The sequence below is a fragment of the Arthrobacter oryzae genome (genome assembly GCF_030718995.1).
Taxonomy (GTDB): domain Bacteria; phylum Actinomycetota; class Actinomycetes; order Actinomycetales; family Micrococcaceae; genus Arthrobacter; species Arthrobacter oryzae_C.
In genome coordinates, this window is the sequence record NZ_CP132204.1 from 3636379 (window position 1) to 3867064 (window position 230686).

Consider the following 230686-nt stretch of genomic DNA (forward strand, 5'->3'; position numbering starts at 1 on the left):
TCGTGACCTTTGACGACACCGACAGATACCTTCGGGTAGCCGAGGAGGCTGGCGCATTGGCCGTTGGCGTCCGACACCGACATAACGCTCACTGCGAGCTTAGCGATCTCGTCTTGCATATCGGCTCCCTGCCGGGCACCAATCGGCATCCCTAAATCAGTTTCATTGCTCATTCCGCGGAACAAAGGTAGGAGTGCAGAGTATCCCGCAGCGCTTCGGCAGACGCTGATGCAGGTCCAGTTCGTTGTAGATTGTCATAGATCAACAGTGCGGTTTCGGTAACCGGTGAAATCAAAGACGAATCTGTGCCTAGACGCATAGGCAGGGGCTATTAGAGGGCCGCTAACCCCTATTAGGCCTTGCGGGCATAGCCATAGGATTTCTCATTATGGAGAAGATCACCCTTGAAGGACCCGTCCGCGCACAATGCCCCGCTTTGGCAAATCAACTGCATCCACGCACCACCGTAGTTCTCGATGAAGCAGCCGCTGCCGAACTGCAAAACAGCGCCTACTACCGCTACACCTGGGAGGAGAACAAACCTCACCGGCAGGGGCTCTGACCATGGGCGTCCTGATCCATAACGCCACCGCACTGGACGCCAACGGCCGGGTCGACAATGCCTGGGTTCACTCCTCAGGCAAGATGATCGCAGCGACCGGAGTCGGAGGCGGCTGGACCGCCGAAAAGGATGACGTAATCCTCGACGCTTCCGGGGCCTGGTTGGTTCCGGGCTTTATTGACCTCCACGTGCACGGCGGCGGAGGACACTCGTTCCATGATGACGGCCAGTCAATCCAAAAGGCCCTCGCCGCCCACCGAACCCACGGGACCACCCGGTCCCTTATAAGCCTGGTCACAACGCCCCCGGCCGCTGTACGACAGCAGCTCGAGACCATCTCCACCCTAATGGCCCACGACAGCCTGATCCTCGGGGCACACCTCGAAGGCCCGTTCTTGTCGCCCCTACACAAGGGCGCCCACGACCCGCAGTTACTCATGGAACCCGCAGCGCAGACCGTTCAGTCTCTCCTAGAAACCAGCAACGGCGTCATCAGGCAGATAACACTGGCGCCAGAGCTGCCCGGCGCGGCCGACGCGATAGACCGCTTCGTCGAAGCAGGAATCATTGTTGCCATCGGACACACCGACGTTGACTACGACGGGGCACGCAAGGCATTCGACCAAGGTGCCCGGCTCCTCACCCACGGCTTCAACGCCATGCGCGGCATCCACCACAGGCACCCCGGCCCCGTGCTGGCCGCCTTCGATGACCCGCGGATCGTCATCGAACTGATAGCGGACGGAATCCACATCGACCCACGCGTGATCTCCATGGCCTTCCAGCAGGCCCCGGGACGAATTGCCCTGGTCACAGACGCCATGGCCGCCGCGGGAAGCGCAAACGGCACCTATCGCTTGGGATCCCAACCAGTCGAAGTTAAAGGCAACCGCGCGGTCCTGACAGGCACGGACACTATCGCAGGATCGACACTAACGCAGGACCGTGCCCTCGCGTACGCCATAGATACAGTCGGTCTGCAGCCAGCGGCCGCTGTCGCTGCACTAACGCAGACGCCAGCCCGCGCACTGGGGTTGGAGAACGAGTTTGGTCTCCTGTCAGCCGGGTACCGGCCGGACTTTGTCCTGCTGGATCACCACTGGAACGTGCAGGGCGTCTGGGCCGATGGCGAACGGCTCACGAGGGCTTAGACCGAACATCCGAAAAGCACTAGTGAAGGCCCTGTGAACTAACAGTGGGTTCATGACCGGTCGGAGCTTGTGAACGCAAAGAAGGATGGCAGGAAAAAGCCCCTTCTGGGGACTCTTCCCCGCCCACTTTGAACGCCGATAATGGAGATTCCGTCAACCTGCCTCGGCCGGGGCAAAACGAGTTTGCTTACCCCGCGGCCGGAATTGGTGGCGACTCTGGTCCGTCCATGGCTGGGGTCAATTCAGATTATCCACGGCTGAAAATGGGAGCCGTTGGGGTAGCTCCCTCTGCAGCAGTAGCGGTGGATAACCTACGAGAATTGTCCCCGGCTGCGGGGCGGGCGGACCGAACTGCTCGTTCGAACGCAGGTCAGTTCCGGTTGTTCCGAGGGCCAAGGCAAGGGAGCCGTGTGTCAGCTTGGAGTTGCCGCTGTGAAAGGCTGCAGTTATGGACAACTCATCTCGGGAACATGACCTCGTTCTCTACGGAGCTACGGGTTTCGTTGGCAGGCTGATCGCCGGCTACGTCGCGGAGCGTGCACCGGCCGGTATGCGAGTCGGACTCGCGGGCCGGTCCAGGTTCAGACTCGGGGCGGTTCGGTCGCAGTTGCCGGTCGCGGCGCACGGATGGGCCCTCATCGAAGCCGACTCGGAGGACGCGGACTCGATCGCCGCCCTGGCCGCGGACACACGCGTGCTCTTCACAACGGTCGGTCCATACGCGAAACACGGACTACCTGTCGTCGAGGCCTGCGCACGGGCCGGTACCCATTACGCCGACCTCGCGGGGGAGGTTTCCTTCATGCGGGAGGCGATCGATCGCTACGACGTTCTGGCCAGTACGAGCGGGGCCAGGATCGTGCACTCCTGCGGCTACGACTCCGTGCCGTCCGACCTCGCTGTACTGCTGCTTCATCAGGCGGCAGAAGCCGATGGCGCTGGCGGTTTGGTCGAGGTCCAACTCGTTGCTACGGCCAAGGCTGGCATTAGCGGAGGCACGCTCGAATCGATGCGCGGGCAGCTCGATGCGATGCGATCGAGCACCGCCCTGAGGTCATTAGCCGTGGACGCCTACGCTCTGAGCCCCGACCGCGCACAGGAGCCGACGACGCAACAGCCTCTTGACGCCGGTCCCGTGTGCCGTTCCGATGACGGCACCTGGACCGCGCCTTTCATCATGGCCGCGGCCAACACTCGGATAGTGCGCCGCAGCAACGCTTTGCAGGGCTGGGCCTACGGCCGCTCCCTTCAGTACGGCGAGGTGTTGGGGGTGGCCCCCGGACCGGCAGGAGCAGTCATCGCCAAGGCAACGGCACTCGGGCTCCGCGCATTCACGGGCGCGATGGCATTCCCACCCACCCGGCGGGTGCTCGAGCGCTTTCTTCCGGCACCAGGTACGGGTCCGAGCAGCAGCACGCAGCGCGAAGGCTGGTTCCACTCCCAGGTAACCGCCCGCACAGAGAACGGGCACCGATACCAGGCGATTGCTGCCGGCCCCGGTGATCCCGGCTATGCCGCCACCGCCGTGATGGCAGGCGAGACTGCACTCGCTCTTGCCCTCGACGGTGAACGGCTGCCGACCGCGAAAGGGTCGCTGACACCGGCCACTGCACTCGGCAACGTACTCATACAGCGACTCCGCGCGGCCGGCCACACTTACCAGGTAACCAAACTCGCCTGAACCCAGCTCCTGCACATCGACGGCGCACGCAGGGGAGCGTGCCTCACTCCACCTTGGCCTGGCGCAGGTACTGGTAGACCGTTTCCCTGCTGATCCCGTAGTCGCGGGCAAGGACGGCTTTCGGGACACCGTTGCCCGCCCGCTGGACCAGTTCGGCGGCTCGTTCCGGCGGGAGGGTCTTTTTCCGCCCCTTATAGGCGCCGCGCTGCTTGGCCAGGGCAATCCCTTCCCGCTGGCGTTCCCTGATGAGGGAACGCTCGAATTCAGCGAACGCGCCCATGACGGAGAGCATGAGGTTGGCCATGGGGGAGTCCTCGCCGGTGAAGACCAGACTCTCCTTGACGAACTCCACCCGCACGCCTTTGCGTGTCAGCCCCTGAACAAGAGCACGCAGGTTATCGAGGTTCCGGGCCAGCCGGTCCATGCTGTGCACCACCACGGTGTCCCCATCTCGCGCGAACCGCAGCAACTCTGTAAGCTCTGGCCTCGCGGTGTCCCTGCCCGAGGCCTTATCCGTGAAGACCCGGTCCAGAACCTGGCCTTCGAGCTGGCGCTTCTCGTTCTGGTCCAGCGTGCTCACGCGTACGTACCCGATCCGCTGTCCAGTCACCGGTGCCTCCAAGCTCATCCTGTCAGGTTGAGTTCTAGGCCCCTCTCAGAAAAAAGTCAAGGCACTGCCCCGATCCGTCAGGTTTGGGTGTACTTCATTGCCACGGGGGACTAGAGGGCTTTCGGAGACGCTCTCGGCGGCAAGAAGCGCGTGAAAATTTGGTCCCGGGCTCACGGAGGGGACCTGGCGGCGAGGGAATCCTTTACGAAACCCAAGCGGAGACCGACACGCAGCTTGCCAACATCGCGCTGGGGCGGCTGGCGCGGAAAGAGGAATTAGCGGTCGCCTGCGGCTTCCTGCTCAGTGACTTCGGCGGCTACCTCACCGGCACAGAGCTTTTGGTCGACGGCGGCAGGCGGCTAACTGGCCACTGATGCCGTCTCGGCATACCGGGCGAGGTAGGCGGTTTCAGCGGCGGTGAGTTTCCGCGGGCGGCTCGATTCTGGGTCCAGCGGGACCACGACCGTGGTGCCCGTGAAGACAGTGGCGCCTTTTTGGATACCGGTATGGCGGACCGTAAAGGAGCCGTTGCCTACCCTGGAGATGTCGAGCACCAGCTTGAGTTCATTCTCGTAGCTGACGGGCTTTTTGTACTCGACGTTCAGCGAAGCCACCACCTTGGGGCATCGGAACGAGTCCAGCCCGTCAGCGGCCGCCTTGATGTTGAGCCACCGCACGCGCGCCTCCTCCATCAGCGTCACGATGCGGGCGTTGTTGATGTGCCCGTTGACGTCCTGGTCGGACCAGCGGAGGGGCATGAGCATTTCGAAGCGCTCAGGCATGCGGACCGCCCGTGATTTCCAGTATTATTCCGGTCATGTAGTTGGAGATCCCGCTGGCCAGGAACAGCACCACGCTTGCTACTTCCTCAGGCTCGCCGAAGCGGGTCAGTGGGATCTCGGAGCGCTTCTTTTCCGGCACGTCCGGGCGGAGTGATCCGACCATCTCGGTCCGGATGATGCCCGGCTGGATGGCGTTTACCCGGATGCCGGCGGCGGCCGCCTTGGTCAGGCGAGCGATCCCCGCCTTCGCGGCGCTGTGGTGAGTCTGACGGGCCGTGCCGATCTTGCCCGAGAGGGACGAGACGTTGATGATGGAGCCCTGTGTTCCCAGCTTGCGCATGGTGTCGGCGGCCGCCCGTGTGCCCAGCCAGGCGCCTTTAAGATGGACCGAGATGACGTCATCGAAGTCGCTTTCGGTCATCATTCGCATCTTAGCGTCCCGGGTGAAGCCGGCGTTGTTGACATAACGTCCAGGGACCCGAAAGTATCGACGGCGGCGCTTGCCGCAGCGGGGACATCCTCTGGGGAGTTCACATCGCAGACGACCGTCACAACGCCCTTCCCCCAGAGTTGCCGCAGCGCGTTCCAATGCTGCGGCATCCAAGTCGGTAAGGACAATGTTGCTGCCCTGCTCCGAGAGTGTGAGGGCTGTCGCTAGGCCGATGCCCCTCGCTCCCCCGGTGACCACGCTGGCCTTGTCCTGCAATAGCAAAATGCGCTCCTCAAATCGGTTGGAACTCGTGTATCAGAAATGGCTCGTAGGACTTGTTGATAGAGGGGATACCCTGTCACCCTGATCGTCCCCTGGGGTACACCCTATGAAACAGAATGCAGGCCTCCCCTGTTCAGGGGGAGGCCTGCATCTACCTGCAGGCTCTTTAGCGAGCCTGCAGCCCGAATAGCTGTGTCAGTTTACTTATTGGTCTCACCCTATGTCGGCGGCTACTCGGAATCCGATGTTGCCGGAGGTGGATTGCGGGGTGTTGGAGTTGCGGGCCGCGACCCTGTAGCGATTGCAGTAGGAGTCGTGGCACAGGTAGGACCCGCCCCGCAGCACACGTCGGGTGCCGGATGCCGGACCGTGGGGATCACTAAGCGGGGTCTGGGAATAGTAGTCCGTCTCGAACCAGTCCCGGCACCATTCCCACACATTGCCGGCCATCTGCCACAGTCCGTACCCGTTAGGTCGGTAGGTCTTCACCGGTGCGGTGGTGAGGTAACCGTCGTCGGCGGAGTTCTCGTGCGGGAACCGGCCCTGCCAGATGTTGCAGTTCCACGCCCGGTCCAGGGTCAGCTCATCTCCCCACGCCAGGCGTTTTCCCTGCAGGCCGCCGCGGGCGGCATACTCCCACTCGGCCTCGGTGGGAAGACGGGTGCCGGCCCATTGACAGTACGCGGTTGCGTCATCCCAGGAGACGTGGACGACCGGGTGGTCGTCCAGCCCGGTCAGGTCAGATGCCGGTCCGTGGGGGTGTTGCCAGTCGGCTCCTTTCACGGCCAGCCACCAGGGGATACCGGCGGCCTGGTTGAAGATGTCGCTGCGTTGTCCCTGGAAGGCGGCGTAGAAGACGGCCGAGACCCCGAACTGTTCTGCGGTGGTCCTGTAGCCGGTCGCCTGCACGAACTTCTCGAACTGGGCGTTGGTGACCGTTGTGGTCTGCATACGGAAACCCCCCAATGCCACCTGGTGGACGGGGGTCTCCCCGTCCGTCGGGTAGCCCTCGTTATGGTGGTCTCCCATGGCGAATCTGCCGGCGGGGACGTCTGCGAACTCACCTGGTGCTTGCTGGCGGGTGGTAATGCCCGAGAGAGCGGGCTGAGGATGGAAGGAGCTGGTTGTTGTGACCGAGCCGGAGGAGGAGAGGTCACCAACTGACGGCGAGCAGCAGCTACTCATTGGTGGCGGTCTCCGAAGCATTCTTTTCAACCGCCCAATCCATGACGTACCACTTGTCAGCGGCAGCTGGTGCGATTTTATTGACCGCTTCAAAGTCGACCACAGCGACACCGTTCTCTTGGGCGTACTGGTCCCATTTGTGGCTCAGGTCATCGAGGACGTCCAGGCGATCGGCTGCGAGGTTAGTAGTCTCGCCTGGATCCTCGGCCAGGTTGTACAGCGAGTACTCACCCGTGCCACCCATGGGTTCAGGGGCGAATACCAGCTTCCAGTCACCGGAGCGGTAGGCGCGGTGTCCGAAGTGTTCCCAGCCGAATTCATCATCCCCGATGGTCTCCGAGATGCCCTCCAGCAGTGGGCGGGCGGAATCACCCAGGAGGTTGCCGACCGAGGCGAGGTCGGCCCCGGCGTACTCGGCGAAGGTGGGGTAGAGATCGGTGATATGGGCGAACGTATCGACAACCCGTCCAGCGGCATCCCCGTTGGTTCCCGGGGCCTTGACAATCGCCGGCACCCGGGTGCCGCCCTCAAACAGGGTGTTCTTGGCCTGGAAGTAGGGGCCGGATGAAACTTGAGCCCAGGGGAGACCGATGGACGCGAAGGATCCCTGCTGACCGTATGCCTCCATGTCCCCGATCAGTGGGTAAGCCCTGTCGTGCCAGCCTTTCTCAGTGCTAAATCCGAGGTAGTTAGCCTGGGTACTGGCGGCTGCGCCGTTGTCGCTGACCACCGCGATCAGCGTGTTGTCGTACTCGCCGGTGTCCTTGAGGTGGTCGATGACCCGGCCAATTTGTTCATCTGCCTCGTGGATTACCGCTGCGTAGGTGGCCATCCGGTAGGCCAGATCCTGCTGCTGGAGGGGAGTCAGGGACTCCCATTCAGGTGTGCGATCCAGCCACCGGGTTTCCATGCCTTCGTCGATGAGACCGAGTTCAGCCATACGCTGGATACGTTCGGCTCGAAGGTCTACGAAGTCTTTATCCATGTACACGTCTAGGTACTGCTCAATGAGTTCTTCGTTCTCCACATGCAGGGGATCATGGGGAGCGGTGTAAGCGAGGTAGCTGAAGAACGGCTGGTCAGCTTCCAGGCTCTGATCGACCATCTGAAGCATTTCATCGGTATAGGAACGCGTAGAAAAGAAATCGTCCGGCAGTTTGTCGACCCGCTCACCGTTGCGCTCATGAATGACGGTATCGACCGGCTCCACCGGCCTGTCAAAGAGGCGGTGCCCGTCGGAGAAGTAAGAGGCGCCAGCATCGTAGAGGGTGAAATTCTGGTCGAAGCCGAGGTCCTGGGGGGTCTGGCCTTCTTCCCCTCCCAGGTGCCACTTGCCTACCTGGTAGGTGTTGTACCCGGTGTCGCCCAGCAGCTCCGCGATGCCGGTGAAATCTCCCTCCAGGCTACCCTTGTAGCCCGGGGTCGTCACGGGCACTCCCGGCGGGGTTAAACCCTCCATGGAGCCCAAGCCGACTCGGTGTCGGTCCTGGCCGGTCATGAGCTCTGCACGCGTGGGAGCACAGAGGGGAGAGGCATGGAAATCGGTGAACTGAGTACTCTCCTTGGTCAGGGCATTCAGGTGCGGCGTGTCAATTTCGCTGCCATATGCACCCAGGTCGGTATACCCCAGGTCATCCAAGAGGATCATCATGATGTTCGGCTGTTCCTGCCCCTGTGCCGCAGGCGTGATCTCCTGTCCGGTGGATTCTGAGAAAATTCCGCAACCGGCGAGGCTGGAGGCAAGGAGAACGGAGGCGCCTACAGGCAGGCTCGCCAAAGCCAGACGGCCAGGGTTACGTGTGGTAGAAAATTTCATGTGCTTTCAACTTTCAATATCGCGGGAAGAAGGCCAGTGAAAGGCGACCGGGCCCACCTGGGAAGGGGCACATGCTCGCCGACTAATGAGAGAGGTAGAGGAGCTCTACCGGTCGAGTACGACAAGGAGCTTGGCACTAGCTGGACAGCTTTACGATCGGCTTGCTCACGGTTGTTAGGCCCAAGGTAGGCCGCTCCGGGCTCCATCGGTCGGGGACCATTTCGCCCCTCAGGTCTTTCGTCGTGCTGCCAGAGACAACACTGACTTTTGACGCAGTCAGCTTGATCGCACCCTGAGTACCTATGTGAGCGAGGCGCGTCAGGTCAAGAGTTGTGGTGCGCCGAGCCAGGATACCAATCGCCCCTCTGGATCCCAGCTCTCCCGCAGTTCCTCCAAGCGCCGGAGGTTGTTGTCGGAGATGAATGGGAACGGTCTGTTGAGCCGGTTTTCGTCAGGAAGGGCGGTTCCCGTGGCGTACGGCTCAAACGCGCGCATGTGGTCGGCAACCCAATGGGTGTGCTTGTCCTCGCCCCGTCGCGTCCCCCACTCGGCGTAAAGGCAACTTTGACCCTCGGGATAATGCTTCGGCACGTGGTCGTGCCAGCACAGTCCCCGCCTCAGATTTTCGTAGCCTTCGGTTCCCCGCCGCACAACCCTGCCGGCAAGCCTGGTTTCGGGCATAAGTCTGATCACGCTCTATCTCCTGACGATAGGGCCTTGCGGCCGTCATTCGAGCGGTGAATGCTTCATTGCATCCGCAATCCCGAGCTGCGACGCCCAGCAACTCGCGATGTCCACGCGATTGAATCGGTCTCCGTCTGACGCAACTTTGCGCCGACGCTTAGGCATCGCTAAAGTTGTACAACAGATTTCAGTCGTTCGTCAACAGATTGTTACGCTTCAACGGCTTGCGGAATCGACTCCTGCCTCTAGAACACCCCATCTTGCGCCTAGGAGCTGCCCAGCCGTAGGCCAGGAAAGGACCACTGCGCTCACTCCCCGGCCCGCTACGTAACTCCGGGCCGCGGGTCGGCGAGGCAGGCCTCACCGTTCACTCCTGTCACCATTGCCACCGCTTTTTTCGCCACGCTTTGGAGCTCTTCCAACAGCCGGCAGTGCTGCTTAAGGGGTCACGTCATGACTCCAGGCAGTACCTGCGCCTCTGCCCGGAAAGCCGCTACACAATAGCTCACTGTGATGCTTCCAGGGTGAAGTCCCACCTTCTAAGACCGCTACGTGAATCACCGATAAGGGATATTCCGTCAAACTGCCTCGGCTGAAGAACCCTTGCGTGCTGATCAGGCAGCCGGAACTGGTGGCGACTCTGATCCGTCCATGGCTGAGGTCAATTCAGGCTATCCACGGCTGGAATTGGGAGCCGTTGGGGTAGCTCCCTTGCAGCAGTAGCGGTGGATAGCCGATGAGAACTGTCCCCGGCTGTGGGCGGGCAGACCTGACTTCTCGTTCAAGCGCTGATCAATTCCGGTTGTTTTCGGAACCAAACCAGGAGCCATATGTCAGGTTGGGGTGTGGGTCACCATGACAGGAGGGCGGCGCTACCGGGAAACCTGACGGGATGGCGTTGGCCGGGCGGCCCAGGATGGTGCTTTTTTCCAGTTGTTTTCGGTGCCGAAGCCGTAGCCTCTTTACGCGGCCTGCTTAGGCTGCCGCCGCGGGCCCTTCCGGAATTCCATTGTGGTAGCGCAGGGTGCTTCGCTTGAATATTTCCGCATAGATGGAGGACTGGGCCGAGGTCACGCCGTCGCGTTTCTGGAGGTCGGCCAGCAGCAACCCGAGGTCCTCCAGCGCGGCTACCGCTACCTGTGCCACGAGCTGGTCGCCGGAGGCAGCGGCCCAGCGCGTGACGGGGAGGTCGGCGAGGTATTCCCCCTGTCTGCGCGTCGATCCGTCCGCGCAGGTGATCGTGATCAGGGATTCGACGGGGAAGCCCAACGCTCTCAGGTCCGCCACGGCCCTGATGAACAAGGTTCCGGATCCGGTCATCGCATCCAGCCGTCGGCTGACGGTTGCTTTGGAGACCGACAGTTCAGAAGCGAGTTCGTCCAAGGTGGCCCGGCCATTGCCGTGCAGCAGCGAGGCCAGCCTGCGGCTGGTCTCATCGAGCGGAGCGCGGTCGATCGCCTTGCCGGCGAGGCGGCCGTCCTCGTCCGAGTGGAGCGCTGCGTACTGTTGTTTGGTGAGAACATCCGGCGTCCAGCCTGAGGGGGTGCGGAAGTACTCGAACAACGGCATCATGGTGAACGACTGAATGCCGTCCACCTTTCCGAGGCGGTGGTATAGCAGGTCGGCCAATGTATCGGGGGCGAGGAACACTCCCGCCACTGCCTCATTCGATCCAGAGAGGGCGCTGACCCACGAGGACTCGTCCTGGTCAGCGAGCCAGGAACAAACTCGGCGCAGCTCCCTGGGAGTTGCTTGCACGCGGAGCAGGAAGGAGGTACGGGAACTTACTGCTGCTGGGTTGATGAAGGCGTTGATGCGTATGGCCCCGGATTCGAGGAGTTTGTTTCCGCGGCGCGCCACGGTCCGTTCCTGTTGGCCGAGGATCTCGGCGATCAGCCGCCACGGGGCGCGGCCATTGCGCACGAGCGCGGCCATTATCTGCCGATCGAGCGTATCAAGCTGCTCCACGTCCAGTTCCTTCGTTGCTGTTTCGGCCGTCGATGCAGGCCAGGCTAGGTACCTGGCCTGCGCGGGGCGGCAGGGTTTCCTATCGCCCCGCGTCATCTCAGTTCCGGCCCAGATAGGCTAGCACTCCGGAAAGTGCTGCACTTGTTCCTCCGACGACGGCGGCGTGCGCGTCCGGAGCGAAGAACGGCGAATGGTTGCCGGCAGGCGTTGCGCCGTCCTGGAAGAGTTCCGGGGTGAAGGCGCCAAAGGCCCAGTAGACACCCGGGACGCCGATGGCGTCGCTGAGCCAGCCCGCATCTTCGGAAGCCATCCCGAGCGGAGCTTCGGTCAGGGCGTCCGTGCCGAAGTCTGCCGTGAACGCTTCGATGATGCGGCCCGTGGCCGCCGGATCATTATAGCAGCGGGGGAAGTTGTTCAGTTCCGAGATGGTTGGTTCGGGGGCTGCGGAGGCAGCGGCTTCGGCCGAGATGATCCGGCGGATTGCTGCGAGGACGGTGGCGCGTGTGCCTTCATCCGGTGTCCGGACGTTGATGGAAAACTCCGCAGTGTCGGGGATGATGTTTTCCTTCAGGCCCGCGTGGAACGTGCCCACGGTGATAACGGCAGGCGTGGACGGTGCCAGTTCGCGCGAGACGATGGTCTGGAGCCGAAGGACCATGGCGGAGGCGGTAACGATGGGATCAATTGATTTCTCCGGCTGCGAGCCGTGTGCCTGCCGGCCGTGAACTGTGATCTTCCAGGAGTCTGCCAGGGTGGCCATGTGCCCGTCCCGGATGAAGAGCGTGCCTTTGGCCGCGGGCAAGACGTGCTGGGCCAGCACCACCTCGGGTTTTGGCGCCCGGTCCCACAGGCCGTCATTGATCATTGCCCTGGCGCCGTGTGCGGTCTCCTCGCCGGGCTGGAAGATCAGGACCAGGGTACCCGCCCACAGTTCCCTGCGTTCCGTGAGGACGTTGGCAAGTGCGAGTGCTGCCGCGACGTGGGTGTCATGCCCGCAACCGTGCATCACAGGGATCGCGGCACCGTCCGGCTGCGTGACAGTTGCCTCGCTGGAGTAAGCCAGGCCTGTCTGTTCGGCGATGGGCAGTCCGTCGGTGTCGGCCCTGAAGCCGACGACTGGCCCGTCTCCGTTCCTGAGGACAGCCACTACCCCGGTGACCCCGCAGCGGAAGGATTCAATCTCCAGGTCTGCTAGGCGGTCTTCGATGTAGGCGGCGGTCTCGAATTCCTGGCCCGACAGTTCGGGATGGGCGTGCAGGTGCTCGTACACGGTGATGTATTCGTCCACAAATGATTCAGGAACTTCTATGGCGGCCGTCAGCCGCACACTCGTACTCGTGGTGGTGGTGGTGGTGGTGGTGGTGGTGGTGGTCATGTGTGTTTTCCGTTTCAGTGGGTCGGTTTGGAGATGTGGGCGGCCGGGCTGTCTCCATCGTGGGCTGGGTCGGCGGCCGGCGGCGGGGTTTTGGACCGCGCGAACCAGGAGATGGCGATGGTGGTGATGACGGCCAGTGCGGTGGCGTAGAAAGTCAGGGCCGGGACTAACGGCACCACCACGAAAACGATGAGGGCGGCGACCACAACGGCGACGATGGTGGTGCGGCGGCTCTTCATGGCCACCACGCTTTGCAGGACCACGGCACCGAAGACTGCAGGCAGAATATAGCCGCGGGCGGTAGCGATTAGCGGCGCGGGGAGCATCCCTACCAGCCAGGTTCCCAGGACGCCCACGAAGAGAATCAAGGTGGTGATGTGGATCAGCACCGCGCCGATGATGGCGCTCCCGGCAATGAGTTCGGCCCGGCGCGTGCCCGGCCTTTCCCCAAGGTTTGCCTGGGCCACGACGGCTGCGGGGAGGAGCTTGTTGGCGATGTTGCCGATCAGGAACGCCTGGTACATTGCCGACCGGCCCAGGATAGGGAAGTAGGAGATGGGCTCAATGATTGCGATGACGCCGAAGGTAGCGAGCACTGCGGCCACTGCGGTGACAAGCTCCAGGCCGGTGATGCCCATTCCCGAGCCGAAAGCGGCGTACAGGGCGGCGCCAAGGGAGACGACAAGCCCAAGCCCCAGCGTGATGGGGCCCCAGATGGAGGTGGTGCGGTCAAATGCGGCAAGTCCTGCGGATGTGTCAGATGAAGTCGTTGTGGACATCGGATTGGCTCCTTTCAGGAGGTTTTCAGGCTGCGGTCATGAAAAATGCGGCGGCAAGCGCCACGATAATGGCGAGCCCCAGCCCCCACTCGCGGAGCCAGGGGCGCCGCAGCCGGTGGGCCAGCAGGAGGCACGCTCCCATCGCCGCCGCTGACACGATCATGCTCACCAGGTGCGCGGGGGACTTGACCACCTCGGTGAAGGTCAGGGTGAAGAACGCGCCCAGCAGTGCGGCGGTGGGGACAACGGCCATGACTGCCGGATTGACTTTGCGGAGTTTCGCGTCCCCCTTGCTCAGGATGGGTGTGAGGATCAGTGCCGAGAGCATCCAGGCGAGCCCGCCGATGGTCATGGCAGCGAAGGCAAGGGCAAAAATCTTCTGGGTATAGGTGGGTCCGCCCAGTTGCGCTCCCTGCGTGCCTGCGGAAATTCCGGCGGCCGCGACGTCGAACGCCGCCGAACCGACCAGGCCGATCCGGGCCAGCACCGCGGGTGTACCGAAAAGCGGGAGCAGAGACACTGCAATCAGCGCCACGGCGAGCGACGGCCCGATGGCGGCAACAGCACCGGACCGAACTGAGCTGCGGACCTGGGCCGGCGTGAGGCTGACGGCCGGCGCCGCTTTCCGGATGGCCCTGAAGTAGATGACCGACTGGAGGATGATCACTGCGAAGACTCCCACTGCCGCAGCCCAAAGGACGGGATGGTGAATGAGGGGGGTGATGTCTGTGGAACTTGGATCGACAGCTGCAACAGCCACGTGCGCTCCCTTGCGAGATGTGAGGAACACCCCACTGATAGGGATGTCTGAAAAGTAGATTTATATGGCAGCGTGCGCCGCTACGTTTCATTTTTACAGTACTTCGTGTCGATAAGTACATACTTTTTTGATTTCTGACGTGTATCGGCCACGTCGCATGAACGTAAATTCTGACGTCCTCCGCACCAACATCAGAAGCGGTGTACAGCGCTTCCTCGAAGTTCCGACGTGCCGGTTAACCGAATTGGTGGTTCCGTAGTTGGGTTTGATGTGCCTGGGCAGGCGACGAAGACGGCTTCCCAGGCACATCAATCCGACTCAATCCGACCGCACACGTGTCGCCGGCCTTCGGAACGGCACCGCGCGCCATCGAGCTCGCGGAAATCCCCGGCCTGATCAACATGTACGCCCAGGGGCCCGCCGGGCCCAAGGAAGTGGGCTTCGACGCGGTGGAGCTCCACGGCGCGCACCGATGGGTACGGAGGCTCGTTGGAAAATCGGGCCCGATTCGCCCTCGAAGTGGTCCGGGCGGTACGCGAACAGGTCGGTCCCGACTTCCCGGTGCTTTACCGGCTGAGTGTCGAGGAGCCGTACGAGGGCGGGCTCTCCCTGGAGGACGGGCTGGCGTTCTGCCAGATGCTGGAGGAGTACGTCGATGCGCTGGACGTGTCGGCCGGCAACTACGACACAGCGGACATTCTCCTGTCCATGGTCCCCCCGGGCAACCTCCTGCACTATGCCAAATAAGTGAAAAAGCGGGTCTCCGTACCCGTCATCGGCGTGGGGCGTTTGGTCTGGCTGCTGGACGAGCTCAACGACGACGTCGCCGCCGGGGAACTGGACTTCGTCGCCATGGGACGAGCGGGCCTGGCCGATCCCACGATCGTCGAAAAGACTCGGCGTGGTGAAACGTCAAACATTCGCCGCTGCCTGGCCGTCAAAGAGTGCATCTCACGGTGGATGTTCAACGGTCAGCACACCCAGTGCGTCATTAACCCGGCACTGTCTCAGGAAAAGCGGGCCGCCGAGGCCCGCCGGCTGGCCGTCCTCACCAAGCGGGTCCTGATTGTTGGAGCCGGCCCGGCCGGATGCGAGGCCGCCATCCTGGCCGCCGAGCGCGGCCATGAAGTGACGCTGGCCGACCGCCGTGCCCCGGAAGCGAAGGAGTTGACTGTGCACGGGGACACTGAGACCGCGATGTTCGCCGCCCTGTGGCTGGCCGAGCAGGACCGGAAGGTTACGCTCAGTTCTCCCAGCGCCGACATCGGACTCGACACCAACGACATGCAGCGCAACCACCTGAGGGGGCTGCTCGCCGCCCGGAACGTCACCGTTCTCACCGACCAGCCTGACCCCGCCGGGTAGACAGTGGTGTGGGCACAGGACCGCGCGGCCAGCGATGCCCTTGCAGGTGCAGCCGACGACGATCGCGTGCACATCATCGGCACACGCCTTAGAGGCGGACGGACGTACGAGGCAACCCAGTCTGGTTTCTGGGCAGCAGCCCAGATTTAGGAGGAGTACCAATGACTATTCGCGCAATTGAGCACATCGGTATCACAGCGCCGGACCTTCAGCAGGCAACCCGCTTCTTCGCCGACGCTCTCGGCGCCGAAAAGGTCTATGAAATGCTCGACGAACCACTGGCAGGCCCCGCCGTCGAGCCCGGCCTGGGTATCCCCACAGGGGCAAGGATCGAGGCAATACGCATGCTTCGACTCGGCGAAGGACCCAATCTGGAGCTGTTCACGTACTCCGGGACAACCCAGCGCGACCCTGTAGTGCCGAGCGACTACGGCCTCCAGCACTTCTGCGTCTACGTAGACGACATCGAGGAGGCCGCCGCCCGGTTGGAAAAGGCCGGCGGGCAGCTGCTGAGCCAGCCCGGCGATCTTCCTGGAGGCGATGCAGGCGAGGGCAACCGGTATCTCTACGCCCGCACCCCGTGGGGCAGCACAGTGGAACTCGTAACCTACCCATCTGCTCAGGCCTACGAATCGAGAACATCCCTGCACCGGTGGCGTCCGGCCAGGGAATCCAACAATGTCCGTCAGGAAAAATGACACTGGGCGGCGGGTACGGGCGATGAACTAGCCCACGGTGCAAAGAGTCGGCAAGGCCACCGTTTGATGTCCCGGCCAATGCGTGGTGGCCGTTCCGGAAGGTGGCGAGCTGACCGCATTAGCGTTGCGGGACTTGAAGAGACTCCAAGCCATCCGGAACGGAAAAGAGAACCAGCAAGGCGGGCTACAATCGACCAGTCGTCGTCGGAAGAACCCTCGGGTCGACCGGAAATTCCGTGCCGGACCCTGTAACAATCCTCACTTACAGCCCGATTGGACCCGGCCACGCCTTGCATTCGGGCCAAGCTCCTGCTCAAATCGAACTGGCCCATAATGGAGATTCCGTCAACCAATAGCCACTCGAGTGGGTCAGCCTGTTCGCGTCCTTGAACGCGAGGCGCTCCGGCGTACAAGGTGCTGAGGTTTGGTCAGGAGCTGGCCTCCACCTGTGCCAATCGAGCGTTTAGCCTGTCCACCTCGTCGAGTACCTCCGTGGCCGCCCAGGCACGGTTCCTCTGCGTGGTGGTGATTTGGGTGATGACCCCGGCCTTGGTCAAACGTTCGAGGGCGCCGTAGACGGACCTCTCCTCGACGCCGGCGACGTACGCGGCGCTGTGCGCTTCGAAGACGGGCCGTTCCAGCAGCCAGGGGATTATCTTCTCGTCGGCGGAATTCTTTCTGGGGCGGGCAAGCTCCAGCCACATACCCGGCAGGGCGTCCAAGGCTTTAACGGACTCGGCTGCCGCTTCGGACGCGTGGACGGCAGACCGGGCCAGGTACAGGACGAACGGATCAGCTGCACCGTCTCGGTAGTTATTGACCAGGCTGAAGTACTTGTCCACGTCAGCAACCATGGCTGAGGCAATAGGCGTGACAGTGTTTTTGGTAAGTCTTCGGCGCCGCGAGATCGCGCCGATTAAGGCCCGGCCAATGCGGCCATTGCCATCGGTGAAAGGGTGGATGGATTCGAATTGGGCGTGGGCGATTGCTGCCTGGGCCATGATCGGAACGTCGGTCCGATTGCAAAAGGCCATCAGGTCGTCCATGAGATCTGACACCAGCTCTGGCGGAGGCGGGACGTGGATGGCACCCCGTGGCGAGTAGTCGCTGCCGCCGATCCAGTTCTGCACATGTCGGATCTTGCCCGCATAGGCCGCATCGCCCGGATCATCCCGCATCAGGGCATGATGGGCTGCGAGTATGGCTTCCATCCTGATCTCGCCGGTCGTTCCCGCGTCGGCAATCATCGTCTGCACAGCCTCGGCAGCGGCAACCATGGACTTGGCATTGTCACTTGCCTTGAGCCCGATCATGGCCTTGGCATAATCGTTCCGGTTGGCGTCGACCTGTTCGATTTTCGAGGAGGACACCGCCTCGCTACGCAGCAGAAAGCCACTGATGGCAGCCATCCTGGAACCGGCCGTTACATCGAGTGAAGCGACAGCGACAGCAGCCTCTTCCAGAGCAACGATCGTCTCGCGTCCTGGCTCGAACCAGCACTCGGCGATTTTGGGGGGCACAGACACCGTAACTTCGGTGAATTCACGGTCCTCCCGCGGCGGCCTGCCCTGGGATTTCCAGGGCATAACCATGCTGCCGTGTGCCGGCCAATCGCTCACGAAGTCCTCCCAAAACCCTGAACAAACAAATCCTTATTCAGATTTTAGCCGTCAAGTATGAATAACGCTCCGATTATTCATGGTGGAGTGCGCGGTTCAACGTCGACGACGACGACCAGGGTGATGATGACGACCGGCAGTGGGCCGCCACAGGAGCGGTGATCCCGGCGGAGAGGGGGTCGGTACTCCGACCCTCTCGTTCTCAGGACAAGACCGTGTGCCGCTGAGCATGATTTCTTGCCATGGGCAGTAGTTCGCCCGGTCGCCCACGTTGCTAGCATGGCCGTTCATCCACTCCGTCAGTCAGGGCGACGTCACCATGATGTACGTGTGGGGTATTCTGCTCTCGGGAATCGTCTACTCCGCCTACGGCGGCGCAGGACTGGGCGTGTTCTCCGAACAGTTCGAGACCCGTGTGCGGATGTCCGGTATGGCTATTGGCACGCAGTTCGGCTTCGCGCTGGGCGGGTTCGCCCCCACGATTGCCGCCGCCCTGGCCGGGCAGGGGCTCGCCAACTGGGTACCCGTGGCGATCTTCTGCTGCGTATGTGGTCTCGTCGCGACCGTCACGGTCCTGACCATGCGGGAGACATTTCGACTCGAGACCCATCAACTGGGCAATCCGAAGTCCCCGTCTGTAGCCCGCGAGCTGAGCACCGCGGGCCGCTAGCCCGTCAACGCCGGATCGGTCACAGACCACGCACCCGCTAAGTCGCGCACACGCAAACACGGGCCCCGGACCACGAGGTGCCGCCGAGTTAGTGAACTCGGCGGCACCTCCTCGCCTTGAGTCTGCTCGCCCTAGGCAACCGAGTAACGTCAGCAGGGCCTAGAATTCCTCTGTGGTGATGGCTCGCAGGAAGGCCTTCAATTCGCCCGCCATATCCACTGAGTCGTTGTCGAGAAGCCACTGCACTTGCAGGCCATCCATGAGGGCAACAAGCTGCCGCGCTGCTGCTGCCGGTACCACGCCCTTCCGCAGCTGACCACGCCGATCCAGGTCCGAAAACGCTGCAGTGCCAACTTCCCTGACCCAGTTGTAGCGTCGTTGAAAGTACTCATGAGCGGGGTGCGTCGGGTCCGTCGACTCGGCTGACAAAACGCAATGGAGTGCAACCAGTCCAGGTACCGTCGTGTTGTTCTGCACCAGCCGGACTATGCCGTTCAGCGTATCGACGCCGTTGTCGGTCACCATCCCGGCCACCGTCCAGGAGTCCTCATCGCGAAGGGTGAGAACGGCCTCCAGGAGTGCCTCTTTGCTGGGGAAATGGTGGAGGAGGCCGGTTTTGGTGAGGCCGATCTTGTCAGCAATGTCCTGGATGGACCCGGCCCTGTACCCGGAAGTTGAGAAAACCTCGAATGCGGCCGTCAGGATCTCCTGGCGCCGTCCCTCCGTCTTGGCGTAGCTTCCGCGGGGCCGCCCGCGGCGTGGCTCTTTTGCGACAGCACTTGTCGCTGTTTCTGTCATCTGGAAACTCTAACAACCTTGCTTGATCCCGGTGGAGTGCCAAGTGCGCCACGTCACAATCGCCGAGATGTCGGATCGGTGAATTAAAAACATACCACCTAGTCTGTTTTCGTGCTACGGTCTTTCCCACTGGCAGTCCATGGTGGACGCCACTGACCGTGAAAGGGACCAACGATGTTCCTACGTAAGCGATTGGCCGCTCTGGCAGCCGCCGTTTCCCTTGGCCTCGCCGGCTGCGCAGCCGGCGGAGAGGCCTCCGAAGAACAGACTTCACAAACTTTGACCCTGGGCACTCTGATGGCGCCAAAATCTTTCGCGGCTGCGGACTCTGACTTCGCCAACGTGTCGCCCTTCTATCAGGCGGTCTACGACACTCTTCTCCGCATGGAGCCGGACGGCACCCTCGTTCCGATGCTGGCGAGCGAGTGGACATACAACGAGGACAACACCGTCCTGACCCTGAAGCTACGCGACGATGTGAAGTTCACCGACGGCACCGCGTTCAATGCGGCCGCCGCCAAGCAGAACCTTGAGCGATTCAAGGCGGGAACATCAGCAGACGCGCAGTTCCTGGCCGCCCTGCAGACCGCGGAGGCAATCGACCCCACCACGCTGAAGCTGACCCTGTCCGCTCCGGACCCGGCGTTCCTGGGCTACCTGTCCAAGGATGCGTCCTTTATGCAGAGCCCCGCTTCCTTCGGCAATGCGGACATCGCCACCAACCCCGTCGGCTCCGGGCCGTACATCCTGGACACCGCCGCCACAGTGACCGGCACGTCCTACACCTACAAGACCAACCCGGATTACTGGGATAAGGACCTGATCCACTATGACAACCTCGTCCTGAACGTCTACCCCGAACAGACCTCATTGCTGAGCGCTGTCAAGTCCGGGACGCTCAATGGCTCCCTCATTGACATTGCAATGGTCCAGGAAGCTGAAGCTGCTGGCTACAAGAACAATGCATTCGAAGGCAACTGGGTCGGCCTGATGCTCTTTGACCGTGCGGGTACAACCAACCCAGCCCTTAAGGACATCCGCGTCCGGCAGGCCTTGAACTATGCCTTCGACACGAAGTCCCTGTTGGATGCCGTGAACCAAGGCCGCGGCACACCCACCACCCAAGTATTCCCGCCGTCCTCGGACGCTTACGACGAGTCCCTGGACTCCCGCTACGCCTATGACCCTGCCAAGGCGAAAGCGCTCCTGGCAGAAGCCGGCTACGCAAACGGGTTTAGCCTGCAGATGCCGTCGACACCGCTCGTCAACAGCTCGATTTTCGCGTTGATCACCCAGCAACTCAAGGACGTCGGAGTCACCGTCGAGACCATCGACGCCGGCAACAACTTCATTGCCGACCTGTTGGCAGCAAAATATGCCGCAAGTTACATGATTCTGGAGCAACAGTCGGACTGGCAGCTGATCAACATGAAAATTGCTCCGAACTCGGCTTGGAACCCCTACAAATACGCCGATCCCAAGGTCGACGAACTGCTGAAGAAAGTCAACCTGGGTTCCGAGGACGAGCAGAAGTCCGCGGCCAAGGAGCTGAACAAGTACATCGTGGAACAGGCCTGGTTTGCTCCGTGGTACCGCCCGCAGAACAGCTTTGTGACTGACGCCAAGACCAAGGTGGAACTTCAGACGGGCAACGTCTACCCCTACATCTGGTCCTTCACCCCCGCCGCCTAGCGGACAGCTGCCGGACCGGACTTCCAACCCGGTCCGGCAGCCTCAGGAACCCTTCCAAAGGATTTTCGAATGTACCGATTCGTGCTGCGGCGCCTGTTGTCCGGTGTCCTGTTGCTGTTCGTCATTACCACGGTCGCCTACCTCCTGCTCTATGCAGGCGGCGGAGATATCGCGCGCCGCCTCGTGGGACCCACCGCCAGCGATGCCCAGGTTGCGCTGAAGGCCAGCCAGCTGGGCCTGGACCGCCCGCTCCCTGTCCAATATTGGGACTGGCTGACCGGCGCCCTGACCGGTGACCTTGGCCGGTCCTGGTTCAACGGCCAGCTCGTTAGCACCGGCGTCGGCAGCCGGCTCTCCGTCACCATCTCCCTGGTCCTTGGTGCCGTGCTCATTGCAGCTGTGATTTCCGTGGTCATCGGTGTGTGGGCAGCTGTCCGCCGCGGCTGGATCGACCGCGTTGTCCAGTTCGTCGGGGTGCTGGGCTTCGCCATCCCCGGCTTCCTGATCGCCCTGGGACTGGTGTCCCTGTTCGCCCTGAACCTCAAGTGGTTCAAGGCCACCGGCTATGTGCCCATTACGACGTCGTTTGGCGGCTGGGCGGCCACTGTCACCTTGCCGATCATCGCCCTGTCGATCGGCTGCATCGCTGCCGTCGTGCAGCAGGTGCGCGGCTCGCTGATTGATGCACTCCGCCAGGACTACGTCCGGACGCTGCGCGCCCGCGGCCTGTCCTTCAACCGCGTGGTCTACAAGCATGTCCTGCGCAACGCAGGCGGCCCGGCGCTGGCCGTGCTCGCCGTGCAGTTCATCGGACTCCTCGGCGGCGCCGTCATCGTTGAACAGATCTTCGCATTGCCCGGCCTCGGGCAGATCACCGTGGCCGCCACCGGCCAGGGTGACATCCCGGTTGTGATGGGAGTCGTCGTCGCGACGGCCGCCATCGTGGTGGCCGTCAACCTCATCATCGACCTCGCCCAGGGCTGGCTCAATCCGAAAGTTCGGCTGTCATGATCGAAACTCCCCTCGCACTGCCCGTCACGGCAGCCAAGGTTTCACTTTTCCGGAAGCTCCTGACCCACCCTACGGGCGCGGCCTCACTGCTGATCTTGTTCCTGGTGGCACTGGCCTCGATTCTCGCGCCGCTGCTGGCCACCCACGATCCCAACACCGCAATCCTTAAGGATGTGCTGGCCAAGGCCGGCTCCGAACACCTCCTCGGCGCCGACAGCGCGGGCCGCGACGTCTTCAGCCGCCTGCTGTTTGCCGGCCAGTTCAGCCTCGCCGGCGCATTGGTGGCCCTCGCCGTCGCGCTGGTCCTCGGCGTCACCGCCGGCCTGATCGCCGGGTATTACGGCGGCTGGTTCGACTCGGTTTCGTCCTGGCTCACGGGCCTGATGATGGCCCTTCCCGGCATGGTGGTGCTGCTGGCGGCCCGCGCCGTGGTGGGCCCGTCAATGTGGCTGTCCATGATGATCTTCGGCATCTTGCTCTCGCCCGCCTTCTTCCGGCTGGTCTACGCCTCCGTCACCGCAGTCCGCAATGAGCTCTATGTGGATGCGGCGCGCGTTTCCGGCCTGAGCGACTTCAGGATCATCGGCCGCCACATCCTGGCCGTGGTCCGGGCACCCGTCATCATCCAGTCCGCCATGGTCCTGGGCATCGCCATTGCCATCCAGGCCGGCCTTGAGTTCCTGGGCCTGGGGGACCGGAACATCCCCACCTGGGGCAGCATGCTCAACGACGGCTTCATCAACATCTTCAAGTCACCCACACTGGTGCTTTGGCCCGCCCTGATCATCGGCCTGGTCTGCATCGCACTGACTCTCTTGGCGAACGCCATGCGCGATGAACTGGAACGCAGCAGCGGCCCGGTCAAGAAGAGCCGCAAGGCAGCAGCCGCTGCCGCAATCGCCGACGCCGAGGGTGCGGCTGAGAAGCGCGGTGCAGCCGCCGTCCTCCATCCTGAAGAATCCGCCGGTGCAGAAAACAGCAACGCCGGCGAGCCGCTGCTGGAGGTCACCGACCTCGGCGTCGGCTACGACCAGGCCGACGGTTCCACGACGCACGTGGTTAACCACGTAAACCTGACAGTACGCCGCGGCGAAGTGCATGGACTGGTGGGCGAATCCGGCTCCGGCAAGACGCAGACCGCGTTTTCCATCCTCCGGCTCCTGCCGCAGGGCGGCCGCATCGCCGGCGGGTCCATCTTCTTCGAGGGAAAGGACCTGGCACAGCTCTCGGAAAAGGAAATGACCAAGGTCCGCGGGAAGCGCATCGCGTATATCCCGCAGGAGCCCATGTCGAACTTGGACTCCGCCTTCACCATCGGCAGCCAGCTGACCGAACCCATGCGGGTCTGCTTGGGCATCTCCAAAGCCGAAGCGCGCAAACGAGCCCTGGCGCTGCTGGCTAAGGTGGGCATTCCCGACCCGCAACGGACGTTCAACGCCTATCCGCACCAGATCTCCGGCGGCATGGCACAGCGCGTCCTGATCGCGGGGGCCGTCTCGTGCGAGCCGGACCTGCTGATCGCCGACGAACCCACCACAGCCCTGGATGTCACCGTGCAGGCCGAAGTCCTGAACCTGCTCCGCGAGCTCCAGGACGAACTGAACATGGGCGTCATCCTGGTGACCCACAACTTCGGCGTGGTGGCCGACCTCTGCGACCGCGTCTCGGTGATGCAGTCCGGCCGCGTGGTGGAAACCGGTCCCGTCCGGGCCATCTTCAATGACGCCCGGCACCCGTACACGCGCCAGCTGCTGGACGCGATTCTCGAGGACACGGCTCCCCGCGGGCAGTACACGCTCAAGGAACTGAAAGGAGTGGCGTCATGACCGAGACACTGCTCGACATCAAGAACGTTGTGGTCGAATACCCCTCCAAGGGATTCCGCCGCGAACCGTTCAAGGCGCTCAAGGGCGTCTCCCTGGATATCCGGCCCGGTGAGACCGTGGGCCTGGTGGGGGAATCCGGGTCCGGCAAGACCACCCTGGGGCGCGCCGTGCTGGGACTGGCACCGGTCACCGGCGGCAGCATCACATACCGCGGCCAGGAAATCTCCAAGGCCAGCCGCGCCCAGCGCAAAGAGCTCAGCCACGAGATTCAGGTGGTGTTCCAAGACCCCTACACCTCGCTGAACCCCTCCATGACCATCGAACAGATCCTCACCGAACCTCTCACGGTCCGCAAGGTGGAACGCCGGGCCGCCAACAAGCGCGTGGCAGACCTCCTGGACCAGGTCCGGCTGCCTCAAGGCGCCGCGCACCGGCTGCCGCGGGAATTCTCCGGCGGCCAGCGCCAGCGCGTCGCCATCGCCCGCGCCCTGGCCCTTGACCCGAAGCTGATCGTCTGCGACGAGCCTGTGTCCGCACTGGACCTCTCCACCCAGGCGCGCGTCATGGAACTGTTCATCGAGATCCAGGAACGCACCGGCGTGGCCTACCTCTTTGTCTCCCACGACCTTGCGGTGGTGCGGCACCTCAGCCACCGCGTGGCCGTGATGTACCACGGCGAGATTGTCGAATGGGGCGACGGCGACCAGGTCACCGGTGCCCCGGAACACCCCTACACGCAGCGGCTGTTCATGGCCGCGCCGATCCCGGATCCCGAGCGGCAGGCCCAACACCGCGCCGACAGGCTCCGGCTCCTGGAACTCCAGCGCGAACAAGACATTCAGGCCGGCGTCGCCTCATAGCGTCCGCATGAGCATCGACACGTCCTCAGCACCGACAGCCAAGAAGGCCACCATGGAAACCCTCACTATCGATACTCGTGCCACTGATGAGCGCACTACCGACCTGCGGCTCACGGCCCTCGTGGCGGAACTTAGCCTTGAGGAAAAGGTGCGGTTACTGACCGGCCGTGACTTTTGGACCACGTGGCCGCTGGCGAAGATCGGCCTGCGCCGCATGCTGTTCTCAGACGGCCCCACAGGCGTCCGCGGCGAGGCATGGGATGAGCGCGAACCGTCCATGAACTTTCCATCGGCCGCAGCGATCAGCTCTTCCTGGGACCCTGCGATCGCGGACCGGCTTGGTGCCGCGTCCGCTGTCGAGGCCCGTCGCAAGGGCGTGGACGTTGTGCTGGGACCGACCATCAACCTGCACCGCTCACCGCTGGGCGGCCGGCACTTCGAGGCGTTCAGCGAGGACCCCGTCCTAACGGCGGAGCTCGCCGCGGCCTACGTGGCCGGTGTGCAGCGCAATGGCGTGGCGGCTACCCCCAAGCACTACATCGCCAACGATTCCGAAACGGACCGCTTCACCGTGGACGTGAAGGTCGGCGACCGGCCCCTGCGCGAGCTCTACCTTCTCGCCTACGAAAAAGCCATTGTCGAATCAAAGGCGTGGCTGGTGATGAGCGCCTACAACTCCATCAATGGCACAACCGCCACTGAGAATGACCTGCTGGAAACCCCGCTGAACAGCGAATGGGGCTTTGACGGCGTGGTTATCAGCGACTGGACGGCCGTCCGCAGCGTCAACAGTGCCAACGCATCCCAGGACCTGGTCATGCCTGGCCCTGACGGGCCCTGGGGCGCTGCCCTCGTAGTGGCCGTCAAGTGCGGCAGGGTTCCCGAGGCCGCCATCGACCGAAAAGTGTTCCGAATCCTGCAGCTCGCCGCCCGTGTGGGCGCACTGGATGGCTTCGACGCCGTGCAATGTGACCCGGCGGACCGGGAAGACCCCATCGCGTTTGCCCGTGAAGCGTCCGCCGCCGGGACCGTGATGGTGAAGAACGACGGCGTGCTGCCGCTGGCGCAGGCTGCGCTCTGCAAAGTGGCGGTGATCGGACACAACGCCCGCTTTGCCCGAACCCAGGGCGGCGGCTCCGCCACTGTTGTGCCAGAGAAGATCGTCAGCCCCCTTGACGGGATCCGTGCCGCTTTCGGTCCGAACAATGTCAGCTACAGTGTGGGCGCCGTGGTGCAGGAAGGCATCACGGAGATGCCCCTGGAGCAGATCACTAACCCGGTCACCGGTGCTCCCGGAGTCCGGGTCCGGTTCCTCGATGTCAATGGCGGAGAACTCTTTGCTGAGGACCGACGCTCCACCGCCTTGGTCTGGTTCGGCGGTGACGCGCCCATCGCGGCGTCCTCCACGGTCCAGTTCCATACCCTCTTCACTCCGGAAGAAACCGGACCGGTCCGGCTGGGATTCTCGACCGTGGGCCATGGACGGATCTTCGTGGACGGCGTACTGGCCCGCGAAGCAACCATCGAGGCCACAGGAACTGACCTGGGTGCGGCGTTTCTAGCCCCGCCATCCGCCTCCGTCGAAATCCGGGCGACGGCTGGGGTGCAGTTGCAAGTCCGGATCGAACTCGACCTAGCGGGCCGTTCCGGTGCCCTGGCCAACGCGCTGGCCATTACCATCGGCGTGGAAGCGGACAACAGCCACCCCGACGCACTGATTGACGAGGCTGTGGAGGCGGCCCGCGCAGCCGACGTCGCCGTTGTTGTCGTAGGTACGAACTCCAGCGTCGAATCAGAAGGCTATGACCGGACCTCCCTGGAAATGCCGGGCCTGCAGGACCGCCTGGTACACGCCGTGGCCGCCGCCAATCCGCGCACCGTAGTCATCGTGAACTCGGGCGCGCCGGTCCTGCTGCCTTGGCGCGACGAGGTCGCCGCAATCCTGATTGGCTACTTCGGAGGCCAGGAATTCGGTCACGCCCTCACCGATATCCTGACCGGTGCCACCGAACCGGGTGGCCGCCTCCCCACAACCTGGCCCGCCAGTCTGCAGGACGTGCCCGTCATCAACGTCACCCCGGAGGCAGACGGCACGCTGGCCTACGACGAAGGCATCCATATCGGCTACCGCGCGTGGCTCAAAGCCGGCACTAAACCCGCCTATGAATTTGGCTTCGGACTCGGCTACACCGACTGGACCCTCGACGGCGTCAGCTTCCCCGGCTCGGCTGTTCCCGGCGCCGTCGTCCCCCTCACGGTCACACTGACCAACTCGGGGGCGCGGTCGGGTAAGAATGTCGTCCAGGTTTACACCGAAAAGCCCGGGTCCGCCGTCGACCGCCCCGTCCGCTGGCTCGTCGCCTCCACCCCCGTATGGGCCGAACCAGGCGAAACCATCACCGCTGAGCTGCAGCTCGCCACCCGGCTCCTGGCCTACTGGGACAACGGCTGGACCTACGAACCCGGCGAATACGCCCTTCGCATCGGCACGTCCGTCACATCACTGCCGCTCGCAACCACTCTGGAACTGATACGAAACTGAGCTTTCTCAACAACTGAAAAGGAACAAATCACAACATGGACGAGAGCAGCACGGAGAATCCGAACACCTTGGACGCCAGGCGGTTGATACGCGAGATGGAGCTGAACGGACCCCCTCCTGATCTTCGTAGCGACACGGACAACGAGTCGTTACTGACCATTTACCCGGCGCTGGCTGCTGTGTCGACGCTCGATATCGCGGTCCCCGCCTCTGAGGGCCGCGTTCCGGGTCGGCTCTACCGTGCAGCCGGCAAAGCCACAGCCGGCTTCGTCTGGGTCCACGGCGGCGCGTTCATTGCCGGAGACCTGAACATGCCGGAGGCCCACTGGGTGAGCCTGCATCTGGCGTCCCAAGGTATCTCGGTGCTTTCGCTGGACTACCGCAAAGCACTTCACGGGGTGAAGTACCCCGAACCGTCAAACGACGTCCTGGCCGGGTGGCTTTGGGCACTTGAAAATGTCAGCGAGTTCGGGCTGGAAACCACGGAAGACTTACATCTCGGCGGGGCGAGCGCGGGGGCCGCGCTAACTGCCGCGCTGACCGGACGACTCAGGGACGGTGCCGGCAAAATGCCGGCGTCGTTGTTGCTCGCCTACCCTCTTGTCCACGCCAAGCTTCCCCCGATCAGTGAGGAACTCACGGCGAAGATCGAGGGTGTTCCGGCGGACTTGGTTTTCACGCCGGACTTCATCCGCGAAGTGAATCTAAACTTCGCCGGTAGCGAGGACAATTTTGGAGATCCTCACGCGTTTGCCGGAGTCGGCAACCTGGATGGATTTCCCCCCGTCCACATCATCAATTCCGAGGCCGACACGTTGCGTGCGTCGGGAGAACTCTTCGCGGCTCAACTGGAGGCGGCAGGAATTCCCGTCCGGATGGAAACCGAACCCGGAAGTACCCACGGACACCTGGACCACCCTCACTCCGCACCTGGCAGGAATTCTGTCGAACGGATGGTCCGGTGGCTTCGCGAGGAACACTCACGCGCATCCTGTCGGCCGACGGTTGGCGCCGGGGAGCATTCTGCCTGTTCATGACCCAGACATCCTTCGAAATTTAGAGAAAGGTATCAAGCGATGACCGCCGTCACGGCACCAACCCGCAATCAGTCCACAGGCACCGTAGCACCCGGATTCGAAGCGGTACGCGATGAATTCGATGCATACCTGTCCGAAGACCCGAACTACAGCGCCCAACTCGCCGTCTACTGGAAGGACCGACTTGTGGTCGATCTGGTTGGAGGAGACGGACTTACAGCCGACACAATCACAGGAACGTTCTCCGCAACAAAAGGCGTCGCAGCCATCACCCTGGGGACGTTGATTGGATCGGGTGAACTGGATCTGGATCAAACCGTGGCTCACTACTGGCCGGAATTCAGTGCCCACGGCAAGGGCATGATCCTCGTCCGCGAGCTGCTGTCGCACCAGGCCGGGCTCGTCAACGTGGACGGCGGGCTGGAGAACGATGACGTCCTTCATTCAAACCGCGCCGCGCCAAAGCTTGCCGGACAGCGGCCGTTCTGGCGCCCGGGAGCGGCTTTCGGTTACCACGGTCTGACCATCGGCACCTTCATGGAGGAGCTGGTACGGCGAATCACGGGCCAATCCTTGCAGGAACTCTATGAGGCCACCGTCCGCGCACCTCGCGCCATCGATTTCTGGATCGGCCTGCCAGCGTCTCAAGAGGACCGGTTCGAAGCGCTCCGTCCGGCGTGTCCAACGGCCGAACAGCTGGCCATGATGAGCCAAAGCCCCATGTCGCCCGACGGCCTGGGCGCCTTGATGTTCAACGGTGTCAACAACATAGTTCCGCCGAACCTCGGGCCTTACTCACCCAATCTGCGCGAGGTACGAGCCGCCGGACCCGCCGCTTTGGGTGGCATTGGATCGGCAAGGGGACTCGCGCAGGTTTATGCTGCCGCCATTGGCCTGACAGGGGAGGCGCTTCTTGACCCCGGTACTCTTGCAGCGATGGGGCAGCAGCAGGTGTGGGGCGTTGACCGGGTCCTGAATTTCCCGACGGCGTTTGGGGTCGTTTTCATGAAGCCTCACCCGGGCAGTGATTTCGGCAGCTTCCAAGCGGTGGGACACGACGGCGCTGGCGGGGCTCTGGGATATGCAGACCCCCTCTACGATGTCAGCTTCGGCTACATACCTTTGCAGATGCAACTCCCTGGCGGCGCCGATGCCAGGGCGCTTCACCTGTCGCAAACCGTGCGTACCGCGATACGCCAAAGCTAGAGGGCACGTGCCTGCTGAAGCGGCGCGTGGCCTTGACGAACCCTGAACAGCATTAAACGGCGACTGCCACCCGCAAAAGCGGGTGGCCGTCGCCGTCAGGGGTCTTCGACATGACTGGATATCTTTGGCTTCGTCCTCTCCGTTCAGGCGAGGCGGAGTGGAAGGATTACAGCTTGAACCGCGTGGGCTAAACCGCCTGTGCTGCCTTGATGGCCTGCATGACGCGGTCGGTGACTTCGTCTATGCCGCCGATGCCGTCAACCTGGGTCAGGATGCCGCGCTCGGCGTACTTCGCCACCACGGCCTCGGTCTGCTCGTGGTACAGGTCCAGACGGTGGCGGATGACCGCTTCATTGTCGTCGCTCCGGCCGGTTTCCTTGGCACGGCCCAGCAGGCGCGTGACCAGTTCCTCGTCATCGGCGGTCAGCTGCAGGACCACGTCCAGCTTCTGGTCACCGTTGGCCAGGATCTCGTCGAGGTAGTCCACCTGCGCGGTGGTGCGCGGGTAGCCGTCCAGCAGGAAGCCGCTCTCGACGTCGTCCTCGCTGAAGCGGTCGCGCACCATCTTGTTGGTGACGCTGTTCGGTACGAAATCGCCGGCATCCATGTACTTCTTGGCCTCGACGCCCAGCGGCGTCTCACCCTTGACGTTGGCGCGGAAGATATCGCCGGTGGAGATCGCAACGACGCCAAGTCCCTCGGAGATCCGCTCCGCCTGCGTTCCCTTGCCTGAACCCGGAGGTCCGATAATCAGCATTCTCGTCATCGCAAAAGCCCTTCCTAGATCCACTTTGGCGCGGCTGGGACGGTACTGCCGACGCCCGACCCGGCAATGTGCACGCCGGCGGTGCCGCGTCCGGTGGCCCATTGTGTGATGGCAGCGAGCGGGCCGGAGATGACTGTTGGTGTTTCGGCGTCGGTGTCGCCGAAGGTCATGGCGTCCGGCTGGTCGGTGGCCTTGACGAGCAGTCCGGTGTCGGTGCCGCGGGTGTGCCAGGCGCCGGTGATGTCTTTGAGGAGCCGGGCAAGGACCGGGGCCGGGATGTCGTTGAAGGTGGCGCCGTTGTCCAGGTCCACTGCGTGGACCCAGACTTCGCGGGTCCGCATCCACACGGTTTCCTCGGCCGGTACCAGGCGGCCCTGGATGGTTTTGACCTTGTGGTGCCAGGCCTCTGCCGGGAGGTCCCGCCATTCGACGTTCAGGTGCACCGCGGAGTGGTCGAACAGGTGCCGCAGCGCGATCGGGGACAGCGTCGCGCCGAAGTCGATTTCGTGGTCCCGCACCGACGTGGAGGCATACATGGGCGTCTCCACGCCGGTGGCTGCCCACTCGACCAGGCGCGCGATGGCCCGCGCGTTGTAGCCGATGTGGGCCGTCACGTGCCGCCGGGTCCAGCCCGGCAACAGCGAATCTCCGTCCAGGTCCGCGTCGGAGAGCTCGTTGAGTTTGCGGGCGAAGAATGCTGTGCCCCGGCGCGCCTGGAGCAGGCCCTCGAGCAGGACCGGGTCGGTGGTCTGGTCGTGGCGGGCGACCATCAGGCTTCCTTGACCACGCGGTTGCTCAGCTGGCCCAGGCCCTCGATGGTGGTGACCAGGATCTGGCCTTCCTGCAGGTAGCGCTTGGGATCCTGCGCGTGGCCCACACCGCCGGGGGTGCCGGTCGCGATCACATCTCCCGGGTTCAGCGTGATGATCGTGGAGATGTAGGAGACCAGGAATTCCGGGGTGAACACGAGGTCACCGGTCGGAGTGCTCTGCTGGACTTCGCCGTCCACGGCCGAGGTCATCAGCGGACCGGCGGTGAACTCATCCTGCGTCACCAGGGCGGGGCCGAACGGGGTGGAGTTCTCCCAGGTCTTGCCCTGCAGCCACTGGATGGTGCGGAACTGGTAGTCGCGCATGGACACATCGTTCAGCACCGAGTACCCGGCAATGTGATCCTTGGCGTCGGCTTCGCTGATCCGGCGGCCCTTCTTGCCGATGACCACGGCGAGTTCGGCTTCCCAGTCCACGGTGTCCGATTCCTGCGGCAGGGCCAGGTCATCGTTCGGGCCGATCAGGGATTCCTGGTACTTGGCGAACAGGGTGGGGTACTCGGGGATTTCCCGGCCCATTTCCTTGATGTGGTTGCGGTAGTTGTGGCCCACGCAGATGATCTTCCCCGGGAACGGGACCACCGGGGCGAGGTCCGCGCCCTCGAGCGGGTGCGTCGCGCCGGTCGCGGCCTTGGCGGTGGCCTCCCAGGCGTCAGTGCGGAGGAGTTCCCCGACATCGGCGAACCCTTCGATCTCGGTCAGGGTATCGCCGTCCTGGCGGACAGCCTTGGTGACTGTTGTTCCCTCATTCGAGAGGCGGAGTGTCAGGAGTCTCATTACTTGTTGCGTCCTTCGATGTAGGTGCGGTTGAAGTTCAGGCGTTCAAAGATGGGGGCGTCGCTGAACCGGAACAGGTCAAACAAAGTTTGTGAATCAGTCCCGGCCTGCAGGGACCAGGCGGCCCAGGACGGGACAACGAAGAGGTCGCCCTTTTCCAGGTTCCGGGTTTCGCCGTTCAGGACCACGGAGCCGGTTCCTTCGAAGACCTGCCAGACACTGGAGCCGACTTCGCGGACGGTCTCGGTGGACGCGCCGGCGCGGAAGCGGTGGAATTCGGCCCGGATGGTGGGCATCACGTCCCCGCCGGTGGTGGGGTTGGTGTACCGGACGGCGGCGTGGCCCTGGGACACGGTGGCCGGGTGGCCCTCGTCCTCGAGCAGGAGCTGCTCGGCCAGGGCACGGTCGGTGTATTCCCAGCGGTAGGCCGCGATGGGGGAGCTGGTGGTGTCATCCAGGCCCGAGAGCGGACGCAGCCCGGGGTGGGCCCAGAGCCGCTCGGAGCGGGAGATGTCCGGGGTGGCCTCGTCGGTGACCCGCTCGGTGCCGAACTCGAAGAACCCGGCGTCGGCGTAGTGCACGAACGGGATGTCCAGGCCGTCGATCCAGGCCATCGGCTCATCGGTGTCGTTGTGGTGGCCGTGGAAGTTCCAGCCCGGGGTCAGCAGGAAATCCCCGCGGGACATCCGCACCGGGTCCCCGTTCACCACGGTCCAGACGCCCTCGCCCTCAACCACGAAGCGGAACGCGTTCTGGGAGTGGCGGTGCTCCGGGGCGGTTTCCCGGCCCCCCAGGTATTGGATCGCAGCCCACAGCGTCGGCGTCGCATACGGGGTACCGGCCAGGCCGGGGTTGGCCAGGGCAATGGCGCGGCGTTCCCCGCCGCGGCCCACGGGCACCAGGTCGCCGGCGCGGGCCGCCAGCGGGTACAGGTCGCTCCACCGCCACACATGCGGGACCGCCTTCGGAGACGGGACCATCGGCATCAAATCCGCGATCTCAGTCCACAACGGGATCAGGTTCTCGCGGTCAAAATCCCGGTACAGCTCCTTGAGCTGCGCAGCCTCCTCTGCAGTCGGCTCCGGCAGGGTGTGGCTGGTAGCAACTGACTCATGGGTGATGTTCTCGGTCATGGCAATCCTCTACTTTGAGTGGGCGCTGGCGGTAGCCAGCCGTTCTGCGATGTCGGCCCGGAGGTCCTTCTTATTGATCTTTCCGACCTTTGTCGTGGGCAGCTCCTCAACCACGACGAGGTGCTCAGGGATCTTGAATGCAGCCACACCGGTCCGGCGCAGCAGCTCTTGGATTTGTTCCAGAGTTACTTCGCGTCCTGGTTTGACTGTGATGTACAGGCAGAGGCGTTCACCGAGCATCTGGTCCGGCATGGCGACCGCGGCCGCCATGGTCACGTCGTCAATCCGGTAGACCAGGCTTTCGATTTCCTCGGCCGAGATCTTCTCGCCGCCCCGGTTGATCATGTCCTTGTCGCGGCCCTGAACGATCAGGTTTCCGTCGGGGCGCCGCTCCACGATGTCGCCGCTGGCGTACCAGCCGTCGGGAGTGAAGGCCCGGGTGTTGGCTTCGGGCGCCCGGTAATATCCGCGGGGGGTGTACGGACCGCGGGTGAGGATGGCGCCGGCGACTCCGTCTGGCAGGTCTTCGCCGGCCTCGTCGACGATGCGCACCTCGTCGGCTTCGGACACTGGGCGACCCTGTGTAGTACAGATGACGTCTTCGGGGTCATCCAGCCGTGTGGTGTTGATGAGCCCTTCTGCCATCCCGAAGACCTGCTGCAGGGTGGCACCCAGGACGGGCTTCACTTTCCGGGCAATCTCGTCAGGCAGACGTGATCCTCCGACCTGAAGCACCTCGAGGCTGGCCAGCTGCATGGTGCCGGCTTCCTGCTGGTATTCAATCCATCTCTGGGCGACAGCTGGGACAGCAGTGGAGAGTGTCACTCCTTCACGTTCGATAGCGGCGAAAGCCTTGCGTGGTTCGGGGCTTGGCAGCATGATCACGCGGCCGCCGGCGAACAGAATCCCGAGGATGCCCGGGCAGGCCAGCGGGAAGTTGTGGCTCGCCGGCAGGGTGCCCAAGTACACGGTGTCCTCGGACACTCCGGTGGGAACCGAGGTGGCCTTGATGTTATAGGCGTAGTCGTTGTGGGTTCTGGTGATCAGTTTGGGTAGGCCGGTGGTGCCCCCTGAGAGAAGAAACAGCGCCGGTGAGTCGGGTGAAGGCGCGGCGGCGTCCAGCCTTGCGCGGGCGTCCGCGACGTCCTTTGCAGGGGCCAGGATTTCCTCGAGACGTACGTTTAGGGGCTTTGCTGCCCCCGAAACGAGGATGATCTCCAAGGACGGGATGCTTGCCGCAAGTTCTTCGGCCATGGCCTGGTGGTCAAAGTCCTTGATGACGTCCGGAACTGCAATGGCGCGCGATTCGGAGAGTTCGGTGAGGAAGGAGAGCTCGTACTGGCGGTGTGCAGGCAGAGCCATGACCGGGATGATGCCGGCCCGGAAGCAGGCCAAGGTCAGTACCGTGAACTGCCAGCCGTTAGGCAGCTGGACCATGATGCGGTCGTCCGCTTTGAGGCCCAGTTGCAGAAGGCGTTCCGCGGCAGCATCCATCCTGTTGGCCAGTTCGGCGTAGCTGAGCCGGACGTCCCCGTCCACAATCGCGATTTTGTCCGGCAACCGGTCTGCTGTTTCCAGCACGTAGGCGCCCAGCGTGCGGTCTTCCCAGTAGCCCTTGCTGCGGAATTCGGCTGCCAGGTCCTTCGGCCACGGAATGGTGCCTTCGCTCGTGTGGCTGGTCATTTAATGTCCTCCTCGACATTGATAACTACTGCATCCAGGGCCAGAAGCCCGTTATGGGTGAGGCGCAGGGGGTTGATTTCGATCTCTGCGATTTCGTCATTGGAAACGAGAGCATCGCCGAGCCTGACCAGCAGGCCTGCGAGCTCCGCTGTCTCCAGCATCGGCCCGGAACGGAAGCCGTACAAGAGTTCGCGCGCCTGCAGATCTCCGGGCATGCCCTCGGCCGCCCGCACCGAAAGGGGAGCGGACCGGATGGAAATATCCGCAAAGACCTCGGCTGCGGTGCCGCCCAGGCCCAGGACGACGATCGGTCCGAACACAGGATCACGGCGCACGCCGACCACCAGGTCGACTCCGGATGGAGCCATTGCTTCGATCAGGAATTCGCGGGCACCGGCGGCTTCCAGACCATCAAGGGCACGGTCCATGGCCTCGGGGGAGTCCACCCCCAGGTGCACACCGCCGATTTCGGTCTTGTGCAGGACCGCGGCATCAAGCAGCTTGACCGCCACCGGGCCTCCCAGCTCGGTGAAAGCGTCATGGGCTGCGGCGCGGGTGCTGCAGCGGCGACGGGCAGGCGTGGCGATGCCGAGTGCGCCGAGGAGTTCCTTGGCACGGTTTTCGTCCCAGGGCCCTTCCAGTCCGGGCCAGGTGAATGCTCCGGCGGGTGACTCGGCGCGCTGGAATTGTCCGCGTGCGTCGTTGACTAAGGCTGTAATGCCGTGGGCCAGCGATGTCGGTCCGCTGATCAATGGCAGGTCGTGCTGGGCTGCTGACTTGCGGGCACGTTCCAGATCACCGTCAGGGCCGTCGACGCCGATCAGGAACGGCATCGTGTCGGCTACTCCGGAACTGGCGACAGCGAGAGGAAGATCGGCCACGGGTTCGGTCAGTCCGTACACCGCTACGAGATCGATGGCAGGGTCGGCTGCCACGGCGGCCACGACCTTCTCGTAGCCGGGTCCGGGGCGGCCGGTGTCCACGGGGTTGGCCTGGAAGGTCAGCGGCGGCAGCAGCGTGCCGATGGTGTCCTGGCTGGTCTGTGCCAGACGCGGCAGGGTGACCCCGGCGCTGTGGAGGGCATCAGCGATCAACAGGCCGGGGCCGGCCTGCCCGGTGATGAGCCCGACTCCGGGATCTGCCGCCGGCTTGAGCCGGCGCCCGGCCAGGGCGGTGACGGCGGCCACCAGCTGGTTCTCGTCGTCGACAATCACGGCGCCGGCCTGCTTCAGGGCCGCACGCGTGGTTCGCCATGATGTGGCCAGGGCACCGGTGTGGGACTGGGCAAACTCAGAGACGTCATTTCGCCCGACGACCAAAGCGACCACCGGTTTCACGGAACTGAGGCGCGAAACGGCGTCGATGAGCGCCGGTCCGTCGGCGACGGTTTCCAGATGGAGGGCCACCGCCTTGGTTTGTTCATCGGAGATCAGATAGTCAAGGACATCGGGGGCGCTGATGTCGGTGCCCGCGCCGATGCCGACGGCCAGGCTGACGCCCGCTCCGGCTCGCTGGAGGTGGAAAGCAAGCACGTGGTTGACTCCACCGCTTGCCGCCACAACGGCCACCGAACCCGGTTCAAGTTCTGCGACGCCTGGTACGAAGCTGGCGCGCAGGTTGCGGCGGGGGACGAAGAAGCCTGACGTGTTCGGGCCGAGCAGCCGTATGCCGGTTTCCCTGACAGCTGCCTCCACCTGCCGGGCGAATTCGACGCCGGGCCCGCCTGCTTCGGCGAAACCGCCGGCGCAGACTAGTGCCGCTTTGGCCCCGTTTGCTGCGCTGTCCCGGAGTGCCTGGGCAGTGGCGGCGGCAGGCACGCAAAGTACGGCCAGATCCGGACCGCCAGGAATCGCTGACGCGGCTTCGGCGATGCTGGTGTGCATGCCGTTTTCACCGCGGCTGTTGACGAGTTCAACAGGAGCCGGGTAGTTGGACAGCGAGTGTGCCATAACAGCACCGAGCTTTTCCGGGCTGGATGAGGCACCAACGACGATGATGCCGCGGGGTGCGAACAGCGGAGTCAGGCTATGCATTGGTTGCCTCCGTACCTTCGGTTGCCATGGCGTCTGCGCGGCCGGAGAGCACCAGCGTCAAAGCCGAAGAGGGGCCCTGGTCATCGACGATGACACTTGTCAGACCGCGACCAAGCCGGGCTTCCTCCGAAAGGAGGACGCGCGTGAACGGATTGCCGCCCTGGATGACGATGACGGCAGCCTGTGCAGGCAAGTGTTCAAAGGCGGCTGCCATGCCCGCTTCAGTCTCCGGCGCGATGAGCAGCAGTCCGGTATAGGCATCGGCGTCGGTGGGGTCGGTGGTCAGGGGAATGCTGCCACCGGGGCCGCTCAGAGCCAACTGGCCCTCGTGTTCCGCCACGACGAGCTGGCGGCCGGTGAACTCCACGGAGCCTGCGGCGAGTGGTGTCTCCAGCGGCGTGTTGCCGTGCCTGGCCAGCCAGTCCTGCTCCGCAGAGGCAACCAGCTCGGGATCGCGCTGTCGGATTTTGTCGATGTCGATGCTGCGGGAGAAGAAGTGGAAGGTGAACTGCGTGGGCTCGAAGGAATTGTAGTAACGGGCGAAGTGTTCCCACCAGCTCAGGCCACCGCGTGCCTGGTTCTGGATCTTGGCGACCTGTGGCTGGCGTTCGGCCTCGTAGTTTGTGAAGGCGAGTTCAAGGTCGTCCTGGTGTGCAGCGACTTCACGGACCAGGGCGATGGCGTCTTCCATCGCCATCTTGGTGCCGGAGCCGACGGAGAAGTGGGCGGTGTGGACGGCGTCGCCGAGCAGGACTACGTTGCCCTTGTGCCAGGAACGGGTCCGACGGGTGCGGAAATTCGCCCATCGGGAGTTGTTGGCCACGAGAGGCTCACCGGCGATGTCTTCGGCGAACAGTTTCTCCAGGAAGCGCTGGGTCTTCAGGTCTGAGGGTCCCGGGGGCTGGCTGGCATCGAATTCGTCGAGGCCGGCCTTACGCCAGGTTTCCTCGTCGGTTTCGACAATGAAGGTGCTGAGGTCGTCACTGATCGGGTAGCCGTGGACGGCGAAGTTGCCGAATTCGCTTTGGCGGTGGACGAAGGTGAGTCCGCTGAACTTGTAGGTGGTCCCGAACCAGATGAACTTGGCTGTTGCGGTCTCAGCGGTGTGGCCAAGGCTCTCGCCCAGCTGTTCGCGGGTGGAAGAGTTTGCACCGTCTGCGCCGACGATTAGGTCGAAGTCGTCGAGCTGGGACAGGTCGGGCACATACTGGCCAAAGCGCATGTCGACGCCTACCTCTGCCGCCCGGTCCTGCATGAGCTTCAGGAGTGTCTTGCGGTAAATGGCGGCCATTCCATTGCCGGTGAAGGACTTTTGTTCGCCTTTGAGCCAGACCTCGATGTCCTCCCAGTGTGTGCCGAAGTCCCGGAGTCCGTTGCGGACAACGGGGTCGGCGTCATTGATCCGATTCAGCGTAGCGTCGGAGAAAACTACGCCGAAACCGAACGCGTCAGTCGCTTGGTTCCGCTCAAAGAGCACGACTTCAGCGTCCGGAACGGTTTGCTTGAACAGGGTTGAGAAGAACAGTCCGCCGGGACCGCCGCCAATGCAGGCTACGCGAAGTGCCATCGATGCCACCTTCTAAAGTTTGGAAAGTCAGTGAGAAAGGTCTCACCAAAATTATGTAACCATTCTACGCTGAACGTCAACTATTTGTTACATGTACCGTCGATGATGGCCGGAATCGACCTGCCGATGACTTCCTCGACGAACGACCGCGCCCGGGGCCCCAGCTGTTCATGCGCCCGGCTGAATAGGCTGAATGCCGCAGCGCCCGGCCAGTCCCTGGGCTGCAGTTCGCGCGGCAGTTCGGGGTCGCGAAACGGAAAGCGGCGAAATTCATCAGTAATCCTTGTGCGTTCAACCAGGGCCTGTTTGCCATCCTTGGCGCTGTTGCTGCGCGCGTCATCCAGGTGCGCGTGGGAGGAGAGGAAATCCGTATAGTCCCGGCTCAGGGACTCCAGATCCCAGCAACGGGCCGCCAGTTCGCGTGCCGCTTCCGTGCCATGGGAGCCGCACCAGAGGACGTTGACGCGGGCGCTTCCGTGCCGGGATGCGATCTCCTTTGCCTCGCTGGCGAGATCGTGAGGGGCCAGCCAGGTTGAGGGTGAGAGTTGACCGAACCCCGTCCACGCCAACTGCTTACGGAGCTGTTCACGCACGGGGCGGTCGGATTCCGGCACCTGATAAATGACCATGGTCCAGCGGCCGCTCCAGGGCTCCTCTTTGCGGCGGAATATCCGCGGGCGGCCATTGACGAGAATGTCGAGCATCCGGTCACTCAAGGCATAGACAGTCTCCCGGCCATCCCTGCGCGTAGTAAACCACCCCTCCTGCCTGAGGCGGGACATGCTCACCCTGACGGTGCCGGGTTCCATGCCGAAAGCCGCCATGAGCTCGGTCAGTTCGCCGAGTTTAGCCTCTCCGCCGGCGTAGCGAAGGTAGTCGCCGAAGAGGTTCAGGACTAGCGACCGGGGTGTCTCCGCCATGGGGACTCCTGGAATCGAGATGAAATGTAACGTCAAGACTGACGTCCTGCAGGCTTATGTTACACAAATGCCGGGTGTTCAGCCCTGAAGAACCCGTGGGTACTTACGCCACGACCTCCTGGCCCTGCCCGACGGGCTGGCCGATGATGCCGGAGACGAAGTCGGTGGCCCCTGGACCGAGCTGGCGGTGTACCGCACCGAACAAGTTGTATGCCTCACCACTCGGCCAGCCCTCGGGCTGCAGTTCGCTGGGCAGGTAGGGGTCCCGGAACGGAAAACGGCGAAAGTCGCCGATGATTCGCGTCCGTTCGACAAGTGCCGTGCGGCCGTCCCTACCCGCATTCAGGACCTCGTCATTAAGGGCGGAGTACGTGCGGATGAACTCCTGATAATCTTCGCCGAGCTGCTTGAGGTCCCAGCATCGCGCGGCAAGGTCCCTGTCCTCTTCGAGGTCGCCGGTACCGCACCAGAGCGCGTCAACCTTTGCCAGCGGAAATTCTGCGGCGATCTCGCGGACCTCGGACATAAGATCGTGCGGACTGAGCCAGGTCGACGGTGACAGCTGGCCGAACCCATGCCACGCGAGTTGCTTTCGGAGCTGCTCGCGGACGGCACGCTCGGATTCCGGAACCTGGTAAATGGCCATGGTCCAGCGCCCCTCCCAGTTCTCGTCCCGACGCCGGAAGATTCGCTCCCGGCCCTCGTTGAGGATCTCCAGCATGTGGGGAGTGAGGGTGTAGACCGTTTCCCGCCCCACGCGGCGGGTGGTGAACCATCCCTCCTTGCGAAGGCGTGAGAGGTTCACCCGTACCGTGGCCGGCTCGATGTCGAAGACTGACAGGAGTTCCGTGATGTCGGCCAGCCTGATCTCACCCCCGGCATACCGGAGGTAGTCCCCGAAAAGATCCAGTATCAGGGCTCTCGGTTTCCACTGCATTAGGGCTCCTCCACTTCTTGTTTTTGGCGTTCGAACGAAACCGTTACTCGTAAACATGCAACAAACCTGTTGACGAACAACATATTTATGTTACATTCGATTGTGGGTCAGATCACAGACGATAGACCCCCTCATCTCTGGCACAGCCACACCGTCGTGTATATCACCTGGAGTCCCCAATGGCTTTTCAATCGCCTGCCTCATCTCCGGTTCGCCCTCGTAAATCGGCAGCCGCTGTCATCTTCCTCTGCTTCCTGGCCATCGTCTTCGACGGATACGACCTGGTCGTCTACGGCGCCATCGTTCCCAAGCTCCTCGCCTATGAACCGTGGGGCCTGACCCCAGTGCAGACCGGCGCAATCGGCAGCTATGCGCTGGCCGGAATGTTCATCGGCGCCATCCTCATCGGCTACCTTACGGACATCGTCGGGCGTCGGAAGATCATGATGATTTCCATCGCGTCTTTTTCGCTACTGATGCTCTTGACTGCATGGGCGCCAACTCCCGAACTCTTCGGCTTGTTCCGTTTTCTCGCCGGCCTTGGACTGGGCGGTGTTATCCCGACGGCGATCGCGCTGACGGTGGAGTTCTCCAAGACGAACAGGCGCAACTTCAATAACGCCCTGATGTTCTCCGGCTACGCTGTCGGCGGCATCCTGGCGGCGCTGCTTTCCCTCGCCTTCCTGCCCGCACTCGGATTCCAGGGGATGCTGGCACTCGGCGGCATCCCGCTCATCGCCGTCGTCCCGCTGCTGTTCAAGTTCCTCCCCGAATCCCCGGCCTTCCTCGCCGCCAAGGGAGATCGCGCCCAGGCGGATCGCATCGTGGCCGATTATGGGCTGGAACCGCTAGTCACGGCACCGGTCCAGGGGGATGCACCCGTCGCCGGCCGTTTCCGCACCCTGCTCACCGGGCGCCTGCTTGGAGCGATGATCCTCTTCTGCCTCGCCGGTATCTGCGGCCAGACCCTTGTATACGGGCTCAATACCTGGCTGCCACAGCTCATGGTCATCGCCAAATACTCCCTGGCGTCTTCGCTGACATTCCTCCTCACGGTCAACATCGGCGCCGTCGTGGGGGTGCTCGTATCCTCCCGCCTGGCTGACCGCTTCGGTCCGCGGCCGGTTACCGCAACGGCTTTCGCCAGTTCCGGCATGGCGCTTGTTCTCATGGGAACCGGCCTCATGCCGCTTCCCGCCATGTACTTGCTGGTTGCAGTCGTCGGGTTCGGGTCAGTGGGAGCGCAGATTTTGGTCAACGGCTTCGTCGCCACCTACTTCTCCGGTGCCACGCGGGCCACCGCCCTGGGAATCACGCTCGGTATCGGAAGAATCGGCGCTGTCCTGGCGATCTCAGGCGGAGGCGTTCTGGTCGCCGCCTCGCTGGGCAACTTCATCAACTTCTCCGTCTGGGCCATAGCAGCAGCAATCGGCGTGGTCGCCGTCCTGACCGTTCCCCGCCTCAACGCGGCTGATGGCAGGGCAGCTGCAGAAACTCCTGAACAGCATTCGTCCAGCACCAACGTCCACCACTAAGAACCGGCAGTCGGGCCACAGTGTCGGCGGCCCAGGCAGCAAAAAATTAAGGAGTCCACTTGCAAACGCAACTCATCATTGACAACCAGCCACGAAGCGGCCGTGAAGGCAAGACATTCGAGCGTCGAAACCCCCTGACAGGCGCAGTCGTGACCGAAGGCGCGGCAGCCGGCGTAGATGACGCCCTCGACGCGGTTGAATCGGCATCAAAGGCGTTCAGCACCTGGTCAACCACCGGCCCCACCGAACGACGGGCCGTCATGCTGAAGGCCGCGGACATCATGGAGCGGCGCGGCCCGGAGTTCATCGAGACGATGATGTCGGAAGTCGGAGCAGCACAGTTGTGGGCCGGGTTCAACGTGTTCCTCACAGCACAACTGTTCCGTGAGGCAGCTGGGCTCGCCACCCAGATTCAGGGTGAGACCCTCCCAACGGACAAGCCGGGAACGCTCTCGATGACTGTCAGGCAGCCCGCCGGGGTGGTTCTCAGCATGGCCCCCTGGAACGGGGCCGGCGTGCTTGCGGCCCGGGCGATCGCTTACCCCATCGTCTGCGGCAACACGGTGGTCTTCCGCGCCTCGGAAACCAGCCCGAAAACCCATGCGATCATCGCGGAGGTCCTGCACGAGGCCGGACTCCCGGCCGGCGTCCTCAACTTCCTGACAAGTACCTCTGAAGATTCGGATCGGGTCGTGGAGTCCATCATCGCGCATCCAGCGGTTCGCCGGATCAACTTCACCGGATCCACCGCCGTGGGGCGAATTATCGCCGAAAAGGCGGCCCGCCACCTCAAGCCCGCGCTGCTCGAGCTCGGGGGCAAGGCTCCGTTCGTGGTCCTGGACGATGCTGACATCGACGGCGCCGTCAACGCGGCAGTCTTCGGCTCCTTCCTTTACCAGGGCCAGATCTGCATGTCGACAGAACGTTTCGTCGTTGACGAAAGTGTGGCTGACGAGTTCGTGTCCAAGTTTGCAGCACGGGCGGCGCAACTAAGCAGTGGAGACCCGATGGCCGATGACGCCTGCATCGTCGGGCCCATGATCCGTGAAGAGTCAGGCGCCCGGATCAACGGACTCATCGACGATGCCCTCTCCAAGGGAGCGGAACTGGTAGTCGGCGACCGTGCCGACGGTGCTTCGATGCCGGCCACCATCATCGATAAAGTGCGGCCTGAGATGTCCATCTACGATGAGGAAACGTTCGGACCCATCACCACGGTTGTCCGAGTCTCCGGTGTCGAAGAGGCCGTCCAGGTGGCCAACGACACGGAATACGGTCTTGCCGCTGCGGTTTTCGGAGCGGACAGCACCCGCGCATTGCAGGTAGCTATGCGCATCCAAGCCGGACACGTGCATGTCAACGGGGCGACCGTGCAGAACGAGGCACAGGCTCCATACGGCGGCATGAAGAACAGTGGCTACGGCCGGTTCGATGGCAGGGCGGTCATCAACGAATTCACCGAGTTGAAATGGATCACCATCGAGCAGTCGGACCAGCAGTACCCGTTCTAAAGCAAAAGCCCCACGCAGCCGTAAAGGATGAAATGACCATGCAAGTAACTGCAGCGGTGGCCCGGGAGCCACGGCAACCCCTCACAATTGAAGAACTTGAGCTGGACGATCTCCGCGCGAACGAGGTGCTCGTTAAAATGGTGGCCTCAGGTGTCTGTCACACGGACGCCATCGTTCGTGACCAGGTTTATCCCACCCCGCTGCCGGCCGTCCTGGGGCACGAGGGAGCCGGGATTGTGGAGCGGATCGGGAGTTCGGTGACCACCGTACAGCCGGGCGACCATGTTCTGCTCGCGGCCGCCTACTGCGGTAAGTGCGACCGCTGCCGGTCCGGGCAAATGGCCTACTGCGAGAACCTCTTTGCGGCAGACTTCGGAGGCCGGAGGCCCGACGGGACCACTGCGCTGAGCAAGGACGGCGAGGTGATCTCCTCCCATTTCTTCGGACAATCCTCGTTCGCCACGTACGCGAACGTCGTCGAAGAAAGCGTCGTCCGGGTCGACTCGGACGTTCCCCTTGAGATCGTTGCCCCGCTCGGGTGCGGTATCCAGACCGGCGCCGGCGCAGTCCTCAACGAACTCAAGCCCAGCCTGAACAGCACGCTTGTGGTCATCGGTACCGGCGCTGTCGGTTCCGGTGCCATCATGGCCGGCGGGATCGCCGGGTGCGCCCGGATCATCGCCGTTGACATCCACGCCTCCAGGCTCGACCTCGCGAAAGAACTTGGAGCGACGCATGTGATCAACACCAAGGAAACCGACCTTACGGATGAGATCCTGCGCTTGACGGACGGCCGCGGCGCTGACTACGTGGTGGACACAACCGCGCGTCCGGAGCTGCTCCGCAAAGCAGCCGACGCTCTGGCCCTCCGGGGCACGCTGGCGCTGGTCGGCGCTGCCGCGCCCGGAACCGAGGTTGCCTTCGAGATCGGGCTGTCACTGGTCAAGGGATGGACGTTCAAAACGGTGATTCAGGGAAGCTCGGTGCCGCAGGTGTTCATTCCCAAGCTCATCCAGTTGTGGAAGGACGGCCGGTTCCCCATGGACAAGCTGATGCGAAACTACAGCCTGAACGAGATCAACCAGGGGTTCGAAGACTCCGCCAAAGGAACAGTCATCAAGCCTGTCATCGTGTACTAGGCAGCGGCGGGTTTGAGTCAGGCGCCCTGACATTGATCAGTTCATACGAAAGCGGACGACGGCGGGGGAATTCCCGGCGTCGTCCGCTTTTTGAGCTGGATGCTACTGGGTGACCTGAAGTCCGGTGTCCCAGTTGAAATCGGCGAATTCGGGATTGGCCTGCATGGTCATCAGGACGAACTGGAAGCCTTCGAGTTCGCGGGCGCGCTTCAGCGGACCGACTACCAGAGGGCGCATGCCGCCAGCGCTGACGAAGCTGCTTACGGCGGCGTTCGCTTCGGCACTGTCTCCGGCGATGAAGACGTCCAGGGGCTGTCCGCCTGACTCGCCTGCCACCAAAGTACCGGCGAAAGTCGTGTTGAACGCTTTGACCACGTTGGCGCCTGCGGGGACAAGCTGTGCGATTTCCTCGGCGGCGGAGTTGCCGGGCTCAACGACCAGGGAATCGAAGGTTTCGAAGTTCACCGGGTTGGTGATGTCCACGATGGTCTTGCCCGTCAAGGCGTCTCCGTAGGCACTGACCACGGACTTGGCGGCTTCGAACGGGACCGCCAGGACCACGATGCCGCCCTTCGGGGCGTCGGCGGTGGTGCCTGCGGTGACGCCGGAGCCAAGCGCGCCGGCCAGTTCCTTGGCCTTGGTTTCGTCTTGCCCAAGGATTTCGACCGTCAGGCCGGCAGCGAGGGTACGGGTTGCGATGCCACGGGCCATGTTGCCATTGCCGATGATGGTGAGGTTGGTCATTGGAGTCTTCTTTCCGAAAATACGGGCCAGGAGGGTGTTCATTGGATTCTGTTCTCTCAAGGGAGGGACGCTTGAAGCTACAACTAAATGTAGGTCAATAAAGTTGAAGCGTCAAGTAAATGTATCCCAGGATGAGCGTGCCCGGGCTCACGCCTGGCGTTTAGGACGGCAGCGAGGGCGTGCCCAAGGCGTCGCGGGCGAGCAATTCGCTGGTGCGCATAATGGATGCGCGCCTGCGTTCTTCGTCCGGCGTTCCGGTTATCACGAGCGGGACGTTCGGGCACGATACCCAGGCGTGGCAGAGCGTGACGATTGTCAGCAGAAGGTCTTCGGCCGCCGCCTCGCCCAATGCCGGAAGGGCATCCCGGATCTCGCTGACTTTGTTCGCTGCGCGAAGGGAGCGGGTCTCCGCCCCTACCGGACGCCCCTGCTCAAGGCCCTCCCAAAAGGTGAGGCGCGCAAGACTGGGGCGGCTCCTGGAAAGGTCAAAGTACCGCCCAGCGAAGTCGGCGACCGCAACAGGACCCGAACCGACGATCGGAAGGTCGTCCAATGCGGTGACGAGTTCGCGGGTGAGTGCCGCTTCGAAGAGTTCGGCCTTGCCGCCAAAGTAGAAGTAGATCCGTTCCCGGTTGCACCCTGAGATCCGCGAAATCTGATGGATGCGCGCACCGGAAAAGCCCCGGTCGGAGAACTCGGTGATAGCAGCGTCGAGGAGTTTTTCCCGTGTCGCGTCAGTGTCCCAGGCCATGGGTCCCATCATATCCAACCGTTCGTTTGCTTCTGCGATTCATCGCGCAGTAGCATTAATTCCAACCAGACGTTTGGAGATTGAGTGGAACATGAGGGCAAAGCGTTAGCAGCCGATGAGACGGATGCGCATCGTCACCGAACTGTCGGTATGGCATCCGTCCATGTAAGGGCTGTCATTACCTGGGTGGCGATCTTTCCGCTGGCCGCAATAGGAATGAGTGCCTTGGCCGCACTGGCGCCGGGGTGGCCTCCGGTTCTGCGCGCTTTCACGCTCACTCTCGTGGTCGTTCCTATTGCCGTCTACTTCGCTGTTCCCCGCCTTCTCCTGCTTCAGACGAAGCTGCGCCGCGCTGCGACGCGCACACGAATGGGCCGCAATGCGAAACGCAACACGCGGGTTCGCAAGCCACGCCGGGGTGCACGGTCACTCCGGTCACGATGATGAGGAGTTTGCCATGCAGGTAACTGCCGCGGTCGCGCGGGAGCACGACGCACCGTTCACGATCGAACAGCTTGAGCTGGACGCACTGAGGCCCGATGAAGTAAGGGTCCGCATGGTTGCAACCGGGATCTGCCACACGGACGTGCTCGTCCGCGACGGGGTCTACCCGACTCCGCTTCCCGCCGTCCTTGGACACGAAGGAGCCGGCGTGGTTGAGGAGGTGGGCGACTCCGTTGTTTCCGTGGTGCCCGGTGACCATGTTGTACTCGCTGCCGCGTACTGCGGCCACTGCAAGCGGTGCCGGAACGGCCAGATGGCGTACTGCGAGAACCTCATGGCGGCCGACTTCGGCGGGCGACGCCTGGACGGCACAACCTCCCTGAAAAAGAACGATGAGGGAATCTCTTCCCACTTTTTCGGCCAGTCATCCTTCGCGACGTACGCAAATGTTGTCGAGGAGTCGGTCGTCCGGGTTGACAAAGACGTCCCGCTCGAGCACCTGGGGCCCTTGGGTTGCGGCATCAACACAGGCGCGGGAACCGTCCTCAACGAGCTGCAGCCGGAAATCGGATCCTCACTTGTGGTCTTCGGCACGGGCGCTGTTGGCTGCGCCGCTGTCATGGCGGCGCGGGTCACGGACTGCGCCATTATTGTCGCCGTCGACATTCATGACTCCCGCCTGGACCTAGCCCGGGAACTCGGAGCTACCCACGTCATCAATTCGAAGACCGAAGACGTTGCGGAGCGGCTCCGCGAAATCACGGCCGGTGAAGGCGTTGACTACGTGGTGGACACCACGGGCGTTCCCGCGCTCCTTCGCCAGGCTGCCGATGCGCTCGGCGTCCGCGGAACGGTTGCCCTGGTTGGCGCGGCGAAGCCGGGCACCGAGGTCAGCTTCGAGATTGGTGCCTCCTTGGTGAAGGGCTGGACTTTCAAAACCGTGGTCCAAGGCAGTTCGGTACCGCAGGTCTTCATTCCTCGATTGATCCAGCTCTGGAAGGACGGTCGGTTCCCCTTCGAGAAGCTGGTCAGTGACTATGCCTTGGACGACATCAACCAAGGCTTCGAAGACTCCAGAAGCGGGAAGACGATCAAGCCGGTCATCGTCTTCTGAGGCGGCTCCAGGCCGGCGGGTTCCGATGTCCGGAGTCCTGGCTGGTTGTGAACCCGGGGCTTTCGGCCCGCAGGCCTGGTGCGTTCTATCGACCCCAGCGGAGACGTACGGTCTCGAGCAGCGTTTCGAAGTCGGCAGCCATGTCCTGGTAGTCGGGATCCGAGAGCCACTGGACCTGCAGGCCATCCATGGTGGCAATGAGACTGCGGGCGATTGACTCCGCAGGGGCGTCCTCCCTGAGCGCACCATCCTCGGAAGCCTCCACCAGTGCCGCACGGATGCGCTCCGCTGAGGTCCGGTGGTGGCGGCGTAACCAGGTGTTCGCGGGATGCTCCGGGTCCACGGCTTCCGCAGCAACGGTGGTGAAGAGCCGGACGATTCCCTTCTGGTTCTGGTTGTGACGGACGAGGTCCACCAGAGATTCGAGGTAAGCCCAGCCCCGCGCGCGGTTAGGGCCGGCGATCCGCGCCTGGTCTACCTCATCACGGCGGTCCATGGTGGCCTGCAGAAGAAGTTCCTTCGAGGGAAAGTAGTGCACCAGGCCCGTCAGGCTTATTCCGCACGCACGGGCGATCGCACTCATGGAAACGCCCCGGAAGCCTTCTATGGAGAACAGTTCGGTGGCGGCGGCCAGTATCTCTTCCCGCCGGTTGGCGCTGTCGGCCGCTTTCGGCCGGCCGCTGCTGCGGCGCGGGGACGGTGAAGCAATGGCGGTGGGCATGGTATCTCCTGATCGGCCATCCGGTCGTGCAAGGCGGCGGTTCCGACAGGACGCCGCCCGCCGTCGGAATTCTCAGGTCAACGATACCCGCGCACGGACGTCGCCGAGCCCGCGGGCGAGGATGAGCTGTGCCCCCGCTGCCAGGCTTTCCCACTTACCGGTTGCCTCGTTCCAGCGGCGTCGCGGCCGTTCGTCACAGGCTACGTGCACGGTGACCGTGGTACCTGCCGGGACGTCGACCCCTGCGTAGCCCACCAGCCTGACGGGCTGGTCCAGTTCGGCCGGGTCAAGGTAGACCTGCACGGTTTCGCGGGAGTAGCGTTCGGAGGTGTTTGTCACGTCCACCGACAAGAGCAGTTCCGCCCCGTTGTTCGGGATGAGCTGAACCGAGTTGTAGGCCCAGCTGCCGTAGCCCAGGCCGTGTCCAAACCAGAACAGCGGCGTGGGTGCGTTGCCGGCATAAAAGCCGCGGTAGCCGACCGAAGTGCCCTCGGCGTATGTGAGCCGGAGGTCCTCGTCCGGCTCTACTTCCCAGGCAGGAGCGGCGCCGTCGGCCCGGGGGTAGCTGGAGACAAGGCGCCCCGTGGGCTCGAGTTCCCCGGTCAGCACTGCGGCGACCGCATTACCCCCTTCCTGCCCCGGTAAGCCCGCAATAACCACCGCGTCAACCTGCTCCAGCCAGGGCATCAGAACGGGGGTGGCGGAATTGACCACCACGACCGTCCGCTTGGCCACGGCGGCGACGCGGTACACAAGCTCGTCCTGGCGTCCCGGCAGGACCAGGGTCTGTTTGTCCGCGGCTTCCGTTTCCTGCTCCTCCGTCAGGCCGACGACGACCACCGCCGTCTCCGCCGCGCTGGCCGCCTCCTCCGCGTTGCGGAGCAGGTCGTCGTCCGGGATTGGAACGGGGGTGGCCACGAGTGCAAGTTGCCCGACGGCACCTATGGTGAGGAGGTGGCTCTCCTCGCTGAGGCCCAGGGACGCATCCTGCAGGAGGGATTCCCGGCGGTTGGCAGTGCCGAGGGCTACTGTGGCGGTCACCGTGCTCCCCGCACGTAGCGCCACTACTTCTGCGAAGGCCGGTGGACGGAGCATTCCCTCGCCTGGATCCTTGCCGGCGAGTACCAGTTCGGCGTGCAGGGCGGTACCGTCGTCGGCGGCAACAGCCCAGGTGCCGGCACCGATGCCGCCCAGCATCACTGGACCCGACTCGTTAGACAGCGTAGCGGTCAGCACCGCCTTCGCGGGCACTTGGGGGAGTCCGTCGTCCCATCCAACGGTGATACTGGAGGCGTCCTCGTGCCGGCGGGAAAGCTCTGTGCCATCGGCGGCCAGCAGCCGTACTTCCATGCCCGGGGTGCCAGTCGCCGGATCGGTGAGGTAGGCCGGGTCTGCAGGCACGGGCCGAGTGCGTACGCCAACGCCGTCGGCGATCACTAGGCGGTTGCCCAGCCGGGTGGTCATTCCTTCCGCGATAGTGGACTGGTACGGAGGGTTGACTTGGGCCGAGCCTCCGCCCATGTTCACGGTTGCGAGGGCGTGCCGCCCGATGAGCGCCACGGAGCCGGTGCCGGAAAGCGGCAAGACGCCGGAGTTGGCCACCACAGTCATCCCGCGTGCAGCAATGCGGAGCAGTTGTTCCTTGCGTTCGGGGGAGTCCACTGCTGGCAGGCCCTCCGCCCATTTCTTCGGGGGCGCCCCGGCAGGAGCAAGGGCACCTGTCCTGTCCGCCAGGCGCAGCAGCCGGCTGACGTGGCCGTCGACGGTGGCCTCAGCGACTTCCCCGGCCTGCACAGCCGCGACGAGGCGTTCACCCCACGGCCCGTCCGGCCCCGGCATGACCAGGTCCAAACCTCCGTTGGCTGATGCGCCAGAGCGCTTTGTGGCGAACCAGTCGCTCATGATGGCGCCGTCCCAGCCCCACTCGTCCTTGACGATGCTGTTCTGGATCTGGTCATGCTCGGTGGCAGGGGTTCCGTTGACGTCGTTGTAGGCGGACATCATGGACCAGGCGTTGACGTCTTGAACAACCATTTCGAACGGCAGTAAGTAGACCTCCCGAAGTGCGGTTTCAGAAACCCGGGAGTCTACGAAATTGCGCAGCGTCTCGGATTCGTTTGCGACAAGATGCTTCAGGCAAGCAGCGGTTCCCTTGCCCTGAAGGCCCCTCACGTAGCCAACCGCCGTGCGTCCGGTCAGGTACGGGTCTTCGGAATAGGCTTCAAACAGGCGCCCTCCGAGGGGTGAGCGGTGCAGGTTGATGGTCGGTCCGAGGACAACGTGGATGTGCTGTCGCTGTGCTTCTTCCGCGAGCATGGTCCCCACCTGCTCGGCAACGGCATCGTCCCAGGAAGCTGCGACGAGAGTGGCGTTTGGAAACAGTGCGACTGCGTCGCCTCCTGCGAACTTCAGGCCGCGGACTCCCGTTGGCCCGTCGGAAAACGCCAGGGGAGCAAGGCCGATTCTGTCGTTGCCGGGCAGTGTGAACGCCGTCTCGCCGGTGAGTAGATGAACCTTTTCCTCAAGCGAGAGCCGGGCGACCAAAAGTGAATAGTCGTAGGTGGTGTCCGTAACGGAGGCGGGCAGGGGACGGGCCACGCTATTTCACTTTCCTGATGGGGAGGATGACCAAGGCTCCGGCGAGGGCTGCGGCAGCCGCTGCGCCCAGCAGCAGCCCGTAGTTTGGCCCGGCAGCGGCAGCACCGACGGTCAGCAGCCAGGCCCCCGCGAACGGCGCCAGGGACTGGGGTGCCGCGTTAGCCATGTTGAACACGCCCAGATCCTTGGCTGTGCTGTCGGGGTTGGGGAGGACCTCAAGGACGAGCGCCATGTCCACGCTGGCATAGATACCGAAAGCCATGCCGAGCAGAGCCTCCACCAGGTAGAACTGACCGACCGACTCGACGTGAACGAGCATGTACGTGCCAACTGCGAACAGGGCGGTGGCGACTGCCACCGGAAGTTTGCGGCGCCCGGCGCGGTCGGACAGCCAGCCGGCAACATAGCTGGCCGGAACCAGTGCCAGCGTGTACACCAGTACGCCCATAAATACGACGCCGGCGGCTTCGGCAGCTCCGATGTGCAGACGGTCGACGACGAACGGGAGCCTGAAAGAAGTGAACATGAAGCTGGAGAGGAAAATGAGGAACCGTGACCACCAAGCGAAGCCGTAGTCGGGGTGCTTGACCGGGTTAACCCAGAAGGACTTGATCAGTTCGCTCCCGGTGAGGCGGGCAGGACGCTCTTTCAGCACAGGGTCCCTCAGGACCAGGGCGTAGACCACCATGCCTAGAACGCCTACGGCTGCGGGTGCCATGAAGAGCAGGAACATGTCGGTGGCGAATAGCGATGCAAACCAGGTGGCCGCGAGAATGCCAACGTTCTGCATAACGCCGACGGTAGCGGACACGCTGGCGTATTGCTTTTCGGGCAGCTGATCCGCCAAGGTGGCGACAAACGGGCTGATGGCTGCGTTGGCGCCAAGCTGGGCGACGAACCAGCTGATCATCAGCACCTCGGCGCTGTTGGCCTGGCTGATCGCGAACAGGGCTGCCGCCATGACGAGGGAACCGCCAATGAGCCACGGACGACGCCGTCCGAAACGGGAAGTGGTGCGGTCCGAGAGACGGCCAAAGACTGCGTTGCCGATCACGGCCGCAAGGGCACCAATGCCCAGAACCGAGCCGACGATGCTGGTGCGGGCCGTCGGGTCGTCGGTGAGCGTTGAGACCTTAAGGGCCATGGACACCATGACCGGTCCCAGCAGGGCGATGAACAAGGTCAGCTGGGCAAACCCCAACGCTGCGATGAATAGCGGGCCTTTGGCTTCGGTGGGCTTTTCTCCGCAGGAGGGGCCGGTTGGGCGCTGGCCCCGTAAGCGCGGGGCGAGGACGTTGTGGTTTCCGATGGACATCAGTGTCTCCGTGGGTGGGTGAAGTGCCGAGCGGCGAAGTGAGGGACTATCAGGGTATTAGCTAATAGTGAGTATTCATTATTACTCAAAGTGTGCTGCGCCACAAGGTGATTGGAATGCGGCGTCATATTGGAAGCAACGTTGCCGCCCTCTGGCACTGGGTGCTTCCTTCACGCGAAAATGCCGGATTGCCCGAAAGTGTTCGTCTTTCGGGCAATCCGGGGAAGCCGGCTATGTTCTCGAGGGCCCTCTGGAGGCCGCGGCCTTGATCCTCAGGGAGGCGTTCAGTGCTTAGCGTGGAGCACGTGTCAGTGTTGGCGGTAGACGTCGATCACGGCGGAGGCGTCGCGGGCCGCAAGTCCGAGTGCTACGGCGCGTTCCAGGACGGTGACTGTTGCCCTGGTCATGTCGCCGTCGAAGCCGACCCCCTCCGCAGTTTCACCCACGAGTGCTGCGTCCTTGAGGAATATATCGACGCGTGCTGCAATGTCATCGGTGTCTGCGTTGAGCATGCGGGGACCGTAGTTATCCAGCATCCATGATGCGCCGGCGCCTCCCTTGACAGCGTCGAATACCTTGGCTGTATCGAGTCCGAGTCGTTCGGCAAAGGCGAGGGCCTCGGCGGCAACGACCAGCTGGCTGGTGGCCAGTAGCTGGTTGACTATTTTGTACGACTGTCCGTCACCGATGTTCGGCCCGGCAATGACGATCTTTCCCATGGTTTCAAGCACGGGACGTATCTGTTCGACGGCCTCTGCGTCGCCGGCGGCAAAAAGCGTCAGGGTCCCGGCGACTGCTCCCGGGATTCCTCCGGTAACCGGGACGTCCAGCAGGACCGGGCCCCCGGCAGGGCGTTCGGCCGCCAGTTTCTGCATAGCGGCGGGGCCGAAGGTGGACAGGACGACGACGACGGCGCCGGGGCCGGACGTTGCGTAGACGCCTTGAGGTCCGTTCAGGACTGCTGCGGCCTGCTGTGCGGTCGCCACCATGACCAGCACGATATCGGCAGGGGACGCTGCGGCTAACGATTCCGACGTCTGAAGCCCGTGTGCGCGGGCTTCAGCGAGTCGCAGGGCTGACGTGTCTACGGCTGTTACTGTGCCTGCCTCGGCGGCGCGCACGGCCATGGGTAGGCCGATGGCGCCAGCGCCAATGAAAGTGATCCGGGGGGTGCTCATGGCAAGCATCCTTTCTTGAGGCGGGAACGCGCAGGAGGCGTGGCCGGGCATCCAAGCCCGGCCACGCCGTATGTTCCTATGCGCCCGTGAGGGATTGAATCTGTGTGACGGTGGTGAAGATTGCAACGGCTGCGTAGAAGAGCACAGCGAGGCCCAGGGCTGCGATGCGTGGGCGATTGATGCGCACTAGTTTGTGGAGGCTGCGGTTGAGCCGGATCAGGAGGGCGCAGTACACCACCATGACCCCGCAGTTGAGAATCGCTGCCATGGCCAGGAGGGTGATGGGCTGGGTGATACCCACACTGAGGATGATGACGCCCAGGAGCACCATCGTCCACACGGAGGTGCTGTAGATCTTGGCCTCGGTCCAGAATTTGTGATCGCGGAGGTAGCTGACTGCCACGACGTCGGCGACGACGCGGGCGACGATGTCCACCACTGCGAGGTTCGCGAACATCAGGGCAACGGTGCCGATGAGCAGGTAGAACGTCTGCAGCGGACCGCCGAACTGCTCGCCGATGATATTGGCCTGCACCTGGATGAAGGACAGGTCGCCCTTGCCTTCGTACGTGCCAACCGGCATCAGCCTGTACGCGAGGAGTGAGAAGATGACGATCGTGAACAGGCCAATGACGAAGAAGGACCAGAACTGCTCGGTCTTCGCGTTCTTCCACCAGATCCTCCAGTGCCCTTCGCTCTCCGGAGTGACGGCAAACTGCGTGCCGGTGGCTGATCCGGCCTCTTCATGGCCCGTGATTGGGGAGACAATGCGGGGTGCGTGGGCACCCATGCCCCAGCCCTTGTCGCGAATATAGTTGCTCACTGTCAGGTTGAGCGCTCCGCCGCCACCGGCGAAGACCATGGCCGTCACAAGGAACGCCGCGGGGATGCCCTCCGGCATGCGCCCGGCTCCCTGGACGGTTCCCGCGGGCAGTGCTGCCCACGGCTCCCAGCCGATGACGAACAGAATGATAACGACCGCGAACACCAGGATTGCGATGACCTTGAGGAACTCGATCTTCTCAACTGTCTTGTAGACGATCGGCGACAGTGTCAGCACGAGGCCGATGATCACGAGGCCGCCGACGGCGATCCATTGGACATTGCCCTGGCCGCCCGCCGTGAATGTCACCATGGTGGCGGCGCTGCTCATCCAGCCAGGCCAGGCGAATGGGATGACGGTCATGATGACAAACAGGGGAGCCCAGCCGCGCCAGAGGCGGGTGAAGCCCGTTACGGCGGTTTCGCCCGTGGCCAAGGTGTAGCGGGCCACCTCTGTGTTAATGAAGTACTGCAGGCCGAGCCCTACTGCTGCTGCCCAAAGGAAGGTCAGGCCGACCTGGCTGGTGATGTAGGGGTGGGAAATGTATTCGCCCGATCCGATGCCGACGGCGACGAGGATGATACCCGGGCCGAGCATCTTGCGGAGCGCGACGGGTTTGGGCAGCTCGGCCCAACGCAGGGCCGGAAGCCGGCCGGTTTTCTGACGTCCGCCGGAACCGGAGGCGTCTTTGTCCTCCAGCGCGTCGGCGGTTTGTGGATCATGCAATGTCATGGCCTTCGCTCGTTCTCGTTGATGTGTCCTGAGGCGCGTTCGCTGCCTGCCGGCGTTGGCAGTAGCGGCCTTGTGGCTGATGAGGTGCTGTTACTTGCACATCCTGCAACATCGCCGGGTGTGACGCTCGTAACAACTCCTACCAGAATGCTAGGGACTGGCAGCTATCTAACACAAATACCAATGGATGATAGTTCCATCCGATTCTTAGATGAATACGGCGAGTGCGAATTGAGTGCAATATATCTAGATCCCTGATAACTCAGTCCGCGATTGGTATTGGACATCGAATAAGTCGTCTTGGGAAAGTGGAGCCATTAGGACGCACCGTTCTCTGCGGTATCGAAGGAGTTTCCAAGTTGACCATGCAAGCGTCGACCACGCGGCCAGGGGCTTCCCCTGGCAGGACCAAGAACAAGGCGCTTTCCATGCAGGAAGCGATTGCCCGATATGTCCACGACGGCAATGTCGTGGCGATTGAGGGCTTCACGCACGCGATACCCACGGCGGCCGGACACGAGATCATCCGCCAGCGTCGGAAGGATCTGACCCTGGTGCGTATGACTGCGGACATAGTAGTTGACCAAATGCTTGCCGGCGGCTGCATCAGCACATTGGTGTCGTCATTTGTCGGGAACTCATCGGCTGGATCCCTGGGGGAGCTGCGCCGCAGGGTGGAAAGGGCCGACCCCGAGCCGCTCGAATATCAGGAGTACAGCCACTACGGGATGATCTGCCGGTATCTGGCAGGCGCGCAGCGACTCCCCTTCTATCCCCTCCGCTCTTATTTCGGATCCGACCTCCCCAGAATTCAACCGGGAATGCGCAAGGTCGCCTCGCCTTTTCCCGATGAGGACGGTACATACGAAGAGATTTACGTGGTGCCCCCCATAAATCCTGACGTCACGATCGTGCATGCCCAGCGGGCCGACCGTTCGGGCAACACGCAGATGTGGGGACTCACCGGAATCCAGGCCGAAGCGGTGTTCGCCGCCAAGCGGGCGATCGTGGTCGTCGAGGAGATCGTTGACGACGACGTGATCCGGGCGGACCCGAACCGAACTGTGATTCCCGCGCTCGCGGTGGATGCCGTTGTTGAATGCCCCGGAGCCACCCATCCGTCATTTTCACAGGGCTACTCGGATCGGGACAACGACTTTTACCGTTCCTGGTCAGGCATCAGCGCAGACCCCGTTAGCCTGTCGGCCTGGATGGATGAGTGGATCTACGGGACAACGGATCACGCAGAGTACCTGGCCAAGCTCGGCGAGGCCACGTTGGCCCGCCTCCGTGTGGGACAGGCTTTGAGCGGTCAGGTCAACTACGGAACACGTCTAGAGGCGGCGGACAGCGCCAGCGACAACACTAAGGACCAGCAATGACTTCATTGGCCGCAGACATAGGCATCAGCGCTACGGAGTTGCTCACCGTAGTCGCGTCCCGCGAGCTTGCAGGACGACACACCGTCTTCGCTGGAATCGGGCTGCCAACCCTGGCCGTTTCGCTAGCGAGCCTGACAGCTGCCCCGGACCTGGAAATCGTGTACGAGTCCGGCGTCTGTGGCGCCCATCCTTCCCACCTTCCCGAGACCATTGCGGACGCCGTCCTCATCACCGGAGCAGAGGCGGTTCTTTCCATGCCGGTCCTATTCGGCTACGTCCTTCAGGGCGGTCACATAGACGTTGGATTCCTTGGCGCGGCCCAGATCGACAGGTGGGGCAACCTGAATTCCTCGGTGATTGGCCCCTGGGAGAAACCGAAGGTGAGGTTACCCGGATCAGGGGGAGCAGTGGAAGTGGCGGCCAACTCGAAGGAAGTATTTGTGGTGATGCGCCGCCACGATTCCCGCACATTTGTGGAGCAACTGGACTTCTGCACCTCTCCCGGACCCGACCGTGCGCTTGCTGAGGGCGGCAGGGTCAGGGGAGCAGGGGTGACCAAGGTCATCACCGAACTCGGAATCCTCACCCGGTCCGGCGTCCATGACGAGCTAAAGCTGACGGCCGTCCACGAAGGCATCTCAGTTGACCAGGTCCGCGAAAATACCGGTTGGGACCTTAAGGTGTCCGACGACCTTAGGGTCACCCCGCAACCCACAGCCGATGAGCTGCGGCTGTTGCGTACCGAGATCGACCCCCGCAGGGTCTACCTGCGCTGATGACTCTAGAGAAAAGAGCACGGACATGAAGATTGAACGCATTGAAGCAATTCCCTACGAGATCCCTTACCTCAGGCCGCTCAAGTTTGCCAGCGGCGAAGTCACCACGGCCGACCACGTACTGCTGAGGATCCACACCGACACCGGGATCATCGGCCAGGCCGACATTCCGCCACGTCCGTACACCTACGGTGAGACGCAAGCCTCCATCGTCGCCGTCATCAACACGATCTTCGCCCCTGCGCTGACGGGACTGGACCCCTTCCGCCGCCAGGTTGTCCAGCAGATTCTCCGCCGTACCGTCCACAACAACACGGCCAAGGGCGGAATCGACATCGCCTTGTGGGACATCATTGGCCAGGCAACCGGTAATTCGGTCTGGAGCCTCCTCGGTGGCTTTGCCCCCTCGATGCGTGTAAGTCACATGCTCGGGTTCAAGGAACCCGAGGTTCTCCTCGAGGAAGCACAGCGCTTTGGCACCAATTACGGGATCACCACCTTCAAGCTCAAGGTGGGCCGACGTCCGCTCGCGCTGGACATCGAAGCCTGCCGTGTCCTCCGCGAGGGCCTGGGAGATGACGTGGAAATCTACCTGGATGCCAACCGCGGCTGGACCGCCAATGAAGCGCTCGAAGTTCTCCACCGTACCGAAGGCCTCGGACTGAGCTTCCTGGAAGAGCCATGTGACGCAAAGGAAGCAATGGGCAGGCGGCGCCTGGTTGAACAATCCACGATTCCCATTGTCGGCGACGAGAGCGTGCCCACCGCCGGGGATGTCTCCCGCGAGCTGCTTTCAGGCGGATGCAATGCCATCTGTATCAAAACCGCCCGCAGCGGATTTACCGAGGCCCAGGAAATCCTCGGCCTGACCACAGGCCTGGGCGTTGACGTCTACATGGGCAATCAGATAGACACGCAGATTGGCACCGTCGCCACGGTCGTGTTCGGGGCCGCCCACGAGGCCACGAGCCGCCGGGCGGGTGAACTGTCGAATTTCCTGGACATGGCCGATGACCTCCTCGCGGAGCCGCTGATCATCGAAAGAGGCCGCATCGCAGTTCCCGAAGGTCCCGGAGTAGGAGTGAAGATCGATGAGGAAAAGCTCTCTTTCTACCGGGTTGACGGGGCTACGTCCTCCTCACGGAACAATTCCTAGCAGATAGGTTTCAACAGTGACGTCCCTCAGTGTTCCCGAGACAGAATCCGCCCACACTGGCAGCACCATGCGTGCCGTGGTAAAAGCGAGACCGGAACGTGGTGCCGAATTCGTGGCCGCCTATCCGGAACCCCGGGTTTCCCCCGGCGAGGTAAAGATTCAAATAGCCGCAGCCTCGGTCTGCGGAACCGACCGCGAACTCTACGAATACTCGCCCATGGCTCGGGCGTTCAACCTTAACATCCCCGTAGTGCTGGGGCACGAGTGCGCCGGCACTGTTATTGAAGTCGGCTCGGGCGTTGACTCCCTCCGCGAGGGAGACAGAGTGGCGCTCGAATCCCACGTCGCTTGCTGGGACTGCTATCCCTGCCGTACCGGGAACGCCCACAACTGCTTGAACATGGAACTGCTCGGTCTGCACCTTGATGGCGGTTTCGCCGAACGGCTCGTCGTCCCGGCCACAGCGTGCTTCAGGCTGCCCGAGGACTTTCCCCTTGAGCAGGCCGCCCTCCTGGAGCCCGCCGGGGTTGCGATGCACGCCATCCAACGATCCAAGATTGACCTTTCCGGGGCTGACGTGGTGATCAGCGGTGGAGGTCCGGTGGGCCTGTTTATCGCTGCGATTGCCCGCGCCGTGGGTGCCGGCAACGTGGTGGTTGTTGAACCCAATGCTTACCGCAGAGGTCTTATCGAAGAGCTCGGTGCAACACCCCTGGCCCCCGCAGACGACGTTATAGGAATCTGCCGAAGCCTCTCCGGGGCAAAGTTCGGTTTTGATGTCGCCTTCGAGGCTTCGGGCGCACCGGCCGCCCTGCCGCCGCTTCTTGAAGCCGTCCGCAAGGAGGCGACGGTAGTCGCCGTGGGAATTCCCGGCCGGCCCCTCGAATTGGACGTCGCCGCGTACCTGATAAAGAAAGGACTTACCTTCACCGGCAGCTTCGGGCGCGCTCTTTGGGGGACGTGGGAGAAGATCGCTGAGCTTGTCGCCAGCGACAAACTGGATCTGTCCAAGTTCGTCACCCACCGACTTCCGTTGTCAGCTCTGGACGAGGCGATCGAACTCCTCTCCCAGGAGTCCTGCAAGGTCCTGCTTATTCCGGACCTTCCCGACCGGACCGAGACGTCATCCAAGGGCGAGGCGTGAACCGCCACGACGGACTTCCCAGCTATGACGAATTGCTGGCCCGCACTGATGCGCCGCCGGGCAGCAGCTGGGGGATATTCGGCGAGAACGACGACCTCGGTACCCTTAATTTCCTTACCCCGGAACGCCGTATCCGTGGGGCCGGCCTTGTCCGCAGCGGTCAGACCTGTTCCCTTGATCTTCCCCTGGACGCCTTCCCACGGCCGCTCATATCCCACCGGGGATCCCTGCAGCACACAGTCTTTGGACTGAACGAATTTCATCGCGACGACAAGATCGACAATCTCTTTCCGCAGGCCACGAGCCAGATTGACGGTCTCCGCCACTTCGGCCACCCGGACTACGGATTTTACAACGGTGCCGACGCGGGGAAACTGGTCGCCGGTGATCCAACACTGGGAATCCAGCGCTATGCCGAACACGGCATAGTGGGCAGGGGACTGCTGCTCGATGTCGGGCGTTACCTGGAGCACATCGGTGACGCCATTGACTATTCCCAGCCACGGTCCATCCCGGTCCGCGTGCTCGAGGAAACAGCCCGGCACCAAGGCGTTGAGATCGAACCCGGCGATATTCTCATGCTGCGTTTCGGCTGGCTGGGGCACCGCCTGAAACAGCTGAGCCAGGACGCAGAGACAGGTTCGGACACATTGTCCGGTGCACCGTTGGTCTCCGTGGGCCTGGAGCAGAGCAATGATACGGCTGCCTGGCTCTGGGACCACCGCGTGGCACTCGCGGCAGCCGACAACGTTGCACTGGAAGTATGGCCCGCAACCGCGTCGAAGGTCAGTGTCCGCGCCGACACCCAGGGGACGCTTCCGGCCTCGTCCCATACCGGCATGCTGCACCGAATCCTCATCCCTCTTCTAGGGCTCGCCATCGGCGAGCTATGGCAGCTGGACGAGCTCGCCGAGATCTGCCACGCCGACGGACGGTACGACTGCATGGTTGTCGCTGCTCCGCTCAGGCTCCCCGGCGGCGTCGGTTCGCCGTCCAACGCCGTCGCAATCCGCTGACGGCTCCCAGAACATAACAGAATGGAGAAGCAGTGGAACTGCTGAAGAACCGCACAGCCGTGATAACCGGCGGCGCAAACGGCCTCGGCCTGGCCACCGCGGTGGCATTCGCCCGAGAAGGAGCCAACGTGGTCATCGGCGACCTGGACGCCGAGCAGGCCGCCAAGGCAGCGGCAGGCCTGGGCATTGGCAACCGGGCAATGGGGATTGGCTGCAACGTGACGTCCGCCGAGGATATCGATGCCTTGGCCGGTGCGGCACGTGATACCTTCGGGGCGCTCGATGTGTGGGTCAACAATGCAGGGTTCACGCGCGATGCCACCATGCGCAAGATGTCTGAAGACGATTTCGACGCCGTCATTTCAGTCCATCTTAAGGGCGCCTGGCTCGGCACCCGCGCCGCGGCCGGCATCATGCGTCACCAGCCGCACGGCGGATCGATAATCAACGTGTCCTCAATCTCCGGCAAGGTCGGGAATCCGGGCCAGACCAACTACAGCGCGGCCAAGGCCGGCATCGTGGGCCTGACCAAGGCGGCCGCCAAGGAGGTCGGCTTCGCCAATGTCCGGGTCAACGCCGTCCAGCCGGGAATCATCCGTACCGCCTTGATCGATTCAATGAAACCGGAAGTCCTTCAAGCCCGCCTGTCCGAGGTGCCGCTCGCACGCTTTGGGGAACCTGAGGAAGTGGCCTCGGTGATCCTCTTCCTCGCCAGTGAGCTCTCCAGCTATATGACGGGCACGGTGTTGGAGATCGCCGGCGGGCGGAATATCTGACGTGCGGCACAGGGCCCTCATGACAACAAGAAGGAACAGAAGAACATGGTGAACCAGGCTTATGTGTACGATGCCGTGCGCACCCCGTTTGGTAAGTTCGGCTCCGGCCTTGCCGGTGTGCGCCCGGATGACCTTGCGGCGCATGTGATCGGTGAGATCGTTCGGCGCGCTCCGAAGCTGGATGTGGAGCGGATCGATGAGGTGGTGTTCGGCAACGCCAACGGCGCCGGCGAGGAGAACCGGAACGTCGCCCGGATGGGCACCCTGCTGGCCGGGCTCCCGGTCTCGATCCCGGGCACCACGGTCAATCGGCTGTGCGGCTCGTCCCTGGACGCGGCGATCATCGCCTCGCGCCAGGTCAACGCCGGGGACGCGGAGCTGATGCTGATCGGCGGGGCCGAGTCGATGTCGAGGGCTCCGTGGGTGCTGCCGAAGACGGAGAAGCCCTACCCGGCCGGTGACTTGAACCTGGCCTCGACCACGCTGGGCTGGCGGCTGGTGAACAAGGCGATGCCGAAGGACTGGACCATCTCCCTGGGCGAGGCCACCGAGCGGCTGGCCGGGAAGTACGGGGTGACCCGCGAGGCGCAGGATGAGTTTTCGGCGAACTCGCACAACCTGGCCGCCGCGGCGTGGGACGAGGGGTTCTATGACAACCTGGTGGCTCCGGTGCCGGGTACGGACCTGGTCCGCGACGAAGGGATCCGGGCGGGGTCTTCGGCGGAGAAGCTTGCGGGGTTGAAGACGGTGTTCCGCACCGAGAACGGCACGGTCACGGCCGGGAACGCGTCCCCGCTCTCTGATGGGGCGTCCGCGGCGTGGATCGGTTCGGAGAACGCCGCGGGGATCCTGGGGCTGGAGCCGCTGGCGCGGATCGCGGGCCGGGGTGCGCACGCGAACGATCCGCAGTATTTCGGGTACGCGCCGGTGGAGGCTGCGAACAAGGCCCTCGCGAAGGCGGGCATCAGCTGGGAGCAGGTGGGCGCCGTCGAACTTAACGAAGCGTTCGCCGCGCAGTCCCTGGCGTGCATCAATGCCTGGGGGATCGACCCCTCGATTGTGAACCGGCACGGCGGCGCGATCGCGATGGGCCACCCCCTGGGCGCGTCCGGCGGCCGGATCCTGGGCACGCTGGCCCGGTCCCTGCAGGCCTCCGGTGAGCGCTGGGGCGTCGCCGCGATCTGCATCGGCGTCGGCCAGGGCCTCGCCGTCGTCCTCGAAAACGTCACCAACTGAACGGACAGAAAGTAAGGCACGCAGATGCCCGGCTGGTAAATTCCAGCCGGGCATCTGCGTGCTTTTTGCAGTGCCAAACACCGGTTTGAGCGCTTTTGGGAAGCGTCACCTTTAAAAGCGGTGACGGCCGTTGCAACCGCCGAATAGCGTGGATGCAACGGCCGTCGCGGCCAGTCCGAAGGAACCGCTGAACTACTCTGTGGTTTCCTTGACCTGGTGAATCTCGATCATGTTGCCGGCGGGGTCCGTCAAGAAGATCTGGTGCCATCCTTCGACGGACCAAATGCCCCAGTCGTCGAACGGGATGTTGTGCTCGGTCAGCCGTGCTTTGATGGCTTCAATGTCGTCAGTGCGGAAGGCGAAGTGGCCCCCGATGAGGGGATTAACCGTGTGACCTTCCTGCAGGGCAAGGTACGCCTGCCGGCGGGTAGCGTGCACCTGAAGTTCCTCGGGGTCGCCGGCTTCGAAGAACCTTGCGCCCTCTTCCCATTCTGCGTTCCCATCCGTAACGCCGGCGTCGGCAGCATGGGTGGTGGCGATCATCTTCGGCGACGGTAGCAGGGGAAGGCCCAGCGCGTCGCGATAGAAATCGCTGAGGGTGTGCATGTCGTCCGAAGTGACGTTCACGTGATGGAGGCGAAGATAAGCCATGGGGTTGATTCCTTTCGTCGTAGTTCAATTATCCGCTCGGGCCGCATATGGAGTCCAATATTTATCAGGCAATGAGTTATACAAAATCCTTATGAGCGTTCGATGGTTCTGCTCGGTCCGTTGGGGAATTCCCAACCTCGGTGATCCAATGCGTCAGGGCCGTGACATCGTCGCGGCCGATTCGGTGCCCAGCGGCCGAGCGGACAGCTGTTGTCTGTGCGCCTGATTCCTCGGTGAGATAGCTCCATGTGGATTTCAGCAGCTCTGCCGGTATGACCGAATCGGCGTCACCGTGTGCGACGAACATGGGAATACTTTGGAGCCGCCCTGGCGTAGTCGGCACTCCGGCATCGAAAGGCAGTGTTCCATGAAGGATTGCCGCGCCCGCGAAGCGTTCCGGATCCTTGAGGATGAGACCTCCGGCGAACGCGGCGCCTCCGCTGAACCCCACGAGGATGACCGGCCGTGGGGCAGGGGCGACAGTTTCCAGCCAGTCTTCGAACCATGCCGTGGTCTCAGCTAATGATTCCGCTACCGGGCGGCCGATGCCACGGTTGGCGAACCAGGCAAATCCAGCTCCTTCTGTGAGGGGCGCCCGTACCGCCACACAGCTATAACCGGTGGGGAGGTAATCGGCCAACGCGAGAATGTCTGTTTCGCGCGACCCTCGCCCATGCAGCAGAACCACAAGGGGTTTGTCTGGAGTATCCGGAGACTTCCAGGCAACGGTCGGATCAGGCAATCGGCTCATGCTGCTACTCCGGTAACGTCGTCAGTGGTCACGAACTCGGCGATGTTGGTCAATGCGTATGTCAGCGCGGCGCCGTGCCAGTCCGCGTTGATGCTGGATGCCGCGTCCGTAACGAGGACGGGGCGGTAGCCGTGGTCCGCAGCGTCCCGAAGGGTGTGCTCCACGGCCATGTTGGTCCAGACCCCTGCCACAACTACGGTTGTGACACCCGAATTTCTCAGTAGCATGTCCAGGCCCGTGCCATTGAAGCTGCTCATCCGGTTACGGATCAGGACAGGCTCGTCCGCCCGTGCCTCCAAGCCGTCCAATGCATCTGCGCCCCACGTGCCGAGCTTGAGCGATTCCGGGCCGATCATCCGGAAGATCGGAGCGTTGCTGCCGCCGAATTCACCGCCCGGGTAGAAGACGATGCGGTTGTGGATGACCGGCATGGATTGGCTGCGGGCCCACTCGAGCAGTTGCCGAACGTGGGGGACCAGGCCCTGCTCGGCTGCATGGTCGGCAGCGCCGAATGAGGCGAAGGCTCCGTCCGGGTGGACGTTATCGTTCTGAAGGTCTACCAGTAGCAGGGCCGTCCTGCTGAGGTCTAGGGGGATGTTGTCCATGGTGGCTCCTGACTCATTTGTGATGCTTTGCTAGGAATTACTTTAAACTACAACTATCGTTTCGAGGTATTCTATTCCCGCCGGTTTCGCTCGAACTTGCGCTCAGGGTGCACGCCGAAGGCTGGACCGGCAATATCCGGCCCAGCCTTCGGTTGTAGTTGTTGATGCCCGCGGCACTTTCAAGGGATCAACCCGTGGGGTCGACCAGCAGCTTCATCTTTTGGCCGGCGCGGAGCTGTTCAAATCCCTGCTCGATGACGCCGGTGAGAGGGACGTCCTCCACCCACCCGGTTGTCTTGTAGTGGCCCTTCGCCATCAGGTCGATGACCGCTGAGTAGTCGGCCCCGGTGTAGCAGATGGTCCCTTGGATGCGTCGCTCCCGCAGAACAAGGTTGATCAGGGGCGTCGGCAGGGGTTTCTCGTAGATCGCCACGCTGACAAGCGGGCGGCGTTCTCCGAGGCATTCCAGGGCTGATTGGACGGCAGGGGCGACCCCGGCGGCATCAAAGGCGGCGTCGACCCCGTCACCGTTGGTTCGGTCAGCGATGAGGGCGGTCACGTCCTGGTTCTTTGGATCGAGGGTGCGGGCGCCAAGTGCTTCGATAGACCTTCGGCGGGTCTCCGATGGTTCAACGACGTCAATTTCGGTCAGTCCCATCCCGCGGAGGGCGAACCAAAGGCCGATGCCGATCGGCCCGGCGCCGTAAATCAGGGCCCTGCTCTGGTCGTTGACCTCACCCATGGTGGCAGCGTGGTAGGCCACCGACATCGGCTCGACCAGCGCCCCCATCTCAAGCGACACGTTATCGGGGAGTTTGTGCACCTGGTTGCTAGGCACGACTGTGTACTCTGCCATCCCGCCGTCGGCCATCAACCCGTGGAAGCCAATCACGTTGCACAGGTTGTAGGCGCCCGTCCTGCAGGGTCGGCACTCGCCGCAGCGGTAAATGGGCTCGACGGCGACCCGGTCACCCTCGCGAATATCGGTGACGTTCCTGCCGATCTCCGTTACCACACCTGAGAACTCGTGGCCCAGCGTCAGGGGCAGGCAGCGGCCCGTGAGCGGGTGCGGTTCGGCGGGTGGAATGAAGATCGGGCCGTCATAGTACTCGTGAAGGTCCGTGCCGCAGATCCCGTTGCGGCTGACCTTGATCTTCACCTGGCCTTCGCCGGGGGATGGTTCCGGAACGTCCTCAATCTCAAGTTTGTTCTTGCCGTAGTAGACCGCTGCGCGCAAGGCGCCTCCTTAGTGTTGTGTTCAGACTCAGACGATGCGGATGAGCTTCTTGTTTGCGAACTCGTTGAGTCCGAACTTGCCGAGCTCGCGACCGATTCCCGAGCTCTTGACCCCGCCGAACGGCAGATCGGGGGCGCTCTTGATGGTGGTGTTGATTCCCACCATGCCGACCTCGAGGCGGTCTGTGACGTAGGCGGCCTGCTTCTCATCATCTGTGAACACCGCGCTGCCGAGTCCATACGGCGAATCATTTGCCAAATCGATCGCCTCATCCACGGAATCGACACGGTAGAGGATTGCTACGGGCCCGAAAAGCTCTTCACGGTAGGCGCGCATTTCCGGTGTGACGCCGGAGAGGACCGTTGCCGGGTAGTAGGCGCCGCGGCCCTCCGGAACGAGCGCTCCCAGATGGACTGTTGCGCCCTTGGACACCGCATCGTCAACCTGTTCGGCGAGTTCCGCGCGGGCCTGGGTCGAGGACATGGGACCGAGACGGGTGTCTTCGCTCATGGGGTCCCCGGTTTGCCACTCCGCGGCCTTGGCCAAGAAGGCTTCAAGGAATCTATCCCAGATGGAAGCCTCAATGATGAGCCTTTTTGACGAGGTGCAGGCTTGACCCGCGTTTCCGAACCGGCCGGCTGCAGCCGCGCTGGCGGCCTTATCGATGTCGGCTGACGGGAGCACGAGGAACGGGTCGGAGCCGCCGAGCTCCAGGACGCACTTCTTCAGGTGTTGTCCGGCAAGTGAACCGATGGCGCTGCCTGCGCGCTCCGATCCGGTGAGGGACACGCCTTGGAGTATTGGGCTCGCGATAATATCCGCGACCTGGTCCGACGATGCAAAGATGTTCTGGTAGACGCCTTCCGGTGAGCCGGCCGCGTCGATGATCTCGGCAATCCGCAGCGCCTGTTGCGGGCAGTTGCTTGCATGCTTGAGCAGGACAGTGTTTCCCAGCAGCAGGTTGGGCGCGACGAATCGGGCCATTTGGTAGTAAGGGAAATTCCATGGCATAACCCCGAGGAGAGGGCCGATGGGAGCCGTGCGGACCACCGCCCGCCCGGCGCCTGCGATGTCTAGTTCTTCGTCGGCGAGCAGCGTCCCGCCCGACTTGGCGTAGTACTCGTAGATGGCAGCGGAGAGCTCGACTTCGGCCGTCGCCTGGGAGATGGGTTTGCCCATCTCGAGCGTCATCAGCTTGGCGAGCTCGACGGAGTGCTGCCGGTGTAGGTCGGCGATGCGCTGTAAAAGGGCACAGCGTTCGACAAGGTCCTTCGTGTGCCAGGAGCGGTAGGCATCATGGGAGCGCGCCAGGGAGGCTGTCACTTCGTCGTCGGTCATGCTGTCGAACTCCCGCACCACGTTGCCGCTGGTGGGGTCGACAGTTGCATATTTCTTCATTGAAAGTCTTTCATCTTTGCTTTGGGCAGCCCGGGAAGGGCGGCGGGGCCTGCTGTCCTTCCCGGGCTTGCGGCTGTGGTGCTGGTCAGGCCGGTGTCAGGGCGTCAGCATCGGTCATGAAGTTCGGATACTTGCTTGAGGCCTCGTCGGCGAGGATAGAACGGTACTGTTTGATGCCACCGAGGTAGAACATGACGGTCCGCTTCTTGCCGGGAATGTTGGCCCCGAAGATCCACGACGCGGCCTGCGGGAAAAGGGTCTGGTGGGCGATATCCGAACAGGTCTCGGTCCATTCGGCTTCAGTTTCGGACTTGGCTTCGATCCAGCCGGTGCCGGATTCCGAAACGTGGCCGATCGTTGCACTGATCCACTCGACCTGCGCCTCGATTGACGGGGGGAGGTTGGTGAAGGGGCCGTTGGGGCCGAGGATCATGAACATATTGGGGAAGCCGCTTGTTGCCATACCGAGGTAGCTGGTCGGCCCGTCGGCCCAGTGCTCCTTGAGGGTTTCGCCCCCTCGGCCGCGAATATTGACCCGGACGTAGTTGCCGTCGACGGCGTCGAAGCCGGTTGCGCAAATAAGGACGTCGAGTTCGTGCAGGCTGCCGTCAGCTGTGACGATGCCCTGTTCCGTGACCCGGTCGATCGGGTTTTCCTTGACGTTTACAAGGGACACATTTGAGCGGTTGAATGTTTCGTAGTAGCCCGAATCGCAGAGGGGCCTGCGGGCGTAGAGGTCCGTGGGCGTCAGTTTCCTGCGGGTTTCCGGGTCCTTGACGATCTCGGCGATCTTGCGGCGGATGAACTTCGCCGCCTCTTCATTGGCGTCTGGGTCGGTGGCGATATCCGAGAAGGTCTCGAACATGAAGCGGAACCCGCCGCCTTCCTCCCAGGTCTGCTGGTAGATCCGTTCGCGCTCTTCCGGGGAGACGCTGAACGTCGGAACGGCGCTCTCCTCGAAGCCCATGGCGACGGACGAGTTCCGGACCTGTTCCCAGTTGGACTCGAAGTTCTCCCGGTGGGCCTGCTGTTCCTGCGCGGTGAGCTGGCGGTTGCCGGCCGGAACGCTGTACTGCGGTGTGCGCTGGAAGGATGTCAGATGAGCTGCCACCGGGGCGGTGGCGGTGATCACCTGGTTGCCGGTGGAACCGTTGCCGATGACACCGACCCGCTTGCCTGCGAGGTCAAGGTCCGCCGGCCAGGCCCCTGTGTGTACCAGCCGGCCCTGGAAGGTTTCCATGCCGGGGAATTTTGGCAGGTTCGTCGCGGAGAGCAGGCCGAGGCCAGTGACGAGGAACCGTGCCTGGAACGTGACGCCCCGGTCGGTCAGCACAGTCCATATGCCGGTGGATTCGTCGAATTCAGCTTCAGTCATGCCGGTTTCAAGCTGGATGTGATCGCGCAGGCTGTACCGGTCAACGACGCCGTTCAGGTACGCCAGAATTTGCGCCTGGGGCACGTACTTCGTGGTCCATGGAGTCTGCTGGTAGAGGTCGCGGTCGAAGGAATACTGGTAGACGAAACTCTCAGAGTCCGACAGGGCGCCTGGATACTTGTTCCAGTACCAGGTACCTCCTACGCCTCCGGCGCGGTCAATCGCCACGGCGTTGAGGCCGAGTTCGTTGCGAAGTTTGTGCAGCATGTAGATTCCACCGAAGCCTGCTCCGACGACGAGTGCATCGAGCTGGTAGATCTTCCCTGGGACGGCGTTGTCCATGATGTCTTTCCTCCGACTGGTAGGGGTTGTGTGAGATAATTCACTTCGTAGTCACCAGTCTGTGGTGGCGGAACTAGGAGCCGGTGTTCCGATTTGGAACACTTCCGTCCAGCCCGTGAAGCCGCGGTTGATACCTGCTCAGCAATAATCCCGACTGCTGATGAGTACCGATGAACCGATCACCGGGTGGACGGCTAGACCTTGCAAAGGGGCACAGATGTCCGATCCGGTGCGGGAAGCGCGGGAGCAGTTGATTCGCGTTGGCCTCACTGGGCCTTACGGGGCCAATGACGTGGTGCCGGACCTGATTGTTCGAAGCTGGCGACGTTCGCTCAGCAACGCCGTCGTGAGTACGGCCCCGCCCCAGCGATATCAGGACGTGGATACGGATTCCCTACTGTGCCGGGCCGCTGTCCCCGTCCTCGACCGCTGGCAGCACCAGCTTGCCGACACAGAGACTACGCTTTTCCTCAGCGACCGCGGGGGCAGTATCGTTGCCCGGCGGACCAGTGACAGCAAGGAGCGTCGGCGCCTCGATGGTGTGCACGCAGCGGAGGGTTTTGATTATTCCGAGGACGCCATCGGAACGAACGGACTGGGAACGTCGATGGTCGAGAGGCGCCCGGTCTTCGTCAAGGGGAGCCAGCACTACAGTGACGCCTTGGCGGTGAATGCGTGCGCGGCTGCGCCCGTGTATTCACCTAGTGGCCTGGTGCTCGGCTCGGTGGCGCTTGCAGGGCCGTCCGAGGCGGCGAATCCCATCATGCTGTCCCTCACCCGGGAGATCAGCCAGCAAATCGAGGAGAGGTTTCGGGCGTCGTCCCGGCCCGAGGACCTGGCCCTTGCCATGTCTTTTATGCGCTTTAGCAGTTCGCGACGTCCCACGGTGGTGATGGATCACGAGTCCATCCTGGCTAACACGCCGGGTTTGCCTTACGTCAGCGTCGCATCGCACGTCATGCTTTGGGAACTGCTCAACTCCTACGATTGGTCCTCCAGCAGCACCCTGCGTCGTGAACTGGAGGGTACTCCTCTAGAGGTCACGGCACGGAGAGTGGTGGATGGGCCGCGGGAGCACTACGTGGTGCATTTTTCCGAACTGAATGACGCTTCGGATCGGCAACCTGGTCTGGCTTTGCCTGCCCGTGCCCAGGGCATGGGCACAGAGGCAACGGCACCAGGCCGGCAGGCCGCTGCCGTTCAGCTCGTTGACGGACCGCGTGGTTCCGGAAGGTCGACGGCAGCCAGGGAGCTCCGTACCAAGCAGGGAAGATCGGGGCCTTTGGAGGTAGCTGTTGTATCCGCCGAGGACGCTACACCGTGGACGGCCATCGATCGCCTCCTGGCAGGCGGGACGGACGTGCTGCTCCGCCGTCTGGAAGAGATCACCGAAGTGGATGCAGTCCATCTGGCCACGCTAGTGGAGGGGCACCGGAAAGCACGGACCGCTGGGCAGCGCGCCAGTAGCCTCTTGCTCACATCCTCGCGCGATCAGGCCGTGACGGCTGTCCAGGCCCTGATCGACACCATAGGACCAGCCCAGCATACGGAAGCCCTCGCCCTGACCCCGGAAAGGATTCCCGGCCTGGTCAAGGCCATCCTCAACGTGGTTGACCCGGAATCGCGGCACACCATCTCGCCGGCCGCCCTCCAGTCCATGGTCCAGTGGAACTGGCCCGGTGATATCGCGGAACTTGCCGACACGGTATCCGGTCTGGTCAGCCAGGTGACCGGCTCAGTCATCGAACGCCGGCACTTGCCCAAACATGTGCAGCAGGCGCCACCGCGACGTCACATGAACCTGATCGAGACGGCGGAAAGAGGGGCAATCATCAGGGCCTTGGACGCAGCCGGAGGCAACAAATCCGAGGCTGCCGCGCTCCTAGGCATAGGGCGAAACACGCTCTATCGGAAACTGCGACACCTCGGACTCGACGCGGGGGAGGGTTCGATCTGACTCTGCGGGCGCCGAGGAGGACGACCGGGTCTTAGGCTGAGGCGGCCTCATCGAGGCTAATGACTTCGTCCAGCACGGCCTTTAGGGCCGGATTATTGTCGTGGCGGCGCCATGCTGCCCTCAGGTAGACGTCGACGTCGGCAGTGGCGTCCTCGAGGGGGACGAACACCACGTGCGGATCTGTCGCGTTGGCGGCGACTGATGCCAAGGTCAGATGGCACCCTACCTCGGCGCTGACCAGGGCCAGCGCCGTCTGGGTATCCGGTGCCACCTGAACGACGTCGGGGATGAAGCCATTGGCATGGGCTAACCGTCGAAGCCGGTCGGGCAACACAGCGCCTTCGTGTGGCGTCAGTGAGATGAAGCTATCGCCGGCAAGTTGTGCGATTGAAAGGCGCCGTGCGCCCGCCAGGTGATGCGTGTCGGGCAGGGCCACGACAAGCGAGTCCTGCATGACCACCCGGGACGAAACCTCTGTCGGGATGACATCCCAGCGCCCCAGGGCGATGTCCGTCTCCCCCTGCACCAACTTCTTCATGGCAGGCAGAGCGAAGTTTTGGCTCGATAGCTCAAGCTGGATCCCGGGCCGGTGGGATCTCACCTGCCTGGCGAGACGGGCGACAAGCTGATGCGTGGACACGCCGGCAAAGGCGATCCGCACTAGTCCTGCCTCCCCGTTATCGGCGGACCGGACTGCCTCCTCAGCCCGGCGCAGGGCTTCAAGAACTTCGTTGGCAGGAGCTAACAGCGCCTGCCCGCTTGACGTGAGCTTCACGGACCGGGTGTTCCGATCGAGCAGGCGGGTCCCGAGCTCAGCTTCGAGCTGTTTGATGATCCGGCTCAACGGCGGTTGGGCCATGTGTAGACGTTCGGCAGCCCGCCCGAAGTGAAGTTCCTCTGCCACGGCAAGAAAAGCCCTCAGCTGGCCTACATCCACTATTGTGCTCCCCATCGTGACATTATTGATTCAACAGTATCACCGGGGTGATCTTGAGACGCCAGAACGCAACAATGGGAGATGTTTCAGACGGATGCACGGCCGGCATTCAACTCCACTCGTAGAAGCCCCGGCCGGTTTTACGGCCGAGCTCACCGGCAGCGACCTTGTCGCGAAGAACTTGAGGCGGTGCGAAGCGCTCTCCCAAGGTTGAATGCAGATACTCGGCGATGCCGAGGCGCACGTCCAACCCGACGATGTCTGTAGTCCGGAGCGGCCCCACCGGGTGTTTGTAGCCCAGGACCATGGCGTTGTCGATGTCCACGGCGGCGGCGACTCCCTCTTCGACCATCCGCATCGCCTCAAGTGCGATGGCGACGCCAAGGCGGGAAGAGGCAAAGCCGGGCGCGTCCCGGACAATGACGGCGGTCTTGCCCAGCCCGGACACCCACCGCCTCGCGGCGGCAAGTGCCTCCTCCGAGGTCTTTTCCGCAACGACCACCTCTATCAGTGTCGAGGCGGGAACCGGGTTGAAGAAATGCAGCCCCAGGAACGACTCCGGCCGCGCCAGTGACTCGGCTAGCCCGCTGACCGACAGGGACGACGTGTTGGTCGCCAGGTAGGCATTAGGGGACAGGTGTTCCGACACAGCGCGGAGCGCGTCTGCTTTGAGCTTTTCGTCCTCGGGAACGGCCTCAACAACGAGGTCGCACAACGCGAAGTCGGCGTAGTCGACGCTCGTCTCGAACCTCTGGAGGACCTCGCTACTATCGCCCCCAACGAAGCCACGGTCGAACGACGCCGCGACGGATGCGGCGACACGCCCCTGCGCCCCCCGGGCGGCTTCCTCGTTGCGCTCGACGACGACGACTTTCGAGCCCCTGATGAGGAAGGCGTGGGCGATGCCCGCGCCCATGCGGCCGCCGCCAAGAACGCCAACTGTTGCGGGTAGGAGGCCGGAGGGGGTCGTGGGAGTTGCTTCGGTGCTATTGGTCACTGCTACTTCTTCCTGTCGAGGAACTGCTGCATGCGGTCGAACTTCGCTTGGGATTCGAAGAGCATGCCTTGGGCGAGTGTGTCGATAAGGGGATGGACCTCCCGGGGGGCATGGAACACGGCCTTGGTGAGGCGCACTGCGAGGGGGTCCTGCCGGGCGATGCGGTCCGCGAGGGCGTGGGCCGCGTCAAGGAGGGCGCCGGGGTCGACGAGTTCCGTGATGAGTTCCGCCCTGAGGCACTCGCCGCCTGTCATGGTGCGTCCGGCTAGGAGGATCTCCTTGGCGAGCGGTTCACCGACGAGCTCGCGAAGCCGCCAGGTGGCACCGGCGGCGGCCATGATGCCGAGTCCGGTTTCCGGGTTGCCCAGGCGCAGGCCTGGGGTCCCGATCCGAAAGTCGGCTGCGTAGGCAAGTTCGGCGCCGCCGCCCAGTGCGAACCCGTCGAGGGCAGCGATAACGGGCATAGGCAGCTTGGCAATGCGGTCAAACAGCGACGAGTTGATGCCTGCCAGTGCATCGTCCCGGCCGCGTTCGCGCAGCTGGGCGATATCTGCTCCCGAAGCGAAGACAGCTTTTGCTCCTGTGGCCGGATTTTCCGGCGTTCCCGACAGGATGAGGGTTTTAGGGGTCACTTCCAAGTGGGCGCAAACGACGTGCAGCTCGCTGGCCATTGCGGCATCGATGGCGTTGCGCACCTCCGGGCGGTGCAGACGGACCAGGACGCGGTCCTGACGCTCGGAAATCCGCAGTGTGCCGAAGGCGGAGGCGTCAAGGAACGCGGGGTCTTCGTTGGCTACCGGATCTTCTGTGGCACAGACTTGCTGAGTGGTCATGACAAGCCCTCCAGCAGGAGGGCGGTGCCCTGGCCGACGCCGACGCACATCGTTGCCAGGCCGAGCTTGCGGCCATCCCTGGCCAGTTCACGTTCCATGCGCCCGAGCAGGGTGACGACGAGCCTCGACCCCGAGGAACCAAGCGGGTGACCGAGGGCAATAGCGCCGCCGTCGGCGTTGACGATCTCTTCTTCCAGCTTGAGCTCCCGCATGACGGCCAGCGACTGCGAGGCGAATGCCTCGTTGAGTTCCACGGCACCCAGATCACCGACAGTCAGCCTCGCGCGCTCAAGAACCCTGCGTGTCGCCGGGACTGGGCCGATTCCCATGATTTCCGGAGCCACGCCGGCCGAGCCGCCCTCCAGGATCCGGGCCCGCGGCGTCAGCCCGTACTTCTTCATCGCGGCCTCGGAGGCGACGACGATTGCTGATGCCCCGTCATTGAGCGAGGACGCATTGCCGGCGGTGACCACGGAGCCGCCTTTGACGACGGGGCGGAGACCGGCGAGGACATCCGCTGTCGTCCCGGGCCGGGGGCCCTCGTCGGTGTCCACGACAGTGCGGGCACCCTTACGTCCGGTGATGGTTACGGGCACGATCTCGTCGGCGAAATGGCCGGCATCTATCGCAGCCAGTGCGCGTTCGTGTGAGCGGACGGCGAAGGCGTCACAGTCGTCCCGGGACGTGCCGAAGACCCGGGCGACTTCCTCGGCGGTCTCGGGCATGGAGAATGCGGCCTTGCCGTCGCGGGAGTGCTGCCCGGCGAGGAAAGCGGGGTTGATGAACCGCCAGCCAATGGACGTGTCGAACACAGCTCCCGGCTTGGCGAACGCCTTGTCCGGTTTTTCCATGACCCAGGGGGCGCGGCTCATGGACTCCACCCCGCCGGCGACCACTATGTCGGCGGCGCCTGCCTTGACCATGTGGCTGGCCATGATGACGGCGCTCAGCCCGGAGGCGCAGAGGCGGTTGACTGTGATGCCTGGGACGGTGTCCGGATATCCGGCGAGCAACCACGCCATGCGGGCGACGTTGCGGTTTTCCTCGCCGGCGCCGTTGGCGTTGCCGAGGATGACCTCGTCGACTGTCACGGGGTCTATTCTGGCGCGTTCCACGGCGGCCCTCACGGTTAGTGCCGCGAGGTCGTCCGGTCGGACGGAAGACAGGGAGCCGCCGTAGCGGCCAGCGGGTGTGCGGGCGCCGCCGATCAGAAAGGCTTCAGCCATGTTTTGGTTTTCCTTTGTTCGTGTCACTGTCCGGGTTGGTCAACGTCCCGGTTGCGGTCAGGAGGATTAGTTGAAGGCGGAGATGCCGGTGATGTCGCGGCCCACGATCAGGGCCTGCATCGAGTCGGTGCCCTCGTAGGTAGAAACGACCTCCATGTCGGTCATGTGGCGGATGACGTGGTTTTCCAGGAGCAGGCCATTGCCGCCGAGCAGGTCACGTGCCTCGTTGCAGATCCACTTCCCTTTCTGGGCGGTGGCCATCTTGACCATCGATGCCTGGGCGACGGTGAGCTGTCCACGGTCCGCGAGTTCGGCCATGCGGGTGCACAGCAGCTGCATGGTGGTCAGCTCGCTGAGCATGTTCGCCAGCCGGGACTGCACCAGCTGGTACGATGCAATGGGTTTGCCGAACTGGATGCGCGTCTGGGCGTAGTCAGCTGCGATCTCGAAGGCAGCCATCGCGTGGCCTACGGCCTCCCAGGCGGCGCCGCCGCGGGTGGCCTGGAGGACGCGGGAAACGTCGCGGAAGGAGTCGCACCCTTCAAGCCGGCTGCTGGCGGGAAGGCGCATTTCGTTGATGATGATGTCGGCCTGAAGGATGGCGCGTTTGCCTACCTTTCCGGTGATCACGGTGGGGGAGTAGCCCGGGGGGTAGTTGCCGTCGCTGTCCTTTTCGACGACGAAGGCGTTGACGTTTCCGTCCTCGGTGTTTCGGGCAAACAAGACGATGACATCGGCCACATGCCCGTTGCCGATCCAGCGCTTGTTGCCGTTCAGGACCCAGTGATCGCCGTCGCGGCGGGCGCTGGTCTCCAGGGCCACAGAGTCTGAGCCGTGGTCCGGCTCGGTCAGGGCGAAAGCTCCGGTCTTTTCGATGCGTGCCAGTGCCGGAAGCCAACGTTGCCGCTGCTCTTCATTGCCGAGGATGTTCAGAGCGCCCATGCACAGGTTGGAGTGGATGCCGAGGAAGGTGTTAAGGCTGCCGTCCGCGCGGGCCATCTCCCGGGCCACCATGCCGGCGGCCTTCCGGCTCATTCCCGGGCAGCCGTAACCCTGGATGATGGTGCCGATAACCCCCAGTTCGGCCAGGGGCGCCAGCAGCTCGGTGGGGAACTCGGCCTTCTCCCAGTACTCGTTGATGACGGGCAGGACACGCTGCTCCGCGAATTCCCGGACCTTGTCCCGGATGCCGACCTCCTCGGGTGTGAGATCCTCGTCCAGGCGGAAGTAGTCTGAGATCGCTGTCTGGTGATCGGCTGTTGTGGTCATCATTGAACTTTCGTTTGAGCTTGTTGAATGCGGTGGTGCTGCGGTCGGGACGGGTGCTAGTCCCGGGATGTCGCTCGAAGCCATGCGAGGATTGGTTCCCGGTGCGCATCATGGTCCGGTGGGACGAGGTCGTAACTGACCGGAGTCTCTGAGAATGTGATGGGGTTCCGGATCCCCGGCAGCGAGTCGCTGCCTTCACCCACCTCGACCACGGGATCCAGTCCAATGCGTTCGGCGAAGTCAAGGCCCTGTCGCACATTGTTGATCGGAGCGCACGGGATCTGCGCTTCAGTGAGGGCCTCGAACCACTCGGAAGAGCTTCGCTTGGAGAGCGCCTCCTGCAGCAGAGGCCTCAGTTCTTCTCGGTTCAGGCTGCGTTGGTGAGCCGTGGCGAACCGGGCGTCGTCGCTGAGAGCCGACAAGCCGAGCGCCTGGCACAGCCGGCGGAACTGCGGATCGTTACCAACGGCGATCACGATGTCACCTTCTCCCGTGGCCAATGGCTCGTACGGATAGATGCTTGGGTGTTCATTCCCGAGCCGGGACGGCACATTGCCACTCAGCAGGTATCCCGCGGTCTGGTTGACCATGCCCGAAAGCGCAGAGGACATCAGGTTGACTTCGACCCTCTGCCCCCGCCCGCTGCGGTGGCGCTCCTGGAGCGCGGCCAGAATGCCGATGGCTGCGTGAAGGCCGGTCATCACGTCAAACACTGCCACCCCCGACCGGTAGGCGGGACTGTCCGGTGCACCAGTAAGGCTCATAAGACCGGAAAGTGCCTGGACCAGCAGGTCATAACCGGGCAGGGATGCACCGCCGGCCGTTCCAAATCCGGTGATGGACGCGTAGACCACCCGGGGATTTGTTGCTGCCACAGTGTCATAGTCGAGGCCAAACCGGCCCAGCCCGTTTGGTTTGAAGTTCTCCACCACAACGTCCGCGCGTCCGGCGATGTCCTGAGCGATCTGGCGGTCGTCAGGATTCCGGAGGTCCAGGGAGATCGATCCCTTGTTTCGGTTGATCGAGAGGTAGTAGGTGGATTGGCCCTCTCGGACGGGAGGCTTCCAAGCGCGCGTTTCGTCGCCGTCGGGGCTTTCGACCTTCACTACGGTTGCTCCCATGTCCGCGAGCAGCATGGTGCAGTAGGGGCCGGCCAGCACCCGTCCGAAGTCTGCGATCAGCAGTCCGGACAATGGCCCGCTCCCGGTGCGTCCGAACATATCTGACGTAGCGGTCTGCTCGGGCGCGGCCGTGGACCCGGCATCCTGCAGCCAGTCAATCCTGGGGCTTGTTTCAGTCGTCACGGCTCTCCTCGGAATCGTTGTCGATGTTTCAAGAATCCCACTGGGATTACCTGCAGTCCAATACTTATTGGGACGGGTATTATTTCACTGACAGAAATACTCGAAAATGTCGCAGATCGTTTTTGTGCCCTAGCGAAGCACGTGAAACACCCCCGGAGGGGGTCCGGGGGTGCTTCAAGCTGATTATCTCTAATGCTGCATTGTTAGGTTCCTCAGACGAGCACCATCCCGCCGTCAATCATGACGACCTGGCCGGTCATGTAGTCGGAGTCGGCTGAGGCGAGGTACAAGGCCGTGCCCGTCACGTCCTCAGGCGTTCCGGCACGGCCGGCGAGAATCCCGCCCGAGAACTCGGCAAAGGCCTGCCCCGGGGCCGACGTGTCCCCAAGTTCCATGATGTCCAGATCGAGTTTGCGCCACAGCGGTGTGTCGACGACGCCGGGAGCGAAGGCGTTGCATGTGATGCCGTGTTCAGCGAGTGCCCGTGCTGCTGCCTGCACCAGTGCGTTGACTGCGAATTTGCTAGCACAGTAGGGCGCAAAGCTCGGATAGCCTTGGCGGCCCGCGATCGAAGAAGTGAGGATCAGCTTTCCACCCGTGCCTTGGGAAATCATCTGTTTGGCGGCCTCTTGCTGGCAGATCAATGACCCAAGGCCGTTCACGTCGAGCGTTGCACGCCAGTTCTCCTCTGTCACATCCAGGAAGTGCATGGGACGGATGATGCCTGCGATGGAAAACATCACGTCAAGGCCGCCGTAGGCCTCCACCCCCGCGGAGACTGCGGCCGCGACGTCTTCCCGGTTCACCACGTTTCCAGAAGCCGCGATCGCTGTGCCACCAGATGATGCAATTTCGTCTCTTGCTTGTGCGGCCGCCTCGGCGTTGAGGTCGAAAATTGTTACCTTTGCTCCTTCTGCGGCCAGACGCCGAGCTACAGCCCGCCCCATGCCGCTTCCAGCTCCCGTGATAAGGATCCGCTTGCTGTCAACACGTCCTGCCATGTTCTAACCTCCTTGCTATTCGAGGCCCCAGGGGCGCCGGACACGCTAAGGGCGCCGACGCCGGACCCCGTAATGGGACCGTTCGGTTCTTCGTTGGGATGCGGCTACCGCACCCTGGTTGGATGAAGGGGAGAGAAATCAGACTTCGGGGTCGAGTCGGAAGTCATAGGTTGTGACGCGGCCCGGAGCATCTTCGCGGTCCTGAACGTCGAGCATGAGTTCAGGTTTGACGGCCGAGGCAATGTCATCGGCATTGTGTGGATCGCCCGGGAAGTAAAGCTGAGTGGTGATTAGCTGGTGGCCGGGAGCGGAGACCTTCAAATGCAGGTGTGCCGGGCGCCAGGCGTGCCAGCCAGCAGCAGCGATGAGCTGTCCGCAGGCGCCGTCTGTCGGGATCTGATACGGGGCAGGCTGAATCGTGTTGATCTGGAAATGACCGGCATCGTCGGCCAGGACGGTACCGCGAAGATTCCACTCGGGGAGCCCCGGAGCAAACTGCGAATAGAATCCGAGGTCGTCAGCCTGCCAGAGTTCCACCTTCGCTCCCTGCAGCGGCACGCCGTCGACGCCGGTTACTTGGCCCTGGAACAGCAGTGGCGTACCCGGTTCGTCCTCGCGCATGGACAAGGTTGCCGGAGTCTCCTGTGCAGGGGAGTCGGGCACATAATACGGGCCCTCGATGGTGCCCTTGGATCCGTGCCGGTTTTCGTTTGCGACTTCTTCGACGGAGTGTTCGACCCAGACATCCAGGAACAGGGGCCATTCGCCGTCTTCACCGACCTTGATCAGCCACGCTTTCAAGGCATTGTATTCGTCGTAGGAGACTTTCTCCTCCAGGACAATGTCATTGATGGCCTTGATAACGCGTCCGGCCAGATGTGCCACGCGGCCCTGGGATGAGCCTGCCGCGGACGTTTTGTTGGCTCGGAAGCGGGCAGTGGCCCCGGCGCCGGCCTCGGCGGCGGTTCCGGTGGCTTCGGAGCGGGGGAGGGGAGCGTCAACACTCATGATGACTCCTATGTCATGTCTGCCGTATGGTCTCTTCGTGACCGCATTCGGGGTGTACTAACGGTATGCCGCGGGTTTAGTCGAGGGAAATACGTCTTTCAATGTAATTGATACCCGGAGCATATATATGGTTTCGGGGGCGGACTTCTATTTTTGGTTTCCACCGTGCACGGTGCTGGTCCTGCTCAAACTTCAGGTGGTCAAGTGCTCGACCTTTTCAGGAAAGCGAGCAGTTCATGATTGAAATCCTCAGGTTCGTTCCAATGAGGACAGTGGCCACTATTCTCGAACACGGTCAATGTTGCGTCGGGAAGGGTGTCCGCGAACCATCGCATTCCCTCCAGTGGGAAGCCGGGTGAGTAGCGCCCGGTCACGACCCAGGACGGGACGCTGACAGATGGAATGACGTCGCGCCAGTCGGCGGAAAAGTGGTCCAGCATCAATTGCTGGACGGATCCCCCGGGGTACTCGGTGAGTGCTCCTGCCTCGGCAACAAGCTTCTGAACGTGCGAAGGCATCGGAGGTTCGAGGGAAGGATCTCCCCACGGCACGCGGTGGTTGACGGCGTCCCAGAGGTTAGACCATCCCACGGATTCCCGCCCCGAGCGTAGCCCCCAATGCCACGTCTCGTCGTTGACGATCTTTGGAGATTGATCGACGGCAACGAACGCAGCCACCCGGTCTGTTCCGTACAAGCTGAAGTATGCGAGGCTGACAGACACGCCCATTGAGTGTCCCACCAAGGAAACGCTCTCCAAGTCCAGGTGTTCTATGAGTTCCCGTATGTCCTTACCGAGACGGGAAATTCGCTGTCCGTGCGAGGGCGCGTCGGATCGGCCATGCAGCCTGAGGTCGATTCCGATGACTCGGTAACCTGCTGCAATCAGCGCCTCTCGCTGCAACGCCCAATGTGCGGCTTGGCATGAGAATCCGTGGACCAGTAAAACAGCCGGCCCTGAGCCGTCGTCGTCGTAAGCCAGCCTCACTCCGTCCATAGTCCGAAATGAGTTAGTGATTTGAGTCATGAGTAACTTTCGGCAGGTATGTAGTTGGGCATGTTCACTAGGCGCAACGGCCAGTGCGCCTCCTGCAGAACGCTACTGAGAGTTTCTAGCCACAACAAATACCAATACCAGTCTGTTTATTTGGAAAAGTGGATAACCGGCCTTGACTGCAAGCGCTACAAGGCGGACTCCGGCAAGACGTCATCGATGACTTCGAGGACACGCGCCAAGGCGGGCGAGGCGTTGTCCCGGCGCCAAGCGATGGCGGCGTGGAGCCAGATAGGGTCTCCGGCGATCGGCAGATACGCGACTCCGGTGGGCTGGACGTGCTGTACCGACGTCAGTGTCAGGGTGGCGCCGGCGCCAGCCGCTACCAGGGCAAGGATGGTGTAGGAATCTGGGGCTTCCTGCACGATCCTTGGAGTGATTCCCACCTTGGCGCAGGAGTCGATGAGGGCTGCCCGCAGGGAGGATCCGCCTTCGGCGGGAAAACTGATGAATGAATCATCGGCGAGATGCTCCAGCGAAACCTCCGACTCTCCGGCGAGGGGGTGTGAGGAGGGCAGTGCGCAGATAAGCCGTTCGTGTTCAACTACCCGGTAGCTGACATCACGGTGGGGGATGGGCAGGCGGACGAAGCCCAGGTCGAGCTGGCCGTTGACCACCTGGTCCAAGGCTGCGTTAGCGTAAATCTGCCCCTGCAAGACAAAATCAATACCGGGATAGCGGCGCCGGACCTCCTGGGCAAGCGGTGGAAGGATTTTGCTGCTGGACGCGCCTGCGAAGCCGAGGCGGACGCGGCCGGACTCGCCGGCCGTGAGGGAGCGCGCCGCGGCTTGAGCCAGTTCGACGTCGGCAAGTACCTTGCGGGCGGGTCCTAGGAGCCTCTCTCCCGCGTCGGTGAGGGTCACCGAACGGGTGTTGCGGTTGAAGAGCTTGATTTTGAGTTGCTTTTCCAGCTGTTGGATCCTGTAGCTCAGCGGCGGCTGCGCGATCTGTAGCCGCTCAGCCGCCCGGCTGAAATGCAGCTCTTCCGCCACCGCTACGAAGGCCTCGAGTTCTTTGAATTCCACTGATATCCCTGGATTGTGGTTCACCTGTGATGCTGATGCCCGGTCGCACTAGAGCTCAAATGCGGCCCGGTTGATCTATCTAAAGCATAGATAACGATCGGTGGCATTGCTATTGCACGCCGCATAAATGGTCTATGGGTTTAGCCGGAGCATTCAGGATGCCAGCGACTGCCGGATCCACGCGATTTCGGCCCGGCTTGCGGCCTGGCCGATGGTGAGCATTCCCTTGCGGTAGACGTCGTCTAGTTCGGCCTTGCGCAGGGGCCGGCCATTCTCGTAGAAGAAGCTTGCCGGGGACTCGAGGAAGTGAAGTCGCCGGCGAAGTACTGCGTGCTGATCCTCCGTATCGGGAAGTTGGGAGAGGAACGCGAGAATCACCATGAACCGGCCAAGGTCCGTGATGTCGCCTGCTGATGCTGTGCGCAGGCGGTTCTCAAGGTCTTTCCTGCCTTCGGGAGTTAGGTCGAGCGTGTGGCGCTGCGCGGCGCGACCTTTCTCTACGCGGCGGACCACCGACCCCGATTTGATCAGCCGCTGAATAGCGGGATAGAGGCTCCCATCGCTGATCTCACGTGCATAACCGTACAGTTCGCTCATCTTCCGGCGGAGTTCGTAGCCGTGGAGCGGTCCCTCCGCGAGGAAGCCCAAAATCATCAGTTCCAGCACCCACGCCATGCTACATGACGCGTATATGTCGAAACGAGGTATTGACTCGCATATACCTCGTTTCGATGTATATGCTGGCCGTCTTGCATCCCACTCCGAAGGACCCCCATGCCGTCATTGCTCGCCCCCGGCGCAGCCGCGCCCAACATTCCCCGTGGCCGCCTGGCCATCGCCGTGGTGTCGACAATTGTTGAGTGGTATGACTTCACGCTATTTCTCTACCTGAGCTCCGTGCTGTCCCGGGTCTTCTTTGGGGACAGTCCAACGGGTGTCCTCATGACGCTGGCGACGTTCGCCATCTCGTATCTGCTGAGGCCCGTCGGCGGTCTGGTGTTCGGCTACGTGGGCGACCGATGGGGGCGGCGGCCGGTCCTCCTGGCCTCCATGGCTTTGATGTTCCTGGCCACAGCCGGGATGGCGGCATTGCCAACCTACGCCCAGGTCGGCGAATCCGCTGGTGTGTGGCTCCTTGCCATTCGATGCCTCATGGCGTTCTCTGTTGGCGGTGAATACACCGGAATCATGACCTACCTCTTGGAGAGCAGCCGCGCGAGGAACCGCGGCCTGGTCACTTCGCTGGCGGCTTCGGCCAGTGAATTCGGCGCGTTGCTTGCTGCCGGCATTTCTGCCCTGACAGTAGCGGTCATGTCTGCATCCGAGATGGAGCAGTGGGGGTGGCGGATCCCGTTCATCGTGGGCGGCGTCCTCGCCGCACTTATTTTGGCTCTTCGGTCCGCGCTGCCGGAAACGCCCCTGTTCCTGCAAAGCCGTGCTAGCGCGCAGCATGAGCCATTGCCGCGTGTGCTGCGGCGGCAGTGGCGGGCCATAGTCCGTACGTTCGTCATTTCCGGACTCTGTTCCGCTGCGTATTATGTGGGCATCATCTATCTCCCGACCTACCTGGTCTCGGTCCGGAATTGGAGCGAATCGTCGGCCCTCGGGCTGGCGACGCTCGCGGCCGTCGTCGTCGTCCTTGCTTCCCCTGTGGCAGGGTGGCTGTCCGACCGGTACGGGCGGCGTAAGACGCTGCTGGTCCTTTCCATTGCGGCGGTTGTTCTTCCACTCCCCATGTTCGCTGCTGCCGGGCAACCGAACGCAGGCGCCGCGGTAGCGGCAGCGGTGGTCCTTGCCTGCCTCGCCGGCAGCCTCAGCGCGGTCGGGGCCTCGGCAATCCCGGAACAGTTCGATGTCAGGGGCCGCCTGACTGCGCTGGCTATCGGCGGGACTGTAGCCACAACGATTTTTGGCGGCATTGCCCCGTACGCCGTACAGTCCCTCACAGAATCCACGGGTTGGCCGCTGGTGCCCGGCCTGCTGATCGCAATCGTTGCACTCGCTGCCATCCCAGCCATCCGACGCGGCCCGGAGACAGCAGCGCCACGGGACCAACAGCCCATGCCCCTTCCGACAGCATCGCACGCCACAGCTGGGACAGACGCACAAGGAGTGAAGGACCATGCCTGAACTGATGCGTGCCGTCGTCCTCGACGGTCCCGGAGCGCCGGACGCCCTCAAAATCCGGAACGTACCGCGACCCCGCCCACAGCGCGGGTGGGTCCTCATCAAGGTCCACGCCTTCGGCCTGAACCGCTCGGAGCTGCATTTTCGCCGCGGCCTGGGATCGTTCGGGTCCTTTCCCCGTGTTCCAGGGATCGAGGCGGCCGGTGTGGTTGCTGACGCCCCCGGCGGAGAGTTTCCAATCGGGACCCAGGTTGCCGCGCTGATGGGCGGCATGGGGCGAACTTTCGACGGCGGATACGCCGAGTACGTTTCGGTGCCGGCCTCGAGCGTGATTCCGTTCGCGAGCACACTTGACTGGTCCACGTTGGGTGCGGTTCCGGAAATGCTGCAGACCGCGTACGGCTCGCTGACGGTCGGTGTTAATGCCGTTCCCGGCAGCAGCCTGTTGATTCGGGGCGGCACCTCATCGGTCGGCCTGGCGCTGACTGTCCTGGCGAAACGCCGCGGCATGACGGTCCTTGCGACCACGAGGAACCCGAACAAGGCACAGGCCCTCGTCGACGCCGGAGCGGACCACGCCATCATCGATACCGGAAGCATCGCCGAGGAAGTTCGCACGATCTTTCCCGGCGGGGTTGAGGGTGCTGTTGAGCTTGTGGGCGCCCCCACGTTGCGCGACACCCTCAGGGCCACCGCCGTGCACGGGACGGTTTGCTTTACAGGCATGCTTTCCGACGAGTGGACGGTGCCGGATTTCTACCCCATCGACTACATCCCCGGCGGAGTTAGGCTCACCGCGTACTCCGGAGGGGCCAAGGACCTGCCCCCGGCTGTACTGCAGGAGTTCTTGGACGCCGTGGCTGCAGGGGAAGTGACTGTTCCGATAGGGCGGGTGTACGACATCGAGGACATCGTGCACGCCCATCAGGACATGGAGGGCGGTGCCGTCACGGGAAAGCTCGTGGTCACGGTGGGCGGACGTTTAGATGACCGCTCACTAATGTTGGAAGACAGGGACACCAATGGGTGACAGTAATCCTCAAATCACGGCGATGCACGCGCTGCACGACCTGCCCGCGGGAGCCTCGTTGAACTCGGTTACAGCCAGAAGTGTCGATGTTGCGGGGCGACAGGCTCTTCGAGTCGAGCTGACCGAGGCGGCTGCCTCGGGGGTCCCGGGCGTCGACTACATCGACCAGCCCACCTTCGTCCTGATTCCTGCGGACTTTGGGAACGGCGTCGTCGAGGTCGACGTCCTGAGCCGGCTCGCCGAGACTGCTCCCGACTACGCACGAGCCTTCGCGGGCCTTGCCTACCGGATCACGGAGGGGCTGGACAGCTTTGAGGCAGTGTATGTCCGTCCCCTCAACGGGGCCAAAGCAGATCCTCCGGGACCCCGCGCCCAGCGGGCCGCGCAGTATTTCGCGTACCCTGACTGGAACTTCGAACGCCTCCGCGAGGAGTATCCGGACGGTCGTTACGAGTCGGGGGCGGACATCGGGCCGGACGAGTGGATCCACCTGCGCATTGCGATCCATAAAGGGGAATTGCGCGCCAGTGTCGACGGGATCCAGATCCTGGATCTCCCTGAAACCAAGGGACGGGAAGCCCGCGGCGGTATCGGGCTTTTTGTTGACATTGGTACAGTGGCGTTCTTCTCGAACCTGTCCATTACCGCACTGTGAGCCGCTGCGGCCGGAGGTGACGGCCGCCGTCGTTTGCGGGTATCGAACCGTGCTTTGTGATGTTTCTCCGGCCGTCAGGTGATGTCTGAGGGGTGGTGCGCCAGAGGCGTAACGGTGATGTCCATATAGGGGAAAAGGGGCAGCCCGGAAAGGAGTTCGTGGAGTTCGTCGTTACCGGGAACGTCGAAGACGGAGAAGTTGGAGTATTGGCCGACGACGCGCCAGATGTGCCGCCAGCGCCCGTCGCGTTGGAGGACCTGGGAGTAGGCCTTCTCGCGGTCTTTGATTTCCTTGGCTTGCTCGGGAGGCATATCTATGGGCAGGCGGACGTCCATGCGGACCATATACAGCATTGTGTCTCCGTAGGTGAAGAATTACAGGGATTCAGGAGCTTGCCGGCAGCGGTTTTATCGGGGTTTGAGAATTTCCCCAAGGCTATATCCGACCCCAGCCGGGTGCACAGACCGGGAAAGGAACGGCAGGCGTGGCCGGGTTAGGAGATCCGGCCACGCCTGCCATTGCCTTCAGTTCCGCTGCCGGGTGGGACAGGTCAGCCGGGTCTGCAGGCGGTTATAGCTCCTGTTGCGAGTGGTCGGCGTTCGGGCGGGGACGCCACCGGCGAAGCATCGTGCCGGCCTCGTAGGCCTGCACCGACGGATAGCTGACGAGCTCGATTGTGCTGCCCCACGGAGTGCGGGCGTACAGGTATCGGTTGCCGGCCCCCGCGTCTCCTCCCGGAAGATCGTTGGGCTGACTCAGCAGCGTGCCGCCGGCGTCCTCAAGTTTCCCGGCTGCTTTGTCGATGTCGTCAACGTAGACACAGAAGTGCTGGAGGCCGTAGTCGCTGGGGACCACAGGCGGCCGCTGCGGCGCCCCAGAGTACACAAAGAGTTCTAGATTGGGGCCATCGCCAAGACGCATCATGCGGATCGACTCGATAGTGGCTCCCGAAGGTATGCCCAGTCCTGCCTCGACCTCGGGTCCCGTCAGCGGTTCGTCCAGCATGTCGTATATCTTCTCGGCACCGAAGGCTTCCGTGAAGAACCTGGTGGCCTGCTCAAGGTCGGGCACTGTGATGCCGATGTGTTCAATTGCGCGTACAGTCATCGAATTTCTCCTCTCAGATCCGGGCTGCTGCCCAGAACCCGGATTGGGTTGCCTCATACATCCGGCCACCACGGGTTCGCGTGCCGATCTCACGGACCTTTTCCTCGTCGACCATGCCTGTCAGCACGTCGCTGGCCACCCGGTCCTGTGCCCATACGACAACCCCTCCGTTGGGAGCGGCCTGCCCGACGGCCGTTTCGACACCTTGGGCGGCCAGGAGCTCGGCGAGACGATCGCGCTGCATGTCGTTGGTGTCGATTCCGACGTCCCCGGACGGCGAACTGAGCCTGACGCGGCGGCCCTGCTCCGCAAGCCAAAGGGCTGCGAACATCGCGATCTCGGTATCGCCGTGCACGGTGACCAGATCGCCGTCGGGCGCGGTTCCCGTGGTGAGCATCTCGACGGCGTCGATGGCGCCGTCGGGTAACCCTGTGCTGACCGTGCCTGTAGCCAGCAGGACGACATCGTAGCTGTCCAGGTCACTTTGTGTGGCTTCTGTACCGAGGCGGACGTCGATGGCGAGACGCTGGAGCTCCACCCTGTAGAAGTTGATCATGTTCCTCATCTCAGTGTGGAGGAAGCCGGCGGCGGACCAAGCGCGCAACTGACCGCCGATGGCTTCCTGGCGCTCGATGATTGTGACATCGTGACCGCGCTCTGCAGCGACGATGGCTGCCTCACAGCCCGACGGCCCGGCACCCACAATCAGAACCCGCTTGGCGACGTCGGCCCGGCGCAGCGCATCCTTTGCGCGGGCCTCCTGTGAAAGAGCCGGGTTGATGACGCACTGGGTGTGCTGGCCTTTGAACATCCAGCGTGAGATGCACTCGTTGACGGCGATGCAGCGGCGCACGTGGGCTCCTTCGCCGCGTCGGGTCTTGGCCACGGTTTCAGGGTCGGCGAGCTGTGCCCGGCCCAGGGCGACGAAGTCCAGTTCGCCTGACGCGACAGCATCGTTCATTTCGTCGAGCAGCCAGGTCAGCCGGCCGACACCGATCACCGGCACCGACACCCTTTCCTTCACTGCCTTGGCGTAATGAACAAGGTTGCCGGGCGGGTACATGGGCAGGAGAGTGGCGGCGGTGTCGTAGTTTCCGGCCGATACGTCCAGGGCGTCCACGTATTGCTCCAGCATCTTGCAGAACCGGAGACCTTCATCCAGCGGCAGTCCGCCTTCGTAGGGCTCCTCCACACTCAGGCGGTACATGACCGGGAAGTCCGGGCCGACGATGTCCCGGACTGCGCGGACCACTTCGAGGGCGAATCGCGCTCGGTTCTCCAGAGAACCCCCATACTCGTCGGTGCGTTTGTTGGTCTTTGGTGAGAGGAACTGGCCAAGCAGGTACCCGTGGGCACCGTGCAGCTCCACCGCGTCGAACCCGGCCTCGACGGCGCGTCTGGCCCCTTGTGCGTACATGTCGACCAGGCCCGGGATCTCAGCGAGCTCGATGGCCCGCGGCGGGGTGCCGAAGGCGCTTGTGATACCCGCTGTTGGCGCGATTGGCGGTTCATTCCGTTCGGTGTTTGCCTGCGAGTTTTGGCGGCCTGTGTGATGGAGCTGGACGGCGATCTTCGCTCCCTCGTTGTGCACCGCCTCGGTCAGGGCTGCCAGGCCTGAGCGAAACCGGTCGTGGTCAATGCGGATGGGATGGCCCACGGTGCGGCCTACCATCCAGTCGACAGAGGTGTTTTCGGTGATGATGAGGCCCACTCCACCCCGGGCTCTGGCACGGTAGTACTCGATCATGCGGTCGCTGACGTCGCCGAACGTTCCGGCGTATTGAGTGAAGATAGGGGACTGGACGAAACGGTTCCTCAGGGTCATCCGGCCTATTTGGCCGCGCTGGAACAGTGCCTCGTGCGTCCGGGGCGTTTCGTCGCCCTCCTTGTTTCGGACGGAAACGTCGAATGCGTGAGTGGTCATCATTGATCTCCTCGGGTTGAAAGGGACGTCGGGGACGTCCCTTTCAACTATGGAGAGAGCACTTCGGCCGCGCATGCCCCGGAGTGCAAAATACTTGGCCTGAGGTGCAAATCTCTCAGGACGGCTGCGGTCGCCGTGCATCCCTCGGGGCGATCCCGTAGGCGGATCGGTACGCGCGGCTGAACGAGGACGGGCTGGCGAAGCCGACTCGGGATGCCACTTCAGTGATTGACATGCCCGGCTGCGTCATCAGCAGTTGCTGGGCAGTTTCAAGTCGCCGGCGCGATAGGTACTGCCCGCACGAGTCGCCCGCCCCTTGGAACAGCAGATGCAAGTACCTGGTGGACACGGCATTTGCACGGGCGATGTCGTCAACGCTCAGACCGACACTGTTCAGATGAGAGTCGATGAAGGCGCGTATCTCCATCAGGCGGATGGACTGCGTGTCGAGGACGATGTTCGATGACGAACCGATCGCGGACGTCAGCAGGTCAACGGCCACATTGCCCGCAGTGACAGCTGCCCTCTCGTCCAGGTAGTCGGCGTCTGTCGAGGTCTTAAGCCATGAGCCCAGCAGTCGAAGACCAGGCGAGGCCGGCAGCGGCCTCCCGACAATTGATTCGAAGCGGGGCAATGCCTCCCGGGCCATTTCCCGCGGCAGGAAGAAGGTGAACTTATCCAGGTGACCGGGAGCAGAACATTCGGCCGGCCGCACTCCGTCCCAGATCAAGGCCATTCCTTCCCCGACTAGAGTCTCCCTGCCGCTCTGGGCGAAAACTTCGGCGCCGCGCTGCACAAGTAGAACAGCGATGAACTCGCCGTCCGTCTGACGAAGTTCGGCGGGGCCGCGGCGACCCACCATCCCGCCAAGCGTGCAGCCCACGGTCCAGGGCTTGCCGAGCCTCCGCGTCAGATGACGAAGCTTGGCGTGGCGTCTGACGTCAAGACGCCAGGGCAAGTGGCTGGACGCAAACTCCGTGACCATCTGGTTGCTCACAAGATCCTCAGCCGTCAAGTCGGGCCCTCCATCCGTCGAACACCGGGAATGTTGCTCCCGGCCGCCTGCCGCCCGTCAGCTACGTTGCCCCGGGCCGTGCGCATGGGTTGACGAATACTACCTTGAGAAGATTTCAAGGTCCACTGGTTGCATGGACTCACGTATGCCGCCTACAGGACGGACGGGTACGCGAAGAACGCGAATCGCCTGCCGTCCGGCGCCCAGCTGTTGCAGTTCATTGTTCCCTGGCCGCCGAATAACGTCACGATGGTGCGTGGCTCGCCACCATCTGCGGTCATCATCCGCAACTCCACCTCCATGTCAGCGGGGTGGCTGATTGTGCCGGGAGGGTAGCTGATGTACACGAACTCCTTACCATCCGGTGTGAAATGCGGGAACCAATTGACGCGCGCGTCGAAAGTCAGTTGCTGCCGGTCCGTGCCATCGGGTCGCATCCTAAAGATCTGGGCGTGGCCCTTCACCGTGGCCGTCTCCTCGGAGTTGTAGTAAATCCATTTCCCGTCGCGGGAGTATTCCGGACCGTCGTAGTCGTTGACACCTTCCGTCACCTGGTTTTCCGGACCACCCGCCGCCGGTATGGTCGCGAGATTCCGCCGGGCGCGCGGCTCGTCTCCCTCCGGCTCGACCGACACGTAGGCGAGCGTCTCCTCGTCCGGCGAGACGCCGTGCAACCAATAGCTGTACCGTTGCTCCGCCGGGTGGACATTTGACACCCGGCGCACGTCGCCACCTTCAAGGCTCACACAGTACACATGGCCGAGAGCGCTGAAGTACACGCGCTCCCCGTCCGGTGAGAGCACGTGATCGTTGTTCACGCCCTCGACGTCGCCTATGTCGATCCGTTCAAGGTCTCCGGTTCCGTCGGCGAGTATCCTGCAGAGCTTCCCCTGGCTGTTGACCACCAGCCACCGGCCATCGGGCGTCCAATTGGGTGATTCGACGAGACGCTCCGATTGGTACACGAGCGTCTCTGTACCTTCTTCGACGTCGGCGATGATGAGCTGAGACACCTGATTAGGCTGCATGTCGTCTCTGCCCGGGTATCGAGAGGTCTGGAGGCCGCGGGAGTTTGTGGATGAAATCATACGTCTTCCTTTTATTTGGGGGAGTCCGAACGTTTATTGCGCGGCTAACGACATCAGGGAGACCAGCATTGGAAGGTCAGGGCCGAGGGTGGGCTGACCGTATCGCTTCCATGGCGACGTCGTGGTCCTCCCGGATCGATCCGACCAGCCCGGAGATGGCCACCGCGCCCACGGTGATTCCGGCTACGACGATCGGCACGGCGCCGCCGGCTATCGCGAATTCTTGTTGATCGAGCCAGTCGGGGGCATGGCCGGAGAGTTGGTGCCGGAGCACGAACTCGAGGCTCGGGATCTCGTGCCGCATCGTGGTGTTGATCTTTCGCCGGACCCAGTCGTCGTGCTCGGCGGTGGTCCCGGCGAACGCTGCGTGGAATACCCGCTGCGTTCCCCGGGACACTGCCACGACAATCGGCAGGTGATCGCGTTCTGCCAGCGCCGCGGCTGCTGATCCGATCCTTCTCGCGTCCTCGTGACCGAAACTCGTGAGCGTGCGCTCAGCTGCCTGACCTTGAATTTCCTTGAGCATCGTTTGTAGTTCGATGGCGTCCTGGCCGGTCATGGGTTTACCGGATCCAACCAATTCGAGGGTTCGGGTACGAGGTCCTCGACAGCGACCCAAAACTCCTCTGGAAGCTCGGCGTTGGCTGACGCGAGGAGCGTGTCAATTCGCTCAGGCTTACTGATGCCGACCACAGACATATGTATACGCGGATCACGCAAGGAGAATTGCAGCGCAGCGGTTGCAAGATCTGTACCCCACTCGCGGCACAGGGCTTCGAGCGCGAAGGCAGCGTCGACCGTCGCATCTTTGGCGGGGCGGTAGCCATACTTGCGTTGACCGTGTGGGTTGGCCAACAACCCCCCGCCCAGGTAGGCGGCGTTGACGACGCCCATCCCGGCCGCTGAGGCCCGGTCAAAGAGTGCTCCGGCGCTGCGGTCGACAAGGGTCCAGCGGTTGTGGTTGAGGAGCACGTTGAATACGCCCAGATCCAGGAACCGATGCATTACCTTGACGTCACCACCGGCCAGGCCGATCGCCCCGATGATGCCTTCACGTTGTAGCTCGACGAGCACTTCCACCGCGCCACCCGGGGCGTCAAGGCCCTGGTCGAGCGCAAACTCCGGATCATGGAGGTATACGAGTGGCAGCTTGTTGAGGCCGAGGCGGTCCATGCTCTCCTCAACCGATCGACGGACCCGCTCACCGGAGTAGTCGCCGTCTTTTGCGTCGGTCTTGGTGGCGATGAGGTAGTCGGCTGGCAGCCCTCCGGCGCGGGTGATTCCCTGTCCGATCCTTCGCTCACTATTGCCGTCCGAGTAGCCGTTGGACGTATCGATGACCCGCACAGGGCTGCGCAGCAGTTTGGTCACGAGATCCACTGCTTGTTCGGTGGGGACGTCATAGCCAAAGATCTCCGGCATGCTGCCAATGGGGCCGCCGCCGGCGGCGACGGCGGACACGGTCAAGCCGGTGGAGCCGAGGGGGCGCAGCCAATTCGTCTGCTGCTTCATGGTCATCTCCATTTCAGTTAATCGGGTATGCGACGAACGCGAAGCGTGAACTGTCGGGAGACCAGCTGTTGACATTGATGGTGCCTTGGCCGCCGAACAGCGGGTAGCGCTGGACGGGGGTCGACCAGTCCTCGGGGGACACGACGACGACGTCGACGTTTAGGTTTGGCGGATGGCCGAGGGTTCCGGCGGGGAAGGAGATATACACGGCCGAGCGGTTGTCCGGGGAAAGATGCGGGAACCAGTCGACTGTCTCGCTGCTGGTGAGCCGTTCGAGTGTGCTGGTGGTTTCGTTGATCCGTGCGAGCTGGGCATGTCCTGCCGCGGTGGTGAATCCCTCGGTGTTGAAGTAGATCCACTCGCCGTCAGGGGACCATTCGGGTCCGTCGATGTGTCGCGGTCCGGTGTCCGGTCGTGTGACTACGCCGCCGGAAACCGGCCATACGGCGAGTTTGCCGGGATCCCCGAATTCTTTCAGCTCGACGTAGGCGAGGCGTTTGCCGTCGGGTGAGACGCCGTGGAGGAAGTGCCACATACCGTCGTCCTGGCTCACACGTTCGACTGCGCCGCCGCTGAGGGCGGCGCGGTAGATGTGTCCGTCATTGGCCGAGAGGAAAATGTGGTCTCCATCCGGGTCCAGGACGTGGTCGTTGTTCAGTTCGGGGAGGCCGTCGTAGTGGATCTGACGGAGCCCTGACTCAGGGTTCGTGACGTCCAGTGCCCAAAGATGTCCGTTTCCGTTCAGGTAGAGGGTCTTGCCGTCGAGGGACCAGTTGGGTGCTTCGATCTGGAGTTCATCGGTCTCGAATAGGAGAGTCGGTTGGTTGTGGGCCGGTCCGCCGATGAATACCTGGGCGCGCTGGCCGTCGGCGAGTTGGGGGGCGAGTGACATGGGGAGTTCTCCTATGAGGGGGGAATTGGCAGTGCTTAGACGGGCTCGGGTGCATACCATGCGGCGCCCTGGACTTCGACGTGAACGAGAAGAAGGTTGTCGCGTTTGATTCCGAGGGCTGAGACTTCATCCACGATCGCGGCCATGGTGCGCTGCTTCTGGTCATCGTTGTAAACGTTCTGGGCGACCAGTTCGATGAAGATGATGTCGTCCCGCTGCTGGTTCGGGAACGTGGGGGAGTAGACGAGTTCGCCGGGTTCGTGGAGCCGGAAGATCTGGAACAGATCATCTTCAGGCATCTCGAAGCCGGTGACCATTCCGCGGAGGATGGCTGCGCTGATGTCAGCCATCTTCGGCTGGAGGGCGCGGTGCATGTCGATTCGTGCGTGAGGCATGGTGGTGGCTTCTTTCCTGGTTTGGCTACTTCAAAGCACCGGCCGCGAGGCCGCGCTCGAAGAACTTTTGAAGGCTGATGTAAGCGATGAGTACTGGCAGGGCGGTGAGTACCGCAGCGGCGAGGACCTTGGTTTGGTCGTTGTTGAATTGTCCGACGAAGTATTGCGGGACGAGGGTGATGGTCTGCTGTTCCGGGGTCTGCAGGAACAGTAGCGGGAGAAGATACCCGTTCCACGAGCTGATGAAGACCAGGACCACAATGGCGGCGACGATGGGGCGTGTCAGCGGCATGATGATATGGCGGAAGGCCTGCCAGGTGTTCGCTCCGTCAACCCGTGCCGCTTCGATCAGTTCGTCGGGGATGCCATCTACGAAGTTGCGGGCCAGAAGTACGGAGAACGGAATCTGCAGGGCCGCCGCGGGCACGACCACTGCCCAGAGAGAGTTGTAGGCACCGGCGGCCGTCACCGTGGCAAAGAGCGGTGCCAGCAGCACGACTTCCGGCAGCGTGAGCGCACCCAGGAGCATCCAGAAGAAGAGCTCCTTTCCGCGGATGTGCAGTTTCGAGAATCCGAACGCTGCCGCGAGCGTGCATACCAGCACGATCGCAAGGACCGCCACGGAAACGAGGACGCTGTTGATGAAGAATCGTGGCAGCAGCCCGAGCGACAGGACGGTGGCGTAGTTGCCCCAGCCGCTGCCGGCCAGCGAGCCCTGAACCATTGCGATGAGTGGAAACACGAAGGGAACCACCATGAGCGTCAACACGAGCTGGAGGGCTCCCCGGGTGTACCACGTACGGACCTCAAACACGGGGAGCCCCCTTTTCCTTGCCAGCGATGTTCAGGACGATGGCAACGCTCAGGGCGAGTACCAGAAGGACAATGGAGAGGGCGGCACCGTATCCGACCTGCGAGAGGGCAACGCTGACGCGGTAAATCTGTGTGCCCAGGAACTCGGTGCCGTAGGCAGGACCGCCCTGCGTGACCAGGAACGGCCAGTCGAAGGTTTTCAGTGAGCCGATCGCGGTGAGGATCGCCACTGCCAGGGTTGTCCCCCTGACACCGGGCCAGATGACGCTGCGGATGATCCGCAGGTTTCCCGCGCCATCGAGCCTGGCTGCTTCCATAATTTCGGTTTCGATCTGGCTCATCGCGGCGTAGTAGAGCACGAACACGACGCCGGTGGACTGCCAGATCGCCACCGACATCACCACGATGAGAGCTGTATTTTGATCTGCCAGCCACGCATAATCGAAATCCTGCAGGCCCAAAGCCTGGATGACCTGATTTAGCTGGCCATCCGGAGCGTAGATCTGACGGAAAACGGGCGCCATGGTGGCAGGGGCCAGGACCACGGGGATAAAGATCAATACTTTATAGACGACGCCCAGTCGAACTTTTGAATGCAGCAGGATGGCGAAAAACATGCCTAGTCCGACCTGGATCGAGAAGGTGACGACGAAAAAGATGCCTGTGTGCGCGATCGACTTCCAGAACACGGGATCCGCGAGGAGGCGCGTGTAGTTCTGGCTGCCGACCGGCACTGGCTGGGGGCTGGCACCATCCCAGCTCAGGGTTGAGATGTAGCCTGTATAGCCGATGCAGTAATACAGGACGCCGACCGAGACGACCATCGCCGGGAGGATCCACGGGAGTCCGAGGCGGCGGTCAACCCGCTTCCCCCGGACGTCCCGGGCGGTGTGCGGATGTCCGGGTTTGGGAGGTTGACTCTGCCGGTGACTGACGACTGGTGGTTGCTTCACGGTGGTCATCGCCGCGCTGGTCTTGCCCACTGGATTACTTGCTTACCGGGTTCGCGTCAGCCACGCGCTGCATGTCTTCCGCTGCCTGGCCGGGACTGCGCTGCCCTGTGAGCACCGCTTGGTTGGCATCGATCACGCCCTGGATATGGACAGCCGACAAACTCAACTGGCGTGGTTCGGTTGATTCCTGGGTCTTCTTTGCGAAGTCCTGCAGGAGCGGGGTCTGAACCTTGGGGTTGACCAGTTCGATCGTCTCCCAGGCGGCCTCTACGCCTTTCAGCGTTGGGATGGAGTCAACATTGTTGGCCACGGTCTGCTGGCCGGACTTGCTGGCACCGAGCCATAGGGCGAAAGTTGTTGCCGCATTACGCGACTTGGACTTGGTGTTGACTGCCTGCGCGGCGTCGGGATCGCTGAAGATCGTGCTGGGGTTTCCCTTGCCGGCGACATCTGGGAAGGGCACGGGAACAATCGTGATTTTCGGCGTGTCCGAGGGGACACCGGCGCCTGACAACGCTGCCCTGAGGCTGTTGACCGTGGCGTATTGCGAGTACCAGTAGCCCATCTGAACCATGGGGACTTTGCCGGTCAGGAATGCGTTGTTGACGTCCGGGTACTGCTGCACGCCGACGGCGCCTTCGTCGAGGATGCCGTTTTCCGAGAGCTGCTTGAAGATCTCCCACGCCTTGACCAGGGCCGGGTCCGTCCACTTTTTCTCACCACGGGCCGCGGCTGTGAAGGAACCGGGCTCAACGCTGTTGGCGATTGAGTGCAGAGTGTCGACATCGAAGCCGCTGCCGCCCACTCCCTCCTTGAAGCAGCCATGCCCGTTGGCCCGGAATGTCTCGCAAACGTTGACCCACTCCTCGAGCGTTGTAGGTGCGGCGAGGCCGTACTTGTCGAAAAGGTCCTTGTTGATCCACATGCTGCCGGCGCCTTGCTTCGCCCACGGGAAGGCCGCGAGCTTGTCTTGAACGGTAAAGGCGTCCACCATCGTCGGTGCGATCTGTGACTTCCAGTCAGCACCGAGCTTCTCCGTAATTGCCGAGGTGAGGTCCTGTGCATACGGCGCAAAAACACTGACCGGACCAACGGAACCGCTGGCAGCAACGGTGAAAACATCCGGGCCGTCGTTGGAAGCCAACGCCGGACGCAGCACGCCGGTGTAATCAGCGTTGGGCACCTTCTTGAAGGTCACCTTGATATCCGGGAACTCCTTATTGAACTCTGCGATCTCGCGCTGGGCCAGATCGTTATCCGGGGTCCAACTCCACCACTGGATACTTCCCGAGGTAGCGGATCCGCCGTCAGTGGACTGCGCCGGCGCGGAACAACCGCTCAGGGCCAGTGCGCTGGCGACCAGGACGCCTGTCGTTATTGCGGCTGACCGGGTCAGTCGACTCTTAGCTTGAAACATCCTTGTTCCTCCGATTTTGATGCCCCGTAGACGGGAGAAGGCCTCCGTCGGGCTTACGCCATCAACGGCGTCTCAAATGAGGATATGATGGAAGTCACAACTTAGCAATAGTTAGTTAAGAAAGTTCTGAGGAGTGTGCGGTGGGCTTGATAGATGTACTTTTGCAACCCGGCTCGCCATCCGTCTCTCCGGTCGGTGGGTGCACGGATGATGTTATTCGTCGGCGGAGATTTACGACCGCGCGCTGCCCTGGAGGCTGTTTCCGCCCGTTGAAAACGCGGCCGCGCTGGAGTGGTGTAGATTGCATGGCACCATGACAGAAACCTCTCCGCGCCGGCTCAAGGGCCGGTCCTACGCAGAGACGCGTAGTGCAGTGCTTGACCTCATACGCGCGAGCGAAAGCATCTCGCGGGTTGAGCTCTCGCAACTTTCTTCCCTCACTGAGGTGACGATCTCTAAGATTGTGAAGGAACTCCTTCTGGAGGGCATCGTCATTGAGGCCGGTCACGGCCAATCCACTGGCGGCAAGAGGCCGAGACTGCTCAAACTCAATACCGGAGTGCTCTACGCTGTCGGGGTTTCACTCGGTGTCTCAAGAATCGTCGTCGTTCTGTGCGGGTTGAACGGCAAACTTATCGAGCGGGTCGACCTTGCTGGAGTAGGCGATGATCCTCCGCCGCAGGTACTCGCCCGAGTCGCTGCCGCGGTCCAGAAAATCATCGAGGTACGCGGCATTTGGCGTGAATCTGTAGTCGGTATGGGTGTGGCCTCGGGCGGGCGCCGCCGTGGACCTTTGGGATGGGGAGCCGATCCCGAGGCGGCCCAAAACTGGGAGCAATTCGACACTGCCGCTGAGCTTGAGGGCCTGTGCGGGGTCCCTGTGCTCATAGAGAACGACGCAAATTCCGTTGCCCTTGGAACCTTCTGGGCAGGGGGTGCCAACGCTACATCTAACTTCATGACGGTATATATGGACCAAGGAATCGGCGCGGGCCTGGTGATCGGCGGGGCGATCTTTCGGGGCGCTTCAGATAATGCCGGGGAGATCGGACACATCGTCGTTGAGCCGGATGGGTTCGAGTGCTGGTGCGGATCCCGCGGCTGCCTCGAAACAGTCGGGCCGCCTCGCGGATTAGTGAAGCAGGTGGCCACCGATCCAGGTCTAAGAGCACTATTTGACGAACCAGAATCGGGGGACCAAGCCATTTATGAGCGAATTCTTGACGGGCTCGGCAAAGGCATGCCCCAAGCTGAGGCGCTGATCAGCCGGTCCGTACGCCGGGTCGCCGCCGTACTGCTTGGCCTGGCCAACACACTCGACCTGGATCGAATCCAGCTTGCCGGTCCCGGCTTCGCGGCGGCCGGGCCGCGATATGCGAAAGAACTGAAAAGGCTCGTCGAAAAGGCATCCTTCACTCGAGGAGTGCACCCCATCGCCGTGGAGCTCGGCGGCACAGGGCCGGACGTTGCTGCGCTGGGCGCGGCGTCGGTAGTGCTGCACAGCAGCCTCACGCCACATCATTTGTCGGTTCAGATCTGAACTCGACTGCGTTCATGAGCCTCTGGAGACGGTCGTTGTGAGCGGCAGATCTCATCAGTCCCATACCCGGGGCTCGTGGGCACTTGCCCTTCAGCCGGGCGCCAGAGGAACTAAACGCACGCCGTCGGCAGCGCGCCATGCGGGACAGGCCGCGGTCAAATTGACTCCTTGCCCTAGCGAGCGAGTGCTCCTGGGAGGATGTTGACCGTGCCGACGGCTTATGGGGCGTAGTTCCGCGATGTGAGTTGCTGTCGTTGGGCGCGGTGGGCTCCGCTATGCCGTTGGTGGCGCTCCACACTTCGTTGAGGCTGGACTGTCGGTTGGTTATGCGGGTTGCTGTTCTCTTCTCCAGAAGATGTTCGAAGGGAGGAATCCGCAGCCATGACGGTCGTCGATTTCCAGCAAGAGGGCCGCTCCCTAGTGAGCTATTTGTTCGGGACTGGTCAGGTTCCGGACGGCTTCACGTCGGAGCGAAAGCGGGCGCAAGACTCCACGAACCCGCCCTTTACGTCAGCCTCGTCGGGGCATCAAACGGCAAAAGAGAAGGTGTGCACAATGTGCACACCGTGGGCCATCGGATCGGGTCGTATATCGGCCGGACTGGGCCGGATTGGGGAGATTTTCGGGGGAGCGGCGGAAAATCAGGGGGAGTCCGGTTCGAGTCCCACCTTGGGCACAGCATGACCCCTCGTCAAAGGGGTTTTTGCTTTAATGTGTGGACATTGATCCTCCGCGGCCCCTCTGACACTGTTCCCGGCTTGGCTTGGTCTGGCGCCGCGGTCGCCTGTGAAGTTATGTGGGTGGCGGGATCGGAGCCCTGGCTGGTGGCCCCTCCGCCTGCTGGAATCGGGGGTTATGGGTTGTCCCTTCTTGTGTTTCCGGTGGCCAGTTGTTGGCGGTCACTGTGGTGACATGACGAAGCCGACTTTTCCTTGAGGATCTTCCTCGGATAGCTGCTTGCTGCGAACCAGGCAGAGGCGCTTATCGCGCGTTTGTCCGGCCAAACGGGGTGTGGACAGTGTCCACATTCTGTCCACGGGCGGCTTTTCGACCCGCATTTTGGTCCCTTTTTCTCAGGGTCGTGCCTTCGTTACACCACCGCTTAGACTATGGAAGTTGCCACATAAAATTGTAGTCGGGCATGGGTGTGGCAACTTCGAAACGAGGCTCAGGAATGCAGGGGGACAGTCCTATTGGACGCTAATTCCAGCGCAGCATTCGATCCGCGGATTCAGATTGTTGACACGGCGACAGGGAGCGCTCGACCGGTCGAAGCTGACAAAGTGCAGGGGCTCGACGACTTCATCCATGCATGGGAACCGCAAGTAGATACTCCATCTCCACTCAGCTTCGAAGGGTGGCAGATGACCGACGACGACCACCCAAAGGGTGGTGGCAAGCCCGCATATCGGCTAGTCCACAAGACGATCCGGACAGTCGTGGCGCCATCTCTTAGCGTTGACATGGATAGTTTGCGCCTCACGTTCGGAAATGGGGCAGTAACGCTCGGAGAACCAATATTTGAAGGAGCCCTTTCATCTAGGCGTCCTGGTCATTTTCTGCTGCCTGAATGGGGTTCCATCGAGCACGAAGATGGCTTTTTCCATTACCAGTACAAACCAAACGTTGGGATCCATGTAAGAGCGCATCAAACTGACACGCCAGTAGGGAATTACGTAGAAATTCTCTATGCCATCGGTGAGAGCAGCGACAGCAGTTATGAGGGAATGGTGGCCGCCGGACGTGCCGGTGTAGCGCCGCTCTTGGTCATGCTGGATCTGATGTTCGGGGAGCGGATGCTCGGGCCCCTCATTACAGAAGAAGTTGGCGAAGTCTTCGAGGACTGGCACTGGAACCGCATGTTAGGCGGTCGCACCGTCGCCTTAGAATCGCAGGCGCGGCCAAGCCTTCTGCCCGCCCAGGAAGTTTGGGGGCAGCTTGAACCCAAGATATCCGCCTACCTGGAACTAGATGACGTAAGCCGCCAGAGACTGAAGATTGCCGGACAGTGGTACTGGTTAGCCGAATCGCAAGCAGATCGGGTGATGGGTTTCATCTCGTACTGGCTGGTCCTTGAATCACTTGAACTTGGCGAGAATGCGAACATTGCACCCCTGCGGCGTAGGTTGGCGGCAATACTTGATGTAGATGAACACTTAGTCAAGGAACCTGTTGGTCGGTTAAATGGCATCCGAAGTGGCCTCGTTCACGGGTCGGTTCGCTCCGTTGATGAGAAGCAACTCGGCCGCGTTCGCACGCTGGCCGCCGCGGTTCTCAGACACCACGCCCTCGGTAGTTTGGCTGAAGCCGACATCGAACAGCTCCGAGGCGCGCTATTCCAAGGGCCCGCCCACAGTTAAAGTGCAGCTGCGTTCTGCGCAGTGATCGGCTGTCAAAAGGCTCTGGAACGCTAACTGCAAAGGCCACCAAGACTGGCGTAGGAGAAAGCGTTAGGGTCGCTAAGGGAGGTCCGCCCATTCAGGTTCGGGAGCCGGACGCTGAAGCGTGGACCACCCGCCTCTGGCGACGTGCCCGAAGGCTCGGTGGGTCTTGTGGAACAGTCACCGTTGCAGATGTCCGAGGAACGTCATGCGGTCCTCGAAGGAGGCAAATTGGATCCGGGTCAACGTGCCATAAGGCGGGCAGAGCCCCCTGAGGCAGGGGAGAGTTCATGCCGAACTGCATCCATGGCTCGCCTCGAGCCAGCCACCGGCATGAGAGCGCCTGGTGGCGCGACCACGCAGACCATCACATGAGATTCCTTCTGGACCCACAAGGCCCCTTCTTCAACTGCCACATGATAGAACAACTCGAGCCCGAATATTCCGAACAAAAGAAAGCACTCACCGATTGGTCCCCGGATGTGCGCTGCCAGGGAAGGGAGTGTCTGACTAGCGGTGGATTCAAGGGTTGGCCTGACACGCCGGGCGTTGCCTGGCGGGGAGGACTGATCATGAGCGGGACCATGTATCCCATGGCGACAGACGTGGATCAGCAATAGTTAGCGCAGCTGCTCCTGGCTCAGGCCAGGGAGCAGGGCATCGACCTCGTCGGCCCAGACGGGCTATTGAACCGGCTCACGAAAAACGTCCTGGAGACCGCTCTGGAAGCGGAATGGACGAACACCTCGGATACAGGAAACATGACGTGTCCGGGCGCGGGGGCGGGGACTCCCGCAACGGCACCCGCACGAAAACCGTGCTGACCGAGATCGGGCCCGTGGAGATCGATGTGCCGGCCCCGGCCCGCAATAGACGCTCGCCACTCATAATGTCCTGCGTATCACCGGCAAATGGATAGCATCCCCTTGTTTGCGCTTATCTGAGCGCACTTATTTATGGCGGACATTGATGTCCAAAACTCTAACGTGGCTTTACCCCGCTTTTCCGTTGCCAGCGCTCCTGCAAGCTGCTGCGCATCAGCCGTGTATTCCTGGCGGGCGGCAACGCCCATTTACTTTAGTCCAGTGTTGGAGGCAAAGGAAGCCTCGAGCAGCCGTGATGAACGACTTATTATCCGCGTAAGGCTCCCTAGTGGATTACCTTTAGCCGACATACATCGAGAAACAGAACGAAATGTCTCGCACCCAGCGTGTTCGTCGGCTAACGTTTGACTTGTCGTTCCGCCGAGAACATGTTATCGCGCGGCTTTTTACTATGGGGGAGGCCAAATGTCCCAAGTTCCAAACCTTGGATTGGAAGAATTGCGGGCACGCTTGCTGCGCGGACAGGCTGAGGGTCCGGCAAACGCGACGCCGGCGAATGATGTCTTTGTCACTCGCGAGGGTGATATAACGACAGGCGCTGGCGATAGCGACGGGCAAGTGCTGTCCAAGGTCGAGCGTAAGGTTTTCGCATAGTGTCGTTCTTCGGACGGCTCTTTGGCCGTCTGGAAACCAATCAGATCTCGACACAAACGGCGCCATCGACTGTAGCGATCGACACCCGACATGCTCGGGACCGCCAAACTGCCCAGACGGCACTTCCTCGAAACACCCGTGAAGAAGCAATTGGGGACACAACTTACTGGGTCTACTCCTTTACCGATCAATTCGAGCGTCAGTACACCATGGGCGCTTACTTTGATGGTCGGGAGTATCAAGTAAGAGTACTGTCTCCGCGAATCCCGGAGGAAGTCGGGCTGACACCAGACCAACTGAGCATCCACGACTGCCACATTTTTCCTAATGGCAGGATCTGTCTCAATCCACCGGCAAACGGCGCACTCACTCTCCAAGAGGCGTATTCAAAATCTGTGATCTGGGCAACTGGGTTTACTGCGTATTGCGAGATAGGCCAGTTTCCCTTTTCGAAGAATAACGAGCGTTAGGCACACGGATGGTTTTCGCGATTACTGATGACGCACTGGCGCGAGTTGCTGAGACTGTTGGACGCCTGCGCCCAGAATCAGGTGGTGCGATGTTGGGGCCCCGAGGCTCCGCGTTGGTCAGCCACTTCATATTCGACAAGCACGCCCAGACAACTGGCGCCTCCTATGTTCCTTCCGAGGAGTTGGGAGTAGCGGTGAATCAGGCAGAACTGGCTGGCGGCGGGCTCGAACTAAAAGGGATTCTGCACTCACACCCAGGCGGCATGAACCATCCGTCCACCACGGACCTCGCTTCATTCGAGTCGTACTTGGTTTCGAATCTGCACCTCGACGACTTGGCCGTTGTGATCTGCACATTCGCCCGGGAGGCCCTGCGATCGAACGAGATACAACTCGGTGACCTGCGGTATTCACTTTTCAGAGCCTTTCGAACGGGCAGCGGGACCGCCCTGCTGCGAGCTGAGAAGCCCAGGGTGCTGCCTGTTGAAGGCCTTCAGAGGGTTCTGGTGGACGTGTTGGGTGCTGACTGGTCTGCCTCGGAAACGGAAGCCATGGTGACGGACGGAACCGGCGCACTGCTGTTTCAGCTTGAAAAAGAGGAGCGGCCTCAAGCTATCGTCGTGGTGCCAGAATCATATCCAGGCATGGCGCCTGTGGTTTATATCGAACGCGATACGGGTGCCACAACAACGGTGGCGCTGCCGTGGTCGTGGGGAATGAGCTTCGACGCGCGTGTCAACGAGTACGCACACGCCCTATCCGCAGCATTCCAGCATCGAGATTCAGCCTTGCGCCCGAATCTGCAGCTCGGGACCGTCCAACTCCCGGAAATGCCGAGGCAGCCCCCTAGTGGAAGCGTTTCACCACAACCTTCAGTGACTGTCGCCGGACAGCCCGACCTGAAGTGGCCGTATCGCTCATTCCGGGAACTCCTGCGCCCGGCATTGGAGAGCGTCATGGACAGGAACGGGCGCGCAGCTACTCGGCGGCTCCTCGCCCGGTCGCAGGGCATCCTCGATTCTCAAATTAGAACCGAGCGGGTACTGATCCTTGGTTGTGGTTCTGTAGGATCTACCGCGGCGTCCCTGCTGGCTCGGGCCGGCGTGGGCAACTTCATCCTGATTGACCCTGAACGCGTTGCACGAGAGAACGTCGGTCGCAGCATATACGAGGTGCGGGACGTAGGGCGCTTCAAAGTCAACGCCCTCCATGCAGCCCTCAAGCGCATAAATCCGTCAGTTTCCGTGACGGTCATCGACCGGGATTTCCAGGACCTCTCGGCGCCATGGCTCCAATCGGTTGTTGAGAGCGCCACCGTGGTCTTTGGGGCCGCTGATGACCACAAAGCCATGTGTCGGCTCTCGCATTTTAGCTACCGCATGGGCACCCCAGGAGTATTCGTCGGTATTTACTCCAGAGCAAAGGGTGGCGAGATCATTGTGAGCCTGCCTCCGAACCAGGTTTGCTACTCATGTGCAGTTCGCACGAGGGTGGGCCTGGAGCCGGAAACCGGTGACCTCGGGGCCAGAGAAGTGGACTACGGCACGGGGCGACTGGTTGCGGAGCCCGGGCTATACGCTGACGTCTCAACAGTCAGTTCATTCGCCGCCAAGATCCTCCTCGCTGTCACTCCGTCGCTGCCTGAAGAGTCCGCTCTGTCCACTGATTTCCGGCGGCCCATTTCTGCAAGCGGAGGCACTTTCAGCCTAGTGGGAGTATCGCCCGGCTTTGCATTCTTTGGAGAGCCGGGTGCGTTAGGTAGTGCGCCAAATCAGCTCGCGTTTCAGTCCATTTGGATGCGCCCTTACAGATATGACGACTGCACTACCTGCGGAACTTCGCCGTCTGGACTCCATGATTCGGCTGAGCCAGCGCTGGATGTCCTCAGAGCACTTGTGCCGGGAGAGTAGCCGAGGTGCCCCTTTTTCCCTTCCAAGTCGGAGCGCTTCCAGAAATCTCTACTGCTGATGGCGATGACTCTTCTGCGGTTCTTCTCGAAACACTGGACGGAATTGGACGCGCTCGGGTGGGCCTCCGTTTGAGTCAAAGTGCATCAGGGATCACTGCCGAGCCTCTGTATGACAGCTCTCTGGCCGCCTCAAGGGCAGCCGACGCATGGGTGCGACTCAAGAGCATGCTCGGAGGTAAAACGGTACCCCGATCAGTGAGCCAAGAATACGGTCTCGGGGAGGTCTGGCGGCCATCAACGGTTCCGAGCAAGCAAGGGACGCTTCTTCCGGGCCTGGTCGTCGTGCTGTCCCGGTTCTCGGCCGACCCATGGACGGCCGAGTTTGTCCCACACGTGGACCGCCAAAATCGCCTACGAGGGTGGAACTTCGCGATCTGCATGCACCAACCACTTCACGCGAGGGTCGCCGCGACTGTCTCCCCGCCCACCCTTCTAAGTGACGCGATGCTTGTCCGAGCAAGTGAGACGATCGCTTGGCGAGCAGCTCGAACTCTCACGGATCCGGCTATGAACGGTGCCGGGCGATTCTCCACATCCGCTCTGGCAACGGCTTTCATGTACCCCGGTCTTGGCCAAGCGGGAAGCGGATCGAACATCGCTGGTAAGCGAAGCCACGCCAATGTGACTGAAGGGCTGTGGGACAGCTTCGATCCGAGTGACTTGGCCCGGCATATGCTCATTACAGGGGGGCCAGGTACCGGCAAGAGTGTGGCCCTTCGATCTCTACTTGCGAAGCTATCGCACCAAGCTCCCGAGACGGCTGTTGTCCTTATCGATCCGACGAAACCTGCCAACGAATACCGCAGCCTTTGGGGCAGCGGGTACACGCTGTTCAAACCCCTCTCCGACGGGTCGCTGAATCTCTTCGCTCCGCCAGACGACGCTGAGGATGCATACTTCGAACACCTCTTGGAAGCGATTGACCAGGCAACGGCGATGTCGGAGATGTTCCCCTTGGGCCGCTCCTATCTGACAAATGCTCTCGCGCAAGCTCGAACGAGCACCGAGCGCACTAGCCTGTTTCAATTGGTCAAGACTCTTATGGTGACCATTGACCGAGAACGGCGTGGTGGCAGTAGGAATGCCCCTGATGTAATGGCGTCATTGATGGCTCGACTTGTCAGCGTTTTCGACGTTTTGGGCGGCGGCGCTCTAGCGGGAGCAAGCCCTGAGGGGATTCCCTGGAACCAACTAGTTTCTGGTCGGACTGTCGTTGAACTTGCTGGGATACCCAACATGGCTCAAAAACGGCTCGTGGCCCTCTGCCTCTTGGCCGGTGTGCTGGACGTAGTGCGTGTGACCAATCGTCCGGGAGGCCTTGTGATCGTTCTGGAAGAAGCGCACTTCTTCTTCCAGAACCACGAGGGAAAGACTCACAGGTCCCTGCTCGAGTCACTTCTTTCAGACGCGGTAGCTGAACTACGAAGCCGCGGAATTTCCATCATTCTTGCGGAGCAGCTACCACGCGAGGTGCCCGACGGCATCTTTTCGAACGTTGGCTCCTACGTTGCCTTCCCCAACCGTGATGCAGACCAGGCGGAGCGTATAGAGAGTGCGTTGGGATTCAGAGAGCGAACGGGTGACTGGGTATCTCAGCTGCCAGACTTTCACGCGTTCTACCGTTGGCCAAGCCAACCTGTCGCTGCCCTAGCAAAGTCCACTCCCTCCGAGAGCATATCGCTGGCCGGTTCTCCTGGTCGGCTCAAGCGCGAGCCCGATCGCGGAATACTGCCTTGGTGCGTGAGGTGTCCCGCCCCCTGTGTAGCGCCCTCGACCGATGATGACGTCAGTGCAGCACGATCAGTGAACGCCAGATACATAGACGAAGGCTCTCCGGAGCAAGCTTATATTTGGTCCAATCTGGAAGCCGCGGCCCAGCACCTCGCTAACGTTCATGGGTGGTCGGAGCCTTTGGTTGTCCGCGACAAACCCAAGGACATCACCAGCATGCGAGTCGGAGTTTACTGCTTGGCTAGCCGCATGGTGATGTCCGACGCGGCGTTCCCTTATGGACAGCGCGCGCAATGGCACTCCATGCTCGCCAACTGGGCGTCCAGCGGAAAACTAACAGGATAGGAGAAGGTCTTTTGCAAAGTGACATGATCGCGACTCTTCCCACACCCCTTGACGGTCCTATTAACGTCGAATTGGGCACGCTGGCCGTGCTTCTTAGGCACAACGATGTGGTCGATGTGTTGTCCCCGGGACGGTACTCACGGACTCGCTTGGCCATGATGGGTGTGCTGCCTAACGGGCTAGCCACCATCGTCGTCAGAACTTCGGTGTTCCCGTACAGCACCACAGTCGACGCCGTTCGTCTTCGAGACGGGGCCACTGTCGACGTCGCTGTCAAGGTCCATGCAAAGCTGCGGCTTGACCTCGATCAAAGATCTTTCTTTCGAAGAGTGCTGCAAGAGTTCGGAACCAATTTCGCCAGCGTGATCCCAGGACTCCTGGACCAACTCGTCCGGGAGGCGCTCCAAGATTCCGGAGCCGAGAGGGACACCGCCCTTGCGAATGTCGGCACCGTGCGGCGTCAATTCGGGAGCGCGTTGGCCCCCCACCAACTGTTCGAAGTCGTCGACGTTCCTTCTCTTAGAGTCATAGGGGATGACCCCTTCCGTGCTCAGCAGGAAGCAGAAAGCCGACTAGCAGAGATCGAACGAGTGCGTGCGCTACGCGGCGTTCAGTTGGCGTCGGAAACCGAACAGCTGCGCCTGGAGCATTGCACCAGACTTGCTCAAGTCTTGGGTGTGGATCCCCTCTATCTATGGGACCCTCAGGGCTACCAGGCCTCTCGTGACTCTCAAATATCTGCGCTTGTCAGCCTCCTAGGGCAATACGGCGAGAATGTCGCGGTATTGGCAGAAACATTGGGTATGGATAGCGCTGTGCTCGGTGGGATTCTGTCCGGCGCAGGGCTCCATCCACAACCAGGCGTGCTCGGCGACAGCACCGCTCACGGGGCCAGCCCAAACCGCGGGGATGTGGGTAGTCACATCGTGGCGACATATCGGATGGACGAAAGCCTTGGCTTGCTCCCGGAAGGTGCCCGTGCCAATCTGGCTGGCGGCGTCCTCCGCCAGATGAGCACTCCCGAAGGTGAATTCGTTTCGTTGGCTATTTTGGTGTGTGAGGATGATTTCGCACTCGCGTCGTGTCGCGCGGAAGTTGATAAATTAACGGAGAATCAAACACTGATCGCTGCTTTGGTCGACGCCAGAGATCACCCACAACATGTCTTCCGCTCGGCCGCCAGTCAGATTCTCGGAATTAGCCATGAAGCTCTAGACGTCAAATTCGAACTTGGCCAATTGCTTTGGGAAGTGCCCCAACCAATGCTCGAGGCCGGCGACTTGGGATCATTCGTAGCGGAATCTATCTGCGATCTCTTCGTATCTCCTGTGGCAGTCGCGTTAGCGTAAAAATCATCTAGTTCAAAGGAGCAACGGTGGCAGGTAAATGGGATCCGGAAGTTATTCACGGGACCGTCGACGACCAGGAGGTCACCCTGAAGTCTACGTTCGACGGCTCCGAGGTGTTGGTCTCCCGTGATCACTTAGGCGATATTCAGGCGGACGTTGATCACGTGCACGCCTGGAACCAGGGAACGGATCAGCCCGATCACCACGACATGCGGTGGTCAGAGCCGCTGTTCGATTCGCAAGACGGGGAAGACACCTCCGAACCCGTTGCCTGAAGCAATTCCGCGGTCTGATACCCGTGATCTGGCCTCCAAGTACCTTCATGAGTGCGGTGGGTCGGAACTGCTCTGCTCACGTCTCCTGATCGTGTCGAGGTCCAACTGTGCGGAGAAGTTCAATTGATAATGAACCTTTGACCTTCAATTTTCTCGGTGACCTCGCGCATGATGATCTCCCCCTGTCGCGTCACGAACACTTCGAGGGGTTCGGTCAGCTGAAACAGGCGGGCTTGGGTCAGCTGAGACATTGGAGCTTGGGTCAGCTGGCACAAGGGGTGGGTCAACCGGAGACGGACCGCCCCGTCTTTGGGATTCAAGCAGGACATCTCGGCCGGCGGCGAGGTCCAACTGGGTGACAGGCCTTCCCTGCTGAATTTTCGGGCTGGTGTCATGGCCGGCGCATTCAGGCGATTCGACCTCCGGATCATGATTCGTTTTCATGCGTCTTCCCAATCGACGGGTATGAGGGAGGAACTCTCTTTTTTGAAGCTGGCATTGTCATCTATTTGCACATAAAATGACCGATTCCGTTCTGGCCCTGTCAGGATGACGCACACAAGGGACCATCTAGGAAAACGCTAGATGGCTTTTTCCTAGGGCGTCGATGTGATGGTCCGACCAGGTCGAGCCCGGCTAGGCGCTCCAGAGGATCGTCTGCACCCATCAATCCGAGCGACTGGACGGTTAGCGCCAAGTCTCAAGATTCGCGCGGCAGCTTATCTCCGATCGAGCCGGCCGCTTTGTCAATCTGTTCGCGCGCCATAGAACCGCGCCCCGGGGTGACTATGTCAATCCTTTTTGGCCCCGGCAGGACGGTTATGTCTGGCCCCACCAAAAGTCCTCAAGCTCTGTTCCTGGACGAACCAGCGGAGTCACTGAGCCATAGGAGATGCAGGTAGCGGATCCCCGACACGTGTTGGTTAGAGAAGCGGACCTGCATGTCCGGCGACAAGCAGCCAGCCCTCTTCTTCATGAACCCATACTTGCGTCATAGGCATGCGGTAGGGCAGTGGCCCAAGCCCGCGCCACCAGGGACGAGGTGCGCCGGCTTATCGGTGGAGCCGGACCTCGTCGGCAGCTCATTGACTTGGAAGCGCAGGCCGGGGCCTGATCAGGCGGCGAGGGCGTAAGAACCAGACCGATATCGGGCGCGGATCGGTATTTCCAAGGTGTATCAAATGCAGCGCTATTGGTGATCGATTCGACGCATGGATCGGTCGAAGGGTGTACCGGAGGCGTGCCTTCTCTGGGCGGCGCAGTCCGCAGCAAGTGGGCAAAGCGTTACTAAAATCAGTCCTAGATCTCCTCGCGTCAACAACGCCGCTTCCATTCTCCGGACCACGAACTACCGGAATTGAGCCGAACCCGTAAGCTAACGTCATGACCGCGTCGAGCTTTCTTTTCCAGGACCGATCTAGGCGAACAATAGTGATCCCCTGGGGCACAGACTTCAACTCACGCTTGCGAAGTGCCGTCGCGGACGCGCCCCCTGAAATAGCTAATCCGGCAATCCCTTCGGAACTTGATAGATACCGGATCACGAACGATAGTTCGCTTAGCCTCCTGGACTCGCGTCAGGTCGAGCCGAACGGTCTGTTGCCCTTCCACATCTGCGCCACGGCGTTCCGAAGTTGGGCTCCCGCCGAGGAGGAACTCCTCGACTACCAGCGGCAGTGGACAACGCATCCCGAGGCCACCTCGGAATTTCGGCTAGTCGATAATTACCTTTACGCTCTCATCTGCGTTTACCAATTCAATCTGGCGAACCTCTCTCTGGTTGACGAGTCGAGCGACTTCTCCATGCTCCAAGGTGCCCTGTCGAGCATCCAGAGGGTCCGTGGCCTACTCCAGCAGGCGATCCCATTCGAGGCGTCCCTAAGGGATGACCTCAACGGCTTTCCTTGCCCGACCGAGCAGGTTCGCAACGCCGTCGAGCGCGCCACCGCCACCCACGCCGCAAAGATATCAATACCGCCCTTTCCTCGGCTACTGCCCACTGCTCGGCTGCATCAATCTGCATCTCCTCTGGATAATTAAGTCCTATTCGGTTCAGTGGTCGTAGGCCGTCAGTGAGCGTTTTCGGGGGTTCGTTGGTTTCCGGCTGTGTCCATGGCGGTTCGGCGCACGAGCAGCCGGTCGGCCAAGCTCCAGAGCACGTAGGTGGGGCCGCTACAGTTGTCCAGTGAGACCCAGTGCACCAACCCCGACATGCACTATTGGTTTTTGGCTGCCCATCGTTGTTACGTCGTCGGTGACGAGGCACGTAAGAACTGCCATGTCCCCGATCACCGTGATATCCGCCTGCTCAAGGGTTTGGGCGTGCCACGTGTTCTGGCCTTCTATGTTGGACCGAAGGTACGTCTCCCGATTGAACTGGTCTCCTTTATGGGATGTCCAGCAAAACTTGGGGTGCAAAAGCCGACTTAGCGTTTCTCCGTCACGTCGCGCCAGGGCATCTGCGCGCTTTAGTGCAGCACTCAACACTTCGTGATCGGTCATTGGTCCAGTCTGTCAGTTATTGCTAAACGCTGAACATCTGCCGCAGTGTCGAGTGCCCATACTTTCCCCAGGACGGTCGTACCCATGATCGACCGATTAGCTCGCGCTCTGTTGGGCGATGGTGTGGGCGAGCCGGTAGGAGTCCGTGCCGGTTTCGATGATCGTGCCATTGAAGGTCAGCCGGTCCACGATCGCGGCGCACAGGCGTGGGTCGCTGAAAGTTTTGGTCCAGCCGGAGAATGACTCGTTCGATGCGATTGCGATGGAATTCTTCTCCTCTCGTTCGGTCAGGACCTGGAACAGGAGTTCGGCGCCCCGGCGGTCCAGTTCCATGTAGCCAAGCTCGTCGATGCAAAGCAGGTCCACGCGGCCGTAGCGGGCGATGGTCTTGGCCAGGACCTTTTCATCGGCGGCTTCGACGAGTTCGTTTACGAGCCGGGTAGCGAGGGTGTACTTAACCCGATAACCCTTCTCCGCGGCGGCAGTACCGAGTCCGATGAGCAGGTGGGATTTGCCGGTTCCGGAGTCCCCAATCAGGCAGAGGGGTTGTCCTTTGCGGATCCATTCCCCGGTGGCCAAAGTGTGGATGGTGGCGGGGTTGATGTTCGGGTTTGCATCGAAATCAAAGTCCCCGAGCCACTTATCCCGGGGAAAGTTCGCAGCTTTCACACGGCGGATGGACGAGCGCCGGTCCCGGTCGTCGCACTCCGCCAGCAACAGCTCGGCCAGAAATCCCTGGTAGGAGAGTTGTTCCTTCCCGGCGACGGTGAGGGCTTCGTCCAGAACCCCACGGATGGTGGGCAAGCGCAGCCGGCGGCAGGCCTGGTCCACGGCGGCAACCGCTGCCTGTTCGGTCAGGCCGCGGCGCCGGCGCAGAGTCGGGGTGATGGTGGTCGTCGGTGCGGTGGGGCTCATGAGATGTTCTCCTTCGACGCGGTTCCTGCAGGGTGTTCGGAACGTTTGGCCAGCAGCTCGTCATAGGCACTGACCGAGGGCAGGGGCCGGGCGTCAGGCGGGAGCCCGGCAATGACGGCGGCGGGGTCCATCAGCCGGCGCTGGGTGAGACTGACAACCCGTTGCACTTTCAATTCGCCGTGAGCACCGGGATGACAGTCGGAACTGGCCCCACCCCATGAAGATGCCGCGGCGTGTCTGCGGGCTTCGACCGCGACGACGTCGGCACTGACAGCACCCACCCCCAGCGCCGCAGTGATGCCTGCATGGATGTCTCCTGCGTCCATCGAGCGGTGCAGCAGCAGGACGTCGATGAGTTCACGGGTCCCCTCGGCGTCACCGTTGACCCGGCGAGAGGCAGCCCAGAAGGCCTCATGCGCGCTGGTGAACGCACCAGACTCCCGCGCCTTGGCCAAAGCAGTGGAGCCGGGAAGGGCGCCGGGTTTGGTCTTGAGTACTTCGAGATAGTGATCCAACTGGACCGATTGCCCGGACCGGGCAGCGACCCGCTGATGCCTGGCGGCCACGGTGCGGCCGTCGAAGACCACGAGCTCGGACGCCCGCAACGAGACCCGGACCCTCCGGCCGATGAGCCGGGCCGGGACGGAGTACTTCACCATCCGGACCGTGACCATCGAAGACCTATCAACTCGGGGTGTTAGCACCAGACCTGGATCAAATTCCCCCGCCGGCAACGAGGCCAAGAACGGCCGTTCAATCTCGAAGTCCTGACCGATGGTGCGGATCCTGTCATTGATCCGCCGGTGATCGTCCTGGGCTTCCCATCCCCGGATGCGGTCATTGAGCTCATCCAGGGAACCAACGACTGGCATGGGCGAGAGTCTGTTGCGCCGGAACCAGCCCACCTCGCCTTCAACTCCGCCCTTTTCATGGGCGCCTGCGATGCCAGGCTGGCAATAAAAGGGATCGAAGCCGTAGAACGAACGGAACAACACCCACCGGTCGTTCTCATGGCGCTGCCGGCCTTGCCCGAACACCACAGCGGTGACCGCGCTGGTGAGATTGTCGTATCGGATGTGTTTAGTCGGGATGCCGCCAAGAACGTTGAAGGCCTCGATGTGGCCCTCGAGAAAGGCTTCCTGGGCCTGAGTCGGGTAAATCCGGTGAATGGCTCTGCCCGAATGCGACAGCCGGAAGATGAACATGTGGCACTTCGTCTTCACCCCGTTCAGCACGACATAGACCTCGCCGAAGTCCACCTCGGCTTCGGCGCCCGGCGCGTGTTCCTGAGGAACAAACACCTCAACGCGGCGTCCGGCCTCCACATCAATCTGGGCCCGACGGACCCTTACGTAATCACGCACCGTGGAATACGAGAGCTCCTGCGCACCGTGCTCTTCGATGAGCCGGGCCAAAATCCTTCGTGCGGTATGACGCTGCTTCCGCGGAGCCGTTGTATCCTCGATCAGCATCGCGTCGATCGCGCCCTTGAACGGCTCCAGCCTCCAGGACACCCCTTGTCTCTGTTTGCGCTCCGGAGGGGCAGCTGAATCCAGTGCCTGCCTCACAGTTCTTCTGTGGACTCCGTACCGGGCGGCCAACGCACGAACCGACAGGCCCTCAACCCGGGCGTCCCTTCGGATCCGGCCGAACAACTCCACTCTCGACTCCATCCAGACCAACCTTCCGCCGCATCCATCCACTGATGAATCCAACGTTGAAGGTGGGGCCACAAATAACCGTCACAAGGTGCCCGGCGAGTCATGAAGTGGGGCCAGATATATCCGTCCTACCGGGGCCATCCAAATCTGTCACAGCCACCCGCCGACAGCCGCACTATCGGGACCCACCGGATAGGCTGCACCCTCCCAGGTGTCTTCGCTGACGTGGGTCCCGGGGAAAGGATCTGGTTCGACGACGGCAAGATCGGCGGGGTGATCACTGACGTTCGGACCGGGGAACTGACCGCCGAGATTCTTTCCGCTGCTACGCGGGGCTCACGCCTCCGGGCCGAAAAAGGCATCAACTTCCCCGACAGCCGGCTCACAGTCCCGGCGCTGACAGAGCAGGACCTCGCAAACCTCGAACGCGTCAAGAAATTAGCCGACATCGTGAGTATGTCCTTCGTCCGCACAGCGGCCGACGTCCGCGATCTCCTGTCCCGCCTGGACGCCGAGCAGGACCGCAACCTGGATATCCTGCTCAAGATCGAGACAGTGGCAGCCTTTGAATCCCTGCCCGAAATCCTTCTCGAACTGATGAAGTGGGCCGATGTCGGCGTCATGATTGCCCGCGGCGACCTCGCCGTGGAGGCGGGATTTGAACGACTGGCAGAAGTCCAGGAGGAAATTCTCTGGCTCTGCGAGGCCGCCCACGTGCCGGTCATCTGGGCAACTCAGGTGCTGGACACCCTGGCCAGGACCGGTCTGCCCTCGCGCGCTGAAGTGACCGACGCCGCGATGGCACAGCGCGCTGAATGCGTCATGCTCAACAAGGGCCCGATCATCAACGAAGCCATCAGCATGCTCGCAGACATTCTGGGCCGGATGCAGGACCACACCCGGAAGAAACGTAGCCTGCTGAGGCGTCTCCGGGCCTGGGACCGCTGAACCTGGACGCCCAGGGGTTACAGGAGTGACCGAGTCCTCAGTCTACGAATGGCCCTCGGCCGGCTCGAAGGTGAATTCCCGTTTCAGTCGGCTCCTGGCCTCATGCTCAACCAGGGTGGGAATGTAACTCCTGATACGTCCGCCGGCCAGGGACTCGTACTCTTCGCCGACGATCCCTGCGATATGCGTCCGCGGCGCCTCGGGAAAACGAACTGAGAGTCGGTCGACAACCGCAAGGACAATGGTTTCTTTTTCCGCTTCACTCACTACGCCAGTGTCACCCGGGGCCGGACCGGCGTCAACCAATCCCGCGGACAAGCCGTCACAATTGCGCCATTCCCCGCGGGAAACCCCCCGACGTTCACTTTGGCTCAGTAGCATGGCGCCGTGGAAGCCCTCCCGGATATCCATCACCCCGCTGCGGCCCTCGGCGCGACGCTAACGGCCCAAGGCGCGGATTTCGCGCTGATCTCCACCACAGCCACCGCCGTCGACCTGTGCCTGGTAGACGACTTCGGAGTCGAGACCCGGTACCCGATGTCCGCGGACGACGGACTTTGGACTGCGCACGTGCCCGGCGCCCGCGCAGGGCAGCGCTACGGCTACCGCGTCGACGGGCCATTTAACCCGGCCCGGGGCCTCCGCCACAATCCGCAGAAGTTCCTGCTGGACCCGTACGCGAAGGCCATCGACGGCAGGGTCTCATGGGAACCCTCGCTGTATGCCTTCGACCAGAGCGACCCGTCCATGCCGGACCTGACGGACAACAAGCGCCACACCTTCGCGTCGGTGCTCATCGACACCGCCTACGACTGGGGGACGGACGCCCGCCCCGCAACGCCGTTGAACCGGACTGTCATCTATGAGGCCCACGTCAAGGGCTTGACCAAGCTGCACCCGGACGTCCCTCTAGCCCAGCGCGGAACCTACGCGGGCTTAGGGCACCCGGCTGTCATCGCGCATCTTAAGCGGATCGGCGTGACCGCTGTGGAACTCCTCCCGGTCCAACAGTTCGTCAACGACGAACCGAGCAATGGGAGAACGAACTACTGGGGCTACAACCCCATCGGCTATTTCGCACCCCACAACGCCTACGCCATGGCATACGCGGCGGGCCAGGCCCTCCCCGGGACCAGGACGAGGTTGACGCCCGGCAGCCAGGTCACCGAATTCAAAGACATGGTCAAGGCCCTCCACCATGCAGGCATCGAGGTGATACTCGACGTCGTCTACAACCACTCCGGCGAAGGCGGAGCCGACGGGCCCAACCTGTGCTTCCGAGGTATCGACAACAGCGCCTACTACCATCTGGTCCCCGGCGACGAAGCCACCTACGAGGACTACACGGGCACCTCCAACACCCTGAACGTGGGCTCACCCACGGTCCTGCGCATGGTGATGGACTCCCTCCACTATTGGGTGGAGGAGATGCACGTCGACGGATTCCGGTTCGATCTGGCCCCTGCGCTGGCGCGCGCCTCGGACCGGGTCGACATGCTGTCCGCGTTCTTCGAACTGATCGACTCCGACCCGGTGCTGGACGGCGTGAAGCTCATCGCCGAACCGTGGGACCTTGGCCCCGGAGGCTACCAGCTGGGCAACTTCCCTCCGCGATGGGTGGAATGGAACGGCAAATTCCGTGACGTCGTCCGCGACTTCTGGCGCGGGACACCGGGTTTCACCGCCGAACTCGCGAACCGCCTCACAGGCTCCGCCGACCTGTACCAGGACGACGGGCGGCAACCAAGCGCGTCCGTGAACTTCGTCACCTCCCACGACGGCTTCACACTGCGGGACCTCGTCTCCTACGACCATAAACACAACAGCGCGAACGGCGAGAACGACCGCGATGGCGAGTCCAACAACCGCTCCTGGAACTGCGGCACCGAAGGACCCACCACAGACCCGGACATCGCCGCCCTCCGGGCACGCCAAATGCGCAACCTGATTATCACCTGCGTCCTCGCCCAGGGAGTCCCCATGCTGCGCCACGGCGACGAACTGGGCCACACCCAAGGCGGGAACAACAACGCATACTGCCAGGACAACGAGATCTCCTGGATCAACTGGGCTTCCGCGGATCAGGACATGATCGCGTTCACGGCGCGCGTTGCCGGGCTCCGCCGGGACTACCCCGTCTTTCGGCGCCGCACCTACTTCGACGGCAGACCGGTGGCCCCCGCAGAGGGCCTCAGGCTGCCCGACATCCAGTGGCTCAACGCCGACGGAACACCCAGAACGGGAAACCAATGGACCCAGACCTGGGAAAAGTCCCTCGCCTGTTACCTAAGCGGCAAGGGCGTGCGAACGCGCCGGAATGAACCCGAAAACGATTTCCTCATCATCTTCAACGCATCACCGAACGACGCGCCACACCAAACACCAGGGGATTATTTCCCCGCCGAGTGGGAGGTCGCCCTGACAAGCTGGGACGGCCCGGCGCCGGCAAGAATTCCGGCGGGAAGTAACTTCACAGTGCCCGGGAGGACCGCCTGGATCCTCCGCTCCGTCGAGGACTAGCGCTACGCATGGTTCTTTCGACGCTGGAGCATGGCGGCGGTGAGCCGCAGCCAATCTTGGCGGGCTATGCACCGACCCTGGAGCCTGTGCATAGTGGCATGGTGAACAGACCGATCGGATACTGGGTCAAGCGGTTGGATTCCTTGCTGGAGAAGCTGCTCGATGCCACGCTCGCCAGTCTGTCCCTGACGCGGAGGCAATGGCAGGTGCTCACTGCGTTGCGCGTTGGCGCCCTCGCACCCGCCGACGTCGAAGTCCTTCTGCGAAGCCTCGATTCCGGGGGCGGAGGCGGCGTGCAAGAGCGCGACATGGCCGCGCTGGTCCGAAAGAGGCTAGTGGTCCTGGTGGATGGCCGGCTGAGCCTGGCCGAGGCCGGCTCCGAACTGCATTTAGAGGTCTCGAGGCGGATGGAATCCACCCGCAGTGAGCTTACGGCGGGAATCGGCACGGATGAGTATGCGATTGCAGTCAGCGTTCTCGAGCGCATCACGAAAAATGCAGATCGCCTCACCACGGGGTAGATGTGCTGGGACCGGCGGCGGGGCGGCGTCGGCATTTCGCTTTGGACTCAACTGTGTCGGCCCGGAACCATCCAGGGCACAGGATGCCCCTCGACATCAGATGGTCACCCTCTTGAAAGATTAGGGCCATGTGCCCAGGGCATTGTTAAGCCGTGACGGATAGCCTTGACTGCACGAGACCGGAGGCCGGGACGGTGACCGACCCTCGAGCCGGTGCCGGCACGCTTCTTGTTGTGGGCCAGGAGATTGAAGCTTGGTATAGGGGCGAACTGGTCTATCGGGGCCGCGTGGTGGATACCCTCCGGTCGGGTAATTTGTTTTGGATCAGCGAAGCGCGTACCGGGGACAGACGTTTGCTGGACACCGAGGAATTCAACATCCTGCCCTGTTCCTGACATGCCCGGGAAATGGGTCCTTCGGCCCCCGTCCCGTCCCGTCCACGGTGGTTCCGCAAGATCAACCCAGAACCTGTGCACCAGTGTGCTGAATACCGGAGCGAAGCCGTGCGGATACAGGCGGTCAAGGAAAGGCCGGTGAGGATCAGTCCGATTAGGCCGGCTCCGGCGGGCTTCAGAGGGCAGGCAACGGCAACCGGTACAGCCAGGGTGTAAGTATGGTGCGGGCATCGAATCCGGCGACTGCGCCGCAGATCCGGTCGGCGGTGCGGAACAGGTCCGTGGTCGTGACGGATCCAAAGCGGTGTTCCTCGGTCCAGGCTCTGAGGAAGCTGAAGAACAGCCCATCACCGGCGGCGCGGCGTAAGGCGTGGACTGCAAGGGCGCCGCGAGTGTACACCCGGTCATCGAACATGCTGCCGGGGCCAGGGTCGCCGACCAGAATGTCCTGGGCGTTGACGGCCAGTCCGCGCCACGCGGCTCTGGCCTGTGTTGCTGCAGTTGCGTTGCCTGAGGCCTCTGACCAGAGCCACTCGGCGTAACTAGCGAATCCTTCGTGGAGCCAGATGTCCGCCCACGTGGTGGCGGTCAGTGAGTTTCCGAACCATTGGTGGGCCAGTTCGTGCGCTATCAGGCGCTGGGATTCCCAGCCCTGGTTAAGGTGGTTGGGTCCGAACACGGAAAGAGACTGGGCTTCGAGCGGGATATCGAGTCCGTCGCCGGGGATGACAACGGTGTAGGAGCTAAACGGGTAGGGTCCAAAACAGGTCTGGAAGGTGTCCATCATCTGCCCTTGGCGCGCCAGGGCGGTGCGGGCTTTGGTCATCAGGCCCGGTGGCGCTGCCACGAACTGAGTGACGGGGCTGGGCCCGTCGAGGCGGGCGGCCCGGTGGGCCGGGGGGTGGGCGTGGAACGTCAGGGGCACGAGGTCGTAGCGGCCAATCTGGACCGTCGCCAGGTAACTGGCCATGGGTTCTGCCTGTTCAAAGACCCAGGTTTTGCGGCTGGTGTTGACATGGCAGGAAACCAGGACGCCGTTGCAGATGACCCGATAGTTGGCGTCGGTGGTGATCGTGAATCCGAAGCTGGCTTTCTGGCTCGGATGGTCGTTGCAGGGAAACCAGGTTGGTGCGCCGGTGGGTTGCCCGGCCACCATGACACCGTCGGTGAGTTCTTCCCAACCGACTGAGCCCCAGGTGCCGCGCAGTGGTGCCGGACTGCCGGTATAGCGGATCTCAAGGCTGAAGTCGATGCCGGCGGGCAGAGGCCGGTCCGGTGTGAGGATTAGCTGGTTACCGCGTTGAACGAACCTTGTCGCTGGCAGCCCGTCCAGCTGAAGCTTTAGCACGCGTAGCCCGGCCAGGCTCAGGGTGATTGTCCGGAGCGTTGTGGAGGCCCGTGCGGTGATGGTGGCGTGGCCGAAGATGCGGTTCGTAGTGACTTGGTAGTCCAGGTGCAGGTCATAGCGGGAGACCTGGTAATCGCGGCTTCCGTGTCCGGGCGTGTAGTAGTCGGTGGATGCCCGGACTGCGGTGGCGTTCCGTGCCCGGGTTCTTGCCCTGGCCGCGGGCTGGCGGTCGGCGGTCACGGCGCCCCGATTGTCCGGGCAGAAGCGGCAGCCGCGGCGGTAACCGGCGGGTCGGTCCAGGGGCTGACGGGGTTGCCGATCCAGTAGCTGCCTGCGGGGACGGTCTCCCCACGCATGACGAGGGACGCGGGCCCGACAGTGCCGCCAGTCCCGATCCGTGCGGCCGGGAGGATGACGCCGTGTGGGCCCATGGTCGCCCCGGGATCGAGGGTTACGGTGTCGATGCTCATCACCCGGTCGTGGAAGAGGTGCGTCTGGACCACGCATCCGCGGTTGACCGTGGAATTCGCGCCGAGCGTTACCAGGTCGGCTTCGGGAAGCCAATAACTTTCGCACCAGGTGCCGGAGCCGATACGGGCGCCGAGGGCCCGTAGCCACCACACCAGGGCAGGAGTTCCCGCGGCTGCCCGCGCGAACCAGGGCGCGGTGACCATTTCGATGAAGGTGTCCACGACCTCGTTGCGCCAGATGAACGAACTCCACAGCGGGTGTTCCCCGGGGCGGATCCGTCCCACAAGCAGCCATTTGGCCGCCACTGAGCTGCCGGCCGCCACCGCGCCGGCGGCCAAGACCACCACGGTTCCCAGGAGCGCCGCGACCAAATAGCCGTCAAGGGTGGCGAGGAGGTCAAGGACGGCCAGGACGCTCACGGCGATGGCGGCGGTCAGGATCACCGGGACGGCCCGGCCCAGCTCCCAGCACGCCCGGTAGATCTTCAGCCGCAATGAGGGCTTGAAGGTCAGGCTTTTGTCCATATCCATCCGTGCCCGCCGCAGCCGGACCGGAGGGCTGCCGAGCCAGGAAGTTCCGGACTTTGCTTTGTGAGGTGTCGCAGAGAGGACCGCGACGAGGGAGTTTTTAGGGACGCTGCGCCCCGCGCCTGTCATGCCGGAATTGCCCAGGAACGCACGTTTTCCAATTTTGGCCCGCCCGATCTTCATCCATCCGCCGCCGAGTTCGTAGGAAGCGATCATGGTGTCATCGGCCAGGAACGCCCCGTCCCCGACCGTCGTCATCGTTGGCAACAACAACACAGTGGATGCTTCCACGTTCCGGCCCACGGTGGCTCCGAGGAGCCGCAGCCAGACGGGCGTGAAGAGGCTGGCGTACAACGGAAAAAGCAGGTCCCGTGCGATATCGAGCACGCGTTCGGTGGCCCAGACCCGCCATCCGGTTAAACTGCGGACCCGGTAGTGTCCCGGAGTCAGCCCTAGGCCCAGCAGCCGGACGACGCCGGCGATAAGGATCATGTTGGAGACGAACCAGATGACCGCCGCTGCGGGGACCGCCCACAGCAGTACCGGCCAGGAGGAGGCGAGTGAGTCCTGGCCGCGAAGAGCCCGGACCACTAGGAGTGCCCCTGCTGCTCCTGAAATGAAGGGTATTGTGGCCAGCATCGCAGAGGCGAGGGCGTAGGCGGGGAACCAGAGCTTGGCACGTGCGGTTGCCGGTGGCGGGGCTGGCCACTCTTGGAGTGCTTTGCCAAGGCGTTGTGCTGGTGAACCGGCGAACCGCTGGTGGGCGCGGACCTTGCCCAGGACCGCAGAACCTGGGGCGATTTCAGCTCCTGCACCTATGCGCGTGCCGGGCATCAGGGTACTGCGCGAACCCACGCTGGCGCCCGGGCCGACCCGGACATGTCCGATGTGCACCAGGTCGCCGTCGATCCACCAGCCCGAGAGGTCCACTTCGGGTTCGATCGAACAGCCTGTTCCCAGGCTCAGCATGCCGGTCACGGGCGGGACGGAATGCAGGTCCACGTCCTTGCCGATCTTCGCGCCGAGCGCACGCGCATAGTAAGGGACCCAAGGTGCTCCGGCCAGGCTGACGGCGCCTGACAGGTCCGAGATTTGTTCGGCCAGCCACAACCGCAGGTGGACTTTCCCGGAACGCGGATAACTGCCCGGGACGACACCGCGCAGCAGGAGCCGCGCCGCTCCGGCGGACACCGTCATCCGTCCCCAGGGGCTGACGAACACGGCCCAGGCAGCGAACACCCACCACCACGACACCTCCGGGGCCGCGCGTAGCACGCCCGCCGAACCGAGTACGTTGTTAATGGCCATCAGGTACGTCAGCCACCGCATGGACACCAGTAGCTGTAGCGGGATCCCGGCAAGGAGCTGGAAGACTTGGGACCTCATAGCGGTCGGCTTCACTGTGCGGTCGGATGCAGCGGCCGCTTCGCCTCCGCCGTCCGGGGCAGACAGGCGTGCCAGTTCCACCAGCGCCCCGAGCCGCGGGCGGGCGTAGATGTCCGAGACCGTGATCGTTGGGTAACGCACGCGCAGGGCCGAGACCAGCCGAGCCGCGGCGAGGCTGCCACCGCCGTGCGCGAAGAAGTCGGCATCCAGGCCTTCCGGGGCCGCGCCCAAAATATCTGCCCATTGCTCCACAATCCACGCGGACCGGTCATCCAAGGCCAGGCCTGGACCGGCGTCCCCTGAGGAGAAAGTGGAGTCTAGAGGCCAGGGCAGCGCGTTCCGGTCGACCTTGCCACTGGTCTTGACCGGAAGGGATTCCACGACGGCCAGCAGGGGTATGAGCGCCGCCGGCAGCCGCGCGGCGAGAAGACTTCGCGCTTCGGTCAGGTCGGGGGAAGTCTCCGGCGCCGGTGCAATGTATCCGACGAGTATCTGGTTTCCTGCGGCTGTGGTTTGGACTGCGGCGGCCGCGGCGTGGATGCCCGGCAGGGCCTGGAGGGCTGCGTCGATTTCGCCGAGTTCGATCCGACGGCCGCCGAGTTTGACCTGTTCATCGGCGCGCCCGACAAAGATCAGGCCCTCGTTCTCATAGCGGACCAGATCGCCGCTGCGGTAGGCGCGGTCCCAGTCGAGGGTGTCCATGGGCGCGTATTTCTCCGCGTCTTTGGCAGGGTCGAGGTATCTTGCCAGGCCTACACCGCCAATGATCAGTTCCCCGATCTCACCCTCTGCTACGGGGATACCGGCCGGGTCGACGACGGCCAGGTCCCAGCCGTCCAGGGGCAGCCCGATCCGCACCGGACCGGTTCCTCCCATTTGTGCGGCGCAGGCCACCACTGTGGCCTCGGTTGGTCCGTAGGTGTTCCAGACTTCGCGTTCGTCTACGGCCAGCCGGGCGGCGAGTTCCGGCGGACAGGCCTCACCCCCGAAGATCAGGAGCCGGACGGCCTCAAGTGACTCGGCCGGCCAGAGTCCGGCGAGGGTGGGGACCGTGGAGACGACGGTGATGCCGTTGCTGATCAGCCACGGACCCAGGTCCATTCCGGTCCGAACCAAGGATCGGGGAGCCGGGACCAAGCAGGCTCCGTTGCGCCAGGCCAGCCACATTTCTTCGCAGGACGCGTCGAACGCCACGGACAGCCCAGCCAGGACGCGGTCGGAGTTGTTCAGAGGCTCGACCGGCAGGAACAGGCGCGCTTCGGCGTCTATGAATGCCGCAGCTGAGCGGTGCGTGACTGCCACGCCTTTCGGCGTGCCGGTCGATCCGGAAGTGAAGATCACCCAGGCATCGTCTGCCGGTGTCGCCTGCCGCGGTGCCGGGAAGGGCCGCACCCTCTCTGGGGAGGTGATGATCTCACCGGCACGCAGGATGCCGGCGACGCCGGCTTCTTCAAAGACCAGGCGTGCCCGCTCGTCCGGGTCGTCGGCGTCTACGGGAACGTAGGCGGCACCGACATAGAGAGTTGCGAGAATCGCTATGTACAGCTCGTTAGTCCCGGAAGGGATCCGCACCCCGACCTTGTCGCCAGCGCCGATCCCGGACTGATGCAGACGACGGCCGTAGGCTTTTACCTCACGGAGCAGTTCCGCATAACTGAGCGAGGTCCGCCCGTCGTCGAGCGCCGAGGAGTCAGGGAACCGTTCGGCGGTTTCCACCAGAATCCGAACCAGAGTGCGCGGCGGGGCAGCGTCGGCAGCGCGGGCTAGCTGCGCGTTGTGAGCTGTCACTATCCCAGTTTCTCCGAAACGGGCTCTGACATCACGCTTCCGTGCTAATCAGTCGCCGCATTGGCGAATGTTACCCCGCTCCTGCAGGGCGCACTCGGTCGGACGGAGCCCGGATATCCGGAAATGGAGGAAACGCGCGAAATCTCGGCTCTAAGACGATGCCCTGGAGCGATCCCCATGCACTACTCTCTAGGGAACGGGACCTGCCAGGTGCGAAGTGGTTACAACATAGACCATCGGGCGTATTATCGGGCAATGCAAGACCCGGACCAAGGGGAGTTGAGACGTCGGCTGGAATTGGCGGCGCCCTTCTTTCGCGACCTTGGACACCTAGTTTTTGAAACGTATGCCGCAGCCGGGATCCTCAACGCCCTGCCGGATGGTTCCTTCCCTGTCGCCGATGCCCGCTTCCACAGGACAGCTGAGGGCCTGACTTACCATCCGCATGGCCCGGTCTACTTCACCGTCACCCGAGCCGGGGAGCTGAGGCTCGGCCAGGACGTCGGAATTCCGCTCACGGAGGCGATAGGTGCATATGTGCAGCTGGCGCGGGAGCAGGAACTGGAGGACGCCGGGCCGGAAGAAGGTGCAACCGAAGGGTTCCCGCCACCTCGTCTCGTTTTGGACTCCGACACGTCCCGGCTCTACATTGCGGACGTCACCCGGACTCGTCAGACCGGGTCCGGACAGGGCTACGTACCGGTGGAGCAGTACATCAAAGAACGTGCCCGGCTGTTCGTCGAAGCCTTCCGGGCTGCGCGCTGAAATAACAGCGCCGGTACCGCGAGGCCAGCCGGGACCGGACGGGCATCCTAGCCCTGGGTCCCAAGAACGGCAGCAACGCTGTGGTGGAGAACGAATTCCGGCGTTCCGTCCCCATCGACGGTTCCGGCCGAGACGTAGTAACTGTGTCCCATTCCGGGGCCGCCAGCTGCCCTGTCAAGGGCTTTGAGTGCGGACTGCGTCAGTACCCCCTCAGGTCCCGCGGCCCGGAGTTCAGCCAACTCCTCGGGGCTCAGTTTTTCGACGAGGTGGGTAACGTCCTTCATCGGGCTCCTCAGCGGGCGACAAGCAACTAGTGCGTTATGAGCCCAGCTTAGTGCGTGACGGCCCGCGTGACGGCCCACACCGCTGTGCTCAAGCGGAAATAATTGCGGACCTCAAACATTGGTGCAAGGACAACGCAGGCTATATGCGAATGTAACGCGCAAGATCTCCGGCAGGCCGTGGGATGCAACGAAGGCCCGCCCATGGGGGACAGGCGGGCCTTCGCAACTAAACGCTACATCGCTCTTGTATAGCTATCGAGTGGATGAGAGTGGAAGCCTAAATTGGCTCACCACCTTAACCGGGGCGTAAAGCAGATCCTGTCTACGCAGCGGTCGGGCCAACGCGCGTGCTGGTGTCTGGGCCGGATTCCGCTCTCGCGCCGATGCGGACCAAACCGAACGGCTGATTGGCACCGACCAGGTCATTGATCGCTACAAAATTATGGCTCCGGCTGGTAACTTGCGGGAAATGGACGCAAGCTGAGTAAGGGGTCATGAGGAGTGTGCGTGATCGCGCTCCCGTTGCACAGGAAGGACCTGGAATTCCTAAACCAAAACGGCAACCCAATCCGTTGTTGAGCAAGTACCTCAACGTAAGCCACCCCACCAATGCGAAAGCCAGCGACCTCGGAGTGCTCAAGCCGATCGAGCCCGCCGCCAGGCGGGAGGGGAAGCCCCTCCTCGGCGATGATCAGGTCTATGTGATGAAGTATGGGAGCGAATACCACACGTCGTGGTGCGAGGTTGTGGCGGACAAGTGGGCTCACGCACCCAGAGGACTGCTGGTTTCCATGGTGGCCGACGTAGGGGTGCGGACCCGTTGCCCGGAATGCGACCGGGCCTTGAAGGCCGCCAGAACGTCGTCTGCCGAGCAATATCAGGCGCAAGCCCCGCCCCCTCCGGCACGCCTGCCGCGTGGCGCGGTGATCCCGCTGCGGGTCGTGGGGGCCGCCCATGGAATCCTCTTTCTGGCGGCGGCGGCGGAGTTTCAGAACCGTCTGAGGGAGACCGCGGTAGAGCCGGCCACCCCGCTGCTCGTGGACGGCCGGCGGGAGGGGATGGTGGTGCGGGTGGACGCCGCCCGCGAAGAACCACTCCTGGTGGTTCAGTTGGATCCTCGCGCCACGTTCCGCGATGGTTCGTACCAGGTTCGCCTGCGTCGTCCTCTGCAGCGCTCGGCGACCAAACCCTATGCTGTGGACTCCGTTGAATCGGCACCGTGGGCGTAGCAGGCGCACACCCGCTGGCGACGACGGCCAGAGGAATTTGAGCAGGATGCCAGCATCTGCGGACGCCTGGCCCCGGGCGTTCATTTCGCGCTGATATAGCTGCTTTGCGTGCAGGGTGTAGCACCTGGCCGTCTCTGCGATGTGGCTGTGCCACAGGGACGTCACGAAAAGTTGGCTTTGGAGGCATATAGATGACGCAATCAGGCGGGGCATGGACGCCGGGGGACCAGTCGTGGGTACGGGACAATCTGCGCGAAGCCCTGGACCGTCTTGTCGAACAGGGCTATACCGTCAGCGGTGGCCACAGCGACGACCCGGAGCTTATCGACCCCCAGGGCCTGGCCGTGGACACCTGGAGGGAAGACTACCCCTACGAGGAACGGATGACACGGGAAGACTACGACCTCGAAAAGTACCGGTTGCAGATCGAGCTGCTCAAGTTTCAATACTGGAGCCAGGACCACGGCCTCAAGGTCGTGATCGTTTTCGAAGGACGGGACGCCGCCGGCAAGGGCGGAACAATCAAGCGCTTCACTGAGCACCTGGATCCCCGCTCGGCCCGAACTGTAGCGCTGAGCAAACCCTCCGACCGTGAGCAGGGCCAGTGGTATTTCCAGCGCTATGTCCAGCAGCTGCCGACTGCCGGCGAAATTGTGATGTTCGACCGCTCCTGGTACAACCGTGCCAACGTGGAGCGGGTCATGGGCTTCTGCTCGGACGAGGAGTATGAAACCTTCATGGGGCAGGCGCCCTTGTTCGAGAAGATGCTCGTGGACTCCGGAATCCACTTGATCAAGTTTTGGTTCTCCGTAACCCGCCGCGAGCAGCGAACCCGCTTCGCGATCCGCCAAATCGACCCCGTAAGGCGCTGGAAGCTTTCGCCCATGGACCTGGCTTCACTGGACCGGTGGGAGGACTACACGACAGCCAAGGAGGACACGTTCCTGCGTACTGACACCGATCACGCACCCTGGATCACGATCAAGTCCAACGACAAGAAAAGGGCGCGGGTCAACGCCATGCGCTTCTTCCTCAATCAGTTCGACTACGACGACAAAGACGCCTCAGTGGTCTACGGCCCGGACCCGCTCATCGTCCGCCGCGGCCGCGAAGCAGCCGGGGACTAATTCGTGTGCGTCCCGGCCAGGATAGCCGGGATGCTACTGACGCCGTCCAGGATGTGGTGGTGCGGATATTGCGCGAGGGCCGAACGGTCCAGCTTTCCCGTCAGCACGCCTACCGCCGTGACGCCCGCGCGGGTGGCGGCGAGCAGGTCGTTGGCGGTGTCCCCGGCGGCCAGCACTTCGTGGACGCCCTGGACTCCGGTGAGTTCCATGGTCCGGTGGATCATGTACGGTGCGGGCCGGCCGGAGGCCACGTCGTCGGCGCAGACCACGGCATCGAGCACGATGCCGGTGCCGGCGTTGCTGCCCCTGGCGGAGCCGATACTACGCACGCTGCCGCCGCCGTCGTCCGCTACGGTCCAGCCCAGCCCCGCAAGCAGTGGCTCCGCGACGTCGCGGGAGAAGCCGGTAGTGAGCGCGACCTTGATTCCGCGGTCCTGCAGTTCGCGGATGGCGTCCTCGACGCCGGTTAGCGGCACGGGCGGGTTGGCCGCGTAGGAATCAGCCAGCAGTTGCTTGAACCGGGCGAAGGCGTTCCTGACGGTGTCAGGGGTGGAGATTCCGCCGCCGCGTTCGATGAGTGCGGTGATGGCTTCAACTTTGTCTGCGCCCATCCATTCCTGGACGGCCTCGGGCGTGGTCGCGGCGCCGGTTTCTTCAACTGCACGGGCCAGCGCCACGTAAACGTCGCCGTGTTCATCGATGGTGGTTCCTGCCATGTCGCAGACGACGAGCTTAATCATGGGTTCCGTTAGCGCTTTCTGTGTGGACGCGGACCAGGGCTGCGCGCCGGTCCACGGTGTTGTCGATGGTGAAGTTGGTGAGGGACGGCAGATAGCAGTCTTCGGAGTATTCAAGGGGCTGCCCGTCAGCTGATGAGGTGAGCCGGCGTTCGCGCAGCAGGGGAGTGCCCGGGGCCTGGTTCAGCAACTCGGCGTCTTCGTCGGTGGCGGCCACGGCGTCAATAGTGTGTCGGGCGCCGTGCAGGTCAACGCCATGTGCCTTGAGGAACGCGAAAATGGAGCCGGAGTCCGTGTCGAAGTCAAAGAGCAGGCGGCCCACTTCCGGGACGAAGCTGGTGCGTTCAATCATGGCCGGTGTCCCGTCCAGGAAACGGACCCTCAAGACCTCCACCACCTTCGTTCCGGCAGGCACGCCGAGCTGCTCGGCGGCCTCAATAGCGGGTTCTCGGAGGGCTACTTCCAGGGTCTTCTGCCCGGGGACCTTTCCGATTCCCACGGCCCACTCCGTGAAGGAGTTGAACGTGGAGAAGGATTGTGACGGAACGGCGGCGCGGACCATGGGGGACCGGCCCCGGCCGCCCGTCAAAACTCCCTCGGAGCGGAGTGCGGCCAGCGCCTGGCGGATGGGTCCCCGGGATGTTCCGAACTCACGGCACAGCTCAGCTTCACTGGGCAGCTGAAAGCCTGGAGGCCAGGAACCGTCCGAGATCCGGCGCGCGAATTCCTCGCTGAGTCGAAGGTGAAGGGGAGCGTTCTGCTGGGTAGTCACAAGTTGATAATACAAGTTACCGTGGCTGTTTTCCCGACCCTTCGGCTTGAAATGGTGAATTTGCGGTGAATGAACCGCGCTCAAAGTTAAGACTCAGCAAACTTGTATATACAACAGCCGATCTGGCTTGATTCCTCTTTCCGCGACGTCCAGTGTCTACGTTGTGAAGAACGAAACGCATGAAACCAAGCCCCCCTCCGGAACAGGCGAAAGACCCGGCGCTCCCGCCGACCTCGTCATCGTCGGAGCGGGAATCATCGGCCTGGCCCACGCAGCCCACGCCGTGGCCAATGGACTGACCGTCACCGTCCTGGAGCGTGACCACCGCGCGGTGGGCGCCTCAGTGCGCAACTTCGGCCATTGCTGCATTACTGCGCAAACCGGTGAACTCTACGAACTGGCGCAGGTCTCCCGGAAGTACTGGCTCGAGTTCGCCGAACTGGCGGGATTCTGGGCCGTCGAGTCCGGTGCCGTGGTTCTGGCCCGAACTGCGGCGGAGATGACCGTCCTGGACGAACTCGCGGCCGTCCGCGAGCCCGGACAGGTGGTGCTGCTGTCCGCTGGAGAGACCCGCGAGCGGCTCACCGGAATGCCCGACGGCGGAGCCTCCGCCCCGGACGGAGGAACCATCGGTCCCAGTTGGCCGGGGCTGGTGGGCGGTGCGTTCCTGCGCGACGACCTGAGGGTTGACCCTAGGACCACGGCGGCTCGGCTGGCGTCCTGGCTGGAGCGGCAGCCCGGCGTCGAGTTCCGGTGGAATACCTCAGCTGTTGGGTTCGGCCTGGACGCCAAGGGGACGGCCACGGTGAGCACCTCCCGCGGCGAAGTCCGCGGCAGGCAGGTCCTCGTCTGTGTCGGCCATGATGTGGATTACCTGTTCCCCGCACTGGCCGCCGAGCACCGGATTGAGCGCTGCTCCCTGCAGATGTCGCTCGCCACGCGGCCGATCGGACTGGACTTGGCTCCGGCGGTGCTGACGGCCACCTCCATGCTCCGCTACCCGGCATTTACTGAGATGCCCGCCGCGGCGGCGCTCCGGGCCCAAATACGGGAGACGCGCCCCGAGCTGCTGGACATTGGCGCCAACGTGATGTTCACGCAGCGCCCGGATGGCAGCCTCATCCTCGGGGACTCCCACGACTACGACCGCACCGCCGCCCCCTTCCTCGACGAACCGGTCACGGCAATACTCAACGACGAAATCGCCCGGACACTCGGCGCGGAGCTGGACATTGTCCAGCGGTGGCAGGGCATATACGCCTCCAGCGACGTCGGGCCGCTACTGGAGCGAGAAGTCCAACCCGGCGTGACCGTGATTTCCGTGACGTCCGGCGTCGGCATGACGCTGTCTTTCGGGCTGGCACACCGGACCATCGCCCGGCTCTTCTGAACCCTCCCTGCTGAACCTCCGACTGCTCCATCCATCGCATCCCAAGGAATCCCATGAAAACCAAGCTCTTGACCGGACCCGCCGCGGCCATCGCTGTTGTGCTGGCACTCACTGCCTGCGGCGGCAACGCCCGCTCCGGCGCGGACAGCGCCAGCGCCACCTGCCCCGGAGGTGAAATAAGGTTCGGCATTGAACCCTATGAAGACCCCGCCAAACTCAAACCTGCCTACGACGTCCTTGCCGCGGCGCTCGAAAAGAAGCTCGGCTGCCCCGTCGAAGTCCAGGTCGTGGAGGACTACGCCGCCGAGGTCCTGGCAATGCGCAACGGGAAACTGGACCTGGGGCAGTTCGGTCCGCTGGGGTACGTCTTCGCCAGTCAGAAGGCCGGGGCGGAACCGCTAGTCTCCTTCGGCACCGCGGGGAAGGAACTCAGCTCCTACACAGCCGGTATCTGGGTGGCGAAAGACAGCCCGATCACGGACATCGCCGGCCTCAGGGGCCAGTCCCTGGCCCTGGGCAGTGTGGGGTCCACGTCCGGGGATGTACTTCCCCGTTTCGGGCTCCGTGAAGCGGGCATAGCGGATGCCGACCTCAAGATGGACTACACGGGCGGCCACCCCGAGGCCCTTCTCGCCCTCAAGAACGGCAAAGTCGAAGCGGCCGAAATCAACTCCCAGACCCTGGCCACCGCCAAGTCCGCCGGGACCTTCAACCCGGAGGACTTCCGCAGGATCTGGACCTCGGACCCCATCCCGAACGATCCCATCACCGTCCGCGGCGACGCAGACCCTGCCTTCAAGGAAGCAGTCAAGGCCGCCTTCCTGGACCTCGATGCAACCGACATCGCCAAAGTAGGCGAATTCCTCGACGTGACCCCTCCCGGTCCCCTCCTGCCCGTGACCAAGGAAACCTATGCGCCCTTGTTCGAGTTGGCCAAGACCATGGACCTCTCCGAAGAGGACCTCTGATGCAGACTCCACTCCTCAGCGTCACGGGGCTGAGCAAGTCTTTTGGCGGCAGACCCGTACTCAAGGGCGTCGATTTCGACCTCAGGAAAGGTGAACTGGTCGCCTTCCTGGGGGCCAACGGCTCCGGTAAATCAACGACCCTCCGCTGCGTCATGGGCATCTCCCGGCCGGACGCCGGATCCATCAGTATCGACGGCGTGAATCTTGCCGACCTGCAGGGCCGCGCGCTTCAGCAAGCCACCCAGCGGACAGCCATGATCTTCCAGAAGATCCACCTGGTCCCGCGCCGCTCAGCCCTGGACAACGTCTGCGCCGGCGCCCTGGCCAGGGTCCCCACCACGCGGTCGCTAAGTCCGCTGTTCTATCCCGCTGCCATCCGGCAGGAAGCACTGGAATGCCTGGACCGGGTAGGGCTGGCGGACCGTGCGCTGGACCGGGTGGGACGGCTGTCCGGCGGCCAGCAGCAGCGCGTTGCCGTTGCCCGCGCCCTGTGCCAGCGCGCAGATATCGTCCTGGCCGACGAGCCGGTCTCGGCCCTGGATCCACACGCCGCCGAACAGGTCATGGCTCTGCTGAGGGACCTCGCCCACAGAGAACAGCTGGCCGTGGCCGCCGTCCTCCACCAGCCGGACCTTGCCCTGCGGTACGCGGACCGATCGATCGGCCTGCTCAACGGCACCATGGCGTTCGACCTCCCCTCGGCCAATGTCAGTTCCGCGCAGCTGGACGATCTCTACGCCCCGGACCGGAGGCTCGCCGCATGACCCCGAACACCCTCACCGGGAATTCGGGCGGCCCGGACGCCAGGCTGCTGAAGAGGCCCACACGATGGGTGACGGCGGCGGGCGTCACTGCCGTCGTCGTCGTCCTCCATCTTTTCGCCTTCGAAGGGACGGGCTTCCAGCCCGGACTGCTCGTGGACGGCTGGAAGGGCATGGCGGCGTTCGTCGGCGATGCCTTCCCGCCGGACCTCGACTGGGAACGGACGGTTAAACCTGGCCTCGACGCGACACTGGTCACGCTCTGGATCGGGCTGCTGGGCACCACCATGTCAGTGCCCTTCGCGCTGCTGCTGGCCGTGCTGGCGGCCGACACCACCACCCCGCACCGGATGATCTACCAGGCAGCACGTTCCGTTCTGTCCTTCTTCCGGGCAGTACCGGACATCGTCTTCGCCCTGATCTTCGTCACGGCCGTCGGCCTGGGTCCTTTCGCCGGCGTACTGGCGCTGATCTGCCACAACACCGGTGTGATGGGCAAGCTGTGGGCGGAATCCATGGAGGAGATCGACGACGGCCCGCAGGAAGCGCTGCGCACTGCCGGAGCCAGCCGGATCCAACAGGTGGCCAATGCCACGCTGCCCATGGTGGTTCCCCAGTTCGTGGGGCTCCTGCTGTACCGCTTCGACGTCAACGTCCGGTCATCGCTTGTGCTGGGGCTGGTGGGTGCAGGCGGCATCGGACTCCTCATCAACCAGGCCATCAAATCCTTCCAGTTCGACGCCATGCTCACGCACATCATCATCGTGCTGGTGCTGATCATCGCGGTGGACCAGTTCTCGGCGTGGATCAGGCAGCGCCTGGCGGCCTGAACCCCGCTGTCGACGGGATGCGGGCCGCCTAAAAACTCCGGTCGAGGAGCTCGGCGCGCTTCGTGACGGCGCCCACCAATTCGTCCAGGTTCCGGGCAGTCCCTGCGTTCGAAGCTCGGAGGAGCCTGGCCAGGGGGCCGCTGTATTCTTCCGTCACCGTCAGGCGGGTCCGCCCGTCCCGTGGCGCGAGGGTGAACGTGCGGATCCGTTTTCGCAGGCCGAGTGGCGGGCCGCTGGTCAGTGTCATGGCTTCGCCCGGTATTTGCCTGACGCGGAGGCGGACGGTTCGCCCGCCGTTGTCGGTGGTTTTGATCCGAACGGTTCCTCCGTCGCGAAGCTCACCATGGATGGCGGCTATTCCGGACTCCCACACCGTGAGGTTCCCTGTGTCCGTGATGACGTCCCAGACAATCGAGGTCCGCGCACTGATCATCGCCACCGACTCAAAATATTCCACTAGCTCAGAGTAGACAAGAGAATCCCTTCCGGCGGCCGAGACCTTCCGGGCGTGATGGAATTCACCGCCGTAGGCGTTGCTACGCGGCGGGACCTGCCGACAGGTCCTCGGCCATGGAGTCGTCGGCACGGCCTGCCTCGACCACGACCGGCATTGAGGGCACCCCGATGAGAATCATCGGCTGTTCGGGCTCATCGTCCAATTCCAAGGTCACGAGGTCTGCATCGTGTTGCGATGATAGGACGCGGAAGCGGCTGCGCTGGAGTATCAGGACATCGCCGGGGCGTACGGCCTCAAGCTGAGTTCCTTGGTTCATACCGCTGTTCATTGTGCCGTGGCCTTTCTCTCCGTCCCGTTTCCCAGAGTTTTCCGGGACGGGAATGACTGGAGCCGCCAACGGCCTGCTTCATCACACGGCAAGGTACAAGTCCATGATGGCAAGGCAACGAAGTCAAGGAGGCGCGCCGGTGGGGGCTGCCGGTTCAGGAGGCGACCAGCGGTGTGGAGGGTCGGCGTCGTATTTTTGTTTGGTTTCAAGGCTCCGGGTGGAGGTCATGATGGTCAGGCGTCTGCCCCGGCGGCGCCTTCCAGCGTGGACGGGGCAAAGATGGCTGCGGCGACGTCGTCGCGGAGGTAGTACTGGCGTCGTTCCAGCGGTACCAGGCTGCCGCGGACCACATAGTAGCCGCGGCCTTCACCGGGTCCGCCGGCGGCGCGGTCAATGGCATCAAGCATGTCCGGCTCCAGCAACTGGCCCGGTCCGCGTTCCTGCAGAAGTGCCAGGTCTTCGGGCTGAAGGGAGCTGAGGAGCCCCTGAATATCTGTCATTGTCCGCATCCTTGCCGGCACCGCTGGACCGTAGTGTGGTTCCCCCCCGTTCGCGGGCGTGTCCGGGGGTGCCTTGACCGGTTGCGTCCATCCCGATTGTAGGACCCCGCGAACGGCCCGACCAGACCTTGTTTTCGGGCAGCACGCGAGCTATGCGGCCCAGCCGGCCAGCGCTGTGTGGCCCGCCGTCTGGAGGGCGTGAGAGGTTACAGAACGGTTCCCGGACTTGCTCACCGAAAAATCGCCCTGCGTTCATTCGGCGTTCGTCCCCGTCCCGGATGCTGTCCGGACGATCCCTCATGGAAAGGTCACAATGACGCTTCGCCTGCCCCGCGCCCTGCCGACGTTACGCACTGTCACAGGCCGCTTCGTTCTGTCCCCGTTCGGCGCCGGCGACATCCAGGCGCTGGCCCATATCCTCGCCAATGACGATATTTGGGCCACCGGGTTCGGTGACGGGCACCGCCGTCCGCTCTCGCACGACGAGACGGTCCGCTTCATCAGCAGGCGCCATGAGGGGCTTCGGATCTTTGCGGTCCACTACATGGGCCTGCCCGGCGGTCCGCTCTTTATCGGCACCACTGGCATTACCGAGACCCATGCTCCGACGGAGCGCGTGAAAATCGGCCGGACCATCATCAGCCCGGCGTTCTGGGGCATGAAAGCCAACCTTGAGGTGAAGATCGCCCTGCTCGACTGGGTGTTTTCCCACGGCGCAGGGCGTGTCGAATGCGATGTCGATCCTCGAAACCACAGGTCCATTTCGTCCCTCAGGCGGTTCGGATTCACTGTCGAAGGCACCCGCAGGCGTTCCTCGCAACGGATTGACGGGTCCTGGCGGGATATCGTCGTGCTGTCGTTGCTCACGGAAGAGTGGTCCACCATCAGGACAAGGGCTGTCCTTTCCCTGGGCGAACTGAGTGGTTCCCCTATTAGCCTCTGAGTCCAAGGATGCACGGGGTCTCTGGCAGCTTCCCGGCAACCCGTCAGCGTTGGGGCGACAGCAGCGGGGAGTTCGGCAACGCCCGTGGCTTGGGAACTGGCCGGGGCAGAAGCGGATAGATTTCCTGAGCCGGCGACGGCGGGTTTGTAGGGATGGATTTTCCATGACATCGCCTAGAAACAGCGGCGTCCAGCAGCCTGCTCATGGCAAAGGAGAGGCCTGCGCCGACAAGCCGTTGCTCGAAGCCCGGGCCGGCAAGGTCTCGTGCTCGCCGGACAGGCGTACACCTGGCATTGAAAAATCACGTGGCGGAAACTTCCGGGCAACCTGGGGCGTGCACTCTGTGACAAGGGAACGCTTCGGAAAGGACGCGCTCATGAATGTAGCTGAGAAGAGAATCGTGACTTCCTGCCGTGAGCTGATGGACGGCGATAGAATCGAGGCCCGGTACAGGGAGGCTCTAATGCACCGGGGACGGATCACTGAGCGGATGCCCGGGCACGGGTTGTTCTGGATCATGGATGAAGTCACCGGCGGCCGCAGGCTGCTGGACATGGCCGAACTGGACATCGTCCTTCTGCAGGCGGCGCCCAATGCCGAAGCCGCCGACATCGGGCCGAACGCCGCGTAACTCCGGCACCGACAGCAGCCAGAGGCATCGGGCCCGGGCTTCCATTGGGGGAGCCCGGACCCTGTACGGCATGAACGTGTGCCGGGGCGAGGGGGGCACGTTTCCTTGCCTCCAACGCCTGGACCAACCACTGTGAGGTACCGGATGGACTTCTCGTTGGACCCTGGAGAGCCGGCATGGGGGGACGGGCCTGTCGTGTTTGGTGTTCCTTGGGCGTGCTCGGCGCCGCAGGTCAGGGCGGCGGCTCGTTTCGCCCGTTCGGTGGAAGCGCATTTGGTGTGTGCGTACGTGGACCCGGCGGGTTATTTGGCGGAATGGGATCCTCCGCGGTCCCGCTATGCGGCGTCGCTAGACCCGGCACGCAATGTCGAGGCTTTGTTCCCCGCCGCGGAAGTGAAGGAGGGCATCGTGCAGTGTCTGGGACCACCCGGGGACCGTTGGTCTTTCCGGGTGCTTAGCGGTGCGGTCGCACCGGCCCTTGCCCGTCTCGCGGCGAGCACAGGAGCGTCCCTCCTGATCGTCGGCGGTCCCCGGTCCGGCGTCCTCGCCGCACTGCAGCGCGTGGTGGAGGGAGCCGTTCCGGATGAGCTGCTCCGGATCCAGGACCGTCCGGTGCTTATCCTCCCGGCAGGGTAGTCCGGGCTGTCCGGTCAGTTCGGCTCGTTGCTTCCCGGCCCTGACGTAGCCGGCGAAGGAGTCGTCCCGGTCCTGACCTGTGTTTCCGATGAGCACGGAGAGCGGCCCGATGGTTTCTTCCTGCACGCGTAGGTGCGTCATCGCGGCCTGGGAGGATAGGGTGAAGGTCAGTACGCACTTGAACAGTCCCAAGGGCAGGCCGCGGGTCCAGGTCATGACCTCGCCTGGTATCTGTTCCACACGCAGACGGTGTTTACGGTTACCGCTGGTGGTGCGGATCCGGATGGTGCCGCCGTTGCGGACCTCACCATCGATCTCGGTGATCCCCGAGTCCCACACGGGGTAATTCCCGGCATCCGTGATGATGTCCCAAACGGTCGAACTGCGGGCGTTGATCACGATCGCCGCTTCAAGGATTTGCATGGCCCACACAGTAGCCGCCGCCTCCTGCCGAACGACTGGCGTTGGCCGACTTGCAGGTGAACATCACACGACCGTGGCGACACCTCCGGGAAACAGGCCTTCCCGGCGTGCCCCTCGGGAGGTCGGTCTAGAGGCGGCGGCCACGGGTCTCCTTGCGCAGTTTCCGGTACGTTGCCTCGGTTTTCGCAGCTGTTTTGGCCTCCTTTTCGATCAGGGCCGTGAAGACGGCGGCGGTTCCGGCGGCCAGGTCCGGGGCGGCGGCGAGCCGGTGCAGGAGTTCGCGGGCAACCACGGTGTCCTGGTGGTCGCCGAGAACACTTTGGATCCGGTGGCTGCCCTTTTCCAGGACACGTGCCCGTTTCCCGTGGATGGCGGTGACGGACTCTGCGGCGTGCCGGAGCCGTTTGGCGTCTTTGCGGACCTGGTGAAGCGTGGCCTCGTAACTGGCGGTCCCGGTTGTCTTTTTGGCGGCCCGGTGGGCCCGGTCCAGGCGGCGGGCGGCCTTGTTCACCAGCCGTGCGCTGGTCTTGTGGGCTGGCTTGGAGGCCTTTGACTTCACGGGCGGGTCGTCGCGGAAGCGTTCCAGAGCGGTCAGGATCCGGTAATAGCGCGGCGTGTTCAGCGTTGCGAGGGCGCGCTGGTAGCCGGTGTTGTACAGGGTGCCGAGTTCGTGTTCGATCTGTCCCAGTGCGGGGCCGGAAGCCTGCGCTTCGGGCAGGGCGTGCAGGTTCGCGAGGATCCGCTCACGCATGACCTCGGCGTCCCGGGGACGGCCCAGGATCCGTCCGAGCCGCTGCAGTTCCCTTTCCAGCCCGACGACGGCGCCCTTGGTAAACAGGGGCCGGTAGGTCCGCAGCACGGACCGGATCCGGCGGGCGGCGGAGCGCATCTGGTGGACAGAGTCCGGGACGCCCTGCCGTACTCCGGCATCATGGGTGAGGAGTTCGTTGATCTGCGCGCCCACATAGGTGGTCGCGACGTCGCGGACGGGTCCCTTCTTCCGTTCCGGCCGGGGTCCGGCGGCGCGGGGTGCGGGCCATGACTGGCCGAGGGCACGGGCGAGTTTGGCGGTATGGGCTGACGGTGCGGCCCCGGCAGCCTCCAGTGCCGGCTGCGCGGCGGTGAAGAGTTCCGGAGTGGCGTGGACGAGTTCGAGTTCCCATTCGCGCCAGTGCGTTTCCGGACCCAGGTTACGCAAGGGGACGGCGTGGACGCGGTCATCGGTGAAGTCGGCGAGGTGTTCCCCGCCGGACCCGTGCAGCCGGTAAGTGCTTCGCCGGGTCGAGAGGCGGGCCACGGGCGAGAGTTTCTGGCCGCGGATGAAGACGGCGAGGTGGTCGAGCAGTTCGGCCGGGACGTGGTCTGGCTGGCCGAGGGGTGCCTGGAGTTCCCGCCGGCTGTCCGGCCCGATGGGCAGTTTCAGGTGCCAGCCCTGGTCGCTGCCGCCGGTGCGGCGGCGCAGCGTAATGCCCCGGGCTGCGAGGTCCAGCCCGGCGGTGTCATAGTAGACGGCCTCCAGGAACGTCTCCGCGGGCTCTCCGGCCTGTTCGACGCCGGCAATGTCCGCGAAGACCGGGACCCGCGCGGTGTGGCCCGTGTCGTACTTACGCTCCGTTTCGGTGCTGTCCGGGGATGCCATGATGCTCAGGCCCTCAGGGCCGTGCGGCGGGCGGTGGTGGCCGCAGGGATGTTCGTCATTAGTGCCTGTCCTTGCCGGGCGCTATGGCAAAGGCCGGGGCAGGGCGCCCCTCGTGTCCCGGTTGTGCACCGATTCTAGGGCCGGACCGTGTGGCGGGGCCAGTGCCGTTTGCCCGGGTCACTAGCGGGCGGACGCATCCGGGTAAAGGGCCGCAGCGTCGCGAAAAAGTCAACGAGCGTCCGTGGCGGGGCGGGCAGGGCAGCCCCGGGCAACTGGGGGAGGTGGATTGGCGCCGTGCCATTCTGTCCCGGGCGGACGAGGCCACGCTGCCCGGACCCTAAGTTGTGCGGAGATGACGGGTACCGGCCTCGGGTCATCCACGCAGGGTCTGGTCGCCCCTTGTTGAGCCTGTCTGGTGAGGATGGTCGACGTTGGAGCAGTTTACCTGGCAGGACCGATCTCGCCCGCAGCAGAAGGACGAGCAAATGGCAGGCAAATTCGAATTGTACAAAGACAAGGCCGGCGCGTTCCGGTTCCGTCTCAAGGCCGGCAATGGTGAAGTCATCGCCACCGGCGAGGCCTGCAAAACCAAAGCCGCCGCCCTCAAAGGAATCGAATCCGTGAAAAACAGCGCCAGCGGCGCCACCACGGTGGATCTGACCGTGGCCTGGCCTAGGTTGGGCGGGCATGCCGGGCCGAATTGACCTGCCTGGCATGCCTCTGGTCCTGTTAGACTGCGGGCGACATTTCGAGGCGCCATAAGGAGGCCCGGATGGTGGAGGCAGACAGACCGTGGACCCCTGAGGACCAGTGGTGGGTCAGGGACAACCTTCGGCACGCCATTGACCGCCTCGTCGAGCTGGGATACAACGTCCGCGGCGGACAAGGCGAGGACCCGGAGCTGATCGACCCCGGTGGCTCCGCCGTTGAGACATGGCGGGAGGACTACCCCTACGACGACCGGATGACCCGCGAGGCATACGAGGCCGAGAAATACCTCCTGCAGATCGAACTGCTCAAATTCCAGTACTGGGGCCAGGACCACGGCCTCAAAAACGTGATCGTCTTCGAGGGCCGCGACGCGGCCGGCAAAGGCGGCACGATCAAGCGCTTCACCGAGCACCTCGATCCCCGCTCCGCCCGGACAGTCGCCCTCGGTAAACCCTCTGACCGTGAACAGGGCCAGTGGTACTTCCAGCGCTACATCCAGCACCTGCCCACGGCCGGTGAAATCGTGATGTTCGACCGGTCCTGGTACAACCGTGCCAACGTCGAACGCGTCATGGGATTCTGCACCGAAAAGGAATACGAAACCTTCATGGGGCAGGCACCCCTGTTCGAGCAGATGCTGGTGGACTCCGGGATCCACCTGAACAAGTTCTGGTTCTCCGTGACCCGCCACGAGCAGCGCACCCGCTTCGCCATCCGCCAGATCGACCCCGTCCGGCGCTGGAAACTCTCGCCCGTCGACCTTGCCTCCCTGGACCGGTGGGAGGCATACACGGACGCGAAGGAACAAACCTTCCTCCGCACCGACACGGACCACGCACCCTGGATCACCATCAAATCCAACGACAAAAAGCGCGGACGGATCAACGCCATGCGCTACTTCCTCAACCAGTTCGACTACGACGGCAAAAACACCGCAGTGGTCCACGACCCCGACCCGCTGATCGTGCGCCGCGGCCGGATAGCCGTCGGCGACTGACCTTCAGCCGCGGACTCTGTTCGACCGGGCCTGCCAGCAGTCGCCCTCCAAATACGCTCACCGAACGGCACGATATGTCGATCCCGCCGGCCGGAGGAGGAGGCGCGACTGCAGATCATGGATGAAGGCCCCGCGACAGCGGGACCTTCATCGCCTGCTGATGTCCGCAGGATGATGGGCAGGTGTAGGCCGCTAACCCCGCCCGGCAAAAAAATCCAGTCTTGTATCCGGGAATGGCCGGCCCGAAACTCTCCCAATGGGAGTCATCGAAGAATTGCGGGCACTTGATCATGTCGTGGACCGGCTCGCCGAAAAGTATCCGGCGGTGCCGCGGCAACACATCGAAGACCTCGTCGAGCAGGAACACCGAACGTTGGACACCGGCAGGGTCCGTGACTATGTTCCGATCCTGGTCGAACACGCCGTCAAGGACCGGCTAAGACAGTAGCTGCCCGCGTCCCGAGGCTTCTCCGCCCAGATACAAGGAAGCCCCTGCCCAGTGAAGGGGAAGGGGCTTCCAGCGGCCTGGCTATTGGTCAGCTTGTTGCCAGCGCAGATGCACGGGGGTAAGGGTGTCCCGCTTGGACAGCCGGCACTTCTGGGCGCTGATCTTGCGGTCGTGGGTGACCACTTCGCGGCCGTCCTTGGTGACTTCATGGTTCTCCAAGGTTTTGTGATGGGTACGCGTTTTGGCCTGTGTCGGTCTACGGCTTGCGGCCGGGCAAGACGAGGAGTGCGTCGCCGACCGGGCGTTCACCGGCCGCGTCGGACGGGGAGTTTACGACCTGGCCGCTCTGGACCATCGTTGTTGATCCGCCGCCGTCCAGGTTGATCGCGTTGACCATGCCCAGCGAGCGGGCGACGTCGGCGGATTCTTTGATGCTCAGTCCGAGAGACGTCGTCTGGCGGCCGTCGGCGGTGACCAGGAGGGTACGTCCCTGGGCGTCAACGCCTGCAATGGTGCGCGGATTCCGCTTGTGCACCCACCCGTAGAAGAAGGAGTTACCGTCTCCGGTGCGGACCATGCCGTCGCGCTTGGCGGTCACGTTGAGCTCTCCGTTTTGGACCAGCGTCGGTCCGCCGTTGACCACGTCGGTGGTGGCGCTGGTCTTGAGGGGTTTCCCGCCTTCGTTGAGCAGAGCCGTGTTGACCGTCAGCTTGGAGCCGGGCCTAGCCAGGGCTGAGAGCTTGTCGACCTCCGCTCCGGTGGCTTGCAGTGTGTGGCCTCCGGCCGGGACAGCGGCGCCCCGGGTGTTGTTGAGGGCGGTGACCGTGCCATGGGCGTCGAGGACGGCTTCGAGTCCGGGACCGGACGGCGTTTTAGCGCCGAACTCCGCGGTGAAGGCGACGATCTCGTTTGCGTCGGTGCAGGTGAAGTCGTGCAGCGGCAGGTTCGTCGGAGTGTCGTCGGTGCCGCCGCAGTTGCGGATGAGGCCCGGCACGCGGTTCAAACCGTCCAGGGCGAGCTCTGCCGTGTTGCCGGGGGCTGTGACTGTGCCGTGCCAGTGCAGCCGCTGGATGGAGGTCTCGTTCTTGGCGCCGATGATGAGGGAGGGCCGGTCCCCGATGGGTTCGCTGAGGACCTTGCCGTCGTGCACCGCGGCGCCCGCCGGATCGCCCGGGGCTCCGGCGGCGGGGTCCATGACGAAGTAGCCGCCGTTGGTCGCTGCAAGAGCGCCCGAGGCGGCCGCTAGCTGGCTGGTCTTTTCCCGGTCTTCGAGGTTGGGGCCGAAGGAGGACGTAAGGTCGCCGCGGAATTCCTTGGGGTCAATGGTGAGGACCTCCAGCTTCCAGGGCCCACGGTCGTTCTCGCTGGAGCCTTCATCGCCGTCCCAGCCGGTGTAGATCACTGAGGATTTGTAGCCCGTCGCCTGGATCTGGGCCACAGTGGCGGCGCCGTCGGTTTTGGCCGTGAAGTGGCCGGCACGCACGCGGTAGCCGAGATCCCCGCCGGCGTCGGCCAGCTGCGGTGACTGGACGTGCTCAACCCGTGCAACGACACCTGCGGCGGTGAGCTTGTCGGCGACTTCTTGGGCTTTTGCCTGGGTGGACAGCGCTGATGCCGGCGCGTCCGGATCCGGGGAAGTGGATGGAACGGCAACCTCAGCGGTCCAGAAGAAGTCCTGGTTTGGGGTTCCCCGGGTGATGGACGTTCGAGTCAGGCCGGGGGCCAGGGTGGTGACAGTGCTGGACTCCGGGAGGCCGGGAGCGCCCAGATCGAGCTTGGCGGACGGGTCAGGGGCGACGGCCGCAGCCTGGTGTGAGGTGCCCGGCGCCGCTGTGGACGCGCCAACAGGGGCAAGGAATGTAATCGGCAACGCCACCGCCACGGCGGTGATGGAAGCTCTGCGGAAACGATGATTGGGTGTGATCATGACCGAGACCCTACGGTGCCGGGTACGCGGGTTCCCTCTCACATGGCGCAGTTCACGTTGTCTTCGCCGTCTGTTCACGGCGGATCCCACACTCGCTTCAGTGCTGTTGGGCTAACTGCCCGCACAATCTCACAAAGGCTAGCTTGATAAGACCCGGGCACGACCCCGGAAATTCGGGATTTTAGGGGCAAAAAGTGTGAATCGCAGCGATAAGTGGCGGGAATCTTGCAGCGCTAAATGTCGCCCTTGGTGATCGTAAGCCGATCCGTTAACGTGTCGATGGGAGGAGCGCTTCGACCCAGATGCGTTGGTGCTGTCTCGCGTATTGAGTAGCGGCTCTCCAGTGGTCGCCGTGCCCATTGGCATACATGGTGCCCCATGGTTCCTGACCTGCTTCGTGAGAAGAGCTTAGGAGGTCGTACATGGCTGCGGCCCGGCGATGCATTGCGGCGGGGAGGCCGGCACGCAGGCCAGGGTCTGCTGCATAGCCATCCACGAAGGCTGCGAGATTCTGTGCCGCTTCTTTGGGAGCCTTCTGGGTGTTGGAGAGCGTGAAGGCTTGGGCGGCGTAGGCGAGATCCCAAAGTCGGGTGCTCGGCGCGGCAGCGTCCCAGTCGATAAAGGCCCATCGTTCACCGATGATGAGGTTCCACGGGGCAAGGTCATTGTGGCAGATTAGCTCTTCGCCGGGGCTGGGAATCGCCGTGATCCACACCGCGCCAGGGTCGGGCGTGAACGCTTCGCTCGCGTTGTGAATAGCTCGCACCATCGCTCCGACCCTGCCGAGTTCCGAATGCGTGAGCGGATCCGAATCGAGCGCAAGCCGCCCCGGCATGAACTCGGTGACCTGCCTGCCCTGGGCATCTTGGCCGAGGGCAGCGGGGACATCGACCCCCGCCTCGCGCACTGCGGTCATGAACGCCAGGACATTAGGGGTTGCATCGGTCCACGGCTTGCTGACTGTTGACCCCACACGCACAACGACGCCGCTGGCGTTGCCTCCGCTGAGTATTTCCTCGTCTTTCACGGCTAAAGACTAGTTTTCGACAGACGGGTGTCCGAACGCTGACCTTTGGCGGCCACGATGTCGGATGTTGTGTGCCGTTGGTGGCTAAGGACTGCATCCGCGATCTGCTGCGCGGCTTGGTTCGCGGTGATGTGAGTGGTGTCGATGACCTCGGCTTCATTGTGGAGCCAAGCATGGGCCGCTTCGGCGTACGGTTCCAGGTACGCGAAGCGGAACGTCGACGGGCCGAGGTCCGTATCGTTCTGTATACGGTCGCGGAGTGTGGCCTGGTCGGCGTGGAGCACAAAATGCTGGATCGGTATGCCGTGGGCGCTCAACCCCTCGCTGATCTCCCGCCAGTAGCTCTCCACTAGGACAGTCATCGGCATCACGAGTGTGCCGCCGGTGTACTCGAGCACCCGCCTGGCGGTTTCGACGACGAGCGTCCGCCACGGGTCCCAGTGCTGGAAGTTATCCGTCGCCGGAAGTCCGGGCTTTATGTCCATGAGTACCTCACCGAGTTTTTCAGCGTCGAAGACGCGGGAGCCGGGGAGCAACTGCTGCACGAGCGCGCTCGTCGTTGTTTTTCCCGCCCCGTGAGTGCCGTTGAGCCAGATAATCATGGACCGAAGCCTAGCGCCAAAGACGTTTCCTTCCCCGCACGGCCGACAGCCGGGCATGAGCCCTTGGAGAAGGACTGCTGGGCTAGCTTGCTTCTGTCGGGAGTGCAGAACGCATCTGCAGACAGAGCCCGACGAGCACTGCTGTAGCGAGGCAGAGGCCGGCGTTGATGCTGATGGCCGGTAATACGGCGTCCAGGACCTGCTGCGGGGCGTTACCGTTACCGTGGAGTAGGGATGCGGCGATGATGGTGCTCATGACGGGGATGCCCATGGTGATGCCTATCTGCTGGCTCATGGTTGTCAGCCCGGTGGCGAGGCCTTGTTCGGTGTCCGGCAGCCCGGTGGTGGCGGTGACCATGAAACCGACGATGGCGGCGAGGTTGGCGACGCCGCCGATGAAGGTTCCGATCAGCACGATGATCAGGGAGGCCCGGCTGGTGTTGATGAAGAGCAGGGATCCGGTGGCGGCGGCCTGGATGGTGAGGCCGAGGATGATGGTGTTTTTGTTGCCGAGCCTGCCGATGAGCTTTGGCGCGGCCAGGCCGCCGACGGGGGTGCCGGCGCCGAGCACGGCGAAGGCCAGCCCCACCCCGAGCGGGGTGTAGCCGAGGACCTGCTGGAGGAAGAGGGTGAGGACGAAGACCAGGGAGGTTCGGCGGCGAACGCGAGGATCCCGGCGATGTTGCCCCAGGCGATGTTGTTCGGGCGCAGGATGGTCACGGGGACGAGGGCGTGTGCGGTGCTCTTTTCGATGAAGTAGAACACGATGAACAGTGCCGCGCCGGCGGTCAGGGAGCCCCAGGCCAGCAGGTCGGCCCGCCCCCTTTCGCTGGCCGTGGTCAGGCCGAAGACGAGGGCGAGCAGGGCGGCGGTGACGCTGACTGCGCCGGGGACATCGAGCTTTGTCCTGTTCCCGCGGGCGGATTCGGTCAGGAGTTTCGGCGCCAGGATCAGAACGAAGGCCGCGACGGCGGTGTTGATGAAGAACGCCCACCGCCAGGAGAGCAGGTCCGTCAGGAGGCCGCCGAGGATCGCGCCGGTGGTGAATCCGGCGGCCATGAGAGAGCCGTTCAGGCCCAGGGCCTTGTCCCGCAGCGGTCCTTCGGGGAAGGACGTCGTGAGCAGGGACAAGGCGGCCGGGGTCACAGCGGCGGTGGCCAGGCCCTGGGCGACACGTGCCGCCGACAGCCCGGGATCGGTGGCGAGGCCGCCGAGAAGGGAACCGATCCCGAGCAGCGCCATGCCGGAGATGAAGAGGCGTTTGCGGCCGAAGAGGTCAGCGACCCGGCCGAAGAACAGGGTGAACAGGGGATCCCGAAGAGATGAAACAGAAAATCGGAGCCGAGTGAGCCTGTAGCTCGGATTCGATCTGGCTGGTCCGAAGTCCCGCTCAGGATCAAGTGTGTTTCATGGCAAAGGAGCGCCGCACGCTGTCCATGCGGGGTGCAGCCGTTTGGGTGGAGATCTTTGGTGGCGAAATTGGGGTGTGGACAATGTCCACACTTATAGCTTCGGACTGCGCCGTACATGGGTCGGGTCGGGCCGGATTCCGCATGATTTCACGGTTCCCAGTTTTCACAAGGGCGGGAATACGGTTCGAGTCCCACCTCGGGCACGCATAACCCCTCGTCAGAGGGGTTTTTGCTTTAATGTGTGGACATTCATCCTCGACGCGTCCCCTGACGCTGTTCGCGGTCTGGGCCTGGCGCCGCGGTCGCCTATTCGGTTGCAGGTGTGTGGGATCCGGACTCTTCTTCCGGAGCGGTCCAGGCTTTGGTTGACGTCATCGACGCTCATTCCGCTGAACACAGCGATGAGCACGCTGGCGGCACTGGCGTCGTGGACGAAGTAGTCGGCCGTTGCGGGCACCGGTGTGTCTGTCAGATTTGTGGGTCGTTCTGATACACGGAGTCACCGCTGGGTTTGAGGGTCCGGAGTGCAACTTGGGGGACCGGGAGCGGTTCAGAGTTTCGAGAGGAAATAAGCGACGGAGGAGCGCCGAACGAAACCTTGAATCGAGTCCGGCGCGGAGCGCCCTGGTTGCGTGGAAGACCCGCCCAGCGATGATGGGGATCAGAATGACTAACAGCGAAGTGGTTTCTGGTGGTTCAGAAGAACGGCGGCGCGCCCAAGCTACGGTCGCCTCGGGTGACGCGCAACGACGGCGCTGGCAGGGTGCGACTTGCTCCAGTTCGGCTGCCGCGGGGAGAGTAACCTTATGCCGTCTCGGTATGCCCATCCCCGGACTTTGGTCTTAGACAGCATCAGCGGGGCGGCGCAACACTGGAAGGATACTCGCGACCGAAAGGTATCTCATGTCCGTATCAGTGGAAATTTCCGCAGGATTTGCCAACTCGTCCGGTGACATCAGCGTCCCCGCCCGGCAGCAGCACCTCGCACAGCGCACCCTCGCCGCACGACCCTCGGAAGTCCGCAAAGTGTTCAGGGCTGCCCAGCGTCCCGGCATGATCTCCTTCGCCAACGGCGCCCCTTACCTCGGTGCCCTACCCTTCGACCGGATCGCTGCTGACGCCCAGCGGATCCTGCTCGACAGCGGCGAACGCTCCTTCCAGTACGGCGCCAGCGACGGCATTCCTGAGCTCCGTGCCCACATTTCCGAACTCATGAAACTCGAGGGCATCACGGCCGGTCCGGACCGGGTCATCGTGACCTCCGGTAGCCAGCAGGCCTTGGACGTCGCCGCCCGCGTCCTCGTCAACCCAGGCGACGTGATCTTCGCGGAGGCCCCGTCCTACGCCGGCGGCATGGCCGTGTTCACCAGCTATGAGGCCGACATTGTCCACGTCCCCATGGACGCCGACGGCCTGATCCCGGCGGAACTCGAACGGCTCATCGGCGAAGTCCGTGCCGCGGGCAAGACCGCACGGGGCCTGTACACCATTCCCAACTTCCAGAACCCCGGCGGCGTGAACCTCTCCGCCGAACGCCGCAGGCAGGTCGGCGAGCTGTGCCGCAGCAACGACCTGCTGATCTTCGAGGACAACCCCTACGGGCTTTTGGGTTTCGACGGGGAAACCATGCCTGCCATCCAGCCCGGTTTCGAGGACATCACGCTGTACTTTGGCTCGTTCTCCAAGATGATTGCGCCTGGCCTGCGCGTGGGCTGGGTCCTGCCGCCGGCGTCGCTGTACGGCCACCTGCTCAATGCAAGCGAAACCTCGCAGCTCAACCCCTCGGTGTACTCGCAGCAGCTCATCAGCGCTTACCTGGACGATCCCGCCTGGGAAGACAAGCTGGCCGAATACCGGGCCATCTACCGGGAGAAGTTCACTGCCCTGGTGGAAACACTCTCTATGGTCATGCCCGCCGGCACCACTTGGAACCGGCCTACCGGCGGCTTCTACCTTTGGGTGAAGGTCCCGGCCGGGATCGACACCGAAGCGCTCGTCTACGACTGCATCGAACACGGCGTGGTGTACGTCCCAGGCACCGCTTTCTACACGAACGGCAGCGGCCACAGCGAACTGCGGATGTCCTTCTGCCTGCCGTCCCTGGACGACATCCGCAAGGGTGCCGCCATCCTCGGCAAGGTATTCAGCGCTGCCGTTGCGGGAGCAGCAACCCCGGATTAGTCGCACTTTGAAGCAACAACGTGAGGCGCCCCCAGAGCTCTGGGGGCGCCTCACGTATATGTGGGTATTTCAGATCGGATTACACAGTGGCCGGGGCGGCTTCCGTATGACGTCCAAAAAAGATCTCGAATGAATCGAAATCGATCAGCCGTCGGGTGCCGGTGACGGTGTCCTGAATCCAGAACACTCCCAATTCCGGGTGGGCTTCTTCGATGTGGCCCCGGTGGTGAACTTTGTGGTTCTGCCGTGCCTCGATGAGATCACCAAGGCAAAGGTGGCTGAAGTCGTAGGACCGGAACTTGTCGGAGGGGAGGGCGGTCATGTGGGGTCCCTTCGGAGTGGGGGTGGGTGTCTGGGGCCGTGCGTTGTGGTTCTGCCGCTTTTTCATCGGGGATTCCCGCCGCCTACTTCGCGGTACGGATTAGCTTCCGGTTCACGAACTCATCCATGCCGTATTTGCCCAGTTCGCGGCCCACGCCGGAGCGCTTGATGCCGCCGAAGGGCAGCTCGGCAGCGGTGCCGGGGGCTTCGTTGATGTACACCATGCCGGCATCCAGCCGGTCGGCGATCTCCGCGGCCTTCTCCGGGTCGGTTGACTGGATCACGGCGCCCAGCCCGTAGACGGAGTTGTTGGCCAGCTCCACGGCCTCATCCTCCGAGGACACCCGGTACAGCACTGCCACCGGCCCAAACAGCTCCTCTGAGAAGGCACGCATGTCCTCGGTGACGCCGGCCAGGACCGTAGGTTGGAACCAGGATCCCGGCTGCTCCAGCCGCCCACCGCCGGTGAGCACCGTGGCGCCCTTCGCGACGGCGTCGTCCACCTGCTCCGCCAGCCCGTCCAAAGCGGCTGCGGAGGCCAGTGGCCCTATAAACGTGTCCGCCTCGGTGGGGTCACCCACCTTCACGGAGGCCACGGCACCCACGAACTTCTCCACGAACCGGTCGTACACCGCGTCCGCCACGATGATCCGTTTGGCCGCATTGCAGGCCTGGCCGGTGTTGCCAAAGCGGCCGAACAGGGCGTGCGTTGCCGCCCGGTCCAGGTCCGCGGAGTCCAGCACCAGGAACGGGTCCGAGCCGCCGAGTTCGAGCACCACCTTCTTGAGGTTCCGGCCGGCGATCTCCGCCACGGCGGACCCTGCGCGCTCCGAACCCGTCAGGGACACGCCCTGCACGCGGGGGTCGGCGATGATGTCCGCCACCTGACCGTTCGTGGCGAAGACGTTGACATAGGCGCCTTCGGGCGCGCCGGCGTCGCGGAAGATCTGCTCCATGGCCAGCGCGGATTCCGGGCATTGCGGGGCGTGCTTGAGCAGGATGGTGTTGCCGTTCATCAGGTTGGGCGCGGCGAACCGGGCCACCTGGTAGTACGGGAAGTTCCACGGCATGATCCCCAGCAGTACGCCCAGGCCGTCCTTGCGGACAATTGCCGTGCCGCCAGCCGCGACCTCCAGCTCCTCGTCCTCGAGGAAGGCCGGGCCGTTCTCGGCGTAGTACCGGTAGATGGACGCCACGATGTCCACCTCGATCTGCGCCTGGAAGACGGGTTTGCCCATCTCCCGGGTGACAATGCCGGCAAGCTCGTCGCAGCGCTCGGTGTACAGCTCGGCCACGCGGCCCAGCAGCTTCACCCGGTCCGCCAGCGCCGTGCGGTTCCAGGCCTTGAAGGCGGCGTTGGCGGTGGTTACTGCGGCGTGGATCTGCTCATCGGTGGCGGTGGGGTAGGCCTTGACGGTCTCCCCGGTGGCCGGGTTGGTGACGGCATAGAGGCTCATGATGTGCTCCTTCAGTCGGGTTGGATCGGTTAGGGGAGGGCGATCGCGGGGTCGGTGATGACGTGGATGATGGCCGGGATGCGCTGGTCCTGGACAGCTTTAAGGGAACGTTCGACGGCGATCGCGGCCTGGTCGTCGCTGGTCACGGTTTCGCCGTGCCCGCCGAAGGCGCGGGCGTAGGCCGCGAAGTCGGGGTTGGCCAGCTGCGTGCCGCTGACGCGGCCCGGGAAATGGTGCTCCTGGTGGTCCCGAATGGTGCCGTACTGGCCGTTGTCCATCACGATGATGAGCATCGCGGCGCCGTACTGCACTGCCGTGGCGAACTCCTGGCCGTTCATCAGGAATTCCCCGTCGCCGGCGATGGCCACGGCCAGGCGATCCGGGCTCTGCAGTGACGCGGCCGCTGCCGCCGGCACGCTGTAGCCCATGGAACCGTTGCGCATGCTCAGCTGCGACGGGAACACGTTCGTGGGCAGGTACCGCTGTGCCCAGGCGCAGTGGTTGCCGGCGCCGAAGCTGTATACAGCGTCCTGAGGCAGGCGCCGGACCAGCTCGGACACCACGGCGCTCATGTGGCCGGTGCCTTCACGGGTTGCCGGAAGAGACGCCACGTCCGGCAGTTCGCTGAACGCAGCCTGCGCGGCCCGGCCGGCGGCGCGCCAGGAGTCCCAGTGTGCAGCCTTGCCCAGGCGCAGATTCTTGACGGCGGCGGCGAAGGCCACCGGGCTGGCCAGGATGTGGGCCGTCACGGCGCCTGAGCGTCCCCGCAGGGAACTGTCGATGTTGACGACGATGTTCGTTGCGTCCAGTGACTGCCGCAGGGTGTAGCCGTCGGTCGGAACGTCTGTGGGCACCGCGCCGATGGCCAGCAGCACGTCGGCCTCGGCGAATATCCGGGCGGTCTCCGCGGTGCGGCCGTAGCCCAGGGCACCGACGAACACCTCGGAATTGAACGGGATGCGGTCCGAGGCGCGCCAGTCCTGGATGACCGGGATGCCGTTGGCTTCGGCGAAGGTGGTGATTGCTGCTGCGGCGGTGGGGGTCCAGCGTTGGCCGCCGATGAACAGGGCGGGCTTCTCTGCGCGGGCCAGCGCGGTGCGGACCAGGTCCAGCTCAGCCAGGGACACTGCCCCTTCAGCCACGGCGATGGGCGCGTGCAGGCCACCGGTGAACTCGTGGGTGATGACGTCTTCCGGCAGGCCGACGATCACGGGACCGGGGCGCCCTGACTTGGCGGCGAAGAATGCTTCGGCCACCACCTCAGAGGCCCGGGAGGCTTCGTCGAGGACAAGGACGCGCTTGGCCTGGGTGCCGAACCACGCTTTGGGGTCGAATTCCTGGAAGGACTCGCGCTCTCGGTCCGCGACGGGGATCAGGCCCACGAACAGGACCATGGGGGTGGCGTCCTGCCAGGCGGCGTGGATCGCGACGAACGCATTGGCGGCTCCGGGTCCGCGGGTCACCATGGCCACACCGGGTTCGCCGGTGAACTTGCCGTGGGCTTCGGCCATGTAGGCGGCGCCGCCTTCCTGGCGGCAGACAACCGTTTCGATGTCGGCTCCGTGGAGTCCGTCGAGAACGGCCAGGTAGCTTTCTCCCGGGACGGCGAATACACGGTTGACGCCATGCAAGGCCAGGGAATCAACGATCGCCTGGCCGGCGTGGGTTGTGGTCTTCAAAGTAGTGCTCCTTTACAGAGTGGCCAGGATCTGGCCGTCGGTGGCGGCGGGCTGCAGTGCCGGTGCCAAGGGTTTCCTCAAGTATTGGCAACCAAGTTCATGCTGTCTAATACATATAAAGTTCAAATCAGATAACCAAAGAGCATGGACAATGTCGGCGGCAGACACCGCAGCGGTGGGGGCCAGCGAGTGCCCCGCTGCGGCCGCCTCCGCGGCGCGTCAGCGCTAAAGGCTGCCGTGCACCAGTTCGCCGCCCAACACGGTGGCCTTGACGCGGACATCGCCGATGTCCTTCGCCGGCACTTTGTAAATGTCCTCTGTCAGTGCCACGAAGTCGGCCAGCATGCCCGGTGCCAGCGACCCCTTGTAGTGCTCTTCGTGCACCGCATGCGCACTGCCCACGGTGTAGGCGCGCACGGCCTGGGCCACGCTGATGCGTTCCTCCGGAACGAAGTCAGCCCCAGAGGACGTGCGACGATTCACCAGATCATGGATGTTCAGCAGGGGGTCCCCTGACACGACTGGTGCATCCGAGCTGGCAGGGATTTCGATGCCGGCGTCAAGCAGGGACTTCACCCGGTAGGCGAGGCGCGTTCGCTCCGGCCCCAGCGCCCGGGCCGCGCCGTCACCGAGTTCGCTGATGAAGCGGCCCTGCGGTACGGGGATCAGGCCCAGGGATGCCAGCCGTTTGATCTGGTCATCGCCGGCCACGTTGACGTGTTCCACCCGGTGCCGGGCATCCGGGCGCGGGTAGAGCTGCTGGGCTTCCTCGAAGATGTCCAGCACCACATCCAGTGCGGCATCGCCGATGGCGTGCGTTGCCACCTGCCAGCCCGCGCGGTGTGCGCCGATGACGCGGCGGCGCAGCTCCTGGGCCGGGAACTGCAGGAGCCCGCGATTGCCTGCCGGCTCGCTGGCCGCGTGCTGGTAATCGCAGCACATGAACGCGCTGCGGCCGATCAGCGAACCATCGGACAGGATCTTGGCCGGGCCCAGCCGGAGCCATTCGTCGCCGAAGCCGGAGCGCATGCCCAGGTCCAGGCCCATCCGGGAAACCTCGCCGTTAGCAGCGTCCACGTCCCCGTCCCCGGCCCCATCGGCGTCGCCCAGCCCGTGCAGGGTGGTCAGGTACGGCATCACCGTGGCCCGCACGCCAAGTTTCCCGACATCCCGCGCGGCCTGGTAGCCGGCAATATCGGACAGGCTGTGGCCAATGTGCTGCGGAGCGCCCAGGCCGGGCTCCGTGATGCTGGTGACGCCAAGTTCCAGCAGGGCGGCGCTGCCTGCGCCCACCATGTCGGCAACATCCTCCACGCCGGGGCCGGGAATGGCGTCCATAACCAGTGCCCGGGCCGTTTCCTGAAGCAGCCCGATGGCCCTGCCGGCAGCATCGGCGGGTGCCGCCCCGCCGTCGGGCGCGGTGACATTGCGGCGGCCGGGATAGCCTGCCCGTTCGAAAGCGGCCGTGTTGGCCACCCCCATGTGCCGGGAGTTGTGCATCAGCCACACCGGGTGGCCGTGGCTGACGGCATCTAGCTGCTCCGCCGTAGGGTGCTGGTTGCCCAGATGGTTTTGGTCGTAGCCGGCACCCTGGACCCACGCCCCTTCCGGCGCGGCCAGGCAGGCGCGCTCCACGGCGGCCAGCAGTTCGTCCATGGTGCCGCATGCGGCCGGCCGGAGGTCGGCCTGGACCAACGACTGGCCCACGTAGCTCAGGTGGCAGTGGGCATCATTAAAACCGGGGACGACGGCGGCGCCCCCCAAGTCGAAGACGCCGCTGAAGAGCGAGGCGGGCAGGTCGTTATCGAGGCTGACAATGCGCCCGTTGTGGATCCCTACGCTGTGGGCATGCGGACGCCGGCCGTCTTGGGTGTAGAACGATCCGTTGGTGTACAGCGCGTCCAGGAACATGCGGTTCTCCCGAGTTGTGTGGGTGTTTCATTGCGTTCCACCAAGTATCGGAAGCTAATTCCATGCTGTCTAATGTCTATTTAGTCGCTCTACCATGCCTGCTAGGCATAAAGCTGACTACACCCTGGCGTCGTCCTTGATGACTGCGCCCTGCTGGTTGAGGAAAGCTCGGATCCGCCGGGCCACTGCCCGGATGGTGTCCTCCGCGAAATGGCCCGGGATCCAGGCGGTATGTAGCGGAAGGCGCAATGCGGGCCCCGGACTGGCCTCTGTGCCCGCCAGGATTCTGATGGGGTGGGTGCCATAGGCAGGCAGGTCAGTGGTGACGCCAATCCCATGCCCGGCCGCCGCCAGCGCCATGATGGTTTGCCCGTCGTCGCATTCGGAGACCTGGCGGAAGCTTAGGTGGGCCTGGTTGAGGGCGTCGTCCAGGATATAGCGGCTAACGCTCTGGTGGGAGGGCAGGATGGCATGCTGGACGGACAGGGCGGAGAGCGGAAGTTCGGTGACGCCGTCGCGGGCCCATTCGTGGTCCGCAGCCACATAGGCGGTCAACGGGATGCTGCCCAGCGGCATGGTGGTCAGCCCCGGCTCCGGCGCGGCAGGGGAGACGGCGAAATCGCAGCCGTGCAGCAGCGCTTCGGCAATGGCGAAGTGGCTGGTCTCCTGCGTAATGATGAGTGGATCCTCGGGCCCAGTGGTGGCGATGTAGGGCGCCAAGAACCCGCGGACCGAGGCCGCCGTGGCCGCTGCCACCAGGGTGGTCACGCGTCCGGTGCGCAGGGCGTCCGCGGCAGCTTCCATGCCTTGGGTTTCCACCATGAGACGTCGGGCGGCCGGGATGAATGCCCGTCCGGCGGGCGTCAGGGCCAGCTTGTTGCCCTGGGCCTCGAAGAGGCGTAGCTTGAGCTCGTTTTCCAGGGTCTTTATCTGCCGGCTGAGGGCAGGCTGTGCGATGTGGATCCGTTCGGCAGCGGCGGTCACTGTACCGGCGTCCACGACGGCAAGGAAGTACTGCAGGCGGCGAAGGTTCATGGAAACAGCATGCTCTTTGGGTATACCTAAACGCAAGAAGAAGTATTGGCGGGTATGTAACACCTCACAGTACGTTTCATGGGACAGAGCCATCGGCGCTCTCACAGCCCATCAACATTGCACCGCCATTTGAGGACCTCCCATGACACATCAAGAATCACGAGCGGCGAGCTCCCCGGCCGCACCACCTGCAGCGTCGCCTGCCCCCGCACCGCCAGTGCCCGCAGGCGCCCCGTCCAGTCCCGGCAAGGTGGTGGCCGCCGCTTTCATCGGCACGGCGCTGGAATGGTACGACTTCTTCCTCTTCGGAACCACCGCCGCAATCGTCTTTGCACCGTTGTTCTTCCCCGGCAGCGATCCCGTGGCCTCCACCGTCGCAGCATTCCTCAGCTTCAGCGCAGCGTTCATCGCCCGGCCCGTCGGCGCGCTCATCTTCGGCCACGTCGGGGATAAGTACGGCCGGCGCGGCGCCCTGGTGGCCACCGTGATGATTATGGGAGCCGCCTCCACGCTCATGGGGCTGCTGCCCACCTACGAAACGGCCGGCGTCGTCGCCCCCGTTCTGCTGACTCTCCTGCGTGCGGTCCAGGGCATTGCCACCGGCGGCGAGTGGGGCGGTGCCACCCTGATGGCCATCGAGTATGCCCCGGCGAAACGCCGCGGGCTGTACGCGGCCCTGGTCCAGCTGGGGTCGCCGGTAGGCACGCTGCTGTCCACAGGTGCCATCACGCTGGTGGCCCTGCTGCCCAGGGACGACTTCATGGCCTGGGGCTGGCGGCTGCCGTTCATCGCCTCAATTGTCCTGGTGGCCGTGGCACTCTGGCTCCGCTGGAACGTGGAGGAGACGCCGGAGTTCCAGGAACTCAAAGCCACAGACAAAACCACAAAGGCCCCGGTCATCGAACTGTTCCGCCAGTACAAAGCGAAGCTGGCCATCGGCGTGTGCACCTACCTGGTGGGCAACGCCGGCTTCTTCATCCTCACCACGTTCATGATCAGCTACGTCACCCGGGTCCTGGGCCTGCCGTCAACCGTGATCCTCACGGCCATGACTATCGGCGCCGTGGCCCAGATGGTCATGACCGTGCTCGCCGGCCGCCTTGCCGACCGCTTCGGCGCGGCACGGGTGGGTATCATTGGCTACTCGATCTTCATTGCGCTGGCCTTCCCCATCTTCTGGCTTGTGGACAGCAGGGATCCGGGACTGATCATCCTGGCCATGGTGCTGGCCTTCGGCCCCTGCGCCATCACCTACGCCATTATCGGCGCACTAATCGACAGGCTCTTCCCGGCGCAGGTCAAATACACCGGCATGGGGTTGTCCGCCAACCTGTCCGCCGTCGTGGCCGGGTTCATGCCGGCGCTCGCCACCGTCTTCCTCACCTTCTCCGGCAACGCGTCGTGGGGACCGGCCTCGCTGCTCGTGGTCATCGGCCTGATCTCCCTGGGCGGCGCCATCGCCACCTCGAAGGTGCGGGCAGACTAGCTCAGACTCCCGGGTCAGGCGCCCAGCTCACCCGCCCGGCTGCGCCGGCCGGCTCAGGCGTCCCGCCGGTATCGCACAGCCCCGCCGGTGACGGTCATGTGGACCATGGTGTCCCTGATCCCGGCGGCGTCTGTCGTGAAGATATCGGTGTCCAGTGCCGCGAAGTCCGCGAGCATTCCGGGGGCTAGCGTGCCCTTGAGCGCCTCCTCGCCGGAGGCGAACGCCGGGGCTACGCAGTAGGCGTGCAGGGCCTCAGCCAATGAGATTCGCTCCTGCGGTTCCCACCCGCCGTCGGGCTCCCCGGCGGCGGTGGTCCGCGTGATGGCGGCGTGCAGACCGTGGAACGGGTTGGGAACTTCCACGGGGGAGTCGGAGCCGAAGGCTACCATGGCGCCGGCGTCCAGAAGGCTCCGCCAGGCGTAGGACGCCAGGCCCCGGCCCTCAACCATGCCCAGAATGGGCAGGTCGCTGGGGCAGTGCTGCGGCTGCATGGACGCCACCACACCCAGTTCGGCCACCCGCGGGACATCCGCGGGCTGCAGGAACTGCACGTGCTCGATCCGGTGCCGCAGGCCGTTCAGCGCGGTGGTATCCCGAATTGGGGCCAGGGCGTCCAGCACCAGGGTGTTGGCGCGGTCGCCAATGGCATGCACTGCGACGGCGATGCCTGCCTCCGCCGCCCGGCCGGCCAGCGCCAGCAGCTCAGGATAGGCCGTCACCTCCACGCCGTGGCCGGTGCCGCCCGGGAAGGGCTGGCTCATGTGGCACGTGTGTGATCCCGCAGCGCCGTCGGCAAAGATCTTCACGGCCCCGTGACGGATCCAGCTGTCACCCTGGCCGGTCCTGATGCCGGCTGCGATGGAGGCCTCAAGGTCGTCCTGGGCCAGCAGCTTGTGGACGCGCAGGGTCAGCTCTTCCTCCTCACGCAGGGTCCGGTAGGCGGCCAGGGCATCAGCGCTGTCGATATCGTGGACGCCGGTGATGCCCAGGGACAGCAGGTACCGCTGCGCCTCCCTCAGTTGCTCCGGAAGGTTTCCGGAGACCCCCGACGCCGCCAATTTCCGCACCGGGTAGACGGCGCTTTCCCGCAGGATTCCGGTGGCCTCACCGCCGGCGTCGCGGACTATTTCCCCGCCCGCCGGGTGGGGTGTGTCCCGGGTGATGCCCAGCTGCTGCAATGCCTGCGAGTTGGCCCAGACCGTGTGGCCGTCCGCGCTGGTGAGGGCCACGGGATTGCGCGGGCAGACCGCGTCCAGGCTGGTCCTGTCCGGCTGCACCGGAACCTGCCATTTGTTGAAATCCCACCAGCCGCCCAGGATCCACTCGCCTGCCTGGTACCGCGGCAGAACGGCGCCGATTCCAGCCAGCGCTTCGGCCAGGCTGCCCGCGCCCCGCAGATCCAACTCGTGCATGGACCTGGCCAGGCTGGCGGTGTGGATGTGGGCGTCGGTCAGACCCGGAATCACGACGGCGTTGCCCAGGTCCATGGTCTTGGTTCCGGCGGGTGCGTGGGCACGGAGTTGGGCTGACGGCCCGGCCCCCAGGATGACGCCGTCCGCCACCAGCAGGGCTTCGACGCGGGGCTGGGCCGGGTTGAGGGTATGGAAGATCGCATTGGCAAAGAGGGTTGGGGTCACCGGAACAGGGTAAGCGTGCCACCCGCGGTTTCCCGCCACCGGGTCCGCAACAAACGGGTCATCTGGCCGTGCCCCGGTGCTGACCCTGGCCCGGATGACAGCCCCGGACCCGCTGGGGCCGCGGAACTCCGCGCTCCATGCCCGAACGGCATGACATCTGTAAATAATGAGTCTTAGACGTTCTGAGATGCGGCTCACATACTCGATTCTGCAGGTGTCCGCCGCCGCCACACGCCGCGGCCCCTGCGCTCGCATCGGACCAATCTAAGGACCCCTCGTGATTCAGACTTTCCCGCCCACCGCAGGCACTGCGGTCCGGCGCGGCCGCAGGCTCGCTCCGTTGGCCGCCGCTGCCGTGGCCATCGCCGTCGCCGCCACCGGCTGCACCACCGGCACCGCCACCACGGGTTCCACAGCCGGGCAGGCCTCCACCGACACCATCCGGACCGTGGTCAACGCCGACCCCACCAGCTTTGCTCCGGTAGAGGTCCGCAACGCCGACGACTACGGCATCAACCGCCTCCTCTTCTCCACGCTGGTACGCCGCGACGAGAACAACAAGATCGTGCCGGACCTCGCCACCAAGTGGGACATCACCCCCACCCAAGGCACTTTCACCATCCGCAGCGGTGCCACCTGCGCTGACGGCACGCCCATCACCGCAGCCGTGGTGGCGGAATCGCTCAAAGTGTTCGCGTCCCCGGACAGCAAATCCAGCTTCCGTCCGCTCGTCCTGGGCGAAGGGCCCGCCACCGTCACGGCCGATGACGCCGCCGGCACCGTCACCGTCAAGCTTGCCCAGCCGTGGACAGACCTCCTCCAAGGACTGTCCCTGCACGCCACCGGCATCGTCTGCCCGGCCGGCCTCAAAGACCCCAAGGCGCTGACCGCCGGGGACATCCCCGGGGCGTTCTCCGGTCCCTACACCCTGACCAAAAAGCAGCACGGCGTGGCCTACACCTTCACGCTCCGCGAGGACTACAAGGCCTGGCCCGAGTACCAGACCGAAATCGAGGGCACCCCGGCCAGGATCATCGAAGCCAGCGTCAACGCCAACGCCAGCGCCGTGTCCAACGAACTCCTCACCGGCACCAAAGACCTTGCCACCATCCGTGGCAAGGACGCCACCCGCTTCGACGGCAACAAGGACTTCAGCACCCAGGTGATTCCCCAGGGCAGCCTGTACGTGATGTTCAACGAACGCCCCGGCCACCCCTTCACCGACCCGGCCCTCCGCAAGGCCGTTGCCCAGGCTCTGGACTCCACCGCCTTCAACCAGGCGGCCTCGGGTGGCCTCGGCGAGCTCTACTCCTCATTCGCCCATCCGGGCGTGCCGTGCTCCAACAAGGACACCGGACTGCTCATCAAGTCAGACCCCGCAGCGGCGAAAGCCACCCTGGCCGGCGTCAAGATCCGCATGGTCGGTGCACAAGTCTTCGGCCCCAACGGCGCCGCCAACACCTACGTTGCCGAGGCGCTCCGCACAGCCGGTGCCGACATTGAACTGCGAAACGTGGACCTGGCCACCTGGAGCACGGACCTGACCCAGAAGCTCGACACCTGGGACATCACCGTGATGGGCGGCATCAACGCCGGGGGCACCATGTACGGGGCGCTATCCACGGTCATCGGAACCCCTGTGGAAAAGGGGGGCCTCAACTGGGGCGGCCTGGAGAACCAGCCCGTCCTTGACCTGGTGTCCAAGGCCATGACCCAAACCGATGACGCCGAGCGTTGCGGGACCTACCAGGAAGCACAGAAGCTCATGATCAGCGAGGCCCACGTGATCCCGCTGGCCAGTCTGCCCTCCCAGGTGACCATCCGCTCCGGCTTCGCCATGCACACCATGAATGGCCAGCCGGACGAGAGCACCATGCGGATCACGAAGTAGCCGGTCAACAGCCCATGACTGCTCCCAGCATTGCTGAAGCTTCCCGCACTCCCGGCTCCGGTGCCGGGAGTGCGGGAAGCCGCTACCTCCGCCACCCGTGGGTGGGATTCTCGCTGCGCCGGCTCGCCGGGCTGCTGCTCTCCTTCGCCGTCCTGGTGACCGTGACGTTCCTGATTGTCCCGCTGATCCCCGGGGACCCGGCCGTCATCGCCGCCGGTGAAGGCGCCAGCCCCAACCAAATCGCCGCCGTCCGGGCGGAGCTGGGCCTCGACCTGCCCCTCCTCACCCAGTTCCTGAACTACGTTTCAGGCGTCCTGCGCCTGGACATGGGTGCATCGTTCATCAGCGGCGAAAGCGTGTCCGCCCTGATCTTCACGCGGTTCCCGTTCACCGCGGAGATCGCACTCCTGGCCATCGCGCTGGTCCTGGCCATTGCCGTGCCGCTCGGAATGACCGTGGCAATCCTGACCCGCGGCGGCCGTAACAGATGGCTGGACACCGGATTCAACTTCGTCACCAGCCTGATCTACTCCGTTCCCCAGTACGTGGTGGCCACCCTCTTGGTGGTGGTGTTTGCCGTGACCCTTCGCTGGTTCCCGGCAGCCGGTGCGGCAACCTTGAACTCGCTGGTGCTGCCCACTGCCGCCCTGATGCTGGGGCCCGCGTGCGTGATCTCGCGGATCGTGCGGCGCGAAACCGCGGCGGTGCTTGAAAAGGACTACATCCGCACGGCCCGCGGCTGGCGGTTCAGTGTGCTGCGGACCAACGCCCGCTACGTCCTGCCGAACCTGGTGACCACTACGCTGACCCTCTCGGGCCTGATCCTGGCCGCGCAGCTGGGCGGCGCCGTGGTGATTGAAACCGTGTTCGCCTGGCCCGGGCTGGGGCAGGGAATCGTCAACGCGATCCTGCAGCGCGACTACCCAGTGATCCGGGGCATCATCCTGGTCCTTGGGCTGCTGGCCACTCTCATCATCATCCTGGTGGACTTCATCCTGGCCATCATCGATCCCCGCAACCTCGGAGGAACCACCCATGACGTCTAGGTTTAGGAGCCGGGAATTCTGGACTCCAGCCATGGTGACCGGCGCAGTGCTGATGACCGCCCTGATCCTCGTCGCCGCCCTTGCCCCGCTGACGCTGAAGCAGGCAGCCGAGCAGCTGACCCCCAACGCAGCCCAGGCACCCAGCGCCGCCCACTGGCTGGGCACCGACGACTTCGGCCGCGACCTGCTGGCCCGCGCGCTCGTGGCCACCCGGCTGACCCTGCTCATGACCGCCGGGGCGGCCGCGATCACGGTGCTCGCCGGCGTCGTCATTGGCCTTGGCATCTGGTTATCCGGCCGGCGCGTCCGGGAGGCGTCCCTGCGGGTACTGGAAACCGCAGTGGCCTACCCCAGCCTGATCTTCGCCCTGGTGATCGCCGCGGTGCTTGAACCCGGTGTTTCCTCGGCGGTCATCGCGATCGGGATCGCCGGGATACCCGGCTTCGCCCGGATCACGGCAAACCTGGCCTCCTCCGTGTCCAGCAGCGAGTATGTGGTCACAGCCCGGCTCCTAGGTGTCAGCCCGGTCCGCATCGCCGTGCGGCACATGCTGCCGAACATGGCCGAGCCGCTGCTGATCCTATCCGGCACGGTGTTTGCCCTGTCCCTGGTGGAAATCTCCGCCTTGTCCTTCATCGGGCTCGGCGTGCAGTCCCCGGAGTACGATTTCGGCCGGCTCCTGAACGACAGCCTGGGCGCGCTGTACACCCAGCCGTTGGAAGCCGTGGGACCGTCCATCATGATCGCGCTGTCCGGCCTGTCAGTCATGCTGATCGGCGACGCACTGGCCTCCCATGCCGACCCCCGGGCCAAGCGAAGGTTCTTGCCCCGGGTCCTGCAGCGCAACCGCACCGTGACCGTCCCGGCCGCGGACGAAGCGCTGGTGCGCGTGGAAAACCTCCGGATCAGCATCCCGGGCCGCCAGGACCTGGTCAAGGGCATCTCCTTCACCATCCACACCGGCGAGGTAGTGGCGCTGGTGGGGGAGTCCGGCTCGGGGAAATCCCTGACGGCAATGGCCATTGCCGGCCTGCCCTCGGAGGACCTCGCCGTCGGCGCGGACCTGCTGCGGGTAGCCGATATGAACATGCTGGCCGAACCCAACCAGTCACGGCTGGCCAAGGAGATCAGCATCGTCTACCAGGACCCCGGCACTACGTTCAACCCGTCCCTGCGCATGGGGTCCCAGCTAACCGAGGTCCTGCGCACCCATCTGGGCATGGGCGGCGCCAAGGCCCGGAAGGTCATCACTGAGGCGCTCGCCGCCGTCAACATCACCGAGCCGGCCAAGCGGCTCCGCCAGCACCCGCACGAGCTCTCCGGCGGCATGCGCCAACGGGCCATGATTGCCGCGTCCATCGTCACCTCACCGACCCTGATCGTGGCGGATGAGCCGACGACGGCTTTGGACGTCACCGTGCAGGCGGAAGTTCTGCGCCAGTTCCGGCGCATCCACCGCGAGGAGGGGACGGCCATGCTGTTCATCTCGCATGACCTGGGTGTGGTGGAGGCGCTCTGCGACACCATCCTGGTGATGAAATCCGGCGAAATCGTCGAACGGCTGACGTCCGGACAGCTGGCTGCACGGGATGTCCACCACCCTTACACCAAGGCACTGCTGGCCGCGATCCCCGTCCTGGATCTCGGCCGCATGCCGGCCACCGCAGGAGCTGACACACCATGAATCCACACACCAACGTTGCCGTCGCTGAGGTCGGAGCCCGCGCGGGCGCTCCCGCCGCAGCAGTACGGAAGCTGAACGTCAGCTTTGGCTCCGCCCATGTCCTCAAGGACGTCACCCTGGCCGTTCCGGCGGGGCGGGTGGTTGGCCTGGTGGGCGAGTCCGGGTCCGGGAAGTCCACGCTGGGCAAGACGCTGGTGGGAATCAACCGGCCCACCAGCGGTGAAGTGCTCATCGGAAACAAGGACTTCACCACAGTGCACGGCGAAGCCCGCCAGCGGATGCGTCGGGAAGTCCAGTACATTCCCCAGGACCCGTACTCCTCGCTCAGCCCGCGGCGCACCACGGGCCAGACGCTGGCCGAGGCCCTGGACCCGCGGAGAGCCGACCCCGTCAGGCACCGGGACGCTATCGCCGCTGCACTGGAGCGCGTCAAACTGGACCCCTCCGCGGCGGACAAGTACCCGCATGAGTTCTCCGGCGGCCAGCGGCAACGGATCGCCATCGCCCGCGCGCTGATGCTGGAGCCAAAGCTGGTCATTGCCGACGAGATCACGTCGGCGCTTGATGTCTCCGTCCAGGCGGACATCATCCGGCTGCTGCAGGGAATGCGCGGCACCGTGGACAGCGCCATGCTGTTCATCTCGCACAACCTGGCCGTAGTGCAGGAACTCTGTGACGACGTGGTGGTGATGTTCCAGGGCCGCATCGTGGAACAGGGCACCATCGATGCCGTGTACCGCGACCCGCATCATGAGTACACACGCAACCTCCTGGCGTCCGTTCCCGGATCGCCCGAGTTCTCGCTGGACTGACGTTCTACCTCGCCCGGCCCGCTTCATGCCGGAACGGCATGCAATTCTTGCGAAATAGGTCATGGACGGCAGGTATCGCGGCTCACATACTCGAAGGAAGCAAAAACCACTGTTTAGTGGACAAACCGTACATCCGAAGGGAACACTCCGTGTCCGTCGCCCGAATTCTTGAAGACGCCCGCGAACTCCACGGCGAAGTCGTCCAGTTGCGCCACGACCTGCACCGCCACCCCGAACTGGGCCTGGACCTGCCCCGCACCCAGGAGAAGGTGCTGGAGGCAATGTCCGACCTGCCCCTCGAGATCACGCTGGGCAAGGGCCTCACGTCCGTGGGCGCGGTTTTGCGGGGCACCGCCGGTGACCCGTCCGCCGTCGACCGCCCCACTGTCCTGCTCCGCGCCGATATGGATGCCTTGCCGCTGCAGGAGGAAACCGGCGTCGGCTTCGCGTCCATGACGCCGAACCGGATGCATGCCTGCGGCCACGATCTGCACACGTCCATGCTGGTGGGCGCTGCGCGGCTGCTGGCCGAGCGGCGGCACCAGCTGGCCGGCGACGTCGTCCTGATGTTCCAGCCGGCGGAGGAACAGCTGGCCGGCGCCCCGATGATGATCGAGGAAGGCATCCTGGAGCTGTCCGGTCGCCAGGCCGACGCCGCCTACGGGCTGCACGTGTTCAGCGCCGGCGGCAACACCGGCCGGTTCGAAACCAAGGCCGGCGTTATGATGTCCGCCGCGGATGCGCTCTTCGTGAAGGTCATCGGCCGGGGCGGCCACGGCTCGGCGCCGCATCAGGCAAAGGATCCCGTCCCGGTGATGGCCGAAATGATCCTGGGCCTCCAGAACATGGTCACGAGACAGTTCAACGCCCACGATCCTGTGGTGGTTTCCGTGGGCATGGTCAAGGCGGGAGAGGCCATCAACGTCATCCCGGACATGGCCGAATTCGGTGCCAGCCTGCGGATGTACTCGGACGAAGCCCGCACCAAGATGCAGACCGCCATCCCGCGCCTGCTCAAGGGCATCGCATCAGCCCACGGGCTGGAAGTGGACATCAACTACCACGTGGGCGGACGCGTCACAGTCACTGACGCGGCCCACACGGCCTTCGCTGCTGAGCAGATCCATGAGCTCTTCGGCGCCGAACGCCACCACAGCCTGCCCGCCCCGCTAGGCGGGTCCGAGGACTTCGCCGACGTCCTGGCCCGGGTACCGGGCAGCTTCATCTGCCTGGACGCCACCCCGCTTGGTGGCGGCCCGGACGCAGCCTTCAACCATTCACCCCGCGCCACGTTCGACGACAGCGTGCTCGTGGACGGAACCGCTCTCTACACCCAGCTTGCCGTCGCGCGGCTGGCCCAGCTCGCCGCCGCCTAACCAGGCCTCCCGGCTCCCACCCAAGGAAACCCCATGACCCACGATTCAGCTACCCGCGCCCACGATCAGGTGGCCGAGGTTTCGGCCCACCTGAACCCCGTCGCTGTTGCGCACACCAGAGCAACGAAAGAGCAGCGGCAGACCCTTATCGCCACCGGTATGGGCAACGCCTTGGAATGGTACGACTGGGGGATTTACTCAGCCTTCGCCATCTACTTTGCCACCGAGGTGTTCAACCCCAGGGACCCGCTGGCCGCGCTCCTCGGCGCGATGGCCGTGTTCGCCGTCGGATTCGTCGCCCGGCCGGTGGGCGGCTTAGTGTTCGGCTGGCTGGCGGACCACCTGGGCCGCCGCGCCTCCATGATCTCCACGGTGGGCCTGGCATCCCTCGGTTCCCTGATGATCGGTCTGGTTCCCACATACAGTGCCGCCGGAGCCTGGGCCGCCGTGGTGCTTCTGACGGCCCGCCTGCTGCAGGGCCTGGCGCACGGCGGCGAAATGCCGTCCGCCCAGACGTACATCGCGGAGTCGGCGCCCGCGGCGCGCCGCGGCCTGTGGTCCTCGCTGATCTATGTTTCCGGGACATCCGGCATCGTTATCGGCCTGCTTTTCGGCTACCTCCTCAACCTGGTACTGAGCAAGCAGGACATGCAGGCTTGGGGCTGGCGCGTCCCCTTCATCATTGGCGCAGTGCTGGGCCTTTACACCCTCATCGCGCGCTCCCGGATGAAGGAGACCGAAGCGTTCACGGCCGCCAAGGCCACTGTCCGCGCGCCCATCTGGCCCGAAATCCGCCGGAACTGGCGCTCGGCCCTCCGTGTTATCGGCCTGGGCATCGGCGCCACCGTCTGCTACTACGTGTGGTCGGTGAGCGCAGTCCAGCAGGCCGTCCTGATCCACAAGATGGACCAGGGCTCTGCGCTGCTGGCAAGCGTCCTCAGCAACGTGGTCCTGATCATCTCCCTGCCCTTCTGGGGCAGGTTCTCCGACCGCTTCGGCCGCCGCGCCAGCATGATGATCGGCACCGGCACTCCCATTGTGCTGTTCCCGTTGCTCGTCAACACGGTGGGCCAGAGCTTCTGGTCCCTCTTCCTCCCGGCCACACTCATCCTGGTGCTGATGGGAGCCACGCTGGCCGTTACCCCGGCAGTCTTCGCTGAACTATTCCCCACCCGGATCCGCACCGTAGGTGTGGCGGTGCCGTACGCGGTAGCCGTGGCCATCTTCGGCGGTACCGCACCGTACCTGCAGAGCTGGTCCAACGCCGCCTTCGGGCCCTCAGCCTTCACGATTTACGTGGTTGCCCTGTTAATCATCTCCACCGTGGTGGCCTGGAAGCTCCCGGAAACCAAGGGCAAGGACCTAACGCAGTAACCTTTGGATCGGGAGGCCCGTAACACCGCCCCAGGAATGGCTCGCTGGTGACCGAAGGGCCGTTACGAGTGGGTCATCGGCAACGGCACCCCAAGGGGTGTCCGATCGTGGGGGCTGCTCCAGAGGTTGGCGCGAGGGGACGCCGAAGATATATAGAAGTGGACGGCCCGGCACTACCTGTTGGTATGCAGGCGGACCCGGTCGGAGCCAGACAAGGCCTCACCGTCTTCGCCGGTCCTCAGGGTGAAGGGCTGGCTTCTGACCGGCAGCAATAGGGGCAAGATGTTATGTCTCCGGACATGGGTGGCAGTTCTGCATCAGGACATCGGTGACAGTTCCGAGATTCTTGGTGGTGACACTTCTACCGTTCTAATGGATGGATGAGTGGGAGTTGAGCCTGTTGATCCTCGTGTCCGTTTAGCGATCTCGCCGTGGCCGGATGATCCGCCGCGTGCTGCCGTGACGTCGTTCTGCGCCGAGCATGGCATCTCCCGTAAGACGTTTTACGTGTTGCTGGGCCGGGCCCGGGCCGAGGGCCGGTCGCGTCGCTCTGACGGGTTCGTTTGCGGGCTGGGGCCTGGCCGCCGCCGGTCCTGTTCAGGTGTGTGGGGTGGCGGTTCAAGTCCCTGGCTAGTGGGCCTTCCACCTGCTGGTGTTGTGGGTTCTTTCGGTACCTCGTTTCGGTTCTGACGGGTTGGTCGAGGGTGGCCAACACCTATTCATGGTTCCGGGTAGCGGGTACTACCTGACCTGAGCGACTTTGGGTGCTGAACTTGCTTGGAAAGCTCCTCCTGGTCGTTTCGAGCGCTGGGAGCTCACCGTTTGTCCTGCCAAAGGGGGTGTGGACAGTGTCCACACTTACGTCTGCTTTATTGGAGGGCAGTAGCCGGCCGTGTCCGGTGTCGGGTTTGGATCCGTCGGGTTTCTGGCGACAATGCCAGAAAAGAAGAAACGGAGCCCAGCGACGGGCTGAGACCGTTGCCTGACGTCCGGTTGGCGTGTACTACATGCGTACGCGCTTTTGGACGTGGAGTTTGTCGGCGTGGAGGAACAGTCTGCGGGTGCCTGTCCCGTTCGGGGTGAACCAGAAGACGCTGCCGTCCAAGGCGACCATGTCGACGATTCGTGACGCCACGAGTTTCCCGTTCTCGTAGACATCTATCTAGTCGCCACGTTGTAGTCGTGTCCAGTTGGGGACCGGTTCTGTTTGTTGGGCTCGCATGGCCATCCTTCATTGTGCTGACCGGACGGAGCAGCGGGCTGATACTCACGTCGTTGGTGGGAGCTTTCGGGGACAAGCGAGAAGGCGGGCTGAGAGTTCAACCCGCCTTCTCTTGGCGGTGGGTTAGATTACGACGAATAGGAGCCAGGCCAGCAGGGGTGCTGCGACGATCATGGACATGCCCCAGATCATCATGCCGCGGAAGGTCTTTTCGCGTTTTTCTTCTTCGGTGTTGGCGACGACGAGTGCGCCGCCGGTGGAGAAGGGGCTGGAATCGACGGCGGACGCGGCGATGCAGAGGGCGATTACGAAGCCCAGAACGCCGATGGAGCCGGTAGTGAGCAGGGGTGCTGCCAGCGGGACGAGCACGACGAACATGGCGTTGGTGGAGGCGAAGGCCGATACCACGCCTGCCACGACCAGCATCATGAGTGCGGCGAGAAGGGGTGTGCCGATGCCGGCGACGGAGTTGGCGAGTTCTTTGATGATGCCTGCGGTTTCGAGCATGCTGATGTAAGTGACGATTCCGCCGATCAGGAGGATGACGTTCCAGCCGATGTGGCCGAGGGCTTCCTTGGAGTGCTGCGGGTAGAGGGCCGACAGGGTCACGGCGGCGGCGAGGGCGAGGAATCCGACGTCGAGCTTGAAGCCCAGGGCGCCGACAAGGATGCTGACCATCAGTACCAGGGTGACTATTTTCTGGCCGGTCCAGGTTTCGGTTTTCGTGATGGTTGCGGTGCCGCCGCCGAGGTAGGAGGTGGTGGGGTCAGCGGTCTCTTCTTCGCGTCCGCGGCGCATCAGCTCGGGTCCTCCGAGGAGGATGAACGCGACGGCGTTGATGACCACGTTGGCGATGAATGTCCAGAGGAAGAGCTGGCCTGCGTCGACTGAGATGCCGACTTTGTCCAGGACGCCGTCCACGATGTTGTAGTAGACGGCGATGGGGGAGAAACCGCCGGCGTTGGTGCCGTTGATGATGCACAGGCCCACGAGCAGTGGGTTGATCCTGTATCGCTGGGCGAAGGCAAGGCCGACGGGGATGAGGATGGCGTTGGTGGCTGCGGAGAGCGCCCCGGATCCGGTGATGATTGCGGCGAGGATGAAGAATACCCAGGGGACCAGGGCAACCCGTCCCCGAACAGCTCCCACCGCGCCTCCGACGATTTGGTCGATGGTGCCGTTGGCCCGGGCCATGCCGAAGAGGTAGGTCACGCCCAAGAGTGTGATGAGGAGGCTGCCTGGGAATCCGGAGGCGATTCCGGATGCCGTCTGGCCGAAGTACACGACGCCGAGGAGGAAGGCGACAACCAGGGCGACGGCGCCCATGTTGATTTTGCGCCACATTGAGAGGCCGAAGATGAGGACAAGGCCGGATACGGCCACGAGTTCTTGCATGGCTTAGTTGATCTCCACTTGGTATCGGAATGATGATGCCAGCCCGTAGGACTCGCGGTACTCGGCGACGTCGCCGGTGTGGGTGCGTGCGGTTCGGTTGATTTTGACGAGGGGGTCCCCGCTTTTGCAGTTCAGGAGTACGGCCTGGCCGTCGGTTGCCTGGGTGACCGAAAGTTCTTCGGTTGCGGAGCCGATGATGAGGCCGATCCGGTTTTCGTATTCCGGATACAGCAGGCTGCCGAGCTTATGGAGGTTAACGTCAGCGATCGGCTGAAATTGCGGCAGCGGGAGCCAGATGTCTTCGAGCAGGAAAGGGGTGTCCTGCCATAAACGAAGACGGTGCAGGTGCAATACCGGGGAATTATCCTGGATGTTCAGCGCGGCGGCGACGTGGGTGGGCGCGTCCTGCGTGTTCCGTTCTAGGATGCGGCTGCCGGGGGTCTGTCCGGTCCCTTCCTGCATCCGGAAGAAGCGGAACAGGGAGTGCTGGAATGTAGCACGGCGAACATACGTGCCGCGTCCCTGGTGGCGTTCCAGGATCCCGTCAGCGGCGAGCTCTGCAAGGACGCGCCGCAGCGTTCCCACTGAGATGCCGTACTCCGCAGCCAAGGCAGACTCGGGGGGCAGCGGTGTTGTGCTGGCCCATTCGTTTGCCCGGACGCGCCGGATCAGGTCGTCCTTGACCCGGGCGTGAAGCGGAAGCCGCTGATCAGTCTGGGCCAACGCCGGGGAGCTGGAAGCTTGTGTCATGCCTCACAGCGTAGAGCAAATTCCTATATAGGTCTAGTCCTGTAAAGGTTTACTGGTTTGGGTTATGGTTATCGCATGCTTCGACTGCCACCCGGCGCGATTGACACCCACGCGCACATCTTTGAGCCAACCCTTACGCCCGTGGCTGATGCCAGGTACGTACCGGATTACGCGGCCACCCTGGATCAGTACCTTGACGTGCTGAGCGCCCACGATGTGGATCGGGGCGTTCTTGTTCAACCGAGCTTTCTGGGATCGGATAACAGCTACCTCCTGTCCGCCCTCGTGGCCGCACCGGACCGGCTTCGCGGAGTCATCGTGGTGTCACCCGGAAACCTCCGCTCCGAACTCTCCGAAGGGAGAGTGGAAAACCTACACGGGGCAGGGATCCGCGGTGTCCGGCTAAATCTGATAGGCCAGCCGCTTCCGGACCTCGTGAATCCAGCATGGCAATCCGCAGCTGCCGCGATGGCAAAGCATGGATGGCACCTGGAAATTCAGGCTTCCGGGCAGCAGTGGCTCCACCTCGCCCCGGCCCTTCGAGCCTGGCCCGGGAAACTGGTCATAGACCACCTGGGACTTCCGCAACCTGAACATCCCGACGCCACCAACATGGTGCTTGAACTCGCCCTTCTCGAACATGTCTGGGTCAAAGTTTCGGGCCCGTACCGGTCCCCTCGCCAACAGGCCGAAATGATGTTCGCGGAACTCGTGCAGCGGGAAAGTTGCGCAGAAAGGCTCGTTTTTGGCAGCGACTGGCCGTTCACCAGGCATGAAGAACATACATTCACGGAAGTCCTGGCCTGGGCACAAGACCTGGTAGGAGAAGATCTTCTCCAAAGGATGATGACAACAAACCCTGCTTCCCTCTTCGGATGGCCGGCACTATCCGATGACCAAACCTCAAAGCCAATGCTCCATTTGTTAGCAGCGTCTGTAGACGTTAGTCCGTCGACACGTTAATGGGATCGCCGAGCGAACGCTCCCCACGCCGGGAGCATTGTATTGGTCCCGTGGGACCAGCATTTTCTGAAGGAGGGGGCAGGCTCGCCCTGAGCTCGTTCTGAGGGGGCACGCTATGAGAGGTCCTGGAAGGGACTCCCTCTTGCCCGGGGGTTGGCCTAGCGTGGACGGCATGGACAATCGAGCGGAAGTACGCGAATTCCTCGTTTCGCGGCGTGCCCAGGTTTCCCCGGAGCAGGTTGGCCTTCCTGCGGGGTCGAACAGGCGTGTTAAGGGTCTGCGCCGTAGCGAAGTAGCAATCCTTGCCGGTTTGAGCGTGGAGTATTACACCCGCCGGGAGCGCGGCGCGATCAGCGGCGCCTCTAGCCAGGTGCTGGAGAGCATCGCCAGGGCTTTGCGCCTGGACGACGCCGAGCGGGCGCACCTGTTCGACCTTGCGCAAGCGGCCAGCCCGGCCGCGCGGCCGCCGCGGCGGCGGAGCTCGAAGTCCTATGTGCCGCACCAGAGCCTGCAGTGGGCCCTTGATGCGGTCACGGCCGGTCCCGCGTTCGTTCGTAACGGCCGGATGGATCTGCTGGCCGGCAATCCCTTGATGCGGGCGTTCTATAAGGACTGCTATGACATGCCCGGCCAGCGACCGAACATCGCCCGGTTTACGTTCCTGGATGAACGGGCCCGCCGGTTCTACCCGGATTGGGATGCCTTCGCGGAGGTGACTGTTTCGATCCTGCGGACGGAGGCTGGCCGGGATCCGCGCAACAAAGAGCTCCATGACCTTATTGGTGAGCTGGGAACCCGCAGCGAGGAGTTCCGCAAGCTTTGGGGTGAGCATAACGTCCGTCATCACGGCACCGGGTTTAAGACCTTCAACCATCCCATCGTGGGTGAGATGACCCTGGCGTTCGAGGGGTTGGAGATGGCCGCCGAGCCGGGACTGACGCTCACGATATACACAGCAGAGCCCGGGTCGCCGTCGGCTGAGCGCATGCAGCTGCTCGCCTCGTGGGCGGCCAGCGAGTATGGGAATGCCTTCCAGGCTGAACCTGGAAGGTCCCGGCCAGAGAGCTGACGTGCCAGCCCGGCTCACCGGGCGCACCGTGCCCATGTACCTCCAGGAAAGAGAACACGTGAAAACCACCATCGCAATTATCGGTGCGGGGCCTGGCTTGGGTCTTGCCTCTGCCCGCCGTTTCGGAGCCGAGGGCTTCAACGTTGCCCTCCTCTCCCGTGCACAGGAACACGTAGACGCACTCGCCGCCGAACTGGCCAGCGGCGGGATCACCGCCCGCGGGTACGCCACGGACGTCCGTGACCAGGAAGTGCTCAACACCGCCCTTGCCCGGGCAGCCGAGGAGTTGGGGCCTATCGAAATCCTCCAGTACAGCCCCGTGCCGTCCAGGGACTATCTCCGGCCTGTTCTTGAGACAACGTCCGAAGAGCTGCGCTCGGCGCTTGAATTCTCCGCGCTTGGCGCTGCCGCTGCCATGAACGCGGTACTTCCCGGCATGCGTGCCCTGGGGCGCGGAACCGCCCTGTTTATCAACGGCTCCAGCGCCGTCCGGCCCAACCACAACTACGCCGGCACTTCCGCCGCCTTCGGCGCGGAATCCGCGTACGCCCAGATGCTCCACGACGCCCTGGCGCCGGAAGGTATCCACGTAGCGCAGCTCATTATCCCGTTGGGCATCGGCGGAGGCGACCCGGCGCACGAACCGACCGCCCTGTCCGAAACGCTCTGGCGGATCTACAGCGGGGGAACGGACTTCCGTACTTTCGTGACACCACTCGACTGAGTTTCACGAGGCTCAACCGCAGGGTTGGGCAACGGTTGCAGATGGATAGGAAAGAACTATGAACATGGTCAGCTATGACTTCAACGGCAAGGTTGCCTTCGTCACGGGCGGGAGCGCGGGGATGGGCGCAGCAACAGCGCGGGCGTTCGCCGAGGTCGGGGCCGCCGTTGCGATTGTTGATCTCGACGGCGGCGCGGCCGAGCGGTTCGCGGCTGAACTCAATGCCGCAGGCCACCGTGCCCTCGCCATTCAATGTGATGTCTCCGACGAAGCGGTGGTGCAAATGGCCGTCGCCCGCACAGTGGAAGCATTCGGCAGGCTCGACATGGCGTTCAACAACGCGGGGATCATGCTTCCGCCGGTGGACTCTGCAGAGGAGACGGCCGAAGCGTTCGACAGGATCGTCGCGGTCAACCTGCGCGGCGTGTGGGCGTCAATGAAGCACGAGTTGGTGCAGATGCGGAAGCAGGGATCCGGCGCCATAGTGAACTGTTCGTCGCTCGGAGGGCTCGTTGGAGGCAGCGGCCGGGCCACCTACCACGCGACCAAACACGGGGTGATCGGACAGTCCAAGAGCGTCGCGCTGCAGTACGCGCCGCTCGGAGTGCGGGTCAACGCTGTATGCCCCGGGACGATCGAAACGCCGATGGTTGCCAGGATGACCGCTGGGGGAGAGCTGGATCCGGAAACCGCGATTCCGTCCATCCCGCTGGGCAGGCTCGGACTGCCCGAGGAAGTAGCCGCAGCTGTCCTGTGGCTCTGCAGCGATGCCGCCAGCTATGTCACCGGCGTTGCCCTTCCGGTTGACGGAGGCTATACGGCCTAGGGGTCCCTCCCGGTACCACTAACACCAGGGGCTCCCACCCAGCCTTGCCAACTGCTTTGCTGGAATGGACAAACTTTTCCTGACTGAAGGGGAACCACCTCCCATGCGCCTGCAAAAACCCACCTTGGCTGCCATCATCGCGCTGGCATTGTCCCTCGCCGGGTGCAGCACCCCTTCAAACGACACGGACTCCACCACTGAGCAGCCTTCCTCGCCGCCGGAAACATCTTCGACGGCGGCCGTTGGGTCGTCGCCGCAGCCACCTGTCCCGTCCTCTGCGGCTGCGGCAGATAGCACTCCGATCACCATCGACATCGATGGCGGGACCGTGACAGGTACCCTGTCCAGCAACGCAGCTGCTCGCTCCCTGATCGAGCAGCTTCCTTTGACGCTCTCCTTCAGGGACTACGGCGGCCAGGAAAAGATCGCAGAGCTGCCGGAGGCGCTTTCGCTCGACGGCGTGCCCGCAGGCGACAGCGCAGAACCACTGACCATCGGCTACTACGCGCCCGACCGGGCCCTCGTCCTCTATTACGAAAGCGTCGGGTATTCCCGCGGAATTGTGCGGATCGGATCGTTCGATGACCTCGCGGCGATCCGGGATCAAACCAGCGGTTTTACCGCCAGGCTGGCTCCCGCTAACTGAGCGGGATGACGCGGCTGCTCTGAACATTCTCCACAAAAGAACGAACCGTTGTGACTCGAGCAACCTTTGAGGACGGCGCCCGCGAAGCGCGCATCGACGCCCTGCCCCACAAATACATCAGCATCATCGAAGAAACAGAGAATTCGGCCCCGGCAAACGATCCTTCCGTCCCGGCCGGGCGCTTTCCTTGGGCCGCCCTGCTGGTCCTGGCCCTGATGGGATTCCTCCTGATTTTCACCGAGACCATGCCCGCCGGCAGTTGGCTGCCTAGCACCTGGTTGACGGGCCGGACGTCCTCGAGGCGTCGAAGTCGTCCAACCCGTGGTGCGCCTGCGAGGCACCGGCGGAGAACACGGGGATCGTTGTCGCGGATACTCATGACGCAGTCGCCAGACGGAACGATGGGCATGGGGACGGATCAACAGTGTGATCATCGTGCTGACGCGCATGTCGAGTCGGTAAATGAAGCCCAGTACGGGGTAGGCAGCTACAACACGCGGGAAGTGGCGGAGGAACTGCGCTACATCGAGCAGAACATCTTGCCTTCCCCGCGGTGGATAGGACGCAGAAGAGAATTCTGATCACAGGTCCCACCGCGGGCATCGGCGATCGGCTGTACGTCAGGTATGGACCCAACACCTCCCAAGCCCGGGCCGAAGAGGAAGAGTTCGGCTACCACGAGTCACGCCATGTGGACCAATGGGCAATGGCGAACCTTCTTGCCGGCCCCTTCGCGTTTCCCGTTGCGTACTTCATTGACGACGCGCTGTTGCCCGACTCGCGCAACCATTTCGAGCGGGACGCGGGCTTGTCCAGGGGTGGGTATGCGCCCGTGCCCGACAAGTGGCCTGCGCCCCGCTGGCCGGAGTCAGCAGCTATCGGCGCGCTTGCTTTGCTGGTCTTCCGGCGCCGGCTGCGGTGGGTGGTGAGGGTGCTCCGAGCCGGGCGGGTGCAGAAGAAAGCACACGCACACCGCCGGTGCCCTGTCCACACCCCCTGCTGGACGCCGGTCCGCGAAGGCGGCGTTCCTGCTGAGGGCGGCCTTCCTGCTTAAGGGGGGCCCTCCCGGTACCCCTAACAAGAGAGGCTCCCGCCCGCCGTTGTCAGCTGGTTTGCTGGAATGGACCCGCTCCAGAGAGAAAAGGACCTTCTCCCATGCGAACAAAGAATTGGACCCTGCTCGCGGTCGTCGCGCTGGCGTTCCAAACCGCTGGGCGCAGCACCCCTTCGACCGGCCAGGCTCTGGCCGGTACGTCACCGTCCGCCGCCCCGGGAACATTTTTGGATCCGATTCTGATCGTAGACCTTCCCCGCAAGCCCGGCTCCGACTCCGCCCCGTGCCCCGAAGGCCCGGAGGCTGCTGTGGAAAGTGTGGACGAGGCATGAGCACCGAAGCGCGCGCGGCAGGCACTCCGATCACCATCAGCTTCGACTGTGCCGCCGTCAGCGGAAGACTTTTGGGCAACGCGACTGCGCGCTCCTTGATCGACCGGCTTCCCCTGAAGCTTTCCTTCAGCGATTTCGGCGGACAGGAAAAGCTCGCAAAACTTCCGTCACCCCTCTCGCTCGACGGCGTTCCGTCCGGCGGCGACGCCGATCCACTGACGATCGGGTACTACGCACCGGGCCAGGTCCTGGTCCTCTACTACGAGCACGTCGGGTATTACCGAGGGATCGTCCGGATCGGGACTTTCGATGATCTTGCGGCCATCCGGGACCGCAAAAGCCGATTTACCGCGACCCTCAGCCTTGGAACCTGATCAGGTTCAGCGCCTGACCTCCACCCGCAAGACTTCCGCAGAGAGAAACGGAACCATTTTGACTCGCGCCACCCTCCAGGACGACGCCGGCAACGCGGACGTTGCCGAGCCAAGCCACGAACACCTCGGCACCTTTGAGGACAAGACACTCCGGGAAGGGGATACTCCTGCCCCGGGCGGTGCCTTCCCGTGGGCGGCCCTGCTGGTCATGGCGCTGATGGGCTTCCTGCTGATCGCCACCGAAACCATGCCGGCCGGCCTGCTGCCGCAGATCGCTGCCGGGCTGGACATCACCGAGGGCACGGCCGGGCAGTTTGTCAGCGCCTACGCACTGGGCACCGTTGTTGCCGCGATGCCCGCAGTCGCCATGACACGCGGCATTCGCCGGAAACCGGTCTTCATCGTCGGGATCCTCGGCTTCCTGGCCGCCAACCTCATCACAGCGTTTTCCACGGACATTGTGCTCTCCCTAGGGGCGCGGCTCCTTGCCGGTGCGTTCTCCGGGCTGCTGTGGGGCATGCTTGCCGGGTACGCCCGCCGCATTACGGCCCCGGAATACGCGGGCCGTGCTTTGTCGGTGGCGTCCCTTGGCACGCCGGTGGGACTCGCCGTGGGTACACCGTTCGGCTCTTGGCTGGGCACCACCTTCGACTGGCGCTGGTCCTTTGGCGTCCTTTCTATCCTGACGGTGATCACGGTCCTGCTGGCGCTCTTCCTGGTTCCGGACGCACATGGACAGCGTGCTGCGACGCGTGTCCCGCTGGTGCGGGTACTAGGCATCCCGGGGGTCGCCGTTGTCCTGGCTGTCATTGTCAGCTGGATGCTGGGACACAACATCCTCTACACGTACATCGGCTCCTACCTCCGCACGGCCGGCGTTCCGGTGCCGGTGGATGTTGCGCTGGTGGTGTTCGGGGCGGCGGCGATCGCCGGGATCGCGATTACCGGTGCGGTGATCGACAAGGGCTTGCGGCGCCTGGTCCTCCTGAGCCTTGGGTCCTTCGTCGGGGCCGGCGTGGTCCTCATCATTGGACAGGGGTCTGTCGTGGCGGTGCTTGCGGCGATCGTGCTGTGGGGCATTGCGTTCGGCGGGGCGGCAGCACAGTTGCAGACGGCGATCAGCGCCGCCAGCGGGGACAACGCGGACGTCGCCAACTCGATGCTTGGTGTCGCCTTCAACCTGGCGATCTTTGCTGCCGGGGTGGCAGGCGCGGTGGTGATCGGTACTTTCGACGGGCTGGTCCTGCCGGTGGTGATGGCTGGGCTCGCCGCCGTCGCGCTCTTCCTCGCCCTTGCCGGACGCCGTACGGCATTCCCGCGCTGACCAAACGGAAGGATCCAACTTGAACCCCATCCAGAGAGCGCTGCTGGCGCCTGCCGCCATCGGGGCCAGCCTCCTGGTGGCGGCATGCACTGCAACGCCGGAAGCAACGCAAGGTTCGCCGTCAGAGACTTCACAGGTTGCGGCGCCAAGCGGCCCGTCAGCCCCGGCCAGTGCAGCCATCATGGCGGATGCTCCAAAAACCGTGGCCACCGGTTTGGATGCGCCGTGGTCCGTAGTGTTCCGCGACGGCACACCGTTGGTCAGTGAACGGGACAGCGGGCGCATCCTCGAACTCAGCGCCACTGGCGCTGCGCGCACACTGGGAAGCGTTCCGGGTGTTGCTGGCATAGGGGAGGGTGGCCTATTGGGGCTGGCTGTAGACGGCCGCGGCCGCCTGTATGTGTACTCGACCGGGGCCGAGGGAAACCGTATCCAGCGCTTTGACGTCACCGGACAGCCCGGTTCCCTGGCGCTTGGAGAGCCAGAAACGCTGCTCGACGGTATTGCCGCTGCGAGCTATCACGACGGTGGCCGCATGGCCTTTGGGCCCGACGGCATGCTTTACATCTCCACGGGCGACGCTGGCCAGCGGGACAGTGCCCAGGACCTGGCCTCGCTGAACGGTAAGATCCTGCGGATGACCCCGGACGGCGGTATTCCCGAGGACAACCCCTTTCCGGGATCGCTTGTCTACAGCTACGGGCACCGCAATCCGCAGGGGTTCGCATGGGCAGCGGATGGCACCATGTTCTCGACCGAATTCGGCCACAACGCATGGGACGAACTCAATATCATCACCGCAGGCGCCAACTATGGCTGGCCGGCCGCGGAAGGGATCACGAACACCGAAGGTTTCACTGACCCCGTGCAGCAGTGGGCGCCGGCCGAGGCCAGCCCCAGCGGCCTGGTCCACATTGACGGGACCCTGTTTATCGCGAACCTCCGTGGTCAGGTCCTGCGGGCTGTTCCCGTTGCGGAACCTTCGACGTCGGAGAGCTACCTCGACGGCGGATTCTGCCGTATCCGGGACGTTGCTGAAGCCCCGGACGGGATGCTCTGGTTTGTCACCAACAACACGGACGGGAGAGGTACCCCAGGGCCCGACGACGATCGCATCCTCAGCGTGAAACCCGAGAGAAAGTGACGTCTGACCTAGGAAAATGCTGATGGAGGCCCTGCTGGTACCACTCTTGACCGGGGCTCCCTCGGGTGTGTGAACCGTGGTCTTCTTGAAAGTGCAGAAGGAAACTTCGACATTCGTTAGCGCACATTACGAGGATGACAAAGACATGACTATGAACACTGACGGAACCAAGAAGACCGCCATCCGTGCCACTCTGGCAGAGGACGGCGTTTCGCGCCGGGGACTCATGAAACTGACGGGCGCCGGTGCCGCCGTGCTCGGACTCTCCGGTGTGGCCGGGATGGCAACGGCCGATGCTGCCACCGCGGCACCTGGCACTTCCCGCAACGACCTGGAACCAGGAGACACCTCTAACGGTGCGGACAACTTTTACACAAGTGACCAGGTCACGGTGCGGAAGATCTCCTTCAAGAACCAGTACCAGATGAAGGTTGTGGGCAATCTCTTCGTACCGAACAACCTGGACCGCAGGCTCAGCAACCCGGCGCTGGTGGTGGGCCACCCGATGGGCGCCGTGAAGGAACAGAGCGCCAACCTCTACGCGACCAAGATGGCGGAGCAGGGATACGTCACACTTTCATTCGACCTCTCGTTCTGGGGAGAGAGCGCCGGCAAGCCCGGAAACGCAGTTTCACCGGACATCTACGCGGAGGACTTCAGCGCCGCGGTGGATTACCTGCGTTCGCTGACCTTCGTGGACGGGGAACGTGTTGGCGCCATCGGCGTCTGCGGCAGCGGCAGCTTCGTCCTCAGCGCGGCCAAGATCGATCCGCGCATCAAGGCCATTGCCACGGTGAGCATGTACGACATGGGAGCGGCCAACCGCGACGGCCTCCGCAAGTCCGTGAGCCTGGAGCAGCGCAAGGAGTTCATTGCGCAGGCTGCCGCGCAGCGGGACGTCGAGTTCGCCGGCGGAGCGATCGAGTATACGGGCGGTACCCCGGAGGTGCTCACTGCAGAGTCCACCGCGGTGGACCGGGAGTTTTACGATTTCTACCGGACCGCCCGCGGCTGGTGCCCGAACACGACGACGCATCCCGCCCTGGCCACCAACACGAAGTTTATGACGTTCTACCCGTTCAACGACATGGACCTCCTCGCACCGCGCCCGCTGCTGTTCATCGCCGGCGACCAGGCGCACTCCCGTGAATTCAGCGAGGAAGCCCATCGGCGTGCCACCGGCCCGAAGGAACTCTTCTGGGTCCCGGGTGCCGGGCATGTGGACCTGTACGACCGTACCGGCCTCATTCCCTTCGACAAGCTCACGAGTTTCTTCCGCTCGACGCTGGTCTGATAGGGACTAGAAGCCTGCACACAAGAATACTGCTCCCGGGGGCTGGGCTGGGATTTCAGTTCCGGCTCCCGGGAGGAGTTTCTCTTGACATCATCGACCGGCACTGCCCGAAGCGGGTACGACCGCTTGAGCGCTTCCGCTGCCTAGCACCGCCAGATCCCACCATCCACGAAAGGAAAGCCTTTGAAGATCGTCCCCTTCGGAACCACCGAGCTGAAGGTCCCGAACGTCGTCGCAGGTATGATGCGCATCGCCGGCGACTCCAACGAACAGATCCGTTCCCTCTATACGGCATCCCGGGATGCCGGGATCGACTTCTTCGACCACGCGGACCTGTACGGGTTCAACCACCCCGGCGGCGGCTTCCACCTGTGCGAGCGCCGCTTCGCCGAGGCCCTGCGGCTGCGCCCGTCCGAGCGCGATCAGATCGTCCTTCAGACCAAGACCAGCATCGTCGACGACCCTTGGGGCTACGACCAGTCCTACGAGCACATCGTGTCCTCAGCCGAGGAGTCCCTGAAGGCACTGGGCACCGACTATCTCGACGTGCTGCTGCTGCACCGCCCCGACGCGCTCGTGGAGCCTGAAGAAGTCGCCCGCGCCTTCGACCACCTCCAGTCCAGCGGGAAGGTGCGCGCCTTCGGCGTCTCCAACCACACCCCGCGTCAGATCGAACTGCTGAAGACCGCGGTGAGGCAGCCGATCGTGGCGAACCAGGTGCAACTGTCGGTCACGCACTCCACGATCATTGCCCAGGGCCTGTCGTCGAACATGACCGGCTTCGACGACTCGATCACCCGCGACGGCGGTGGGCTGGTCGATTACGCGCGGATCAACAAGATCACCCTGCAGGCCTGGTCGCCCTTCCAGAAGGGCTTCCAGGACGGCGTCTTCCTTGGCTCGCCCGACTACCCGGAGCTGAACGCCGAGCTCGACCGGCTCGCCGCGAAGTACCAGGTCACGCCGACGGCGATCGCGGTCGCGTGGATCACCCGTCACCCCGCGGGCATGCAGGTCGTGCTCGGCACCACGAAGCCGCAGCGTGTCGCCGACGCTGCGGCAGGCTCCGACATCCCGCTGACGCGGAGCGAGTGGTACGGGCTGATCCAGGCCGCGGGCCACAACGTCCCCTGAGACTTAGCCACAGCGATCGCTCGCGGTTAGCCATGTACCGGCGACGAACGAAAAGAACCCCGAGTCCGGCTGGACTCGGGGTTCTTCGTGGTCGACGACGGCGACGTTTGCGCCGGTACTGGTCGTGTCCATGCATGTCTTTGTTGCACGGCACGAGTAGATCAGATGTAGGCCAGGAATCGTCCCGCGAAGATCACGCCCGTCCATGTCGACATCGATACGATCGCCGAGATACGGGCCGCGACGGGTGTCGCGTCGGCATCCGCCAACGCATCGACTCGATGGTAGACACCGCGGTGAAACACGAGGACGTTCAGCCCAGCCAGGAGCAGGAGTCCGAGCTTCCACGGCGCAGCACCGGAGCCGGCGACGCCGACGGCCTGCGCGCTGAACATCAAGATGCCTGTTACGACGGCGATGGCCAGGCCGAGGTGGGACACCGGCAGGAGATAACGTGCGGCCTTCGTGACGGACACCAGGCGACGCCCGACGCCCAGCAGCCGGAGGTCAAAGGCGAAAGCCGGGCCGACGAGCACAGCGATGCCGAGGATGTGGAGGCTTTCGAGCGTCGGATACATGAAGGGGGTGGAACGCACGGCGTCACCGAGCGTGCAGTCCTGCAGCCAGCGCAGGATCAGTTCAAGCCATTCAGGCATCCTGGTTCCGTTCATCCTGGCGGGTACGGTGGCGTACGTAGAAGACGCTGCCCGCCGCCGCCGCGACGACGACAGCAGCGAACACAGCCCAGACGACCCACGTCTCTGAGCGGCTGTCATCGGTGGCCTCGGCACCCTGTGCATCGGCACCCTGTGCGGGAGGGGCCATCTCCACGGGATCCTCCACCGTGGACGGCACTTCGGCAGGCTCGTCGCTTGCCTGCGCGGCGCCTGGCAGCGGCGCCCGGACGGGAAGCGTGTTGCCGATCACCTGGTTGACGGGCGCATTGTCGTCTCCATACCAGAATGCCACCGGACGGAAGAGGCCGTCATCGGTGCTGTTGATGTATCCGACTCCTTGGAAGCGTTCTCCGACCTCCAGCTCGCGGTTCAAGCCGTTGCTGCTCGACCACCATGGTGGAGCGATGAGGATCTCAAGCTCGTCGTGGGGTCCGTCATACGCGAGGGCGGCTTCGACCCGGATGCTGTCCTCTGGGCCTGACAGGTCCTCGGGGATCGGCAGGTCAGGCGTGTTGGCCGGCAGCTGGGCATCCAGTGTCACATCGAAAAGTGAATGCGGATCGCCCCAGATCCCCTCGGACGAGACGGTGCCGGCGATGTAGACGAGGTCGTTGGTTTCGAAGCCGTCCCAGCCGTGGTGCGCGGCGGCCGGTGATGCCGGGACCAGCGCCATTGCTGCCGTGACGAGGAGGGCCGCCGTGGCCAGAAGGCCGCGACGGCGTGGTCGGCCGGCGTGTGTGGAGACGGTCATGGTCGTCGATCCTTAGGTGTTGGGTGTGTGGGTTCTTGTCCGGCGGGGTTGGGGCCGGAGCTCAGCTTTCTGCGGGGAATTCGACGCCAGTCCGCTCGGCGCAGGAGGCCAGCAGCTGGTCTTGCGCCTGGGTGTCGTGCACGAGCTCGTTCACGCGCGTCTCGACCTGCTGGTGGAAGAGGAACTCGCCGGTGACGTCGCTGCCGGGCTCCACTCCCTCTGCGAGCCAGACCTGGGTCATGTAGCCGTCGCGCAGGCTGTCGGGCGTGGTGGTGTTGCCGTTGTGGAAGCCCATCAGGGTGGGGATCCAGCCGGGCGCGACGGCGTTGATCTGCCGGTCGGGCCAGACGCGGGCTGCGGCGGTCGCGATCATCGCCATGTGCAGCTTGCTGTCGCCGTAGCCGATACCCTCGCCCGAGCGCACCTCGTCGAGCCTCAGGCCGCCGCCGAGGTGCAGGTCGGAGCTGAGGTAGCTCAGCTGTTGCGGCGGGGTCACCAGCGCGGTGAGGAGGTAAGGCGAGAGGGAGTTGGAGTTGAGCAGCTCGCCGTCGGGAAGGCCGTACTCGCCGGCATTGTGGATGATGACGTCGAACCCGCCGAGGGCGTTGATCTGCCCGGCCAACGCCCTCGTCTGTTCGAGGTCGAGAAGGTCGCCGATCACGACGTCCTCGAGGCCCGGCAGGTCGCGGTGCACGTCGGCGGCGCGCTGCTCGTTCCGGGCGTGCGCGACGACGGTGTGCCCGCGCTTCAGCAGATAGGCGGCCGCGAGCTGTCCGGCGCCGGCGGTGGACCCGGTGATGAGGACGCGCTTGTGCTCGCCGCCCTTGAACGACTGCACTTCCTCGCCGATCCACACCAGCTCGTCGGCGACCTGCCGGGTGTTGTACAGGCCGACTCCGTACCGGTCGCCTTGAGCCTGTACCCCGGTCGCGGGGGTCCCGGTCGGGTTGGGCGCAGCGTCCGTGGCCGCGGGCGTCGAGGCGTCCTGCGGTGGAGTGCTGGTGCAGCCTGCCAGAATCCCCGCGCCAAGCGCTGCTCCGGTCAACAGGAGACCGCGTCTGGTCAGAGGAGTCGTATTGAGCGTCATTTTAGTCATTTCCTTCATTCAGCCAGCGACCGTGATGCTGACCTGTTGCCCGTCCAGCAACTTGAACTGGTCGATGTCCTTGGTCTCGCCGAGACGGCTGTTCCGGGCAGCCGCATCGTGGAGTCCTTCTAGATCGGTCCGAGCAGTACTCCATCCATGGAACACGGAGAAGATGCACCGCGGGAGTCCCTGTCGAGAGGGGTATCAGGAGGGACTCCCATTCCTGGAGATCGCCGGGGTTCGATGGATATGTACGTCAGAAGACAGAGCCGGGAGGCTCGTCCCTCCCGGAGCCGACCGAGAGCCGCATCGACGATGCAGCGGCGCATCGACCCCCACGAACCCAGAATGGCCACCATGATCTCGGCAGACTCCCGTGAACCGATGAGTGCGGAGCATACCGGTCTCGGCCTGCAGCGCCGTCACCTGCTTAAGTTGACCGGAGCCGCAGTGGCGACCGGGACGCTTGCCGCGGCGGGCGGCACCGCTGCCCGGGCCGAGGCCAAGCCTCAGTGGACCAACACGTGGGACAAGACATTCCCGCGCAGCAAGAAGGTCGACCATAAGAAGGTCTCGTTCAAGAACAGGTACGGCATCGAGCTGGTCGCCGACCTGTACAGCCCTAGGGCCTTCTGTACAGCCCCAAGGGCCTTCGCAGCGGTGCCCGGGCGCTGATCGTCGGGCACCCGTTCGGCGGCGTCAAGGAGCAGACCTCCGGCCTGTACGCGCAGACGATGGCCGAGCGCGGCTTTCGTCACTGGCGTTCGATGCCTCCTGCAACGGCGAGAGCGGCGGCACGCCGCGCAACGTCGCCTCCCTGGAGGCCTTCGTCGAGGACTTCAGCGCCGCCGTCGACTACCTCGGAATCCGCAGGGACATCGACCGGGAGCGGATCGGCGTGATCGGCGTCTGCGCAAGCGGCGGCTTCTCGCTGGCCGCCGCCGTGCTCAAGCCGTCGCAGCAGGCCGCTGCTGACGAGTTCGCCGACTATTTTGCCACCCCGCGCGCCCACCCCAGGCGCAACCGTCTTAGCCCGCCTTCCCGCGAATCTCGCATAACCACCAAACAGTAAGGAACCAATCATGTCCCGTGCCGACCAGAGCACCGCAGACTTCCTGACCGAGTACTTCGCAGTCATGGAGAAGAAGGATTACGAACGTCTCGGCGACTACTACGCCGACGACATCACCCTGACCTTCGCCAACGCCCCGACCGTCAAAGGCAAGGACGTCGTGCTGGCGCAGATGGCCGCGATCGGCGGCAAAGTCGAGTCCCTCGCGCACCCGTTGATCAACGTCTGGCAGGAGGAAGACGGCGTCGTCGTGTTCGAGGTCGACAGCGCCTGGCACTTCCTTGACGGAGTCGACGTGACCATCAGGGCCTGCTCGATCTTCACCATCACCAACGGGAAGTTCACCGACCAGCGCATCTACGTCGACAACACCCCCATCAACTCATACTTCAGCTAAGCCGGGCAGCCGTGGTGGCCCGTTGACCGGGCCACCACCGAGGCTCCTGCCGTCCCGCTGGCGAAGCAAACCGAAGCACGTGAAGAGAGGAACAGCATGCGTGGAGTAGTCCTCGAAGGACCCCGGGACATCCGGGTCATTGATCGGGAAGATCCGAAGATCGTCAACCCGAGCGATGCGGTCATCCGCATTACCGCGACCTGCATCTGCGGCTCCGATCTTTGGCCCTACCTCGCGGAGATCAGCGTCCCGGCGGCCCGGATCCGTTTGTTGTAGCTTGACTGCTGCGGAATTCCGGGGAACATCCCGGTCAGGTGCGTCCGGGCGTAACGGATCCACCTGGTTTCGGAGGAGTATCCGAGCAGTTGCTGCGCCACCACCAGGCAGAGCAGCTCAGCATCGGACAGCCCGGGCTTGCGCCCGGGCCGCCGGTTCCGTGACACGCCAAGATCAGGCAGGACACGGTCGGTGAGCAGGACATAGAGTGTGGTCAGGAGAGTGTTTAGTTCGGGGTTCACATACCGGGTTTAGCACTCTCCGTCTGACTCTAAAAGGCTCCCCACCGCCCTACGCAATAGGAATTACTCATCTAGACTCTCTTCATGCGCAGAACGTCGGCACGAGGCCCCGACGCCGCTGGGAGGGAGCGCGTACTTATCCTGTCAGCAGGGGTAGGAGCGGGGCACAACAGCGCCGCGGCGGCGGTGCAGCAGGCGTGTGCCGCGCGCGCCGACATCGACGAGGTGCAGGTGCTGGACGTGCTGCAGGTGAGCAGCGTGCTCTACCGCACACTGCTGGGCAGGGGTTACTTCGTCCTGGTCGAGGATTTGCCCTGGCTGGTCGAGTGGGGCTACGACATCAACGACCGTCCGTTCCGGCGGCGGGGCCCAGTAGACCCCTGGACACGGGTGAACGCTCTTCCGGTGATCGGTGCGATCAAGCGATTCCGGCCGACCGCGATCATCTGCACGCACTTCCTGCCAGCCCAACTGCTGGCGTCACTGCTCCTTCGCGGCGTGATTGACGCGAGGATCGCCGTCGTTACAACGGACTACGACTTCCAGGGCCTATGGCTTACGGGCGCGTTCCACGCGCTCTTCCTGGCCAGGGAGGAGGGGAGGGTGGAACTGATGGCGCTGGGTTTGCCCCCCGACCGCGTCGCGGCCACGGGGATCCCTATCGCTACCCAGCTGAACGTAGCGCCTGCGCGCGATGCAAACGAGCCCCCGATGCTGCTGATCTCGGCGGGTGCGACTGGCGGCGACTATGCCGTCTCGGTCGTGCGGCAGACGCTGCACATGCGCTCGTCCTTCACGGCCACGGTCATGTGCGGACGCAACAATGCGCTGCGGCAGCGTATCGAGCAGCTGGTGGCGCCCGCTGGCGACCGCTACCGCGTGCTCGGCTTCACGGCGGAGATGCCGCAGCTGCTGCGCCGCGCCGACCTGTTTGTGGGCAAGCCGGGCGGCCTGTCGGCGTCGGAGTGTATGGCTGCAGGACTGCCCATGGTGCTTGTGAACACCATCCCGGGGCAGGAGGTTCGCAACGGCGACTACCTGATGGAACAGGGGGCGGCGGTCCGCTGCAACACTCCCGCGACGATCGGCTGGAAGATCGACGAGCTGCTGCGGGAGCCGGGTCGCCTGCAGCGGATGCAGGCGGCGGCGCGGAGAACGGGCCGCCCTAACGCTGCAGCGGACGTGCTGACCGGACTGCTGGACGGGCCGTCCCGTCCCCTGGTCGTGACACGCGCAGCGCAGAAGACGATACTCGCCGAGAGCGAGCGGCGCGTCGTTGCGACGGATCTGACGGGACCCTCCTCGCTGGTCCGCGTGGTCGACTTGGCTGGGGCTAGCACGGTCGCGCTGCTGCGAGCCGAGGAGCTGGGAGATCTGCAGAAGCGGTATGCCACCGCGGACGGGGGTCTGGTACTGCGGCGCGGCGACGCGCTCATGTCGCTCAGGGGAGAGCAGCGGCGGCTGCTCCGCGCCATTCTTCGGGGGGACGACGAGCTGCCCGTCCGCGTCGAGGGGCCCTCGCCACCCCCTCGCATTGTTCCCGCGGGACCGGCCGGACACGATCCCTAACGACCTCAGGCGGCCCGGCCGCCCTCGTCGATCCCTTTCTTACGGCTCCGCCACCGGTCCGCGTCCGCCCAGCTGACCGGCTGTGCCCTGGCGGCGTGCAGGGCCCAGTCGCCGTGCGGGGGTGACGAAGCGGGTTAACGCAGACAGAGACGGAATCGTTAGCTCCCCCCGCGCTGGTCGCTAGACCGATCGCGAGCCCGACCCGTTCCTCCAGCGACGAATCCCGGGTCGCGGCCCGCGCAACTGTCACAGGGAAGGCGGTGGAGGCGCCGATCACGCTGAACCCAATGCCCGGACGCCGACCCGCGAAACCGCCCCGGCCACGAACGGCCGCTGGCCTGGCAGCATCGGGATGAGCGGGAGCAGCAATCAGGTGGAGTCGCGGTCGAGCAGTCCGAGGATCTCCCCATCCGTCATCCAGTCGATCAGTTGCTCCGTGCCGTCATGCGCGTCGCGCTAGCCCCCGGACCGCCTCGCCGTAGGCGCCGCCCTCCGCCGTCATCGTGTCCGGCGCCGGCTCTTGGCCTCGCGCTACCCGACGCCCTGCACGGATCTTCATAGACAAGATTCTGCACCCTGTGCATACGTGAGCCAGCAAGCCCGGCATTAGCCCTTGCCGTTTCGGTGCTCGGCTCGACCGCGCCGAGCGGCGAGGCCCGGTTACTCGGTGGCGTACGGAGCTGCTCCCTCAAGGAGCCAGAAACGTGTGTCGCTGGGCGACAACTTCACGAGAGACGAAAAAGAAGGTGTTGACAGTGTCAACACCTTGGGCTTTGGATCGGGTCGTATATCGGTACAACTGGCCTGAATTCCCTATGTTCCCTGGTCTGTCCAGTGTTTTCAAGGCCAAGAATGCCGTTCGAGTCCCACCTCGGGCACGCATAACCCTCGTCAGAGCGGTTTTTGCTTTAATGTGTGGACATTGGCCATCCGCGGGTCCCTCTGACCCTGGCTGCGGTTTGTGCCCGGCGCCGCGGTGGCCTGTGAAGTTGTGTGGGTGGCGGGGTCAGGGCCCTGGCCTGTGGGCCCTCGGCTTGTTGGAATTTAGAGTATGTGCCGCGTCCTATCCGGCTGTTCCGGTGACCAGTTTGTTGCCTTTCACTTATTCAGGCCCAGGGTTGTGGTGACGACATGACGAAGCCGAAGTCTCTTCGACGATCTTCCCCGGATAGCTGCTGTCTGCGAACCAGGCAGGGGTGGGCTCATCGCATATTTGTCCGGCCAAAGGCTGTGTGGATATTGTCCACACATTTGTCCACGGCCGGCTTTTCGACCTCCATTTTGGAGCTTTTCTCATGGTTCTGCCGACGCCACTTCATGCAGGTCTCTGTTGCAGGCGACACGACTTGGCGGCCCGGATCGTAGGTTTTCTAGGACGTTCCGGGTTCAGCGGGAACGTTTCTGGGGTATCAGAGGTTGCGGCGTACCACCCGTCGACAGAGTCCCAGGTGTGTGGGATCCGGACTCTTCTTCCGGGGACGGTCCAGGTTTTGGTTGATCAGTGCGGCCTGTCCATAGTTGGACGCGCGTCTATCGTGTTCCTCCCATGCATAGCGGCAGCGAGGTTCTCGCTAAGAATGGCTTTTCGCGCAGCCCGTCGCTCACGGTCGTTCCGCTGTTCAAAGCGACGAGCAAGCTGGCGTCGTGGACGAGGTTGTCAGCGACTGGCGGGCACCGGATGTGTCTGTCAGATGTGTGCGCCGTTCTGATAGCGGAGTCACCGCTGGGTTGAGGGTCCGGAGTGCAGCTTGGGGAACCGGGAAGGAGTACAGCATTCCGGAATGGCCCATGGCGATGCCGTCGTCGACGGCGATGGTATTCAACTCGCGGGCGATTCCCCCGGCGGCGTGGATGGCCTCGGAAACAATTCTTCCCACTGGCTGGAGGTGTGTGTGGCCGGGAACGAACTCGGTGAAGCTGATCGCGACGGCGATGATGGGCCTTCCGAAATCCTCGCGGGCTACGCCGGCTGCGCGCAGCAGGGCGGGAACGAAGAGGAGGCATGGGAGTGCAGTCTTTTGTGTAGAAGAGCATGTGGACGGAGCGGAGGGAACCGCGGCAGCGGCTGGCAGTGACGTTTGGAGCAGACCCGTCGGATGCTAGGCGGTTTTCTCCAGGTTGTCGGTTTGGACGTTCTCGCGTTCTTCCAGCGCTCCGGTTACGGACGCTGTGAGGCTGTGGGCGATGTGGGTCCGCGCGAGGTCCGCCGCACCGGGGCCGTCTCCGGCGATGACGAGCTCGAGTATCTGGTGGTGCTGGTTCAGGTCGATGGTCCGGGGCTCATCACCGGAGGGAAGCTCCAGGCCGATGCGGCGGTAGCGATCGGATTTATCCCATAGATCGTCCAGGAGTTTGATCATGACCTCATTGTGCGAAGCGGCGTAAACGGCGCGGTGAAATTCCCGGTGCACAGTAATGGCGTCCTCACCCCAGACCCGTGTGACGGGCAGGAGCTTCTCCGCTGCGGCACGCATTGCCGCGATATCAGCTTCTGTCCTGCGGGCTGCTGCCAGCTCCGTTGCCGATGGTTCAAGAGAGAGACGGACTTCAAGGAGTTCGCGCGCTTCGGCGGCACTCATGCTGGCCACGCGGGAATCCCTGTGGGTGTCCATGACGATCAGGCCCTCGCTGGCGAGCCGGCGGATAGCTTCACGCAAAGGAGTGATGCTCATCTGCATACTGTCCGCCAGCTCGTACTGGGAGATGCGCGAGCCAGGATTCAGGCCGCCGGAGAGGATGAGACGGCGCAGTTCGCTGTACGCCAGGCTGCCCTTACTGGAAAAGACGTTCGTGGTGTTCACTTGCTGCTCCGGATCTCTCACGGGGGTTACGTACCCCCTGGACTGAGTCTACTCTGAAACATCTTATAAGAAATCTTTCTTTTGGACTTGTGCTCCCCATCACCTGCAGGCTAGCCTAAAGCGCACAGTCTTATAAGATATTTGCTCAACCACAAAATCTTCCCGATTTTGGGACGTGCTTCGATCTAGCTACTTATAAGAAATAAGATCCCCACTCAGGAGAGATTCAAAGATGAAAATCGTTTCCGCCCACGTCGGCACCATTCCCATCAGTTCCTCGATCCGGAACGCCTTCATTGACTTCACCAAGATGGACTGCACGATCATCGCCCTCGTCAGCGACGTGTTTGTCGACGGGAAGCCTCTGGTTGGCTATGGTTTCAACTCCAACGGCCGCTACAACGCCACGGGCATCCTGAAGGACCGCATCCTTCCCCGCATCATGGACGCCCCGTCCGAGGACCTTCTCGATGAGGACGGCCAGCTCTCGCCGGAGAAGGCGTGGGACCTGATGATGTCCAACGAGAAACCTGGTGGACACGGCGAGCGCTCGGTGGCCGTCGGCGTCGCCGACATGGCCCTGCACGACCTCGCAGCCAAGATCGCCGGCGTCCCGCTTTACCGGTGGATCTCTGACCACTACGGTGACGGGAACCCGGATAAGGACGTGTTTGTCTACGCAGCCGGCGGTTACTACGCACCTGGCAAGAGCCTCGAGGACCTGCAGAACGAAATGCGCGGCTTCCTCGCCAAGGGCTACAACGTGGTCAAGATGAAGATCGGCGGCGCCGACCTCGCCGAGGACCTGCGCCGCATCGAAGCCGTGATCGAGGTCCTCGACGGCGACGCTTCCCGCCTGATGGTGGACGTCAACGGCAAGTTCGACCTGGAGACGGCGCTGGAATACGGCAAAGCCATCGACCAGTACGGGCTGTTCTGGTACGAGGAAGTCGGCGACCCGCTGGACTACGCCCTGAACGCCACCCTCTCCGAGCACTACAAAAACCCGATCGCCACCGGAGAGAACCTGTTCTCCCTCCAGGATGCCCGGAACCTGGTCCGCTACGGCGGCATGCGCCCGGACCGCGACTTCATCCAGGTCGACCCGGCCCTGAGCTACGGCCTGACCGAATACCGCCGGATCCAGGACATGCTCGCCCAGCACGGCTGGTCCTCACGCCGCTGCATCCCGCACGGCGGACACCAGTTCTCCCTGCACATCGCCGCAGCCCTCAAGCTTGGCGGCAACGAGTCCTACCCGGGCGAGTTCCAGCCCACCGGAGGCTTCACCGACGACGCGGTGATCGTCAACAGCCGCGTGGCCCCGGGCGATCTGCCGGGCATCGGGCTCGAAGGCAAGGCTGAGTTCTACAAGGTCCTGCGCGCTCTGCACGACTAGACACCCTCGCAGCTTGGTCCCGGGCAGAGCCCTGCCCGGGACCACCACCTCCCCAAACTTCTCTGTCTGTCGTGCAAAGGAGCACCCAAGATGTCGTCCCACACCCTGCAGAATCCCCAGCATTCCTCCCACCCGCCCAAGCAGCGATCCCGGTTCGGCCGGCTGATGCGCGAACTATGGTTCCAGGTCGTCCTGGGCGCCGTCCTGGGCATCGCCGTCGGCTTTCTGCTGCCCGAAGTCGGCAAGCAGCTCACACCTCTGAGTGACTGGTTCATCGCCCTGGTGAAGATGATCGTCATCCCCGTTGTGTTCTGCGTCGTGTCCCTCGGCATCGCATCGATGGACAGCCTGCGCAAAGCCGGTCGTATCGGTGTGAAGGCACTGGGCTACTTCCTCGCCCTGTCCCTGCTGTCGATGCTGATCGGCCTGGTCGTCGCCAACGTCTTCCGTCCCGGCGACGGCATGAACATCGACCCGTCCCAGCTGGACTCCAGCAAGGTTCCGGCCAAGGCCAGCGAAGGCTTCAACGGCATTGAATTCGTCAACAACATCATTCCCGAATCCCTCTTCGGTGCCCTGACTGGCCACACCATCATCGCCGCACTGATGGTCTCCATCATCTTCGGTGCCGCCATGAACGTCTCCGGCGAAGCCGGTGCCTTCCTGACCCGTGGCATCCAGGCTCTGTCCACGGTGATCTTCAAGATCGTCACATGGGTCATGCGCCTTGCCCCAATCGGCACCTTCGGCGCCCTGGCGGCCGTTGTAGCCAACTACGGCACCCAGAGCCTGCAGCAACTCGGTTACCTCGTCCTGCTCTTCACCGGAACCTGCATCCTCTACGTCCTCGTAGTCCTGGGCATCATCGCCCGCACCTGCGGACTGAACATCTTCACCGTTATGCGCTACTTCAAGGCCGAACTGCTCATCGCCCTGAGCACCTGCTCCAGTGAAGCCGTCCTTCCACAGCTGATCAAGAAGCTCGAAGCCATGGGTGTGGGCAAGTCCACCGTCGGCATCGTCATCCCCTCCGGGTTCTCCTTCAACCTTGACGGGTCAGCCGTCTACCTGACCATGGCCTCAGTGTTCCTGGCCCAAGCCGTTGGCATGGACCTCTCCTGGGAGCAGCAGCTGGTCATGGTCGGCGTCATGATGCTCACCAGCAAGGGCACCGCCGGCATTGCAGGCGGAGCGTTCATCGTCCTGGCCAGCACCTTGAGCTCTGTCGGCGGGATCCCGCTGGCAGCTCTCGCCCTCATCGTCGGCATCGACCGGCTCCTGAACGAAGGCCGGGTGTTCATCAACGTCCTCGGCAACGTGATGGCCGCCGTCGTCGTCGGCAAGTGGGAAAAGGACTACGACCACGAACAGGCACGCAAAGCCCTGCATGCCGCAGGCCAGAAGAAAAACGAAATCGAAGCAAAGACACCGGCCGCCGCGGAAGCGGACAAGGTCGACGTCTACTAAAACCGCACACGTCAGGGCCGCCGTGCATACCGCTGCGGCCCTGACCGCGTGAACCCCTAATCTACAGCCGCTGATGACAGCGCATCCCCAGCAACCACACTAGGAACCTACCTGTGCCATGGCCGCCCGCATCCTGATCACCACCGACTACCTCCAGCCGGAAGATGCCGTTGACCAGCTCCTGCGGGAACACGGTCTGGAACCGGTCTACTCGCCACACCGGGGCCCACGGCCCACTGAGGAACGCGGGTCGTTGTTCGAGGGCATCTCCGGCGCGATCCTCGCCAGTGAGCCGGTCACCGCCGACATGCTCAAAGCCGCCGCCACCCTGAAAGTCATTGCGCGCAGCGGCGTGGGGTACGACTCCATCGACGTCCAGGCCGCGGCCGCACAAGGAATCAGGGTCTGCAACGCCCCCGGAACCAACCACCACTCGGTCGCCGAACTCACCATCGGACTGATTATCATGGCCGCCCGCCGCCTCCTGCAGGTCACCACCGCCGTCCGAAACGGGCACTGGCCCCGCGAGGCCGGCCACGAACTGCGCGGCTCCACCCTGGGCATCATCGGCTACGGCCCCAGCGGACGCGCCACGGCAAACCTCGGAGCCGCCCTCGGAATGACCGCCCTGGTCAGCACCGCCCACCCCGACCCGGACAATCCCGCGGTCCGGTTCACCGATCTCGACACCGTCATCCGTGACGCCGACTACCTCTCCCTGCACACCCGCGGAGGCCGGAGCGCCGGCAAACTCATCGACGCGCCCAGGCTGCAAGCGATGAAACCCACCGCCATCCTCATCAACACGGCCCGCGGCTCGCTCGTGGACGAAGAGGCCTTGGCCAAGGCACTTAACAACGGAACCATCGCCGGCGCCGCGCTGGAGGTGCTCGAGAACGAACCCATGCCCGGCGACAGCCCCCTCCGGGGCCTGGACAACGTTCTCATCACCTCCCACCTCGCCGGCCAGACAGCCGAAGCCCGGACACGGGCCGGTCTGGCAGCCGCGCACGCCGTCATCGACGTCCTCGAAAACCGCGAACCGGCACACCCGGTCGATCGCTAACTCGAACACCCACCAACAACGAAGAAGGATCCTGATGTCGAAACCCCACCGCATCGCAGTCATTCCCGGCGACGGAATCGGCACCGAAGTTGTGCCCGAAGGGCTGCGCGTCCTGGACGCCGCGGCCTCAGCCTTCGACCTCAACCTCACATACGAACACTTCGACTACGCCTCCGCTGACTACTACACCCGGCACGGGAAGATGCTGCCCGACGGATGGTTCGAGGAACTGAACCAGTTCGATTCCATCTTCTTCGGCGCCGTCGGCTGGCCTGACGTCGTCCCCGACCACGTACCGCTGTGGGGCAGCCTCCTCCAGTTCCGCCGCCACTTCGACCAGTACGTCAGCCTGCGCCCGGTCAAGCTCCTGCCCGGAGTGCCCAGCCCCCTGGCCGGCAGGGTCCCGGGCGATGTCGACTTCTACGTCGTGCGCGAAAACACCGAAGGCGAATACTCCAGCATCGGCGGGAAGATCTTCGAAGGCACCGACCGCGAAACCGTCATCCAGGAAACCGTCATGACCCGCACCGGCGTGGACCGGATCCTCAAATACGCCTTCGACCTGGCGCAAAGCAGGCCCAAGAAGCACCTGACCTCCGCCACGAAGAGCAACGGCATCTCCATCACCATGCCCTACTGGGACGAGCGGGTACAGGCCATGGCCTCCGCCTACCCAGGGATCGAGGTGGACAAATACCACATCGATATCCTGGCAGCTAACTTCGTCATGCACCCCGACTGGTTCGACGTCGTCGTCGCCAGCAACCTCTTCGGCGACATCCTCTCCGACCTCGGACCAGCCTGCACCGGAACCATCGGCATCGCCCCCAGCGGCAACATCAACCCCGAACGCAAATTCCCCAGCCTCTTCGAACCCGTCCACGGCTCTGCCCCGGACATCGCCGGCAAAGGCATCGCCAACCCCATCGGGCAAATCTGGTCCGCCGCCATGATGCTCGAACACCTGGGAGAACCCCAAGCCGCGGCGGCCATCACCACCGCCATGGAAACCGTGCTCGCCCACGGCCAACAAGCACTCACCCCCGACATGGGCGGCAACGCTACCACAGAAGACCTGGGCAAAGCCGTGGCATCGGCCCTGACCGCGCCATGACCCCATCAAGCGGCCCTGGAAGCCGGAACGCACCTGCCTACGGAGAGCGGATCATGCTCCGCCAGTACATCCATTGGCGCTGGCTGATCGGAACCACCGTCCAGATCCGCCAGCACGGCCAACTCATCCGCATCGGAACCATCGATGATGCCATGGCAGACTCCACAGCGCTCTGGATCGCAGGCGACGCCGTCCAGCCTCGCACCATGTACGAAGCCGCGCTCGGGATCGAGGTGTGGGCGGACCCGGAAGAAGCCGAAGACGGGCTCTGCTATCGGATGACATCCACAGCACCATCACATAACTGACTTAGCACGGAGACCCATGACGCAGCCCATTTACATGCCCCGAAGCACCGAAGGCACTACCCACGCCACCCCATCGCTAAATGACGCTCCCCGGGCCATCATCCCGCAACGCAATATCCCCGCCGAAATTGCCCGTTCGTGGCTTTTGGTGAACGCAATGAAGCCTGAGCTTTTTGACGTCTCGGCCGTCTCGCGCGCGGATTCGATCATCCTGGACATCGAAGATGCCGTGGATCCCTCGCAGAAGGACACGGCCCGCGAACACGTGATCAACTGGCTGACCGCCGGTGGCAAGGCCTGGGTCCGCATCAACGACGCCACCAGCCCGTTCTGGGCGAGCGACCTTGCCGGGCTCCGCGGCACGCCCGGCCTGCTGGGCGTCATGCTGGCGAAGACCGAGTCAGCGGACCAGGTTACGGAGAGCTTCCACCGCATGGACGGCCAGACCCCCGTGATTGCGCTGGTGGAGTCCGCCGTCGGCATCGAGGAAGCGAACAATATCGCCAAGGCCCAGGGCGCGTTCCGCCTGGCCTTCGGGTCCGGCGACTTCCGCCGCGATACGGGCATGGCAAACACGCAGGAGGCCATGGCCTACCCGCGCGCCAAGCTCGTAGTGGCCAGCCGCGTGGGCAACCTGCCGGGCCCCATCGACGGACCCACCGTGGGCACGAGCCACCCGATCCTGCGTGAGCAGACCGGCATCACCGTGATGATGGGCATGACCGGCAAGCTGTGCCTGGCCATCGACCAGACTCCCGTCATCAATGAAGTCATCAGCCCGACGCCGTCCGACGTCGCCTGGGCCACGGACTTCATGGCCGACTTTGAGGCCAGCGGCCGCGTGATCCGCGACGGTTCCGACCTGCCGCGCCTGGGCCGCGCCGAAAAGATCATGAAGCTCGCAGTGGCCTTCGGCGTGCACCCGGCACAGTAACGCCCGCGCCGGCCGTAATCAGCAACCAAGATCATGAAGAGAGAACTAATGGCCTACGCAAACTACCGATACAAAGGTCGCGACTTCATCGGCGAAGTGCACGGCGAATACCTCATCCCGTTGGCCGGCCTGACCGACGTCGGACCGGAAACATCCGCCGATTTCCTTGCCAGTGCTTCCCGCCTGACCGAGTCACGGGTTGCCCTATCCGACGTCACCCTGCGCCCGGCATCACCCAGGGCCGGCAAAATCCTCTGCGTCGGCCTGAACTACAAAGACCATGCCAACGACGTCAGCACGGCCACCTTTCCCGTCCTCTTCCCCAAGTACACATCCACCCTCACCGGACCCGCCGACGACATCATCCTGCCCCCGGAATCCGGCCAGGTCGACTTCGAAGGGGAACTCGCCGTCATCATCGGAAAAGCAGGACGCCGCATCAGCGAAGATGACGCACTGGGGCACATTCTGGGGTACTGCGTCTCCAATGACATCACCATGCGCGACTATCAGAACAAGTCCCACCAATGGCTGCAGGGCAAAATCTGGGACAACACCACCCCGCTAGGCCCTTACATCGTCACACCGGCAGAAACCGACATCAGCAACGCCGGCATCAGCACCACATTGAACGGGGAAGTTGTCCAAAAATCCGACCTCTCCCACCTGATCTTCAGCATCCCCACACTCATCGCCACCATCTCCGAATTCACCACACTGGAGCCAGCGGACGTCATCCTCACCGGCACACCAGCAGGAGTCGGATACCGCAGAGACCCACAACTGTTCCTCCAAGACGGCGACACCATCACCGTGACAGTCGAAGGAGTCGGCAGCATCACCAACACCGTCAGGGCCGAAGCCGCCTGACGCATATCGGTATCAGGAAGCAAACCACCGCCTGTAGAAAAACCCGAGCTTGTCAAGACAACGGTAGGCTCCGCCCATGACGTTGAAGCCGATTATCCTGCTCGACATCGACGGCGTTCTCAACCCGGCCCTTCGTGCACGGCCGGGTGATCTCCGGCCGGACCCGCAGCTCACCTGCGCGAGGACTGCGTTGGTCCGGCGGCTGGCACAGTGCGGTCGAATCGCCTGGGTGTCGACGTGGCCGACTGAGATGACCGCCGAGCTTGAGGACCAGCTGCAACTCGACGTGGAGCCGTTGCGGGTGACATTGCTGCTGCGCCCGGCCGACGCCGATGAGCCGACACCGAAGCTGCGGTCGGTGACCAGGTGGCTGGCCAGGATGGAGGCGTCCGGCGACGCGGATTGGGACTCGGTCGTGTGGATTGATGACGTACTCGGACCCGACGCGCGCGAGTGGGCCCGCAGCTGCGGCCTGCGGCCCGTCCTCCTGGAGAAGCCAGGCCCGGACCTGGGTCTGACAGAGGCGCACGTGATCGCGGTCGAGGTGTTCGTCGACGGCGGGGGAGGGGCTGGCGCTCCGGCCAACTGAGGCCGTGCCACTAGCTGGCGTGCCGCGGGCTGCAATGCAGGTGGCGGCATCCACGCCGGGCCGTCCGCCGACAGCCACGTTGGCGGCGGGCCGGTGCCGCGACGCAGTTGTAGATCTGGGTTCGGTTTGGAACGGGAGCTGTATCCGCTGACCAGGGTGATGATCACGCTATGCCGCGGAGGAAGTAGCCGGGGCGGCAAGACGCCCTCGTGTATGCATGCAGGAGGGCCGGGCTGTGTAGGCTCTTTTCCGGCTGGGGCTCATATTCCCGGCGGACAGTGGAGGAATTTCATATTTGCAGCGGAACGCCATGAATGTGCGCGGCCAGGGTTCAGGGCCCAATGACCTGAAGACTCGTCGGGTTCGTCCGTTGCGAAGCAAGTGAAATATCTGCGGCTGTCTCACAGACCCGAGGCCTGAGATAGTGCGGCTAACCTGTCCGAGGATCCGCTGCCGGCTCGGCGTTCTTGGCCAGGACACGGGCGACCGTCGATTTGGACGTCCCGAGCTGCTGGGCGATGGCCCGGTAGGACAGCTTCCGGCGGGCCATTTCCAGGATGCGCTCGGGCTTCACTTCCGGCCTGGTCCACCGCGTTCCTGGACCAGCCGGGCCAGCGTGCGCTTCCGGCGCTGGAATACCGAACCGACCGGGGGAGCGAGGGCGAGCCCAAAGGCATCCCCTCGGGCGGCCAGTTCGCCGCCGCTGCTCACGCGCAACCCGACATCACGGTCGAAGCTCCGGCCAATTACGCCGCTGCCGCGGACGTCATGGCGACCCGCAGCGGACACTCCGAAGTGATCTACGTCCACTACAACGAACGCCTGACCAGCGGCCAGATCGAGAGCATCGTTGCCGAGGACTGGGCCGGTGCTGAAGACTTCGGTTCTTGAATTACCGGATCGATTTCCATCTGGAGCCGATCAGCTAAGAGGCTTTGGTGCCGGCGCCGGCTAGGCCGGGTATCCGCATTCTCAGTCGGACCCCCGCGCCGCCGGCTAGCCACCACCGTGCTCCGTCAACCTGAAAAGCAGCCGGGAACCCACGGTTGGGTAGCACCGTTGAGGTCCGCCGTTCGCCTACCTCAACTAAGGAGTGGGCGTGCAGTTGGTGGAGGTGATGAGTATCGGAACATCCGAGTCGAAGAAGATGCTGACGTCTTGATTGGGGGCGGCCCCCTGGCTCACCAAGACGGCGTCGACGGTGCGGATGTTGACCTGAAAGGTGGAGCGCTGGTTCAACACATATGTGTTTCCCAGGTCACCGGTTCCCGTCAGATGGACCGTGACCTGCCCGGTGCCGTCGTCGTGGCGGACCCTCGTTGCAGTGCCTGACATTAGGACTGTCTCCTGGTTGCAGGTATTCACCTGCGTGGTGCGGCTTCGTGGTCGCCGAGACGTGGTGATTCGCCAGGCGCTTATCGGGTTTCACCCCTGTAACGGGCCTAGCAGGGCCTTCCTGATGGCGGGTCGGCCGCGGCTGGGGGGGCATCGCGGTCTCAGCCGATGCCATCGCCGCCGGCCCTGCCACCCACGGGACGGACAGAAGCCTCATGGCACACGAGTATCCGGTACCTGCCTTCAGTCGTCCCCTCTGCGCATGCCTGCCGTACACGACCGGACCGGTGACAGATAGGCGTTCGCGCAGACCGACCCGGCGTAAATGGTGCTTACTGAACGCGAAGAAAAAGCATCAGTGGCCATCGCCACCAACGAATCCTTATCCGGCTGGACCACCTTCACCGACCCACGTCTGTGCGCTGCGATTGTGGACCGGCTGACCTTCGAAGGGACCCTCATCGGAACCGGCACTGGCTCCTACCGGCTCGCCCACGTGGTGGCCCAGTAAACGGCTAGTTAAAACGTTAGGATCGCGGCGATACGTCGGTGTTCTTCAATCGGGCTGCGGTCTGCAGCATCCAAGGGTCGGGACTATTCCAATACAAGATCCTGATGGCCATCGATTAGCTCTCGAATGATGTCGAGGTGGCCCGCGTGGACGGAAGTCTCGGCGAGCACGCGAAACACGACCTCACGCCCATTGGACATCGGTGGTGCGTCCAACACGCTGGTTGGAGGCCACCACCGGGGAGGGGCATCCAAATCGATCTTCGCAAGGACTTCATCACTTCGAGAGATTTCACGCTTGTAGATGTTGACGGCCACGGAACCGGTCATCGGTTCGGAAGCCCAACCGTTGTGAAGTTCGGCAATCGCCCTGTCATCACCACCGAGAACGGCCGATATCCAGAACATCTCGTCGTCGAAGGCCAGGTGGTTGAGCAGTTGCGTCATTGTCCAGCCGGACGGGATTAGAGTTCGACGCATCGCATCGTTCTCGAGGCCATCGACTGTTCGAAGAACATGTCTTCGCTCACTCGCCAGCTGAGCAAGCAATTGGGCGTCGCTCATGTCGCCGGCTCGTATCCGACAAGCCAGTGAAGTCCATGGCGATCAATGACTTGGCCATCGGAGGCGCCCCAAGGCTTGGGCGAGAGTGGATCGAGCACCGACCCGTCAACGGAAAGTTTATCGAACCACTCATGGAGGACTGTCGGTTCGGCGGTTCCCAGCAGCGAGAGCATCATGCCTTCGAGCCGGACCGTTGTTTGGCCTTCGGCTGCGTCCGACCCTGCCAGAGCCACGACGCCGTTGAGCACTCCATGAGCTACGGCTTCTGGTGGGCCGTCGCTCCTGCCGAAGTCCTCGTACGTGTGCAGGGAAAGCTCACCGCCGAAAACATCCGCGTAAAAGTTCAAGGCCTCCCGCGCAGTTCCCGGAAAGAAGACATAGATCTGGGGCCCGGCCATGCGCCCATTGGTCACCGTGGTCATGGCGGTGCTGTCCTTGACCCGGTCGATGGTAGCGCCCCAGCCCTCCTGGGTGCCTCCCAGCATGAGCTTTTGAACCTCTTCGAGATCGAGATGCCCAGAGAACTGAACCGTGAGGACGAGCTCCGTTTCCGTGCCCAAGTCGTTCAGCTGCACCGTGACAACAGGAGCGGTCAGTTCGTTCTCGCCGTCGAGTTCGGGCCAGCCTCCGACTGCTCCCCAGCGGAAGACGAGTCGTTCGTCGGGAACGATCTCCAGGTAAATTCCCCCGGTGGGGTAGCTGAGGTCTTCATCGACGATCATCTGCTGCTTCCACGTTCCCCCAACGCGCAGGTCCACCTCTATGGGTGTGGCGGGCGTGGGCATGTCGGGATTGTAGAACCAGGCAAGGTGCTCAGGGTCAGTCCACGCGGTAAACACGGCATGCCGCGATGCAGCCAAAATGCGGGTGAGGGTGAAGCTTCGATCCTGCGTCGGGTAGTCGGTCATGATCTTTCCTCCGGTTCTGTAATCTCATCGGGTCGATCGGGTGTTATGGCGAGCTGAGCGTCCAGGCGCTCCAGCCGTGTGCTCAAGAAGTCGCGGTACGGGCGCATCCATTCCTCAACCTGCTGTAGGGGCGCAGGTTGGAGACGGCAGTTCCTCCACTGGGCAGACCTGGATTTAGTAATAAGCCCGGCCTGCTCGAGCACTTTCAGGTGGCGTGATACGGAGGGCACGCTTATTGAGTGCGGGGCGGCCAGTTCGGTAACCGTCGCGTCACCCTGCTGTAGTTGGGCAAGCAAAGCGCGACGAGTCGGATCTGCCAGCGCAAGGAAAATAGTGCTCAGTTCGTCCATTTGCACGCCAGCCTAATTACGCATTCACGTAAATACAAGGCCGGATGGTCAGTGCTATCCCGTTCCTTGGATATGTGATACCCCACCGCGAAGGACAGCCAATTCCTCGGCTGCCGGCTAGTGGTTCCCGATGAGACTGCAATCTCAAGATCAAGTGGGCCCAAATCAGGTTGACATTCTCATTTTCGGCTCCTGAACTGCTTAGCCTAGTGACAACGAAGCGCTGAAGTGAGTTTGTTCCGTTCGTCATCCCGTTTTTTGATGACATCCCATTCATGCTCCGCGCCGTCGCTTCAGACATGACCAGCGTGCAAATCAACCGCGGCATAACCGCGTGGACGCGGCCGGGACCAGATTGAGGACGGTCCGTATTTGCTCACCCAGCGGTCGCGGATGAGGCGGATAGGCACCTGGTTCAGGAAGTGCAGCATTTTGCGGCTCCGACGGCGGTTCACCGCCAGTCCGGCTTCCTCGAGCAGCTTGAGGTGCTTGGCCATCCCGAAGCGGGCTTCCAGGGTCCCCGCGATTATCCGTCCTCGCGGAAAAGCTCATCGAGCAGGTCCCGGCTGGTGGGGGCGGAGCGTGCCCTGAAGGAGGCGTCCGTGCAACCCGGAATAGGTGACCAATGTGGTCACCTATTCTGGGTTGCTGGGTGTCTAAATAGCGCCTTTCCGCAGGATCCACGAAATCAGGGGCCGCAGGTTTCTCGTGTTACCTGGACGCAGCGAGGCGTGCATCCAGCAGGCCGGCCGCGACTGCTGGAGCAAGCCCTGGTGCCAGTGGAAGTCGCGGGACCACCAGGCAGTGCCAGAGGTGATAGATGTCCGCCTTGCCGGACCACACGGTCGAGGTGACATTGCCGTTCTCGTCGAGTTCCTGCTTCCAGGACCCGTGCTCGTAGTCGATGAACCAGTCGCGGGCGTGGTCCCAGATTCGCTCGTACCAGTCCGCGTACTTCTGGTCGCCGGTGGCGATGTAGAGGGCTGCCGCGCCCCCGATTGCCTCGGCGGGAACCCAGCGAATGCGGGTGGTGACAACCGGCTTGCCTTCCCAGTCGACGGTGTAAACAAATCCCGGATGACCGTCCGGCTCCCAGGCGTCGCGGATGGCGGCGTCGAACAGGCCCCGCGAGTCCTCCAGCAGCCAGGCTGGAACCTCCATGCCGCGGGCTTCGAGCCCGGCGCGGACGTGCAGGAGCAGGCGTGCCCACTCAACCCAGTGGCCGGGGGTTCCGCCGTACGCGCGGAACTGGCTGGCCCGGTCATCGGTGTTGTACTCCGGCATGGGGTTCCACTCCGGGTCGAAGTGCTCGAAGACGCGGTAGTTGTTGTTGCGCGCAAAGTCGTGGATGAGCACCTCGGCGATGTGGAGGGCGCGTTCGAGCCAGCGGTTCTCCCCGGTCACATCGGCGACGATGAGGTACGCCTCGACGGAGTGCATGCTCGCGTTCCCGCCACGGTAGGCTTCGGTTTCCGTGAATTCCCGGTTCCACGAGTCGAAGCACATGCCGGCGTCGTGGTCCCAGAACCTCGTGTCAGCGATGCGCAGTGCCTCGTCGAGCAATTCCCTGGCGCCCGGGCGGTTGGCCGCAACGGCGCTGGCAGCGGCGAGGAGCACGAAGGAGTGCTGGTAACCGGACTTGGTGTCGTTTACCGGTCCGTTCCCGTCCACCTCGGCATACCAGCCGCCGAACTCATCGTCGTGGAAGACTCCGTTGAGGGCGGCGATGCCGTGGTCGACGAGTGTCGCAGCGCCTGGCCGCCCCATCAGTGCAGCGACCGCGAAACTATGAACCATCCGCGCGGTAATCCAGAGGTGGGTCGGCTTGTCGGTGAACACCGCGCCGTTGTTGTCGAGCCAGCCGAATCCGGTGGGCACCTTTGAACCCGCGGCGAAATTGATCAGCCGATCGGTTTCGGCCTCGAGCCATCGCGCGTGAGCGGCGCTGTTCAGCCACGTCATGTTATTTCCTTCCATGGTGCGGATGCAGATTGAGAATGATGCCTGATTAGTGAGTGCCGAAGTCGGTGTCTGTGTATGCGCCGGCAACACGGGCAGTGCCCCCGCAGCCGCACTGCCCTCCAACATCAAGCTGGAGGGTCACTGGAGCGCCCGCATCAATCGTCAGGGTGAAGGTCTCGCCCTTGTTGGTGGACACGCGCAGTAGGTTTTCTTGTGGCGAAACGACTGTCATAGCCGCCCTTTCGTTGGTGGTTCGGTGGATGGGATGGGTGCAGCAGCGGCTGTCAGCCGACGACACCGAGCACGCCGCGGATGATGGTGGCAGCCGCTCCGAGGTACGCCAGGACGATCAGCAGGACCTGGGCGGCACGGGCGGGGACGAACCGGGCAGCGACGTCGCCCAGCACCAGCCCTGCGAGGCAGGCCACGGCGACGGCCACCCACATTCCCCATGGCAGCGCGGGGAACGTTGCCGGGGCCGTGAGGGCCTTGGAGATCAGCGAGAACACACCGATGGTAAAAAAGTACGGTTGCATGGTGGCAGCGAAGGATTTGTGCGGCCACCGGGTGGCGATGGAGTACATGCTGACAGCAGGCCCGCCCACCCCTGCCGCCGTATTCATAAACCCGCTCAGGCCGCCGGCCGTGAAAAGGTAGCGGCGGCGCGGAGTGAGCGTGGCGGACTTGAGGCCAAGCAAAATGGTGAGCCCGACGGCGAGGAGCACCCCGATGGAGATCTCCAGCACCGCCGGCGGGATGAGCCGGATCAGCAAGGCTGCCGGGATGATCCCCAGCAGCGCCGACGCCGCCAGTGCCGCGTACCGCTTCCAGTCGATGTCCCGCAGCACCCGGAAGATGATGGCTCCCGCCGTCACGGCGCCGCAGAGGTTCACCAGCACCACCCCCTCCACCGGGCCAAGGAGCAGGACCAGGAAGGGAGCAGCCACCAGGGCGAAGCCCATGCCGGTGATGCGCTGCATCCCGGCTCCCATGACGACGGCGCCCAGAACCAACCCGGTGGTCAGCATTTACGGCTTCCAGGCCACGTACTGGATCTCCTCGAACTCCTCGAGCCCAAGGCTTGATCCTTCGCGGCCCAGGCCGGACTGCTTGGCGCCTCCCATGGGGGCGAAGGCCACGGAAGGGAGGGGATCGTTGACCCCTACGATGCCGGCTTCCAGGCGTTCGGGGATGTCCCAGGCACGCTTGGGGTCGCGGCTCCAGAGGTACGCGGCGAGGCCCATCTCGGTGGCGTTCGCCTTGCGGATGGCGTCCTCGTCCGAGGTGAAGGTCACGACGCCGGCCGCCGGGCCGAACACTTCTTCGCTCACCAGGGGTGCGTCGTCGGGGACGTCCGTGAGCAGTGTGGGGGCCATGAACGCGCCGCGCGCCGGAACATCGGTCCGCTGAGTGACGCGGCGGGCGCCGCGCGTGAGGGCGTCGTCCACCAGGGCCTGGACCGCGGCCACCCGATCGGCGTCGATCATGGGGCCGAGGTCCGGAACGCCAGAACCGTCGTCGGGGACGCCGTGGCCAATGCTCATGGCGTCGAACCGCGCGGCCAGTTTCTGCGAAAATTCCTCGGCGATGCTGTCCTGGACCAGGAAGCGGTTCGCTGCCACGCACGACTGGCCGGTGTTACGGAGCCGGCCCAGAACAGCACCGTCGACGGCGGCATCCAGGTCCGCGTCCTCGAAGACAATGAACGGTGCGTTGCCGCCGAGTTCAAGCAGCGGACGGACCACGCGCTCTGAAGCGGAGGCCATGATCTGGCGGCCCACACCGGTGGATCCGGTGAAGCTGACGGCCCGCACGGCGGGGTGCTGGAGCAGGGCGGCGGTGATTTCACGCGAGGGTCCGTGGACCAGGTTGACGACGCCGGCGGGGAACCCGGCGTCGTGCAGGACCTCGAACAGGCCGGTGGCGGCGAGCGGCGCCTTTTCGGAGACCCGGCCTACGACGGTGCAGCCTGCGGCCAGCATTGCGGCGAGCTTGCGGGCCTGGATGGATACGGGAAAGTTCCACGGGGTGAGGCTGAGTGCCACGCCGATGGGTTTGCGGAGGCTGAGGTGGCGCCGGCCGTGGAGTTCGGGCGGGCTGACGGTGCCGGTGGAGCGGCGGACTTCCTCGGCGAACCAGCGGAAGTATTCAACAGAGAAGTCCACTTCTCCCTGGGCTTCCGGGAGCCGTTTTCCGGCTTCCAGGGCCAGGGTATGGGCCAGTTCGTCGCGGCGTTCGGCCAGCAGGTCCGCGGCGTTCCGGAGCAGGTCTGCCCGGGTGCGGGCTGTCGTCCGGGACCAGGACCCGAAGGCTTCGGCCGCGGCGTCTGCGGCCGCTGTGGCGTCGTCGGCGCTGCCCCAGGCCACTTCGCCGACGGTGCCGCCGTTTCCGGGGTCGGTTACGTCCTTGGAACTGCCGGCGGTGTGCCAGGTTCCTTTCACCAGGTGGCGGGCTGATTTGAGGTTCACGTGTGGTGCCTTTCGTTGGGCTGGTGGAGGTCCGGGGGTCCTCATCCTTTGCTTGCTCCGGCGGTGATACCGGCGACGAAGTAGCGCTGCAGGAAGACGTAGGCCACCACGACGGGCAGGGACGCCAGGATGACGCCGGCGAACAGGAGCGGGTAGTTGGTCTGGAACTCGCCCTGGAAGCTGAGCAGTGCCAGCGGCAGGGTCCGGTTACCCGGGGACTGGATGAACAGGAGCGGATAGAGGAGTTCGTTCCAGTGGATGACGAACAGGAAGATGGCCGCGGCAGCAACGGACGGGGCGGACAGGGGGAGCGCGATGGACACGTACGTCCGCCACGGGCCGGTGCCGTCAATGGAGGATGCCTCGTAGAGTTCCTTGGGCAGGGTCCGCATGAAGCCGCCGAGGATAAACACGGCGATGGGCAGGGTGGACACCACGTTGGCAAGCACCAGGCCTGCCAGGCTGTCCAGCAGACCGAGCCGGCCGAACAGGACGTACAGCGGCACCATGTTGGCCTGGGCCGGGATGGCCATGCCCAGGACCAGGAAGCCGAAGATGGCCCAGGCCATAAACCCCTTGAGCCGGGAGATGGCGTACCCGGCGAGGCTGGCCAGGAAGAGGGTCAGGGGGACCGAGATGGCGGTGACAAAGACGCTGTTCATGAACGACGACCCCAGATCCTGGCCGCCGATCACCTCCGCGTAGTTGGCGGGTGAGAGGGACTGCGGCAGACTGAACGGCCCGGCGAAAAGTTCCTGCGTGGACTTGAAGCTGCCGAACCCCACCACGGTCAGCGGAACGATGATGATGACCGCGTAGATTCCAAGAATTGCGCGGCGACTTAGTGAAGCGAGCATGCTGTCATTCCCCCTTCGGGGTCAGCCGGAGCAACCGGCGCTGGAGCCAAGTGACCAGGGCGATCATCGCCATAAAGATGATCGACTGGGCGGCGGCGTAGCCGAATTCCGAGTTGGCAAAGGTGCTGTAAATGCGGGTGGAGAGGATATCCAGGGACTGCTTGGGCGGGTTCCCCGCGATGCCCAGGATCAGGTCGAAGGCCTTGAATGACTGGACGGTGGTGTAGGCAACGACGATTGACGTTGCCGGGGCCACAAACGGCCAGGTAATGGACTTGAATTGCTGCCATTTGCCGGCACCGTCCATCTCCGCGGCTTCATACAGTTCCCGCGGGATGGCCTGCAGGCCCGCGATGTAGACCACCATCATCTGTCCCGCGTGGAACCAGACCTGCGTCACGGCCACCCAGTACAGGGCCTGGGCGTTGTTGCCGAGGTAGGAACCCTGCAGGGCTTCCAGGCCAACTCCGTCCAGGACCGCGTTGGCCAGGCCGAAGTTGGGGTCGTAGATGAACTTCCAGATGAAGGCCACGGAGACGGAGGAGAGGATGGTGGGGAAGAAGAACAGGGCCCGGAGCAGGATGCTGCCGCGTGAGTTCTTCGTGAGGAGCAGGGCCAGCACCAGGGAGAAGGCCGTCTGCGCGATGACCACCATCAGCACGAACTTCAGGTTGTTGGTCAGCGCGTTGGTGAAGAGCGAGTCCTTGGTGAACGCGCGGACAAAGTTGTCCAGCCCCACGTAGTTGAACGCTGCTGAGAAGCCGTTCCAGTCCGTGATGGCGTACTGGAATGCCTGCAGGGTGGGCATCACCAGGAAGAAGGCGATGATGGCGACGGCGGGAAGCGGGAAGAGGTACAGTGCCGGATTCACCCGAGTGGGGGAGCGGCGGCGCCCGTTCGCGGCGTCGGTTTCGGTGCGGCTGTCCGGGGCCTTCCGTTTGGCAGCCATTTTGGTGTGGGTGCTCATAGCCGTTCGTCAACAATCTTCTGGGCGGCTTCGGCGGCCTGATCGGGGCTGGTGCCCGAGATGACCGCCGTGGCGCTGGCCTCCACCGCGTTGCGGACATCAAGGTTCTGGAACTGGAAGCGGGCGGCCAGGGCCGTCTTCTTGTCCAGCCAGGGGCTCAGTCGCTTCAGGTCCGCGTTGGTGTACTCCACGCCGTTCACGGCCACGTGCTGGGCTGTCTGGTTGGCGTAGTAGCCGGCGTTCCCGGGCTCGGAGAGGAAGTCGATCCACGCGGCGGAGGCGGCCTGGTTCTTGCTTGCCGAGTTGACGCCGAGGATGAACGTGGCGTTGTAGGCACCTTCGAATTTGCCGCTGCCGTCGGAGGTGTTGGGGAAGACAAGTTCGATGGGGAACGTGGCTCCCAGCCCGCGGACTGCGGCAAGGTGGTAGGAGCCGGTGGCCAGCATGGCGGCCTTGCCCTGCGAGAACAGGTTCTGCGCCGGCTCCACCGCGGTACCGGTGGCGTTGGGCTGCAGGTACGGGACCAGGTCCTTGTACTGGCCCAGCATCTTCAGGAACCAGTCGTCGGTGCACTTGAGCTTGCCCTGCTCGATCTGGGCGCACATGTCGTCAACCGGGGCGTTGTTGGCGATCATGCAGTTGAACAGTTGGCCACCGTTTCCGACGTCGCCGCCCGGCCAGGAGATGGGGATGACCCCGGAGGCCGCGAGCTTCTCGCACATGGCCAGGAAGCCGTCCCAGTCCTTCGGGGCGATCTCCGCGCCGGCCTTGTCGAACAGGTCGGCGTTGGCCATCGGCATGGGGAAGACCACCTGGTAAGGCAGGCCCAGCTGGCTGTCGCCTGACTGTCCGGCTGTCAGCAGGCCCGGCTGGTAATTGGCTGCCGCCTTGCTGCCCTTGAGCTCGGTGTAGATTCCAGCCTCGGTGAAGTTCTTGAACTGGGCGCCTCGGAAGGTGGCGAACGCGTCTCCGATGGCTGCGCCGCGGACCTTCTGCAGGCCCTGGGCGTTGTAGTCGTTGGAGGTGGAGATGTCCTGGACCACCTCCACGCCGTCGTGCAGTGCCGCGAAGCGCTTGATGAGTTCGTCGAACACTGCCTTGTCCTCACCGCGCCAGTGGGCGAACGAGACCTTGCCCGTGACGGCGCCGGTGGCGGGTGCGGCCGGGCCGGTGGCGCCGCCGGGCCCCGTGGTGCCGCCCGGTCCGGCGCATGCTGCCGCAGTTGCTCCGAAGCCCAGGGCTCCGAGAATCGCGATGGCCTGCCTGCGTGAAATCTGACTCACAACATTCTCCTCGTTGAGTGTTTTGCTATGCCTTGCTTGTTGCCAACGGAATGGCTGTCACCAGGAAGCGCTTGGCGCGTCGGGACTGCTCATGCACGGGTCTTTTGCGACGAGACCACGTCGTCCACCACGGCGCAGAGGCGCTGCAGCCGCCGCACGGCGTCAGTGGACAGGGATTCGACGACGTCGGGGGCGCCGATGCAGGACGCCCAGACTGCGCGTCCGGACAGGAAACCGCTGGCGCCTTCGAGGCATGCCCACCGGACGGCGTCGGGGAAGACGTCCTCCGGGACGCCGGAGGACAGCACCACCCACGGGCCATCGATGGCGTTGGTCAGGTCTGCACAGGCGGCGCGGACGTCGGCTTCGGGTGCCTGGCCCTTGAAGGGGACCTCGGCCTTGTAGAGGTCGGCGCCCAGGCTCCCCAGTTCCTTGGCAGCGGCCAGGATCCCGGCGTTCCAGTCGAAGTCGCCGCCGGAGAGGGGTTTGCGGGAAACAGGTTCGATGATGCTGATGAGCCCGGCAGACTTACAGATCTCCACGAATTCGCGGACCATGGCCACGCGGCCGTCGGCGGGCTCGTCCGGGCGGTACAGCACCAGCAGCTTGAGGGCCTTGACGCCGAGGGCGGCGTATTTGTGCGGGTCCACCAGCCGGTCGATGGTCACTTCGCCCACCAGCTCGCCGTGCGCGGATTCGAAGTGGTCGGCGGAGGCGATGAGTCCGCAGCCGGGGTCAACCACGTTGTCCTCGATGGCCTGGTCGAGGGCGAACTGCCGGTCGATGAGGACGCCGGAGGCGTAGGGGGTGAGGATTTTGGCGGCCTGGAGCTTGAAGTCCTGGAGGTCCTGGTCCGTGACGGGGGCTGCCTGGTGTTCGGCGATCATGTTGCGCATCGCCTCACGCTGGTCCACGGCGAGCATCGCGAATGCGCCGGACGGACGCTGGAGGGGTGAGAGGTCTGTGAGGGTCATGTGCTGCTTCTTTCAGCTAGGCGGTGTGGTTCGTGGCTAGGACAGGAGTAATGGTCTGGTGCGGGATTTTGGAACGGCCGTCCAGTCCCTCGCAGGAGGCGGAGGCGGTGCGGCCGGCGAAAGCTGCGGCGTCGACCAGCGGCAGGCCGGCGGCAACAGCGGCGAGGAGGGCGCCGTGGTAGACGTCGCCGGCGCCGAGGGTGGACAGGATGGTGGCCGGCGTGGCCGGAACGTGGACCGCGGGACCGTTTCCGGCTTTCACCCAGGCGCCCTCGGCGCCGGCCGTCGCGACGACTGCGGAGGCGCCGTCGTCGATGGCTTTCTGGAGCAGTTCCTCAACGGCCAGGTGCCCGCCGTACTCGGCGCTGAGCCGCTCGACGGTGGGCACATAGAGGGCCACGCCGCGCGGGCTGAAGGACGGGATGGGGTTGCCGGCGTCCACGCTGATGTTCAGGTCTGCGGCGTTCAGCCCGGGGATGCGGGAGACGGCGTTCCAGCCCAGATGGTCCACGTGGACCCAGGCAGCCGAGTCCAGCAGTTCACGGAAGCGGCCTTCGGCAGGGAAGCTGACCGGCGGCACCGGGCGGGTGACGATGGCCCGGCTTTCGGAGGCCGTGCTGACCACAATCACGCTGGCCCCTGTTTTCACGGCGGGGTCGCGGATCACCGCTGAGGTGTCCACGCCTTCTGCCTGCAGGCCGCTGATGATGCGGTCGCCCTCCTCGTCCGTTCCCAGAACTCCGGCGAACGCTGTGTTTGCGCCGGCCCGGGCTGCGGCAACGGCTGCGGTTGCCGCGGGTCCGCCGCCTGCAGTGGCGAAGTCTGAGGCAACGGTGCGGCTGTCTGCGGCAGGGTAATCCTGGACAAGTGCAATGGAGTCAAGAGTTGCGCAGCCTATGAAGAGCAGGGTTCCTGATGACGGTTGGTACACGTTCCACCTCGTTGTAGTCACGGCTTGTACTGAAGAAATATACACACGCTATGTTGGAATAACAACACTTTCTGTATAGTTCTGTTTGGGATGCAACGCCGCGGTCCCCATACTCAACGTAGAGAAACGGAGCAGCTCATGTCATTGCCTTCTGCGGAATCGGTCCGGACCATTCGTTACGGACTTATCGGTGCCGGCCATATGGCCCGCGAACACGTCCGGAACCTTGCCCTGATCCCGGGAAGCCACATCACCGCCGTATCCGATCCCCAGCCGTCGTCGCTGGCGGAAACCGTCGCGGAAATCGGCTACGAGGTACAGACCTTCTCCAGCCACCAGGACCTGCTCGCGTCTGGCCTGGTGGATGCGCTGGTCATCGCCAGCCCCAACGACACGCACCTGGCCATCCTCAAAGACATCTTTGCCAGCGGCACCAACCTGCCCGTGCTGGTGGAGAAGCCGGTGTGCACCTCGGCGGAGCAGGCCGACGAACTTGAATCCCTCGCAGCCGGCTATCCTGCCCCGGTCTGGGTTGCCATGGAGTACAGGTACATGCCGCCGGTCCAGGAGATCATCCAGGCCGCCCACGGCGGCAAGCTGGGCAACGTCTACATGCTGTCCATCGTGGAGCACCGGTTCCCGTTCCTTCACAAGGTGGACGCCTGGAACCGCTTTGCCGAGCGGACCGGCGGCACGCTGGTGGAGAAGTGCTGCCACTTCTTTGACCTGATGCGGCTGATCCTGCAGGACGAGCCTGTCCGTGTCTACGCAAGCGGAGGCCACGACGTCAACCACATGGACGAGGTATATGACGGCCGGGTCTCGGACATGATCGACAACGCCTACGTGATTGTGGACTTCAAGGGCGGCCGCCGGGCCATGCTGGAACTGTCCATGTTCGCCGAAGGCTCCAAGTTCCAGGAGCGCATCTCCATCGTGGGCGATGCCGCCAAGATCGAGACCCTCATTCCGGTGGCGGCCAACCACTGGATCGAGGGCGACGAAGCCGAGGCCACGGTGGAATTCAGCCCGCGGTCGCCGCTGGGTCCGGAGCTGCATGAGGTTCCGGTCGATGAAGCCGTGCTCGCCGCGGGCGCCCACCACGGTTCCACGTACTACGAGCACCTTGGCTACCGTAAGGCCATACTGGGCGAAGGCCCGGTGGAAGTTACCGTCGCGGACGGCCTCCAGTCCGTCCGTATGGGCCTCGCGGCCGAGCGTTCCATCATCGAAGGACGCCCCGTGGAACTGCTGAATGCGGGCGCAGGGGCCAGGCATTAAGTAGATTTGTGTTGGAATTGCAACAGGCTGCCAGGGTAACGCATCCGGCTAAGGGAAGCAGGAGAAGGGGATATGAGCAGCTCACATGAAGAGGCGCCGCTGACGCCCCGCCAGCGCACCATCCTGGACCAACTCGAGCGTCGGGGGTTCATCTCCACGATGGACCTCGCCGAAACGTTCGCGGTCTCGGACATGACGGTTCGGCGGGACACCCGCGTGCTGTCCCAAAAGGGGCTGGTGCGGGTTGTGCACGGCGGAGTCAGCGCGGTCAACGCCAACGGGCAGAATGCGGACTTCGCGGCCAGGGTTCGGGAGGACTCCGACGCGAAGCAGAGGGTGGCGCGGGCCTGTGTGTCGATGATCAGCGAGCGGGACGCCATCATCCTGGACGCCGGAACCACCACCTACCAGATCGCCCAGGAGTTGCCGGCGTCGTTTGCGGGCACCATCATCACGCATTCGGCCCCCGCCATCCAACGGTGCCTGCAGCTGACATCTGCCCGGACCATCTGCCTCGGTGGTGAGCTGCTCCTGGACAGCCAGGCCTTCAACGGGCCCATGACGGTCTCCGCCGCAGCCGGCCTCCGCGCGAAGACGGCGTTTATCGGGGTCAGCGGAATCCATGACGAGGCGTTCTACATCGAACGGGACGTGGAACGCGCCACCAAGATTGCGCTGATGAATTCCGCGGAACAAGTGGTGGTGGTGGCCACGCACCAGAAAATGCTGCGGTACGCGCTGGCCCGGCTTGCGGCGTTTGACGCGGCCGACGTCCTGATCACGGATGCTCCGCCGCCGCGGGAGATCGAGGCAGCGCTGCGGGCCGCCAACGTCAAACTGGTGGTGGCGCGGTGACGGCCCGATGCCGTTGGGCCCCCCGACGATGTCGACTTCGTGCTGTGGGACCTGGCCGGGCCCGCCCCGTCGGAACGGTTTGACCTCCGGGTACGACGGCGTAGCGGCCGTCTTACCCGCGGGTTGCCTTGATGATTGCCAGCCAGCGCGGGATTCAGGATTTTGTGCGGGGCCAGGCGACTGGGACCTGGGACAACGGCCAGCGTCCCAGCCTGGCAGACCGCCGCGTGCTGCTGGTGGGTTACGGGGGAGTGGGCAAGGCCATCGATGCCAGGCTGCTGCCGTTTGAAACCCATGTGACACGGATGGCCAGCCGTGAACGCGACGACGGGCGGGCCGCATCCACGGGATCGATTCGCTGTACGCGCAGCTGCCGCTGCACTCCCGGTGAACGTGGCACGCGGCCCGGTGGCCGTCACTAAGGCGTTGCTTCGTGAGACGGCCTCGGGAGGCTGCGGGCCGCGCTGGACGTGACCGACCCCGAGCCGTTGCCGGCGGGCCATCCGCTGTGGACAGTTCCCGGGGTGCTGATCACGCCCCATGTGGGCGGGGCCAGTTTGGCCATGCTGCCGCGGATGGCCAGACTGGTCCGCAACCAGATCTCTCTGCTGCTTGCGGGCGAGGAGCCGGTGAACGTGGTGCTGGGCCGCTAGGCGCGGATCTGCTGCAGGACGGCGTCGCGCACCCGGGCCATGGTGGCGGCGTCGGCGGCTTCGACGTTAAGCCGCAGTAGTTCCTCCGTGTTGGAGGCCCTCAGGTTGAACCACCAGTCCCCGTCCTTGCTGCTGACGCTGAGCCCGTCGAGTTCATCGATCACGGCACCGTTCGCGTAGCTGGCCCGCACGTCCGCCACCTTGCTGTCGACGCCGTCCACGGATGAGTTGATTTCGCCGCTGGCCGCGTACGGGTCGAACTCGCGGGCCAGTTCAGACAAGGGCCGCTCCTGCTCGCCGAGGGCGGCCAGGACGTGCATGGCGGCAAGCATGCCCGTGTCCGCGTTGTAGAAATCGCGGAAGTAGTAGTGGGCCGAGTGTTCGCCGCCGAACACGGCGCCCTCCTCGGCCATCCGGGCCTTGATAAAGGAATGCCCCACCCGGGTCCGGACCGTCCGTCCGCCCGCGGCGGCAACAATTTCCGGCACCGCGCGCGACGTGATCAGGTTGTGGATGATCACCGGCTCGGCTTCCCCGGCGGCCTGGGCGCGGTGGATCTCCCGGACGGCAATCAATGCCGTAACGGCCGACGGCGTCACTGGCCTTCCGTTCTCGTCGACCACGAAGCAGCGGTCGGCGTCGCCGTCGAAGGCCAGGCCAATGTCGGCGCCGTGGGCGATGACGGCGGCCTGCAGGTCGCGGAGGTTCTCCGGCTCAAGGGGGTTGGCAGGATGGTTGGGGAACGTCCCGTCGAGTTCGAAGTAAAGCGGGACAACAGTGAGCGGCAGCGCGGGGTGGAACTGGTCCCCAAGGACCGCAGGAACGGTCAGGCCCGCCATGCCGTTGCCGGCGTCCACCACCACTTTCAACGGCCGGACGGCATTCAAGGGCACCAGCGAGCGGAGCTTTTCGGCGTAGCCCGCGAGCACGTCAAGCGTGGACACGGTGCCCTGGGCCGCGGCTGCGGGGATCTCGTGGTCGACATACTGCTGGGCCAGGTCCCGTATGGCCGTGAGCCCGGATTCGGCGGAGACCGGCACGGCGCCGGCTTTAGCCATCTTGATCCCGTTGTATTCCGCGGGGTTATGGCTCGCGGTGAAAATGGCCCCGGCTATGTCCAGGGCGCCGCACACGTAGTAGAGCTCATCGGTGGAGATAAGGCCCAGGGACTTCACATCCGCACCGCGCCGGGCAGCGCCCGCCGCAAAGGCGCCGCTGAAGCCGGGTGAAGAGGGCCGCATGTCCCCTCCGCAGGCGATGGTCTGGCCGGACAGGCCCAGCACGTCCACAAACGCGGCGCCCACGGCTTCGGCGCTTTTCTCGTTGATGGAAACGCCGACGAGGCCCCTCACGTCATAGGCCTTGAAGGACGGTGACAGGTCCATATTGCTCCCGGGAAGTCGTGGCCATGCGCATTAGTAGCTATGCGAACATGGAGTGTTGGAATTTCAACACAACTCTAGCAGGTGAAGGTCACGTCTCACGGAATCGGCTCAGCAATAGACCGACGGGTCGCCGGAACGGTGCGGGCCCGCCTGAGCGTTCCGGTGCCACTGCACCGCCTCGGCGTTCCCGGGCGACGCCGGGCGACGCCGGTCAGCGAAAGACTGCGGCGAGACTTGGTTCGCTCCGTCACGGTGGCGTGCCGGGAGTTGGACCCCGGATACGCCGAAGTGCTCGGCTTTGAGAGCGAAGGCGTATTCAATCGCCCTGAGCTGGTGGTTCGACTAAGTACCGGCCCGCGCGGTGCCCTTCCACATCATCGGATTGTCCTACTACGGCTACTGGCACGGGACACTGGCCAACCTCCAAGGCGCCGTGACGACGCTGTCCTCCCGCTTCAACAAAGGCGCCATCGTCGTCGAAACGTCCTGCTCGTTCACCCTCGCCGACAACCCCAACGCCCACTGGGTGAACGTCATCACCAGCACCACACAGTTGGTGAAGAACTGCCCGGCCACCCCGGCCGGGCAGGCAGCCAACTTCCGCGCCGTCCAGGACGTCGTGGCTTCCGCCCCAGGCGGCCGCGGACTCGGCGCTGTCTACTGGGAGCCAGGTTGGCGCTCGGTCTCGGAGGCATTCGCGGTGTCCGGCAACGTCCTGGAGTTCATGACCCCGGAGCTCGTGGCCCTACCCCGTCAGCCATAGGCTACGAAGCCGAATCGGAGTTGCGGTTCGCCGGCTCATGCACGGCGGCTGCGTCGCTCTCATCGTGCCCGTTGTTCTTATTGCCGAACGGCAGCACTTTCAGCAGCGGGCCCACGATGGCCATGACAATGAGGCCCCAGGCGAGTCCGAGGACAGCCGAGCACAGCGTGTTTACGAGCCAGCCCAGGAAGGCACCAACCACCGCGATCCCGGCGGCAGGCTCCTCAAGGACATGGACGAGGTCGTATGGGGCGTGCCAGCCGAGGTCGTAGGCTCCCTGCAGCATGATGTGCCCGCCAACCCAGAGCATGGCGATCGTCCCGACGAGGGTAATAGCGGCCAGCACGGAGGGCATCCCCTTGACGAGCATCTCGCCGACGCGCTGGGAACCCTTGGACTCCTTGGCGGCCAGGTGCAGGCCGACGTCGTCCATTTTGACGATGAGTGCGACGGCGCCGTACACGAGCACTGTGATCACGAGAGCCACGACGACCAGGATGAGGGCCCGGACCCACAGGGATTCAGCGGCCACCTCGTTCATCGAGATGACCATGATCTCGCAGGACAGGATGAAGTCGGTGGTGATGGCGCCCTTGACGACCTTGGCCTCCGCCTCGGGTCCCCGTTCGACCGCCGGCGTATCTTCGTCCGCGGAGTGATGCCCGCGGAGCTTGTGCCAGACCTTCTCGGCGCCTTCGTAGCAGAGGTAGGTGCCGCCTGCCATGAGGATGAAGGGAATGGCCCCCGGGATGAAGGCGCTGATGAGCAGCAGTGCCGGCAGGATGATTAGCAGCTTGTTTTTGAGCGAGCCCCAGAAGATCCGCTTGATCATCGGCAGTTCGCGTGACGGGTCTGCACCGGACACGTACTGCGGGGTGACGGCGGCGTCGTCGATCACCACACCTGCGGCCTTCGCCCCCGCTTTGGCGGCACCGGCAGCGACGTCGTCCACCGAGGCGGCAGCTATGCGGGCCAGGGCTGCGATGTCGTCCAGCAGGGCGACAAGACCGCCGCTCACAGCTCGCTCCCACGCTGGTCGAGGGCAGGCTGCTGGGCGTGAAGGTCCTGGGTGAGGCGCGTGATTGGCATGCTCAGATTATATGAGCGGAACCTGGCAAAGCCGCACCCGCGTACCGGCCCATGAACCTGGTGGCGTAGGCGACCCCGTCCCCCTCCTCGCACGGGATGCCTTCAACGGCGTTGCCCCGGCCGCCAGGTGCATGTCTGTTGCGATGGGTTCCGGGGCGGTCATTGGCGTGCTTGCAATCGCAGGAGTTCTGAAAGCATCGACTGGCCGTTTGATCATCTCGAGTCTCGTTTTCGCACTGCTGCTATTAGCTGCCGCCGTCGCGCCGGCCGTGTCGGACCAGGTCCTGGAACTGCAGACAACACGAGGCCTCACGGCGCGCAGTGAGTGATTTCTCCTAATGCCTGACTGCCCGGGAACGTGGGCCATCAGGCCATGGAAGGGCTGAAGAGTTTGAATCGCGGTGAAGAACCGTGAAAACCATTGAATTCATGTGCGCCAGATACCCCAAGCCAACCCGTCATGCCCTCGCGAGAGGCGTGCTTACAAACGCGGGTGAACATTCCAGCACTCCGATCCTTTGTCAGCGCAAAGAAGAACCGCGACCCTTCGTTGCGGGGTGCGGCCGTTGGCCTGATGCCCTCAAGCGGAGAAATTGGCGTGCGGACAGTGTCCACAAAATTGCGCTCCGTATCGGGTCGTACATCGGCCGGACTGGCTCGGATTCCCAGCGTCGGAGTTCCCACTGTTTGCAAGGGCTGGAACCCGGTTCGAGTCCCACCTCAGGCACAGATACCTTCGGCGCGGAGCACATCGCGCTGCGGATTTTTAGCGTGATGTCCCGAGGTGAGGTACCTGCTGCCTTGCTGGTCTCCATATCTGTTCGTTACCGGCCTGTCGCGGATGACTACATGCCGGAATGGTGAGACGCCGAAGTGCCCCTTGGCCATTAGGACCCCCATATGTCGGTCGGTACTCTGCGTATCGCACCGGGTGCACTTCTCTGGGTTCCGGGTTTCATATGCGCTGTTATTGGCGTTTGGGCAGCGAGTTCCCGGTGACAGTTGCCTCTCCCATCGCCCAAACCTTCGGAACAGAGGGTTGTCGGCCGCGGCCTGGCTCCTAGGAAAATCGCCAGCCGAGCTCGCGCTCAGGAATGATGAGCTCCGTCGCTATCTTTAGATCCATGCCATCAACGTGACACAGCCTGCGAAGCCCGTAGCCGCAATTCCCTTAGAACAGCGGCCAGGGCACCGCCGGCATCTCACCGCTCGGAGCCGGAAACCGCCCGGCCGAGCGCAACCGGGCGCAGCGCGCGGCGAGCGATGCGATTTCTTCGGCGCTAAGCAAGTCCGCCAAGTTTCGGCCCAGCTCATCGTCCAGTCCTTCGCTCACACGGTCGATGCCGTCGCGTTCCTCGATGGTCAGATCGTCTCCCATCCATCCCCACAGCACCGTGCGCAGCTTGTGGTCACGGTGAAAGGTGAGCCCATGGTCCACTCCGTGCCGGTGTCCGTCCGTCATGGCCAGAATGTGGTTGCCTTTGCGGTCGGCGTTGTTGACGACCATGTCGAACACCGCCATTCGTCTGAGCGCTGGCGAGTCTTCGTGAACGAGGGCAACCATCCGTCCGTTCTCATCCTGACCCTCAAGGACTTGTTTCCACCCGGTCTCCGGTACGTCGTCCGCCGCAACGAGGTCCACTGCGTTCTGGTCGGGGTCTGACTCCTGCCACAGCTGCACCATTCCTTTACCTAATGGACCATCACGCAGCCAGGTGCGCGGCACGACGTCCCAGCCGAAGACTTGCGAGACCAGGTAGGCGGCCACCTCCCGGTGAGCCAGGGTGCTGTGCGGAAAATCCCACAGCGGACTTTCGCCTGCTATCGGCTTATAGACGACCGCCACGTTGCCGATGCTGCCCAGGAATGTAGCGTTTGAAGCCGTCGTGATGCGGCCCGTGAGCGTCAGCTCGGCGGTCACTAGGTCCGGCGCTGGCATCAGACCTCGGGAAGGGTGCAGATGTGCCCATCGGCGTCTATGGGGTAACCGCAGAGCGAACACGTCGGACGCCCGGCCCCCACGATCTCACGGGTGCGCTTGGCGAATGCGCGGGCGGTGCCGACCGGCATTCGCAACAGCAGCATTTCGGGTTCGTTGGCGCCGTCCTCATCAAGCGATTCGTCGTTGTCATCAGCATCGACATCGGTGATGGGGTACGCCTCTACTACGACCTGGGCCGTGGTTGGGTCCCAACCCAAGCTCATGGCACCGGCGCGAAACTGCTCCTCAACGGCCTCAAGCTGGTCATTGTCGACAAGTTCAATGGGAGTACCCGCGGGAACGCTGAAGGGGTTGCCCTCGACGGTGATGAGCTGGTCGAGAATTTCGTCGATCTTCTCCGCGAGCAGAGCCGACTGCTGCTTCTCCAGGGCGATACTCACGATCTGCGTCCCTGAGCGCACCTGCAAATAGAACGTGCGCGTCCCCGGAAGGCCAATGGTGCCAACGACGACCCGATCAGGCCAGGCAAACTCGTGAACTCGTGTAGGCATGTCAGTATTCTAGGCACATGAGGTTCATGGCGCCTTTTGCCCTGCACCGCCGCCCACCGGCGCATCGCCAGACTGGATGCCGTTCGACAGCCACGACAGATCACCCGCGTCGGTGTTGGTCGCGTAAACGCTCGGCCGACTAGCCCCGTAGCGCACGATCGACACGGAAGCGGGGCCTACGTTAATACGCTGGAACAGGTCAAGGTGCATGCCGAGCGCGTCGGCGAGGATTGACTTGATGATGTCACCGTGACTCACCGCCACCCACACGGCCCCTGGCCCGTACTCGGCTTCGAAGGCTGTATCGTGGCGTCGAATCGCTGCCACCGACCGAGCCTGCATCGCGGCCATGGATTCACCACCGGGAAAGACGACGGCCGACGGTTGCGACTGCACAACCGGCCACAAATCCTCGGTCGCGAGATCACTTAGCGTGCGGCCCTGCCACTGGCCGTAATCGCACTCGGTGAGATCGGGCTCGACCGGCGCGTACGGCGAGCCAGCCTGGCGATCGAGGATGAGCTGGGCGGTCTGCTGACAACGCTCAAGAGGGCTGGACACCACCCCGACGACTGGCACGGCCGCGATCCGGTCTCCCGTCAGAGCCGCCTGTTCGCGCCCGATCTGGTCCAGGCTGACGCCGACGGCCCGGCCGGCCAGCAGTCCAGTGGCATTGGCTGTGGTGCGGCCGTGCCGCACGAGGATAACTGTCGCCATCCTCCCAGCCTAACCACCCGCTCGATGTCGGTGTGAACCGCACCGGGTCGGGCGTCGAACGGGCACATAAAGCACTGGCGGAACCTTTCAAGGCACTCCGACGCGCACAAAGCCGCCCAGACGGACTCAGGACGCATTGACCAGCTCATGGCTGACGCAGCAAAACCGGAAGAACCGGCACCGCCAGAACCCCCGGCCGAAGCCGCCCCCGCATGGAGGACGTCCTGTACCCGCTCCGCGACGGATCCAGTAGTTCCCGCCCTCTCAAAGCGGTCGTGTGCCATTAATTGTGATGGACCACACCAGCCCCGCGCTGTGCGCCCAGGGGCAGTCTGAATAACGGCGGATCCGGGGTTTAGCCTGACACGCCGGGCGTTGCCTGGCGGGGAGGACTGATCATGAGCGACACCATAGATTCCATGGCGACTGATGAGGATCAGCAAGAGTTAGCGCAGCAGCTCCCTGGCCCAGGCCAGGGAGCTGGGCATCGACCTCGTCGGCCTGACGGGTTGTTGAACCGGCTCACGAAGCCAACGGCAGGCAACGGTAGCTACGGTGCTTCCGCCCCGGGAACTGAACGTCACAGACGCGCCTCCGCTCGTCCCCGAGATGGAGGACGCTGTTCTGCAGACAGCCAGGAGCATGTGCTAGCTAGAACACCACAATCCGCACGGGCATCCATCTACTTGCGGGACGGCCGGCCTCACCCTCCTGCCGTCGGCCCTATCCAGGCACTGTAGTTGCCTCCCGATCCTCCGCCGCCGCTATCGTCATCCTTGCCGCATCGTCGACAGCGTCTATACACGCCCCCGTCGTCGGCATGTTCGACGTGCCAATCGTGCCGAATGTTCAGCTTGCACAGCAGGGCCTGGATCATGGCAGCCTCCGATTCAAATCGCAACGCCCATACCTCTAATGATGGCCTCCGCACCGAACCTGGGAAACGGGCAATCGTTGGATAGCGATTGACGTGTGTTTCCGTGTCCTATGGATGCTGAATGTTTCGTGGGACCGGGCTACTGAAGCGGAGACGGCGGTTCGGGTGAAGTGGCTTCGGATTTCATCCACCCGCAGCGCAGGCGATCCTTTGGGCTTCTGTTGCCGATCTTCAAAACATCGGTCGATTGACGTGCAGAAAGGACGGATGGCGTAGGGAGTGGACGGCCCGGAATCTACCCTGGGACACCTCCGCGACAAACACGGCCGCGCGATCCGGCTGCAGGAACAGAATCCGGCCGCGCCAGCGTGTTCACCGTGTACCCGTCGCTGAGCGGTTCCGTCTCTGAAGCCGCGTGGCGTCTCCGCGTCCATGTGCAGTTACCGGGGCAACAGTTCCCTGAAAGCGTGGCAGGCCACTGTTACACTCTGCCCATGATCGGGCTTCCCTTCGCGGGAGACGGGCTAGTGCACGCCGGCCTGTTAGGGCTGGGAATCCTCGCAGCCTTGCTGTTCTACGCCTGTGAGAAGCGCTGGCGTGGCCTGTCCGACCCGCGGTTGTGGCCCATTGCCGGTTTCGCTGTAGCCTTCGGGGCGATCGGTTCGAGGGTGCTCACGTGGGATGTTTCCCGCCAGGTCTCCTTGGCGGACTGGTGGGAAAACGGTGACCTCAGCATCCTCGCGGGCCTTGTAGGGGCGTGGCTCGGCGTCCACTTGGGTAAGCGGCTGACACATTACGGCGAATCGACCCGGGATTTGCTTGCGCCCGCGGTCGCCTTGGTGCTGGTCATCGGGTGCGTCGGCTGTCTCTTGACGGAACTGCCCGGCACCCCGGGTGGGGGCGCATGGGGGATAACACTCACGCCCGGGCAGGCAGCGATGCTGGGCGGACGACCCGGGGAAGGGCTCCACCCGTCCTTTGCCTACGAAATCCAGTTCCATGTGGCCGCATTCGCGCTCATGTGGCGCTATCGTGACCGCCTGCCTCATCCTGGCGACCTCTTCATCTGCTACGTGACTTCCTACGCCTTGTTCCGGTCCGGGGTCAAAGTCGTCCGGGGCAACGAGCTGTTCTGGCCGGGGATGAGTCGTCCCCAATGTTTCCTCCTGATGATTCTCCCCCTGCTGCTCTGGCGGATGCTGCGGGATTCGGGAAACCACTCCGCCCAAAGTCGGAAAGAAGAGTGGCATGAGTGACGACAACCCCGAAGAAGCCTGGAGCCCACTGCCACCGCCCCGAGAAGAGGAGCCGCCCTCTAAAACAGGGTTCGGCCTCGTGATGCTCGGAATCCTGTTAGGGGCTCCTGCCCTTTATGCCCTTTATTTTGGGACAACAAGGGGTATCGCTCCGGATGAAGGGTACAAGACCTTCCTCGCCGGGCCTGCAGCGTTCATACCCATCGCCATCTATCTGGCGGTGGCGATTGTGCTGGCGGTCCGGCCACGCACGTCCCGGTTGGGTGCGGGGCTGCTCATGGGCCTGGGAATCTTCACCCTGCTCGGCGGCGGGCTCTGCGTCGGATACCTCTCCCAGATGAGAGGCCTGAGATGAATCCGTCCTCGTTCGCTTCCCGACCGTCGTTGCCCGGCCCCGGATGGTGGCAGAGGCTGCCGGGGCAAAGCCCAGTATTCCTGCGATTAAAACGGCACCCCGACCCGGGGCAACGCCGTGACCCCAGCATCCCCGGTAGGACTCTCGGCACGAGTAGTCAGTACTCATATTTCCGAACTCTGTAACCCCCTCCCGGTACAGCACTGCGGGTGCCTACACGAGAGCAGGCCATGGACTTCTACGAGGGCATGGTCGCCCGTGCTGACCCCGCTGACACGAATTCAATGACGCAGCGGGCCCGGTGGAACCTTCGCTGTCCCGGCAGGAATGACGACCAGCAATCTGCCAGCAGGCGTTCAAGTCGTCGCCCCCCTATCTCGAGGACCGGACCGCAATCGACATCGGCCGACACGTCGAACAGATAGTGGGCCGGCTGACCCGTAACTAAAGTATTGATCGGCACCTGCTGACATGTGGCCACGCAGGACTAAAATGAGCCATGCCCGTCACCGGCCGAGTCGTCTCTGCCGCGGTGCTGCTCGTCATTGGGGCAGGACTGGCCCTCCTGGCTGTGCTGGTCCATTACGGTTTCATGGCAATGTACGGTGGTGTCACCGATACGGCGTTCGAGGGGTTCATGTGGGGGTTGACGTCCGGTCCCTCCGGATTGGCGCTCGGTCTGGTCGTGGTGGTTGCGCTGATCGGCTTCATGCTCTCGACAAGACGGTGGATGCGGCTGACGGCCGTGGCCGTTCCGGTCCTTATGCTGATCGGTATGTTCGCTGTCACCCCTGCGGCGCTGGTGCAGAAGATGGAGAAACAGTTTGTTTCCGCTCCGCAGTGCGTGACCGAAGGCACTGACGAGCCCATGGCCACCGCAGACCGTGAGTCTCAGCAGGTGTTCGATTCCATCGAGCACATCGGCCATTTTAAGGGTGGCGGCGGCATGAGTGGTGTCGCCGGCTGTACGCGCTGGTTTGTGCTCCCGGAAGACGTCGATGTGTTGCAGCACTATCGTGCAGCGCTGCCAGCGGCGGGGTGGGAAGTGGTCGAGGATGACGGGCGTCACGTGCGGGCGCACCTTGATGGCCGGGCGTTCGACGTGATGACCTGCCCCGGAGGCGGTGTCGTCTGGGCCGGAAGCGACGATGACCGCTCATACGGACAGGGAAGGCCTGAGCTGGCGGGCACTGAAATTTGTCCACACGACCTCTGAAAACACGTAAACGTAGGCGTTTGCCTCGCTTGTCGTGTCGGTGTCTATATTTCGGGATCGACAACGGCGCGCCCCTGCGCAGACCCTTTGCGCTGCAGACGAACCACCGACTTAATGTGTTCTGCGTTTCCTCCCAGCCACTATTGGCAGCTGATGCTTTCCGGCCAACGCGTGTTGCAGGTGTTGAGGGTTGTGCCGTCGGGGTTGACGTTCATGTCGAGCAGGTCGACCTTTGGGTAGTCCTTTGTGCAAGGCGTCGGTGTGCATCCTCGGCCGATGGGATAGGTGAGGGTGCCGCCGCCTGGCGCGTTGCCGATGGCGGTGTTGTTGGAGAAGATGTTCCCTCTGGCTGTCTGGCCTCCAGGCCGGGTCGGTGTTGGGGTTGTTGGTGACGACGACACCGAACTTCCAACCGCCAAGAATCCGGCCGGCACAACAGGCCCGGCCCGGAACGATCAACCATGATCGCTCCAGCGGTGCCCATTCATATTTCAGCAGGCGTACCGCCTGACCAAGACATTCGATAAGGTTGATGTCGTGGGGGAAAAGAAGGCTGCCGACGCGCACTTCCTGCGGGCAGTGAACCGTCCGTACTACTACGGGTACGCCAAAACAGGTAAAACCGTCTACGCCTACACGAAGGAAGAATGGGGCATCGGTGCAAGCTCCGGCGGCGGCGACCAGCACGTGATTCGCTCCTTCTACTTCAGCCTCCTGGGAACCGTCCTGATCTTTCTCCCGGCCACCCTTGCCTGTGTCATCTTCGGGCTCCTTGTGCTGTTCAAGATGCCGCTCATGGCGTTGGTCATGCTTTTCTTCGCCGCCCTCTTCGGACTCGGAGTCCTCCAGGGATACTTTAACGTCACCGAAGAATGGCGGGGGAGGAAGGCCCGGAAACTCAAAGGCCTCCCCAAGCCCTGGTGGGAGGCGGCCGATGACCACGCCTACGAATGGTTCCTCACCCACCCCGATCCCCGCATCCAGTTGACCCTGGATTACTTCCCGTATTCGGTGAAACTCCGGAACGAAGACCGACGCAACGGCCAGATCAGCGGAGGGGCCTGACGTGCCTGGTGGCTCGCCTGCAGACTCCGACATCCCGCTCGAGGTGAGCATGAGCGTTAAAGGACGGCTGGGCCGGGTGGCCGCCCGTCGATGAAGAGTTGACCGTCACCCTTCCCGTCTCCGCATGGCACTTCGCCATGCGGCAGCTTCGCAAATGGGACCAGGCTGCGCGACAAACCAACGGCAGTGAGCCGGGGCAGCCCGAACTCAGGGGCCCGGTAATCGCGTCGTTTGAACATCATCATGGCCCACCCGTCGTTTCCCTGGCAGGATGAGGCCCCACCGCCCCGGTGGAGGAATACGACGCCGGGGCTTTCGCCGCCGTTCGTGGGCGTCAACCTGCAAGGGGACGTTCAACCTCACCCAGCGGGCCATTTCGCTGCTGAAGGAATCCGACGCAGCCTCTATCGTGACCATGTCCTCCCTGGCCGGCCGCTTCGGGTACCCGCACCGTGTTGCGTACTCCACCACCAAGTGGGGACTGGTCGGCTTTGCCAGGACCCTCGCCATGGAACTGGGCCCTTCGGCATCACCTCGAACACGATCCATCCGGGAGCTGTGGACGGCCCGCGCATCATGAGCGTCTTCGAAGGCCGCGCCTCCGTCCCCGGGCGCACCCTCCAGAAGGAAATTGACTCCGCCATGGACAACCGGTCCGTGAAGAAGTTCATCAACCCTGATGACATTGCCGCGCTGATCCTGTTCCTCGCCGGGCCGCACGCCCGCACCATCTCCGGCCAGATGTTCCCCATCGACGGCGACTCAAAGTGTGCAGTCTAAATGCGCACCCAAACAGCTCCCAACGAATCCCGTTTCCAGCCAAGCGGTCTCAGAGATCGTCTTCGGGCCGGGCAGTGAGGATCCGGTTGGCCCTGACCTGAAGGATGCCGAGCGACTCCTGGATCAGGGGCGATGCGATGCTGCCGCTGCGCACCGCAGCGACAATGCGGCGAGCGGGCTTCCCCTTGCCAGTAATGCGCAGTCGAACCACGTTTTCGGCTCCACGCAGGGGTGCCAGTCGCGGCAGCAGGCCCACGCCCAGCCCCGCGCCAACGAAGGCGATCTGGGTTTCCCATTCAACGGCCTCATGGGCAATCCTCGGTGTCACTCCGACTGCCGTGAACGCCGCGGTGAATAGCGAATGGTAGGTGGAGCCGGCGGCCTCGGTGATCCAGGGTTCCGATGCCAGCTCTTCGAGCGTCACCGTTTCCCGCGATGCCAACGGATGGTCAGCCGGAATGATCACGTCCAGGGGATCGTCAAGCAGAACGGTCTGCTCGAAGCGCGGATCGTCCTCAACGTAGGTGTCGGACTGCATGGCGACGATGACCGCGAGGTCGATTCGCTCGGCAACCAACAAGTCAAAGCAACGGTCCGGGTTGGCCTCGAGTACTTGGACATCCAGCAGAGGGCGTGTTGAGCGCAGGGTAGCTGCCAGCGGCGCGAGCAACTGTGCAGCTGCCGTGGAGAATCCGCCGAGGCCAAAATGGGACTGCACCTGGTCGCCGGCCTCCATGGCTGCGGCGCGCAGGCTCTCCCATTCGGCAATGAGGGTGTCCGAGCCCGCCACGAGAAAGCGGCCCGTGGCGGTCAGCCGCACACCCCGGCCGTCCTTCGTCAGCAGCTGCATTCCAAGCACGCGCTGGAGCTCCCGCAACTGCGCGGAGACGGCGGAAGGAGAATAACCTGTCAGCTCCGCAGTCGCGCCAATGGTGCCGCACCGGGCAAACACCCGAAGTGTGATGAGCCTTGGGTCAATCATGCACCTATTATGCACGGTTATCTTCTAAATCTTGCGCTTTTGTTGCAGTTCAATCGTCCCTAATCTCATGACTACAAGGATTTCGACAACGCGGTTGCACCACGCACCGTGGTCGTCACGAAACGCATACTTACCCAGGCCTCCCGGGAGGAAACACATGTCTGCTCCAGTCTTGCCCCTCAACTCACGCGGAAAACTCGCTTCATCTTTGCCTGCAGAGCAGTTGACGGAGATCAGCGAGCTGTTCGAGTTCCGGCGCAAGGGATATTCCCTCGACGCGCCCTTCTATACCGATGCCACGATTTTCAAGATCGACATGGAGGCCATTTTTGGCCAGCACTGGATTTTTGCCGCCAGCATCGCCGAACTCCCGGAGCCGGGCGACTACGTCACCGTCGACTATGGGCCTTACTCCCTGATCGTGCTGCGCAATGACGACGGCGGCGTGAACGTTCTGCACAACGTGTGCCGCCACCGCGGCGCCCGCGTCCTGACTCAGCCCGCCGGGTCAACAGGAAACCTGGTCTGCGGCTACCACTCTTGGACTTACTCTCCGGAGGGCAATCTGATCCACGCCTCTGCACCGGGGGAGACGAAGTTCGACAAGGGGTGTTTCGGCCTCAAGCGCGCCCACAGCCGGGTGGTTGCCGGACTCATCTTCGTCTGCATTGCGGACGAACCGCCGGCGGATTTTGACGAAACCGCCAAGATTTTCGAGCCCTACCTCGCGCCCCACGATCTGTCGAAGACGAAAATCGCCTACCAGCAGAACATCGTCGAGGAGGGCAACTGGAAGCTCGTCATGGAGAACAACCGTGAGTGCTACCACTGCGACGGCCACCCGGAGCTCGCCTGTTCCCTCTTCCCCACCTGGGGCCTGACGGAGGGCCTGATTCCGGCCCACCTTGAGGAAGTGTGGGACCGCAACAAGGAAGCACAGTCCTCGCTCGAGGAGCGTTGCCGCCGCTATGGCCTTCCCTACGAAGTTGTGGAGGAGCTCGACACCCGCATAGCGGGAATCCGCATCTCGCGGGAATCGCTCGACGGCGACGGCGAATCGTTCTCGCCCGATGGGCGCAGGCTGTCCAAGAAGCTGCTCGGCGACTTGCGGGACTTCCGCCTTGGCCGCTGCTCGATGCACCTGCAGCCCAACAGCTGGTTCCACTTCCTGGGGGACCATGTCATCACGTTCGGCGTTTTCCCCATCAACGAACACCAGTCCTTGGTACGCACTACCTGGCTGGTAGCTGACGACGCCGAGGAAGGCGTCGACTACGACCTGGACAAACTCACCTACACCTGGAAGCAGACCAATCTGCAGGACAAGGCGTTCGTGGAGCTGTGCCAGACGGGCGCCGGCAGCCCCGCCTACGAGCCCGGCCCTTACATGAAGAGCGAATACCAGGTGGAGGCGTTCATCAACTGGTACGTGCAGCGCGTCCAGGAGCACTTGGCATGACTGAACTCCTCACTGAGACCGTAGTCCAGGAACCACATCGCATTCGCGGTCTTGAGATGCCGTGGAACAGGGTGATGGGCAGCACCGAGGGACCCGCCAGCGCTGCCCGTGCGTTGGGTCCCTGGCATCCGCAGGAGTTCATGGCCGAATGTGTCGAGATTGTTCCCGAAGTGGGCGGCATGATGACCTTTGTGTTCCGTCGCTCCGACGGTGCGCCCCTGGCGTTCCGTGCCGGCCAATACGTCAACGTTGCCTTCCCCGTGAACGGCGAGGACCATGATCCGCTGGACCGCAGCTACTCGCTGTCCAGCGCGCCCACCAAACCGTGGACCTTCGACATTACAGTCAAACGTGATCCCACTGGTCTGGTCTCACCGTGGGTGCACGAGAACATCAAACCCGGCACCGTCCTTGAGATGCTCGGACCGGTGGGGGCATTCCACCTGCCCGACGCCGACCGGCGGGCTCGGTACCTCCTGCTGGCCGCCGGTGCAGGCATTACCCCCATCATGTCGATGGTGCGGACCATTCACTCCCTGCCCGGACAGGCCGATGTGGTGGTGCTCTACCACGGAGCGGAGGCGGGAGGCTTTGCCTTCCACAAGGAACTGGCCTACATCGCGTCCGTGGATTCGCGCATCAAGGTCTTCTACTCGCTGGGCGACCGCAGCATACCCGAGGGCTGGGAAGGGCTTAGTGGAAGGCTGACGGCGGCCATGCTGGAGGAGGTGGCCCCGGATGCCAACGGCCGCCAGGTCTATGCCTGCGGCCCCGAGGGCTACCTGAACACCGCCACCGAGCTCCTCGGGAAAGTGGGCGTCGACGACACCTCCATCCACATGGAATTCTTTACGGGTGATCGCCAGACGATCCTTGAATACCAGGCGGAGCTCGCGCTTGCAGTGGACATCGCCGAGGAAATCGCCGAAGAAATCGCGGATTCCGCCGAGGACTACTACGAAAGCCAGCCCACAGCGTTCGGGCTTTACGAGCCCGGCTACGACGCGGAGGGGCCCCTGAAGGCTGCGGGGTTGCCGCTGGAAACCGTCGACCCGAACGCACCCGATTCCGGGGCCTCCGACGGCAGTTCGGATGTGGGGGCGGAGGCCGCGGCCCCTGATGCTTCGAGCTTCGACACAGTGGGAACGGGAAGCCTCACCCTGTCCTTCATGCGCACCGGCATCAATGTGCGCATCGACCCCACCGAGCACATCCTTGGCCCGGCCCAGCGCGCCGGCGTCAGGATCGGCGCGAACTGCAAGGAAGGCATGTGCGGTTCCTGCAAGGTGGTCAAGCTTTCAGGGGAGGTGGAGATGAACCACCAGGGCGGCATCCGGGCACGGGAAATCGATGCAGGGAAGTTCCTGCCCTGCTGCTCCACCGCGCGGACCGATATGGTGATCGATGCCTAGCCACTTCCAGCTGCCCTAGGCGAAAAACCAAATCAGGGTGTGGACAACGTCCACACCCTGGGCTCCGGATCGTGCCGGAGCGCTTCAGTTGGGAACGAAAAGGCGTACGACGGCGGGTGCCTCCCGCCGTCGTACGCCTTAGATGTTTTCGCTTGATCGCAGGGCGGAGCTAGGAAGGGCTGCGGTCCGAGGTAACGAGCAGGCGGACCTGGGTCCCGATGTCCTGCACGATATCCTCGACGCGAATAGCGGGATCCGCGCTCACTGCCATGCTGAGGAACATGATTGCCGAGACGATGCGTGCGGTGGTTGCGGCATCACTGGCGCTAAAAAGTCCATTGCGGCCCAAGACTGCAGCGATGGCTTCCTCAGTCTGCGCGACGACGCGAAGGGCTTCACTGTGGCTTGGCTCCGTCGGGTCACCGAAGACCATCTCCCGCAGGTAGGTGCGGCCATTATGGACTTGGACACGGTTGCACTTCACGATCGGCTGCACAACGGCCATCACCGCATCCAGTGCATCAGGGATGGTGTCAGCATCTGCCCGGCCCCGCTCGAGCGCTTCGGCGTAGTGGGCATTCTGCACGAGCAGGAGGAGTTCTCCCTTGGTCTTTGCGTAGAGGAACAGGGTTCCGTTGCCAATGTCGGCCTTATCAGCGATCTGCTGCGTGGTCACATCCTCGATCCCGTGTTCTGCGAACAGCTCACTGGCTGCGGCAGTGATCCGTTCCAGCTTCTGCTGCTTGTTCCGCTCGCGCCGTCCGAGTGGCTGGGAAGCGACAGGCATGAGGACTCCTCCGGATTCAAACTGACTGGACTCAATTATGAGTATAGGGCGATCGGTCGCGCGAGTCAGGTGAAGTGCTTCATGTCCGATTGTGCGGTGACCGACGAGGTGTCTTTTATTGCCTTCTTTTCCGAGCCTGGGTCAGTTGGCGAGGAATTCGGCGGCGGCACGGCCGAACTTGGCATGGTGCTGGAAGATGCCGCCGTGGCCTGAGTCGGGGTAGATGATCAGTTCGGATCCCTTGATGCGGCGGTGCAGGTCCTCGGAGAGTACGGAGGGCACCATACGGTCGTTGTCGCCATTGGCGATGAGGGTGGGGAGCGTGAGCGCGGACAGGTCCGACGGGGCCGAACGGCCGAACTTTTGGATTGCCTTAAGCTGCGTCTGGAATGCACTGGTGCGGATCGGCTTGTCACGGTCCATCGTGCGTTCGTGGAGGCGTTTGATGAACGCCTTGGCGGCAGGCCTGCCGGTGGAATTGCGGTTGAAGAACAGGAACTCTTTTGGGTCCGACCGTGTCAGGGTTGCGCGGAGTATGTCCCAATAGGTGGTGACGACCACCTTGTCCATGTCCTTGCCTCCCCGCGGGCCCGTCCCTGCCAGCACGAGCTTGCGGACAAGGTGGGGATGCTTGAGGGCCAGGTCCTGGGCGATCATGCCACCCATCGAGAAGGAGAAGGCGTCGATCTTATCGAAGCCGAGCGCCGTGATGAAGTTGTGGGCGTCGTCGGCCATCGCCTCGATGCTGCGCGGAACCCGCCCGCTGGATGCGCCAACACCGGGCTGGTCGAAGGTGATGACGTGGCGGTTCCGGGCAATGGGGTCCACGATGCGTGGATCCCAGTTATCCATCGTGGCCGCGAGGTGCACGAAGAAGACGACGGGAATGCCGCCCTTCGGTCCCAATTCCCGGTAGGCATAGGTGGTGCCCCTTGCGGCAATGGCTTTAGTAGGTGCTTTCGCGTAGGAGGTGATGACGGAGTCCTGCGGGGTGTCGTTGTTGTTCATGACGGTCTTTCTCCTGGAGGGTGGGCTGGTGGAGGGCTGGCGGCGGATCAGTCGTTAAGGCTGAGCACTGCTTTGCCGCGGATGCCGCCCTGAGTGAGGGATTGCAGCGCCTGTGGGGTGTCGTCAAAATCGAAGACTTTGCCTACCACGGGGCGCAGCACGCCGTCGTCCACCAGGGCACTGATCTGGCGCAACTGGTCGCCACTGGCACGCATGAAGAGGAATTCATAGCTGACGCCGAGCTTCCTGGCCTGCCGCCGGACCTTGCTGCTGAGCACGGTGATCGCCAGTCGCAGCACTGGGTTCAGGCCGGCTTTGCGTGCGAACGCCGGGTCCGGCGGCCCGGAGATCCCGATCGCCTTGCCGCCGGGTTTGAGGATGCGCAGAGACTTCTCCAGGTTCTCCCCACCGAGGCTGTCCAGCACAAGGTCGTATGCGGTTAGGAGTTGCTCGAAGTCCTGGGTGCGGTAGTCGATCACGATGTCCGCTCCGAGGTCACGCACGAAGTCGGCGTTGGAGCCGCTCGCGGTGGTTGCAACGGTCGCGCCGAGGTGCTTGGCGAGCTGGATGGCGATCGAGCCGACCCCGCCAGCGCCGGCGTGAATGAGAACCTTCTGCCCCGCCTGAACGCTTCCCTGCTCGACGAGGGCCTGCCAAGCCGTAAGGGCAACGAGTGGCAGTGAGCCGGCCTCCTCCATGCTGGCTGTCACGGGCTTCAGTGCCAAGTCTTCCTCGGCGACGGCGATGCGCTCGGCGAACGTGCCGATGCGGTCCGTGGCGGGGCGGGCGTAGACCTGGTCGCCGGGTTTGAACCCCCGCACCTTAGACCCGGTGCGGAGAACGGTACCCGCGAGATCATGGCCGAGGATCAGCCGGAGCTTGTAGGGGAGGACCTGCTTAAATTCGCCAAGCCGGATCTTCTCGTCCAACTGGTTCAAGCCCGCCGCCTCCACCTGCACCAAGACATGCCGGTCCCCGACGATTGGCTCGGCAACCTCCGCTTCGCGCAGCGGCTCCCTGTACTTGGTAACGACGAACGCCCGCATGCCGTGATGCTCCTTTTTGGGTGGGTATTGGTTGAGTGGGTGCTGCTCTTGGCACAGCGATATCGGGGGAAGCCCTCCGGCCGCGCATAGGTGCGTTGTCCATAAGGGAACTCCTGGGTGGCTCTGATTTTTATTGACTGTAATCAATTATGACTATGCTCAGATTTTTGTCAATGGGCGCTGCGTTGATCACCGAGCTCTCCGTCGTGGTCCGCTCAGGGGACCACGAACCTCTCATCGAACACTTCATCGACTGCTATGCCCCCGAAGTCGTGACTTGAGCTCGTGCGGACGTGACGGCACACTAAGTGGGATCACGGATCCTGAACGAAACCATCCCTGCAGCGGCCGGACCCGAAAGAGAACAGTGCCCAAGAACAAAGTGAGCGGTCCCCTCGATTACTGGCTATCCCCGGAACTAGCCCGTATCAGCCCGCAGACCGCCCCTTCCCGGTTGCGGGAATTAGCCGATACTCAAGGGACCCTGGCGGCAGGCTGGAGCAGTGCGATCGCCGGCGGACCCGTCCTGGCTGTGGCGGGTGCGTTCTTCTCAGCCATGTCAGGAAACCCTGCCCCGGTGTTGGTGCTCGGCCCACTGGGTGCCGCCCTCCTGGTGCTTGGCCTGACCTCGTGGAAGCGGGTTCGTGGCAGGCTTCCCAATACTGACAAGCTGCTTATCACCCGAGGCCCCGGTAACGCCCGCGGCGGCATCACCATGGTGGCCGTACTGGCCGGCCTCGTTGGTGCGGCCATGGCCGCGGCCGCACCAACGGCCGCCGAACGCGGCACAAGCGTTTCGCTGATTGGTGCGTACCTGCTCATTGTGGCTCTCCTGGTGGCCTGCATTGCGGTCCCGTCGGCAGTAATGGGCCGGGCCAGGCAGTCCTTCCGACGAAGGGTGCAGGAGAACGGTGTTCTCCGCCAGGCGGTCGAAGAGGATCTGGCCACTTGGCGTGACCCCTATGGCAATGCAGGTTATGGACCGCTCTAGGCGTCCGTGGCCCTGCTTATGACAGTCCCCGCTATCCTGGCCCCCGGCGCAATGATGCCTTGTACGCCGAACACAAGAAGGTTGCCGCATGCCTGACGGCACACCTGTATAACCCAAGCAGCTTCACTGTGAGACTACGTCAGGCGGGCGACGCTCCGGCGGCTGGCGCGTGGTGCGGCGCCATCGGAAAACAGTTCCGGGGTTGATTCCTGGATGCGCTGGACGTCTTCGAAGACGCCCCGCAGGTGCAGGCGAAGGCTGC

The 230686-nt window shown here is 63.5% G+C and carries 212 protein-coding genes and 11 pseudogenes (2 of these 223 running past the window's edge); 106 read left to right on the forward strand and 117 right to left on the reverse strand.

Annotation, left to right across the window (positions count from 1 at the left end; genetic code table 11):
- From Q8Z05_RS16585 to Q8Z05_RS16600, 4 genes are all read left to right on the forward strand, one after another.
- Positions 1–155, forward strand: partial view of a hypothetical protein gene (locus Q8Z05_RS16585; protein WP_305940676.1) — the 3' portion only. It extends 502 nt beyond the left edge of the window; the window shows 155 of its 657 coding nt (coding positions 503–657); the start codon falls outside the window, past its left edge; the stop codon is at positions 153–155.
- 233 nt (positions 156–388) lie between these two features.
- Positions 389–562 carry a hypothetical protein gene (locus Q8Z05_RS16590; protein ID WP_305940677.1) on the forward strand — a complete coding sequence of 58 codons (174 nt, stop codon included), beginning with the start codon at positions 389–391 and terminating at the stop codon, positions 560–562.
- A 2-nt stretch (positions 563–564) separates the two neighbouring features.
- Positions 565–1713 carry an N-acetylglucosamine-6-phosphate deacetylase gene (nagA, locus tag Q8Z05_RS16595; protein ID WP_305940678.1) on the forward strand — a complete coding sequence of 383 codons (1149 nt, stop codon included), beginning with the start codon at positions 565–567 and terminating at the stop codon, positions 1711–1713.
- A gap of 448 nt (positions 1714–2161) precedes the next feature.
- Positions 2162–3394 (forward strand): saccharopine dehydrogenase family protein, encoded by a 1233-nt coding sequence (locus Q8Z05_RS16600; protein WP_305940679.1) that lies wholly within the window; start codon positions 2162–2164, stop codon positions 3392–3394.
- A gap of 43 nt (positions 3395–3437) precedes the next feature.
- On the opposite strand, the gene Q8Z05_RS16605 is transcribed toward Q8Z05_RS16600, so the two are convergent.
- The gene (locus tag Q8Z05_RS16605; RefSeq protein ID WP_305943600.1) at positions 3438–4004 is read right to left on the reverse strand and encodes a recombinase family protein; all 567 of its coding nucleotides are present in this window, start codon (positions 4002–4004) and stop codon (positions 3438–3440) included.
- A 158-nt stretch (positions 4005–4162) separates the two neighbouring features.
- Here Q8Z05_RS16605 and Q8Z05_RS16610 point away from each other — a divergent pair, with 158 nt between their 5' ends.
- Positions 4163–4378 carry an SDR family oxidoreductase gene (locus Q8Z05_RS16610; RefSeq protein WP_305940680.1) on the forward strand — a complete coding sequence of 72 codons (216 nt, stop codon included), beginning with the start codon at positions 4163–4165 and terminating at the stop codon, positions 4376–4378.
- On the opposite strand, the gene Q8Z05_RS16615 is transcribed toward Q8Z05_RS16610, so the two are convergent.
- The 8 genes from Q8Z05_RS16615 to Q8Z05_RS16650 form a co-directional block, all read right to left on the reverse strand.
- Positions 4364–4786 (reverse strand): acyl-CoA thioesterase, encoded by a 423-nt coding sequence (locus Q8Z05_RS16615; RefSeq protein ID WP_305940681.1) that lies wholly within the window; start codon positions 4784–4786, stop codon positions 4364–4366. The genes Q8Z05_RS16610 and Q8Z05_RS16615 overlap by 15 nt on opposite strands.
- Complete coding sequence (locus Q8Z05_RS16620) at positions 4779–5474, reverse strand: SDR family oxidoreductase (protein WP_305943601.1); 696 nt, start codon at positions 5472–5474, stop codon at positions 4779–4781. Before Q8Z05_RS16620 ends, Q8Z05_RS16615 begins: the two co-directional genes overlap by 8 nt.
- Before the next feature lie 237 nt (positions 5475–5711).
- Positions 5712–6527 carry a formylglycine-generating enzyme family protein gene (locus Q8Z05_RS16625; RefSeq protein WP_371745872.1) on the reverse strand — a complete coding sequence of 272 codons (816 nt, stop codon included), beginning with the start codon at positions 6525–6527 and terminating at the stop codon, positions 5712–5714.
- Between the two features lie 148 nt (positions 6528–6675).
- Positions 6676–8499: an arylsulfatase gene (locus tag Q8Z05_RS16630; RefSeq protein ID WP_305940683.1), complete on the reverse strand. Its 1824-nt coding sequence runs from the start codon at positions 8497–8499 to the stop codon at positions 6676–6678.
- 1659 nt (positions 8500–10158) lie between these two features.
- A complete protein-coding gene (locus tag Q8Z05_RS16635; RefSeq protein WP_305940684.1) occupies positions 10159–11151 on the reverse strand; it encodes an Lrp/AsnC family transcriptional regulator in 993 nt (330 codons plus the stop codon).
- Positions 11152–11248: 97 nt separating this feature from the next.
- Positions 11249–12526 (reverse strand): amidohydrolase, encoded by a 1278-nt coding sequence (locus tag Q8Z05_RS16640; RefSeq protein ID WP_305940685.1) that lies wholly within the window; start codon positions 12524–12526, stop codon positions 11249–11251.
- A 14-nt stretch (positions 12527–12540) separates the two neighbouring features.
- Positions 12541–13305 (reverse strand): hypothetical protein, encoded by a 765-nt coding sequence (locus Q8Z05_RS16645; RefSeq protein ID WP_305940686.1) that lies wholly within the window; start codon positions 13303–13305, stop codon positions 12541–12543.
- Between the two features lie 25 nt (positions 13306–13330).
- Complete coding sequence (locus Q8Z05_RS16650) at positions 13331–14065, reverse strand: DUF5058 family protein (RefSeq protein ID WP_305940687.1); 735 nt, start codon at positions 14063–14065, stop codon at positions 13331–13333.
- 489 nt (positions 14066–14554) lie between these two features.
- On the opposite strand from Q8Z05_RS16650, the gene Q8Z05_RS16655 reads away from it, so the two are divergent.
- The 3 genes from Q8Z05_RS16655 (at position 14555) to Q8Z05_RS16665 (ending at position 16128) form a co-directional block, all read left to right on the forward strand.
- Positions 14555–14812: an oxidoreductase gene (locus Q8Z05_RS16655; RefSeq protein WP_305940688.1), complete on the forward strand. Its 258-nt coding sequence runs from the start codon at positions 14555–14557 to the stop codon at positions 14810–14812.
- A complete protein-coding gene (locus Q8Z05_RS16660) occupies positions 14813–15430 on the forward strand; it encodes an FAD-dependent oxidoreductase (RefSeq protein ID WP_305940689.1) in 618 nt (205 codons plus the stop codon).
- A gap of 161 nt (positions 15431–15591) precedes the next feature.
- Positions 15592–16128 carry a VOC family protein gene (locus tag Q8Z05_RS16665; protein WP_305940690.1) on the forward strand — a complete coding sequence of 179 codons (537 nt, stop codon included), beginning with the start codon at positions 15592–15594 and terminating at the stop codon, positions 16126–16128.
- 428 nt (positions 16129–16556) lie between these two features.
- Here Q8Z05_RS16665 and Q8Z05_RS16670 read toward each other — a convergent pair whose 3' ends face one another.
- Positions 16557–17747 carry a Fic family protein gene (locus Q8Z05_RS16670; RefSeq protein ID WP_305940691.1) on the reverse strand — a complete coding sequence of 397 codons (1191 nt, stop codon included), beginning with the start codon at positions 17745–17747 and terminating at the stop codon, positions 16557–16559.
- A 319-nt stretch (positions 17748–18066) separates the two neighbouring features.
- Between Q8Z05_RS16670 and Q8Z05_RS16675 the strand changes: the two genes are divergently transcribed.
- Positions 18067–18417, forward strand: a complete 351-nt coding sequence (locus Q8Z05_RS16675) for a hypothetical protein (protein ID WP_305940692.1) — start codon at positions 18067–18069, stop codon at positions 18415–18417.
- 159 nt (positions 18418–18576) lie between these two features.
- On the opposite strand, the gene Q8Z05_RS16680 is transcribed toward Q8Z05_RS16675, so the two are convergent.
- The gene (locus tag Q8Z05_RS16680; protein WP_305940693.1) at positions 18577–19215 is read right to left on the reverse strand and encodes a TetR/AcrR family transcriptional regulator; all 639 of its coding nucleotides are present in this window, start codon (positions 19213–19215) and stop codon (positions 18577–18579) included.
- A gap of 297 nt (positions 19216–19512) precedes the next feature.
- Between Q8Z05_RS16680 and Q8Z05_RS16685 the strand changes: the two genes are divergently transcribed.
- The 7 genes from Q8Z05_RS16685 (at position 19513) to Q8Z05_RS16715 (ending at position 29389) form a co-directional block, all read left to right on the forward strand.
- A complete protein-coding gene (locus Q8Z05_RS16685) occupies positions 19513–20907 on the forward strand; it encodes an ABC transporter substrate-binding protein (RefSeq protein WP_305940694.1) in 1395 nt (464 codons plus the stop codon).
- A gap of 69 nt (positions 20908–20976) precedes the next feature.
- Complete coding sequence (locus Q8Z05_RS16690) at positions 20977–21918, forward strand: ABC transporter permease (protein WP_305940695.1); 942 nt, start codon at positions 20977–20979, stop codon at positions 21916–21918.
- Positions 21915–23744 carry a dipeptide/oligopeptide/nickel ABC transporter permease/ATP-binding protein gene (locus tag Q8Z05_RS16695; protein WP_305940696.1) on the forward strand — a complete coding sequence of 610 codons (1830 nt, stop codon included), beginning with the start codon at positions 21915–21917 and terminating at the stop codon, positions 23742–23744. Before Q8Z05_RS16690 ends, Q8Z05_RS16695 begins: the two co-directional genes overlap by 4 nt.
- Positions 23741–24604 carry an ATP-binding cassette domain-containing protein gene (locus Q8Z05_RS16700; RefSeq protein ID WP_305940697.1) on the forward strand — a complete coding sequence of 288 codons (864 nt, stop codon included), beginning with the start codon at positions 23741–23743 and terminating at the stop codon, positions 24602–24604. Before Q8Z05_RS16695 ends, Q8Z05_RS16700 begins: the two co-directional genes overlap by 4 nt.
- A gap of 52 nt (positions 24605–24656) precedes the next feature.
- Positions 24657–27146, forward strand: a complete 2490-nt coding sequence (locus Q8Z05_RS16705) for a beta-glucosidase (protein WP_371745985.1) — start codon at positions 24657–24659, stop codon at positions 27144–27146.
- Between the two features lie 35 nt (positions 27147–27181).
- Positions 27182–28183: an alpha/beta hydrolase gene (locus Q8Z05_RS16710; protein ID WP_305940699.1), complete on the forward strand. Its 1002-nt coding sequence runs from the start codon at positions 27182–27184 to the stop codon at positions 28181–28183.
- Positions 28184–28222: 39 nt separating this feature from the next.
- Positions 28223–29389, forward strand: a complete 1167-nt coding sequence (locus Q8Z05_RS16715; protein ID WP_305940700.1) for a serine hydrolase domain-containing protein — start codon at positions 28223–28225, stop codon at positions 29387–29389.
- Positions 29390–29576: 187 nt separating this feature from the next.
- On the opposite strand, the gene Q8Z05_RS16720 is transcribed toward Q8Z05_RS16715, so the two are convergent.
- The 9 genes from Q8Z05_RS16720 to Q8Z05_RS16760 form a co-directional block, all read right to left on the reverse strand.
- Positions 29577–30146 (reverse strand): adenylate kinase, encoded by a 570-nt coding sequence (locus Q8Z05_RS16720; protein ID WP_305943602.1) that lies wholly within the window; start codon positions 30144–30146, stop codon positions 29577–29579.
- Between the two features lie 23 nt (positions 30147–30169).
- Entirely contained in the window at positions 30170–30925 is a 756-nt protein-coding gene (locus Q8Z05_RS16725; RefSeq protein WP_305940701.1) for a maleylpyruvate isomerase family mycothiol-dependent enzyme, read from the reverse strand.
- A complete protein-coding gene (locus Q8Z05_RS16730) occupies positions 30925–31761 on the reverse strand; it encodes a fumarylacetoacetate hydrolase family protein (protein WP_305940702.1) in 837 nt (278 codons plus the stop codon). The genes Q8Z05_RS16725 and Q8Z05_RS16730 overlap by 1 nt, the downstream gene beginning before the upstream one ends.
- Positions 31761–32894 carry a cupin domain-containing protein gene (locus tag Q8Z05_RS16735; RefSeq protein WP_305940703.1) on the reverse strand — a complete coding sequence of 378 codons (1134 nt, stop codon included), beginning with the start codon at positions 32892–32894 and terminating at the stop codon, positions 31761–31763. The genes Q8Z05_RS16730 and Q8Z05_RS16735 overlap by 1 nt, the downstream gene beginning before the upstream one ends.
- 9 nt (positions 32895–32903) lie before the next feature.
- Positions 32904–34577, reverse strand: coding sequence for a (2,3-dihydroxybenzoyl)adenylate synthase (locus tag Q8Z05_RS16740; RefSeq protein ID WP_305940704.1), 1674 nt, complete (start codon positions 34575–34577; stop codon positions 32904–32906).
- Positions 34574–36610, reverse strand: coding sequence for an acetate--CoA ligase family protein (locus Q8Z05_RS16745; RefSeq protein WP_305940705.1), 2037 nt, complete (start codon positions 36608–36610; stop codon positions 34574–34576). The genes Q8Z05_RS16740 and Q8Z05_RS16745 overlap by 4 nt, the downstream gene beginning before the upstream one ends.
- Complete coding sequence (locus tag Q8Z05_RS16750; protein WP_305940706.1) at positions 36603–38177, reverse strand: FAD-dependent monooxygenase; 1575 nt, start codon at positions 38175–38177, stop codon at positions 36603–36605. Before Q8Z05_RS16750 ends, Q8Z05_RS16745 begins: the two co-directional genes overlap by 8 nt.
- An 80-nt stretch (positions 38178–38257) precedes the next feature.
- Positions 38258–39097 carry a PaaX family transcriptional regulator gene (locus Q8Z05_RS16755; RefSeq protein ID WP_305940707.1) on the reverse strand — a complete coding sequence of 280 codons (840 nt, stop codon included), beginning with the start codon at positions 39095–39097 and terminating at the stop codon, positions 38258–38260.
- Between the two features lie 103 nt (positions 39098–39200).
- Positions 39201–40034: a PaaX family transcriptional regulator gene (locus Q8Z05_RS16760; RefSeq protein ID WP_305940708.1), complete on the reverse strand. Its 834-nt coding sequence runs from the start codon at positions 40032–40034 to the stop codon at positions 39201–39203.
- Positions 40035–40213: 179 nt separating this feature from the next.
- Between Q8Z05_RS16760 and Q8Z05_RS16765 the strand changes: the two genes are divergently transcribed.
- The 3 genes from Q8Z05_RS16765 to Q8Z05_RS16775 are packed head-to-tail and all read left to right on the forward strand — an operon-like array spanning position 40214 to position 44219.
- On the forward strand, positions 40214–41569 hold the full coding sequence (locus Q8Z05_RS16765) for an MFS transporter (RefSeq protein WP_305940709.1): 1356 nt from the start codon (positions 40214–40216) through the stop codon (positions 41567–41569).
- 59 nt (positions 41570–41628) lie between these two features.
- On the forward strand, positions 41629–43080 hold the full coding sequence (locus Q8Z05_RS16770) for an aldehyde dehydrogenase (protein WP_305940710.1): 1452 nt from the start codon (positions 41629–41631) through the stop codon (positions 43078–43080).
- A 32-nt stretch (positions 43081–43112) separates the two neighbouring features.
- Positions 43113–44219, forward strand: coding sequence for an NAD(P)-dependent alcohol dehydrogenase (locus tag Q8Z05_RS16775; protein WP_305940711.1), 1107 nt, complete (start codon positions 43113–43115; stop codon positions 44217–44219).
- 102 nt (positions 44220–44321) lie between these two features.
- On the opposite strand, the gene Q8Z05_RS16780 is transcribed toward Q8Z05_RS16775, so the two are convergent.
- Both Q8Z05_RS16780 and Q8Z05_RS16785 read right to left on the reverse strand, forming a co-directional pair.
- On the reverse strand, positions 44322–44963 hold the full coding sequence (locus Q8Z05_RS16780; protein WP_305940712.1) for an NADPH-dependent F420 reductase: 642 nt from the start codon (positions 44961–44963) through the stop codon (positions 44322–44324).
- A gap of 160 nt (positions 44964–45123) precedes the next feature.
- A complete protein-coding gene (locus Q8Z05_RS16785; protein ID WP_305940713.1) occupies positions 45124–45714 on the reverse strand; it encodes a TetR/AcrR family transcriptional regulator in 591 nt (196 codons plus the stop codon).
- 457 nt (positions 45715–46171) lie between these two features.
- Between Q8Z05_RS16785 and Q8Z05_RS16790 the strand changes: the two genes are divergently transcribed.
- Positions 46172–47272, forward strand: coding sequence for an NAD(P)-dependent alcohol dehydrogenase (locus tag Q8Z05_RS16790; protein ID WP_305940714.1), 1101 nt, complete (start codon positions 46172–46174; stop codon positions 47270–47272).
- A gap of 85 nt (positions 47273–47357) precedes the next feature.
- On the opposite strand, the gene Q8Z05_RS16795 is transcribed toward Q8Z05_RS16790, so the two are convergent.
- The 5 genes from Q8Z05_RS16795 to Q8Z05_RS16815 all read right to left on the reverse strand — a co-directional run bounded on the left by Q8Z05_RS16795 (position 47358) and on the right by Q8Z05_RS16815 (position 54633).
- Complete coding sequence (locus Q8Z05_RS16795; protein ID WP_305940715.1) at positions 47358–47993, reverse strand: TetR/AcrR family transcriptional regulator; 636 nt, start codon at positions 47991–47993, stop codon at positions 47358–47360.
- Positions 47994–48065: 72 nt separating this feature from the next.
- Positions 48066–50591, reverse strand: coding sequence for a glycoside hydrolase family 3 protein (locus Q8Z05_RS16800; RefSeq protein WP_305940716.1), 2526 nt, complete (start codon positions 50589–50591; stop codon positions 48066–48068).
- A gap of 1 nt (position 50592) precedes the next feature.
- Positions 50593–51906, reverse strand: a complete 1314-nt coding sequence (locus Q8Z05_RS16805) for an MFS transporter (RefSeq protein WP_305940717.1) — start codon at positions 51904–51906, stop codon at positions 50593–50595.
- A 308-nt stretch (positions 51907–52214) separates the two neighbouring features.
- Complete coding sequence (locus Q8Z05_RS16810; protein ID WP_305940718.1) at positions 52215–53084, reverse strand: NAD(P)-dependent oxidoreductase; 870 nt, start codon at positions 53082–53084, stop codon at positions 52215–52217.
- A gap of 76 nt (positions 53085–53160) precedes the next feature.
- A complete protein-coding gene (locus Q8Z05_RS16815; RefSeq protein ID WP_305940719.1) occupies positions 53161–54633 on the reverse strand; it encodes an Nramp family divalent metal transporter in 1473 nt (490 codons plus the stop codon).
- Positions 54634–55067: 434 nt separating this feature from the next.
- On the opposite strand from Q8Z05_RS16815, the gene Q8Z05_RS16820 reads away from it, so the two are divergent.
- The 7 genes from Q8Z05_RS16820 to Q8Z05_RS16850 all read left to right on the forward strand — a co-directional run bounded on the left by Q8Z05_RS16820 (position 55068) and on the right by Q8Z05_RS16850 (position 62125).
- Positions 55068–56021: a CoA transferase subunit A gene (locus Q8Z05_RS16820; RefSeq protein ID WP_305940720.1), complete on the forward strand. Its 954-nt coding sequence runs from the start codon at positions 55068–55070 to the stop codon at positions 56019–56021.
- On the forward strand, positions 56018–56797 hold the full coding sequence (locus Q8Z05_RS16825) for a CoA-transferase subunit beta (RefSeq protein WP_305940721.1): 780 nt from the start codon (positions 56018–56020) through the stop codon (positions 56795–56797). Before Q8Z05_RS16820 ends, Q8Z05_RS16825 begins: the two co-directional genes overlap by 4 nt.
- 25 nt (positions 56798–56822) lie before the next feature.
- Positions 56823–57953, forward strand: coding sequence for a mandelate racemase/muconate lactonizing enzyme family protein (locus Q8Z05_RS16830; protein ID WP_305940722.1), 1131 nt, complete (start codon positions 56823–56825; stop codon positions 57951–57953).
- 67 nt (positions 57954–58020) lie between these two features.
- A complete protein-coding gene (locus tag Q8Z05_RS16835) occupies positions 58021–59097 on the forward strand; it encodes a zinc-dependent alcohol dehydrogenase (protein ID WP_305943603.1) in 1077 nt (358 codons plus the stop codon).
- Positions 59094–60113 (forward strand): cyclase family protein, encoded by a 1020-nt coding sequence (locus Q8Z05_RS16840; RefSeq protein WP_305940723.1) that lies wholly within the window; start codon positions 59094–59096, stop codon positions 60111–60113. The genes Q8Z05_RS16835 and Q8Z05_RS16840 overlap by 4 nt, the downstream gene beginning before the upstream one ends.
- A gap of 32 nt (positions 60114–60145) precedes the next feature.
- Positions 60146–60889, forward strand: a complete 744-nt coding sequence (fabG, locus tag Q8Z05_RS16845) for a 3-oxoacyl-ACP reductase FabG (protein ID WP_305940724.1) — start codon at positions 60146–60148, stop codon at positions 60887–60889.
- 48 nt (positions 60890–60937) lie between these two features.
- Positions 60938–62125 carry a thiolase family protein gene (locus tag Q8Z05_RS16850; protein ID WP_305943604.1) on the forward strand — a complete coding sequence of 396 codons (1188 nt, stop codon included), beginning with the start codon at positions 60938–60940 and terminating at the stop codon, positions 62123–62125.
- 192 nt (positions 62126–62317) lie between these two features.
- Here Q8Z05_RS16850 and Q8Z05_RS16855 read toward each other — a convergent pair whose 3' ends face one another.
- From Q8Z05_RS16855 to Q8Z05_RS16880, 6 genes are all read right to left on the reverse strand, one after another.
- Positions 62318–62776, reverse strand: coding sequence for a VOC family protein (locus Q8Z05_RS16855; protein ID WP_305940725.1), 459 nt, complete (start codon positions 62774–62776; stop codon positions 62318–62320).
- Positions 62777–62852: 76 nt separating this feature from the next.
- Positions 62853–63527, reverse strand: a complete 675-nt coding sequence (locus Q8Z05_RS16860) for an alpha/beta hydrolase (RefSeq protein WP_305940726.1) — start codon at positions 63525–63527, stop codon at positions 62853–62855.
- Positions 63524–64132 carry a cysteine hydrolase gene (locus Q8Z05_RS16865; RefSeq protein ID WP_305940727.1) on the reverse strand — a complete coding sequence of 203 codons (609 nt, stop codon included), beginning with the start codon at positions 64130–64132 and terminating at the stop codon, positions 63524–63526. Before Q8Z05_RS16865 ends, Q8Z05_RS16860 begins: the two co-directional genes overlap by 4 nt.
- A gap of 187 nt (positions 64133–64319) precedes the next feature.
- Positions 64320–65369 (reverse strand): 2,3-butanediol dehydrogenase, encoded by a 1050-nt coding sequence (locus Q8Z05_RS16870; RefSeq protein ID WP_305940728.1) that lies wholly within the window; start codon positions 65367–65369, stop codon positions 64320–64322.
- 27 nt (positions 65370–65396) lie between these two features.
- Positions 65397–66767: an NAD-dependent succinate-semialdehyde dehydrogenase gene (locus Q8Z05_RS16875; RefSeq protein WP_305940729.1), complete on the reverse strand. Its 1371-nt coding sequence runs from the start codon at positions 66765–66767 to the stop codon at positions 65397–65399.
- 85 nt (positions 66768–66852) lie between these two features.
- The gene (locus tag Q8Z05_RS16880) at positions 66853–68484 is read right to left on the reverse strand and encodes a flavin-containing monooxygenase (RefSeq protein WP_305940730.1); all 1632 of its coding nucleotides are present in this window, start codon (positions 68482–68484) and stop codon (positions 66853–66855) included.
- A 217-nt stretch (positions 68485–68701) separates the two neighbouring features.
- Between Q8Z05_RS16880 and Q8Z05_RS16885 the strand changes: the two genes are divergently transcribed.
- A complete protein-coding gene (locus Q8Z05_RS16885; RefSeq protein WP_305940731.1) occupies positions 68702–70441 on the forward strand; it encodes a helix-turn-helix domain-containing protein in 1740 nt (579 codons plus the stop codon).
- A 31-nt stretch (positions 70442–70472) separates the two neighbouring features.
- Here Q8Z05_RS16885 and Q8Z05_RS16890 read toward each other — a convergent pair whose 3' ends face one another.
- From Q8Z05_RS16890 to Q8Z05_RS16940, 11 genes are all read right to left on the reverse strand, one after another.
- Positions 70473–71393, reverse strand: a complete 921-nt coding sequence (locus Q8Z05_RS16890) for a LysR substrate-binding domain-containing protein (RefSeq protein WP_305940732.1) — start codon at positions 71391–71393, stop codon at positions 70473–70475.
- A gap of 94 nt (positions 71394–71487) precedes the next feature.
- A complete protein-coding gene (locus Q8Z05_RS16895; protein ID WP_305943605.1) occupies positions 71488–72294 on the reverse strand; it encodes a 3-hydroxyacyl-CoA dehydrogenase family protein in 807 nt (268 codons plus the stop codon).
- Between the two features lie 83 nt (positions 72295–72377).
- Positions 72378–73208: an enoyl-CoA hydratase/isomerase family protein gene (locus tag Q8Z05_RS16900; RefSeq protein WP_305940733.1), complete on the reverse strand. Its 831-nt coding sequence runs from the start codon at positions 73206–73208 to the stop codon at positions 72378–72380.
- On the reverse strand, positions 73205–74434 hold the full coding sequence (locus tag Q8Z05_RS16905; RefSeq protein ID WP_305940734.1) for an acetyl-CoA C-acyltransferase: 1230 nt from the start codon (positions 74432–74434) through the stop codon (positions 73205–73207). Before Q8Z05_RS16905 ends, Q8Z05_RS16900 begins: the two co-directional genes overlap by 4 nt.
- Positions 74435–74500: 66 nt before the next feature.
- Complete coding sequence (locus Q8Z05_RS16910) at positions 74501–75706, reverse strand: acyl-CoA dehydrogenase family protein (protein ID WP_305940735.1); 1206 nt, start codon at positions 75704–75706, stop codon at positions 74501–74503.
- Positions 75707–75759: 53 nt separating this feature from the next.
- Positions 75760–77007 carry a CaiB/BaiF CoA transferase family protein gene (locus Q8Z05_RS16915; protein WP_305940736.1) on the reverse strand — a complete coding sequence of 416 codons (1248 nt, stop codon included), beginning with the start codon at positions 77005–77007 and terminating at the stop codon, positions 75760–75762.
- A 212-nt stretch (positions 77008–77219) separates the two neighbouring features.
- Entirely contained in the window at positions 77220–78008 is a 789-nt protein-coding gene (locus Q8Z05_RS16920; protein WP_305940737.1) for an SDR family oxidoreductase, read from the reverse strand.
- A gap of 138 nt (positions 78009–78146) precedes the next feature.
- Positions 78147–79016, reverse strand: a complete 870-nt coding sequence (gene catA, locus Q8Z05_RS16925) for a catechol 1,2-dioxygenase (RefSeq protein WP_305940738.1) — start codon at positions 79014–79016, stop codon at positions 78147–78149.
- Between the two features lie 200 nt (positions 79017–79216).
- Entirely contained in the window at positions 79217–80041 is an 825-nt protein-coding gene (locus Q8Z05_RS16930) for an alpha/beta fold hydrolase (RefSeq protein WP_305940739.1), read from the reverse strand.
- A 155-nt stretch (positions 80042–80196) separates the two neighbouring features.
- Positions 80197–81093 (reverse strand): LysR family transcriptional regulator, encoded by an 897-nt coding sequence (locus Q8Z05_RS16935; protein WP_305940740.1) that lies wholly within the window; start codon positions 81091–81093, stop codon positions 80197–80199.
- 153 nt (positions 81094–81246) lie between these two features.
- Entirely contained in the window at positions 81247–81759 is a 513-nt protein-coding gene (locus Q8Z05_RS16940) for a PadR family transcriptional regulator (RefSeq protein WP_305940741.1), read from the reverse strand.
- A 108-nt stretch (positions 81760–81867) separates the two neighbouring features.
- Here Q8Z05_RS16940 and Q8Z05_RS16945 point away from each other — a divergent pair, with 108 nt between their 5' ends.
- The 3 genes from Q8Z05_RS16945 to Q8Z05_RS16955 are packed head-to-tail and all read left to right on the forward strand — an operon-like array spanning position 81868 to position 84905.
- On the forward strand, positions 81868–83223 hold the full coding sequence (locus tag Q8Z05_RS16945; RefSeq protein WP_305940742.1) for an MFS transporter: 1356 nt from the start codon (positions 81868–81870) through the stop codon (positions 83221–83223).
- On the forward strand, positions 83216–84250 hold the full coding sequence (locus Q8Z05_RS16950; protein WP_305940743.1) for a zinc-binding alcohol dehydrogenase family protein: 1035 nt from the start codon (positions 83216–83218) through the stop codon (positions 84248–84250). Before Q8Z05_RS16945 ends, Q8Z05_RS16950 begins: the two co-directional genes overlap by 8 nt.
- Positions 84243–84905, forward strand: coding sequence for a hypothetical protein (locus tag Q8Z05_RS16955; RefSeq protein WP_305940744.1), 663 nt, complete (start codon positions 84243–84245; stop codon positions 84903–84905). The genes Q8Z05_RS16950 and Q8Z05_RS16955 overlap by 8 nt, the downstream gene beginning before the upstream one ends.
- A 74-nt stretch (positions 84906–84979) precedes the next feature.
- Here the strand turns inward: Q8Z05_RS16955 and catC are convergent, their stop codons facing one another.
- The 12 genes from catC to Q8Z05_RS17015 form a co-directional block, all read right to left on the reverse strand.
- Positions 84980–85258 carry a muconolactone Delta-isomerase gene (gene catC, locus Q8Z05_RS16960; RefSeq protein WP_305940745.1) on the reverse strand — a complete coding sequence of 93 codons (279 nt, stop codon included), beginning with the start codon at positions 85256–85258 and terminating at the stop codon, positions 84980–84982.
- 217 nt (positions 85259–85475) lie between these two features.
- Positions 85476–86012 carry a VOC family protein gene (locus Q8Z05_RS16965; protein ID WP_305940746.1) on the reverse strand — a complete coding sequence of 179 codons (537 nt, stop codon included), beginning with the start codon at positions 86010–86012 and terminating at the stop codon, positions 85476–85478.
- 13 nt (positions 86013–86025) lie between these two features.
- On the reverse strand, positions 86026–87939 hold the full coding sequence (locus Q8Z05_RS16970) for an FAD-dependent oxidoreductase (protein ID WP_305940747.1): 1914 nt from the start codon (positions 87937–87939) through the stop codon (positions 86026–86028).
- 112 nt (positions 87940–88051) lie between these two features.
- The gene (locus Q8Z05_RS16975; protein ID WP_305940748.1) at positions 88052–88933 is read right to left on the reverse strand and encodes an AraC family transcriptional regulator; all 882 of its coding nucleotides are present in this window, start codon (positions 88931–88933) and stop codon (positions 88052–88054) included.
- 170 nt (positions 88934–89103) lie between these two features.
- Positions 89104–90039, reverse strand: a complete 936-nt coding sequence (locus Q8Z05_RS16980; RefSeq protein ID WP_305940749.1) for a TolB family protein — start codon at positions 90037–90039, stop codon at positions 89104–89106.
- 76 nt (positions 90040–90115) lie between these two features.
- Positions 90116–90598, reverse strand: coding sequence for a heme-binding protein (locus tag Q8Z05_RS16985; RefSeq protein WP_305940750.1), 483 nt, complete (start codon positions 90596–90598; stop codon positions 90116–90118).
- Positions 90595–91551, reverse strand: coding sequence for an aldo/keto reductase (locus tag Q8Z05_RS16990; RefSeq protein WP_305940751.1), 957 nt, complete (start codon positions 91549–91551; stop codon positions 90595–90597). Before Q8Z05_RS16990 ends, Q8Z05_RS16985 begins: the two co-directional genes overlap by 4 nt.
- Positions 91552–91564: 13 nt before the next feature.
- On the reverse strand, positions 91565–92443 hold the full coding sequence (locus Q8Z05_RS16995) for a TolB family protein (protein WP_305940752.1): 879 nt from the start codon (positions 92441–92443) through the stop codon (positions 91565–91567).
- Positions 92444–92478: 35 nt separating this feature from the next.
- Entirely contained in the window at positions 92479–92838 is a 360-nt protein-coding gene (locus Q8Z05_RS17000; protein ID WP_305940753.1) for a tautomerase family protein, read from the reverse strand.
- Positions 92839–92863: 25 nt separating this feature from the next.
- Positions 92864–93652, reverse strand: coding sequence for a carbohydrate ABC transporter permease (locus tag Q8Z05_RS17005; RefSeq protein WP_305940754.1), 789 nt, complete (start codon positions 93650–93652; stop codon positions 92864–92866).
- Entirely contained in the window at positions 93645–94634 is a 990-nt protein-coding gene (locus Q8Z05_RS17010; protein WP_305940755.1) for a carbohydrate ABC transporter permease, read from the reverse strand. Before Q8Z05_RS17010 ends, Q8Z05_RS17005 begins: the two co-directional genes overlap by 8 nt.
- 4 nt (positions 94635–94638) lie before the next feature.
- Complete coding sequence (locus Q8Z05_RS17015) at positions 94639–96021, reverse strand: ABC transporter substrate-binding protein (RefSeq protein WP_305940756.1); 1383 nt, start codon at positions 96019–96021, stop codon at positions 94639–94641.
- Positions 96022–96334: 313 nt separating this feature from the next.
- On the opposite strand from Q8Z05_RS17015, the gene Q8Z05_RS17020 reads away from it, so the two are divergent.
- From Q8Z05_RS17020 to Q8Z05_RS17055, 9 genes and pseudogenes are all read left to right on the forward strand, one after another.
- Complete coding sequence (locus Q8Z05_RS17020) at positions 96335–97561, forward strand: ROK family protein (RefSeq protein WP_305940757.1); 1227 nt, start codon at positions 96335–96337, stop codon at positions 97559–97561.
- Between the two features lie 1364 nt (positions 97562–98925).
- Positions 98926–99921, forward strand: coding sequence for a hypothetical protein (locus Q8Z05_RS17025; RefSeq protein WP_305940758.1), 996 nt, complete (start codon positions 98926–98928; stop codon positions 99919–99921).
- Positions 99922–100313: 392 nt separating this feature from the next.
- Entirely contained in the window at positions 100314–100562 is a 249-nt protein-coding gene (locus Q8Z05_RS17030; protein WP_305943606.1) for a hypothetical protein, read from the forward strand.
- A gap of 9 nt (positions 100563–100571) precedes the next feature.
- Positions 100572–100798, forward strand: a pseudogene (locus Q8Z05_RS21545) (transposase); the annotation flags it as partial.
- Positions 100799–101419: 621 nt separating this feature from the next.
- Positions 101420–101890, forward strand: a complete 471-nt coding sequence (locus Q8Z05_RS17035) for a hypothetical protein (RefSeq protein WP_305940759.1) — start codon at positions 101420–101422, stop codon at positions 101888–101890.
- Between the two features lie 113 nt (positions 101891–102003).
- The gene (locus Q8Z05_RS17040; RefSeq protein ID WP_305940760.1) at positions 102004–103800 is read left to right on the forward strand and encodes a ThiF family adenylyltransferase; all 1797 of its coding nucleotides are present in this window, start codon (positions 102004–102006) and stop codon (positions 103798–103800) included.
- 566 nt (positions 103801–104366) lie between these two features.
- Entirely contained in the window at positions 104367–105935 is a 1569-nt protein-coding gene (locus tag Q8Z05_RS17045) for an ATP-binding protein (RefSeq protein ID WP_305940761.1), read from the forward strand.
- Between the two features lie 11 nt (positions 105936–105946).
- Entirely contained in the window at positions 105947–107284 is a 1338-nt protein-coding gene (locus Q8Z05_RS17050) for a hypothetical protein (RefSeq protein WP_305940762.1), read from the forward strand.
- Positions 107285–107310: 26 nt separating this feature from the next.
- A complete protein-coding gene (locus tag Q8Z05_RS17055) occupies positions 107311–107559 on the forward strand; it encodes a hypothetical protein (protein WP_305940763.1) in 249 nt (82 codons plus the stop codon).
- A 119-nt stretch (positions 107560–107678) separates the two neighbouring features.
- Here the strand turns inward: Q8Z05_RS17055 and Q8Z05_RS17060 are convergent, their stop codons facing one another.
- On the reverse strand, positions 107679–107810 hold the full coding sequence (locus Q8Z05_RS17060; RefSeq protein ID WP_305940764.1) for a hypothetical protein: 132 nt from the start codon (positions 107808–107810) through the stop codon (positions 107679–107681).
- A gap of 1132 nt (positions 107811–108942) precedes the next feature.
- On the opposite strand from Q8Z05_RS17060, the gene Q8Z05_RS17065 reads away from it, so the two are divergent.
- Positions 108943–109599, forward strand: coding sequence for a hypothetical protein (locus Q8Z05_RS17065; RefSeq protein WP_305940765.1), 657 nt, complete (start codon positions 108943–108945; stop codon positions 109597–109599).
- Positions 109600–109731: 132 nt separating this feature from the next.
- On the opposite strand, the gene Q8Z05_RS17070 is transcribed toward Q8Z05_RS17065, so the two are convergent.
- The 3 genes from Q8Z05_RS17070 to istA form a co-directional block, all read right to left on the reverse strand.
- On the reverse strand, positions 109732–110061 hold the full coding sequence (locus tag Q8Z05_RS17070; protein ID WP_305940766.1) for a nuclear transport factor 2 family protein: 330 nt from the start codon (positions 110059–110061) through the stop codon (positions 109732–109734).
- A 96-nt stretch (positions 110062–110157) separates the two neighbouring features.
- Positions 110158–110976, reverse strand: a complete 819-nt coding sequence (gene istB / locus Q8Z05_RS17075) for an IS21-like element helper ATPase IstB (protein WP_305940767.1) — start codon at positions 110974–110976, stop codon at positions 110158–110160.
- Positions 110973–112649, reverse strand: a complete 1677-nt coding sequence (gene istA, locus Q8Z05_RS17080; RefSeq protein WP_305940768.1) for an IS21 family transposase — start codon at positions 112647–112649, stop codon at positions 110973–110975. Before istA ends, istB begins: the two co-directional genes overlap by 4 nt.
- 213 nt (positions 112650–112862) lie before the next feature.
- Here istA and Q8Z05_RS17085 point away from each other — a divergent pair, with 213 nt between their 5' ends.
- Positions 112863–113585 (forward strand): pyruvate kinase, encoded by a 723-nt coding sequence (locus Q8Z05_RS17085; RefSeq protein WP_305940769.1) that lies wholly within the window; start codon positions 112863–112865, stop codon positions 113583–113585.
- Positions 113586–113627: 42 nt separating this feature from the next.
- Here Q8Z05_RS17085 and Q8Z05_RS17090 read toward each other — a convergent pair whose 3' ends face one another.
- The gene (locus Q8Z05_RS17090) at positions 113628–113852 is read right to left on the reverse strand and encodes a three-helix bundle dimerization domain-containing protein (protein ID WP_305940770.1); all 225 of its coding nucleotides are present in this window, start codon (positions 113850–113852) and stop codon (positions 113628–113630) included.
- A 120-nt stretch (positions 113853–113972) separates the two neighbouring features.
- On the opposite strand from Q8Z05_RS17090, the gene glgX reads away from it, so the two are divergent.
- Both glgX and Q8Z05_RS17100 read left to right on the forward strand, forming a co-directional pair.
- Complete coding sequence (gene glgX, locus Q8Z05_RS17095; RefSeq protein ID WP_305940771.1) at positions 113973–116105, forward strand: glycogen debranching protein GlgX; 2133 nt, start codon at positions 113973–113975, stop codon at positions 116103–116105.
- A 98-nt stretch (positions 116106–116203) separates the two neighbouring features.
- Complete coding sequence (locus tag Q8Z05_RS17100; protein WP_305940772.1) at positions 116204–116626, forward strand: MarR family transcriptional regulator; 423 nt, start codon at positions 116204–116206, stop codon at positions 116624–116626.
- 570 nt (positions 116627–117196) lie between these two features.
- Here Q8Z05_RS17100 and Q8Z05_RS17105 read toward each other — a convergent pair.
- Positions 117197–118609 carry a M1 family metallopeptidase gene (locus Q8Z05_RS17105; protein ID WP_305940773.1) on the reverse strand — a complete coding sequence of 471 codons (1413 nt, stop codon included), beginning with the start codon at positions 118607–118609 and terminating at the stop codon, positions 117197–117199.
- On the reverse strand, positions 118606–122541 hold the full coding sequence (locus Q8Z05_RS17110) for a Pls/PosA family non-ribosomal peptide synthetase (RefSeq protein WP_305940774.1): 3936 nt from the start codon (positions 122539–122541) through the stop codon (positions 118606–118608). Before Q8Z05_RS17110 ends, Q8Z05_RS17105 begins: the two co-directional genes overlap by 4 nt.
- 255 nt (positions 122542–122796) lie before the next feature.
- Here Q8Z05_RS17110 and Q8Z05_RS17115 point away from each other — a divergent pair, with 255 nt between their 5' ends.
- A complete protein-coding gene (locus tag Q8Z05_RS17115; protein ID WP_305940775.1) occupies positions 122797–123306 on the forward strand; it encodes a hypothetical protein in 510 nt (169 codons plus the stop codon).
- A gap of 47 nt (positions 123307–123353) precedes the next feature.
- Here the strand turns inward: Q8Z05_RS17115 and Q8Z05_RS17120 are convergent, their stop codons facing one another.
- A complete protein-coding gene (locus tag Q8Z05_RS17120) occupies positions 123354–123590 on the reverse strand; it encodes a hypothetical protein (RefSeq protein WP_305940776.1) in 237 nt (78 codons plus the stop codon).
- 575 nt (positions 123591–124165) lie between these two features.
- On the opposite strand from Q8Z05_RS17120, the gene Q8Z05_RS17125 reads away from it, so the two are divergent.
- Both Q8Z05_RS17125 and ppk2 (Q8Z05_RS17130) read left to right on the forward strand, forming a co-directional pair.
- Positions 124166–124819: a hypothetical protein gene (locus Q8Z05_RS17125; RefSeq protein WP_305940777.1), complete on the forward strand. Its 654-nt coding sequence runs from the start codon at positions 124166–124168 to the stop codon at positions 124817–124819.
- Between the two features lie 191 nt (positions 124820–125010).
- Positions 125011–125946: a polyphosphate kinase 2 gene (gene ppk2 / locus Q8Z05_RS17130; protein ID WP_305940778.1), complete on the forward strand. Its 936-nt coding sequence runs from the start codon at positions 125011–125013 to the stop codon at positions 125944–125946.
- On the opposite strand, the gene Q8Z05_RS17135 is transcribed toward ppk2 (Q8Z05_RS17130), so the two are convergent.
- Entirely contained in the window at positions 125943–126686 is a 744-nt protein-coding gene (locus Q8Z05_RS17135) for a phosphonatase-like hydrolase (protein ID WP_305940779.1), read from the reverse strand. The two genes, ppk2 (Q8Z05_RS17130) and Q8Z05_RS17135, sit on opposite strands and share 4 nt — an antisense overlap.
- The gene (locus tag Q8Z05_RS17140) at positions 126679–127455 is read right to left on the reverse strand and encodes a GntR family transcriptional regulator (RefSeq protein WP_305940780.1); all 777 of its coding nucleotides are present in this window, start codon (positions 127453–127455) and stop codon (positions 126679–126681) included. Before Q8Z05_RS17140 ends, Q8Z05_RS17135 begins: the two co-directional genes overlap by 8 nt.
- A 163-nt stretch (positions 127456–127618) precedes the next feature.
- On the opposite strand from Q8Z05_RS17140, the gene Q8Z05_RS17145 reads away from it, so the two are divergent.
- Genes Q8Z05_RS17145 through phnE form a run of 4 tightly spaced genes read left to right on the forward strand, consistent with a single transcriptional unit; the run spans position 127619 to position 131404 of the window.
- Positions 127619–128845, forward strand: coding sequence for a TIGR03364 family FAD-dependent oxidoreductase (locus Q8Z05_RS17145; RefSeq protein WP_305940781.1), 1227 nt, complete (start codon positions 127619–127621; stop codon positions 128843–128845).
- Positions 128846–128898: 53 nt separating this feature from the next.
- Positions 128899–129813 carry a phosphate/phosphite/phosphonate ABC transporter substrate-binding protein gene (locus Q8Z05_RS17150; protein ID WP_305940782.1) on the forward strand — a complete coding sequence of 305 codons (915 nt, stop codon included), beginning with the start codon at positions 128899–128901 and terminating at the stop codon, positions 129811–129813.
- Positions 129813–130577 (forward strand): phosphonate ABC transporter ATP-binding protein, encoded by a 765-nt coding sequence (locus Q8Z05_RS17155; protein WP_305940783.1) that lies wholly within the window; start codon positions 129813–129815, stop codon positions 130575–130577. Before Q8Z05_RS17150 ends, Q8Z05_RS17155 begins: the two co-directional genes overlap by 1 nt.
- Positions 130574–131404, forward strand: coding sequence for a phosphonate ABC transporter, permease protein PhnE (gene phnE, locus Q8Z05_RS17160; RefSeq protein ID WP_305940784.1), 831 nt, complete (start codon positions 130574–130576; stop codon positions 131402–131404). The genes Q8Z05_RS17155 and phnE overlap by 4 nt, the downstream gene beginning before the upstream one ends.
- A 28-nt stretch (positions 131405–131432) precedes the next feature.
- Here phnE and Q8Z05_RS17165 read toward each other — a convergent pair whose 3' ends face one another.
- The 3 genes from Q8Z05_RS17165 to Q8Z05_RS17175 all read right to left on the reverse strand — a co-directional run bounded on the left by Q8Z05_RS17165 (position 131433) and on the right by Q8Z05_RS17175 (position 132689).
- On the reverse strand, positions 131433–131861 hold the full coding sequence (locus tag Q8Z05_RS17165; protein ID WP_305940785.1) for an SRPBCC family protein: 429 nt from the start codon (positions 131859–131861) through the stop codon (positions 131433–131435).
- A 79-nt stretch (positions 131862–131940) separates the two neighbouring features.
- Positions 131941–132177, reverse strand: coding sequence for a hypothetical protein (locus Q8Z05_RS17170; RefSeq protein WP_305940786.1), 237 nt, complete (start codon positions 132175–132177; stop codon positions 131941–131943).
- 245 nt (positions 132178–132422) lie between these two features.
- Positions 132423–132689 carry a hypothetical protein gene (locus Q8Z05_RS17175; protein WP_305940787.1) on the reverse strand — a complete coding sequence of 89 codons (267 nt, stop codon included), beginning with the start codon at positions 132687–132689 and terminating at the stop codon, positions 132423–132425.
- 313 nt (positions 132690–133002) lie between these two features.
- On the opposite strand from Q8Z05_RS17175, the gene Q8Z05_RS17180 reads away from it, so the two are divergent.
- The 3 genes from Q8Z05_RS17180 to Q8Z05_RS17190 all read left to right on the forward strand — a co-directional run bounded on the left by Q8Z05_RS17180 (position 133003) and on the right by Q8Z05_RS17190 (position 134899).
- The gene (locus Q8Z05_RS17180; protein WP_305940788.1) at positions 133003–133632 is read left to right on the forward strand and encodes a GNAT family N-acetyltransferase; all 630 of its coding nucleotides are present in this window, start codon (positions 133003–133005) and stop codon (positions 133630–133632) included.
- A 463-nt stretch (positions 133633–134095) separates the two neighbouring features.
- Positions 134096–134263 (forward strand): hypothetical protein, encoded by a 168-nt coding sequence (locus Q8Z05_RS17185; protein ID WP_305940789.1) that lies wholly within the window; start codon positions 134096–134098, stop codon positions 134261–134263.
- Positions 134264–134407: 144 nt separating this feature from the next.
- Entirely contained in the window at positions 134408–134899 is a 492-nt protein-coding gene (locus Q8Z05_RS17190) for a universal stress protein (RefSeq protein WP_305943607.1), read from the forward strand.
- Positions 134900–135085: 186 nt separating this feature from the next.
- On the opposite strand, the pseudogene Q8Z05_RS17195 reads toward Q8Z05_RS17190, so the two are convergent.
- Both Q8Z05_RS17195 and Q8Z05_RS17200 read right to left on the reverse strand, forming a co-directional pair.
- Positions 135086–135322, reverse strand: a pseudogene (locus Q8Z05_RS17195) (SRPBCC family protein); the annotation flags it as partial.
- 127 nt (positions 135323–135449) lie between these two features.
- On the reverse strand, positions 135450–136961 hold the full coding sequence (locus Q8Z05_RS17200) for a CYTH and CHAD domain-containing protein (protein WP_305940790.1): 1512 nt from the start codon (positions 136959–136961) through the stop codon (positions 135450–135452).
- 431 nt (positions 136962–137392) lie between these two features.
- Between Q8Z05_RS17200 and Q8Z05_RS17205 the strand changes: the two genes are divergently transcribed.
- From Q8Z05_RS17205 to Q8Z05_RS17215, 3 genes are all read left to right on the forward strand, one after another.
- Entirely contained in the window at positions 137393–137665 is a 273-nt protein-coding gene (locus tag Q8Z05_RS17205) for a YegP family protein (RefSeq protein WP_305940791.1), read from the forward strand.
- Positions 137666–137733: 68 nt separating this feature from the next.
- Positions 137734–138669, forward strand: a complete 936-nt coding sequence (gene ppk2 / locus Q8Z05_RS17210) for a polyphosphate kinase 2 (RefSeq protein WP_305940792.1) — start codon at positions 137734–137736, stop codon at positions 138667–138669.
- A 256-nt stretch (positions 138670–138925) separates the two neighbouring features.
- Entirely contained in the window at positions 138926–139117 is a 192-nt protein-coding gene (locus Q8Z05_RS17215) for a three-helix bundle dimerization domain-containing protein (protein ID WP_305940793.1), read from the forward strand.
- An 81-nt stretch (positions 139118–139198) separates the two neighbouring features.
- Here Q8Z05_RS17215 and Q8Z05_RS17220 read toward each other — a convergent pair whose 3' ends face one another.
- The 6 genes and pseudogenes from Q8Z05_RS17220 to Q8Z05_RS17245 all read right to left on the reverse strand — a co-directional run.
- Positions 139199–139336 carry a hypothetical protein gene (locus Q8Z05_RS17220; RefSeq protein WP_305940794.1) on the reverse strand — a complete coding sequence of 46 codons (138 nt, stop codon included), beginning with the start codon at positions 139334–139336 and terminating at the stop codon, positions 139199–139201.
- A gap of 37 nt (positions 139337–139373) precedes the next feature.
- Positions 139374–141044 (reverse strand): phosphodiester glycosidase family protein, encoded by a 1671-nt coding sequence (locus Q8Z05_RS17225; RefSeq protein ID WP_305940795.1) that lies wholly within the window; start codon positions 141042–141044, stop codon positions 139374–139376.
- A 268-nt stretch (positions 141045–141312) separates the two neighbouring features.
- Entirely contained in the window at positions 141313–142071 is a 759-nt protein-coding gene (locus Q8Z05_RS17230; protein WP_305940796.1) for a phosphotransferase, read from the reverse strand.
- 2 nt (positions 142072–142073) lie between these two features.
- Positions 142074–142673, reverse strand: a complete 600-nt coding sequence (locus tag Q8Z05_RS17235; RefSeq protein ID WP_305940797.1) for an AAA family ATPase — start codon at positions 142671–142673, stop codon at positions 142074–142076.
- Between the two features lie 82 nt (positions 142674–142755).
- Entirely contained in the window at positions 142756–143262 is a 507-nt protein-coding gene (locus Q8Z05_RS17240) for a hypothetical protein (RefSeq protein WP_305940798.1), read from the reverse strand.
- A gap of 221 nt (positions 143263–143483) precedes the next feature.
- Positions 143484–143981, reverse strand: a pseudogene (locus Q8Z05_RS17245) (MFS transporter); the annotation flags it as partial.
- Positions 143982–144988: 1007 nt separating this feature from the next.
- Here Q8Z05_RS17245 and Q8Z05_RS17250 point away from each other — a divergent pair.
- On the forward strand, positions 144989–146266 hold the full coding sequence (locus tag Q8Z05_RS17250; protein ID WP_305940799.1) for an aminotransferase-like domain-containing protein: 1278 nt from the start codon (positions 144989–144991) through the stop codon (positions 146264–146266).
- A 79-nt stretch (positions 146267–146345) separates the two neighbouring features.
- Here the strand turns inward: Q8Z05_RS17250 and Q8Z05_RS17255 are convergent, their stop codons facing one another.
- The 5 genes from Q8Z05_RS17255 to Q8Z05_RS17275 all read right to left on the reverse strand — a co-directional run bounded on the left by Q8Z05_RS17255 (position 146346) and on the right by Q8Z05_RS17275 (position 152669).
- The gene (locus Q8Z05_RS17255) at positions 146346–146588 is read right to left on the reverse strand and encodes a hypothetical protein (protein WP_305940800.1); all 243 of its coding nucleotides are present in this window, start codon (positions 146586–146588) and stop codon (positions 146346–146348) included.
- 82 nt (positions 146589–146670) lie between these two features.
- Positions 146671–148044 carry an NAD-dependent succinate-semialdehyde dehydrogenase gene (locus Q8Z05_RS17260; protein ID WP_305940801.1) on the reverse strand — a complete coding sequence of 458 codons (1374 nt, stop codon included), beginning with the start codon at positions 148042–148044 and terminating at the stop codon, positions 146671–146673.
- Positions 148045–148073: 29 nt separating this feature from the next.
- Positions 148074–149723, reverse strand: a complete 1650-nt coding sequence (locus tag Q8Z05_RS17265; protein ID WP_305940802.1) for a thiamine pyrophosphate-dependent enzyme — start codon at positions 149721–149723, stop codon at positions 148074–148076.
- A gap of 225 nt (positions 149724–149948) precedes the next feature.
- Positions 149949–151634, reverse strand: coding sequence for an amidohydrolase (locus tag Q8Z05_RS17270; protein WP_305940803.1), 1686 nt, complete (start codon positions 151632–151634; stop codon positions 149949–149951).
- Between the two features lie 117 nt (positions 151635–151751).
- A complete protein-coding gene (locus Q8Z05_RS17275; RefSeq protein WP_305940804.1) occupies positions 151752–152669 on the reverse strand; it encodes a LysR family transcriptional regulator in 918 nt (305 codons plus the stop codon).
- Positions 152670–152811: 142 nt separating this feature from the next.
- On the opposite strand from Q8Z05_RS17275, the gene Q8Z05_RS17280 reads away from it, so the two are divergent.
- The gene (locus tag Q8Z05_RS17280; protein WP_305940805.1) at positions 152812–154155 is read left to right on the forward strand and encodes an MFS transporter; all 1344 of its coding nucleotides are present in this window, start codon (positions 152812–152814) and stop codon (positions 154153–154155) included.
- A gap of 53 nt (positions 154156–154208) precedes the next feature.
- On the opposite strand, the gene Q8Z05_RS17285 is transcribed toward Q8Z05_RS17280, so the two are convergent.
- Entirely contained in the window at positions 154209–155792 is a 1584-nt protein-coding gene (locus Q8Z05_RS17285; RefSeq protein ID WP_305940806.1) for an amidohydrolase, read from the reverse strand.
- 277 nt (positions 155793–156069) lie between these two features.
- On the opposite strand from Q8Z05_RS17285, the gene Q8Z05_RS17290 reads away from it, so the two are divergent.
- From Q8Z05_RS17290 to Q8Z05_RS21550, 7 genes and pseudogenes are all read left to right on the forward strand, one after another.
- Positions 156070–157683, forward strand: a complete 1614-nt coding sequence (locus tag Q8Z05_RS17290; RefSeq protein ID WP_305940807.1) for an ABC transporter substrate-binding protein — start codon at positions 156070–156072, stop codon at positions 157681–157683.
- Positions 157684–157697: 14 nt separating this feature from the next.
- Positions 157698–158729: an ABC transporter permease gene (locus tag Q8Z05_RS17295; protein ID WP_305940808.1), complete on the forward strand. Its 1032-nt coding sequence runs from the start codon at positions 157698–157700 to the stop codon at positions 158727–158729.
- Complete coding sequence (locus Q8Z05_RS17300; protein WP_305940809.1) at positions 158719–160413, forward strand: dipeptide/oligopeptide/nickel ABC transporter permease/ATP-binding protein; 1695 nt, start codon at positions 158719–158721, stop codon at positions 160411–160413. Before Q8Z05_RS17295 ends, Q8Z05_RS17300 begins: the two co-directional genes overlap by 11 nt.
- On the forward strand, positions 160410–161225 hold the full coding sequence (locus tag Q8Z05_RS17305) for an ABC transporter ATP-binding protein (RefSeq protein ID WP_305940810.1): 816 nt from the start codon (positions 160410–160412) through the stop codon (positions 161223–161225). The genes Q8Z05_RS17300 and Q8Z05_RS17305 overlap by 4 nt, the downstream gene beginning before the upstream one ends.
- A 149-nt stretch (positions 161226–161374) precedes the next feature.
- Positions 161375–162601, forward strand: coding sequence for a M20 metallopeptidase family protein (locus tag Q8Z05_RS17310; RefSeq protein ID WP_305940811.1), 1227 nt, complete (start codon positions 161375–161377; stop codon positions 162599–162601).
- Between the two features lie 33 nt (positions 162602–162634).
- On the forward strand, positions 162635–163975 hold the full coding sequence (locus Q8Z05_RS17315; protein WP_305940812.1) for an MFS transporter: 1341 nt from the start codon (positions 162635–162637) through the stop codon (positions 163973–163975).
- 384 nt (positions 163976–164359) lie between these two features.
- Positions 164360–164512, forward strand: a pseudogene (locus Q8Z05_RS21550) (IS481 family transposase); the annotation flags it as partial.
- A gap of 466 nt (positions 164513–164978) precedes the next feature.
- Here the strand turns inward: Q8Z05_RS21550 and Q8Z05_RS17320 are convergent.
- From Q8Z05_RS17320 to Q8Z05_RS17330, 3 genes are all read right to left on the reverse strand, one after another.
- Positions 164979–165110 carry a hypothetical protein gene (locus tag Q8Z05_RS17320; RefSeq protein WP_305940813.1) on the reverse strand — a complete coding sequence of 44 codons (132 nt, stop codon included), beginning with the start codon at positions 165108–165110 and terminating at the stop codon, positions 164979–164981.
- Between the two features lie 210 nt (positions 165111–165320).
- Entirely contained in the window at positions 165321–166592 is a 1272-nt protein-coding gene (locus tag Q8Z05_RS17325) for an SLC13 family permease (RefSeq protein ID WP_305940814.1), read from the reverse strand.
- Positions 166593–166595: 3 nt separating this feature from the next.
- Positions 166596–167342: a GntR family transcriptional regulator gene (locus tag Q8Z05_RS17330; RefSeq protein WP_305940815.1), complete on the reverse strand. Its 747-nt coding sequence runs from the start codon at positions 167340–167342 to the stop codon at positions 166596–166598.
- A 75-nt stretch (positions 167343–167417) separates the two neighbouring features.
- Between Q8Z05_RS17330 and Q8Z05_RS17335 the strand changes: the two genes are divergently transcribed.
- From Q8Z05_RS17335 to Q8Z05_RS17390, 12 genes are all read left to right on the forward strand, one after another.
- The gene (locus tag Q8Z05_RS17335; protein WP_305940816.1) at positions 167418–168305 is read left to right on the forward strand and encodes an amidohydrolase family protein; all 888 of its coding nucleotides are present in this window, start codon (positions 167418–167420) and stop codon (positions 168303–168305) included.
- A gap of 172 nt (positions 168306–168477) precedes the next feature.
- On the forward strand, positions 168478–169374 hold the full coding sequence (locus tag Q8Z05_RS17340; protein WP_305943608.1) for a helix-turn-helix transcriptional regulator: 897 nt from the start codon (positions 168478–168480) through the stop codon (positions 169372–169374).
- Positions 169375–169432: 58 nt separating this feature from the next.
- On the forward strand, positions 169433–170098 hold the full coding sequence (locus Q8Z05_RS17345) for an SDR family NAD(P)-dependent oxidoreductase (RefSeq protein ID WP_305940817.1): 666 nt from the start codon (positions 169433–169435) through the stop codon (positions 170096–170098).
- A gap of 58 nt (positions 170099–170156) precedes the next feature.
- A complete protein-coding gene (locus Q8Z05_RS17350) occupies positions 170157–170924 on the forward strand; it encodes a glucose 1-dehydrogenase (RefSeq protein WP_305940818.1) in 768 nt (255 codons plus the stop codon).
- A gap of 103 nt (positions 170925–171027) precedes the next feature.
- Positions 171028–171570, forward strand: coding sequence for a cyclophilin-like fold protein (locus tag Q8Z05_RS17355; protein WP_305940819.1), 543 nt, complete (start codon positions 171028–171030; stop codon positions 171568–171570).
- 553 nt (positions 171571–172123) lie between these two features.
- Complete coding sequence (locus Q8Z05_RS17360) at positions 172124–172624, forward strand: hypothetical protein (protein WP_305940820.1); 501 nt, start codon at positions 172124–172126, stop codon at positions 172622–172624.
- Positions 172625–172725: 101 nt separating this feature from the next.
- On the forward strand, positions 172726–172956 hold the full coding sequence (locus tag Q8Z05_RS17365) for a hypothetical protein (RefSeq protein ID WP_305940821.1): 231 nt from the start codon (positions 172726–172728) through the stop codon (positions 172954–172956).
- Positions 172953–173330: a cyclophilin-like fold protein gene (locus Q8Z05_RS17370; RefSeq protein ID WP_305940822.1), complete on the forward strand. Its 378-nt coding sequence runs from the start codon at positions 172953–172955 to the stop codon at positions 173328–173330. Before Q8Z05_RS17365 ends, Q8Z05_RS17370 begins: the two co-directional genes overlap by 4 nt.
- Positions 173331–173388: 58 nt before the next feature.
- Complete coding sequence (locus Q8Z05_RS17375) at positions 173389–174654, forward strand: MFS transporter (protein ID WP_305940823.1); 1266 nt, start codon at positions 173389–173391, stop codon at positions 174652–174654.
- 19 nt (positions 174655–174673) lie between these two features.
- Positions 174674–175798: a PQQ-dependent sugar dehydrogenase gene (locus Q8Z05_RS17380; protein ID WP_305940824.1), complete on the forward strand. Its 1125-nt coding sequence runs from the start codon at positions 174674–174676 to the stop codon at positions 175796–175798.
- Between the two features lie 145 nt (positions 175799–175943).
- A complete protein-coding gene (locus tag Q8Z05_RS17385) occupies positions 175944–177092 on the forward strand; it encodes an alpha/beta hydrolase (protein WP_305940825.1) in 1149 nt (382 codons plus the stop codon).
- Positions 177093–177335: 243 nt separating this feature from the next.
- Positions 177336–178226, forward strand: a complete 891-nt coding sequence (locus tag Q8Z05_RS17390; RefSeq protein WP_305943609.1) for an aldo/keto reductase — start codon at positions 177336–177338, stop codon at positions 178224–178226.
- A 161-nt stretch (positions 178227–178387) separates the two neighbouring features.
- Here Q8Z05_RS17390 and Q8Z05_RS17395 read toward each other — a convergent pair whose 3' ends face one another.
- From Q8Z05_RS17395 to Q8Z05_RS17405, 3 genes are all read right to left on the reverse strand, one after another.
- Positions 178388–178882 (reverse strand): DUF6644 family protein, encoded by a 495-nt coding sequence (locus Q8Z05_RS17395; protein WP_305940826.1) that lies wholly within the window; start codon positions 178880–178882, stop codon positions 178388–178390.
- Positions 178875–179654, reverse strand: a complete 780-nt coding sequence (locus Q8Z05_RS17400) for a hypothetical protein (RefSeq protein WP_305940827.1) — start codon at positions 179652–179654, stop codon at positions 178875–178877. The genes Q8Z05_RS17395 and Q8Z05_RS17400 overlap by 8 nt, the downstream gene beginning before the upstream one ends.
- Positions 179655–179715: 61 nt before the next feature.
- Complete coding sequence (locus Q8Z05_RS17405; protein WP_305940828.1) at positions 179716–180741, reverse strand: SDR family NAD(P)-dependent oxidoreductase; 1026 nt, start codon at positions 180739–180741, stop codon at positions 179716–179718.
- A gap of 357 nt (positions 180742–181098) precedes the next feature.
- On the opposite strand from Q8Z05_RS17405, the gene Q8Z05_RS17410 reads away from it, so the two are divergent.
- The 4 genes and pseudogenes from Q8Z05_RS17410 to Q8Z05_RS17425 form a co-directional block, all read left to right on the forward strand.
- Positions 181099–181416 carry a hypothetical protein gene (locus tag Q8Z05_RS17410; RefSeq protein ID WP_305940829.1) on the forward strand — a complete coding sequence of 106 codons (318 nt, stop codon included), beginning with the start codon at positions 181099–181101 and terminating at the stop codon, positions 181414–181416.
- A 202-nt stretch (positions 181417–181618) separates the two neighbouring features.
- On the forward strand, positions 181619–181813 hold the full coding sequence (locus tag Q8Z05_RS21490; RefSeq protein WP_371745986.1) for a hypothetical protein: 195 nt from the start codon (positions 181619–181621) through the stop codon (positions 181811–181813).
- A 10-nt stretch (positions 181814–181823) separates the two neighbouring features.
- Entirely contained in the window at positions 181824–182210 is a 387-nt protein-coding gene (locus Q8Z05_RS17420; protein WP_305940831.1) for a nuclear transport factor 2 family protein, read from the forward strand.
- Between the two features lie 96 nt (positions 182211–182306).
- Positions 182307–182441, forward strand: a pseudogene (locus tag Q8Z05_RS17425) (IMP dehydrogenase); the annotation flags it as partial.
- 2 nt (positions 182442–182443) lie between these two features.
- Here Q8Z05_RS17425 and Q8Z05_RS17430 read toward each other — a convergent pair.
- A pseudogene (locus Q8Z05_RS17430) lies at positions 182444–182728 on the reverse strand (IS982 family transposase); the annotation flags it as partial.
- A gap of 84 nt (positions 182729–182812) precedes the next feature.
- Between Q8Z05_RS17430 and Q8Z05_RS17435 the strand changes: the two are divergent.
- Positions 182813–184297: an MGDG synthase family glycosyltransferase gene (locus tag Q8Z05_RS17435; protein ID WP_305940832.1), complete on the forward strand. Its 1485-nt coding sequence runs from the start codon at positions 182813–182815 to the stop codon at positions 184295–184297.
- A gap of 1757 nt (positions 184298–186054) precedes the next feature.
- On the opposite strand, the pseudogene Q8Z05_RS17440 reads toward Q8Z05_RS17435, so the two are convergent.
- Positions 186055–186311 (reverse strand): annotated as a pseudogene (locus tag Q8Z05_RS17440) (dihydroxy-acid dehydratase domain-containing protein); the annotation flags it as partial.
- An 85-nt stretch (positions 186312–186396) separates the two neighbouring features.
- Positions 186397–187098, reverse strand: coding sequence for a GntR family transcriptional regulator (locus Q8Z05_RS17445; protein WP_305940833.1), 702 nt, complete (start codon positions 187096–187098; stop codon positions 186397–186399).
- Positions 187099–187330: 232 nt separating this feature from the next.
- Here Q8Z05_RS17445 and Q8Z05_RS17450 point away from each other — a divergent pair, with 232 nt between their 5' ends.
- From Q8Z05_RS17450 to Q8Z05_RS17485, 8 genes are all read left to right on the forward strand, one after another.
- Complete coding sequence (locus Q8Z05_RS17450; RefSeq protein WP_305940834.1) at positions 187331–188497, forward strand: mandelate racemase/muconate lactonizing enzyme family protein; 1167 nt, start codon at positions 187331–187333, stop codon at positions 188495–188497.
- Positions 188498–188587: 90 nt separating this feature from the next.
- Positions 188588–189964, forward strand: coding sequence for a cation:dicarboxylate symporter family transporter (locus Q8Z05_RS17455; RefSeq protein WP_305940835.1), 1377 nt, complete (start codon positions 188588–188590; stop codon positions 189962–189964).
- Between the two features lie 118 nt (positions 189965–190082).
- The gene (locus tag Q8Z05_RS17460) at positions 190083–191030 is read left to right on the forward strand and encodes a phosphoglycerate dehydrogenase (protein ID WP_305940836.1); all 948 of its coding nucleotides are present in this window, start codon (positions 190083–190085) and stop codon (positions 191028–191030) included.
- 34 nt (positions 191031–191064) lie between these two features.
- Positions 191065–192144, forward strand: coding sequence for a tartrate dehydrogenase (locus Q8Z05_RS17465; protein WP_305940837.1), 1080 nt, complete (start codon positions 191065–191067; stop codon positions 192142–192144).
- Positions 192145–192197: 53 nt separating this feature from the next.
- Positions 192198–192452 (forward strand): hypothetical protein, encoded by a 255-nt coding sequence (locus Q8Z05_RS17470; RefSeq protein WP_305940838.1) that lies wholly within the window; start codon positions 192198–192200, stop codon positions 192450–192452.
- Positions 192453–192468: 16 nt separating this feature from the next.
- Positions 192469–193386 (forward strand): HpcH/HpaI aldolase/citrate lyase family protein, encoded by a 918-nt coding sequence (locus Q8Z05_RS17475; RefSeq protein WP_371745874.1) that lies wholly within the window; start codon positions 192469–192471, stop codon positions 193384–193386.
- Positions 193387–193434: 48 nt separating this feature from the next.
- Positions 193435–194256 (forward strand): fumarylacetoacetate hydrolase family protein, encoded by an 822-nt coding sequence (locus Q8Z05_RS17480; protein ID WP_305940839.1) that lies wholly within the window; start codon positions 193435–193437, stop codon positions 194254–194256.
- Between the two features lie 76 nt (positions 194257–194332).
- On the forward strand, positions 194333–194845 hold the full coding sequence (locus tag Q8Z05_RS17485; protein WP_305940840.1) for an HAD domain-containing protein: 513 nt from the start codon (positions 194333–194335) through the stop codon (positions 194843–194845).
- A 430-nt stretch (positions 194846–195275) separates the two neighbouring features.
- Here Q8Z05_RS17485 and Q8Z05_RS17490 read toward each other — a convergent pair whose 3' ends face one another.
- Positions 195276–195419: a helix-turn-helix domain-containing protein gene (locus tag Q8Z05_RS17490; protein ID WP_305940841.1), complete on the reverse strand. Its 144-nt coding sequence runs from the start codon at positions 195417–195419 to the stop codon at positions 195276–195278.
- 194 nt (positions 195420–195613) lie between these two features.
- Between Q8Z05_RS17490 and Q8Z05_RS17495 the strand changes: the two genes are divergently transcribed.
- Complete coding sequence (locus Q8Z05_RS17495) at positions 195614–195736, forward strand: hypothetical protein (RefSeq protein WP_305940842.1); 123 nt, start codon at positions 195614–195616, stop codon at positions 195734–195736.
- A 195-nt stretch (positions 195737–195931) separates the two neighbouring features.
- Here Q8Z05_RS17495 and Q8Z05_RS17500 read toward each other — a convergent pair whose 3' ends face one another.
- On the reverse strand, positions 195932–196180 hold the full coding sequence (locus Q8Z05_RS17500) for a hypothetical protein (protein WP_305940843.1): 249 nt from the start codon (positions 196178–196180) through the stop codon (positions 195932–195934).
- A gap of 328 nt (positions 196181–196508) precedes the next feature.
- Here Q8Z05_RS17500 and Q8Z05_RS17505 point away from each other — a divergent pair.
- Positions 196509–196691, forward strand: a pseudogene (locus Q8Z05_RS17505) (ATP-binding protein); the annotation flags it as partial.
- An 83-nt stretch (positions 196692–196774) separates the two neighbouring features.
- Here Q8Z05_RS17505 and Q8Z05_RS17510 read toward each other — a convergent pair.
- The 13 genes and pseudogenes from Q8Z05_RS17510 to Q8Z05_RS17570 form a co-directional block, all read right to left on the reverse strand.
- Positions 196775–197254 carry a mycothiol transferase gene (locus Q8Z05_RS17510; RefSeq protein WP_305940844.1) on the reverse strand — a complete coding sequence of 160 codons (480 nt, stop codon included), beginning with the start codon at positions 197252–197254 and terminating at the stop codon, positions 196775–196777.
- A complete protein-coding gene (locus Q8Z05_RS17515) occupies positions 197251–197652 on the reverse strand; it encodes a VOC family protein (protein ID WP_305943611.1) in 402 nt (133 codons plus the stop codon). Before Q8Z05_RS17515 ends, Q8Z05_RS17510 begins: the two co-directional genes overlap by 4 nt.
- Before the next feature lie 96 nt (positions 197653–197748).
- Positions 197749–198162 (reverse strand): annotated as a pseudogene (locus tag Q8Z05_RS17520) (SRPBCC family protein); the annotation flags it as partial.
- The gene (locus Q8Z05_RS17525) at positions 198159–198512 is read right to left on the reverse strand and encodes an ArsR/SmtB family transcription factor (protein ID WP_305940845.1); all 354 of its coding nucleotides are present in this window, start codon (positions 198510–198512) and stop codon (positions 198159–198161) included. The pseudogene Q8Z05_RS17520 and the gene Q8Z05_RS17525, both read right to left, overlap by 4 nt.
- A 368-nt stretch (positions 198513–198880) precedes the next feature.
- A pseudogene (locus tag Q8Z05_RS17530) lies at positions 198881–199128 on the reverse strand (ArsR family transcriptional regulator); the annotation flags it as partial.
- Between the two features lie 95 nt (positions 199129–199223).
- Positions 199224–200474: an AGE family epimerase/isomerase gene (locus Q8Z05_RS17535; RefSeq protein ID WP_305940846.1), complete on the reverse strand. Its 1251-nt coding sequence runs from the start codon at positions 200472–200474 to the stop codon at positions 199224–199226.
- Between the two features lie 284 nt (positions 200475–200758).
- The gene (locus Q8Z05_RS17540) at positions 200759–201502 is read right to left on the reverse strand and encodes a sulfite exporter TauE/SafE family protein (protein WP_305940847.1); all 744 of its coding nucleotides are present in this window, start codon (positions 201500–201502) and stop codon (positions 200759–200761) included.
- Positions 201503–202942: an NAD-dependent succinate-semialdehyde dehydrogenase gene (locus Q8Z05_RS17545; RefSeq protein WP_305940848.1), complete on the reverse strand. Its 1440-nt coding sequence runs from the start codon at positions 202940–202942 to the stop codon at positions 201503–201505.
- Positions 202943–202983: 41 nt separating this feature from the next.
- Positions 202984–203799 (reverse strand): carbohydrate ABC transporter permease, encoded by an 816-nt coding sequence (locus Q8Z05_RS17550; RefSeq protein WP_305940849.1) that lies wholly within the window; start codon positions 203797–203799, stop codon positions 202984–202986.
- A 4-nt stretch (positions 203800–203803) separates the two neighbouring features.
- Positions 203804–204766, reverse strand: coding sequence for a carbohydrate ABC transporter permease (locus Q8Z05_RS17555; protein ID WP_305940850.1), 963 nt, complete (start codon positions 204764–204766; stop codon positions 203804–203806).
- Positions 204763–206049, reverse strand: a complete 1287-nt coding sequence (locus tag Q8Z05_RS17560) for an ABC transporter substrate-binding protein (RefSeq protein ID WP_305940851.1) — start codon at positions 206047–206049, stop codon at positions 204763–204765. The genes Q8Z05_RS17555 and Q8Z05_RS17560 overlap by 4 nt, the downstream gene beginning before the upstream one ends.
- A gap of 89 nt (positions 206050–206138) precedes the next feature.
- Positions 206139–207023, reverse strand: coding sequence for an aldolase (locus Q8Z05_RS17565; RefSeq protein ID WP_305940852.1), 885 nt, complete (start codon positions 207021–207023; stop codon positions 206139–206141).
- Positions 207024–207039: 16 nt separating this feature from the next.
- A complete protein-coding gene (locus tag Q8Z05_RS17570; RefSeq protein WP_305940853.1) occupies positions 207040–207975 on the reverse strand; it encodes a carbohydrate kinase family protein in 936 nt (311 codons plus the stop codon).
- 117 nt (positions 207976–208092) lie between these two features.
- Here Q8Z05_RS17570 and Q8Z05_RS17575 point away from each other — a divergent pair, with 117 nt between their 5' ends.
- The 4 genes from Q8Z05_RS17575 (at position 208093) to Q8Z05_RS21500 (ending at position 210743) form a co-directional block, all read left to right on the forward strand.
- Positions 208093–209235, forward strand: a complete 1143-nt coding sequence (locus tag Q8Z05_RS17575) for a Gfo/Idh/MocA family protein (protein WP_305940854.1) — start codon at positions 208093–208095, stop codon at positions 209233–209235.
- Positions 209236–209307: 72 nt separating this feature from the next.
- On the forward strand, positions 209308–210090 hold the full coding sequence (locus Q8Z05_RS17580) for a DeoR/GlpR family DNA-binding transcription regulator (protein ID WP_305940855.1): 783 nt from the start codon (positions 209308–209310) through the stop codon (positions 210088–210090).
- Between the two features lie 131 nt (positions 210091–210221).
- The gene (locus tag Q8Z05_RS21495) at positions 210222–210512 is read left to right on the forward strand and encodes an NAD(P)-dependent oxidoreductase (RefSeq protein ID WP_371745876.1); all 291 of its coding nucleotides are present in this window, start codon (positions 210222–210224) and stop codon (positions 210510–210512) included.
- Positions 210513–210560: 48 nt separating this feature from the next.
- Positions 210561–210743, forward strand: coding sequence for a hypothetical protein (locus Q8Z05_RS21500; protein ID WP_371745877.1), 183 nt, complete (start codon positions 210561–210563; stop codon positions 210741–210743).
- On the opposite strand, the gene Q8Z05_RS17590 is transcribed toward Q8Z05_RS21500, so the two are convergent.
- The gene (locus Q8Z05_RS17590) at positions 210740–212128 is read right to left on the reverse strand and encodes a phosphomannomutase/phosphoglucomutase (RefSeq protein WP_305940856.1); all 1389 of its coding nucleotides are present in this window, start codon (positions 212126–212128) and stop codon (positions 210740–210742) included. The two genes, Q8Z05_RS21500 and Q8Z05_RS17590, sit on opposite strands and share 4 nt — an antisense overlap.
- A 361-nt stretch (positions 212129–212489) precedes the next feature.
- Between Q8Z05_RS17590 and Q8Z05_RS17595 the strand changes: the two genes are divergently transcribed.
- Positions 212490–212891 carry a glycosyl hydrolase 53 family protein gene (locus Q8Z05_RS17595; protein ID WP_305940857.1) on the forward strand — a complete coding sequence of 134 codons (402 nt, stop codon included), beginning with the start codon at positions 212490–212492 and terminating at the stop codon, positions 212889–212891.
- Position 212892: 1 nt separating this feature from the next.
- On the opposite strand, the gene Q8Z05_RS17600 is transcribed toward Q8Z05_RS17595, so the two are convergent.
- From Q8Z05_RS17600 to Q8Z05_RS17615, 4 genes are all read right to left on the reverse strand, one after another.
- A complete protein-coding gene (locus Q8Z05_RS17600; RefSeq protein WP_305940858.1) occupies positions 212893–213909 on the reverse strand; it encodes a DUF808 domain-containing protein in 1017 nt (338 codons plus the stop codon).
- A gap of 1242 nt (positions 213910–215151) precedes the next feature.
- Positions 215152–215919, reverse strand: coding sequence for an SCO1664 family protein (locus tag Q8Z05_RS17605; protein WP_305940859.1), 768 nt, complete (start codon positions 215917–215919; stop codon positions 215152–215154).
- A complete protein-coding gene (locus Q8Z05_RS17610) occupies positions 215919–216473 on the reverse strand; it encodes a DUF3090 domain-containing protein (RefSeq protein WP_305940860.1) in 555 nt (184 codons plus the stop codon). Before Q8Z05_RS17610 ends, Q8Z05_RS17605 begins: the two co-directional genes overlap by 1 nt.
- A gap of 24 nt (positions 216474–216497) precedes the next feature.
- Complete coding sequence (locus Q8Z05_RS17615; protein WP_305940861.1) at positions 216498–217190, reverse strand: histidine phosphatase family protein; 693 nt, start codon at positions 217188–217190, stop codon at positions 216498–216500.
- Positions 217191–218561: 1371 nt separating this feature from the next.
- Between Q8Z05_RS17615 and Q8Z05_RS17620 the strand changes: the two genes are divergently transcribed.
- From Q8Z05_RS17620 to Q8Z05_RS17640, 5 genes and pseudogenes are all read left to right on the forward strand, one after another.
- Complete coding sequence (locus Q8Z05_RS17620) at positions 218562–219323, forward strand: prolipoprotein diacylglyceryl transferase family protein (protein WP_305940862.1); 762 nt, start codon at positions 218562–218564, stop codon at positions 219321–219323.
- Positions 219316–219678: a hypothetical protein gene (locus Q8Z05_RS17625; RefSeq protein WP_305940863.1), complete on the forward strand. Its 363-nt coding sequence runs from the start codon at positions 219316–219318 to the stop codon at positions 219676–219678. The genes Q8Z05_RS17620 and Q8Z05_RS17625 overlap by 8 nt, the downstream gene beginning before the upstream one ends.
- A 499-nt stretch (positions 219679–220177) precedes the next feature.
- Positions 220178–220894 (forward strand): hypothetical protein, encoded by a 717-nt coding sequence (locus Q8Z05_RS17630; RefSeq protein WP_305940864.1) that lies wholly within the window; start codon positions 220178–220180, stop codon positions 220892–220894.
- 537 nt (positions 220895–221431) lie between these two features.
- A complete protein-coding gene (locus Q8Z05_RS17635; protein ID WP_305940865.1) occupies positions 221432–221959 on the forward strand; it encodes a hypothetical protein in 528 nt (175 codons plus the stop codon).
- Between the two features lie 271 nt (positions 221960–222230).
- Positions 222231–222739 (forward strand): annotated as a pseudogene (locus Q8Z05_RS17640) (SDR family oxidoreductase).
- A 49-nt stretch (positions 222740–222788) separates the two neighbouring features.
- On the opposite strand, the gene Q8Z05_RS17645 reads toward Q8Z05_RS17640, so the two are convergent.
- Entirely contained in the window at positions 222789–223721 is a 933-nt protein-coding gene (locus tag Q8Z05_RS17645; RefSeq protein WP_305940866.1) for a LysR family transcriptional regulator, read from the reverse strand.
- Between the two features lie 157 nt (positions 223722–223878).
- Between Q8Z05_RS17645 and Q8Z05_RS17650 the strand changes: the two genes are divergently transcribed.
- Both Q8Z05_RS17650 and Q8Z05_RS17655 read left to right on the forward strand, forming a co-directional pair.
- Positions 223879–225180: an aromatic ring-hydroxylating oxygenase subunit alpha gene (locus Q8Z05_RS17650; RefSeq protein WP_305940867.1), complete on the forward strand. Its 1302-nt coding sequence runs from the start codon at positions 223879–223881 to the stop codon at positions 225178–225180.
- The gene (locus tag Q8Z05_RS17655) at positions 225177–226592 is read left to right on the forward strand and encodes a ferredoxin reductase (RefSeq protein ID WP_305940868.1); all 1416 of its coding nucleotides are present in this window, start codon (positions 225177–225179) and stop codon (positions 226590–226592) included. Before Q8Z05_RS17650 ends, Q8Z05_RS17655 begins: the two co-directional genes overlap by 4 nt.
- A gap of 169 nt (positions 226593–226761) precedes the next feature.
- Here the strand turns inward: Q8Z05_RS17655 and Q8Z05_RS17660 are convergent, their stop codons facing one another.
- The 3 genes from Q8Z05_RS17660 to Q8Z05_RS17670 form a co-directional block, all read right to left on the reverse strand.
- Positions 226762–227379 carry a TetR/AcrR family transcriptional regulator gene (locus Q8Z05_RS17660; RefSeq protein ID WP_305940869.1) on the reverse strand — a complete coding sequence of 206 codons (618 nt, stop codon included), beginning with the start codon at positions 227377–227379 and terminating at the stop codon, positions 226762–226764.
- A 141-nt stretch (positions 227380–227520) separates the two neighbouring features.
- Positions 227521–228387 (reverse strand): alpha/beta fold hydrolase, encoded by an 867-nt coding sequence (locus tag Q8Z05_RS17665; protein ID WP_305940870.1) that lies wholly within the window; start codon positions 228385–228387, stop codon positions 227521–227523.
- A 47-nt stretch (positions 228388–228434) separates the two neighbouring features.
- Complete coding sequence (locus Q8Z05_RS17670) at positions 228435–229433, reverse strand: NADP-dependent oxidoreductase (RefSeq protein ID WP_305940871.1); 999 nt, start codon at positions 229431–229433, stop codon at positions 228435–228437.
- Positions 229434–229800: 367 nt separating this feature from the next.
- Between Q8Z05_RS17670 and Q8Z05_RS17675 the strand changes: the two genes are divergently transcribed.
- Positions 229801–230424, forward strand: coding sequence for a hypothetical protein (locus Q8Z05_RS17675; protein WP_305940872.1), 624 nt, complete (start codon positions 229801–229803; stop codon positions 230422–230424).
- A gap of 134 nt (positions 230425–230558) precedes the next feature.
- Here Q8Z05_RS17675 and Q8Z05_RS17680 read toward each other — a convergent pair whose 3' ends face one another.
- A protein-coding gene (locus Q8Z05_RS17680) for a GntR family transcriptional regulator (RefSeq protein ID WP_305940873.1) crosses the window boundary here: on the reverse strand, positions 230559–230686 show its 3' end. It continues 604 nt past the right edge of the window; only the last 128 of its 732 coding nucleotides appear in the window; its start codon lies beyond the right edge, outside the window; its stop codon occupies positions 230559–230561.

Coding starts and splice junctions, on each gene's coding strand:
- Q8Z05_RS17485 (WP_305940840.1), top strand. CDS start 194,333: ATGACGTTGAAGCCGATTATCCTGCTCGACATCGACGGCGTTCTCAAC.
- Q8Z05_RS16640 (WP_305940685.1), bottom strand. CDS start 12,526: ATGACCACCACCACCACCACCACCACCACCACCACCACGAGTACGAGT.
- Q8Z05_RS17280 (WP_305940805.1), top strand. CDS start 152,812: ATGACACATCAAGAATCACGAGCGGCGAGCTCCCCGGCCGCACCACCT.
- Q8Z05_RS17665 (WP_305940870.1), bottom strand. CDS start 228,387: ATGAACAACAACGACACCCCGCAGGACTCCGTCATCACCTCCTACGCG.
- Q8Z05_RS16685 (WP_305940694.1), top strand. CDS start 19,513: ATGGCGCCAAAATCTTTCGCGGCTGCGGACTCTGACTTCGCCAACGTG.
- Q8Z05_RS16590 (WP_305940677.1), top strand. CDS start 389: ATGGAGAAGATCACCCTTGAAGGACCCGTCCGCGCACAATGCCCCGCT.
- Q8Z05_RS16600 (WP_305940679.1), top strand. CDS start 2,162: ATGGACAACTCATCTCGGGAACATGACCTCGTTCTCTACGGAGCTACG.
- Q8Z05_RS17060 (WP_305940764.1), bottom strand. CDS start 107,810: ATGTCTCAGCTGACCCAAGCCCGCCTGTTTCAGCTGACCGAACCCCTC.
- Q8Z05_RS17525 (WP_305940845.1), bottom strand. CDS start 198,512: ATGGACGAACTGAGCACTATTTTCCTTGCGCTGGCAGATCCGACTCGT.
- Q8Z05_RS17480 (WP_305940839.1), top strand. CDS start 193,435: ATGGCCTACGCAAACTACCGATACAAAGGTCGCGACTTCATCGGCGAA.
- Q8Z05_RS16980 (WP_305940749.1), bottom strand. CDS start 90,039: ATGATTTCATCCACAAACTCCCGCGGCCTCCAGACCTCTCGATACCCG.
- Q8Z05_RS16665 (WP_305940690.1), top strand. CDS start 15,592: ATGACTATTCGCGCAATTGAGCACATCGGTATCACAGCGCCGGACCTT.
- Q8Z05_RS17450 (WP_305940834.1), top strand. CDS start 187,331: ATGAAAATCGTTTCCGCCCACGTCGGCACCATTCCCATCAGTTCCTCG.
- Q8Z05_RS16855 (WP_305940725.1), bottom strand. CDS start 62,776: ATGGCTTATCTTCGCCTCCATCACGTGAACGTCACTTCGGACGACATG.
- Q8Z05_RS17455 (WP_305940835.1), top strand. CDS start 188,588: ATGTCGTCCCACACCCTGCAGAATCCCCAGCATTCCTCCCACCCGCCC.
- Q8Z05_RS16920 (WP_305940737.1), bottom strand. CDS start 78,008: ATGGCAGGACGTGTTGACAGCAAGCGGATCCTTATCACGGGAGCTGGA.
- Q8Z05_RS17465 (WP_305940837.1), top strand. CDS start 191,065: ATGTCGAAACCCCACCGCATCGCAGTCATTCCCGGCGACGGAATCGGC.
- Q8Z05_RS17015 (WP_305940756.1), bottom strand. CDS start 96,021: ATGTTTCAAGCTAAGAGTCGACTGACCCGGTCAGCCGCAATAACGACA.
- Q8Z05_RS17070 (WP_305940766.1), bottom strand. CDS start 110,061: ATGACCGATCACGAAGTGTTGAGTGCTGCACTAAAGCGCGCAGATGCC.
- Q8Z05_RS16965 (WP_305940746.1), bottom strand. CDS start 86,012: ATGACTGTACGCGCAATTGAACACATCGGCATCACAGTGCCCGACCTT.
- Q8Z05_RS17115 (WP_305940775.1), top strand. CDS start 122,797: ATGCAAGACCCGGACCAAGGGGAGTTGAGACGTCGGCTGGAATTGGCG.
- Q8Z05_RS17190 (WP_305943607.1), top strand. CDS start 134,408: ATGGACTTCTCGTTGGACCCTGGAGAGCCGGCATGGGGGGACGGGCCT.
- Q8Z05_RS16810 (WP_305940718.1), bottom strand. CDS start 53,084: ATGAGCACCCCCCGGATCACTTTCATTGGCGCTGGCGCCATCGGCCTA.
- Q8Z05_RS17615 (WP_305940861.1), bottom strand. CDS start 217,190: ATGGCGACAGTTATCCTCGTGCGGCACGGCCGCACCACAGCCAATGCC.
- Q8Z05_RS17350 (WP_305940818.1), top strand. CDS start 170,157: ATGAACATGGTCAGCTATGACTTCAACGGCAAGGTTGCCTTCGTCACG.
- Q8Z05_RS17270 (WP_305940803.1), bottom strand. CDS start 151,634: ATGTTCCTGGACGCGCTGTACACCAACGGATCGTTCTACACCCAAGAC.
- Q8Z05_RS17385 (WP_305940825.1), top strand. CDS start 175,944: ATGACTATGAACACTGACGGAACCAAGAAGACCGCCATCCGTGCCACT.
- Q8Z05_RS17185 (WP_305940789.1), top strand. CDS start 134,096: ATGCACCGGGGACGGATCACTGAGCGGATGCCCGGGCACGGGTTGTTC.
- Q8Z05_RS17435 (WP_305940832.1), top strand. CDS start 182,813: ATGCGCAGAACGTCGGCACGAGGCCCCGACGCCGCTGGGAGGGAGCGC.
- Q8Z05_RS17355 (WP_305940819.1), top strand. CDS start 171,028: ATGCGCCTGCAAAAACCCACCTTGGCTGCCATCATCGCGCTGGCATTG.
- Q8Z05_RS17235 (WP_305940797.1), bottom strand. CDS start 142,673: ATGATTATCTGGCTCAACGGCACTCACGGGGCGGGAAAAACAACGACG.
- Q8Z05_RS17025 (WP_305940758.1), top strand. CDS start 98,926: ATGACCGACGACGACCACCCAAAGGGTGGTGGCAAGCCCGCATATCGG.
- Q8Z05_RS17335 (WP_305940816.1), top strand. CDS start 167,418: ATGCTTCGACTGCCACCCGGCGCGATTGACACCCACGCGCACATCTTT.
- Q8Z05_RS16735 (WP_305940703.1), bottom strand. CDS start 32,894: ATGACCGAGAACATCACCCATGAGTCAGTTGCTACCAGCCACACCCTG.
- Q8Z05_RS17625 (WP_305940863.1), top strand. CDS start 219,316: ATGAGTGACGACAACCCCGAAGAAGCCTGGAGCCCACTGCCACCGCCC.
- Q8Z05_RS16715 (WP_305940700.1), top strand. CDS start 28,223: ATGACCGCCGTCACGGCACCAACCCGCAATCAGTCCACAGGCACCGTA.
- Q8Z05_RS16905 (WP_305940734.1), bottom strand. CDS start 74,434: ATGGCTGAAGCCTTTCTGATCGGCGGCGCCCGCACACCCGCTGGCCGC.
- Q8Z05_RS17660 (WP_305940869.1), bottom strand. CDS start 227,379: ATGCCTGTCGCTTCCCAGCCACTCGGACGGCGCGAGCGGAACAAGCAG.
- Q8Z05_RS16865 (WP_305940727.1), bottom strand. CDS start 64,132: ATGGACAACATCCCCCTAGACCTCAGCAGGACGGCCCTGCTACTGGTA.
- Q8Z05_RS17590 (WP_305940856.1), bottom strand. CDS start 212,128: ATGGACCTGTCACCGTCCTTCAAGGCCTATGACGTGAGGGGCCTCGTC.
- Q8Z05_RS16985 (WP_305940750.1), bottom strand. CDS start 90,598: ATGACCGGCCAGGACGCCATCGAACTACAAACGATGCTCAAGGAAATT.
- Q8Z05_RS17180 (WP_305940788.1), top strand. CDS start 133,003: ATGACGCTTCGCCTGCCCCGCGCCCTGCCGACGTTACGCACTGTCACA.
- Q8Z05_RS17460 (WP_305940836.1), top strand. CDS start 190,083: ATGGCCGCCCGCATCCTGATCACCACCGACTACCTCCAGCCGGAAGAT.
- Q8Z05_RS16890 (WP_305940732.1), bottom strand. CDS start 71,393: ATGGGGAGCACAATAGTGGATGTAGGCCAGCTGAGGGCTTTTCTTGCC.
- Q8Z05_RS16705 (WP_371745985.1), top strand. CDS start 24,657: ATGGAAACCCTCACTATCGATACTCGTGCCACTGATGAGCGCACTACC.
- Q8Z05_RS17315 (WP_305940812.1), top strand. CDS start 162,635: ATGACCCACGATTCAGCTACCCGCGCCCACGATCAGGTGGCCGAGGTT.
- Q8Z05_RS17555 (WP_305940850.1), bottom strand. CDS start 204,766: ATGAGCACCCACACCAAAATGGCTGCCAAACGGAAGGCCCCGGACAGC.
- Q8Z05_RS16645 (WP_305940686.1), bottom strand. CDS start 13,305: ATGTCCACAACGACTTCATCTGACACATCCGCAGGACTTGCCGCATTT.
- Q8Z05_RS17155 (WP_305940783.1), top strand. CDS start 129,813: ATGCAGACTCCACTCCTCAGCGTCACGGGGCTGAGCAAGTCTTTTGGC.
- Q8Z05_RS17065 (WP_305940765.1), top strand. CDS start 108,943: ATGACCGCGTCGAGCTTTCTTTTCCAGGACCGATCTAGGCGAACAATA.
- Q8Z05_RS16710 (WP_305940699.1), top strand. CDS start 27,182: ATGGACGAGAGCAGCACGGAGAATCCGAACACCTTGGACGCCAGGCGG.
- Q8Z05_RS17405 (WP_305940828.1), bottom strand. CDS start 180,741: ATGACGCTCAATACGACTCCTCTGACCAGACGCGGTCTCCTGTTGACC.
- Q8Z05_RS17225 (WP_305940795.1), bottom strand. CDS start 141,044: ATGATCACACCCAATCATCGTTTCCGCAGAGCTTCCATCACCGCCGTG.
- Q8Z05_RS16780 (WP_305940712.1), bottom strand. CDS start 44,963: ATGACCAACCTCACCATCATCGGCAATGGCAACATGGCCCGTGGCATC.
- Q8Z05_RS16970 (WP_305940747.1), bottom strand. CDS start 87,939: ATGATGACCACTCACGCATTCGACGTTTCCGTCCGAAACAAGGAGGGC.
- Q8Z05_RS17370 (WP_305940822.1), top strand. CDS start 172,953: ATGAGCACCGAAGCGCGCGCGGCAGGCACTCCGATCACCATCAGCTTC.
- Q8Z05_RS17260 (WP_305940801.1), bottom strand. CDS start 148,044: ATGAGCCTCTATGCCGTCACCAACCCGGCCACCGGGGAGACCGTCAAG.
- istA (WP_305940768.1), bottom strand. CDS start 112,649: ATGGAGTCGAGAGTGGAGTTGTTCGGCCGGATCCGAAGGGACGCCCGG.
- Q8Z05_RS16740 (WP_305940704.1), bottom strand. CDS start 34,577: ATGACCAGCCACACGAGCGAAGGCACCATTCCGTGGCCGAAGGACCTG.
- Q8Z05_RS17620 (WP_305940862.1), top strand. CDS start 218,562: ATGATCGGGCTTCCCTTCGCGGGAGACGGGCTAGTGCACGCCGGCCTG.
- Q8Z05_RS17250 (WP_305940799.1), top strand. CDS start 144,989: ATGTCCGTATCAGTGGAAATTTCCGCAGGATTTGCCAACTCGTCCGGT.
- Q8Z05_RS16795 (WP_305940715.1), bottom strand. CDS start 47,993: ATGCCCACCGCCATTGCTTCACCGTCCCCGCGCCGCAGCAGCGGCCGG.
- Q8Z05_RS17630 (WP_305940864.1), top strand. CDS start 220,178: ATGCCCGTCACCGGCCGAGTCGTCTCTGCCGCGGTGCTGCTCGTCATT.
- Q8Z05_RS16730 (WP_305940702.1), bottom strand. CDS start 31,761: ATGAGACTCCTGACACTCCGCCTCTCGAATGAGGGAACAACAGTCACC.
- catC (WP_305940745.1), bottom strand. CDS start 85,258: ATGCTGTATATGGTCCGCATGGACGTCCGCCTGCCCATAGATATGCCT.
- Q8Z05_RS16745 (WP_305940705.1), bottom strand. CDS start 36,610: ATGCATAGCCTGACTCCGCTGTTCGCACCCCGCGGCATCATCGTCGTT.
- phnE (WP_305940784.1), top strand. CDS start 130,574: ATGACCCCGAACACCCTCACCGGGAATTCGGGCGGCCCGGACGCCAGG.
- Q8Z05_RS17295 (WP_305940808.1), top strand. CDS start 157,698: ATGACTGCTCCCAGCATTGCTGAAGCTTCCCGCACTCCCGGCTCCGGT.
- Q8Z05_RS17215 (WP_305940793.1), top strand. CDS start 138,926: ATGGGAGTCATCGAAGAATTGCGGGCACTTGATCATGTCGTGGACCGG.
- Q8Z05_RS16805 (WP_305940717.1), bottom strand. CDS start 51,906: ATGTCCATCGGAAACCACAACGTCCTCGCCCCGCGCTTACGGGGCCAG.
- Q8Z05_RS17150 (WP_305940782.1), top strand. CDS start 128,899: ATGAAAACCAAGCTCTTGACCGGACCCGCCGCGGCCATCGCTGTTGTG.
- Q8Z05_RS16895 (WP_305943605.1), bottom strand. CDS start 72,294: ATGGGCGCGGGCATCGCCCACGCCTTCCTCATCAGGGGCTCGAAAGTC.
- Q8Z05_RS16630 (WP_305940683.1), bottom strand. CDS start 8,499: ATGAAATTTTCTACCACACGTAACCCTGGCCGTCTGGCTTTGGCGAGC.
- Q8Z05_RS16625 (WP_371745872.1), bottom strand. CDS start 6,527: ATGGGAGACCACCATAACGAGGGCTACCCGACGGACGGGGAGACCCCC.
- Q8Z05_RS17580 (WP_305940855.1), top strand. CDS start 209,308: ATGAGCAGCTCACATGAAGAGGCGCCGCTGACGCCCCGCCAGCGCACC.
- Q8Z05_RS17395 (WP_305940826.1), bottom strand. CDS start 178,882: ATGCCTGAATGGCTTGAACTGATCCTGCGCTGGCTGCAGGACTGCACG.
- Q8Z05_RS17170 (WP_305940786.1), bottom strand. CDS start 132,177: ATGAACCAAGGAACTCAGCTTGAGGCCGTACGCCCCGGCGATGTCCTG.
- Q8Z05_RS16930 (WP_305940739.1), bottom strand. CDS start 80,041: ATGACTCAAATCACTAACTCATTTCGGACTATGGACGGAGTGAGGCTG.
- Q8Z05_RS17100 (WP_305940772.1), top strand. CDS start 116,204: ATGGTGAACAGACCGATCGGATACTGGGTCAAGCGGTTGGATTCCTTG.
- Q8Z05_RS17365 (WP_305940821.1), top strand. CDS start 172,726: ATGCGAACAAAGAATTGGACCCTGCTCGCGGTCGTCGCGCTGGCGTTC.
- Q8Z05_RS17120 (WP_305940776.1), bottom strand. CDS start 123,590: ATGAAGGACGTTACCCACCTCGTCGAAAAACTGAGCCCCGAGGAGTTG.
- Q8Z05_RS16825 (WP_305940721.1), top strand. CDS start 56,018: ATGACTTCATTGGCCGCAGACATAGGCATCAGCGCTACGGAGTTGCTC.
- Q8Z05_RS17420 (WP_305940831.1), top strand. CDS start 181,824: ATGTCCCGTGCCGACCAGAGCACCGCAGACTTCCTGACCGAGTACTTC.
- Q8Z05_RS17390 (WP_305943609.1), top strand. CDS start 177,336: ATGCGCATCGCCGGCGACTCCAACGAACAGATCCGTTCCCTCTATACG.
- Q8Z05_RS17255 (WP_305940800.1), bottom strand. CDS start 146,588: ATGACCGCCCTCCCCTCCGACAAGTTCCGGTCCTACGACTTCAGCCAC.
- Q8Z05_RS17650 (WP_305940867.1), top strand. CDS start 223,879: ATGTCTGCTCCAGTCTTGCCCCTCAACTCACGCGGAAAACTCGCTTCA.
- Q8Z05_RS16950 (WP_305940743.1), top strand. CDS start 83,216: ATGCCTGAACTGATGCGTGCCGTCGTCCTCGACGGTCCCGGAGCGCCG.
- Q8Z05_RS16885 (WP_305940731.1), top strand. CDS start 68,702: ATGTCCGATCCGGTGCGGGAAGCGCGGGAGCAGTTGATTCGCGTTGGC.
- Q8Z05_RS16875 (WP_305940729.1), bottom strand. CDS start 66,767: ATGAAGAAATATGCAACTGTCGACCCCACCAGCGGCAACGTGGTGCGG.
- Q8Z05_RS16675 (WP_305940692.1), top strand. CDS start 18,067: ATGATGTACGTGTGGGGTATTCTGCTCTCGGGAATCGTCTACTCCGCC.
- Q8Z05_RS16880 (WP_305940730.1), bottom strand. CDS start 68,484: ATGGACAACGCCGTCCCAGGGAAGATCTACCAGCTCGATGCACTCGTC.
- Q8Z05_RS17610 (WP_305940860.1), bottom strand. CDS start 216,473: ATGCCTACACGAGTTCACGAGTTTGCCTGGCCTGATCGGGTCGTCGTT.
- Q8Z05_RS17475 (WP_371745874.1), top strand. CDS start 192,469: ATGACGCAGCCCATTTACATGCCCCGAAGCACCGAAGGCACTACCCAC.
- Q8Z05_RS16725 (WP_305940701.1), bottom strand. CDS start 30,925: ATGGTCGCCCGCCACGACCAGACCACCGACCCGGTCCTGCTCGAGGGC.
- Q8Z05_RS16830 (WP_305940722.1), top strand. CDS start 56,823: ATGAAGATTGAACGCATTGAAGCAATTCCCTACGAGATCCCTTACCTC.
- Q8Z05_RS16990 (WP_305940751.1), bottom strand. CDS start 91,551: ATGAAGCAGCAGACGAATTGGCTGCGCCCCCTCGGCTCCACCGGCTTG.
- nagA (WP_305940678.1), top strand. CDS start 565: ATGGGCGTCCTGATCCATAACGCCACCGCACTGGACGCCAACGGCCGG.
- Q8Z05_RS17135 (WP_305940779.1), bottom strand. CDS start 126,686: ATGATTAAGCTCGTCGTCTGCGACATGGCAGGAACCACCATCGATGAA.
- Q8Z05_RS17400 (WP_305940827.1), bottom strand. CDS start 179,654: ATGACCGTCTCCACACACGCCGGCCGACCACGCCGTCGCGGCCTTCTG.
- Q8Z05_RS17340 (WP_305943608.1), top strand. CDS start 168,478: ATGGACAATCGAGCGGAAGTACGCGAATTCCTCGTTTCGCGGCGTGCC.
- Q8Z05_RS17410 (WP_305940829.1), top strand. CDS start 181,099: ATGATCTCGGCAGACTCCCGTGAACCGATGAGTGCGGAGCATACCGGT.
- ppk2 (WP_305940792.1), top strand. CDS start 137,734: ATGGTGGAGGCAGACAGACCGTGGACCCCTGAGGACCAGTGGTGGGTC.
- Q8Z05_RS17470 (WP_305940838.1), top strand. CDS start 192,198: ATGCTCCGCCAGTACATCCATTGGCGCTGGCTGATCGGAACCACCGTC.
- Q8Z05_RS16945 (WP_305940742.1), top strand. CDS start 81,868: ATGCCGTCATTGCTCGCCCCCGGCGCAGCCGCGCCCAACATTCCCCGT.
- Q8Z05_RS16790 (WP_305940714.1), top strand. CDS start 46,172: ATGCAGGTAACTGCCGCGGTCGCGCGGGAGCACGACGCACCGTTCACG.
- Q8Z05_RS17175 (WP_305940787.1), bottom strand. CDS start 132,689: ATGACAGATATTCAGGGGCTCCTCAGCTCCCTTCAGCCCGAAGACCTG.
- Q8Z05_RS16835 (WP_305943603.1), top strand. CDS start 58,021: ATGCGTGCCGTGGTAAAAGCGAGACCGGAACGTGGTGCCGAATTCGTG.
- Q8Z05_RS16785 (WP_305940713.1), bottom strand. CDS start 45,714: ATGGCCTGGGACACTGACGCGACACGGGAAAAACTCCTCGACGCTGCT.
- Q8Z05_RS17495 (WP_305940842.1), top strand. CDS start 195,614: ATGGCGACCCGCAGCGGACACTCCGAAGTGATCTACGTCCACTACAAC.
- Q8Z05_RS17045 (WP_305940761.1), top strand. CDS start 104,367: ATGAACGGTGCCGGGCGATTCTCCACATCCGCTCTGGCAACGGCTTTC.
- catA (WP_305940738.1), bottom strand. CDS start 79,016: ATGAGTGTTGACGCTCCCCTCCCCCGCTCCGAAGCCACCGGAACCGCC.
- Q8Z05_RS17200 (WP_305940790.1), bottom strand. CDS start 136,961: ATGGCATCCCCGGACAGCACCGAAACGGAGCGTAAGTACGACACGGGC.
- Q8Z05_RS17275 (WP_305940804.1), bottom strand. CDS start 152,669: ATGAACCTTCGCCGCCTGCAGTACTTCCTTGCCGTCGTGGACGCCGGT.
- istB (WP_305940767.1), bottom strand. CDS start 110,976: ATGAGCCCCACCGCACCGACGACCACCATCACCCCGACTCTGCGCCGG.
- Q8Z05_RS16700 (WP_305940697.1), top strand. CDS start 23,741: ATGACCGAGACACTGCTCGACATCAAGAACGTTGTGGTCGAATACCCC.
- Q8Z05_RS17670 (WP_305940871.1), bottom strand. CDS start 229,433: ATGCGGGCGTTCGTCGTTACCAAGTACAGGGAGCCGCTGCGCGAAGCG.
- Q8Z05_RS17330 (WP_305940815.1), bottom strand. CDS start 167,342: ATGACACAAGCTTCCAGCTCCCCGGCGTTGGCCCAGACTGATCAGCGG.
- Q8Z05_RS16775 (WP_305940711.1), top strand. CDS start 43,113: ATGACCATGCAAGTAACTGCAGCGGTGGCCCGGGAGCCACGGCAACCC.
- Q8Z05_RS16820 (WP_305940720.1), top strand. CDS start 55,068: ATGCAGGAAGCGATTGCCCGATATGTCCACGACGGCAATGTCGTGGCG.
- ppk2 (WP_305940778.1), top strand. CDS start 125,011: ATGACGCAATCAGGCGGGGCATGGACGCCGGGGGACCAGTCGTGGGTA.
- Q8Z05_RS16690 (WP_305940695.1), top strand. CDS start 20,977: ATGTACCGATTCGTGCTGCGGCGCCTGTTGTCCGGTGTCCTGTTGCTG.
- Q8Z05_RS16910 (WP_305940735.1), bottom strand. CDS start 75,706: ATGATGACCACAACAGCCGATCACCAGACAGCGATCTCAGACTACTTC.
- Q8Z05_RS16720 (WP_305943602.1), bottom strand. CDS start 30,146: ATGCTGATTATCGGACCTCCGGGTTCAGGCAAGGGAACGCAGGCGGAG.
- Q8Z05_RS17300 (WP_305940809.1), top strand. CDS start 158,719: ATGACGTCTAGGTTTAGGAGCCGGGAATTCTGGACTCCAGCCATGGTG.
- Q8Z05_RS17645 (WP_305940866.1), bottom strand. CDS start 223,721: ATGATTGACCCAAGGCTCATCACACTTCGGGTGTTTGCCCGGTGCGGC.
- Q8Z05_RS17325 (WP_305940814.1), bottom strand. CDS start 166,592: ATGCAAGAACTCGTGGCCGTATCCGGCCTTGTCCTCATCTTCGGCCTC.
- Q8Z05_RS16755 (WP_305940707.1), bottom strand. CDS start 39,097: ATGGCGGAGACACCCCGGTCGCTAGTCCTGAACCTCTTCGGCGACTAC.
- Q8Z05_RS17535 (WP_305940846.1), bottom strand. CDS start 200,474: ATGACGTGGCTGAACAGCGCCGCTCACGCGCGATGGCTCGAGGCCGAA.
- Q8Z05_RS17550 (WP_305940849.1), bottom strand. CDS start 203,799: ATGCTCGCTTCACTAAGTCGCCGCGCAATTCTTGGAATCTACGCGGTC.
- Q8Z05_RS16760 (WP_305940708.1), bottom strand. CDS start 40,034: ATGCAGTGGAAACCGAGAGCCCTGATACTGGATCTTTTCGGGGACTAC.
- Q8Z05_RS16955 (WP_305940744.1), top strand. CDS start 84,243: ATGGGTGACAGTAATCCTCAAATCACGGCGATGCACGCGCTGCACGAC.
- Q8Z05_RS16860 (WP_305940726.1), bottom strand. CDS start 63,527: ATGAGCCGATTGCCTGATCCGACCGTTGCCTGGAAGTCTCCGGATACT.
- Q8Z05_RS17305 (WP_305940810.1), top strand. CDS start 160,410: ATGAATCCACACACCAACGTTGCCGTCGCTGAGGTCGGAGCCCGCGCG.
- Q8Z05_RS17515 (WP_305943611.1), bottom strand. CDS start 197,652: ATGGCCGGGCCCCAGATCTATGTCTTCTTTCCGGGAACTGCGCGGGAG.
- Q8Z05_RS16695 (WP_305940696.1), top strand. CDS start 21,915: ATGATCGAAACTCCCCTCGCACTGCCCGTCACGGCAGCCAAGGTTTCA.
- Q8Z05_RS16900 (WP_305940733.1), bottom strand. CDS start 73,208: ATGACCACTCAGCAAGTCTGTGCCACAGAAGATCCGGTAGCCAACGAA.
- Q8Z05_RS16750 (WP_305940706.1), bottom strand. CDS start 38,177: ATGGCACTTCGCGTAGCCTGCATTGGCGGCGGTCCCGGCGGACTGTTC.
- Q8Z05_RS17655 (WP_305940868.1), top strand. CDS start 225,177: ATGACTGAACTCCTCACTGAGACCGTAGTCCAGGAACCACATCGCATT.
- Q8Z05_RS17020 (WP_305940757.1), top strand. CDS start 96,335: ATGACAGAAACCTCTCCGCGCCGGCTCAAGGGCCGGTCCTACGCAGAG.
- Q8Z05_RS16765 (WP_305940709.1), top strand. CDS start 40,214: ATGGCTTTTCAATCGCCTGCCTCATCTCCGGTTCGCCCTCGTAAATCG.
- Q8Z05_RS16615 (WP_305940681.1), bottom strand. CDS start 4,786: ATGCCTGAGCGCTTCGAAATGCTCATGCCCCTCCGCTGGTCCGACCAG.
- Q8Z05_RS17605 (WP_305940859.1), bottom strand. CDS start 215,919: ATGCCAGCGCCGGACCTAGTGACCGCCGAGCTGACGCTCACGGGCCGC.
- Q8Z05_RS17030 (WP_305943606.1), top strand. CDS start 100,314: ATGAGATTCCTTCTGGACCCACAAGGCCCCTTCTTCAACTGCCACATG.
- Q8Z05_RS17565 (WP_305940852.1), bottom strand. CDS start 207,023: ATGACCCTCACAGACCTCTCACCCCTCCAGCGTCCGTCCGGCGCATTC.
- Q8Z05_RS16995 (WP_305940752.1), bottom strand. CDS start 92,443: ATGTCACTCGCCCCCCAACTCGCCGACGGCCAGCGCGCCCAGGTATTC.
- Q8Z05_RS17540 (WP_305940847.1), bottom strand. CDS start 201,502: ATGCTGACCACCGGGTTGGTTCTGGGCGCCGTCGTCATGGGAGCCGGG.
- Q8Z05_RS16680 (WP_305940693.1), bottom strand. CDS start 19,215: ATGACAGAAACAGCGACAAGTGCTGTCGCAAAAGAGCCACGCCGCGGG.
- Q8Z05_RS17500 (WP_305940843.1), bottom strand. CDS start 196,180: ATGTCAGGCACTGCAACGAGGGTCCGCCACGACGACGGCACCGGGCAG.
- Q8Z05_RS17575 (WP_305940854.1), top strand. CDS start 208,093: ATGTCATTGCCTTCTGCGGAATCGGTCCGGACCATTCGTTACGGACTT.
- Q8Z05_RS17000 (WP_305940753.1), bottom strand. CDS start 92,838: ATGCCTCACGCACGAATCGACATGCACCGCGCCCTCCAGCCGAAGATG.
- Q8Z05_RS17510 (WP_305940844.1), bottom strand. CDS start 197,254: ATGAGCGACGCCCAATTGCTTGCTCAGCTGGCGAGTGAGCGAAGACAT.
- Q8Z05_RS21495 (WP_371745876.1), top strand. CDS start 210,222: ATGATTGCCAGCCAGCGCGGGATTCAGGATTTTGTGCGGGGCCAGGCG.